This is a genomic window from Gordonia aichiensis NBRC 108223 (assembly GCF_000332975.1).
Classification (GTDB): Bacteria; Actinomycetota; Actinomycetes; order Mycobacteriales; family Mycobacteriaceae; genus Gordonia; species Gordonia aichiensis.
In genome coordinates, this window is record NZ_BANR01000005.1 from 230687 (window position 1) to 430123 (window position 199437).

Annotated in this window: 156 protein-coding genes, 1 tRNA gene, 1 pseudogene and 1 riboswitch (1 of these 159 running past the window's edge); of the genes and pseudogenes, 88 read left to right on the forward strand and 70 right to left on the reverse strand. The window is 65.9% G+C overall.

Going from position 1 to position 199437, the window contains the following annotated elements; all coding sequences use genetic code 11:
• The 3 genes from zwf to tkt all read right to left on the reverse strand — a co-directional run.
• Positions 1 to 939: the 5' portion of a glucose-6-phosphate dehydrogenase gene (gene zwf / locus GOACH_RS08340; RefSeq protein ID WP_005173329.1), read on the reverse strand. 597 nt of this gene lie to the left of the window's left edge; only the first 939 of its 1536 coding nucleotides appear in the window; its start codon is at positions 937 to 939; the stop codon falls past the left edge of the window.
• A 5-nt stretch (positions 940 to 944) separates the two neighbouring features.
• Positions 945 to 2066 carry a transaldolase gene (gene tal / locus GOACH_RS08345; RefSeq protein ID WP_005173332.1) on the reverse strand — a complete coding sequence of 374 codons (1122 nt, stop codon included), beginning with the start codon at positions 2064 to 2066 and terminating at the stop codon, positions 945 to 947.
• A 95-nt stretch (positions 2067 to 2161) separates the two neighbouring features.
• Positions 2162 to 4240, reverse strand: coding sequence for a transketolase (gene tkt, locus GOACH_RS08350; protein WP_005173335.1), 2079 nt, complete (start codon positions 4238 to 4240; stop codon positions 2162 to 2164).
• Positions 4241 to 4597: 357 nt separating this feature from the next.
• On the opposite strand from tkt, the gene GOACH_RS08355 reads away from it, so the two are divergent.
• On the forward strand, positions 4598 to 5611 hold the full coding sequence (locus GOACH_RS08355; RefSeq protein WP_005173341.1) for a heme o synthase: 1014 nt from the start codon (positions 4598 to 4600) through the stop codon (positions 5609 to 5611).
• 44 nt (positions 5612 to 5655) lie between these two features.
• Here GOACH_RS08355 and GOACH_RS08360 read toward each other — a convergent pair whose 3' ends face one another.
• The 3 genes from GOACH_RS08360 to GOACH_RS08370 form a co-directional block, all read right to left on the reverse strand.
• On the reverse strand, positions 5656 to 6618 hold the full coding sequence (locus GOACH_RS08360; protein WP_005173344.1) for a quinone oxidoreductase family protein: 963 nt from the start codon (positions 6616 to 6618) through the stop codon (positions 5656 to 5658).
• A 77-nt stretch (positions 6619 to 6695) separates the two neighbouring features.
• Positions 6696 to 7214: a phosphoribosyltransferase gene (locus GOACH_RS08365; RefSeq protein WP_005173346.1), complete on the reverse strand. Its 519-nt coding sequence runs from the start codon at positions 7212 to 7214 to the stop codon at positions 6696 to 6698.
• A 53-nt stretch (positions 7215 to 7267) separates the two neighbouring features.
• Positions 7268 to 8149, reverse strand: a complete 882-nt coding sequence (locus tag GOACH_RS08370) for an SDR family NAD(P)-dependent oxidoreductase (RefSeq protein ID WP_005173348.1) — start codon at positions 8147 to 8149, stop codon at positions 7268 to 7270.
• Between the two features lie 108 nt (positions 8150 to 8257).
• Here GOACH_RS08370 and GOACH_RS08375 point away from each other — a divergent pair, with 108 nt between their 5' ends.
• A complete protein-coding gene (locus GOACH_RS08375; protein WP_005173350.1) occupies positions 8258 to 8632 on the forward strand; it encodes a hypothetical protein in 375 nt (124 codons plus the stop codon).
• 25 nt (positions 8633 to 8657) lie between these two features.
• Here GOACH_RS08375 and GOACH_RS08380 read toward each other — a convergent pair whose 3' ends face one another.
• The 4 genes from GOACH_RS08380 to mptB form a co-directional block, all read right to left on the reverse strand.
• Positions 8658 to 9671 carry a COX15/CtaA family protein gene (locus GOACH_RS08380; protein WP_005173353.1) on the reverse strand — a complete coding sequence of 338 codons (1014 nt, stop codon included), beginning with the start codon at positions 9669 to 9671 and terminating at the stop codon, positions 8658 to 8660.
• A complete protein-coding gene (locus GOACH_RS08385) occupies positions 9668 to 10474 on the reverse strand; it encodes an ABC transporter permease (protein ID WP_005173356.1) in 807 nt (268 codons plus the stop codon). The genes GOACH_RS08380 and GOACH_RS08385 overlap by 4 nt, the downstream gene beginning before the upstream one ends.
• Positions 10471 to 11442 (reverse strand): ABC transporter ATP-binding protein, encoded by a 972-nt coding sequence (locus GOACH_RS08390; protein WP_005173359.1) that lies wholly within the window; start codon positions 11440 to 11442, stop codon positions 10471 to 10473. Before GOACH_RS08390 ends, GOACH_RS08385 begins: the two co-directional genes overlap by 4 nt.
• 106 nt (positions 11443 to 11548) lie before the next feature.
• Entirely contained in the window at positions 11549 to 13330 is a 1782-nt protein-coding gene (mptB, locus tag GOACH_RS08395) for a polyprenol phosphomannose-dependent alpha 1,6 mannosyltransferase MptB (RefSeq protein WP_052003956.1), read from the reverse strand.
• A gap of 128 nt (positions 13331 to 13458) precedes the next feature.
• On the opposite strand from mptB, the gene GOACH_RS08400 reads away from it, so the two are divergent.
• From GOACH_RS08400 to GOACH_RS08445, 10 genes are all read left to right on the forward strand, one after another.
• Entirely contained in the window at positions 13459 to 14247 is a 789-nt protein-coding gene (locus GOACH_RS08400; RefSeq protein WP_083859038.1) for a helix-turn-helix transcriptional regulator, read from the forward strand.
• Positions 14244 to 15677, forward strand: a complete 1434-nt coding sequence (gene sufB, locus GOACH_RS08405; protein WP_005173366.1) for a Fe-S cluster assembly protein SufB — start codon at positions 14244 to 14246, stop codon at positions 15675 to 15677. Before GOACH_RS08400 ends, sufB begins: the two co-directional genes overlap by 4 nt.
• Positions 15677 to 16888: a Fe-S cluster assembly protein SufD gene (gene sufD, locus GOACH_RS08410; RefSeq protein ID WP_005173374.1), complete on the forward strand. Its 1212-nt coding sequence runs from the start codon at positions 15677 to 15679 to the stop codon at positions 16886 to 16888. Before sufB ends, sufD begins: the two co-directional genes overlap by 1 nt.
• A gap of 78 nt (positions 16889 to 16966) precedes the next feature.
• Positions 16967 to 17740, forward strand: coding sequence for a Fe-S cluster assembly ATPase SufC (sufC, locus tag GOACH_RS08415; RefSeq protein WP_005173377.1), 774 nt, complete (start codon positions 16967 to 16969; stop codon positions 17738 to 17740).
• Positions 17741 to 17743: 3 nt separating this feature from the next.
• Complete coding sequence (locus GOACH_RS08420) at positions 17744 to 19042, forward strand: cysteine desulfurase (protein WP_005173381.1); 1299 nt, start codon at positions 17744 to 17746, stop codon at positions 19040 to 19042.
• Between the two features lies 1 nt (position 19043).
• Positions 19044 to 19514 carry a Fe-S cluster assembly sulfur transfer protein SufU gene (gene sufU, locus GOACH_RS08425; RefSeq protein WP_005173383.1) on the forward strand — a complete coding sequence of 157 codons (471 nt, stop codon included), beginning with the start codon at positions 19044 to 19046 and terminating at the stop codon, positions 19512 to 19514.
• The gene (locus GOACH_RS08430) at positions 19511 to 19906 is read left to right on the forward strand and encodes a metal-sulfur cluster assembly factor (protein ID WP_005173385.1); all 396 of its coding nucleotides are present in this window, start codon (positions 19511 to 19513) and stop codon (positions 19904 to 19906) included. Before sufU ends, GOACH_RS08430 begins: the two co-directional genes overlap by 4 nt.
• A gap of 34 nt (positions 19907 to 19940) precedes the next feature.
• On the forward strand, positions 19941 to 21404 hold the full coding sequence (locus GOACH_RS08435) for a 3' terminal RNA ribose 2'-O-methyltransferase Hen1 (protein WP_005173387.1): 1464 nt from the start codon (positions 19941 to 19943) through the stop codon (positions 21402 to 21404).
• A complete protein-coding gene (locus tag GOACH_RS08440; RefSeq protein ID WP_005173389.1) occupies positions 21401 to 23971 on the forward strand; it encodes a polynucleotide kinase-phosphatase in 2571 nt (856 codons plus the stop codon). The genes GOACH_RS08435 and GOACH_RS08440 overlap by 4 nt, the downstream gene beginning before the upstream one ends.
• Positions 23972 to 24071: 100 nt before the next feature.
• Positions 24072 to 24515, forward strand: a complete 444-nt coding sequence (locus GOACH_RS08445; RefSeq protein WP_040518050.1) for a DnaJ family domain-containing protein — start codon at positions 24072 to 24074, stop codon at positions 24513 to 24515.
• Here GOACH_RS08445 and GOACH_RS08450 read toward each other — a convergent pair.
• Positions 24496 to 25662, reverse strand: a complete 1167-nt coding sequence (locus GOACH_RS08450) for a lycopene cyclase family protein (RefSeq protein WP_005173395.1) — start codon at positions 25660 to 25662, stop codon at positions 24496 to 24498. The genes GOACH_RS08445 and GOACH_RS08450 overlap by 20 nt on opposite strands.
• Positions 25659 to 26483, reverse strand: a complete 825-nt coding sequence (locus GOACH_RS08455) for an SDR family oxidoreductase (protein WP_005173398.1) — start codon at positions 26481 to 26483, stop codon at positions 25659 to 25661. Before GOACH_RS08455 ends, GOACH_RS08450 begins: the two co-directional genes overlap by 4 nt.
• A gap of 86 nt (positions 26484 to 26569) precedes the next feature.
• Between GOACH_RS08455 and GOACH_RS08460 the strand changes: the two genes are divergently transcribed.
• Positions 26570 to 28198, forward strand: a complete 1629-nt coding sequence (locus GOACH_RS08460; RefSeq protein WP_005173400.1) for an ABC-F family ATP-binding cassette domain-containing protein — start codon at positions 26570 to 26572, stop codon at positions 28196 to 28198.
• Positions 28199 to 28216: 18 nt separating this feature from the next.
• Here GOACH_RS08460 and GOACH_RS08465 read toward each other — a convergent pair whose 3' ends face one another.
• Genes GOACH_RS08465 through GOACH_RS08475 form a run of 3 tightly spaced genes read right to left on the reverse strand, consistent with a single transcriptional unit; the run spans position 28217 to position 29933 of the window.
• On the reverse strand, positions 28217 to 28777 hold the full coding sequence (locus GOACH_RS08465) for an MSCRAMM family protein (protein ID WP_157227593.1): 561 nt from the start codon (positions 28775 to 28777) through the stop codon (positions 28217 to 28219).
• A complete protein-coding gene (locus GOACH_RS08470) occupies positions 28774 to 29370 on the reverse strand; it encodes a class F sortase (protein WP_005173406.1) in 597 nt (198 codons plus the stop codon). The genes GOACH_RS08465 and GOACH_RS08470 overlap by 4 nt, the downstream gene beginning before the upstream one ends.
• Complete coding sequence (locus GOACH_RS08475) at positions 29367 to 29933, reverse strand: prealbumin-like fold domain-containing protein (protein WP_005173408.1); 567 nt, start codon at positions 29931 to 29933, stop codon at positions 29367 to 29369. The genes GOACH_RS08470 and GOACH_RS08475 overlap by 4 nt, the downstream gene beginning before the upstream one ends.
• Positions 29934 to 29958: 25 nt before the next feature.
• Between GOACH_RS08475 and GOACH_RS23970 the strand changes: the two genes are divergently transcribed.
• Positions 29959 to 30306 carry a hypothetical protein gene (locus GOACH_RS23970; protein ID WP_005173411.1) on the forward strand — a complete coding sequence of 116 codons (348 nt, stop codon included), beginning with the start codon at positions 29959 to 29961 and terminating at the stop codon, positions 30304 to 30306.
• 157 nt (positions 30307 to 30463) lie between these two features.
• On the opposite strand, the gene GOACH_RS24240 is transcribed toward GOACH_RS23970, so the two are convergent.
• The 4 genes from GOACH_RS24240 to acnA all read right to left on the reverse strand — a co-directional run bounded on the left by GOACH_RS24240 (position 30464) and on the right by acnA (position 36391).
• On the reverse strand, positions 30464 to 30649 hold the full coding sequence (locus GOACH_RS24240) for a hypothetical protein (protein WP_245551849.1): 186 nt from the start codon (positions 30647 to 30649) through the stop codon (positions 30464 to 30466).
• A gap of 659 nt (positions 30650 to 31308) precedes the next feature.
• Positions 31309 to 32856, reverse strand: a complete 1548-nt coding sequence (locus GOACH_RS08490) for an acyl-CoA synthetase (RefSeq protein ID WP_005173416.1) — start codon at positions 32854 to 32856, stop codon at positions 31309 to 31311.
• 108 nt (positions 32857 to 32964) lie between these two features.
• Positions 32965 to 33543: a TetR/AcrR family transcriptional regulator gene (locus GOACH_RS08495; RefSeq protein ID WP_005173424.1), complete on the reverse strand. Its 579-nt coding sequence runs from the start codon at positions 33541 to 33543 to the stop codon at positions 32965 to 32967.
• Positions 33544 to 33556: 13 nt separating this feature from the next.
• Positions 33557 to 36391 carry an aconitate hydratase AcnA gene (gene acnA / locus GOACH_RS08500; RefSeq protein ID WP_005173426.1) on the reverse strand — a complete coding sequence of 945 codons (2835 nt, stop codon included), beginning with the start codon at positions 36389 to 36391 and terminating at the stop codon, positions 33557 to 33559.
• Between the two features lie 520 nt (positions 36392 to 36911).
• Between acnA and GOACH_RS08505 the strand changes: the two genes are divergently transcribed.
• From GOACH_RS08505 to GOACH_RS08545, 9 genes and pseudogenes are all read left to right on the forward strand, one after another.
• Entirely contained in the window at positions 36912 to 37508 is a 597-nt protein-coding gene (locus tag GOACH_RS08505; protein WP_005173428.1) for an Rv1476 family membrane protein, read from the forward strand.
• Positions 37509 to 37902: 394 nt separating this feature from the next.
• Positions 37903 to 39459: an NlpC/P60 family protein gene (locus GOACH_RS08510; protein ID WP_040518135.1), complete on the forward strand. Its 1557-nt coding sequence runs from the start codon at positions 37903 to 37905 to the stop codon at positions 39457 to 39459.
• Between the two features lie 217 nt (positions 39460 to 39676).
• Positions 39677 to 40930 (forward strand): AAA family ATPase, encoded by a 1254-nt coding sequence (locus tag GOACH_RS08515; protein WP_005173435.1) that lies wholly within the window; start codon positions 39677 to 39679, stop codon positions 40928 to 40930.
• Positions 40920 to 41858: a DUF58 domain-containing protein gene (locus tag GOACH_RS08520; RefSeq protein ID WP_005173438.1), complete on the forward strand. Its 939-nt coding sequence runs from the start codon at positions 40920 to 40922 to the stop codon at positions 41856 to 41858. The genes GOACH_RS08515 and GOACH_RS08520 overlap by 11 nt, the downstream gene beginning before the upstream one ends.
• A gap of 8 nt (positions 41859 to 41866) precedes the next feature.
• Positions 41867 to 42844 carry a VWA domain-containing protein gene (locus GOACH_RS08525; protein WP_005173441.1) on the forward strand — a complete coding sequence of 326 codons (978 nt, stop codon included), beginning with the start codon at positions 41867 to 41869 and terminating at the stop codon, positions 42842 to 42844.
• A 69-nt stretch (positions 42845 to 42913) separates the two neighbouring features.
• On the forward strand, positions 42914 to 43651 hold the full coding sequence (fabG1, locus tag GOACH_RS08530) for a 3-oxoacyl-ACP reductase FabG1 (protein WP_005173448.1): 738 nt from the start codon (positions 42914 to 42916) through the stop codon (positions 43649 to 43651).
• A 97-nt stretch (positions 43652 to 43748) separates the two neighbouring features.
• Entirely contained in the window at positions 43749 to 44585 is an 837-nt protein-coding gene (gene inhA / locus GOACH_RS08535; RefSeq protein WP_005173450.1) for an NADH-dependent enoyl-ACP reductase InhA, read from the forward strand.
• Positions 44582 to 45745: a ferrochelatase gene (locus GOACH_RS08540; RefSeq protein WP_005173452.1), complete on the forward strand. Its 1164-nt coding sequence runs from the start codon at positions 44582 to 44584 to the stop codon at positions 45743 to 45745. Before inhA ends, GOACH_RS08540 begins: the two co-directional genes overlap by 4 nt.
• Positions 45746 to 45758: 13 nt before the next feature.
• Positions 45759 to 46528, forward strand: a pseudogene (locus GOACH_RS08545) (class I SAM-dependent methyltransferase).
• A 47-nt stretch (positions 46529 to 46575) separates the two neighbouring features.
• Here GOACH_RS08545 and GOACH_RS08550 read toward each other — a convergent pair.
• On the reverse strand, positions 46576 to 47370 hold the full coding sequence (locus GOACH_RS08550; RefSeq protein ID WP_040518136.1) for an Rv1486c family protein: 795 nt from the start codon (positions 47368 to 47370) through the stop codon (positions 46576 to 46578).
• Between the two features lie 108 nt (positions 47371 to 47478).
• Between GOACH_RS08550 and GOACH_RS08555 the strand changes: the two genes are divergently transcribed.
• The 3 genes from GOACH_RS08555 to GOACH_RS08565 are packed head-to-tail and all read left to right on the forward strand — an operon-like array spanning position 47479 to position 50034.
• On the forward strand, positions 47479 to 48309 hold the full coding sequence (locus tag GOACH_RS08555; protein ID WP_040518052.1) for a DUF3097 domain-containing protein: 831 nt from the start codon (positions 47479 to 47481) through the stop codon (positions 48307 to 48309).
• A gap of 60 nt (positions 48310 to 48369) precedes the next feature.
• Positions 48370 to 48798, forward strand: coding sequence for an NfeD family protein (locus GOACH_RS08560; RefSeq protein ID WP_005173462.1), 429 nt, complete (start codon positions 48370 to 48372; stop codon positions 48796 to 48798).
• Positions 48799 to 50034 (forward strand): SPFH domain-containing protein, encoded by a 1236-nt coding sequence (locus GOACH_RS08565; protein WP_005173467.1) that lies wholly within the window; start codon positions 48799 to 48801, stop codon positions 50032 to 50034. It abuts the gene before it with no gap.
• A gap of 7 nt (positions 50035 to 50041) precedes the next feature.
• On the opposite strand, the gene GOACH_RS08570 is transcribed toward GOACH_RS08565, so the two are convergent.
• A complete protein-coding gene (locus GOACH_RS08570; RefSeq protein ID WP_005173469.1) occupies positions 50042 to 50812 on the reverse strand; it encodes a TVP38/TMEM64 family protein in 771 nt (256 codons plus the stop codon).
• A gap of 141 nt (positions 50813 to 50953) precedes the next feature.
• Here GOACH_RS08570 and GOACH_RS08575 point away from each other — a divergent pair, with 141 nt between their 5' ends.
• From GOACH_RS08575 to GOACH_RS08590, 4 genes are all read left to right on the forward strand, one after another.
• Positions 50954 to 52900 (forward strand): methylmalonyl-CoA mutase family protein, encoded by a 1947-nt coding sequence (locus GOACH_RS08575; RefSeq protein ID WP_005173471.1) that lies wholly within the window; start codon positions 50954 to 50956, stop codon positions 52898 to 52900.
• Complete coding sequence (gene scpA / locus GOACH_RS08580) at positions 52897 to 55215, forward strand: methylmalonyl-CoA mutase (protein ID WP_005173473.1); 2319 nt, start codon at positions 52897 to 52899, stop codon at positions 55213 to 55215. The genes GOACH_RS08575 and scpA overlap by 4 nt, the downstream gene beginning before the upstream one ends.
• On the forward strand, positions 55215 to 56207 hold the full coding sequence (gene meaB, locus GOACH_RS08585) for a methylmalonyl Co-A mutase-associated GTPase MeaB (RefSeq protein WP_005173476.1): 993 nt from the start codon (positions 55215 to 55217) through the stop codon (positions 56205 to 56207). Before scpA ends, meaB begins: the two co-directional genes overlap by 1 nt.
• A 93-nt stretch (positions 56208 to 56300) precedes the next feature.
• On the forward strand, positions 56301 to 57494 hold the full coding sequence (locus GOACH_RS08590; RefSeq protein WP_005173480.1) for a lipase family protein: 1194 nt from the start codon (positions 56301 to 56303) through the stop codon (positions 57492 to 57494).
• 116 nt (positions 57495 to 57610) lie between these two features.
• Here GOACH_RS08590 and GOACH_RS08595 read toward each other — a convergent pair whose 3' ends face one another.
• Genes GOACH_RS08595 through GOACH_RS08605 form a run of 3 tightly spaced genes read right to left on the reverse strand, consistent with a single transcriptional unit; the run spans position 57611 to position 60031 of the window.
• On the reverse strand, positions 57611 to 58645 hold the full coding sequence (locus tag GOACH_RS08595) for an ABC transporter substrate-binding protein (protein ID WP_005173482.1): 1035 nt from the start codon (positions 58643 to 58645) through the stop codon (positions 57611 to 57613).
• Positions 58645 to 59358: an SDR family oxidoreductase gene (locus GOACH_RS08600; protein WP_005173490.1), complete on the reverse strand. Its 714-nt coding sequence runs from the start codon at positions 59356 to 59358 to the stop codon at positions 58645 to 58647. The genes GOACH_RS08595 and GOACH_RS08600 overlap by 1 nt, the downstream gene beginning before the upstream one ends.
• Positions 59351 to 60031, reverse strand: a complete 681-nt coding sequence (locus GOACH_RS08605; RefSeq protein ID WP_005173493.1) for an isochorismatase family protein — start codon at positions 60029 to 60031, stop codon at positions 59351 to 59353. The genes GOACH_RS08600 and GOACH_RS08605 overlap by 8 nt, the downstream gene beginning before the upstream one ends.
• Positions 60032 to 60054: 23 nt before the next feature.
• Between GOACH_RS08605 and GOACH_RS08610 the strand changes: the two genes are divergently transcribed.
• Positions 60055 to 61632 (forward strand): (2,3-dihydroxybenzoyl)adenylate synthase, encoded by a 1578-nt coding sequence (locus GOACH_RS08610; RefSeq protein ID WP_005173497.1) that lies wholly within the window; start codon positions 60055 to 60057, stop codon positions 61630 to 61632.
• A gap of 4 nt (positions 61633 to 61636) precedes the next feature.
• Here GOACH_RS08610 and entS read toward each other — a convergent pair whose 3' ends face one another.
• Genes entS through GOACH_RS08630 form a run of 4 tightly spaced genes read right to left on the reverse strand, consistent with a single transcriptional unit; the run spans position 61637 to position 87208 of the window.
• Positions 61637 to 62947: an enterobactin transporter EntS gene (gene entS / locus GOACH_RS08615; RefSeq protein ID WP_005173500.1), complete on the reverse strand. Its 1311-nt coding sequence runs from the start codon at positions 62945 to 62947 to the stop codon at positions 61637 to 61639.
• A complete protein-coding gene (locus GOACH_RS08620; protein ID WP_005173503.1) occupies positions 62944 to 76512 on the reverse strand; it encodes a non-ribosomal peptide synthetase in 13569 nt (4522 codons plus the stop codon). The genes entS and GOACH_RS08620 overlap by 4 nt, the downstream gene beginning before the upstream one ends.
• The gene (locus GOACH_RS08625; RefSeq protein ID WP_005173505.1) at positions 76509 to 84116 is read right to left on the reverse strand and encodes a non-ribosomal peptide synthetase; all 7608 of its coding nucleotides are present in this window, start codon (positions 84114 to 84116) and stop codon (positions 76509 to 76511) included. The genes GOACH_RS08620 and GOACH_RS08625 overlap by 4 nt, the downstream gene beginning before the upstream one ends.
• A complete protein-coding gene (locus tag GOACH_RS08630; protein WP_005173507.1) occupies positions 84113 to 87208 on the reverse strand; it encodes a non-ribosomal peptide synthetase in 3096 nt (1031 codons plus the stop codon). The genes GOACH_RS08625 and GOACH_RS08630 overlap by 4 nt, the downstream gene beginning before the upstream one ends.
• A 195-nt stretch (positions 87209 to 87403) precedes the next feature.
• On the opposite strand from GOACH_RS08630, the gene GOACH_RS08635 reads away from it, so the two are divergent.
• From GOACH_RS08635 to GOACH_RS08645, 3 genes are read left to right on the forward strand one after another with little or no spacing between them, the layout of a single operon-like run.
• Positions 87404 to 87679, forward strand: a complete 276-nt coding sequence (locus GOACH_RS08635; RefSeq protein WP_005173510.1) for a phosphopantetheine-binding protein — start codon at positions 87404 to 87406, stop codon at positions 87677 to 87679.
• The gene (locus GOACH_RS08640; RefSeq protein WP_005173512.1) at positions 87676 to 89196 is read left to right on the forward strand and encodes a tryptophan 7-halogenase; all 1521 of its coding nucleotides are present in this window, start codon (positions 87676 to 87678) and stop codon (positions 89194 to 89196) included. Before GOACH_RS08635 ends, GOACH_RS08640 begins: the two co-directional genes overlap by 4 nt.
• Before the next feature lie 16 nt (positions 89197 to 89212).
• Positions 89213 to 90463 (forward strand): cation:proton antiporter, encoded by a 1251-nt coding sequence (locus GOACH_RS08645; protein ID WP_005173514.1) that lies wholly within the window; start codon positions 89213 to 89215, stop codon positions 90461 to 90463.
• Here GOACH_RS08645 and GOACH_RS08650 read toward each other — a convergent pair.
• Positions 90422 to 91681, reverse strand: coding sequence for an isochorismate synthase (locus tag GOACH_RS08650; protein ID WP_005173517.1), 1260 nt, complete (start codon positions 91679 to 91681; stop codon positions 90422 to 90424). The genes GOACH_RS08645 and GOACH_RS08650 overlap by 42 nt on opposite strands.
• A gap of 151 nt (positions 91682 to 91832) precedes the next feature.
• On the opposite strand from GOACH_RS08650, the gene GOACH_RS08655 reads away from it, so the two are divergent.
• Positions 91833 to 93146, forward strand: coding sequence for a lysine N(6)-hydroxylase/L-ornithine N(5)-oxygenase family protein (locus GOACH_RS08655; RefSeq protein WP_005173518.1), 1314 nt, complete (start codon positions 91833 to 91835; stop codon positions 93144 to 93146).
• A 20-nt stretch (positions 93147 to 93166) separates the two neighbouring features.
• Complete coding sequence (locus GOACH_RS08660) at positions 93167 to 94030, forward strand: siderophore-interacting protein (RefSeq protein WP_005173521.1); 864 nt, start codon at positions 93167 to 93169, stop codon at positions 94028 to 94030.
• 62 nt (positions 94031 to 94092) lie between these two features.
• On the opposite strand, the gene GOACH_RS08665 is transcribed toward GOACH_RS08660, so the two are convergent.
• Positions 94093 to 95145 carry a nucleoside hydrolase gene (locus GOACH_RS08665; protein ID WP_005173523.1) on the reverse strand — a complete coding sequence of 351 codons (1053 nt, stop codon included), beginning with the start codon at positions 95143 to 95145 and terminating at the stop codon, positions 94093 to 94095.
• Positions 95146 to 95190: 45 nt separating this feature from the next.
• Here GOACH_RS08665 and GOACH_RS08670 point away from each other — a divergent pair, with 45 nt between their 5' ends.
• On the forward strand, positions 95191 to 96114 hold the full coding sequence (locus GOACH_RS08670) for a mechanosensitive ion channel family protein (protein WP_052003943.1): 924 nt from the start codon (positions 95191 to 95193) through the stop codon (positions 96112 to 96114).
• Positions 96115 to 96196: 82 nt separating this feature from the next.
• Here GOACH_RS08670 and GOACH_RS08675 read toward each other — a convergent pair.
• Positions 96197 to 96282: transfer RNA gene (locus tag GOACH_RS08675), tRNA-Leu, on the reverse strand.
• Positions 96283 to 96379: 97 nt separating this feature from the next.
• Here GOACH_RS08675 and GOACH_RS08680 point away from each other — a divergent pair.
• Positions 96380 to 97738, forward strand: a complete 1359-nt coding sequence (locus GOACH_RS08680) for a M20/M25/M40 family metallo-hydrolase (protein ID WP_005173527.1) — start codon at positions 96380 to 96382, stop codon at positions 97736 to 97738.
• Positions 97739 to 97782: 44 nt separating this feature from the next.
• On the opposite strand, the gene GOACH_RS08685 is transcribed toward GOACH_RS08680, so the two are convergent.
• A complete protein-coding gene (locus GOACH_RS08685) occupies positions 97783 to 99093 on the reverse strand; it encodes a D-arabinono-1,4-lactone oxidase (RefSeq protein ID WP_005173530.1) in 1311 nt (436 codons plus the stop codon).
• Positions 99090 to 100379 carry an alanine racemase gene (locus GOACH_RS08690; RefSeq protein WP_005173532.1) on the reverse strand — a complete coding sequence of 430 codons (1290 nt, stop codon included), beginning with the start codon at positions 100377 to 100379 and terminating at the stop codon, positions 99090 to 99092. Before GOACH_RS08690 ends, GOACH_RS08685 begins: the two co-directional genes overlap by 4 nt.
• Before the next feature lie 246 nt (positions 100380 to 100625).
• Between GOACH_RS08690 and GOACH_RS08695 the strand changes: the two genes are divergently transcribed.
• Positions 100626 to 101171, forward strand: coding sequence for a YbhB/YbcL family Raf kinase inhibitor-like protein (locus GOACH_RS08695; RefSeq protein ID WP_005173535.1), 546 nt, complete (start codon positions 100626 to 100628; stop codon positions 101169 to 101171).
• Positions 101172 to 101179: 8 nt separating this feature from the next.
• Here GOACH_RS08695 and GOACH_RS08700 read toward each other — a convergent pair whose 3' ends face one another.
• The 3 genes from GOACH_RS08700 to GOACH_RS08710 are packed head-to-tail and all read right to left on the reverse strand — an operon-like array spanning position 101180 to position 103703.
• Complete coding sequence (locus tag GOACH_RS08700; protein WP_005173538.1) at positions 101180 to 102283, reverse strand: quinone-dependent dihydroorotate dehydrogenase; 1104 nt, start codon at positions 102281 to 102283, stop codon at positions 101180 to 101182.
• Positions 102277 to 102585 carry a DUF5703 family protein gene (locus tag GOACH_RS08705; protein ID WP_005173541.1) on the reverse strand — a complete coding sequence of 103 codons (309 nt, stop codon included), beginning with the start codon at positions 102583 to 102585 and terminating at the stop codon, positions 102277 to 102279. The genes GOACH_RS08700 and GOACH_RS08705 overlap by 7 nt, the downstream gene beginning before the upstream one ends.
• On the reverse strand, positions 102585 to 103703 hold the full coding sequence (locus tag GOACH_RS08710) for a YncE family protein (RefSeq protein ID WP_005173544.1): 1119 nt from the start codon (positions 103701 to 103703) through the stop codon (positions 102585 to 102587). The genes GOACH_RS08705 and GOACH_RS08710 overlap by 1 nt, the downstream gene beginning before the upstream one ends.
• Positions 103704 to 103820: 117 nt before the next feature.
• Here GOACH_RS08710 and GOACH_RS08715 point away from each other — a divergent pair, with 117 nt between their 5' ends.
• From GOACH_RS08715 to GOACH_RS08740, 6 genes are all read left to right on the forward strand, one after another.
• Positions 103821 to 104663 (forward strand): undecaprenyl-diphosphate phosphatase, encoded by an 843-nt coding sequence (locus tag GOACH_RS08715; RefSeq protein WP_005173547.1) that lies wholly within the window; start codon positions 103821 to 103823, stop codon positions 104661 to 104663.
• Positions 104664 to 104706: 43 nt separating this feature from the next.
• On the forward strand, positions 104707 to 105549 hold the full coding sequence (locus GOACH_RS08720; RefSeq protein WP_040518053.1) for an MSMEG_4193 family putative phosphomutase: 843 nt from the start codon (positions 104707 to 104709) through the stop codon (positions 105547 to 105549).
• 25 nt (positions 105550 to 105574) lie between these two features.
• Entirely contained in the window at positions 105575 to 106309 is a 735-nt protein-coding gene (locus GOACH_RS08725) for a DUF3090 domain-containing protein (RefSeq protein WP_005173554.1), read from the forward strand.
• A gap of 5 nt (positions 106310 to 106314) precedes the next feature.
• Positions 106315 to 107169 (forward strand): SCO1664 family protein, encoded by an 855-nt coding sequence (locus GOACH_RS08730; protein ID WP_005173556.1) that lies wholly within the window; start codon positions 106315 to 106317, stop codon positions 107167 to 107169.
• A gap of 99 nt (positions 107170 to 107268) precedes the next feature.
• A complete protein-coding gene (gene mshC, locus GOACH_RS08735) occupies positions 107269 to 108522 on the forward strand; it encodes a cysteine--1-D-myo-inosityl 2-amino-2-deoxy-alpha-D-glucopyranoside ligase (protein WP_040518054.1) in 1254 nt (417 codons plus the stop codon).
• A 48-nt stretch (positions 108523 to 108570) separates the two neighbouring features.
• Positions 108571 to 108879 carry a hypothetical protein gene (locus GOACH_RS08740; protein ID WP_005173561.1) on the forward strand — a complete coding sequence of 103 codons (309 nt, stop codon included), beginning with the start codon at positions 108571 to 108573 and terminating at the stop codon, positions 108877 to 108879.
• A gap of 49 nt (positions 108880 to 108928) precedes the next feature.
• Here GOACH_RS08740 and GOACH_RS08745 read toward each other — a convergent pair whose 3' ends face one another.
• Complete coding sequence (locus GOACH_RS08745; RefSeq protein WP_005173563.1) at positions 108929 to 109807, reverse strand: PAC2 family protein; 879 nt, start codon at positions 109805 to 109807, stop codon at positions 108929 to 108931.
• 51 nt (positions 109808 to 109858) lie between these two features.
• Between GOACH_RS08745 and metH the strand changes: the two genes are divergently transcribed.
• Positions 109859 to 113470, forward strand: coding sequence for a methionine synthase (gene metH, locus GOACH_RS08750; protein WP_005173578.1), 3612 nt, complete (start codon positions 109859 to 109861; stop codon positions 113468 to 113470).
• 18 nt (positions 113471 to 113488) lie between these two features.
• On the opposite strand, the gene GOACH_RS08755 is transcribed toward metH, so the two are convergent.
• On the reverse strand, positions 113489 to 114427 hold the full coding sequence (locus GOACH_RS08755; protein WP_005173581.1) for a manganese-dependent inorganic pyrophosphatase: 939 nt from the start codon (positions 114425 to 114427) through the stop codon (positions 113489 to 113491).
• A gap of 129 nt (positions 114428 to 114556) precedes the next feature.
• Here GOACH_RS08755 and GOACH_RS08760 point away from each other — a divergent pair, with 129 nt between their 5' ends.
• From GOACH_RS08760 to hisG, 4 genes are all read left to right on the forward strand, one after another.
• Positions 114557 to 116065, forward strand: coding sequence for a hypothetical protein (locus GOACH_RS08760; protein WP_245551850.1), 1509 nt, complete (start codon positions 114557 to 114559; stop codon positions 116063 to 116065).
• A gap of 78 nt (positions 116066 to 116143) precedes the next feature.
• Positions 116144 to 116812 carry an HAD family hydrolase gene (locus tag GOACH_RS08765; RefSeq protein ID WP_005173583.1) on the forward strand — a complete coding sequence of 223 codons (669 nt, stop codon included), beginning with the start codon at positions 116144 to 116146 and terminating at the stop codon, positions 116810 to 116812.
• A gap of 39 nt (positions 116813 to 116851) precedes the next feature.
• Entirely contained in the window at positions 116852 to 117133 is a 282-nt protein-coding gene (locus GOACH_RS08770; protein ID WP_217999513.1) for a phosphoribosyl-ATP diphosphatase, read from the forward strand.
• Between the two features lie 74 nt (positions 117134 to 117207).
• On the forward strand, positions 117208 to 118053 hold the full coding sequence (hisG, locus tag GOACH_RS08775; protein ID WP_005173587.1) for an ATP phosphoribosyltransferase: 846 nt from the start codon (positions 117208 to 117210) through the stop codon (positions 118051 to 118053).
• Between the two features lie 38 nt (positions 118054 to 118091).
• Here hisG and GOACH_RS08780 read toward each other — a convergent pair whose 3' ends face one another.
• Positions 118092 to 118934, reverse strand: coding sequence for a thioesterase family protein (locus GOACH_RS08780; protein ID WP_005173595.1), 843 nt, complete (start codon positions 118932 to 118934; stop codon positions 118092 to 118094).
• A gap of 232 nt (positions 118935 to 119166) precedes the next feature.
• Here GOACH_RS08780 and GOACH_RS08785 point away from each other — a divergent pair, with 232 nt between their 5' ends.
• Positions 119167 to 120744, forward strand: a complete 1578-nt coding sequence (locus tag GOACH_RS08785; RefSeq protein WP_005173597.1) for an alpha/beta hydrolase family protein — start codon at positions 119167 to 119169, stop codon at positions 120742 to 120744.
• Between the two features lie 34 nt (positions 120745 to 120778).
• Here the strand turns inward: GOACH_RS08785 and GOACH_RS08790 are convergent, their stop codons facing one another.
• Positions 120779 to 121708, reverse strand: coding sequence for a RecB family exonuclease (locus GOACH_RS08790; RefSeq protein ID WP_005173598.1), 930 nt, complete (start codon positions 121706 to 121708; stop codon positions 120779 to 120781).
• Positions 121709 to 121828: 120 nt separating this feature from the next.
• On the opposite strand from GOACH_RS08790, the gene GOACH_RS08795 reads away from it, so the two are divergent.
• Together GOACH_RS08795 and arc are read left to right on the forward strand one after the other, a co-directional pair.
• Positions 121829 to 122659: a tRNA (adenine-N1)-methyltransferase gene (locus GOACH_RS08795; protein ID WP_005173599.1), complete on the forward strand. Its 831-nt coding sequence runs from the start codon at positions 121829 to 121831 to the stop codon at positions 122657 to 122659.
• A 188-nt stretch (positions 122660 to 122847) separates the two neighbouring features.
• Positions 122848 to 124644: a proteasome ATPase gene (gene arc, locus GOACH_RS08800; RefSeq protein WP_005173600.1), complete on the forward strand. Its 1797-nt coding sequence runs from the start codon at positions 122848 to 122850 to the stop codon at positions 124642 to 124644.
• A 78-nt stretch (positions 124645 to 124722) separates the two neighbouring features.
• Here arc and glgP read toward each other — a convergent pair whose 3' ends face one another.
• A complete protein-coding gene (gene glgP / locus GOACH_RS08805; protein WP_005173602.1) occupies positions 124723 to 127296 on the reverse strand; it encodes an alpha-glucan family phosphorylase in 2574 nt (857 codons plus the stop codon).
• A 91-nt stretch (positions 127297 to 127387) separates the two neighbouring features.
• Here glgP and dop point away from each other — a divergent pair, with 91 nt between their 5' ends.
• The 11 genes from dop to GOACH_RS08860 all read left to right on the forward strand — a co-directional run bounded on the left by dop (position 127388) and on the right by GOACH_RS08860 (position 139606).
• Complete coding sequence (dop, locus tag GOACH_RS08810; protein ID WP_005173605.1) at positions 127388 to 128887, forward strand: depupylase/deamidase Dop; 1500 nt, start codon at positions 127388 to 127390, stop codon at positions 128885 to 128887.
• 208 nt (positions 128888 to 129095) lie between these two features.
• Positions 129096 to 129287: a ubiquitin-like protein Pup gene (locus tag GOACH_RS08815; protein ID WP_005202935.1), complete on the forward strand. Its 192-nt coding sequence runs from the start codon at positions 129096 to 129098 to the stop codon at positions 129285 to 129287.
• Complete coding sequence (gene prcB / locus GOACH_RS08820; protein WP_005173612.1) at positions 129284 to 130165, forward strand: proteasome subunit beta; 882 nt, start codon at positions 129284 to 129286, stop codon at positions 130163 to 130165. The genes GOACH_RS08815 and prcB overlap by 4 nt, the downstream gene beginning before the upstream one ends.
• Positions 130162 to 130950, forward strand: coding sequence for a proteasome subunit alpha (gene prcA / locus GOACH_RS08825; protein ID WP_005173620.1), 789 nt, complete (start codon positions 130162 to 130164; stop codon positions 130948 to 130950). The genes prcB and prcA overlap by 4 nt, the downstream gene beginning before the upstream one ends.
• A 44-nt stretch (positions 130951 to 130994) precedes the next feature.
• Positions 130995 to 132353: a Pup--protein ligase gene (pafA, locus tag GOACH_RS08830; protein WP_005173623.1), complete on the forward strand. Its 1359-nt coding sequence runs from the start codon at positions 130995 to 130997 to the stop codon at positions 132351 to 132353.
• 16 nt (positions 132354 to 132369) lie between these two features.
• On the forward strand, positions 132370 to 133356 hold the full coding sequence (locus tag GOACH_RS08835) for a helix-turn-helix transcriptional regulator (RefSeq protein WP_040518146.1): 987 nt from the start codon (positions 132370 to 132372) through the stop codon (positions 133354 to 133356).
• Positions 133356 to 134318, forward strand: a complete 963-nt coding sequence (locus GOACH_RS08840; RefSeq protein ID WP_005173628.1) for a helix-turn-helix transcriptional regulator — start codon at positions 133356 to 133358, stop codon at positions 134316 to 134318. Before GOACH_RS08835 ends, GOACH_RS08840 begins: the two co-directional genes overlap by 1 nt.
• Positions 134319 to 134363: 45 nt before the next feature.
• The gene (gene tatA / locus GOACH_RS08845; protein ID WP_005173631.1) at positions 134364 to 134654 is read left to right on the forward strand and encodes a Sec-independent protein translocase subunit TatA; all 291 of its coding nucleotides are present in this window, start codon (positions 134364 to 134366) and stop codon (positions 134652 to 134654) included.
• Positions 134655 to 134674: 20 nt separating this feature from the next.
• Entirely contained in the window at positions 134675 to 135685 is a 1011-nt protein-coding gene (gene tatC, locus GOACH_RS08850; protein WP_005173633.1) for a twin-arginine translocase subunit TatC, read from the forward strand.
• A gap of 54 nt (positions 135686 to 135739) precedes the next feature.
• Entirely contained in the window at positions 135740 to 138547 is a 2808-nt protein-coding gene (locus GOACH_RS08855; RefSeq protein WP_005173637.1) for a DEAD/DEAH box helicase, read from the forward strand.
• Between the two features lie 204 nt (positions 138548 to 138751).
• Positions 138752 to 139606: a DUF4333 domain-containing protein gene (locus tag GOACH_RS08860; RefSeq protein WP_005173639.1), complete on the forward strand. Its 855-nt coding sequence runs from the start codon at positions 138752 to 138754 to the stop codon at positions 139604 to 139606.
• On the opposite strand, the gene GOACH_RS08865 is transcribed toward GOACH_RS08860, so the two are convergent.
• A complete protein-coding gene (locus GOACH_RS08865; protein ID WP_005173648.1) occupies positions 139607 to 140575 on the reverse strand; it encodes a 5'-3' exonuclease in 969 nt (322 codons plus the stop codon).
• A gap of 13 nt (positions 140576 to 140588) precedes the next feature.
• Between GOACH_RS08865 and GOACH_RS08870 the strand changes: the two genes are divergently transcribed.
• Positions 140589 to 141749 (forward strand): M24 family metallopeptidase, encoded by a 1161-nt coding sequence (locus tag GOACH_RS08870; RefSeq protein WP_052003947.1) that lies wholly within the window; start codon positions 140589 to 140591, stop codon positions 141747 to 141749.
• A 42-nt stretch (positions 141750 to 141791) separates the two neighbouring features.
• Here GOACH_RS08870 and GOACH_RS08875 read toward each other — a convergent pair whose 3' ends face one another.
• A complete protein-coding gene (locus tag GOACH_RS08875) occupies positions 141792 to 142193 on the reverse strand; it encodes a pyridoxamine 5'-phosphate oxidase family protein (RefSeq protein ID WP_040518148.1) in 402 nt (133 codons plus the stop codon).
• A gap of 97 nt (positions 142194 to 142290) precedes the next feature.
• Here GOACH_RS08875 and dprE2 point away from each other — a divergent pair, with 97 nt between their 5' ends.
• The 4 genes from dprE2 to GOACH_RS08895 are packed head-to-tail and all read left to right on the forward strand — an operon-like array spanning position 142291 to position 145833.
• Complete coding sequence (dprE2, locus tag GOACH_RS08880; RefSeq protein WP_040518150.1) at positions 142291 to 143067, forward strand: decaprenylphospho-beta-D-erythro-pentofuranosid-2-ulose 2-reductase; 777 nt, start codon at positions 142291 to 142293, stop codon at positions 143065 to 143067.
• Entirely contained in the window at positions 143064 to 144287 is a 1224-nt protein-coding gene (locus tag GOACH_RS08885) for a bifunctional cobalt-precorrin-7 (C(5))-methyltransferase/cobalt-precorrin-6B (C(15))-methyltransferase (protein WP_005173661.1), read from the forward strand. Before dprE2 ends, GOACH_RS08885 begins: the two co-directional genes overlap by 4 nt.
• Entirely contained in the window at positions 144284 to 145072 is a 789-nt protein-coding gene (locus tag GOACH_RS08890; protein ID WP_005173665.1) for a cobalt-precorrin-4/precorrin-4 C(11)-methyltransferase, read from the forward strand. The genes GOACH_RS08885 and GOACH_RS08890 overlap by 4 nt, the downstream gene beginning before the upstream one ends.
• A complete protein-coding gene (locus GOACH_RS08895) occupies positions 145069 to 145833 on the forward strand; it encodes a cobalt-precorrin-6A reductase (RefSeq protein WP_005173667.1) in 765 nt (254 codons plus the stop codon). The genes GOACH_RS08890 and GOACH_RS08895 overlap by 4 nt, the downstream gene beginning before the upstream one ends.
• Here the strand turns inward: GOACH_RS08895 and GOACH_RS08900 are convergent.
• From GOACH_RS08900 to cobG, 3 genes are read right to left on the reverse strand one after another with little or no spacing between them, the layout of a single operon-like run.
• Complete coding sequence (locus GOACH_RS08900; protein ID WP_005173670.1) at positions 145821 to 147332, reverse strand: precorrin-2 C(20)-methyltransferase; 1512 nt, start codon at positions 147330 to 147332, stop codon at positions 145821 to 145823. The genes GOACH_RS08895 and GOACH_RS08900 overlap by 13 nt on opposite strands.
• 4 nt (positions 147333 to 147336) lie before the next feature.
• Positions 147337 to 147960, reverse strand: a complete 624-nt coding sequence (locus tag GOACH_RS08905; protein ID WP_005173671.1) for a precorrin-8X methylmutase — start codon at positions 147958 to 147960, stop codon at positions 147337 to 147339.
• A gap of 51 nt (positions 147961 to 148011) precedes the next feature.
• Complete coding sequence (cobG, locus tag GOACH_RS08910; protein WP_052003948.1) at positions 148012 to 149211, reverse strand: precorrin-3B synthase; 1200 nt, start codon at positions 149209 to 149211, stop codon at positions 148012 to 148014.
• 88 nt (positions 149212 to 149299) lie between these two features.
• Positions 149300 to 149417, forward strand: a riboswitch (cobalamin riboswitch).
• A 12-nt stretch (positions 149418 to 149429) separates the two neighbouring features.
• Here cobG and cobN point away from each other — a divergent pair.
• Positions 149430 to 153056 carry a cobaltochelatase subunit CobN gene (gene cobN / locus GOACH_RS08915; protein WP_005173676.1) on the forward strand — a complete coding sequence of 1209 codons (3627 nt, stop codon included), beginning with the start codon at positions 149430 to 149432 and terminating at the stop codon, positions 153054 to 153056.
• A gap of 16 nt (positions 153057 to 153072) precedes the next feature.
• On the opposite strand, the gene GOACH_RS08920 is transcribed toward cobN, so the two are convergent.
• Positions 153073 to 153252, reverse strand: a complete 180-nt coding sequence (locus GOACH_RS08920; protein WP_005173680.1) for a hypothetical protein — start codon at positions 153250 to 153252, stop codon at positions 153073 to 153075.
• A gap of 192 nt (positions 153253 to 153444) precedes the next feature.
• Here GOACH_RS08920 and GOACH_RS08925 point away from each other — a divergent pair, with 192 nt between their 5' ends.
• The 5 genes from GOACH_RS08925 (at position 153445) to GOACH_RS08945 (ending at position 158847) form a co-directional block, all read left to right on the forward strand.
• A complete protein-coding gene (locus GOACH_RS08925; protein ID WP_005173683.1) occupies positions 153445 to 153930 on the forward strand; it encodes a MarR family winged helix-turn-helix transcriptional regulator in 486 nt (161 codons plus the stop codon).
• Between the two features lie 201 nt (positions 153931 to 154131).
• A complete protein-coding gene (locus GOACH_RS08930; RefSeq protein ID WP_005173685.1) occupies positions 154132 to 154641 on the forward strand; it encodes an FxsA family protein in 510 nt (169 codons plus the stop codon).
• 36 nt (positions 154642 to 154677) lie between these two features.
• Complete coding sequence (locus GOACH_RS08935) at positions 154678 to 156303, forward strand: amidohydrolase (protein WP_005173688.1); 1626 nt, start codon at positions 154678 to 154680, stop codon at positions 156301 to 156303.
• Between the two features lie 182 nt (positions 156304 to 156485).
• Positions 156486 to 158057 carry an apolipoprotein N-acyltransferase gene (lnt, locus tag GOACH_RS08940; RefSeq protein WP_052003959.1) on the forward strand — a complete coding sequence of 524 codons (1572 nt, stop codon included), beginning with the start codon at positions 156486 to 156488 and terminating at the stop codon, positions 158055 to 158057.
• Positions 158041 to 158847 carry a polyprenol monophosphomannose synthase gene (locus GOACH_RS08945; protein WP_005173694.1) on the forward strand — a complete coding sequence of 269 codons (807 nt, stop codon included), beginning with the start codon at positions 158041 to 158043 and terminating at the stop codon, positions 158845 to 158847. The genes lnt and GOACH_RS08945 overlap by 17 nt, the downstream gene beginning before the upstream one ends.
• 103 nt (positions 158848 to 158950) lie before the next feature.
• On the opposite strand, the gene GOACH_RS08950 is transcribed toward GOACH_RS08945, so the two are convergent.
• Positions 158951 to 159295: an RNA polymerase-binding protein RbpA gene (locus tag GOACH_RS08950; protein ID WP_005173696.1), complete on the reverse strand. Its 345-nt coding sequence runs from the start codon at positions 159293 to 159295 to the stop codon at positions 158951 to 158953.
• 143 nt (positions 159296 to 159438) lie between these two features.
• On the opposite strand from GOACH_RS08950, the gene GOACH_RS08955 reads away from it, so the two are divergent.
• Positions 159439 to 159798, forward strand: a complete 360-nt coding sequence (locus tag GOACH_RS08955) for a hypothetical protein (protein ID WP_005173701.1) — start codon at positions 159439 to 159441, stop codon at positions 159796 to 159798.
• The gene (locus tag GOACH_RS08960; protein ID WP_040518061.1) at positions 159795 to 160877 is read left to right on the forward strand and encodes a DUF475 domain-containing protein; all 1083 of its coding nucleotides are present in this window, start codon (positions 159795 to 159797) and stop codon (positions 160875 to 160877) included. Before GOACH_RS08955 ends, GOACH_RS08960 begins: the two co-directional genes overlap by 4 nt.
• On the opposite strand, the gene GOACH_RS24245 is transcribed toward GOACH_RS08960, so the two are convergent.
• Complete coding sequence (locus GOACH_RS24245; RefSeq protein WP_040518158.1) at positions 160878 to 161513, reverse strand: hypothetical protein; 636 nt, start codon at positions 161511 to 161513, stop codon at positions 160878 to 160880. It abuts the gene before it with no gap.
• A gap of 260 nt (positions 161514 to 161773) precedes the next feature.
• Here GOACH_RS24245 and GOACH_RS08970 point away from each other — a divergent pair, with 260 nt between their 5' ends.
• The 4 genes from GOACH_RS08970 to GOACH_RS08985 are packed head-to-tail and all read left to right on the forward strand — an operon-like array spanning position 161774 to position 163435.
• The gene (locus tag GOACH_RS08970; protein WP_005173708.1) at positions 161774 to 161995 is read left to right on the forward strand and encodes a DUF3263 domain-containing protein; all 222 of its coding nucleotides are present in this window, start codon (positions 161774 to 161776) and stop codon (positions 161993 to 161995) included.
• Between the two features lie 47 nt (positions 161996 to 162042).
• A complete protein-coding gene (locus tag GOACH_RS08975; protein ID WP_005173709.1) occupies positions 162043 to 162330 on the forward strand; it encodes a hypothetical protein in 288 nt (95 codons plus the stop codon).
• A complete protein-coding gene (locus tag GOACH_RS08980) occupies positions 162327 to 163055 on the forward strand; it encodes a VOC family protein (RefSeq protein WP_005173712.1) in 729 nt (242 codons plus the stop codon). The genes GOACH_RS08975 and GOACH_RS08980 overlap by 4 nt, the downstream gene beginning before the upstream one ends.
• The gene (locus GOACH_RS08985; RefSeq protein ID WP_005173713.1) at positions 163052 to 163435 is read left to right on the forward strand and encodes a hypothetical protein; all 384 of its coding nucleotides are present in this window, start codon (positions 163052 to 163054) and stop codon (positions 163433 to 163435) included. The genes GOACH_RS08980 and GOACH_RS08985 overlap by 4 nt, the downstream gene beginning before the upstream one ends.
• A 10-nt stretch (positions 163436 to 163445) precedes the next feature.
• On the opposite strand, the gene GOACH_RS08990 is transcribed toward GOACH_RS08985, so the two are convergent.
• The 4 genes from GOACH_RS08990 to GOACH_RS09005 form a co-directional block, all read right to left on the reverse strand.
• Complete coding sequence (locus GOACH_RS08990) at positions 163446 to 164600, reverse strand: FAD-dependent oxidoreductase (RefSeq protein WP_005173715.1); 1155 nt, start codon at positions 164598 to 164600, stop codon at positions 163446 to 163448.
• On the reverse strand, positions 164597 to 165514 hold the full coding sequence (locus tag GOACH_RS08995; protein WP_040518063.1) for a DUF1295 domain-containing protein: 918 nt from the start codon (positions 165512 to 165514) through the stop codon (positions 164597 to 164599). The genes GOACH_RS08990 and GOACH_RS08995 overlap by 4 nt, the downstream gene beginning before the upstream one ends.
• A 12-nt stretch (positions 165515 to 165526) precedes the next feature.
• The gene (locus tag GOACH_RS09000) at positions 165527 to 166801 is read right to left on the reverse strand and encodes an esterase/lipase family protein (protein ID WP_005173720.1); all 1275 of its coding nucleotides are present in this window, start codon (positions 166799 to 166801) and stop codon (positions 165527 to 165529) included.
• Between the two features lie 74 nt (positions 166802 to 166875).
• Complete coding sequence (locus tag GOACH_RS09005) at positions 166876 to 167925, reverse strand: hypothetical protein (protein ID WP_245551851.1); 1050 nt, start codon at positions 167923 to 167925, stop codon at positions 166876 to 166878.
• 81 nt (positions 167926 to 168006) lie between these two features.
• Here GOACH_RS09005 and GOACH_RS09010 point away from each other — a divergent pair, with 81 nt between their 5' ends.
• Both GOACH_RS09010 and GOACH_RS09015 read left to right on the forward strand, forming a co-directional pair.
• Positions 168007 to 168606: a TetR/AcrR family transcriptional regulator gene (locus tag GOACH_RS09010; protein WP_005173724.1), complete on the forward strand. Its 600-nt coding sequence runs from the start codon at positions 168007 to 168009 to the stop codon at positions 168604 to 168606.
• Positions 168603 to 170987 (forward strand): ATP-binding cassette domain-containing protein, encoded by a 2385-nt coding sequence (locus GOACH_RS09015; protein WP_005173727.1) that lies wholly within the window; start codon positions 168603 to 168605, stop codon positions 170985 to 170987. The genes GOACH_RS09010 and GOACH_RS09015 overlap by 4 nt, the downstream gene beginning before the upstream one ends.
• Before the next feature lie 46 nt (positions 170988 to 171033).
• On the opposite strand, the gene GOACH_RS09020 is transcribed toward GOACH_RS09015, so the two are convergent.
• From GOACH_RS09020 to GOACH_RS09030, 3 genes are read right to left on the reverse strand one after another with little or no spacing between them, the layout of a single operon-like run.
• Positions 171034 to 173637: a LuxR C-terminal-related transcriptional regulator gene (locus GOACH_RS09020; RefSeq protein WP_040518064.1), complete on the reverse strand. Its 2604-nt coding sequence runs from the start codon at positions 173635 to 173637 to the stop codon at positions 171034 to 171036.
• Between the two features lie 44 nt (positions 173638 to 173681).
• The gene (locus tag GOACH_RS09025; protein ID WP_005173730.1) at positions 173682 to 174788 is read right to left on the reverse strand and encodes a catalase family protein; all 1107 of its coding nucleotides are present in this window, start codon (positions 174786 to 174788) and stop codon (positions 173682 to 173684) included.
• Positions 174789 to 174809: 21 nt separating this feature from the next.
• On the reverse strand, positions 174810 to 176591 hold the full coding sequence (locus tag GOACH_RS09030) for a peroxidase family protein (RefSeq protein WP_005173733.1): 1782 nt from the start codon (positions 176589 to 176591) through the stop codon (positions 174810 to 174812).
• Positions 176592 to 176918: 327 nt separating this feature from the next.
• On the opposite strand from GOACH_RS09030, the gene GOACH_RS09035 reads away from it, so the two are divergent.
• Positions 176919 to 177668, forward strand: coding sequence for a hypothetical protein (locus tag GOACH_RS09035; RefSeq protein WP_005173736.1), 750 nt, complete (start codon positions 176919 to 176921; stop codon positions 177666 to 177668).
• A gap of 3 nt (positions 177669 to 177671) precedes the next feature.
• Here the strand turns inward: GOACH_RS09035 and GOACH_RS09040 are convergent, their stop codons facing one another.
• The 5 genes from GOACH_RS09040 to GOACH_RS09060 all read right to left on the reverse strand — a co-directional run bounded on the left by GOACH_RS09040 (position 177672) and on the right by GOACH_RS09060 (position 183398).
• Positions 177672 to 178247: an FKBP-type peptidyl-prolyl cis-trans isomerase gene (locus GOACH_RS09040; RefSeq protein WP_245551852.1), complete on the reverse strand. Its 576-nt coding sequence runs from the start codon at positions 178245 to 178247 to the stop codon at positions 177672 to 177674.
• A 205-nt stretch (positions 178248 to 178452) separates the two neighbouring features.
• Positions 178453 to 178941 carry a dihydrofolate reductase family protein gene (locus GOACH_RS09045; RefSeq protein ID WP_005173742.1) on the reverse strand — a complete coding sequence of 163 codons (489 nt, stop codon included), beginning with the start codon at positions 178939 to 178941 and terminating at the stop codon, positions 178453 to 178455.
• A gap of 85 nt (positions 178942 to 179026) precedes the next feature.
• Entirely contained in the window at positions 179027 to 180529 is a 1503-nt protein-coding gene (gene phoA, locus GOACH_RS09050) for an alkaline phosphatase (protein WP_005173746.1), read from the reverse strand.
• Between the two features lie 125 nt (positions 180530 to 180654).
• Positions 180655 to 181008: a VOC family protein gene (locus GOACH_RS09055; RefSeq protein ID WP_005173751.1), complete on the reverse strand. Its 354-nt coding sequence runs from the start codon at positions 181006 to 181008 to the stop codon at positions 180655 to 180657.
• Between the two features lie 152 nt (positions 181009 to 181160).
• A complete protein-coding gene (locus GOACH_RS09060; RefSeq protein WP_005173753.1) occupies positions 181161 to 183398 on the reverse strand; it encodes an NADP-dependent isocitrate dehydrogenase in 2238 nt (745 codons plus the stop codon).
• A 258-nt stretch (positions 183399 to 183656) separates the two neighbouring features.
• Between GOACH_RS09060 and GOACH_RS09065 the strand changes: the two genes are divergently transcribed.
• From GOACH_RS09065 to GOACH_RS09075, 3 genes are all read left to right on the forward strand, one after another.
• Positions 183657 to 185201: a DUF3375 domain-containing protein gene (locus tag GOACH_RS09065; protein ID WP_005173755.1), complete on the forward strand. Its 1545-nt coding sequence runs from the start codon at positions 183657 to 183659 to the stop codon at positions 185199 to 185201.
• Positions 185201 to 186082: a DUF4194 domain-containing protein gene (locus GOACH_RS09070; RefSeq protein ID WP_005173757.1), complete on the forward strand. Its 882-nt coding sequence runs from the start codon at positions 185201 to 185203 to the stop codon at positions 186080 to 186082. Before GOACH_RS09065 ends, GOACH_RS09070 begins: the two co-directional genes overlap by 1 nt.
• Positions 186083 to 186171: 89 nt before the next feature.
• Positions 186172 to 189480: an ATP-binding protein gene (locus tag GOACH_RS09075; RefSeq protein ID WP_052003961.1), complete on the forward strand. Its 3309-nt coding sequence runs from the start codon at positions 186172 to 186174 to the stop codon at positions 189478 to 189480.
• A 136-nt stretch (positions 189481 to 189616) separates the two neighbouring features.
• On the opposite strand, the gene GOACH_RS09080 is transcribed toward GOACH_RS09075, so the two are convergent.
• The 7 genes from GOACH_RS09080 to GOACH_RS09110 form a co-directional block, all read right to left on the reverse strand.
• A complete protein-coding gene (locus GOACH_RS09080) occupies positions 189617 to 190468 on the reverse strand; it encodes a 3-hydroxybutyryl-CoA dehydrogenase (protein ID WP_005173764.1) in 852 nt (283 codons plus the stop codon).
• Positions 190469 to 190588: 120 nt separating this feature from the next.
• Positions 190589 to 192955, reverse strand: coding sequence for a lysylphosphatidylglycerol synthase transmembrane domain-containing protein (locus GOACH_RS09085; RefSeq protein WP_005173767.1), 2367 nt, complete (start codon positions 192953 to 192955; stop codon positions 190589 to 190591).
• Between the two features lie 103 nt (positions 192956 to 193058).
• Positions 193059 to 194033: an acyl-CoA dehydrogenase family protein gene (locus GOACH_RS09090; protein WP_005173769.1), complete on the reverse strand. Its 975-nt coding sequence runs from the start codon at positions 194031 to 194033 to the stop codon at positions 193059 to 193061.
• Positions 194030 to 194806, reverse strand: coding sequence for a glycosyltransferase family 2 protein (locus tag GOACH_RS09095; RefSeq protein ID WP_005173771.1), 777 nt, complete (start codon positions 194804 to 194806; stop codon positions 194030 to 194032). Before GOACH_RS09095 ends, GOACH_RS09090 begins: the two co-directional genes overlap by 4 nt.
• Positions 194807 to 194902: 96 nt before the next feature.
• On the reverse strand, positions 194903 to 195514 hold the full coding sequence (locus GOACH_RS09100; protein ID WP_005173773.1) for a methylated-DNA--[protein]-cysteine S-methyltransferase: 612 nt from the start codon (positions 195512 to 195514) through the stop codon (positions 194903 to 194905).
• 8 nt (positions 195515 to 195522) lie between these two features.
• A complete protein-coding gene (locus GOACH_RS09105) occupies positions 195523 to 196005 on the reverse strand; it encodes an RNA polymerase sigma factor (RefSeq protein ID WP_005173774.1) in 483 nt (160 codons plus the stop codon).
• Positions 196006 to 196063: 58 nt separating this feature from the next.
• Entirely contained in the window at positions 196064 to 196597 is a 534-nt protein-coding gene (locus GOACH_RS09110; protein ID WP_005173775.1) for a methylated-DNA--[protein]-cysteine S-methyltransferase, read from the reverse strand.
• A 129-nt stretch (positions 196598 to 196726) separates the two neighbouring features.
• On the opposite strand from GOACH_RS09110, the gene GOACH_RS09115 reads away from it, so the two are divergent.
• The gene (locus GOACH_RS09115; RefSeq protein ID WP_005173777.1) at positions 196727 to 197260 is read left to right on the forward strand and encodes a hypothetical protein; all 534 of its coding nucleotides are present in this window, start codon (positions 196727 to 196729) and stop codon (positions 197258 to 197260) included.
• Here GOACH_RS09115 and GOACH_RS09120 read toward each other — a convergent pair whose 3' ends face one another.
• The gene (locus GOACH_RS09120) at positions 197261 to 198274 is read right to left on the reverse strand and encodes a YihY/virulence factor BrkB family protein (protein ID WP_005173780.1); all 1014 of its coding nucleotides are present in this window, start codon (positions 198272 to 198274) and stop codon (positions 197261 to 197263) included. It abuts the gene before it with no gap.
• A gap of 287 nt (positions 198275 to 198561) precedes the next feature.
• On the reverse strand, positions 198562 to 199194 hold the full coding sequence (locus GOACH_RS09125) for an LGFP repeat-containing protein (protein ID WP_005173782.1): 633 nt from the start codon (positions 199192 to 199194) through the stop codon (positions 198562 to 198564).
• Positions 199195 to 199437 lie beyond the last annotated feature (243 nt).

Genomic DNA, 199437 nt, shown 5'->3' on the forward strand with positions numbered 1-199437 from the left:
GCCGTACTGGCCGCGGGCAGTGTTCTCGTCGAGCGGCAGGATGTTGGTCGTCGCCGAGAGCACTTTGATCTTCTCCGCCTGCAACTGCTTGGGTTCGAACGAGATGGGCTCTTCCATCGCCACCAGCGCCATGAGTTGGAGCAGGTGATTCTGGATCACGTCGCGCGCGGCGCCGATCCCGTCGTAGTAGCCGGCGCGCCCACCGAGTCCGATGTCCTCGGCCATGGTGATCTGGACATGGTCGACGTAGTGCGAACTCCACAGCGGGTCGAAGAGTTGGTTGGCGAAGCGCAGCGCGAGGATGTTCTGCACCGTCTCCTTGCCGAGGTAGTGGTCGATGCGGAAGACCGACGACTCCGGGAACACCGCGTTGACAATGGCATTGAGTTCCTTCGCGGACTGCAGATCATGTCCGAAAGGTTTCTCGATCACGACGCGTCGCCAGTTGTCGCCCTCCTCGGACGCCAACCCGCTGCGTTCGAGCTGCTCACAGACCGTCGGAAAAGCGTTGGGCGGAATCGACAGGTAGAACGCGTGATTACCGTCGGTCCCGCGCTCCTTGTCGAGGCGGAGCAGCGTCTCCTGCAGGCGGTCGAAGGCGGCGTCGTCGTCGAACGAACCCTGGACGAAGCGGAACCCCTCCGACAGCCGCTCCCACACCTCCTCCCGGAATCCGGTGCGGGCGTGCTCGCGTACGGCATCGTGCACGACCTTGGCGAAATCCTCGTCGTCCCAGTCGCGTCTGGCGAACCCGACCAGCGCGAACCACGGCGGCAGCAGTCCACGATTGGCGAGGTCGTACACCGCGGGCATGAGCTTCTTGCGTGCGAGATCTCCGGTCACGCCGAAGATCACGAGGCTGCAGGGCCCGGCGATACGGGGGAGACGTTTGTCACGCGGATCACGGAGCGGGTTCTTCCAGCCCGCGGTGTCTGCCACCTACGTCAGCTCTTCTTCGCGGCGGACAGCTGCTCCTCGGTCGCGCCGAGGAGGTCGGTCCACGCGTCGACGAACTTCTGCACGCCCTCGTCTTCGAGAACTTTGAAGACATCCGAGAAGTCAACGCCCGCAGCCGAAATGGCATCAAAAACCTTGCGGGACTCCTGCGCGCGGCCCACGATCGACTCGGTGTCGACCCAGCCGTGGTCTGCGAAGGCGTCCATGGTCTTGCGCGGCATGGTGTTGACCGTATTCGGCGCGACGAGCTCGCTGACGTAGAGCGTGTCGGCGTAGTCGGGATTCTTGGTCCCCGTCGACGCCCACAACGCGCGCTGTGGTTGTGCGCCCTGTTCCCGCAGGGCGGGGAACCGCGAATCGATCTCGAACACCTGCTGGTAGGCGTGGTACGCCAGCCTCGCGTTGGCGAGCGCGGCGGATCCCTTCAGCTGTACAGCCTCAGGAGTGCCGATCGCGTCGAGACGCTTGTCGACCTCGGTGTCGACCCGGGAGACGAAGAACGAGGCGACAGAGTGGATCTTCGAGATGTCGTGGCCTGCGGCGAGCGCGGCGTCGAGCCCGTTGAGATAAGCGTCCATCACTTCCTGGTACCGCTCCACCGAGAAGATCAGGGTGACGTTGACGCTGATGCCTTCAGCGAGTGTGCGGGTGATCGCAGGCAAGCCGTCCTTGGTCGCCGGGATCTTGATCAGCGTGTTGGGCCGGTCGACGATCTTCCACAGCTCGACAGCTTGAGCGGCGGTTTTCTCGGTGTCGTGCGCCAGGCGGGGATCGACCTCGATCGACACTCGTCCGTCGAGTCCGTTGGTGCGGTCGAAAACCGGACGCAGGACATCGCAGGCGTTCCGGACATCGTCGGTGGTGAGTGTGCGGACCGCACTCTCGACGTCGGTGTCGCGCGCCGCCAACTCATTGACCTGGTTGTCGTAGGCGGTTCCCTTCGACAATGCGGCCTGGAAGATCGACGGGTTGGTCGTCACACCGACCACCGATTTGGTGTCGATGAGCTCCTGGAGCTGTCCCGAGCCGATCAGGTCTCGGGACAGGTCGTCCAGCCACACCGAAACCCCGGCTGCGGACAATTCTGCGAGCTTCTCGTTCTGTGTCACGGTTATCTCCTCCGGCAGTGCGTTCCTTGTGGGACGCAACAACTGTGTTGCCTCGGTTGGGATTTCGATGTTGAGTTGTGGATTGATCGCGGCGCTCAGCCGGCGACCGCGCGCAGCGCGGCCGCGACGACCGCTTCCGCGGTGATGCCGAACTTCTCGTACAGCACCTTGTAATCGGCGGATGCGCCGTAGTGCTCGAGCGATACGATCTGATCGCCCTTGCCCACCCAGCGGTACCACGGCATCGCGATACCTGCCTCGACCGACACCCGTGGTACTGCGGGAGGCAGTACCGAGTCGCGGTAACCCTGTGGCTGTTCGTCGAACCATTCCATGCTCGGCATGGACACCACGCGGGCCGCGATTCCCTTCTCGGCCAGAGTCTTCTGCGCGTCGAGAGCCAACTGCACCTCGGACCCGGTGCCGATGATGACCACCTGGGCGTCGTCGTCGGAGTCACTGAGCACATACGCTCCGGCGGCGACCCCCTCCGCCGACGTCCCCTCGAGGACCGGAACGTTCTGACGTGTCAGGACCAGGCCGACGGGACGATTGCGGCGCGTCATCAGGTGGGCCCACGCCGCAGCGGTCTCGTTGGCATCGGCGGGACGCACGACGTCGAGGTGGGGGATGGCGCGCAGTGCGGCGAGATGCTCCACCGGTTGGTGGGTGGGGCCGTCCTCGCCGAGACCGATGGAGTCGTGTGTCCACACGTAGATCGGGTCGATCTCCATGAGCGAGGCCAGTCGCACCGACGGACGCATATAGTCGGCGAACTGCAAGAACGTACCGCCATACGCTCGCGTCGGGCCGTGCAGCACGATGCCGGAGAGCACCGCGCCCATCGCGTGCTCACGAATGCCGAAGTGCAGCGTGCGGCCGTACGGGTTGGCCGACCACTTCTTCGTCGAGATCGCGGTGGGACCGAAGGACGCGGCACCGTCGATGGTGGTGTTGTTCGAGCCCGCGAGGTCGGCGGATCCGCCCCACAACTCCGGAAGGATGCCGCCGAGGGCGGAGAGTACCTTGCCCGACGCCGCGCGGGTCGCCAGGTCTTTGTCGCCGGGAGCCCAGGCCGGCAGCACGTCGCGCCATCCGTCGGGCAGTTCGTGTGCCTGCAACCGGTCGAAGAGCTTCTTGTTGTCGGGGTTGGCACTTGCCCAGGCGTCGAAGGCCTTCGTCCACGTCTCCTTGGCCTCGACCCCGCGCTCGACGAGCTTGCGTGTGTGACCGATGACTTCTTCGGAGACGTCGAAGTTCTTGTCCGGATCGAACCCGAGGGCCTTCTTGGTCTTGGCGACCTCGTCGGCGCCGAGCGCCGAGCCGTGGACGGCGCCGGTGTTCATCTTGTCGGGCGCCGGGTAGCCGATGATGGTCCGCACGCAAATGAGCGAGGGCTTGTCGGTGACCTGCTTGGCCGCATCGATAGCAGCTTCGATGGCGACGACGTCCTCGCCGCTCTCGACCGTCTGCACATGCCAGCCGTAGGCCTCATAGCGCAGTGCGGTGTTCTCGCCGAGCGCGATGGTCGTGTCGTCCTCGATCGAGATCTGGTTCTGGTCGTAGAACACGATCAGATTGCCCAGCTCCTGGGTGCCCGCCAGCGACGACGCCTCGGATGTCACGCCCTCCTCGATGTCGCCGTCGGAGGCGATGACGTAGATGAAGTGGTCGAACGGACTGGCACCGGGAGCGGAGTCGGGGTCGAAGAGCCCGCGCTCATAGCGCGACGCCATGCTCATGCCCACGGCGGAGGCCAGCCCCTGCCCCAGGGGCCCGGTGGTGATCTCGACGCCGTTGGTGTGGCGGAACTCCGGGTGTCCGGGGGTCAGCGAATCCCACGTGCGCAATGCCTCGAGATCGGAGAGCTCGAGGCCGAATCCGCCGAGGTAGAGCTGGATATAGAGGGTGAGACTCGAGTGTCCGCACGACAGGACGAAGCGGTCGCGCCCGACCCAGGTCGTGTCGACCGGGTCATGTCGCATCACGCGCTGGAACAGTGTGTACGCGAGGGGCGCGAGGCTCATCGCGGTGCCGGGATGACCGTTGCCGACCTTCTGGACGGCGTCTGCGGCGAGCACACGAGCCGTGTTGACCGCGCGCGTGTCCGCGTCGGACCAGTCATCGGGGTAGGCCGCCTCGGTGCGTTCGCGGATCTCGTCGGTGTCAGCCACGTGTGCCGTCTCCTGTACGTGTCGGTGTGCTTCGGATGTTGAGTGCTCGGGATGTCGGGTGCTGTGAACGTCGATGTACTGATGCCTGTGGTGCAAATGTGCTGGGCTTGCGCGAATGCTCGTGCGCGTCACGCCCCTGTGCTCTGCAGGGCCCGAAGACCCACGATCTCCAGAGTAATCGGCTCACGGCAACGGTGTGGCGGGGTGGCCGGTAACGATCGGCCTGTCAGTTCGTCGTTGCTGGTCGGCGGCACCGCCACGACTCGATTCTTTGATCGAACACCCCAACGTCTACCATGCTGAGTAGTAGTCGGAGATGCCCGAGAGCCGAATCGTCGGCGGGGCAGGGGAGATGACGTGAGGATCGGTGAGCGTGTGAGCGGAGATGGTTCCGCCACTTCTCGCGGCACGTCCGAGGTGGAGTCTGACCGCCCCGTCAGCGAATCGAACACGACCGCCGACACAGGCGCCCTCGCACGCGTGCGCGGAATGGTGATGGCGTACATCGCGCTCACCAAACCTCGTGTCATCGAGCTGCTGCTGGTGGCGACGATCCCGGTCATGCTGCAGGCAGATCGAGGACATGTCGACCTGAGAATTATTGCGTTCACGCTTCTCGGTGGATGGCTGGGCGCCGCGAGCGCGAACACGTTGAACATGGTCGTCGATGCCGACATCGACAAGAAGATGCGACGGACCGCCAAGCGGCCGTTGGCCCGTCACGCGGTGACGCGACTGAATGCGCTGATCTTCGGCATTCTGCTGTGGGTGGCGTCGTTCGCGGTGCTCTGGTGGGCGGCCAATCTGCTCAGCGCACTACTCGTGTCGGCGACGATCATCTTCTACGTCGGCGTGTACACGATGATCCTCAAGCGCCGTACCTGGCAGAACGTGGTCTGGGGTGGCGCTGCAGGCTGCATGCCGACCCTCGTCGGCTGGGCGGCTGTCACCGGATCGTTGAGTTGGCAGCCGATCGTGCTGTTCGGCGTCATCTTCTTCTGGACGCCTCCGCACACCTGGGCACTGGCGATGCGCTACCGCGAGGACTACAAGGCAGCGGGCGTGCCGATGCTGCCGGTCATCGCCACTGAGGAGCGGGTGACCCGTCAGATCGTCGTTTACACATGGCTGACCGTGATCTGCTCGTTCCTGCTCATCGGGGCGGCGAGCTGGATCTACGCCGCGCTCGCGGTGTTGGCGGGCGTGTGGTTCCTCAACCGGGTGCACAAGCTCTACCGCGACACCCGGCGCGGCGTCGAAGTCACGCCGTTGAAGGTGTTCCTGCAGTCGAATGAGTACCTTGCGGCACTGTTCTGCGGTCTCGCTATCGACGCGGTGGTCAACCTGCCCACCATCGCCAGTTACTTCTGACCGGTCCGCGCGGGGCAGCATCCCTTCGCCGGGCGTCAGGGGAGTCAGGGGATGAGTGCTGTCGCCCCGGTGGTGACGCGGCCTTCCAGATCGGTTTGCGCTTGTGCGGCATCGGCGAGGCGGTACTCCTGTCCGACCCGGGCATCCAGTCCGTCGAGCACGGCGTCGAAGTACTCACCCGACCGCCAGCGCAGTTCATCGGTGTCGGCGATGAAATGGCCGAGCGTAGGACGTGTCACCGACAGGGAACCCGCTGGATTGAGTCTCTGGATGTCGAACGGCGGCACTGGCCCGCTCGCGGCCCCGAACACGACGACGATCCCGCGGACAGCGGTAGACGCGAGTGATTGCTCGAAGGTGTCGGCGCCCACACCATCGTAGACAACGGGGACGCCCTTGCCGTCGGTCAGATCCCGAACCTGTGCGACGAGGTCGTCGCCATATCGCAGGACGTGGTCGGCGCCCGCCTTCTTCGATAGCTCCGCCTTCTCGTCGGTCGAGACTGTGGTGATCACAGTGATGCCCCGACGCTTGGCGAGCTGTGTGAGGATCAGGCCGACCCCACCGGCGCCCGCGTGTACCAGAATCGTGTCGCCCGCAGCCGGGTGCGCGCTGCCATCGAGTAGATAGTGCGCGGTCAGGCCACGCAGCATGGTCGCTCCTGCCACGACGTCGGGGACGCCGTCGGGGACCGGAATAGCTCGCGCCGCGCTCACCGCGACGAGTTCGGCGTAGGAACCCGGCGCGTCGACCCACGCGATTCGTTGTCCGGGCTCGAGGTCGGTCACCTCACTGCCGACCGCGACGATCTCGCCCGCACCCTCTGCGCCCGGCACGTAGGGCGGTGTCGACGGGTACATGCCGCGCCGCAGATACGTGTCGATGAAGTTGACGCCGACCGCGGTTGTCCGTGCGATCACTTCGTCGGGTGCGGGAATCGGGTCGTCGACCGTTCCGTAGTTGAGTACGTCGGGACCGCCGTGATGTGTCACCTGAATCGCGCGCATGACTCGTTTCTACACGCTGCTGTTCTCAGCCATCTGTCGGTATCCGAGGACAGCAGTGAACGCCCGACGAAGCGGGGCTAGGGGTTCGATTCGCTGCTGTTGGTGCGGGTGGTGACAACTGGCGGATCGACCGACCACGGAAAGTTGATCCACTTGTCGGTGGTGCGCCAGCAGTAGTCGGGAGTCGTGATCGTGTGCGGCTTCTGGTAAATCACCGCATTGCGAACCTCGGCCACGCGGCCCTGTTGTTCGCAGAAATCGTCGACCAGCTTGAGCGTCTTTCCCGAGTCTGCGACGTCGTCGACGACCAGTACCCGCTGGTCGTGCAGTCCGCTGCTCTCGAGCAGAGACGGGAGCAACACGGGTTCGGACAGTGTTTCACCGATGCCGGTGTAGAACTCGACGTTGAGCGAGAGCATGAGCTTGCAGTCGAGGGCATAGGCGATCGCTCCCGCCGGGATGAGTCCGCCGCGCGCGATGCCGATGATGATGTCGGGCACGTACCCGTCGTCGGCGACCAGCTGCGCGAGCTCGCGGCACGCGACACCGTTGAGTTCCCAGGTGAGTACCTCGCGCTCCGGCGCGGACGAGTTCATACCTGACAACTCTGCCAACTCTGCGGCCGATGCACATCTCGAACCGTCGGGGTTCAGGCGGTGAGGTTCGCGCTGTCTCCGCCGGTGACGGCGATGGAGGTTCCGGAGACCATACGTGCACCGTCGGAAGCGAGGAACACGACGGCGGGCGCGATGTCCTCGGGTTCGATCCACGGCACGCCGAGCGGAGACTTCGACGCCAAGCCCTGCTCTGCCTGTTCTTCGTCGCGACGTTCGTCACCGCTTGCGGTTTTGCCGGACGACTCGAGCGCCTGTTCGTAGCGGCTCTCGCGACGTGTGAGCGGGGTGTCGATCAGGCCCGGCACCACCGCGTTCACGGTGATGCCGTAGGCCCCGAGCTCGAGGGCTGCTGACTTCATCAGACCGAGGAGCCCCCACTTCGACGCCGAATAGGCGGCACCGTCGAGGGTTCCGTGCTGTCCCTGTGTCGACGACGTGATGATGATGCGGCCGCCGCCGCGCTCCTTGAGCAACGGCGCAGCGACGCGGATGACGTTGGCGGTTCCTGTCAGATTGACGTCGATCTGGTCGCTCCAGTCGGCGTCGGACATGTCCAGTAACGGTACGAACGCCTGGATTCCCGCGTTCGCGTGCACGACGTCGATGCCGCCGAACGTCTCGACGATCGTGGCGAAGCCCTTCCGGAGGGCGACGATATCTCGTTGATCGAGAACGAGGGGCAACCACCGCGCACCCGCTTCGGGCGCACCCGCTTCGGCGACCTTTCGACCTGTCTCGTCGAGATCCGCGCGGGACGAGGGCACGAGGTCGGGGATGTTGCTGACAGGGCCGGCTATGTCGATACCTGCGACGTCGAACCCTGACGTCGCTAGCGCGACTGCGCTGGCCCGTCCGATACCGCGCGCTGTACCGGTGACGACGGCGACCTTTCGAGATGGCTCGTGTGCGCCCATACCGACCGACGGTACGCGCGACCGGGCCGTGAGAGGGACCTCAGGCTGGACGGCTGCCGACAATCTGCGGCGAAGTGTCAGGACCTCGACCGGTATGCTCTACAGACCATGAGCGACGAGCAGCCGACCGAGACCACCGAGACCGCTCCGCGTACAAAGGCGCCCACGGGCGTCGTCGCGTCGATCAAGAAGTTCGTCGCGGCTGAAGGGGGCGCCGCGACGGCAGTCCTGCAGCCGATCGGCACGGCAGGAGTCCGCATCACCTTGGTGGGGGAGTCGAATGGCTATCTCGGCGACCGGGTCGTGGACGACCTCGCGACAGCCAACGCCGTCGTCGACGCGGTTCCCGGTCTCGAGGTCGGCGAGTGGGATCGAGAGCTGACGTCGCAGGCCACTGTGTCGCCCGAGCACTACCGCAAGATGGCCGGGTGGGTTGCACATTCCGAGCGCTTCCCGAAGGCGCGCAACAGCGCGATTCTCTGAGCCCACGGTCACCGGGGGTGACCGGTCACCCGATGGACGAGCCAACCACCTCGCGCTGATCTCGCCCGAACCACAACACCAGCCAGGTGGCGCCGATCATGAGAAGTGCGCTTCCCAGCATGTGCGCGATGACCAGTGCCATCGGGAGGTCGGTCGCGTATTGGACACCGCCGATCACGCCCTGCAGTGCCAGCAGCGCTACGTAGACGAGCGCGGCAGGGCTCTGCGGCATACGTAGCACGCGTGTGGTGACCGCGACCGCCAGCGCCAGACCCACCAGAATGAAGACGAAATCGGCGTGCAGCTGAGTCATGGCGCCGGGGTCGAGTCCGTTTCGGGGAGCGTCGGCGTCACCGGCGTGCGGGCCCGAGCCGGTGACCACGGTGCCGATGTAGATGGTCGCCCAGGTGAATGCGTATATCAGCCACGAGAGCGCGCCGCCGAGTCGGGCGGCCACCAGGTTGGTCGTCTTCTCGCGCGTGCGCGGGGAGGTCCGGAACACCAGTACCGTCGCCGCCGACACCAGTGCCATCGACAACACGAAGTGCAGTGAGACGACCCACGGGTTCAGATCGGTGAGCACCGAGATGCCGCCGATGACCGCCTGGAACGGGATGCCGAGGGCGATGAGTGTGGCCAACCATCGATCACCGCGCGTCGAGTCGCGCCCGCGGAATACGGCAAGCCACGTCGCGATGGCGACGATGACCAGGACCCAGGTCAGCATGCGGTTGCCGAACTCGATGGCACCATGCATCCCCAGCGCCTGGTGGGGCACGAACGATTCGTCGGTGCACTGCGGCCACGTCGGACAGCCCAGACCCGAGCCGGTCAGGCGGACCGCGCCGCCGGTCACGACGATGCCGACATTGACCACCAGCTGCGCGATCGACCAACCGTGGATGAATCGCGCGGTGGGGGTGCCGAAGCCGGGGACGCGAGCGAATCGGTTCCGTGGCGTTGGCTTCGACCCGGGGTCGCGAGTCGCGGTGTCGGGCGCCGCGGCTGCACGTTCGGTGCGTGTGTCTGATGTCGTCATTGGAATCGGAACCACCTCACTGCCAGCGCCGAGCCGAGAACGGCCCAGGCCAGCAAAACCACCACACCGAAGACGTCAACGCGTCCATCGGCGGCTTGCTCTAATGCTTCGGTCAGCGCTCCGGACGGCACGATACGTGCCACCCACCACACTGCATCAGGGACACGGGACGACATCACCACGAGGCTGCCGATGCCGACCATTGCGAACCACAGTAGATTCGCGAGTGCGAGGACAACCTCGGCTTTGAGCGTGCCGCCGAGGAGTAATCCGAGCGCACAGAACGCAGCCGTCCCGAGTGCGATGGTCAGGGCGCCGATCAGCAATCCCACGGGCTCGGGTCGCCATCCAAACGCGACGCCGATCGCTCCGAGCAGGATCGCCTGTGCGATCACGACGATCACCACGGCCATTGCCTTGCCCGCGATGATCCCCCATCGCGGAATCGGCGTCGCCCCAAGTCTTTTCAACGCGCCGTAGCGGCGATCAAAACCGACCGCGATGGCCTGTCCGGTGAACGCCGTCGACATGACAGCCACCGTCAGGATCGCCGGCACGAAGGTGGCGGCACGCTCGGCGTTGGTCGTGCCGAGGTCGGTGTCGAGTGGTAGTAGACACAGCCCGACCAGCAACGTTATCGGGATGAACATGGTCAGCAGCAGCTGTTCGCCATTGCGGAGCAGCAGGGTCAGCTCGAGCCGCGTCTGGGCGGCGAGCATGGCGGGCAGGGATGCGGGTTGCGGCCGCGGTGCGAAAGTCCCGGGTGGGAACTGCGACGTCGACGGTGTGCGTGCGGTGGTCATCGGCGCAACTCCCGCCCGGTCAGATCGAGGAAGACGTCTTCGAGGCTGCGTGTCTCGACGCGGAGGTCTGTTGCAAGGACGTTGATCTTGGCGCACCAGGCGGTCACTGTCGCCAGCACCTGTGGCGTCACATCGCCGCTGACCAGGTAATTACCGGGTACTGGCTCGCTACAGCAGTAGTCCTCAGGCAACGCGAGTTCGAGCATCGTGAGGTCAAGACCTCGGGGCGCTGTGAAACGCAGTTCGTTCTCCGCCCCACGACTGGTCAACTCGGCAGGTGTGCCGTTCGCGACGACCTTGCCGTGGTCGATGATGACCACATGGTCGGCGAGTTCTTCGGCTTCGTCCATGAGGTGGGTGGTGAGCAAGACCGAGACACCGTCGCCGCGCAGACGATCGATGATCTCCCAGACGACCAGGCGCGCCTGGGCGTCGAGTCCCGCCGTCGGTTCGTCGAGAAAGACCAGCTCCGGCCGACCGACGATCGCGCATGCGAGCGACAGCCGTTGCTGCTGTCCGCCGGAGAGGCGTCGGAAAGGCGTTCGTGCGGCCGACTCGAGGCCGAGTGCGTTCAGAAGCCAATCAGGGTCGATGGGGTCGGCCGAATACGCCGCGCACAGGCGAAGCATCTCCTCGGCGCGGGCACCCGGGTATGCGCCGCCACCCTGCAGCATCACGCCGATGCGCGTGCGGAGTCTGTCATTGTCGCGCCACGGATCGAGACCCAGTACGGAGACGGTGCCCTCGTCTGCGTGCTGGAACCCTTCGCATATCTCCACTGTTGTGGTCTTGCCCGCCCCGTTGGGTCCGAGGAGCGCGAGAACAGTCCCGGTGTCGAGATCGAGATCGAGACCGTCAACAGCGGGCCGGTCACCGAACCGCTTGACCAATCGACGGATGCTCAGTGCTGCGTCGGCCTTCGTCGCCGCGTCCGTGGGGACCGAGCGGCGAGTGCGACGATCGGTCATCTGATCGTCTGCCGGAGATGATGAGGGTGAAGCCGTGCCGCGCACACGCCAAGACTATGCGGTGAAGGGGCCCGGAGAGAAAACGACTCCGACGCCGACATAGCTGTCACGAGTCGGTGCCAGGTGCCGAGCGGCTGCGTCTGTGCCGGGTGAACGGCAGATCCTCGAAGAACAGCGCCGTGAGGACCGCGACCATGATCACACCGGCGAGTAAGCCTTGCGCGAGGACCACACCGCTGGTGTTGGAGCTCGTCGGCATGACCACGATCGCGATGATCGCCGACGCCGCGATGCTCAATACGCGGAACCACGGACCGGTTGCCCACGCCGCGAGCGGGATGACGGCCCACAACAGATACCAGGCCTGCACGAACGGGAAGAACAGCACCACGGTGGCCATCGCGATGCCGAGTCCGCCGAGGGGATGCAGCCGTCCGGCCAGCGTCGCCAGCATCCATCTGACGACGAAGATCGCGGCGATGAGCTGTCCGATCGGGCGCGCGACGTCGAGGATGGCCTGGGTCTGGTCGCCGAGGCCCAGCCATACGCCGACCCTGCCGGTGCTCACCGACATGAGCGTGGGCATCGACATCCAGCTTCGGACGATCTCGCCTGTCGACAGTGTCGTCGTCCAACCGAAACCGAGTCCTGTGCCGAGGCAGATCCCCCCGACGACTATGGCGAGAATCACGAAGAGGACTCCGGCAGACGCAGCGAGTGCGCGCACGGACTGGCGCGACCGGGTCCACCACGTGCTGACCGGGGCATGACGCAGCGCAGGCAAGGTGGCGCCCCATCGTCGGGCGAGGGCAACGCCGACGAATCCGAGGGCGAGCATCGATGTGACCTTCACCATGGACGACGCAGCGATCACCGCAGTGCCTGCGATGAGCAGCCACCCCGCCCGGCTCGGCCAGAAACCGGACCCACGGAGGCGGTCGGCACTGTAGATACCCGCGAAACAGAGTTCGAGTCCGACGAGCATCAGGCCGAGCATCAGGGCCTCGTTGTGAATACCTCCGACGAGATGCAGGATCACGAGCGGATTCATCGCGCCGAGCCACAACGCCGCAACACCCGACACACCGCACCGACGGGCCAGTCGGGGGAGCGCCCACACGATCAGGACCACGCCGAGTAGCGCAACGAGCCGGTGCAGGAAGATCGCCGCCGTGATGTTGTCGCCGGTGATCTTGGTGATGCCCTCGCCGATCCAGATGAAGAACGGCCCGTAGGGCGCGGGGGTATCGCGCCACAGGTTGGGGACCGAGCGCGTCAGTACATCGTCGACGCCGAGCCCGCGAACCGGGCTCACGACGTACGGATCCATCCCGCGTTTGGCAATCGCACTCTGGGCCAGATAGGAGTAGATGTCCTTGCTGAGCAGCGGAGGCGCGACGAGGATCGGCGCGATCCAGAGCAACAACGTGCTGTCGGCTTGTCGTCGCGTCATGCGCCGCTGCGGACTCCGGCCCTCGAGTACCTCGACGCTGAACCTGCCGACGGCGAAACGCCCGATCATCAGCCACGCGACGACGAGCATCAGGGTTCCACCGATCGACATCGTCAGTGCCGTGCTCCACATGCGTGACGGCAGCGATAACAGCCGCATGCCCGCGACGGGATTCTGCAATACGGGGATCTGGCCAGTTCCCAGTGAGCCGATCAGCAGGAGCACCGATCCGGTAGCGCCGAAGATCTTGATCCGAAAGAGTCTCCGGTTTTCCTCGGCATTGAGCGGGCCGACTTCCTGCTCGGTCTCGTGCAGCGTCGCGACCGATCGGCCGTAGTCGCCGGTTGTGTCCGTATCCGTGTCCTCGTCCTCCGGTCGCTGAGACTTCAGCCCGAGGTACGTCGCGGCGCGACGCAGGACACTGGTTTCTGGCACACGACGACTGTAATGGGTGCCCGCGAAGCCCACTTCGACGCCGCTCCGCAGCGGTGCTGCGGCCGGCGATTAGGTCACCCTTGCTGGAAGCGGGGAAGTAATTACGTCACACTGGCGTTGTGAAAACCATGCGGAGAGATGCTGTGCTGCCTCCCGACAGCGCCCGTCCCGGTGTGGTGGCGCCAGGAGTAGTGGCTGACGCGGGGGCCATGCACGCCGACGGGCAGACCCGTGCTGCCGTGGTGTCGCTACTCGTCGAGGACGGGCCGCTCACCGCGGGTGAGATCGCCGAGCGGTTGGGGATCAGCCCTGCGGGAGTGCGTCGTCACCTCGATGCGCTCGTCGATGCGGGTGATGTCGAGCTCGCCTCGCCGGGTTTCGGTCGGGGCGGGGAGCGTGGTCGGGGCAGGCCTGCGAAGTGGTTCCAGCTGACCGCAACCGGCCGCGGCAAACTGCAACACGCATACGACGACCTCGCCGGTGCGGCGATGCGCAAACTGCGCGACATTGCAGGCGAGGAAGCGATCGGTGAGTTCGCGCGCGACCGGATCGAGGGAATCGTCGACGGGGTACGCCCGGTGGCGGAGTCCGGATCGGTCGTCGACACCGTCGGTGAGATCGCCGACGCCCTCACCAGCGCGGGATACGCAGCCAACACCCGGTTGGTCGGTTCCGGCGTTCAGATCTGCCAGCACCACTGCCCCGTGGCACACGTCGCGGCGGAGTTCCCCGAGCTCTGTGAAGCAGAAACTGCGGCGTTCACCGAACTCCTCGGCACGCACGTACAGCGTCTCGCGACGATCGCCAACGGCGATTGCGCGTGCACAACGCATGTCCCCCTGATGATCGGCGACATCCAGCCCAGCGGTACCCCAGTCGCCGACCCCACGCAGACGAGTCGAAAGGCCTCGCGATGACAGTTACAGATGGACAGGCTCCTCTGACACAAGAGGAGACCATCGCCTCACTCGGCACCTACGGATACGGGTGGGCCGATTCCGACGTCGCAGGCGCGAGCGCACAGCGCGGGCTCTCCGACGCCGTGGTCGCCGACATCTCGGCGAAGAAGAGCGAACCCGAGTGGATGCTCGAGAACCGCCTCAAGGCGCTGCGCATCTTCGACCGCAAGCCCATGCCGCATTGGGGCGCCGACCTCGACGGCATCGACTTCGACAACATCAAGTACTTCGTGCGCTCGACCGAGAAGCAGGCCGCTTCCTGGGACGATCTGCCCGAGGACATCAAGAACACCTACGACAAGCTGGGCATCCCCGAGGCCGAGAAGCAGCGTCTCGTCGCAGGCGTTGCCGCGCAGTACGAGTCCGAGGTGGTCTACCACCAGATCCGCGAGGACCTCGAGGCACAGGGTGTGATCTTCCTCGACACCGACACCGGACTCAAAGAGCACCCCGAACTGTTCCGCGAGTACTTCGGTTCGGTCATCCCGGCGGGCGACAACAAGTTCTCCGCACTGAACACCGCGGTGTGGTCGGGCGGCTCGTTCATCTACGTGCCGCCGGGCGTCCACGTCGACATCCCGCTGCAGGCCTATTTCCGGATCAACACCGAGAACATGGGTCAGTTCGAGCGCACATTGATCATCGTCGACGAGGGCGCTTACGTGCACTACGTCGAGGGCTGCACCGCGCCGATCTACAAGACCGACTCGCTGCACTCGGCCGTCGTCGAGATCATCGTGAAGAAGGGCGGCCGCTGCCGATACACGACCATCCAGAACTGGTCGAACAACGTCTACAACCTGGTCACCAAGCGTGCCAAGGCGGAGGCAGGCGCGACGATGGAGTGGATCGACGGCAACATCGGCTCCAAGGTCACGATGAAGTACCCGGCCGTGTGGTTGACCGGTGAGCACGCCAAAGGCGAGGTGCTCTCGGTCGCGTTCGCCGGTGAGGGCCAGCATCAGGACACCGGGTCCAAGATGGTTCACCTCGCACCGCACACGTCGAGCAACATCGTGTCGAAGTCGGTCGCCCGTGGCGGTGGTCGCGCGTCCTACCGCGGACTGATCAAGGTCAACAACGGTGCGCACGGCAGTCGTTCGACGGTGAAATGCGACGCCCTGCTCGTCGACACGATCAGCCGAAGCGACACCTACCCCTACGTCGACATCCGCGAAGACGACGTGACGATGGGTCACGAGGCCACCGTGTCGAAGGTCAGCGACGATCAGCTCTTCTATCTGATGAGTCGCGGACTGACCGAGGACGAGGCGATGGCCATGGTCGTTCGCGGTTTCGTCGAGCCCATCGCCAAGGAACTGCCGATGGAGTACGCGCTCGAGCTCAACCGCCTCATCGAACTGCAGATGGAAGGAGCCGTCGGCTGATGGCTGACCCCACGATCCCGGTCACCGCGCCGGGTACCACCGGCGCGCCCGTCAACCGCGGCGAAGCCGCCCCGGCCAATAAGGGCGAACTGTTCACCTCGTTCGACGTCGATGCGTTCGAGGTCCCGAGTTCGCGTGAAGAGGCGTGGCGTTTCACCCCGTTCCGACGTCTACGCGGCCTGCACGACGGGAGCGCGAAGGCCGACGGCCGGGCTGTCGTCACCGTGGCCGGGCTGGGCGACGGAGTGACCGTTGACAGCGTCGGCCGCGACGATCCGAGGCTCGGCGCCGGCGGCGTCCCGTTCGATCGTATTGCCGCGCAGGCCTACTCGTCCTTCACCGAGGCCACGGTGATCACCGTCGGCCGTGAGGTCGAGTTGGGCGAACCCGTGATCATCACGCTCGAGGGTCCCGGTGTCGGCACGACTGCCTTCGGGCACGTGCAGATCCACCTCGAGCCGTTCGCCCGTGCGGTGATCGTGCTCGACCAGAAAGGCAGCGGGACGTACGCCGAGAACGTCGAGTTCATCGTCGACGACCAGGCGGCACTGACTGTCGTCAACGTGCACGACTGGGCCGACGACGCCGTGCACGTGGCCGCACATCACATCAAGGTCGGACGCGACGCCGTGGTGCGGCACTTCGCCATCAGTCTCGGCGGCGACCTCGTCCGACTCTCCCCACTGGTGCGCTATGACGCGCCGGGCGGTGACGTCGAACTCTGGGGGCTCTACTTCGCCGACGCCGGGCAGCATCTCGAACAGCGCCTGCTCGTCGACCACAACCAGCCGAACTGTCGCTCGAACGTGGTGTACAAGGGTGCGCTGCAAGGGGATCCGTCCGGTGACCGCAGTCGCGAGGCGCACACCGTCTGGATCGGCGATGTGCTCATCCGACCGGAAGCGGAGGGGACCGACACCTTCGAGCTCAACCGCAACCTGGTACTCACCGACAACGCGCGCGCCGACTCGGTGCCCAACCTCGAGATCGAAACCGGCGAGATCATCGGCGCCGGACACGCCAGCGCCACGGGCCGATTCGACGACGAGCAGTTGTTCTATCTGCAGGCGCGCGGGATCCCGGAGGATCAGGCCCGCCGACTGGTTGTCCGCGGCTTCTTCGGCGAGGTGATCGCGAAGATCACCGTGCCAGAACTGCGCGACCGGCTCGCTGCCGCCATCGAACACGAACTCGAGATCTCCGGCGCCTGACGGCCTACCCGATTACATCCGCGTGATCGAGCCGCCCACCGCGCTGATCGAGATCACCAGCCCAGAAAGAAAAACACCATGAGCACACTCGAAATCCGAGACCTCCACGTCGACGTCGCGCAGTCGGACTCCGACGCCGAGCCGATCCACATCCTCAAAGGCGTTGACCTGACCGTGAAGTCGGGTGAGACCCACGCACTGATGGGCCCCAACGGTTCCGGCAAGTCGACCCTGTCGTATGCGATCGCCGGCCATCCCAAGTACACCGTGACCAGCGGCTCTATCACACTCGACGGTGAAGATGTCCTGTCGATGAGTGTCGACGAGCGCGCCCGCGCCGGTCTCTTTCTCGCGATGCAGTACCCGGTCGAGGTGCCTGGCGTCTCGATGTCGAACTTCTTGCGCACGGCCGCGACCGCGGTCCGCGGGGAGGCCCCTAAGTTGCGCCACTGGGTCAAGGAGACCAAAGAGGCGATGACGGCACTGGAAATCGACCCGTCGTTCGCCGAGCGCTCGGTCAACGAGGGCTTCTCCGGTGGCGAGAAGAAGCGCCACGAGATCCTGCAGCTCGACCTGCTCAAGCCGAAGTTTGCGATCCTCGACGAGACCGACTCCGGTCTCGACGTCGACGCACTGCGTGTGGTCAGCGAGGGCGTCAACACCTACAAGGCCGAGGAGAACGGCGGCATCCTGCTGATCACGCACTACACGCGAATCCTCCGCTACATCAAGCCCGACTTCGTGCACGTGTTCGTCAACGGACGCGTCGTCGAATCGGGTGGCCCCGAACTCGCCGACGAACTCGAAGACAGCGGTTACGTCCGGTTCACGACAGCCGCAGCGGCGGGCTGAGCCATGTCGACCGAGACCGTGGCCGCCCAGGCGTCAACGCTCGACGTCGACGCCATCCGAGCCGATTTCCCGATTCTGGCGCGCACCGTGCGCGACGGAAAGCCGTTGGTCTATCTCGATTCCGGTGCCACCTCACAGCGTCCTGTGCAGGTACTCGACGCCGAGCGAGAGTTCCTGACCACCCACAATGCGGCAGTGCATCGCGGCGCGCACCAACTCTCCGAGGAGGCCACCGACGACTACGAGGGTGCGCGCGAGAAGATCGCCGCCTTCGTGGGAGTCACGGCGCCCGAAACGGTGTTCACCAAGAACGCCACCGAGTCGTTGAACCTCGTCACCTACACGCTCGGCGACGACCGGAGCGCTCCGCTGTTCGGCGGTCGCAGGCTCGGTGAAGGCGACACCGTCGTCATCACCGAGCTCGAGCACCACGCGAACCTCGTTCCGTGGCAGGAGTTGTGCCGACGCACCGGGGCCACACTGAAGTGGTATGGCGTCACCGACGGTGACGACGGAGACGCGGGCCGGATCGACCTCGACTCGCTCGAACTCGACGACAGCGTGAAGGTTGTCGCGTTTACCCACCAGTCGAACGTGACCGGGGCGGTGGCCGATGTCGACGAACTGGTGCGGCGGGCCCGTGCAGTCGGCGCGTTGGTGGTCCTCGACGCCTGCCAGTCGGTCCCGCACATGCCCGTCGACTTCCGGGCTCTCGACGTCGACTTCGCGGCGTTCTCCGGGCACAAGATGCTCGGACCGTCGGGGGTCGGTGTGCTGTACGGCAAGGCCGAACTCCTCGCCGCGTTACCGCCGTTCATCACGGGCGGGTCGATGATCGAGACCGTCACGATGGAGGCAACCACCTACGCCGACCCGCCGCAGCGGTTCGAGGCAGGCGTACCCATGACCTCGCAGGTCGTCGGTCTCGGTGCTGCCGTTGACTACCTGGCCGCGATCGGCATGGACGCTGTTGCCGCGCACGAGCACTCGCTCACCGAGCACGCAGTGCGTGCGCTCGACGAGATCGACGGGTTGCGGATCATCGGACCCACGAACACCGAGAACCGTGGTGGTGCGGTGTCTTTCCTGGTCGATGGAATCCACGCCCACGATCTCGGACAGATTCTCGACGACGAGGGCGTAGCGATCCGCGTCGGACATCACTGCGCATGGCCCCTGCACCGGCGCTTCGGAGTTGCAGCCTCGGCGCGCGGATCGTTCGCTGTGTACAACACGCACGACGAGGTCGATGCGCTCGCAGCGGCAATCGTCAAGGCGCAGAAGTTCTTCGGAGTCATCTGACATGCGTATGGAGCAGATGTATCAGGACGTGATCCTCGATCACTACAAGCATCCGCACGGACGCGGATTGCGCGAGCCGTTCGGTGCCGAAGTCCACCACGTCAATCCGACGTGTGGCGATGAGGTGACCCTGCGCGTGTCGTTGTCCGACGACGGCAACACCGTCGCCGACATCTCGTACGACGGCCAGGGCTGCTCGATCTCCCAGGCGTCGACGTCGGTGCTGTTCGATCAGCTCGAGGGCGCCAGCGTCGACAAGGCGTTGGAGACGGTCGCGTCGTTCAACGCCATGATGACCTCTCGTGGCTCTGACGAGGGTGACGAGGACGTCATCGGCGACGGCATCGCATTCGCCGGAGTGAGCAAATACCCGGCACGCGTCAAATGTGCACTCCTGGGCTGGATGGCCTTCAAGGACGCGCTCGCCCAGTCGGTCGAAGAACGCGAATCAGAACAGGTGGAGACCTCATGACAGACCAGCCGACAACCGAGACCCCTGCAGCAGAGAGTGCGGCACCAGAATCTGCCGTGGCCGAGCCGAACACCTCGCTGCCACAGCTCGACGACGTCGAGGAAGCGATGCGCGACGTCGTCGATCCCGAACTCGGCATCAACGTCGTCGACCTCGGACTCGTCTACGGCATCGAGATCACCGACGACGCGGTGGCCAAGATCGACATGACCCTGACGTCGGCGGCGTGTCCACTGACCGACGTGATCGAGGACCAGTCCCGCGCGGCGCTGATCGGCAGCGGTTTGTGCACCGAGCTGGAGATCAATTGGGTGTGGCTACCGCCGTGGGGGCCCGACAAGATCACTGACGACGGGCGCGAACAGCTACGCGCGTTGGGTTTCACCGTCTGAGAATTCGCTTGCGCCCCGCGCATAGGCTGCAAGAGTGCTCATTGCTCTCGAGGTCGTCCGCACCGAAGCCGACGACGCCCAGCTGAATTCACCTGCAACCGATCTGGGCTACCTGCTGCACAAGCATCCTGACCGGGTTCAGAGCTTCGCCACCACGCAGGGCGAGGCGACGGTGTTCTATCCCGTCGCCGATGCCGACAAGTGCCGAGCGGTCCTCCGTGTCGACGGCACTGATGCGCGAGTGGACTCGCACACCGACATCGACCGTCATGTGAACACGATCCCTTACGCGGCGTCGACGCGACTTGTGGTTGCGCTCGGAAAAGTCTTCGGAGACGCACTCGCGGGGCGGTGCACGGCCCGTCCGGAACTCGTCGACCACGTGTGGGACGTCTCTGTACTGATTCCGTCGGTCCCTGTCCGGGGCACACTGACCCCCGCTGACGTGTTCGAGCCACTCGGTTGGTCGGTGACAGCGCGCGCCGAACCGTTGACGCCGACGGAGTGGGGCGACTCCGACTTCGTCACACTGACGCTCTCGGGCAGGTTCACGGTGCGGGACAGCTTGCGGCACATCGCGATCGCGCTCCCGGCACTCGCGGGTGACAAGCACTACTTCGTCGACGACGACGACATCGACAAGTTGCTCCGCCACGGAGAAGGGTGGCTGGAGACGCATCCGCGCCGCGATTCCATCGTGCGTGGATATCTCAAAAACCTGGGCGCCCTGGCGAGAGATGCTCTCACCCGACTCGACCCGGCCTCAACCTGTGACGAGGAATCGGCAGATAAGGATCTCCACGACAAGGATCTCCACGACAGGGACTTCCGCGTCGGGGATCTTCAGGGCGGGGATTTCGGCGACGACATGGCAGCTGATCGGCGGATGGCCGTCGGTCGACGCCCACTGGCCGCTGAACGGATCGAGGCGGTGGCCGGGATGGTCCGAGCGCTCGGTGCGCGCTCGGTGCTCGACGTCGGTTGCGGTGAGGGTCGCCTACTCGGCGCGCTGTCAGCCGACGGTGTTTTCGCCCGCCTCGCGGGAGTGGACGTCTCCACCGATGAACTGGGTTCTGCGACAAAACGTCTCGAGCGCCGACGCGGAATCGAGCTGTGGCAGTCATCGCTGTTGTACACCGACGCGCGCTGTCGTGGATTCGACGTCGTTGTGCTGATGGAAGTGATCGAACACATCGACCGTGGCAGGTTGCCGGTCGCCGTCGACTCCGTATTCGAGACGATGCAGCCCGGCGCTGTCATCGTCACCACGCCCAACTCCGAATACAACCCTGTCTATGGGATCACCGATGGCTTCCGCCATCCCGACCACCGGTTCGAGTTCACCCGCGACGAGTTCGAATCATGGTGCCGTGGCGTGGCTGCCGACCATTCCTACACGGTGACGACCTCGGGCATCGGGCAGGTCTCCGATGATGTCGGTACCCCTACTCAGTGCGCGGTATTTCGCCGGATCGACTCCGAAGGAGGTGTGCGATGACCGTCATCGAGCTGCCGCAGCTGTGCTTGGTCGCCCTTGTCGGCGTCTCGGGCGCGGGCAAGACGACCTTTGCGCAGAAGCACTTCGCGGAGACCGAAGTGCTGTCGTCGGATGTATTCCGAGGGTTGGTTGCCGACGACCCGACTGACCAGTCGGCGACCGCTGATGCCTTCGGGGCACTGCTCGACGTCGCCGATCGCCGACTTCGCCGGGGTCTGCTGACCGTCGTCGACGCGACATCGGTGCGGCCGGAGGACAGGGGAGTACTGCTCGACCTCGCAAGGGAACGTGACGTGTTCGCCGTCGCCATCGTGCTCGACCTCGAGTTGGCGGAGCTCCAGCGACGCGCTGAGGTCCGTCCCGACGTCCCCTCCGGTGTGATCGCTCGCCAGCACAGGCTATTGCGGCAGTACGGAAAGAGCCTGCGCAAGGAGGGGTTTCGATTTGTTCATACCCTGGTGGGCAGTGACGACGTCGAATCGGCCTCTGTCGTCAGAACCCGACTCTTCAACGACCGCACCGACGAGCACGGCCCGTTCGATATCATCGGAGACGTCCACGGATGCGCGTCGGAGCTGATCACTCTGCTCGGTGAGCTCGGCTGGACGGTCCGATTCTCGGCGTCCGGTGACATCGTCGGCGTCGACGATCACCCGGACGGACGCCGCGTGATCTTTGTCGGCGACCTCGTCGACCGCGGGCCGCGAACGCCCGACGTGTTGCGGATCGCGATGTCGATGACAGCCGCGGGACAGGCGTTGTGCGTCCGCGGCAACCACGAGGAGAAACTGCTCCGCGCTCTTGCCCCGCGCGGTTCCCGGTCGTCGACGACCACACCAGCGGCCCGGCACGGTCTTGCCGAATCACTCGAACAGCTCGGAACGCAGCCACCCGAGTTCCGTACCGCGGTCGCCGATTTCATCGACGGCCTCGTATCGCACTACGTTCTCGACGACGGACGGCTGGTGATTGCGCATGCCGGGCTGGCTCAGCGCTATCACGGACGAACCTCGGGCAGGGTGCGAACGCTGGCCATGTACGGCGAGACGACCGGTGAGACCGACCGATGGGGGTACCCGGTGCGCGTCGATTGGGCGCGCGACTACCGCGGACAGGCGCGGGTCGTCTACGGCCACACACCGGTGACCGAAGCCGAGTGGGTCAACAACACGCTGTGCCTCGACACCGGATGCGTGTTCGGCGGTCGTCTGACCGCGCTGCGATACCCCGAGAACACCGTCGTGGGTGTGGATGCGGCCGAGACGTACTGGCCCTCGGAGCGGCCGATGGGTTATGGCGCCTCTGCGGCAGACGAGCGGGTTCGCTCGCGACTGCGACTCGATGACGTCATCGACGGCGACAAGCGGGTGATCTCCACCCGCTTCGGCCCTTCGGTCACCATTCGCGGTGATCGCGCCGCGACCGCCCTCGAGGTGCTGACCCGGTTCGCGGCCGATCCCCGCTGGCTGCGGTATCTGCCGCCGACGATGAGTCCGGTCGGTGCGGTAGCCTCTGACCTCCTCGAGGATCCGGCGGCGGCGTTCGCCCACTATGCCCACTCGGGGGTCGACACGGTGCTCTGCGAGCAGAAGCACATGGGTTCGCGGGCCGTCGTCGTCGTGACTCGTGACGACGACACCGCACGCAGGTGTTTCGGCATCGACGGTCTCGGCGCGCTCTACACCAGAACCGGCCGGATGTTCTTCGACGACGAGACCACCGCCGCGTTGTTGCGACGTGCGCGCAGCGCGACCGCGAGGGTGTTCGACGCGCTCGGGTGTGCGTGGGTGATCCTGGACGCCGAGTTGCTGCCGTGGAACATCAAGGGCCAGCAGCTGATCCGCGACCACTACGCGAACCTCGCCGCTGCGGCGACGGCCGAGCTCGACGCGTACGCCGCAGAACTCGACGCCGCCGCCCACAGAGGTCTGGATCTCGGTACTCGTAGGGATGCGGTGCGCACCGAGCGCATGGACGTCGACGCCTTCAGCGCCGCGTACCTCCGGTACGTGAGGCCGGGCGCGGGTATTGCCGATGTGCGGATAGCGCCCTTCGAACTGCTCGCAGCGGGCGGCGGCGAGTCGGACTCGCAGACGTTCGAGCACGAGTCGCACCTGTGGCATCTCGACATCGCTGACACGTTGGTCGACGCGGACCCGACGTTGTTCGCATCGACGCAGCGCAGGCTCGTCTCGACGACAGACACTGCGTCGTGTCGTGCCGGTGCGCGATGGTGGAGCGAGATCACTGCGAACGGCGCCGAGGGCATGGTGGTCAAGCCGCTCGAAAACATGATGCGCGACAACAAGAACCGACTCGTACTCCCAGGAGTCAAGGTGCGTGGCGAGGAGTATCTGCGCATCATCTACGGGCCCGGCTACCGCAACGATCTCGACCGCCTCCGATCGCGCGACCTACGCCATAAGCGCTCCATGGCGCTGCGCGAGTACCAACTCGGTCGCGAAGGACTCGTACGGCACGTCGAATCTGCACCGCTGTGGCGGATCCACGAGTGTGTGTTCGGCGTCCTGGCGTTGGAGTCTGAGCCGGTGGATGCGCGTTTGTAACCGGCGGCGCCTCGATGAACTCGACGTCTTGCACAGCGGGCGAGGTCAGCGGCCTCGGAGAACACTGCGACACCGGGAACGCCTGTGGCAACCTGGATACATGGACGAGCCAGAGGGACGGTTTCGTCGTGTCCGTCGATGGAAGCCGCCCACATACGAGACCCGCGTCGAGAAGATGATCCGCGAGGCCACCGAGCGGGGTGAGTTCGACGACCTGCCGGGCATGGGCAAGCCGCTCGACCTCTCCGACGCCGACGATCCGGATTGGTGGGTCAAACGCAAGATCCGTGACGAGGGGCTCGATTCCACGGCACTGCTGCCCGCCTCTCTGCAGCTACGCAAGGAGGCACAGGGATTCCCCGCCTCCCTGGTCGATGTCGCCGACGAAGCCGCGGTGCGTGACATACTCGCCGACTTCAACCGTCGGGTTCGGGAGGCTCATCTGACCACGCGGGCGGGTCTGCCGTCGGTCGTCACCGCGCACACCGTCGATATCGACCGGCTGATCGATCAGTGGCGCGCTCTCAGGCAGGGCCGGCGGTGACCTGCTCGGCTGCGACGTCGACCCATCCATGCCCGGCCACCGCGCCCCGACCGACCTTCAGTCGCGTCCGCATACCGACCTTGCTGATCACGCGACCCATCGCCTCCAACGTTCCGGCGAGGTCGTCGCGCCCGCTGAGGTAGCTGCGTTGGGCGCTGATCGGCATGGTGAAGAATGCCTCGAAGAAGTCGAGGGTCTCGTCGACTGAGAGCCCGAGCAGCGCCGACAGTCCGCGTAGCCGCAGGTCGTGGACCAATCGAGCCGACGTCGGCCACAGTGCCGCGACGGGATCGGCGCCCTCGGCGATCGCAGCAGCGACGAGATCTGCGCATGCCAACGAGGCGGCCACGCTGTAGCCCGTCGTCGGATTCTTCAGCCCGCCCGCCGCCCCGAACCGGAAGACGGGGTCCTTCCACGGAGTCGTCGACGCGCCGACAAGGGGAAAGTTCACCGACTCGGTGCGAAGCACCGACGGATAATGGTCGCCCAGTCTCACCAGGAGCCGGTGGTGGAGCTCTGCGAGTGGTAGCGCGGGATGTCCGGCCAGGCACGTCTCCTCGAGCAGCACTGTGCCGTCGCCGAGGGGTACGGCATAGAGGAACGACGGAAGTGGCGAGCCCGCTGCGCCGAGTTGTCGAGGGCCCGTCCACTCCATGAGCAACGCGCCCGCACCGTCGAGAATCGGCTCCGCGTCCCGGGCGTCGACGACGATCCCGAACGCTGTCTGATAGGGCGCATCGTGTGGCAGAGCGCCGCGGCAGTCGATGATCTGCTCGGCATGCAGCACCGAGCCATCGGCGCAGACCACCTGCCGTGGCGACACCGATGTCGCGGTCGACGTCACCAGCGCCACCCCGCCGAGATCCAATTCGGCTGCGAGCGCTGCATTGTCGAGCACCGTGTAGCCGCGAGCGATCTCGCGACGGGTTCGTGCGCTGACCGCGACGGTGTCCATCTGCGACGCGAATGCGTTGTCGCTCAGCCAGTTCGGCAACTCGTCTGTCCACGCGGCATACGTGGCCCGCCAGGTTCGGTCGGGATGCGGATCGACCAGGGTGGTGCTCACGCCACGCTCACGCAGACGGTGCGCAAGCCCCCGTCCCGCGGGGCCGCCACCGACAACGACCGCAGTGCGCGACGGACTCACATCGATCCGGTGGCAAGCAGCCCGCCGTCGACCTGCAGGGTCTGGCCAGTGATCCAGGATGCGTTCTCGCCGACGAGGAATGCCGCGGCCTGCGCGATGTCCTCCGTGCTGCCGAGACGCCCCAGGGGATAGCCCGCAACGGCGCGGGCTTCGTTGTCACCGGCGATGAGCGCGTCGGCGAACTTCGTCTTCACGATGGCCGGTGCGATGGCGTTGACGCGGATGTGCTTTGGGCCGAGCTCCCACGCCAGCTCGGCGGTGAGACGGATCAGTGCCGCCTTCGACGCCCCGTAGGCCGCGATCACACCCGTCGACCGTAGGCCCGCGACCGAGGCGATATTGAGGACTGCACCGCCCGACTCGGACATGCCTGCACGGAATGCCTCCTGCACGAACCCCAGCGCGGCGACCACGTTGGTATCGAAGATCTTGCGCACCGCGTCGAGATCGGCGTCGACAAGCGGACCGTAGGTTGGGTTGATACCGGTGTTGTTGACGAGGATGTCGATCCCGCCGCCGAGCCGGACTGCGGCCGCCACCGCGTCGGCGCGGTGCGCGGCGTCGCCGGTGTTTCCGGGGCAGACGTCGACCTTTGCCCCGTCGACCTTTGCCCCGTCAACCGCGGCACGAATCGACCCGGCGGCCTCACTCAGCGGGTCGGGCTTGCGGCCGGTGATGACCACACTGGCGCCCCGGCGGGCGAGCTCGGTGGCGATGGCCAGCCCGATGCCGCGACTCGCGCCCGTGACGAGGGCGGATCGGCCGACGAGATCCGAGGACGGGAGCGGGGCAGCGGCGGTGTCAGCTGTGCGATCAGTCACCTTGCCACCGTATCGACCGACGTGGGCGCCGCGTGGGCGAGCGGGGTGGAAAAACCAGAGGTGGACGCACAGTAGACTGGTTTGTCGTGATCACCGCGACCGACCTGGAAGTTCGAGCGGGCGCTCGGACCCTGCTGTCGGCGCCCGGCTCCGCCCTGCGTATCCAGCCCGGCGACCGCATCGGACTCGTCGGACGTAACGGCGCAGGAAAGACCACCTCGTTGCGCATCCTCGCCGGCGAGACGGAGCCGTATGCGGGGACCGTGACCCGGACAGGTGCGCTCGGTTATCTGCCGCAGGACCCCAAAGAGGGCGATCTCGATGTCGTCGCACGCGACCGCGTGCTGTCGGCGCGCGGCCTCGACGAGATCATGCACCAGATGGAGAAGCAGCAGGCCCTCATGGCCGAGGCCGCCGACGACACTGTCCGCGACAAGGCCGTCGCCAAGTACGGCCGACTTGAAGAGCGGTTCTCCGACCTCGGCGGCTACGTCGCCGAATCCGAGGCGGCCCGCATCTGCAACAGCCTCGGTCTGCCCGACCGTGTTCTGGGTCAACCACTGCGCACGTTGTCCGGCGGACAGCGTCGTCGAATCGAACTCGCGCGCATCCTTTTCGCGGCTTCCGACGGCTCGGGCAAATCCGATACGACGCTGCTTCTCGACGAACCGACCAACCACCTCGACGCCGACTCGATCACCTGGCTCCGCGGATTCCTGCAAAACCACGAAGGCGGACTCGTCGTGATCAGCCACGACGTCGATCTCCTCGCCGACGTCGTCAACAAGGTGTGGTTCCTCGACGCGGTGCGCGGGGAGGCCGACATCTACAACATGGGGTGGAAGCGCTACCTCGACGCCCGCGCAACCGACGAACAGCGCCGCAAACGTGAGCGCGCCAACGCCGAGAAGAAGGCGTCGGCGCTTCGCGCACAGGCCGCCAAACTCGGCGCGAAGGCCACGAAAGCGACTGCGGCACAGCAGATGCTCAAGCGTGCCGACCGGATGATCGATTCGCTCGACGCCGAGCGGGTGGCCGACAAGACCGCGCGTATCAAGTTCCCGGAGCCGGCGGCGTGCGGCAAGACCCCGCTCATGGCCTCGGGGTTGAGCAAGTCCTACGGCTCGTTGGAGATCTTCGCGGGGGTCGACCTCGCCATCGACAAGGGCAGCCGCGTGGTGGTGCTGGGCCTCAACGGAGCGGGAAAGACGACGCTGTTGAAGGTTCTCGCGGGAGTCGAGGCGCCCGACACCGGAACGCTCGAACCGGGTTACGGACTCAAGATCGGGTACTTCGCCCAGGAGCACGACACGCTCGACGACATGGCGACCGTGTGGGAGAACATCAGGCACGCCGCGCCCGACGCAGGCGAGCAGGATCTGCGTGGACTCCTCGGAGCATTCATGTTCACCGGCCCGCAGCTCGATCAGCCCGCGGGAACACTGTCGGGCGGTGAGAAGACCAGGTTGTCGCTGGCAGGACTCGTCTCGTCGGCCGCCAACGTGCTGCTCCTCGACGAGCCGACCAACAACCTCGACCCGGTATCCCGCGAGCAGGTCCTCGATGCCCTGCGTAGTTACACCGGAGCCGTGGTCCTCGTGACCCACGACCCCGGTGCAGTTGCCGCGCTGGATCCTCAGCGGGTGATCCTGTTACCCGACGGCACCGAGGATCACTGGAGCGAGGAGTACCAAGAACTCATCGAACTCGCCTGATCTGTGAGGGTGCAGGGTTCAGGCTCGAGTCGACGAACCCGCCTCGATGCCCGACAACCTCATGCGCGTGGCCACATTCCGATTTCTGACGTGCCCGATCGGTACGCTCAAAACCTCGTAATGGTCAGTGGCGTCCGACTCGACGTGGACAGTCCCATCGACCCCCGTGTCGAGATATCCGCTCGGCGCGGCGACCTGACGTGCGCGGTAGCAGCCCGCGGGCAGCGTGCGGAGCACCACACCGGTGGCGTCGGTGACGGCCGACCCACGCGATTGCCCCGGGCACGTCGTGAACACGAAACGAGCACCCGCAAGCGGATGACCGTCGATCCGGTCACGAACCCTGATCAGGAGTATTCCCGATCCGTCGTCGAACCCGTTGTCGCGAGAGAACTTTCCGCCGACGGATCGATCGGTGTCGTCGCCGCGTGCGGTGCGACCCGTGTAATCGTCGCGACCGGTGACAGTGAACGTGGCAGAGCCGCTCGGGGCACCGACGGCCGCCGGTGCCCCGACGAACCCCGCGACGGTCACCGACGCCGCCGCCACGAGAGTCGCCGCGGCGCGCACGCGTCTCATGCCCGCGTCGCCCACGCGATGATGTTGTCGGCGTAGCCCAGTGGCGGTCCGACGAATGGCCCTCCGCATGTGACGAGGGCAAGGGTTTCGGGCCCATCGAGGCGATTGAGCTCGTCGGCCGGAAACGCCTTCTCCTTGTCTGAGCTCTGTACGTTGCGCACCCGGTAGTGAATCGTGTCGCCGCCTACGGTCGTGACTGCCACATCGCTGCCCGGCGCGAGCGAACCGAAACGCGCGGCGAAGCCCTGTCCCTGGGCGGCGTCGTCGACGTGTCCGGTCACGACGATCGTGCCTTTACTCGACCCGGGCAACGCCGAGTCGACCCACCAGCCGAGGCGATGGACATCCTGGGGCGGCAGCAGCGCTCCCGTCGTGTCCGTCGCAACCGGATCGGTGACCGCTGAGTCTCCATTGACCACAATGTGTTTCGGAGCAGAAGGGTCGTCCGTGCGAGCGGCGACGGGCGAGGGTAGATCCACTTGCGCCGACGACGTGGCCGGAGGCGACTCCGCCTCGCGGGTTGAGCACCCGACAAGAAGAGAGAATCCCAGTGCCAGCAGGCAGACAAGAGTGCGAACTCGCGAGGTGGTCATGGCCGATCCACCGGCCCCGAGGGAATCGACGACAGCGGGGTGCGGCCCGCGGGGTCTCGATCGCTGACGTGATCGACACGAGTGTTGAAGATCGTCACCGTGGAGACCTTGTCGGTGGACACGTCGACTGTGTACGAACGTCCTTCTACCACATAGCCCTTCGGCGCATCAGTCTCCCTGACGCGATAGCAGCCCGGTGATACTTCTCGATTCGCCACACCGCCCTCGCCGGTCGTCGCAGAACCCAGCACCTGACCCGCGCACGTCGACACGACGAAGCGCGCGCCGGGGAGCTTCGCGCCGGTCACCCGGTCGGCCTTGACCAGTTGCAGAGTCCCGGTCCTGCCTCCGCCGTCGTCGACACGGGCGAACGAGATCTGAATGTGGTTGCCCAGCAACCCCACGTTGACGTTGCCGCTCCCGGAGATGAGCTTCAAGCCATCCGGCCACGCGAGAGTCTCATATCGGTAGGTACCGACATTGAGTGTGAGGTCGGCAGGCGCGGTCGCGAGGGTCACCGCTCCGGTCTGGGTGTTGGTGAGCCGGACACGCACGTTGTCCACCGGCGTGATGCCGCCATCATAGGGAATGAACGATGCGACATACAGATGTGCGCTTCCCGACTCCGGTGGAGTCGTCGGTGAACTCGGTGTCACTGACGTCGGTGCCTGCACGGGCGTCGACGAACTGGGTGACGACGGATTCGGAGCCGATGGCACCGTGGGTGACGGAGCGGTTGACGGCGATGTGGTGGTCGTTGTCGGCACCGACGTCGTCGGAGTGTCCACAGACGACGGCGACTGGGACGACATCGGCAGCGGCGGTGTGTCGGCCGCACCGACGGCCGGTGCCGCGACGGCACCGGCCAGGACCCCGGCCAGGACCCCGGCCGCGAGCGCGGTGATCAGTCGGCGTCTGGGTCGAAAACTGTTGTAGCGGTGCGTGATGTGCTTGGACATTGTCACTGAGCCTTTCATGGGGTGGACGGGCCCCGACACCCGGAATGTCGACTACATCGGTGGTTGCGTTATCGCAGTGACGCGGTGCGAGCCATAAATCATTCGCATGCCGTACGCGCAGCAGGCCACGGCGGTCACGGCCGGTCGACGGGTCCCGACGGGATCGAATCCAGTGGAGTGCGGGCGCCGGGATCGCGACCGGGGACCACTCCGGTTGACCCCTCGTCGACTGCGAGACGGATGAGATAGGTGGCGCTCTGTCCTCGCCGCACCGTCACGCTGTCCTTCGCGGGACTGACCAGTCGCAATCCCTTCGGCACGCTGACGACCGTGAAACTCAGCCCGCCGTGAGAGGTCTGCAGAGTCGCCGGTGTAGTGACCGTGTAGGAGCCAGGCCAGGTGACCCGCACCGTGACCCCGTTCACGGTGTCGTGCGCGCCTTCGAGAACCGCGTTCAGGTGCACCGTGCTGGCCGGGAGCGAGCCCTCAGGTGGTGTTGTCGTCGACGTTGGTGGTGTCGTGGACGTTGGTGGTGTCGTGGTGGGTGGTGTTGTGGTGGCCGGAGGCGTGGTCGTCGGTGGTGTCGTGGTCGGCGGTGTTGTGGTGCCCGGAGGTGTGGTTGTTGCCGGGGGAGTCGTCGCCGGCGTTGTCGAGGCGGGAGGGGAACCTGCGGGGACGGAAGGGTCGTCTGCATGTGCGGGTACGGTGCCGACTACCGCCGCAGCCATGGTGAGAACGAAGGCTCCCAGCAGGACCGCTGCGCGTAATATGCCGCGGTGCAGGCGAACTCGCGAGCAGACGAGACGTGAGGTGTGGTGCCGTCCGTGACGACGTGACTCGGTGGTGCGCATGGCGCGCTCTCGATCTCCCCGACCCGATTCGGATCACTGTGTGACCCCCGATACTGTCTCTGTCCGATTCGGGGAGAAGATCGTTAACAGGAGCGAAGAACCGTTATCAGCGCGTTATCGACGGTCATTCAGACGGTCGACGGCCAGTACGCCTTGCGCAGTTGGCCTTTCACCAGCTTTCCCGTTGGCGTACGCGGTAGTTCGTCGACGAAGTCGACGGTGCGGGGCGATTTGTACGCGGCAAGGGACTCGTGCACGAAGTCGAGCAACTCGGCGGCGAGTTCGTCGGACGGCGTGTAGTCGGGGGCGAGTTGTACGCACGCCTTCGCCACCTCGCCGAGATCGTCGTCGGGGACGCCTATCACCGCGACGTCGTAGACGGCCGGATGGTTGATCATGACGTTCTCCGCTTCTTGCGGGTAGATGTTCACGCCCCCGGAGATGATCATGAACGCCTTGCGATCGGTGAGGTAGAGAAAACCCTCGTCGTCGACGTAGCCCATGTCGCCGGTGGTGGCCCAGGTGGGGTGATCAGGGTGATACGCGGATGCGGTCTTCTCGGGATCGTTGTGGTATTCGAACGCAGGGGTGTCGCGTTCGAAGTAGACCAACCCGACGTCGCCGGTTGGTACCTCGGCGCCCGCCTCGTCGCAGATCCTGATGACTCCCATACCGGCTCGTCCGACGGAGCCCGGATGTGTCAGCGCGTCCTCGGAACCGATGAACGTGGCGCCTGCGGCCTCGGTCGACGCGTAGTACTCGTAGATCACCGGACCCCACCACTCGATCATCGCGCGCTTCACCTCGGCGGGGCACGGCGCGGCAGCGTGGATGGCCACCTTCAGGCTCGAGACGTCGTAGCCGGTGCGGACATCCTCGGGCAACTTCAGCATGCGGATGAACATCGTCGGCACCCACTGGCTGTGTGTGACGCGGTACTCCTCGATCAGCTGCAACGCGTCGATCGGGTCGAAGTGGTCCATGAAGACGACGGTGCCGCCCGTCGAATTCGTTACGCCGCAAAAGCGTAGTGGCGCAGCGTGATACAGCGGAGCAGGGGAGAGGTAGACGCTGTCGGAGTCGAATCCGTACATCGGACCGAAGATCGCGGTGTAGGCGTCGGGAACCTCTGCGACGTTCCCCACCGGGGGTGGTGTGCGAATTCCCTTGGGGCGTCCCGTGGTTCCCGACGAATACAACATGTCGGTGCCACGGGGCTCGTCCGTGCGGGGCGTATCCGGCGCAGCGGCGAGGATGGCGTCGTAGTCGTCGAAACCGTCGATCGAACCGCCCCAGGCGATCCGGTGTCCCGGTACGGCGAGAGCTGGGATCTGCCCGGTCTGCGACACCGCATCGGACACCGTAGCGTCGGCGAACACGACCTGTGCCGCGCTGTCGGTGAGGATGTAGTCGGTCTCGTCAGCGGTCAGATGATGATTGACCGCCGTGACGTAGAGTCCGCTGCGTAGCGCGGCCCAGTAGACCTCGAACATGTGCAGGTCGTTGCGGGACACCATGGCGATCGTGTCACCGGGACGCAAACCCAGTGCCTCGAGGTGGTTGGCGAGACGCGCGGAATTGTCGTCGAGTTCCCGGTAGGTGAGGCTCAGTCCGCGAGCCGCATCGATGATCGCAGGCTTGTCGGGGGTGGTGGCGGCGATGACACCTGGGAACACGGGAACTCCTCTGATCGAACAGCATGTACGGCTCGAACAGAATCCTATACCGAGCGATCGCTCGGAGTGTGCGGAATCACATTGGGTAGATCGTCGACGAGGACCGGTCTAGGTCTCCACGCTGCTCGGTGCCCGCACGGATGCCTCGACGAGGTCCAGGACGGCGTGCAGATCGTCCGTCGGGCGGCCCGAGGCCAGTCTGGTAATCAGGCCGTCGAGTACCAGGTCAAGATAGGCGAGAAGGACATCGGTGGGAACGTCGTCGCGCAGGCGGCCGGTCTCGCGGCCGCGTTCGAGGCGATCGAGGGTGGCCTTCTCCAACTCTGCCGACCGTTCCAACCACGCCGACCGGAACGTAGGGTCCGTTCGCAGCTTGCGCGCGATCTCCAGCCGCGTACCCAGCCAGTCGAAATCCTGTGGGCGGGCCAGCATGTCGCGCATGACCTGGACGAGACCCTGTTCCGCGGCGACGTCGGCCATGCGCTCGGCGTCTTCGCGTGCGAGCGCGAGAAAGAGGGCTTCCTTGTCGCGGAAATGGTGAAAGATGGCGCCACGAGACAGTCCTGTGGACTCCTCGATGCGTTTGACCGTCGCTCCGTCGTAGCCGTACTCGGCGAAGCAATGCCGCGCGCCGTCGAGAATCTCCCGACGACGCGCGGCAAGGCGGTCATCACTGACCTTGGGCACTGAACTCGCCCTGTCAGCTCTTGATCATGTTGCGGAGCACGTACTGCAGGATGCCGCCGTTGCGGTAGTAGTCGGCCTCACCGGGTGTGTCGATGCGCACCTTGGCGTCGAACTCGATCTTCGAGCCGTCCTCCTTGGTGGCGGTGACGTGAACCGTCTTCGGCGTGGTGCCGTTGTTCAGTTCTTCGACGCCGGTGATGTCGAATGTCTCGGTTCCGTCGAGGCCCAGCGACTTGTGCGACTCGCCGTCAGGGAACTGCAGCGGGATCACACCCATACCGATGAGGTTCGAGCGGTGGATACGCTCGAAGCTCTCGGTGATGACGGCCTTGACGCCCAGCAGGCTGGTGCCCTTGGCGGCCCAGTCACGCGAGCTACCGGTGCCGTACTCCTTGCCGCCGAGCACGACCAGCGGGGTGCCCTGCTTCGCGTAGTTCTGCGCGGCGTCGTAGATGAACGACTGCGGAGCACCGTCCTGCGTGAAGTCGCGGGTGTAACCACCCGTCACATCCACGAGCTGGTTGGCGAGACGGATGTTGCCGAAGGTCGACCGGATCATCACCTCGTGGTTGCCGCGACGTGCACCCAGCGAGTTGTAGTCCTTGCGGGCCACACCATGTGCGTCGAGATACTGCGCGGCAGGGGTGCCGGGCTTGATCGTCGACGCGGGGGAGATGTGGTCGGTCGTGACCGAGTCGCCGAGCTTCGCGAGTACACGAGCACCCTTGATGTCGGAAACCGGGTCCGCCTCGAGCTTCATACCCTCGAAGTACGGAGGCTTGCGCACGTAGGTCGACTCGTCGTCCCAGTCGAAGGTCTTGCCCTCGGGAGTGGGCAGGCTCCGCCACCGTTCGTCACCCTTGAACACGTCGGCGTAGTCCGCCGCGTACTGCTCGGGGCTGATCGAGCTGGCGATGGTCTGCGCGATCTCCTCGTTCGACGGCCAGATGTCCTTCAGGAAGACATCGTTACCGTCCTGGTCCTGGCCGAGCGGGTCGTTCTCGAAGTCGAAGTCCATCGTGCCCGCGAGTGCGTAGGCGATGACCAGCGGCGGCGACGCGAGGTAGTTCATCTTCACGTCCGGGTTGATACGACCCTCGAAGTTGCGGTTACCGGAGAGCACCGCGGTGGCCGTCAGGTCGTTGTCGTTGATCGCCTTCGAGATCTCCTCGGGCAGCGGCCCCGAGTTACCGATGCAGGTGGTGCAGCCGTAGCCGACAAGGAAGAAGCCCAGCTTCTCCAGGTACGGCCACAGGCCCGCCTTGTCGTAATATCCGGTGACGACCTGCGAACCCGGAGCCATTGACGTCTTGACCCACGGCTTGGAGGTCAGACCCTTCTCCACCGCCTTCTTCGCGAGCAGGCCCGCGCCGAGCATGACCGACGGGTTCGAGGTGTTGGTGCAGCTCGTGATCGATGCGATGGTGACGATGCCGTGATCGAGGATCATGTCGCCGCGCTCGGGCGAGGTGATCTTGACAGGCTTCGACGGTCGTCCCTCTGCGCCCTTGCTGGCATTGTGGGCGGGCTCGTAATCGTCGTCGGCGAAGGACAGCTTCGCACCGTTCGGGTCGAGTGCTGGCGCGTCCGACGCCGGGAAGCTCTCGGCGTTCGACTCGTCGACGCCGTTGTAGCTCGGGGTGTTGCCCTCTTCGACGTAGTTGTGGATGTCCTTGCGGAACGCGTTCTTGGCGTCCCACAGCTCGATGCGGTCCTGCGGACGCTTCGGGCCTGCGATCGAGGGAACGACCGTCGACAGATCGAGTTCCATGTACTCGGAGTACGCGGGCTCCTCGGCGTCCTTCTCCAGCCACATGCCCTGTTCCTTGGCGTACGCCTCGACGAGGTCGAGGGTCTCCTGGGGGCGGCCCGTGAGCTTGAGATAGCTGATGGTCTCACTGTCGATCGGGAAGATCGCACAGGTCGAGCCGAACTCCGGACTCATGTTGCCGATGGTGGCGCGGTTGGCCAGCGGAACCTCGGCGACACCGTTGCCGTAGAACTCGACGAACTTGCCGACGACGCCGTGCTTGCGCAGCATGTCGGTGATGGTCAGCACGACGTCGGTTGCGGTGACACCGGGCTTGGTCGCACCTGTCAGCTTGAAGCCGACGACGCGGGGGATGAGCATCGACACAGGCTGTCCGAGCATCGCGGCCTCGGCCTCGATACCGCCGACGCCCCAGCCGAGCACGCCGAGACCGTTCTGCATTGTTGTATGCGAGTCGGTGCCGATGCAGGTGTCGGGGTAGGCGACGTCGGTGCCCTCGGCGTTCGGTCGGACCATGACCGAGCGTGCGAGGTGCTCGATGTTGACCTGGTGGACGATTCCGGTGCCCGGCGGCACGACGCGGAAGTCGTCGAATGCACCCTGGCCCCAGCGAAGGAACTTGTAACGCTCTTCGTTGCGCTGATACTCGATCTCGACGTTGCGCTCGAAGGCCTGCGCGTTGCCGAACGCCTCGATGATGACGGAGTGGTCGATGACCATCTCTGCGGGCGCAAGCGGGTTGACCTTGTCGGGATCGCCGCCGAGTTCCTTGACGGCGTCGCGCATGGTGGTCAGGTCGACCACGCAGGGCACGCCGGTGAAGTCCTGCATGATGACGCGTGCGGGGGTGAACTGGATCTCGATGCTCGGTTCGGCCGAGGGATCCCAGTTGGCGATCGCGGTGATGTGGTCCTTCGTGACGTTCGCGCCGTCCTCGGTGCGAAGCAGGTTCTCGGCGAGGACCTTGAGTGCGTAGGGGAGCTTCTCGGTTCCCTCAACAGCACTCAGCCGGTAGATCTCATACGACTTGTCGCCCACCTCGAGGGTGCCTTGGGCGCCAAAGGAATTGATACTCACGACTTGTTCCACTCTCCTCGTGCCGACGGGCTGCGTCGGCGTCGTTCGACGTCTCGCGTGTGCGCACGTGAGACTGCTTGGCTGGCTCGTCGACGAACGCCGCTCGTCGACTCCGACCGTTTCCCGACGGGCTGCGTCGGGTGTTCGAGTGCTGTCGGTGGCGCCGGTGGGTGGTACCGATGCCTCCCTGGCCTCGCGGGCGGCCACGGGGCCGCCGTGGTCACCACCTCATATTAACAGTACGGCTGTACTGTTAACAACACGCGACGCGCCCCGATACCGCCTGCCTCCAGCATCCTCCATTCTGTCGCATGACACGAGATGGGGTTCACCCGGTCGTGCGGGCGTCGGCGACATTTCACGGCAGCGAAACCTTCTCCGGCGACACACGGGGGTGGGTCCCCGTCGATGACAGGCCATTGGGCAGGATTGGCGGGGCAGCGCGTACGGCCGGAATGCACAGTGAGAAAGAACGCACCGTGTGAGACAGAACGCACAGTGAGAAAGATGGGTACAGCCGATGAGTCCAGGTCCACAGGGCTACCCCGCGATCATTCCCACGAACGTCGACATGACGGCGTTGCGTCAAGAACTCCTTGCCGACCACGTCGCCGCACCCGCTGACCAGGAACCGGCGCTACGCGCGTTGGTGGCCCGTGCCAAGTCCGACGGCCACGACCTCAACGTGGTCGTGCTGACCGAGGCGCAGCCGAACTTCACCTACTACCGCGACATCGCCACGCAACTCCACTCCGAGGTGGGCGGGACCGTGCTCGTGATCGGACCGAACTCCGTCGGCAGTTCGTCGACCGACTTCAGCCGCGTCGTGCAGGAGCAGGCGATGGACGACCTCACGCTGCAGAACCCGTCCGTTGCGGCCACGCAGATGTACGACGAGATGACCTCACCCCAGATCGACTGGACGCTCGTGACCGTGCTGCTCATCGTTGTCACGATCATCGGCGCGGTACTCGCGCGGGTGCGCACCGTCCGGGCGCGTCGGCGCTCCGACGACGCCGCGCGGTCGGTCGTCGAGGCGTCGGATCCGGGCACAGAGTCGAGCAGTACGCCGGGCTTGTCCGCCGACTCGTCGTCGGCCGGTTCGTCCGCTCGCTGAGACGGCGGCTCACCAACCGATCAGCCCATGATCACCGGCAGTTCTGCGCGCTGTTGACCGTCATCGCGCCAGGTGGGTGAGATCTCACCGGCGCTCGGCGCTCTGTTGCCAATTCGATACCTGGCGAGTCAGGCCACCCTTTGGGCTGTTCACGGCATTTTCGCAGGTAATCACCTGTATGTAATTCGTTGCAGCGGTTTTCTCGTGTGTCCGATGTGACGTACGGTTCTCATGTCACTTGTGTTGCTATTGGTATCGAATGCACCACATGTGGTAGTTGGTGCACGTTGGTTGGTCGGGGAAGACGTGCACCCTGTTCGGAGATGGAGATGCGTGCGACTCGAGGTGCTGCGACTCGAGGCACGGCATCGCCGGCGAGGGCGAGGAGTTTCACGTGAGGCGAGTGACCACCGGTGTGGCCCGTGGTGCCCCGAGGAGGGGTACGCCGCGGACCGCGCGTCTAGGGGCCGTGCTTGCGGTCGCGATGCTCAGCGGACTGGGCACGGGGCAGGCGATGGCTGCGCCGGGTGCCGCGCCGAAGAAGCCGACGAGTGCGGTGTCGACGCTGATCAATCAGATCGCGTCCACGAATCAGAACATCAAGGATCTCGACGGTGCGGTGGCCGTCCGCCAGGAGAACGCCAACCGCTCGCTTGCCGACTACCAGAATTCGGTCGCGGCACAACAACTGGCCACGCAAGCCGCCGCCGGAGCCGAGAATTCACTCAGTAAGGCCACCCGTGCCGCCAAAGATGCACAGAAGTCCTTTGACGCTTTGATTCGCGACGTCTACCGGAACGGCAGTACGACGAGTTCGATGACCAAGTACGTGTCCTCGGACAATCCCGACCGAGTGCTCGACCGGATGTCGGCGCTCGACCGCCTCGCTCGCAGCCAGCAGGACACGATCCGTCGCCTCCAGGTGGCGCGCAACCAGCAGGCCAACCGGGTCTCGGCGCTCCAGGCACTCAAACGTCAGGCGGCACTGGCCACGTCTGGCGCAGAACAGCGCAAGAACGATGCACTGGCCGCGGTACGCGAAGCGCAATCGGCGATCACCCAGGAGCGGCAGCGTCGCAACTCGCTTGTGGCGCAGCGTGACTCGATCCAGCAGAAACTCGATCGGTTGCGCGGTACGGTCACCACTCCCAAGAAGGTCGACGCCCCGGCGCCGGCCGACCTGTTGTCGGGACTCTTCCCCGGTCTGCCCGGCATCCCCGGCCCGCGGCCGAGCGCTCCCGGCGCGACACAGGTGGACGCGACGAGCGACAACCAGGCATTGCAGGTTGCCGCGGAGGCTGCTGCGCGCCTCGCAGGAGACCTCGGCCAGAAGGCGCTCGCAGCACTGGTCGGCCAGGCGCAGATCCCGCATTCGGAACTCCTGGACGAACTCGGACTCGGAGGTGCGTCGCTCGGTTCGTCCGGTGCGGACAGCATCGCGGGCCGGCTCGGTTCGGGCAGCCTTGGGACGCTCTTCGGTAGCTCGTCGGGGGGCGGCGGTGGCGGCCCGGTCCGACCCGGTCTGCGCGGTCCGCAGGCAGTCGAGATCGTGGTCAACCGCGCGCTCTCACAGCTCAATGTCCCCTATGCGTGGGGCGGTGGCGATGCCAACGGCCCCACGCAGGGAATCCGTGACGGCGGTGTTGCCGACCGCTACGGCGACTACAACAAGATCGGCTACGACTGTTCCGGCCTGATGATGTACGCATTCGCGGGCGTGGGCATACAGCTGCCGCACTACACGGGTTATCAGTACACCTCGGGTCCGCAGGTGCCGCTGGCGCAGATGCAGCGCGGCGACATGATCTTCTACGGGCCGAACGCGAGCGAACACGTGGCGCTCTATCTCGGTGACAACAAGATGGTCGAGGCCCCGCAGTCGGGCGATGTGGTGAAGGTGTCGCCCCTGCGGACGGCCGGTGCGATGCCCAACGTGGTGCGGCTTCTGTAGAGGCTCTGTGGCCGGCGCGCCCGGCACCGAACGATGGTCCGCCGGAATCGTGCCACGCCATCCGAACGACCTTCTTGGCACGTTTTCAGGCCGCACGGCTAGGCTGGCACCCAATCATGTCGGCATACGTTTTCTCGTAGGCAAGCCGCTGCCGGTGTGACTGGACTGCGTAAGTCCGGCCGAGTGCCGGAAACCGGACGAACTTTAGGAGTACGGGTTGACCTCTTCGCATCCGAATGCTGAGAAGACGCAGGAGGCGTCGAACTCAGGCGGGGGAGCGGTGACGCTCAGCGACGACGACGTGAAGCTCGTGGAACGCGCGATCTATGAGGTCAAGCGTGTCATCGTCGGCCAGGATCAGCTCGTCGAACGCATTCTCGTCGGACTTCTCGCCCGCGGTCACATTCTCCTCGAGGGTGTTCCAGGCGTTGCCAAGACCCTGGCGGTCGAGACCTTCGCCAAGGTCATCGGGGGTACCTTCTCCCGCGTCCAGTTCACTCCCGACCTCGTGCCCACCGACCTGTTGGGAACGCGGATCTACCGTCAGGGTCGCGAAGAGTTCGACACCGAACTCGGCCCCGTCGTCGCCAACTTCCTGCTCGCCGATGAGATCAACCGCGCTCCGGCGAAAGTCCAGTCGGCCCTTCTGGAAGTGATGGCCGAACGGCACGTGTCGATCGGTGGCACCACCTACCCGATGCCCGATCCGTTTCTGGTGATGGCGACACAGAACCCCATCGAGAACGAGGGCGTCTACCCGCTCCCGGAAGCACAGCGAGACCGCTTCCTGTTCAAGATCCTCGTCGACTATCCGTCGGTCGAGGAGGAGCGCGAGATCGTCTACCGGATGGGTAACGTTCCGCCCAGCGCGGCACAGATCCTCGATCCGGAGACGACGATCCGGCTCCAGAAAACCGCTGCCAACGTGTTCGTACACCACGCTCTGGTCGACTACGTGGTACGTGTCATCAACGCGACGCGACGCCCGGCGGAACTCGGCTTGCACGACGTCGACTCCTGGCTGTCGTACGGTGCATCACCGCGCGCAACGCTCGGCATCGTCGCCGCGGCCCGCGCGCTCGCACTCGTCCGTGGCCGCGACTACGTGATCCCGGCCGACATCGTCGAACTCATCCCCGACGTGCTACGCCATCGCCTCGTGCTCAGCTACGACGCGCTGGCCGACGAGGTCACTGCCGACCAGATCATCACTCGCATTCTGCAGACGATCGGCTTGCCGCAGGTCGGAACACAGCCCGCACCGCAGGGGCCGCCTGTTCAGCCGATGGCTGGCCAGCCCGGGGCTGTCGCCCAAACCCCGGGGCCCCAGACTCCTGGAACTCAGGCCCAGGCGTCGGGCGGTGGCGGCGCCCCCGGTCACCACCCGGCGCAGGCACAGCCGGTGAACGGCGTGCAGGGTCAGTATCCGGCGGGTCCGGCCAACCAGACGTCAGCGCGGTATGGCGGCTAACAACACACTGCCATCGCTCGACTCGGGGCTCCTCGACGAACCGCAGCTCTCCGCAGCGCTGAAGTCGCTCGAGCTGACGGTGCGTCGCAAGCTCGACGGCGTGCTGCAGGGCGAACATCAGGGCCTGATCCCCGGGCCGGGTTCCGAACCGGGAGAGGCACGACCGTACCAGCCCGGCGATGACATCCGCCGCATGGAATGGTCGGTAACGGCGCGCACCACCGAGCCCCATGTGCGTCAGATGATCGCCGATCGCGAACTCGAGACATGGCTCGTCGTCGACGCGTCCGCGAGCCTCGACTTCGGGACGGTAGAGCACACGAAACGTGAACTGGCCGTGGCTGCATCGTCGGCCATCGTTCATCTGACCTCGGGTGGGGGCAACAGGCACGGGGCTGTGGTGTGTACCGGCGACACGATCGTGAGGGTGCCCGCTCATGCCGGCCGCGCCCACGACCTGAGTCTGCTGAAGACGATCGCCACCACCCGACGCAGCGAACCTGGCGTGCGAGGCGACCTCAAGGCGGGACTCGAAGCGTTGCGCCGACCACAGCGGCGACGCGGCATGGCCGTCGTGATCAGCGACTTTCTCGGACCGATCGACTGGGAGCGGTCGTTGCGCGCGATCGGAGCTCATCACGAGCTGCTGGCCATCGAGGTCCTCGACCCGCGGGATCTGGAGCTGCCGCCCATTGGCGATGTCACTCTTGCCGACGCCGAGTCGGGCGAGATCCGTCAGGTGACGATCACCGACACGTTGCGTCGCGATTTCGCCGACGCGGCACGCGCCCACCAGCAGAAGGTCCACCGCACCATCCGTAGCTGTGGAGGACCGGTGTTGTCGCTGCGTACCGATCGCGACTGGATCAACGACATGGTCAAGTTCGTGGGGCGTCGTCGCCGCGGACTCGCCGCCGGGGTGGGGTGAGGACGGCAGTGTTCTCGCATCCCTGGTGGCTGCTCGCGCTCGTTCTCGTGGTCGCCCTCGGCGCAGGCTATTGGTACATGCTGCGCATGCGGCGCCAACGTGCCCTGCAATTCGCCAACACGGAGATGTTGGACCGGATCGTGCCGGCCGAGCCTCGGTGGAAGCGCTGGCTACGGCACGCGCCGATGGTTGCTCTCCTGCTGGCGCTGGTGCTCCTCGTGGTCGCGGTCGCCGGGCCGCAGGCCAACCGGAAGATCCCGCGGAACAAGGCGACGGTGATCCTGGTGATGGACGTGTCGCGGTCGATGAACGCGACCGACGTCGCCCCGTCGCGCATCAAGGCGGCGCAATCAGCGGCGAAGAAGTTCGCAGACGACCTCACCGATGGCATCAACCTCGGTCTGATCTCCTTCGCGGGCACGGCGTCGACCCTCGTCACGCCCACCCCGAATCACGACGCCACCAAGCAGGCGGTCGACAAGCTGCAGCTTGCCGACAAAACCGCGACCGGCGAGGGCATCTTCGCCGCGCTGCAGCAGATCCAGACGCTCAATGCCGTGCTCGGCGGGGACGAGGGAGCCCCACCCGCGCGCATCGTGCTGCTCTCCGACGGCAAGGAGACGGTGCCCGACGACCCGGACGACCCCCGCGGCGCTTTCACCGCAGCGCGTAAGGCGAAAGAGGAGAAGGTGCCCGTCTCCACGATCTCGTTCGGAACCGCGACCGGCACCGTTGATCTCGAGGGCGACCAGGTCCCGGTACCGGTCGACGACGACTCGCTGCGGAAGATCGCCAATCTCAGCGGTGGCAGATTCTTCACGGCGTCGAGCCTCGACGAGCTGAACAAGGTCTACAGCACCCTGCAGGAGGAGATCGGTTACGAGTATCGCAAGGGCGACGACTCGTGGCCCTGGCTGCTCGCGGGCACGATCTTCGTCATCCTCGCCGCGGGCGGTGCCATGCTCATCAACCAGCGATTACCCTGATCGTCCGGAGCATCACCTCATCGACCCTGCCGACCTCACACGCATTCGCAACGGATAGGTTTGTAACCCATGTCGCAGAGCAATGAATCTCCCAGTCGTGTCTCGCGTTCGGTTCTCGTGACCGGAGGCAATCGCGGCATCGGACTCGCCGTGGCCCGTCGACTCGCCGCCGATGGCCACAACGTTGCCGTCACCCACCGCGGCTCCGGCGCCCCGGAGGGCCTGTTCGGTGTCACGTGCGACGTCACCGACACCGCATCCGTCGATGCCGCGTTCAAGGAGGTCGCCGAGCACCAGGGGCCGGTCGAGGTCGTGGTCTCCAACGCCGGCATCACCGCAGACACCCTGCTAATGCGCATGAGCGTCGACAGCTTCGAGGACGTCGTCGACGCCAACCTGACGGGCGCGTTCCGCGTGACCAAGGCGGCGACCCGCGACATGCTGCGCAAGCGGTGGGGGCGGTTCATCTACCTCGGATCGGTCGTGGCACTCATGGGCACTCCCGGACAGGCGAACTACGCGGCGTCGAAGGCGGGTCTCGTGGGCCTCGCACGCTCGGTGACCCGTGAACTCGGCGGCCGCAACATCACGGCCAACGTCGTCGCTCCCGGCCTCATCGACACCGACATGACGCGGTCGCTGCCCGAGGAGTACACCAAGACGGCCGTCGACCAGGCGATTCCCGCCAAGCGCATGGGACAGCCAGAAGAGGTGGCCGCCGTGGTCAGCTTCCTCGCCTCCGACGACTCGGCCTACGTCACCGGCAACGTGATCAACGTCGACGGTGGTCTCGGGATGGGCCACTAGGCCCGCTTGGTCCCTGATCCCGACGTCGGGCCCCGACGTTCCCATCACCCGTCAGCCGACCAGAAACCACGCATACCCGCAGAGGAGCCCCAGCACAGTGAGCGGAATCCTGGACGGAAAGACCGTCCTCATCACCGGCATCATCACCGACGCGTCCATCGCTTTCAGCACGGCCAGCGTTGCACAGGAGCAGGGTGCCAAGGTGATCATCACCGGTATCCCCGAGCGCCTTCGGCTGATCGACCGCATCGCCAAGCGCCTTCCGAAGGAAGTGCCTCCTGCGATTCCGCTCGACGTCACCGATGAGGAGAGCCTCGGTACACTCGCCGACAAGGTCCGCGAACTCGCTCCCGAGGGCGTCGACGGCGTGGTGCATTCGATCGCATTCGCCCCGAAGACCCTGATGGGGCCCGACGCCGTGCCCTTCCTCGACGGTCCAGGTCCTGACGTCGCGAAGTCATTCGAGATCTCCGCGTGGAGCTATGCCTCGCTGGCCCGCGCCGCGCTGCCCGTGATGAACGAGGGCGGCTCGATCGTCGGCATGGACTTCGATCCCCGTACCGCGCTGCCGGACTACAACTGGATGGGCGTGTCGAAGGCCGCACTGGAGTCGGTGAACCGCTATGTCGCCCGCGAGGTCGGCTACGCGAAGAAGATCCGATCCAATCTGGTTGCTGCTGGCCCGATCAAAACCCTTGCAGCGAAGGCGATCTCGGGGACTGCAACCGACGACGCCAAGAAACTCAACATGCTCAACACCTACTGGGACGGTGCGTCGCCCATCGGATGGGACGTCAACGATCCGACGGTAGTGGGCAAGAGCGTGTGCACTCTGCTGAGCGATTGGCTGCCGGGCACGACCGGCTCGATCGTCTACGTCGACGGTGGGGCGAGCCACAACACCTGGTTCCCGGAGAATTTCCTCAGCGAGTGACCTCCCAGGAATCGACCACGCGTAACAGCGCGGCGTTCGACGCCGTGCTGTTCCTCTCGTTCGGCGGACCCAACGGGCCCGACGAGGTGATGCCGTTTCTCGAGAATGTGACCCGCGGTCGCGGCATACCGCGCGAACGCCTCGAGGCGGTTGCCGAGCACTACCACCACTTCGGTGGGGTGTCGCCGATCAACCGGCTCAACCTGGACATGATCGACTCGTTACGCGCCGAGCTCGCACGGCGGGGTCGCGACCTGCCGGTCTACTTCGGCAACCGCAACTGGGAGCCGATGGTCGAAGACACCGTCGAGCAGATGTACGCCGACGGCCACCGGCGCGTCCTCGTGTTCCCGACGTCGGCGTGGGGCGGTTACTCCGGGTGCCGCCAGTATCACGAGGACATCGGCCGCGCCCTCGCTGCACTACACGAGCAAATACCCGGCGTCGCCGACGATCCGCTGCTGCTACGCAAACTCCCGCAGTACTGGGCCGAGCCTGCGTTCGTCGAGGCAGGCAGGGATGCCGTCAGGCGTGCTGTGGCGGCGCTGCCACCATCGGAGGTGCCCGCGCACCTCGTCTTCACCGCGCACTCGGTGCCGATGTCGGCCGACGCGGCGTCGGGTCCTGTTGACGCGACAGACGACTACACGGGCAACGGAATCGCCGCCGGCGGAGGGCATCTCTACTCGCGTCAGGTCCGTGCCGCGTCGGACGCGGTCGTCGAGGCGCTCAGCGACGGCGGACTCGACGACGATCTCGACCACAAGGGCAGCGCTACGGTGGTCGATCAGGTCTGGCAGTCGAGATCGGGTCCGCCGCAGATCCCGTGGCTCGAACCCGACATCTGCGATCACCTGCAATCGCTGTCGGCCGAGGGCGTGCGTCGGGTCGTGGTGAGTCCCATCGGATTCATCTCCGATCACCTCGAAGTGGTGTGGGACCTCGACAACGAAGCCGCTGAACAGGCCGGCGAACTCGGAATGGACTACGAGCGCGCCGGCACCGTCGGCACCGATCCGCGTTTCATCAGCATGATCGCCGATCTCATCGACCGCTACGCCGACGGCGGGGGCGACCTCCGCGCACTCGGTTGCGCCGACAACGGCGCGACGTGCCGCCCGAACTGTTGCATCCCGGCACGTCGTCCCCAGCGGCAGTGACGGCCGCGTCGACATGCCAGACGAGTGCGGCACCGCGTCGTTCGATGCCTTGATCGATGCCGGTGCACGGGCCGATGTCTCGGGATGGGATTTCTCCTGGCTCGACGGTCGGGCCACCGAGGAACGCCCGCCGTGGGGATATGCCCGCACGATGTCTGATCGACTTGCCGGGGCCGATGCTTCGCTCGATCTCCAGACCGGCGGCGGAGAAGTACTCGCAGAAGCCGTCCGTCACCCCGCGACCGCCGTGGCAACCGAATCCTGGCCACCCAACGTCGCGCACGCCACGCGCCTGCTGCACCCGAGAGGGGTGTGGTCGTCGCAGCACCCGACGAGCCGCCGTTTCCGTTCGGCGACAAGGCATTCGATCTGGTGACCAGTCGACACCCCGCGTCCGTCTGGTGGGACGAGATCGCGCGAGTACTCGTTCCCGGTGGCACGTACCTCGCCCAGCACGTCGGACCGGCAAGCGCGTTCGAACTGATCGAGTTCTTCCTGGGGCCACAACCCGAGACGCGTCGGGATCGGGATCCCGAGGACGAGGTGCGGGCTGCAGAGGCGGCGGGTCTGGAGATCGTCGACCTCCGCACCGCGCGGTTGCGGATCGAGATCCACGACGTCGCGGCGGTGGTCTACTTGCTCCGCAAGCTCGTGTGGTGGGTCCCCGGCTTCACAGTCGACGGCTATCGCGATCGCTTGCGTGCCCTGCATGACCAGATCAAGGACGGGGGGCCGTTCATCGCGCACTCGACGCGCCATCTCATCGAGGCGCGTCGACGCTGAACAAACTCCAGCCTTATCGGCCCCGAGCGCTGCACCTCCGACGTGGCTCAGGGGATCGTCGGCAGAAACTCGGAGATCACCCGGTTGACCGCGGCACCTCGCGCGGCGCGCGCGAGTGTGACGAGTCTGCGCAATTCGCCGTCGCCGGAGTGCAATTCGCTCGACGTGGCGCCAAAGGTGACGTCGCCGGCGCCGGCGACGGTGACTATCGCCTCGATCTGCGCGGCCGTGTCGATGACTCTGCTCGCGCGGGTGTCGTCGTGGGGCGGGAGGTCGACCTGATTGCGCAGCGTGAGCGCTCGCACCGATCCGCGTAGGTCGGCCGGTGGGTTGCCCGCGCGTGACCCGACCCGCGTTGCCAGGGAGGCCGCCTCCGACACCGACTGCCGCAGTTGGTATTCGATCTCGCCGACCGGCGCCGAGGGGTCTGCCGGGAGCGGATCGGCGTACCGGTCGACAGTCCACCGGCACACGTCGCCGTCGAGTGCGGGAACGAGAGCCAGCGGGCCGAGGCTGTTTCCGTCGTCGACCAGAAGAGCTTCGCCCGCAGCGAAGGCGGCCGACGTGACACGCCCGGGAGGCAGTCCGTGCGGATCGCCCGCGGACGGCAGGCGCACCGACATCGCGGTCACGCCGCGCAGGATCGCGAGAATTCCCAGGACGCCGTCGCCATCGGCGCGTGACTGGTCGGTGAGGTCGTCGATGATGTGGCGATCGGCGAACGTTGCGAGTGTGTCGGCGACGTCGTCCGGGGAGCATCGGCCGGCGTGCCAGGCCGCCGACCAGCCGCCAAGGGCACACGCGGGCCACGCGCGTGTCACGGTGTGGTCGGTACTGGTCACGAGGAACCACGATACCGAGAGCCACGACGACACGCTGCGCGCCATCGTGTCCCGGTCGACCGGCGTGGCGAGGCGACTCCGACTACACGGCGACCTACCGTATCGCTGGTGAGCGACGACCGATACGGACGAGACGTACTCGCGACCCCGCGGCGGGCCAAGCCCCGTGCGCCCGAGGTGGCGGCTGAACGAGACCTGGTGGTCGAGGACGCTGCGACGGGCTTCTGCGGCGCCGTGATCGGACTCGAGAAGAGTTACTCCGGTGATCTGGTCCGGCTGGAGGACCGTCACGGACAATCGAGGGTGTTCCTGATGATGCCTGCCGCTTTTCTGATCGACGGCAAGCCGGTCACCCTGGTCCGTCCACGCACCCGGGGGCCGCAGGCGGCGACACGGACAGCCTCGGGTTCACGCGTCGTGCCACACCAGCGTGCACGGCAGGCACGGGCGAGCCGCATCTTCGTGGAGGGCGTACACGATGCCACGCTCCTCGAACGGGTATGGGGTGCCGACCTGCGCGCGGAGGGCGTTGTCGTCGAAAGTCTCGATGGTCTCGACAATCTGGACTCGGCGTTGGCGCAGTTCGGTCCCGCGCCGCATCGTCGTGTCGGGGTCCTCGTCGACCATCTCGTCGCCGGGTCGAAAGAAGAGAGGTTGACCGCCGAGGTGGGCGAGAATGTTCTCGTGTGCGGGCATCCCTACATCGATGTCTGGCAAGCGGTGAAGCCCTCGTCGGTGCGGATTGCTGCGTGGCCGGATGTTCCGCGCGGTGAGGACTGGAAAACCGGAATCTGCGCGCGGTTGCGATGGGGCACACCGCAGGACGGCTGGCGCCGAGTTCTCGCGGGAGTCAAGGACTTTCGCGACCTCGAGGTCCCGCTGTTGCGATCGGTGGAGGAATTGATCGACTTCGTCACGCTGACCCCCGGAGACAACTGACGACGCAATCGGACCACGCTGACGCCCGTTTTGTCGGATTCGTTCTGGCACAATGGGTATATGAGCGCACTGATCTGGCTTGCCGCCGCGATCGTGCTGCTGATCGGAGAGATCTTCAGTGGCGATCTCGTCCTTCTCATGCTCGGAGGTGGTGCGCTCGCCACGGCTGGGGTCGACGTCGCGTTCGACCCGCCCATCTGGGTCGACGGTGTGGTCTTCGCGGTCGTGTCGGTCCTGCTCGTCGTCCTGGTTCGTCCTGTCGCCAAGCGTCACATGCTGAGTCGTCCGCGCGTGCTGACGAACACCGAGGCCTTGGAAGGCAAACAAGCGGTGGTGACCGAGCTGGTCGACGGCCGTGATGGACGGGTCAAGATCGGCGGTGAGATCTGGTCGGCACGGTCGATGGATCCCGAAGAGACCATCGAGCCGGGAGAGCACGTGACGATCGTGCAGATCGACGGCGCGACCGCCGTCGTCTGGAAGGGATGAATGGCAATGGAGTACGTTGGCTTGGCCGTGGTGATCCTGCTGGTGCTGCTCGTCGTGGTGGTGCTGGCGAAATCGGTGGCACTGATCCCGCAGGCCGAGGCAGCGGTGATCGAGCGGCTCGGACGCTACACGCGGACCGTCTCCGGGCAGCTGACGCTGCTGTTGCCGTTCATCGACCGCATCCGTGCCCGCGTCGATATTCGCGAGCGAGTGGTGTCGTTTCCCCCGCAGCCGGTGATCACCGAAGACAACCTCACGCTCTCGATCGACACGGTGGTGTACTTCCAGGTGACCAACCCACGGTCGGCGGCCTACGAGATCGACGACTACATCGCCGGTGTCGAACAGCTCACCATCACCACCTTGCGCAACGTCGTCGGAGGCATGACCTTGGAGGAGACGTTGACGTCGCGTGACTCGATCAACGGTCAGCTACGCGGGGTGCTCGATGAGGCGACCGGTCGGTGGGGGCTGCGGGTGGCCCGCGTCGAACTCAAGTCGATCATGCCGCCCCCATCGATTCAGGAGTCGATGGAGAAGCAGATGAAGGCCGACCGCGAGAAGCGCGCAACGATCCTCGCGGCCGAGGGCCAGCGCGAATCGGCGATCAAGACGGCAGAGGGCAACAAGCAGAGCCAGATCCTCGCCGCCGAGGGAGCGAAGCAGGCAGCCATTCTCGCGGCCGAGGCCGATCGACAGAGTCGCATCCTGCGCGCGCAGGGCGATCGCGCCGCCGTGTATCTCCAGGCACAGGGCGAGGCGAAGGCGATCGAGAAGACCTTCGCGGCGGTCAAGTCCAGCAAGCCGACGCCCGAGGTTCTCGCCTACCAGTACCTACAGCAGATCCCGGAGATGGCGAAGGGAGAAGCCAGCAAGGTCTGGGTGCTGCCCACCGATTTCGGATCGGCACTGCAGGGTTTCGCCAAGTCGTTCGCGAATCAGGGTGACGACGGTGTGTTCCGGTACGAGCCCAACCACGACGAGGCCGCACCCGCCGTCGACGACGCCGAGACCGAGGACTGGTTCTCACTCGCGTCCGACCCGAAGGTCGCGCAGGCCGTCGCCGAGGCCGAGGCTGTGGCACGCAAGCCCGTCGCACCCGAGGTGACTTCACGTCCCGCGCGGTCGGCGCTGACCTACTCTCAGCAGGATCCGCCGACCGACGCGGCTTCGGCAGCCGGATTGGACACCGACAGCACGGCACCGCCGGCCGACGGGGTCCCGCACGACGGGTGACCGTCGCTCAGCCGATGGTGGGCGGACGATCGGTGGTCGTGCGCACCGGCAGTCGGACGTCGACGATGAGTCCGATGACGCCGATCGCGAAAAACGTCGCGCTCACCAGCATGAGCAGGGGGTTGCGCTGGCCTGTCAGAGCGTTGCCGAGGAGGACCACGGCAACGGTGCCCGGCGCGGATGCGGCGATAGACGCGATCAGATAGGGGAGCAGACGCACAGACGAGAGCCCGGCGCACCAGTTCAACAGCCAGAACGGACAGACCGGGATCAGCCGCAGTGAGCCGATTGCCAGCCACCCGCGTGCGGCCAATCGGTTGTCGATCGTCATCACGACCGGTCGACGCAAGAACGGTGCGACGCGCTCGCGACCGGCTCGACGCGCGAGGAGAAACCCGAGGGTCGCGGCCACTGCGGTCGCGATCAGCGCGCCCACGAGACCGACCACCGGTCCGAACAGCACGCCCGCAGTCACGGTGAACACGGTTCGCGGGATGGGGAACACGGTGACGAGTGCGTACGCGACGAAGAAGACCCAGACGAACCCCGCGCCGATGCCGTCGCCCCACGTGCGCACGCTCGCGACCGTCGGCATCGGTACCAGATACGACACGACAAGCAGCGCGCACACCGCTCCGAACGCGATCACCGCGTTACGGATCACCCGGCGTCGTGCCGCCCGATCCCGGACGTCCCGTCCGCGATCCCCGTCGTCTCGTCCGCGTTCCACGTCGTCGACGTCACGCAGGGGCGACGTGGACGCGGTCTCGGCAGGCACCGGGCCACTGTACTCGTCCCCGCAGTCGTGTTGGATGGATGTGGCCAGGCGTGCGCGGGAGCGGGTGTCCGACCGAGCGAGCGATCGGCTAAGGTTCGGTTACGCATCCGACAGGAGCATCACGGAGGTTAGCCAGACCACATGAATGATCACCCTGTGCAGTCCGAACCCGCCGATCTCGACGACCGATACCGCACCTGGTCGCAGTCGGCGGCTGCAGTGCTCGCGAAGTCGCGACGTGTCGACGTCGACGACCTCCCCGATACTCCCGAAGCGCTCCTGTCGACGACGACCGCCGACGGTCTCACCGTGCGTCCGCTCTACACGCGCAAGGATGAGACCGCCGAGCCCGGCCTGCCCGGCTCGTTTCCCTACGTCCGCGGTGCCGATCCCGGACGTGATGTGACCACCGGTTGGCGCGTCACCGAGCGGTTCGGCGATGACCCGACGATCGACGCCGCGACGGCGAACACCGACATCCTTGAGGCGATGAACAACGGCACCAGCGGCCTGTGGATCGCTGTCGGCGGGACTGTCTCCACGGGCGACCTCGCCACCGTGCTCGACGGTGTCTACCTCGACCTGGCACCGGTGACCCTCGACGCGGGAGCCGACGGAATCGAGGCCGCCGAGGCTTTCACTGCACTGCGTGCGACAGCCCCTGAGCCGCCGGTGGGCACCACACCCTCCGTGAGCACCACACATTCGCTCGGCTTGTCGCCGCTGACGGCGGCGTTCAGCGGGCGCCCCACCGTCGACACGGCCCGGGCGACCGCACTGGCGGCGGCGCGCCACGACCCGTCGGTGCGCACTTTCCGTGTCGACGGCACCGACTTCGCCACCGCGGGAGCCGACAACGGGCTCGAGATCGCACTCATCGTCGGCGCGGCTGTCACGCATCTGCGCGACCTCACCGATGCCGGACTGTCCGCGGCCAACGCCCTGACACAGATCTCGTTCGGAGTGTCGGTCGACGACGACCAATTCGCGTCGATTGCGAAACTACGTGCGCTACGCAAGATCTGGGCGCGAGTGTCCGCGGTGGTCGGCTCGCCGGAGGCCGGTGGTGCGCTCACCCATGCGGTGACCGCACTGTCGATGTATTCGCAGCGCGACCCCTGGGTCAACATGCTGCGCAGCACGGTCGCGGCATTCGGGGCAGGTGTCGGCGGTGCCGATCAGGTCACTGTGCTGCCCTACGATGCCGCACTGCCGGAGGCGACACGTACCTCGAGCTCGACGTTCACCCGACGCATCGCCCGCAACACCCAACTGTTGCTTCTCGAGGAATCCAACATCGGGCGCGTCCTCGACCCGGCGGGTGGTTCGTGGTTCGTCGAGAGCCTGACCGACGACCTTGCCTCGAACGCGTGGGCAGTGTTCACCGACATCGAGGCCGCAGGCGGTTACCGGGCAGCTCTCGAGTCGGGCTGGGTGGCAGATCGTGTCGGCGAATCGCTGGCGCGACGCGACGTCGAGGTGGCACACCGGCGCAAGCCCGTGACCGGCGTCAGCGAGTTCCCCAATCTCGACGAGAAGCCACTGGGAACCGACGCGGCCGACACCACCGACCTCGTCACCGGCAGTCCCCGACTGGCGCGGGTGGGGCGCGCCTTCGAGGAGTTGCGCGATCGATCCGACGCCGTACTGGCCGACACCGGACGTCGCCCCACGGTTCTGCTGCTGCCACTCGGTAGCGTCGCCGAACACAACGGACGCACGACCTTCGTCGCGAATCTCCTTGCCGCGGGCGGTATTGCGGTGATCAACCCCGGCCCGGTGACCCCCGACGACATCGCCGATCTGGCGAGTGCGGCCGACACCCCGGTCGCGGTCATCTGCGGCACCAAGCAGCGCTACGCCGAAGCCGGCCCCGAGGCGCTGGCCGCGGCGCGCTCGGCCGGACTCGACCGGGTGCTGCTCGCCGGACCCGAGAAGGAGTGGCCGACAACCGAGTCCGACGGAACTGCGATACCCGACGGCTCGCTGCGTGTGGGTATCGACGCCGTCGCCACCCTGCGAGATCTCTTCGACACGCTGACCACATCGACCCGGGCAGGGTCGGGAACCACGGGAGCCTCGGCATGACCGACACACAGCAGACAGGAACCATCGGTAGTTTCGCCGGGATCGAACTCGACGGGGCGGGAGACTTCTCCTCGGTTCCCGAGACTTCCGATGCGGCACAGGCGATCGACTCGCTGGCATCGGCGAACGGCTACTCGACCGAACAGGTCGTCTGGAGCACACCGGAACAGATCGACGTCAAGCCGATCTACACCCGGGCCGATCGCGACGCCGTCACCCGCGAGGGCGAGCACCCCTATCCGCTGGACTCGATCCCCGGCGCCGCCCCCTTCATCCGCGGTCCCTACCCGACGATGTACGTCAACCAGCCGTGGACGATTCGCCAGTACGCGGGATTCTCGACGGCGGCGGAGTCCAACGCCTTCTATCGTCGTAACCTCGCGGCGGGCCAGAAGGGTTTGTCGGTCGCCTTCGACCTCGCGACCCACCGCGGCTACGACTCCGATCACCCGCGAGTCGCGGGAGATGTCGGTATGGCAGGCGTTGCGATCGACTCGATCCTCGACATGCGTCAGCTCTTCGACGGCATCGACCTGGGTTCGGTCTCGGTGTCGATGACGATGAACGGCGCCGTGCTGCCCATTCTGGCGCTGTATGTCGTTGCCGCAGAAGAACAGGGCGTACCGCCCGAGAAGCTGGCGGGGACCATCCAGAACGACATTCTCAAAGAGTTCATGGTCCGCAACACCTACATCTATCCGCCGAAGCCGTCGATGCGGATCATCTCCGATATCTTCTCCTACACCAGCGCGAAGATGCCGAAGTTCAACTCGATATCGATCTCGGGCTACCACATCCAGGAGGCCGGGGCGACCGCCGATCTCGAGCTGGCCTACACGCTCGCCGACGGCGTCGAGTACATCCGCGCAGGCATCGAGGCCGGACTCGACATCGACAAGTTCGCACCGCGTCTGTCGTTCTTCTGGGGCATCGGCATGAACTTCTTCATGGAGGTCGCCAAGCTGCGTGCCGCGCGACTGCTGTGGAGCGAACTCGTCGCCCAGTTCGAGCCGAAGAACCCGAAATCGCTGTCGCTGCGCACACATTCGCAGACCTCCGGATGGTCGCTGACCGCCCAGGACGTGTTCAACAATGTGGCGCGGACGTGCGTCGAGGCGATGGCCGCGACACAGGGTCACACGCAGTCGTTGCACACCAACGCTCTCGACGAGGCCATCGCCCTGCCGACCGACTTCTCGGCGCGCATCGCCCGCAACACGCAGCTGCTCCTCCAGCAGGAGTCCGGCACGACGCGTCCCATCGATCCCTGGGCGGGCTCGAACTACGTCGAATGGCTGACCGCCCAGCTGGCCGAGAAGGCCCGCAGGCACATCGCCGAGGTCGAGGAGACCGGTGGCATGACACAGGCCATCAACGAGGGGTTGCCCAAGCTGCGCATCGAGGAGGCAGCCGCACGGACGCAGGCGCGCATCGACTCCGGTCAGCAACCGCTCGTGGGTGTCAACAAATACCGCGTCGAGGACGACGAGGAGATCGAGGTCCTCAAAGTCGAGAACTCCAAGGTGCGCGCCGAGCAGTTCGACAAGCTCGAAAGGCTACGTGCACAACGCGATCAGGCTGCCGTAGACGCGGCCCTGGCCGACCTGACCCGCGCAGCCGGGGCAACAGACAACTCGGGCGGTCTCGACAACAACCTCATGGCGCTCGCGATCGAGGCGGCACGCCATCAGGCAACCGTCGGAGAGATCTCGGCCGCGCTGGAAAAGGTCTATGGTCGCCACCAGGCGCAGATCAAAACCATCAGCGGGGTGTACCGGCATGAGGCAGGCGAGGTGAGCAACATCGACGCGGCGACCGACATCGTCCGACGTTTTGCCGAGGCGGAAGGTCGACGCCCTCGCGTGCTCGTCGCGAAAATGGGTCAGGACGGTCACGATCGAGGTCAGAAGGTGATCGCCACCGCGTTCGCCGATCTCGGGTTCGACGTTGACGTGGGCCCGCTGTTCGCCACGCCGGAGGAGGTTGCCGCGCAAGCGGCCGACAACGACGTGCATGTGGTCGGGGTGTCATCGCTCGCGGCCGGGCACCTCACGCTGGTACCGGCACTGCGGAAGGCGCTCGCCGACGTCGGCCGTGAAGACATCATGATCGTCGTCGGCGGTGTGATCCCGCCCGGTGACTTCGACGAGCTCTACCAGGCGGGTGCTGCCGCGATCTTCCCGCCCGGAAGCGTGATAGCCGATTCCGCGGTCGAGTTGATCTCGAAGCTCGCAGCGAATCTCGGACTCGAGTTGCCTGAAGCAGCTGCCGGTGCCGGGAGTGGTGGCGAGCGGACCGACTCCCGTACCCGCTGATGGGTGTGGAACGTCGGGTTGATGTCGCGGCGCTGACCGACGGTGTGCTCGGTGACCGTCGGGCCGACCTCGCCAGAGCCATCACCCTGGTCGAGTCGACCAGGCCGGATCATCGTGCGGCAGCGCAGGAGTTGCTGCTGGCGCTGACCCCGCACGCGGGCAAGTCGTTCCGCGTCGGCATCACCGGTGTTCCGGGAGTGGGCAAATCGACGACGATCGAGGCACTCGGCATGCACCTCATCGAGCAGGGACACCGAGTGGCGGTCCTGGCCGTTGATCCGTCGTCGACACGCACCGGAGGATCGATTCTCGGCGACAAGACCCGAATGGGCACCCTGGCCGTTCACCCTGACGCCTACATCCGCCCGTCTCCGACCTCGGGAACGCTCGGCGGCGTCGCGAAGGCGACACGCGAGAGCATCGTGCTCGTCGAGGCTGCCGGGTTCGACGTCGTGCTCGTCGAGACGGTCGGAGTCGGTCAGTCTGAGGTGACGGTCGCCAACATGGTCGACACGTTCACGTTCCTCACCTTGGCCCGGACCGGCGATTCGCTCCAGGGGATCAAGAAAGGGGTGCTCGAGCTCGCCGACGTCATCGTCGTGAACAAGGCAGACGGATCACATCTCACGGAGGCCAAAGGTGCTGCGCGCGAGCTGAAGAACGCGCTCAAGCTGATCTATCCACATGACGCACTGTGGGTGCCGCCCGTCCTGACCATGAGCGCACTCGAGAACACCGGGGTCGACGACTTCTGGGCTACCGTGCAGCGCCATCATTCCGCGCTCGTCGAGGCGGGGGAGTTCGACGCGCGACGAAGTCGACAGCAGGTCGACTGGACCTGGACCATGGTGCGCGACGAGATGCTCAGTCGGCTGGCCTCGAGCCCCGAAGTCGCGGAACTGCGCTCCGATGTCGAAGCCCGGGTCGGATCGGGGGAGTTGACTCCCGCGCTGGGCGCGCAGGAGATTCTTGCGGCGTTCGATCGCCGTTGACGGTCGGGTCTCCGACCTCGTGTTCTCTCCGACCTGCTAGGTTGCTTAGGGTCGCCTAATGTCAGGCGTCCTGTCTGCAAGGAAGGCGGTCTCATGAGTTCTCTGGCCAGGGTCGGGCGGCGTCGTTTCGCCATGATTCTCGGATCGGTCGTATCCATGCTCGTGGCGGTGGTCGTCGGGGTGGTACCCGCGCTCACCTCTGCGCCTGCTGCGGGAGCGCCGGCCACAGCCGGCACCGTGCTCAGTGCCGAGGACATCACCGACAGGCCGGACGCCAAGGTCGCCGGAGCGGGCAAAGTGGTTGCGGTGACTTATCTTTCACCACAAAGCGACGGCACTCTGGTTCCGGTGCGCGCGACCATCATGATCCCGTCGGCACAGGCTCCGGCGGGCGGCTACCGCGTACTGGCCTACGGACACGGCACCGCAGGGCTCGGCGATGACTGCACCGTGACCGACCGCATGGGCCATCAGGGTCGCTACGACGAGTGGCTCGGCCCATGGCTGAAGAAGGGTTACGTCATCGCGGCAACCGAGTACGCAGGCATCGGAGGCCCCGGTGTGCACGCCTACCTCGACGGGGACGTCGCGGGTAAGAACGTGATCGATTCCGTACGCGCCGCACGCACGGTGACGCCGCGATTCGCCGACGCGCAGGTCTCGCGGGGGTTCGTCTCCTCAGGCGGCTCGCAGGGCGGACACGCAGCGTTGTGGGCGGGTCATCTGGCACCGTCGTACGCTCCGGAACTCACCAATGTCGGCGTGGCGGCCACCTCCCCGCCGGTCGACATCGCCGACTACTTCTCCGCGATCCGGCCCGGCATCCCGCCGGTCGAGGTGCCCGACTACGTCACCTACTTCTCCTACGTGCTCGCAGGCCTCAAGGTCGCGCGTCCCGACGTCGACGTCGACTCGTATCTGACCCCGCAGGGACGGAAGGTCGTCAAGGATGCGCAGACGTTGTGTTACCCGAATCAGGGTCGCGCAACGAAGGGGATGACCGTCGGACAACTGGTGGCCAGGCCGTTCAACGAGGGTCCGCTGATCCCCGCGCTCCGGTCGGTGACCTCGGTTCCGGAGAAAGGCTATCCGGCGCCGATCCTGGTGCAGCAGGGCACGCTCGACCCGGTCGCGTTCGCTCCGCTGACCCAGCAGTGGGTCGATCGCGCCAAGGCGAACCAGGTGAACGTGGACCTCCGCACCTACCAGGCCGGTCACGGTGTCGGCGTCTACGCGGAGACCACCGCTTTGAGCTGGTCGGAAAGCCTGCGCTGGCCGACCGACTGACGACGTTTACACGAAACATACAAGGTCGACACAACAGAAGGGTCGACACAACAGAAAAGCGCTCGGCCGGGCAATCCGGCCGAGCGCTTTTCGTGTGTGTGCTGTCTGGGTTCGGGTCAGAACTTGGCAGCCAGCGGGCTGAGCTTGTCGATCACGAATCCGACCGACGGTGCGCTGGGCACGCTGAAGGCGGGTTGCGTCTTGTCATCGAGGAAGATCACGGTGCCCTTCTTGACTGCGGGCAGCGATGACCATCCCGGAACGCGTTCTGCGACAGCAGGATCGCCACCGGGTGTGTAGACGACGAGCAGATCGGAGTCGAGCAGATCGATACGCTCGGCGGAGATCAGCGAACGAGTCGAACCCTCTTTGTGTTGCGCGGCGACCTTGGGGTTCAAGGTGAAACCGAGCTGCGCGATCAGCCCCGCGGCAGCGTCCTCGGTGGTGTTGATCGCACCGACCTGGCCGGTAGGGCCGACCTGCGCGAAGGTGAATGTCTTGCCTGCAGCCGCGGGATACTTCGACTTGAAGTCGGAGATCTTCTTGTTCGTCGTGTCGACGAGCTGCGCAGCCTCCTGTTGCTTGCCGAAGATCTGTCCGGCGGTTGTGGTGATCTTCTCCCAGGTGTCGACCGTTGCGCCCTTGGTCAGCACAGGAATGGTCGGCGCGATCTCGGCCAGCTTGTCGTAACGGGCCTTGTCCCCGACGTAGCCGGCGAGGATCAGATCCGGCTCGTACTTGGCGAGCTCGCCGACGCTGACCTGTGAGGGATCGGCGACCTCCACAACCTCGCTGTCGTGCTTGGGTGTCCACTCGAACGCCTTGTTGCCCTGGGGGACGAACTCTGCCGTGATGGGGACGTTCAGAGCAGCGAGTGTGTCGGTCCAGTCCGTGATCAACGTGACCACCTTGGTGGGCTTCGTGTCGATCTTGGTACTGCCGTACTCGTGGTCGATGCTCACCGGGGTGAAATTCTCCGACGAGGACGACGATGCGTTGTCGTCGTCTGAGGAGGAACATGCTGCCAGGAATCCGATCAGGCCTGCGGTGAGCAGAACTACGAGTGCCCGCGTCGTGCGGCGCGTATGTGTCACTTCAATCCTATCGTCGTTGACGGTTTTGTCTGGTTCACAGAGGTGTATATCGCACATCACATGTCCAACGTTGCACCTCCGTCGACGCGCAGGTCGTGCATGGTGATGTGGCGTGCGGCGTCGGACGCCAGGAACACAATGGTGGTCGCGATGTCGTCGGGAGTCGCGATGCGGCCCAGCGGAATTCCCAGACGAAAGGCGTCGGGCTCGCCGGTCAGGACGCGGTCGCGATCGTCTGCGCCCGACCACATGCCCCGCAGCATCGGCGTGTCGGTGGATCCGGGGGAGACGATGTTGACGCGAACCCCGTGCGGCGCGACGCGCAACCCCTGACTGCGCGCGTACGACGTGGCCGCAGCCTTGGAGGCCGCGTATGCGGCCAGCCCTGATCGCGGAGTCGCCCCGGCGTTGCTCGAGATGACCACCACGGAGCCGGCTTGACGCTCGGTGAGGTCATCGAGCGCGGCGTCGAGCAGGTTGCGTACCCCGCCCGCGTTCACTGCCATGCAGGTGTCCCAGTCGTCGGACATCACACCGACGGCGGATACGACGATGTCCACGGGCCCGTCCGCATTCGACGCCTTCCACGCGGCGCGGACCGCCCCGCGGTCGGTGACGTCGACGGCGCGAGTCGTGTGGTCTGGGACGACATCCCATGCGTCGACGTGTGCCCCGTGCGCGCGCAGCGTGGTGACCACGGCGCCGCCGATACCTCCCGCTGCGCCCGCGACCACCGCGCGCGCCCCGGTCAGCGGCGAGGCGTCAGGCATGACTGTGAGCTGACCTGTCGGCGGCGTTCTCCGCCGACACCCCACCTGAGCCCAATGCGTCGATCACGTTGCGGGTGGCGAGAATTCGGCCAGCTCGTTTGCCGACGTACTCACAGGCCATCTGGTGCTCGTCGCGCGTGAAATCGGCGACGGCATCGGCGACGAAGAAGGGCTCGACGTCCATCATGAAGGCCTCCGTGGCGCTGATCATGCAGCCCATGTGGGCATACACGCCGATCACGATGAGTTGGTCGCGCCCGTACCGTGCCAACAGGTGTCTCAGGTCGGTGCGCTGAAAGCCGGAGTACCGCCACTTGGTGACGGTGATATCGCCGCGGCGTGGCGCCAGGGCCGGGATGATGTGCTCGTCACGACCCGCATCGAGACCGCGACCCCAGAAATCGGCCAGGATTCCGCGCCGAGACGGGTGTTGATCGCCCGGCTGTGCCGTGTAGACGACGGGAAGACCCGCCTCCGTGGCCGCCGCGCGGATCGCGACCATGTTCGGCAGTGCGGTCGCCATCGGGTCGGCCTGCGTGTCGTAGGCGTCGATGAAGTAGTTCTGCATGTCGTGTATCAGCAGCGCGGCGCGGGAGGGTTCCAGCTCCCAGTCGACGCGCTGAGGGAACGGTCCGTCGGGTATCGGATATGGGGTGATCGTCGGAATGGCCACGCCATTAGGGTAGCCTCACCTTTATGCTTGTGTCTCCATGGCCCCCGGAATTGGAAGCAAAGTATCGATCCGACGGACTGTGGGTCGGGGAGACGTTCGACGATGTCCTGCGTTCGCGGGCCGCGGATCCCGCATCGGCCCGACGCACCGCGGTGGTCGACATCGATCGTCGACTGACCTACGCGGAGCTCGATGATCGGGTTGGCGCCATCGCAGCGGGACTGCGCGATCTCGGTATCACGCCGGATGACCGCGTGCTCGTGCAGATCCCGAACCGCGTCAGTTACGTCGAGGCCGTGTTCGCGTTGTTCAGACTTCGCGCGATCCCGGTCTTCACCCTTCCTGCGCACCGCGCGGGAGAACTCGTCGGCATCGCCGACGCCGCAGGCGCCGTCGCAATCATCTCGCCTGGAGACGACGCCGGCTTCGACTACCGCGGACTCGCCGATACCATTGCAGCGCAGGTTGATTCGATTCGGCGGTGGATCGACGCCGATGACCTCGATGCCCTGCTGGCCCCTCCCGTCGAGCACGGTCGCGCGAATCCGGGAGACCTCGCATTCCTGCAGTTGTCCGGCGGTAGCACCGGGGTGCCCAAGCTGATCCCACGAACACACGACGACTACCTGTACAGCGTTCGTCGCAGCAACGAACTGTGCGGTGTCACCGCCGACACCGTGTACCTTGCGAGTTTGCCTGTTGCACACAACTTCCCGATGAGTTCACCGGGTATCCTCGGCGCGATGTGTGCCGGTGGCACCGTCGCGCTCACCGCTTCGCCCGCTCCGTCGGTCGCATGGGAGATGGTTTCGCGCGAGGGGGTCACGATGACCGGGCTGGTTCCGCCACTGGCGCGGCTGTGGACCGAAACCGCGGAGGCCGGAACCACTGTCGACCTGTCCTCACTCGAGGTCATCCAGGTCGGTGGCGCACGCTGCCCCGACGAACTCGCGCGCCGCATCGGCCCGGCCCTCGGCGTGCGACTGCAGCAGGTGTTCGGAATGGCCGAGGGCCTCGTTTGCTACACGCGACTCGACGACCCGATCGAGGTGGTCACCACGACGCAGGGTCGCCCGATGTCGGCGGACGACGAGATCCGCATCGTCGACGAGTCCGGCGTCGACGTCGGTGCCGGACCGGGCTTCCTGGAAACGCAGGGGCCGTACACGATTCGTTCATACTGGCGCGACGCGAGCCCCTCGTCGTTTGCGCCCGACGGCTGGTACCGCACGGGCGACGTCGTCGAACTGACCGCGCAGGGCAACATCGTCGTGCGGGGTCGGGGCGGCGATCGCGTCAATCGTGGCGGGGAGAAGGTGTCGGCCGAGCAACTCGAAGAACAGTTGCTGACGCACCCGGCTGTGCGTGACGCGATCGTCGTGGCCGTCGCCGACCCGTACCTCGGTGAGCGGACCTGCGCCTACCTCATCGCCGACGACGTCGACAACCCCCCGGATCTCGCGGGTATCCGACGTTTCGTGCGTCACAACGGGCTCGCCGAGTGGAAGCTCCCCGACTCCGTGAGGATCGTCGACGCATTTCCCGAGACCGGGGTCGGCAAGGTGAGCCGCAAGAAGCTGCGGGAGATCCTGGCGGGCTGAGAGGTCAGGAGATGCTCTGCACCGCGGTGTCGTTACGGACGGCGACGAGCGTCCGGAGCACGACGGCCGCGATGATCGACAGGACGAGCAGCGCCAGCCCGTAGTAGACGATCGCATCCGATGCGGTCCAGATCGTTCCGAACACACCGGCGACGAGTGCGCCGACGGTGACACCGCCGACCTCCTGCGCCATCCAGATGCCGTTGACCCTGCCGAGGAGCGGGCCGGGCGTGTGGTGCTGGATGAGCGAATACCGCAGCACCTCCTGCGTCGCCTCGAGGTATCCCACGACGCAGAGGGCGACGATCGCGACCCAGGCCACCGGCGCGAATCCGAAGAAGATCTGGACCACGGCAGCGCCTGCAAGTGCGCTCAGCAAGACAACGCCGGGCCGCCGTACCCCTGCCAGCCAGCCACTGGTCAGAGCGCCCAGCATCGCGCCGCAGGCGACCGCCGCGTAGAGCAGGCCGGTGGCTCTCGCATCGCCGTCGAACCGCTGTGCCACGAGCGCCGGAAGCAGCGCGACGAGTCCGGCTCCCAGCATCGCGAGCACACCGACGATCATCACGCCCAGCACCACGCGCTGCGAGGTGAGGAACCCCACGAGCGACTGCGGGGCGTCTCGGTGGGCTGCGTCGGCGGCGTTGACGTCAGCCGGGCCGTCGGGCGACTGCGAGTGCGCACCGAGCGTCGCGGCGTTAGGTGGCATCGACGGCAGACCCAGCAGGATCACGACGGTCAGCGTCGCGAGGATCGCGGCGAGGGTGTACGCCCACTCGACGCCCGCCGCCGCGATGACGAAACCCGCGATGGCCGGCGAGATCGCGGTCCCGACCCGGACGGTCAGCGAACTGAGCGCGCCGACGGCGACGAGTTTGTCGCGGGGGATCAGGGTCGGCACGGCAGCCATCAACGCCGAGGTCGACAGCGAACCGATGAGGCCGTCGACACCGGCGAGGACGTAGAGGGCTGCCACCGACGTCGGGCCGAACACACCGAAGGCGTTGAGCGCAAGGCCGACGAAGCTCAGTGCTGCGCCGGAACGTCCGAGCAGAATGAGTTTCTTGCGGTCGAAACGGTCGGCGAGGACGCCGCCGACGAGCATGCCGACGAACGTCGTGATCCCGGTGACCGCGGTGGCCGCGCCGACCTGCGCAGACGATCCGGTGAGGTCATACATCTGGATCGGTACCGACACCATGAGGAGTCCTATACCGATGATCGAGATCAGTCGGGCACAGAAGATGCGGCGGAACGCGACGCTCTCCCGCAGGGGACTGATGTCGATCAGCACACCCCGTACCTTGCCGCTCATCGACCACCTTCCGTCTCGTCGGGATTGATCTCACCGGCACATGTCTCGTCGCCGCCCGGTACGCCGTGCGGGCGCGGGATGTCCGCGTTCGCCACCTCGGCGAGCGCGGACAACCACCGATCGGCCAGTCGTGCAACGGTGTCGGTGTCGATCATGCCGGGCTGATGGCTCCAGGTCGCCGACAGGCGCGGCCCGTCGGGGCCGTCGACGGTCGCGACGTCGACGATGAGGCCGTACCCGGCAGGCATCTCGTCGTCGGGGCCGATGTCGACCGACTCGGGCGCCATCGACCATCCCTCGAACGCGAAATCGCGGTATCGGCCGACGTAATTGAACTCGATGACCGCCTTCGGCAAATCGACCCCGGCCCGGTCGGTGACATCCACGCCGACACCTGCGGAACCGTACCGGAGCAGACCGTACCCCACACCGCCGTCCGGGATCGTGGCGCGCTGCGCGGCGAGGTCTTTCGCCTGAGTACCAGCGTCGCCGGTACCACCGACACGAATCGGATGAACCGCCGTGAACCAACCGACGGTTCCGGTGAGATCGGCGCCGGGAAGCAGATGCTCGACGCGACCGTGGCCCTCCGAGTCGACGAGCGTCGGAGTACCGATCGCGGCGCCGAACGCACCCAGCAACACGTCGTCGACACCGACGCCCAGGCGCGCGCCGACCGGGCCGAGGACCTCTCGTGCGACAGCGGAATCAACCTCCACCCGATGCCGGGCGACGGTTGCTTGACGGTCGCGGCCGGGATCAAGCGGCCGCGAGAACAGCGCAAGCGGATCGGTATCCGCACCGATACGACGCCACAGGTCTGCTTCACCACTGCGGTCGAGCATCGTCAGTCCGCGTGCCCACGCCCCGAAGTCCGTCGACACCTGCGCGAGCGATACGTCCTCGGGTGCGGTCCCGCTGGTCAGTTGCGTGTAGGCGGCGAGGAGTTCGGGCACGAGCACCCGCCACGACACACCGTCGACCACGAGGTGATGGATGGCCACCAACAGACGGCCCGGCTGGGCTCCGCGATCGACCCACGCTGCTGCGACCATACGTCCAGCGGCGGGATCCAGACGCTCGCGCACACGTCGTGCGATGGCCTCGAGATCGTCGCCCAGCGAACCCTGATGGTGCACGACAAGCACGTCGGGGCCCGCGACGGACTCGGGTGCGGCTTCGGGGATCTCGAACCGCCACGGTGAGGAGCTCGCATCGAGTCGTGCGCGCAGCATGTGGTGGCGGGACACGAGAATGCCCAGCGAGCGCGTGAGCGCATCGACGTCAAGGCCCGGGGGGACGACGAGCAGTGCCGACTGGTGGAACCCGCCGATGTGTTCGACAGTCGAATCGGTCAGCTCTTCGAGCCAGCGCACAACGGGGGTGGCGGGCACGATGCCTTCGGTCACGCGCGCGAGCGTCGGTGCGGTATCGGCATGTTCGAGGGAGTCGGCAAGGTCGACGATGCTCCGGTTGACCATCACGCCACGCGGACTGAGGGTGAATCCCTCAGCGCGGAGGCGGGCGACGAGTTGCATGGCAACGATGCTGTCACCGCCGAGCTCTGCGAAGTCGTCGTCGAGTCCCACCTGCTCGAGCGGCAACTCAAGGGCGTCGGCGACGGCACGGCAGACGCGCTGCTGCACGTCGGTCTGGGGCGGGCGCACATCCCGCTCGAAACTCGGCTCGGGTAAACCGCGACGATCGATCTTGCCGTTGGGCAGCGTGGGTAGCTCGTCGAGCACGACCACGGCGGAGGGAACCATGTAGTCGGGCAGCACTGTGCGTACGGCAGACCGCAGCGTGGCGGGTTCGACCGCGGAGTGCCCCTCGGCGACCACGTAGCCGACGAGTCTGCCTGCGCGTGCGACGACGAGCGCCGCGCTCACGCCCGAGATGGACGCCAGCGCCGACTCGACATCGCCGAGTTCGACGCGGAAGCCGCGGATCTTCACCTGGTCGTCGCCGCGTCCGCGGAAGTCGAGCTGTCCGTCGCGGGTCCAGCGCACCGTGTCGCCGGTCCGGTACATGCGCGACCCGTCCGCGGCGAAGGGATCGGCGACGAAACGTTCGGCGGTGAGGTCGCCCCGTCCGAGGTAGCCGCGCGCCAATCCTGCTCCGGCAAGGTACAACTCACCGTCGACGCCGTCGGGAACCGGCATGAGCGCCCTGTCGAGAACGTAGGCGCGCGCACCGTCGACCGGCCTGCCGACCACGGGATCTTCGGCGTCGGAGGCTCGCGCGACGAGGGCATCGACTGTTGCCTCGGTGGGCCCGTAGAGGTTGTACGCGTCGGTACCGGTCAGTTCGCGGTAGCGGCGCCACTGTGCGTCCGGGATCGCCTCGCCGCCGAAACCTATGGCGGACAGGGATTCCTCCGCGCCGTCGAGCTGCCGAAGATACGACGGGGTGAGCTCGAGGAAGTCCCACCGTTGCGCACGCAGCTGTGCGGCGAGCGCTTGGGCGTCGCGCTGTGTCGCGGCGTCGACGATGCTGACCTCATGGCCGTCGAGCAACCACAGTTGCGGCTGCCAGGAGGCGTCGAAGGCCAGCGACCACGCGTGACCCACCCTCAGGCGTTCGCGTCCCGCGCGGCGACGTGTGGGTTCGTGCAGCATTCGTCGATGACTTGCGAACAGGTTGGCAAGTCCACGATGCGGTACGACCACACCCTTGGGGGTGCCGGTCGACCCGGACGTGAAGATCACATAGGCGGGATGATCGGGACGCAGAGGTGCCGTCCGTACGATCTCCGGCGTCGAATCCGGCTGCGCACCAGCACCACTCGGTCCACGAGCAAGGACGGGGTCGTCGAGGCTGTCGATGACGCGGCGCGGACGTGCGACGGTCGTCATCGCTTCGACCCGCTCCGGCGGGGTGTCCGGCTCGATCGGCAGATAGGCCGCGCCCGCGACGAGCACGCCGAAAATCGCTTCGAGCGCGATGACACCGCGCGGCAGCGACACGACTACCACGTCTTCGGGACCGATTCCCTCGGCAGCGAGTCGGGCGGCGATGGTCCGCACCCGCGCGTCGAGTTCGCCGAACGTCCGACTGCCGTCGGGACCCCGCAACGCCGGCGCATCCCTGTCGCGGGCCACGGCGGCATCGAACAGGTCGGGGAATGTTGTCGCAGGCGCAGGCGGACGATGAAGCTCGCGCAGCTCTGCGGGAATCCGGATGTCGAGATCGCGCAGGGGGCGATCCTGTCGCGCCGCCATGAACTCCAGGATCGCGACGAGACGTTGAGCCATCGACTCGACGGTGGCGCGATCGAACAGATCGGTGCTGTACTCGATCACTCCGCCGATCCGGGGATCACTACCAGAGCTGTCCTCGGTGAAATCGAACGACAGGTCGAATTTCGCGGTGGTGGGGAGCGGTGTCGTCGTGGCGAAGTCGCCGTCGATCACCTCTGGCAGGCGGCCCTCGACGTAGACGACCATCGTCTGGAACAAGGGATTGAGCGCCGTGGAACGTGATCGGGCGACGGTCTCGACGACCTGCTCGAACGGCACGTCCTTGTTCTCGAAGGCCGACAGGTCGGCGGCGCGGACGCGTGCGAGGAGATCGACGACCGTCGGATCCCCTGACACATCGGTGCGCAGCACCACCGTGTTGAGGAAGAAGCCGACGAGATCATCGAGCCGGTCGTCGTCGCGCATGGTGACCGGCGATCCGAGAGGGATGTCGGTGCCCGCACCCAGTCGCGAGAGCAGGACGGCCACCGCGGTCTGGACAACCATGAACATCGACGTCCCGGTCGACGCCGCAAGCTGCTTCAACGCCGACACCGTGTCTGTGCCGAGGCCGACGAGAACACCATCCCCTTCGCCCGACGGTCGCGGCGGTCGGGCGCGGTCGTAGGGCAGCGACAGTTCTTCGGGCGAACCGTCGAGTGCTCGGCGCCAGAACTCCATCTGCCGGGCACCGCGTTCGTCGGCGAGTAGATCCCGTTGCCATGCGGCGAAGTCGGAGTACTGCAGGCCGAGTTCGTCCCAGTCGGGGGCGGTCCCGCGTGCGCGTGCGCGGTATGCGGTGTCGAGGTCGGCACGCAGCGGTGCCGCCGACCATTCGTCCGTGGCGATGTGATGGATGGTGACCACCGCGAACTCTCTCGTGGTGGCGACGCGAATCGGGATCTGCGTGGCCAGATCGAAAGGGTGCGCAGCGTCTGCGTGCAACTGTGCGATCTCGGAGACGACCCGCAGCGGGACCCGCGGTGCGGCAACGACTTCCGGTCGATCGTCGGGATAGCGCGTGCGAAGGATCTCGTGTCGCGCGACGACGTCGCCGATCGCGGCACGCAGCACATCCGGCTCGACGGGTGTCGTCCCCGACGGTCCGTCCGGACGCCACAGCAGTGGGACGTTGTAGGTGTTGGTGGGCCCGGAGACCCCAGCCAGGGTCAGCATCTGCGCCTGCCCGAACGACAGAACCGGATCCATCTCGGCACGGCGACGCAGCGTGGTGGTGCGCGACCGCGACTGCGCTGCACCGGCATTGCCGTGGGCAACGAGCCACGCGCCGAGTCCGGCGATGGTGGGTTCGTCGAACACCGCCCGGACACCGATGTCGTAACCCAGCGAGCCGCGGATGAGGTTGACCACCTTGATGGCGGCGAGAGAGTGGCCGCCGAGCGCGAAGAAGCTCGTGTGGATGTCAGTGACCGCGGTACCCAGCACCGTCGAGAAGATCTCGGCGAGATCGGATTCCAGCGCGGTCCGCGGCGTCGTTCCGCCCGTGCCGTCGACGGTCGGGACCGGTAGTGCCCGGCGGTCGAGCTTGCCGGACTGGTTGAGCGGCAACGACTCCAACGCGACGAGCGGTGATGGGATCATGTAGTCCGGCAGCAGCGCCGAGAGGTCGCGTGCCACGGACTCGACCACGTCGGCGTTGTCGAGAGGACCCTCGGTCCCGGGCACGATCCAGCCGACGATCCGATCGGAGTCAACGGCCGCCACGGCGTCGGCGACCTGCGGAAGCGTGCGGAGTGCTGCTTCGATCTCGCCGAGTTCGACGCGGCTGCCGCGCACCTTCACCTGGCTGTCGGTGCGACCGAGGTATTCGAGTTCCTTGTTTCTGCGTCGGACCAGATCTCCCGTCCGATAGACCCGGCCTCCCGGCACCTCACCCGTCGGGTCGGCGACGAACGCGGCCGCGGTGCGGCCCGGCCGCCCGAGATAGCCACGGGCCAACGGTGTGCCGCGCACGTAGAGTTCGCCGACAGCGCCGTCGGGCACCCGTCGCAGTGAGGTGTCGAGGACGAGGAGGTCGGTTCCTGTGATCGGTCGACCGATCGGCGCGGTGCGCGTGGCGGCGACCGCACAAGCGGTGTGATCGGCGACGACGACGGTGGTCTCCGTCGGGCCGTAGGCGTTGATCAGTGCGACCGACGGTGCCGCGGCGAGGACCTCGTCGACGAGATCCGTGCGCAACGCCTCGCCCCCGACGATGAGGTGCCGCAACGAGTCGAGCCCCTGCAGCCGGGGAACGAAGTGCTCGAGCAACGACGGAACGAACACCGAGGTGCTCACGCCGTGCGCACCGATGATGTCGGCCAGTCTCTGGGGGTCACGCTGCGCGCCCGGTTCGGCGACGAGCGCGCTCGCGCCAACAGTGAACGGCAGCAACAGTTCCCAGACAGCCCCGTCGAATCCGACAGGCGTCTTGGCGAGAACGGTGTCGCCGGGGCCTATGCCGCCTCCCGGCATGGTCTCAGCACGCCAGCGAAGAACGTTGACCACGCTGCGATGGGTGACCGCGACGCCCTTGGGCCTGCCGGTCGAGCCCGACGTGTAGATGACGTAGGCAGCCTCATCGGGATGCACGCGCGCCACGGAGCCGTTCGAGGCGGTGGCACCGGGCGCCGTCCCCGCACCGTCGAGTGTGTCGTCGGCGGCCCCGGCCGAGCCGTAGCCGAACATCGCGTCGTCGATGTGCAAGGTGGGATAGCCCGCGTCACTGCATGCGGGGTTGTCCCCGCCCACGATGACGGCGGCGGGACGCGCGTCGTCGAGAATCGTCGCGACTCGGTCGGCCGGGGTATCGGTGTCGATCGGCAGATAGGCGGCCCCCGCGCGCAGCACGCTCTGCAGTGCGGCGAGTTGCGCCATGCTTCGCGGGACGACGACGGCGACCACGTCGCCGCGTCGTACACCCGCCTCGACGAGCCCGCCGGCCAGTCGTTGCGTCGCCACGGCGAGGTCGGCGTACGACACCCGACGTCCGCCGGTGTCGCGCAGAGCGGTTCGTGACGAGTGCAGTCGCGTGGTGTGATCGATGAGGTCGGTCACCGTCGTGGTGTCCGCACCAGTGCTGTACGACCCGGTGCTGTACGACCCGGTGGTGTCGCCCGATGTGGGGTGACCGACGAGTGCCTCTCCACCGCGTTCGGCCTCGCGGATCGCGCATTCCTCGGCGGGCTCGAGAAGGTCGATGCGGTCGACGACGATGTCGGGCGCCGTGCTGACAACGCGAAGGATGCGTGCCAGACGCGTCAAAAGATCGCGTGCGGTCGACGCGTCGAACATCGACGTCGCATACTCGAGCGCGAGCGTCAGTTCTCCGGTGTCGGTGTTGTCGACGACGGTGAACGCGAGATCGAACTTGGCCGACACGGAGGCCAGGTGCTCGAAGGTGGCCGGGATACCGAGGAATCGGTCCGGCATCGACCCGAACGGCAGATAGCCGACGCTGGCCTGGAAGAGCGGATTGCGCCCGGGAACTCGTTGCGGTGCAAGGTGTTCGACAATCTGCTGGAAAGGGATGTCCTGGTTGTCGAACGCAGCGAGATCGACGGCACGCACTCGGTCGATCAGTTCGTCGAAGGTCGGATGCCCGCTGATGTCGGTGCGTAACACCTGGGTGTCGACGAAGAAGCCGATGAGGTCGTCGAGAGCGGGATCGTTTCGGCCGGATACCGGCGACCCGAGTGCGATGTCGGGACCCGCGCCTACCCGATACAGCAACGTGGCCACAGCTGCCTGGGCGACCATGAACATGCTGGCGCCGCGCCCGGCGGCGATGTCTGCGAGCGCCGAGCGGGTCTGCGCGTCGACGACCGTCGACTCGGTGGCCGCGGGGCCGGGCGATCCGGGTCGACGCGGGCGGTCGCGGGGGAGCGCCGCCTCGTCGGGAATACCGGCGAGCGTGTCGCGCCAGAATTCGAGCTGCTCGGGCGCCCTGTCGCTGACCCGATCACGTTGCCAGAGCGCGTAATCGGGGTACTGGACGGGTAGCGGCGCGAAGTCGGGTGAGGTGCCCGTGCGACGCGCGGCGTATGCAGCGGTGAGGTCGGCGAGCAGAGGGCGATCCGACCATTCGTCGGTGGCGATGTGGTGCATCGCGATGCTGACCACCGCAACGGTCGACGCTGCGTCCGGGCTGTCGAGTCCGGCCACCTGCACGCGGATCGGTGGATTGGTGCGCAGATCGAAGGGGCGGGTCAGGAAGTCTCTCGTCAGCGCGGTGGGATCGGCGTCCGTGGCACGTATCTCGACCACATCCGGGATCTCGTCCGGCTCGAGAACACGCTGGTAGACCTCGCCGTCGTCGGTGGTGTCGAATACGGTGCGCAGGGCCTCGTGTCGGAGGAGCACGTCACGCAGTGCCGCCGACAGTGCGTCGGTATCGATGGGCTCGTGCAGTCGGACGACGTGACCGTAGTGGTAGGAGATATCGGCGGGATCCATCTCATAGAGCACCCACAGTCTTTCCTGTGCGGGAGAGAGCGGGATTCGGTTCGGGCGGACACCGATCGTGATATCGCTTGTCGAACCGGTCAGGTCTGCGCGTAGCGCGATGTCGGCAGGGGTCCTGGCCTCGAAGAGGTCACGGATGGCCAGTTCTGCACCGAGCTCGGCGCGCAGTGCGGAGACCAGGCGCATCGCCGCCATCGAGTGCCCGCCCAACGCGAAGAAGTCGTCGTCGATGCCCACCGCACAACGCTCGTCGGTGTTCGGAAGACCGAGTACGTCGGCGAAGATCTCGCAGAGCCGCCTCTCGAGCTCGGTGCGGGGTTCCCGGTGTGTTCCACCCACCTCGGGAGCGGGCAGTGCCTTCACATCGAGCTTGCCGTTGACGGTCATCGGAAAGGCGTCGACCGTCGCGAACAGGGTGGGAACCATGTAGTCGGGCAGGGTGGCGCCCAGCTCGCGGCGAACCTGCGCAAAATCCACGCCGGGACGGCCCCGCTCGGTGTCGACGTCAGCGGGAATCACGTAGGCGACAAGACGTTTGACGTCGGGTGCTGCCGGGTCGGCGGTGGCCACCACGGCCGACGACGAGATCTGCGGCAGTGCCGTCAACGCGGCATCGATCTCGGCGAGTTCGACCCGGTGTCCACGGACCTTGACCTGGTCGTCGGTGCGTCCGAGGAAGTCGAGGTTGCCGTCCGGCCGGATCCTCATCGCGTCACCGGTGCGGTACAGGCGGCCGCCGGTGGAGAACGGATCCGCGACGAACCGCTGTGCGGTCAGGTCGGGTCGTCGAAGGTATCCGCGTGCCAGGCCGGCTCCGCTGATGTACAGCTCACCGGGCACACCGGCGGGTACCGGCCGCAGCCACGGGTCGAGTAGATGTGCGGTGGTGTTCCAGATCGGGGTGCCGACCGACGACGTCGGCGTCTCGTCGGTACCCGCTCCGAGGGTGTTGATCGTGTACTCGGTGGGGCCGTACAGGTTGTACCCGAGGATGTGCGGATGATCGCGCAATGCGGTCCACACCGGTTCGGGCACCGCCTCACCGCCGAGCAGGACGAGCGCGGGGACGTGGTCGCCGTCGAGGAGACCGTCAGCGAACAACTGTGCGGCGTAGGTGGGTGTCACGTTGATGACATCGATGCGGTGCGTCGCGCAGTAGTCGACGAGGGCGGTCGAATCGGCACGGAGCTGCTCGTCGGCGATGTGGACCTCGTGGCCCTCGATGAGCCACAGCAGCTCTTCCCATGACATGTCGAACGCGAATGACACGGTATGGGCGATGCGCAACCTGCCGTCGACACCGGCCTCGCGGGCAAGTGTGATCGCGGGCTCGAAGACTTTCTCCCGGTGGTTGAGCTGCATGTTGGTCAGCCCGCGGTAGGGCGTGATCACACCCTTGGGTTTGCCCGTGGAACCCGACGTGTAAATGACGTACGCGGGATGATCGGGGTCGACGCGCGGCGCCACCCAGGCCGGTGTCGCCGGCGCGGGGAGATCGTCGACTGTCAGCATGGGGACGTCGACCGCATCGAATCGATCTGCCACCGAACTGTGCGTCAGGACCAGCAGCGGAGACGCATCGGCGATGATGCTGTGCAGCCTGGCATCGGGATGGTCGAGTTCGAGCGGCAGGTACGCGCCACCGGCCCTGAGAATTGCGAACAGCGCGACGACAGTCTCGATGGAGCGTGGAATGGCGAGCGCGACAACCGTTTCTGCTCCGACTCTGTGCTCTGCGAGTACGTGCGCGACACGGTCGACCTCGGCGTCGAGTTGTGCATAGGTCATGCGGGTGTCACCACAGACGAGTGCGTCCGCGTCGGGGATCGTCGTGGCACGCTCGGCGAGCAGGCCCGACACCGTGGTGTCGGGCAGCCGGTGCTGCGGGCCGATAAGCGGGAGGTCGGTGTCCAGTGAGAGGTCGAGCGAGGCGAGCGAGGCGTCGAGATCGCGTCCGAGGAGTTCCAGGGTTCGCCGGAATCGCGTAACGAAGCCCTCGGCGTCACGATGGTCGATCAGGTCGTCGCGGTACTCGAGTCGGAAGCGAATCGACGCACCGGGTGTGACTACGAGCGCGAGAGGGTAGTGGGTGTGGTCGAGGCTGCCCTCGCCGATGACGTCGTGCAGCGACGACTGCTCGCGTTCCTCCTCCTCGGTGCGGAAGTTCTGCAGCACGTACAGGACATCGAACAGCACAGGGTGGCCGGTTTCGCGTTGCAGCCGAGCCAGTCCGATGTGGTCGTAGGCCATCAGCGCCACGCGTTCGTCCTGTCCGCGTCGCAGGAAGTCGCGGACCGATTCCTGCGGATGCAACACCGTACGCACCGGCACGGTGTTGAGGAAGAGTCCGATCACGGTGTCGAGGCCGGGCACCTCGGTCGGTCGTCCCGCGACAGTCGAACCGAAGGCGACGTCGGCCACGCCGAGTACACGCGACAGCGTGAGCGACAGTGCGCCTGAGAGCACGGTGTTGAGGGTGACCCCTGCGGCCCGCGCGTCCGCGCGAAGTGTCTCAGACGCCGGCGCACCGAGATCGACCTCGATTCGCCGCGGCGCACGAGGGGTCCCACCCGCGGCTCGGGGCGCGACCAGCGCCGGTTCGACGTAGCCGTCGAGGTGCGCACGCCACGCGTCGAGTGTGTCGGCGTCGGAGGTCTCGGCGATCCACGCGAGATAGTCGCGCAGTGAGGCCTCGGGTGTCGTGGCCGGGGTGCCTTCGAGGTGGGCGAGCAATCGCGACACGACGAGCCCACCCGACCAGCCGTCCCAGAGCAGAAAGCGGCGGTTGACGACGATGCGATCGTGTCCGCCCGGCAGGTGGATCACCGTGATACGCCACAGTGGTGCGGTGTCGATCGGGATCTGCCGTGCGCGGTCGGCAGCGAGCGCGGCGTCGAGTTCGACATCGACCACGTCGTCGGAGAGTTCGACGAGATCGACCTCCTCGACCACCGGGTCGACCTCCGCGCGGATGATCTGCACGGGCGTGCCGTCGATGTCGACGAACGCCGCCCGCAACTCGGGGTTCTCGTCGATCAGCGACTGCGCCGCCCGCCGCAGGGCCGTGACGTCGACACGGTGGCCGAGATCGAGCCAGAACTGCGCGCTGTAGATGTCGTCGGAGGCGTCGACCTGCGACTGGAAGAACAACCCCTCCTGCAGCGGTGTCAGCGGCCAGACGTCGTCGAGGGTTCCGTGCTCGTGGCTGAGTCGCTCGAGTGCGACGTCGTCGAGGGTCACGAGTCGTCGGTCCGCACCGGCCACCACACGCTCGGCGATCGCCTGAGCGAGTGCGTCGGCGCGTTCGATCACCTTGGGATCGACGTCGACGATCACCTCCCATCCGGTTGCGTCGCGGGGGTCACCGGGCGACAGTCTGATCGAGACCGGGTGTGCGGTCGGCAGCCCGTAATGGCCGACGAGCACGTCGGGTTCGACGATCTGTCCCGCGGCTGCGGCGCTCGCCAACGCCACGCCGACCTGCGGTGAGAGGAAGCGAAGCACGTCGAAGCCCGGACCGTTGTCGTGGAACCCGTTGGGAGCGGACGGATTCGACAGGTCCAGGCGCACCGGCTCGAGCGCCTGCAGTGGCCCGACCGTGCGGGCGCCGTCGACCTCTCGCAGGTCGACGACGACATCGATCGCGAGTTCACGAGGCGCGCGCAAACCGAAGACGTCGACGACCGCTGCGGTCAGGGCCGTGACGAGGGTGTCACGACCGGGTCGCTCGACGTTCGCGTCGTCGACGTGGATCCGCGCCGTGATCGTCGGTCGCTCGGCGCGCGGCCGTGTGACGTCGCTTCCCCCGCCCTCCGATGTCGACTCGGCGACGCCGCCCGGCTGGGTGTCCTCGCCGCCGATACGCGGCAGTGTTGCGCCGGGCGTCAGGACCTCCAGGTAGTGGGGTAGCGCGCTCACATCGGCGGAACGGCGCGCCAATCCCGTTGCCACCGCGCGGAGTTCGGCGTCTGGAGTGTCGATCTCGATATGTCTGCCCGCGGCGGCGTCGTCGAGCGCGGTCTGGAGGTCGGAACGCAGGATCTGCGCAGAGACCGGGTCGACGAGCGCAGCGTCGAAGACACCGACCACCTCGCCGGTGGGCGGTACGAGGGTCAGTCCGTGCGTTGACGGCTCGTCGGGGACGACATCGGCCGTCGACACGGCGAGCTCGGCCTCCTGCGGGGGTTGGGTGGTCAACGTCCACAGGATCGGTGCTGGTCGGCTCACCGTGGTCCGCAGGGCGGGGTGCGCCGCGAGGAGGGCTGCGGCGATCTCGCGGAGAGTGTCCGCGGTGACCGATGGTGCTGCAGCGGCACGAACGACGCGCGGCGGCAACACGTCCGGGTCGATCCGGTCTTCACGCAGCCGTGCAACGGCAGGGGTGAGCGGTATGGCCCCTCCTGCGTCGGTCGTGCTCCGTTCCGGTACAAGTGCGGATGCGTCGAGTCTTCCGTTTGCGGTGAAGGTACGCAGTCGTGCCCGAGGGGCGCGGGCGAGCTCGCGCAGGAAACCCGCGAAGTCGTCGCCGACCCGTCGCGCCTCTTCGGTCGCCTCGACAACGGATCGGACCACGACCTCCGCTGGTCGGTCGCGGCGTCTCACCTGGATCTGAATCTCCACGTCGGAGACCGGGCCCGAGGCGAGCGCGTGGACGAACAGCGGATACCCGCCGAGGGTCTGCCGCGAGGTGTTCGCCATGACGTTCACGCCGAGACCGAACATCCGATACGGGCCATCTGTCGGGCTCGCCGGCGCGTCATCGCGTGCTCGCGCTGCCAGTGCACGGCCGAGATCCTCGCCGCGAAAACGACTATGGGCCACAAGTGCTAACACCGCGCGCTCGGTACGTGCGGCGACATCGGCGAGGTTGTCGCGGGGATCGGTCTCGACACGCAGCGGGAGCACGCTGGTGACCATCGACGGCGTGGTGCGCACACTGCGGTCGAGACGTCCGGTCACGGGCAGTGCGAGGACGAGGTCGGTGCGTCCGGTGCGGACATGGGCGAAGGCGGCCACCGCGGCGATGAGCAGGACCGTAGGTCGGACACCGGCATCGCGGGCCGCAACCCGCAACGGATCGAGGACATCGACCGGGATGTCGAAGCGGGACGCGACGACTCCCCGGCCCGGGGCGACGCCGTCGTCGAGTAGGCGAACCGGTTGGGGCCGGTCGCCCATCCGCGTGAGCCAATAGTCGGCGTCGGTCGCGAAATCGCTGCCCTCGCGGTACTCGCGCTCGGCACCGAGCACCGCGCGCAGGTGCCACTCCCGTCCCGACGCTCCCGATGCGCGCGCCGTGGTGTCGGCTGCGTCGTAGTGCTCCTGTACCGCCTGGGTGAAGAAGCCGAGTCCCATGCCGTCGCAGACGAGATGGTGAACCTTGAAGAACACCAGTGTCGGCGTCGGGTGACCGGTGTCGGTCCCGGTCCCGGTCCCGGTGCGGATGATCGAGATCTCGATCAGCGGGTCATGCGCGACATCCATCGGCCGTGCCAACTCCGCAGCCATCCACTCGTGCGCCTCGGCGACGGTCATCTCGCGGAGCGCGACGCCGAAGTCGGTCGTCGGCAGAATCCGCTGCCGCACGTCGCCGTCCTGCTCGACGAATACCGCGCGGAGGGCTTCGGCGGTGTCAAGTACTGCGAGCAGGCTGCCTCGGAGTCGGTCGACGTCGATCCGCCCATCGACCTCGACGTAGAGTCCGGTCACGTAGAGCGCGGGATCGTCGGAGGCCTGCATCGACAGATAGATGTCGCGCTGTCCCGCGAGAACCGGCAGCATGTCGCTCTGCATGTCGGTGCTCACGCCCGTCGCGCAGGCGTCGGCCGTGACGACATCGAGGTGCGGTCGGGTCGAGGTCACTGGTTGACTCCGGATTCTGCGCGTGCCGCGAGCGACTCGAGCGCCGCGCACAGCGCGTCGCCGAGTCCGCGTACGGAGGCGTCATCGAGGTGGTCGGGGAGGTAACGGAACGTGGCGGCGAGCACAGGACCCGACGACTCGTCACGACAGACGATGTCGATCTCGAGCGGGTACGCAACGCCGAGTTCTGGGTCGGGATCTGCATGCAGCGCCGTCGATTCCGCCGACGGCTGCCACGCGGCGCCTCCGCCGACGGTGAACCGGCCGAGATAGTTGAGGAGAACCGATGGACGCGACATACCCGCCAGCGCTGCCGACAGTTGCGGGTTGAGGTAGCGGAGCATGCCGAATCCGGCACCCGCCGATGGCATTTCCGACCACGCGTGCTCGGCGTCCGACACTGCGTTGCCGATGTCGTCGGTCGCAGGCAAGCGGATCGGTGCGACGGTGGTGAACCAACCGACGGTGTGTGAGAGGTCCGCGTCGACACCGAACTCGTGGGCATCGCGCCCGTGCCGTTCGGTGTCGATGATCAGATCCCCGGTGCCGAGAACCCGTGTTGCAGCGACCCGTAGGGCGCCGAGCAGTATCGAGGTGATCCCGACGCCGTGTCGGGTCGGCAGGTCGGAGACGAGTGCCGCCGAGGTGTCGTCGGACACCGTGACGACGTGTCGGTGCTGCTGCGCGATGGTTCCCGGCGTGGGGAGCCGCCCGGGCACCAGGTCGCCGCCCGGCGCCAGCACGTGGGCCCAGTGGGTCGCCTCGTCGAGCAGGGCCGGATCAGCGGCGCGCTCGGTGAGGGCTGCGGCGAAGGTGTGCAGCGGGGTCACAGCGGGAATCGGGGAGAGTTCTCGGCCCTCGACGAGAGAATCCCACAGGGTCCGCAGGTCTTCGAGCAGGATGCGACGGGAGACGCCGTCGACGGCGAGGTGGTGGATGACCAGGACGAGTCGACCGGCCACCGGTGCGCCGGAGGGATCCGGCGTCAGCCAGGTTGCGGCGACCATGAGGCCCGCGGTGGGCCGCAATCTGCCCGCTGCCGCGGCGGATTCGGTCGCCACTGTCGCAGCGATTGCCGTCGGGTCGGTCAGCACGGAGGACTCGACGGTCACAACGCGCAGAACGTCGTCGACGTCGACTGATCCCGGCGGTGTGCTGTGCATGTCCCACAACACACCCGCGACCACCTGCAACGAACTGCGCAGTGCCTCATGGGAATCGAGCATTGCGCCGAGAATCGCGCGCAGACCGGCGGTGTCGAGCTCCGGAGGTGTGTCGACGACGAGTGACTGGTTGAACCGGTCGATGGTGCCGCCGATCTCGCGTAGTCGGTGGACGATCGGCAGCAGCGGGATGGGCGTCGGCTGGGTCGATCCCGCTGCATCGGTGCTCGACGCGCCGGCCGGTCCGGTCATCGTGATCGCCTCATCGATCCACGTCGCGGCCGTGGCGAGTCCGGCAACGGTGCGGTGGGTGAAGACATCGCGCGGCGAGAAGCGAATACCGCGGCGTCGTGCGCGATTGACCAGCGTGGTCGAGACGATGCTGTCCCCGCCGAGGGCGAAGAAGTCGTCGTCGACGCTCGGCGCAGCGGGGAGCCCGAGGGTATCGGCGAACACTTCGGCGAGCGCCGACTCGAGACCGGTGAGCGGTGCACGACCGGTTGCGCTGCCGACCTCGGGCTCGGGAAGCGCAGCGGTGTCCGTCTTTCCGTTGACGGTCAACGGAATCGAGTCGACGACCATCACTGCCGCGGGAACCTCGTGTTCGGGGAGCTCATCGCTGAGTGCGGCGTGCAGTCCCTCACTCGTCAGGTTCTCTCCGACGGCGTAGGCGAGGATCCGGTCGGCACCGCTTGGCCCGGGACGCGTCAGGACGGCGACATCCCGCACACCGGGCAGGCCTGCGAGTGCTGCGCGAACCTCGCCCAACTCGATACGGAAGCCACGGATCTTGACCTGAGTGTCGGCGCGACCGAGATAGATCAGTGTTCCCTGTCTCGTGCACCGGAAGAGATCTCCGGTGCGGTACAGCACACGCCCGTCACCTGCCGGACTGGCGACAAAACGGGTTGCCTGCACCGCGGGACGCTGCAGATATCCGGCGGTGACCTGGGGGCCGCCGAGGTACAACTCGCCTGTTGCGCCGGTCGGCACGGGCCGCAGATAGCCGTCGAGGAGAAGACCGGTGAATCCGGGCAGCAGGGCACCGACATCATGACCCGTCGCTGCGTCCACGTGGTGCTCGTCGATCGCGAGATAGGTGGCGTGGACGGTGATCTCGGTGATTCCGTACATGTTGACCAGCGTCGTGAGCGGGTGGCGACGGGCGAACTCGCGCAGACGTGGCAGATCGAGTGCCTCGCCGCCGAAGATCACGTAGCGCAGCGACTCGAGAAAGTGCTCCGTCGAGGCGGGGTCAGAATCTATGGAGTCCGAATCTGTGGCGTCGGAATCTACGGCGTCGAGAGCGAAGAAGGCGGAGGGTGTCTGGTTGAGCACCGTCACGCCCTGCTCGCGAACGAGAGATGCGAGGTCGACCGGTGACCGGGTCGTGAGGCGGTCGGGTATGACGATGTGGGCTCCTGTCGACAGCGGGCCCCACAGTTCCCACACCGAGAAATCGAATGCGTAGGAGTGGAAGAGCGTCCACACATCGTTCTCGTCGACGTCGAACAGATCGGCCGTGGCGTCGAGTAGCGCGACCACATTGCCGTGGCTGACGGTGACGCCCTTGGGCATCCCGGTGGAACCCGAGGTGAAGATCACGTATGCGGGATCGGCGTCGGATACGTCCTCGTCGACGAACGATGGTGTGTACGAACCTGAATCGTCGATGTTCCACAGGTAGTCGGCGTCGACGACAACGGTGGGACGCGCCTCGGCGAGTGTCGTGGTGATCCGCTCGTGCGGATATGCGGGATCGATGGGCACATACGACGCTCCGCAGCGTAGGACACCGATGATCGCAGCGACGAGATCGGTTGAGCGGTCGATGATCAACGCCACGGAGTGTCCGCGTCGGACACCGTCTCGACGCAGACGTGCCGCGATCGACGTGCTTCTGGTGTCCAACTCGCGATAGGTGAGTGTCTGTGATCCGGCGGATACGGCGCGACGATCGGCGAATCTGTCTGCTGTCCCGGCGAAGACGTCGACGAGGGTGCGCCGTTGCAGCGCCTCGCCGCTGCGGTACTCGGGTAGGGGAATCGCGGGAAGATGCGCCGGTCGGTCGGCGCGCAACCGAGCCACCCGAGCGGTGGGGGTGTCGACGAGCGCATGCAGAACGGTGCGCACACGTGCGGCGAGTTCGGTGACGGTCGCCTCGTCGAAGAGTGCTGTCGCATACTCGACGCGCAGCCGAATCCCGGCGGAGTCGGAGAGTTCCACGAACTCGAAGGTCAGGTCGAACTTCGCCGTCCGGGATCGTGGGAAGACCGGTTGCGCACGCAGACCGTCGAACCCGGGTGCGATGATCGGATCGCGGTATTGCACCATCGTCTGGAACAGCGGGTGACGGCTCAGAGCGCGTTCGGGCGCGAGAGCGGTGACGACCTCGTCGAATGGCACGTCCTGTGCGGCCAGTGCGTCGACATCGGTCGTGCGTATGCGCTGCAGCACCTCGGCGAGTGTCGGATCGCCGGAGAGATCCGTGCGCAGCGTCAGGGTGTTGACGAACATGCCGATCAGCGACTCTGCAGCCGCCGACGAACGGCCTGCCACAGGGGTTCCCACCACGATGTCGTTGCCCGCACCGGACGCGTTGAGTGCGACCGCCACGGCGGCGTGTGCTGCCATGAACAGCGTCGCATCGAGGGCACGGACCGCAGAGCGGAGACCTGCCAGGACCTCGCTGTCGACAACGATCTCGACCTGACCGCCCGACGGGTCGGGTTGTGACGGTCGTGGCCGGTCGTAGGGGAGGTCGAGTTCGGCGGGTGCGTCGGCGAGCTGCCCGCGCCAGTAGTCGAGTTGCCGTGACACCAGCGACCCGGGCTCCGCGACGTTGCCGAGGCGGTCGATCTCCGCGAGGGTGTGATCGGCATAGGCGATGTCAGGGGCCGCGACCGGCTCGCCGTTGTAGCCTGCTGCGAGTTCGTCGAACAGTGTGGTGGCCGACCACTCGTCAGCGGCGATGTGGTGAACGGTGAGCAGCAGCAGCGCTGAATCCTCGGAGGTTTTTAGCAGATCGGCACGCATCGGCAGGTCGGTGGACAATTCGAACGGTCTGCCGATCAGATCGTCGATCGTCTCGTCGAGGCGTGAGCGCTCGACCTCGTGATCGGCGATCAGGATTCTCGAGTCGACGGCCGGGTCGATGACCTGCGCGTCGTCGACGATGCGAGTGCGCAGTGCTTCGTGACGTCCGACGACACCATCGAGTGCGCGCTGAAGTCGCGCGCGGTCGAGCGGTCCGTCGAGGCGCACCGCGAACGGAATCGTGTATGCGGCATCGCCGATCCCGCTCTGGAAGGCCAGTCTCCGCTGTGCGGGCGAGAGCGGGATTCGTTCGGGCCGTGGTGCCCGGACGGCAGGGCCACTCGGGGCCGCGCCCACCGTCTCGGCGTCGTCGGCGAACAGCGATGCGAGGTCGGCGAGCACCGGATGAGCGAAGACGTCGGCGACGCCGACGACGCGTCCGGTGGCCACGCGCAATCTGGTCAGAACTCGTGTCGCCGACAGCGAGTGGCCGCCGAGGTCGAAGAAGTTGTCGTCGAGCCCCGGTTGCCGCGCGTCCGCCGTGTCGAGACCGAGAACCTCGGTCACGGTGTCGACGACGAGTCGTTCGAGGTCGGTACTCGGCTCGCGCAGCGACGCCGTACGTGGTGCCGACGGGGTCGGTAGCGCTCTGCGGTCTGTCTTGCCTCCCGGCGTCCGGGGCAGGCTGTCGAGGCGCGTCCAGGTGGCCGGGACCATCGCGGGGGGAACCGCGTCGAGGAGCGCCGGGGGGACGGCTTCGGGAGCATGTGCCCCGCTGACGTAGACGTCGAGGCGTGCACTTCCGTCGGCGGCGCGTCCGGCGGTCGCCACCGCGTCCTCGACGCCGGCGAGTTCGAGTACAGCCTGCTCCACTTCTCCCAGCTCGACACGTGCGCCGCGGATCTTGACCTGTGAGTCGGTGCGCCCGAGAAGGCGTAGCTGCCCGTCCGCGGTGACCAGACCACGGTCGCCGGTGCGATACATGCGCTCGCCGGACCCGGTGGTGCTGGGCACGAATCGTGTTGCGGTCCAGTCGGGATGGCCGTGATAGCCACGAGCGAGTTGCACTCCGGTGACGTAGACCTCGCCGGGTCGTCCCATCGGCACCGGATTCAGGTGCCGATCGAGAACGACGACACCGCAACCGGGCACCGCGGTGCCCACGGTGACCTCCTCGAGCGAGTTGTCACCCGTCGGGGCACCGATGGTCGCAGTGGTGACGTCGCCCGCCACCTCCGAGGAGCCGTAAGAGTTGATCACCTCGTCGGCAGCGCGGGCGAGGAGTGCCGCGGTGCCTGTGGGGAGCGGTTCGCCGGACACGATCCAGCGTCGAATCGACGACCCGCCGGGCTCGCCTGCTTTCTCCTCGGTCCGGACATCGACGATGGTTCTCGCCAACGACGGGACCGCGGTGATCTGGTCGACGCAGTGGCGGTCGGCGAGGTCGACGAGGGCCGCTGCATCGCGGGCGGACTCGTCGTCGGCGACGACAACCGTTGCCCCCGCCGCCAGAGCGCCCAGGATCTCGGTGAGACCATCGATGAACGCGATGGCACTCTTGGCCAGCACAACCGAGCCGTCCCAGCACTGAGCGGCCCACGCGACACGATTGGCGAGCGCGGCAGCGGTGCCGACGACGCCCTTGGGCGTGCCGGTCGATCCAGAGGTGTAGATCAGGTACGCGGCGGAAGCGGGATGCGGCGTGTACGGATCGGGTGCAACACCATCTGTCCCGGGCTCGTGGTCGCCGCCACGACAGATCTCGGTGAAGGTCTCGTCGTCGAGCACGAGGTCGGGAGCGGCGTCGTCGAGCATGAATCGGACTCGACGCTCCGGATAGGTCGGATCGATCGGCGCGATCACCGCGCCGAGTCGCGCGATCGCGAGGATGGCGACGACCATGTCGATTCCTCGTGGCAACGCCACCGCCACAATGGATTCGGCTCGGATGCCACGCGCGGCGAGCGCCCGCGCGGTCTGCCCGGCCAGAGCATCGAGTTCGCGGTATCCCACGCGACGATCCCCACACACCAGGGCCGTGCGCCGCGCGCGACGCTGCGCGGTGGCGCAGATCTGCTCGGCGACCGGTACATACGGAAGCGGGTGTTCCTCGTGAGAGTTCTTGACCGATCCGGTCGTCGCGACGGTGTTCAGCCGGCCGAGTGTGGTGTCACGTGACCGTGCCAGCACCGCCAGCCAGCGTATGACCTCGTCGAGTAGACGCGCATCGGCACCACGGCGTTCGAGTACGAGTCCGATCCGCGGATCATCGTCGACGACAAGTGTTGCGGCGAAGTCGTTGTCGTCCTCGATGTGGGGGCGGACCTCTCCTCGCGGGAAGCTCTCGAACACGACGAGGGAGGTGATCGGACCGCCGAGGTCGACCGCCGACACGATGTCGGACAGCGGTACATGGTGGCTGTCGAGCAGGGCAAGCTGTTCGCGCTGCAGGCGGGTGAGGGTATCTCCGACCGTCTCTGTCGGCTCCATTCGCACACGAACCGGAACCGTGTTGATGAGCATGCCGACCATCTCGTCGACACCCGGCACCGACGGATCACGCCCTGAAACGACTGTCGCGAAGACCACGTCGTCGCAGTCGTTGCGATCGGCGAGCACGAGCGCCCACGCCAACTGGATGACGGTGTTCAACGTCGCCGACGACTCTGTGGCCAGCGCGCGGAGCGCCGACGACAGTTCGATGTCGAGCTCCGTACGCACGGGCGCACTCGGCGTGGTCGGCTCGACGACGTCGACGATCGTCGGTTCCTCGACACCGGCGAGTGCGTTCACCCACGGGCCGACGTCACGGCCCCGCGACGAGAGCCAGCGCGCGTGGTCGCTGATCGGCCGTACCGCGGCGAGAGCGTCGCCCCGGTACGCGCGGACGATCTCTCCGAGCATCAGGTGCAGCGACCATCCGTCGAGTGCGACATGATGAGCCACAACGAAGAGCCAACGGGGGCAATCGTTCTCGGTGAGGAGTGTGAACCGCAGTGGCGGTGGAGAGGTCAGCGGGATTCCGGCCGAGCGGGCCTCTGCACGCAGTGTGTCGAGCCCGCCGTCGAGCGTCGCGACGTCGATGACCGGCAACTCGACGTCGACCCCGACGTGCACACGCGCCACCGGTTCGCCGGTCCGGCGGCGTGTGTACGACGTTCGCAGAGCGGCGTGCCGCGCGGCGACGGTGACGATCGCGGCTCGCAGGCGGTCAACGTCGACGTCGGCGCCGAGAACTGTGGTGAGGTCGAGGTCGGCGAGTATCAGGTACGGGTCCACATCGTCCGACGCACGGGGTGCGGTCGACCGGTAGATGATTGCTTCCTGGAGCCCGGTCAGGGGCAGGACGTCCTCCAGCGATTTCGCGTTGCCGCTCTGTGGTGTGTCGACGCGTGCCGCGGTCACAGCAGGTCCCCCTCCATGAGTTCGGTCAGTTCGTCGTCATCGATGCCAGCGGTCGTCCCGGAGTCGGCGTCTGCCGCGGGCGCCGGGTCCGCAGGTCGTGCGGCGCCGCGGGGGCGCGCAACCGCCGCGAGAGCTTCGACAGTGGGGTGGTCGAAGATCTCCAGCGGCGTGAGGTCCCAGCCAACCGACGCCGCTGCGCTGACCGCACGAACTGCGACGATGCTGTCTCCGCCGAGCGTGAAGAAGTTGTCCTCCGCGCCGACGGCGGGCAGTCCGAGTACGGCTGCGAAGACATCCGCGAGTGCGGTTTCGCGCGGCCCTCTCGGGGAGCGGGACCGCGCGGCTCGGGCCGCGTAATCCGGTGCGGGCAACGCCCGCCGATCGACTTTGCCGTTGGGTGTCTGCGGGAACGCGTCGAGCACGACGAGCGCTGACGGCACCATGTAGTCGGGCAGGATGTCGGCGACCCTGCTCCGCCACGACTGTTCGAGTGCCTTCGAGTCCGTGTCGGGCCGGGCTGTCACGTAGCCGACGAGTCTCCCGCCCACCGAGGCCGCCACCGCGCCGGACACCTCGGGGAGCGAGGAGAGAGCCGTCTCGATGTCGCCGAGTTCGACCCGGAAGCCGCGGACCTTGACCTGGTGGTCGGTTCGGCCCAGGCAGTCCAGACGGCCATCGGGTCGGCGACGCGCCAGATCCCCGGTCCGATACATGGGGGCGCCGGCGGCGAAGGGGTCGGCCACGAATCTGGTCGCGGTGAGGCCTGGAAGGCCCCGGTATCCGCGAGCAAGTCCGGCACCACCGATGTACAGCTCGCCCACGCGTCCCACTGGTACCGGATGCAGCGTCGAATCGAGCACGCGGACAACGGTATTCGAAATCGGACTGCCTATCGTGATGTCGATGCCGCCCCGTCTGATCTCGGCCGACGTCGACCAGATCGTCGTCTCGGTCGGCCCGTACATATTGCGGACCGACCGCGCGGCGGCCGCCAGATCATGTGCGAGGTCGACGGGCAGTTGCTCGCCCCCGACCAGCACATCGACCTCGGCGAGCGCGTCTGCGTGCCCGGCGCCGAGGAAGGCCGACCACAGCGACGGGGTCGCCTGGACGAGGTCGGGACCGTGCTGGGAGATGAGTTCGGCCAGCCGCGCCGGATCGTGTACGTCGTCGTTGTCGGCGATGATCACGCACGCGCCGGCCGAGAGCGGCACCAGTGTCTCCAATAGTGCGATGTCGAAGGAGATCGTGGTGACCGAGAGGAGCGATCGGCCGGGACGTAGTCCGAGTTCGTCGACCATGTGGTCGGCGAAGTTCCACAGGGCGCGGTGGGGAATGACCACGCCTTTCGGCGTTCCGGTCGAACCCGAGGTGTAGATCAGGTACGCGGCACTGTCAGCGCCCACAGGGGTCGGGCGGGCCGACGAGGTTCCTCGCCTGCCGTCGGACAGACGTCGCACGCGTATGCCGCCCGGTTCGGCGTCGGCGGGTTCGAGAATGGCGACGGGTGCGGCGTCGGCGATGCTGGCGTCCAGGCGGTCGGCGGGAAACCCGGGATCCAGAGGGAGGAACGCTGCACCGGTGCGCATGACGGCGATCAACGAGACGATGAGGTCGATGCCACGGGGGAGTGCCACGGCCACGACCGACTCGGCGTCAAGGGGGCCGAGATGCGCGACGAGGTCGTCGACCCGAGACGTGAGTTCGCCGAAGTCGACCGCCTCGCCGCGGTGGCAGACGGCGACGGCATCGGGCGCAGCGGCGGCGATACGGACGTCGAGGGGTGTCGGATCTATCGATGCTGTTCTGCCCGTGGGTTGCTCGCTGTCACCGGGCGAGTGGTGTCCCGTCGATTCGGATATCGCCGGCGCGGATTGCTCGACGTGCATGGCGCCGACCCGACGGGTGGGCTCGCGGAGGAACTCATCGACGAACTCGGCGAGCGAGTGAGCAATTCGGGCCACGCGTGTCCGGCTGTAGATGGCTGCGTCGGCGTCGAGCGTGAGTTCGAGATCGGAACCGTCCGACGTCGGCGATCCGCGGTCGAGGGCCGTGATCGCCAGGTCGACGACCGGACCACGCCGCAGAGAGCGGATTCTGGCGATCAGCGAGTCGAACGCGACCGTGGAGCCGAAGGGTTTCACGTTCACCGTCGGCCCCACCACTCCGTCGACGCCTCGGCGTCGGGCATCCCGCAGGATGTGCTCGCCGCGGTACCGCGCGTGGGGCGCGATCCGACGAATTCTCGCCGCTGCATCAGCTGCGAGTTCCTCCGCTGTGGCTGCCGGGCCGACCGCGACGCGTAACGGGACCACATTCACCGTTGTGCACGCGACATTGGCACTGGGAGAACCGAATCGGTTCATCATCGGAAATCCGATCACCACGTCGCCGGTGCCTGTGACGCGTGCGCAGTATGCCGCGACGGCAGCAACAAGACGATCGGGGGCCATCGCAGCATGGCCTGCGTCCGGCACCACGACACTCGTCGTGTGTGTGCTCGCCGCAATGCGGTGACCGCGGGGGGCGTCACCCAGTGTGAGAGGGCCTGCGACGCCGTCGAGTTCGCATTCCCAGAATCCTGCACTGGCATCGGCATCGGACTCGGCGGGAAGCGTGACGATACTTCCGAGGCGGCGGGTATCTGCTGGATCGGCGTATAGGCGACCGATGCGTCGAATGAGTAGTCCGAGTCCGTACGCGTCGAGCACGATGTGGTGTGCGACGACGAGTAGGGCCGTGCGGTCGCCGGAGGTGAGGATCTCGACGGCCGCGCACGGGTCGAGGGCGGGATCGATTTCGCGTTCCACCGCCACACGGGCATACGCATCGATCGCATCGGCGGCGTCGCCGAGTTCTCGTTCGACGACACCGATCGGCTCGCCGAGAGTCACCTCGACGTCGCCGTCGTGTTCGGTGAAGATCGACCGCAGGCCATCGGCCTCGTCGAGAGCGGCGCGAACCGCGCTGATCAGGCGGCGTCGATCCGGTGCACGGTCGAAGTCGACGAGCTGACCGATGGTGAACACATCCGGGTTGGGCGCGAGTTTGTGCGCGAACCACAATCCCAGTTGCGCCGACGTGGCGCGCATCAGCAACCCTCCACGGGGGTCTGTGTTGCGGCGACTTCGACCAATCGACGACGGCAATCAACCATGGGTATTTAGCTTACCCTAGCCTTATCTAGACAGCGGGGTCGCCCGACGTTATCGATTTGGTAAGCCTATGCTTACCAGAGAACGAGCTCCGATGCTCGCCCATCACTGCAGGTCACGAGAGAGGACGGCATGGCCACAACGAACACGGTACTCACCCGAGAACGGATCATCGCCGACATCGCGGGCATCCTCGGCGTGGCCGAGCACGAAATAACCGATGACACAAACGTTCTCGACGTCGGTCTCGACTCGGTGCGACTGATGTCACTGATCGAGCGCTGGCGTGCAGCAGGCGCACACCAGGCGGATCTGGTGAGCATGGCCGCTGACCCCGTCGTGGGTTCGTGGATTCGGGAACTCACTACTGAGAGCGCATCCGTCGAGCACGGGGGAGGACAGCGGTGAGCCGCACAGCGCAACCCGCCACAGAGACCGCCGACGTCGTCGTTGTCGGAGGCGGGCCGGGAGGTTCGACGGTCGCCACACTGCTGGCCCGCAGCGGGCACCGCGTCGTGCAACTGGAGAAGGAGTCGTTCCCGAGGTATCAGATCGGCGAATCCCTGCTTCCGTCAACGATTCACGGCGTCTGTCGGTTGCTCGGCGTCGACGAGGAGATCAAGAACGCAGGCTTCATGCACAAACGCGGCGGCAGCTTCCGCTGGGGGAAAAATCCCGTGCCGTGGAACTTCCTCTTCGCCATCTCACCGGAATTCGCAGGGGAGGGGTCCTACGCGTACCAGGTCGAGCGCATGAAGTTCGACCAGATCCTGCTCGAGAACGCTGCCGATCAGGGTGTCGATGTGCGCCAGCGCAGCCGGGTGACCACAACGGTTACCGACCATTCCGGACGGGTCACCGGCATTCGGTACGTCGACTCCGACCGGGTCGAGCATCAGATCAACGCAAGATTCGTCGTCGACGCCTCGGGCAACACCACACGATTGTCGAAGTACGCAGGCTCAGAACGGATCTACTCCGACTTCTTCCAGAATGTCGCGGTGTTCGGGTACTTCGAGAACGGGAAGCGATTCCCCGCGCCGGACAGCGGCAACATCCTGTGCGCGGCATTCGACGAGGGCTGGATGTGGTATATCCCGTTGTCGGACACCCTCACCAGTGTTGGTGCAGTCATCTCGCGCGAGAAGGCAGAGCATGCGCTCAACGCGCAAGAAGAGACCCTGCTGCACTATGTCGATCGATGCGAGATCGTGAAGGACATGCTCGCCGACGCCACACGGGTCACCGAGGGCACCTACGGCCAGATCCGTATTCGCAAGGACTACTCGTATGCCAACACACGCTTCTGGGGCAACGGCATGGTCCTCGTCGGTGATGCGGCATGCTTCATCGATCCCGTGTTCTCCACCGGAGTTCATCTCGCGACGTATTCCGGTGTACTGGCTGCACGGTCGATCAACAGCGTCCTGGCAGGTGCGCTGACCGAGGAACGTGCGTTCACAGAATTCGAAGGCCGCTACCGCCGCGAATACGCCGTGTTCTACGAATTCCTGTCGGCCTTCTACGACATGGAGCAGTCGGAGGACTCGTACTTCTGGAAGGCGCGCAAGGTGACGAACTTCGATCGCAACGACATGACCGCGTTCGTCTCACTCGTCGCGGGTGCCTACTCTGGTGAACAAGCCCTGACCGACCCGGATCAGATCGTCGAGCGGTTCTCTGCATCGACTGCTGCTCTCACCGCGGCAGCCGAGCGAACCGGTGGCATGGACACCGACTCGGGCCAGCGGATGGGCCACCTCTTCGGCACTCCCGTCGTACGTGAGGTCATGGAGGAGATGAACGCGCTACAGGCGCGCGCAGCGATCGGCACCGACGGGAGCGAGCCGCCGTTGCTCGACGGCGGTCTGGTCCCGTCGGCAGACGGCCTGAGCTGGGCCGAACCGGCTTCGGCTCCCGTCTGACCGGCCAGGCCGCGCCATGCTGACGGCACTGGCAGTGGTCCTCGGCACGGCGGTCGTGTGCGGCGCGATCGCGCGTCGACTCGGATTCCCATCGATGGCAGGCGAATTGGTTGCGGGTGTCCTGCTCGGACCCTCGGTGCTCGGCCTGATCGCCCCACACGTGACCGGAATGGTCGTCGATGCCGAGGGCACGCCGAACGTGGCGATATCCGCGGTCGGTACCCTCGCCGTCGTCCTGCTCGTCGGCCTCGCCGCGACAGAACTCGACGCCCGGTTCCTGCGCACCTACGCAGGCACGATCGGCACGGTGGGCATCGTCGCGTTCGTGATCCCACTCGCGGTCGGCATCGGTATCGGATTCGTCCTGCCATCCCGGTTTCTTGGAGATGGCGCGCACACAGCACAATTCGCGGTCCTGCTCGGCCTCGCGATGTCGGTCAGCGCGATCCCTGTCATCGCGAGCATTCTCGGCGAGCTGAGTCTGCTTCGCACGACGCTCGGTCGGCTCGTCCTGTCGGTGGGGACCGTGACCGACCTCGCGGCCTGGGTGGCACTCGCGGCGGTGTCGGCACTGGCGACGGTCGGCCTTCGTGGCTGGCACCTGCCTCTGACGCTTGTCGCCGTGGCGGGGTCGGTGGGGGTGGCGTTGATCGCACGGCCGATCCTCGGACACCTGATGACCCGATTCGAGACCGCGGGCCACGACACGCAATCGGCAGCAGTGATGGTGATCGCGATGATCGCAGGTGCCGCAGCGACCGACGCCATGCACCTCGATGCCGTTCTCGGTGCCGTACTGGCAGGCATCGCGTGTGGTCGGCGCCCGGAGCGGGTCGTTGCGCCGCTCCGGATGGTCACCGCGACGGTTCTGGCGCCGGTCTTTCTCGCCTCGGCAGGGCTGCACGTCGATCTGCGTGCTCTCGCATCCCCCGCGGTGGCGGGAATCGCCATCGGCGTCATCACCGCGGCTGTCGTCGCGAAGCTGGTCGGCGGCTACCTCGGTGCACGGCTTGCCCGCAGGCCCCGATGGGAGTCGGTGGCCATCGCTAGTGGACTCAATGCACGCGGTGTGGTCGAGATCATCATCGCGACAACCGCATTGGGTCTCGGCATCTTCAGCGAGGAGACCTACATGATCGTCGTCGTCATGGCGGTACTCACGTCGGTGATGGCGGGACCGATGGTCGCGGCGGCCGCGCGCCGATGGCGTCCGGGTGCCGGTGGGTCAGTCCTCGTCGGCGCCGAGCGCCCGCAGCACGGTACGTAGCTTGGCCGTCGTCTCGGTGACCTCGGCGTCGGGATCCGACTCGGCGACGATGCCGCCCCCGGCCCAGGTCGTCACGTCGCCGGTGCGCGAATCGATCTCGGCACAGCGGATGGCGACCAGCCACTCGCCGTCTCCTGAGCTCAGCGTCCCGGCCATGTCCCGCCGATCCGACACGGTCGCGCCGTCCGCTCCGCGGTACTCGCCGGGGCGGGTACCGGGCGCGAGCTCTCCGAGACACCACCCGACGGCTCCGCCGTAGAAGCCGCGGTCGCCCTCCGTCGCGCGGATGTATTCGCGTGCGGTGTCGGTGGGTGTTCCGCACACGGCAGGCGTGGGGTGGACGGCGATCGCGAGATCCAGGGCGGTGGTCGAGGCGTCGGCAAGTTCACCGACGATGGGGGTCCCGAGGTGCCACATCGTCGACGTACGCACGATCGATGGTGCCTCGGGAACATCGAGGTGGCTGCACAATGGCGTAAGTGCACTCCGCAGGGCTTCGATGACGAAGCTGTGCTCGCCGAGATCTTTGGCGGAGGAACTCAATGTTCTCGCTCGCTCGGTGTCGACGGTCGGATCGCGATGGCGAGCCGCCGAACCGGCAAGGGGGTGCGCGCTGACCCGTGTGCCACGCCTGCGGACGAGAACCTCGGGGCTCGCACCTACGAGATACCGGCCGTGGTAGGCCGCGCCTGCGGGAGCGAGGCTCGTGCGAAAGATGCCGGATTCGGGGTTTTGCGTGGCGAGGGCTGCACACAACAGCTCGGGAGATAGGTCTGCGCTGTGTAACAACAGTTTTCGCGCCAACACCACCTTGGCGAGTGGACTCGCCGGATCAGCGAGTACCGCCACCGCCGCGTCGACGCGCTCGCGGTGCTCGGTGGGCCGCGGTTCCGCTGCGACGATGTTCGCGCTCACGGCCCCCTGTGTGGCTGTCCAGGTGGTGGGCCGCGGCTCGAAGCACACGTGCGCGGGAGCGGTCAGTGCGCTCGGTGTGCGTGAGTCGAATGCAAGCGCTCCGACGATGGCCGCGTGGTCGCCGCGCGCGAGCGACTCGGCGGCGAGACGAGGATCGTCGAAAGACGGCAACCCGCCGCGTGCAGAGCACAGGTGATCCGAGCCGGCGAACGCGAAATGCTCGGCAGGGCCGGAGAATTGCTCAGCACGCACGGCATGACGGGCAGAATCGTCCGACTGTTCTGTCGAACTCGAAAGAGTCATGATGTCGGTCGTCCTCCTCATTCGAAACGGATTCGACGTGCGATGTGCGCCGTAGGGGGCACGTGATGGCGAACTAATGATTAGGTTAGACTTACCTAGCATTACGTGCGGCGGTGGCCCACGGACATCAGGACGATCTAGGGAGTGGCGCGTGTGTAGTGAGCGGAACTCCGAACTCGATATCGCTGGCATCGGATTCGGACCCTCGAACCTGGCCCTGGCCATCGCGGTCGAGGAACACAACACCTCGAGCACGACCCGTGAGCGCGGCATCACCGCCCGGTTCTTCGAGAAGAAGCCCCGGTTCGGATGGCACCCCGGAATGCTGCTTCCCGGCGCGACCATGCAGGTGTCTTTTCTCAAAGACCTGGTGACGCAACGGAACACATCGAGTTCGTATTCGTTTCTGAATTACCTCGCCGAGCATGACCGACTCGGTCACTTCATCAATCGGCAGGACTTCTTCCCGCTGCGCGTCGAATTCCACGACTACCTGCGCTGGGCGGCCGACCGTCTGTCGATCCCGGTCGACTACGGCTGCGAGATCACCTCGGTGACGTTCATGGACGGCGCGTTCGACATCACCTCCGCATCGGGCGAGCGGGTCCGCGCACGCAACCTGGTGCTCGGCGGAGGGCTTCGGGCCAAACTGCCCGCGGGCGTCGTCGCCGGCCGACGCGTGTTCCACAACCATCACGTACTGCCGAACCTCGCGCAGTTGCCGCCGCTGACGCATCGCAGATTCGCGGTGATCGGCGCGGGCCAGAGCGCCGCGGAGGTCGCGGCCCACCTACACGAGACGACGGACGCCGAGGTGCATGCCGTGTTCTCCAAGTACGGCTACACCCCTGCCGACGACAGTCCCTATGCGAACCGCATCTTCGACTCCGACGCCGTCGACGAGTACTTCTCGGCCGAGCCCGCCTGGCGCGACCGACTCCTGCAGTACCACCGCAGCACCAATTACTCGGCCGTGGATCCGGTCCTGATCACCGATCTCTACGGGCGCGAGTACAGCGAACGCGTATCGGGGCGCCGCCGCCTGTTCGTGCACGGCGCCACCGAGGTCACCGATCTCGACGAGACCGCCGACGGCGCACGGTTGCGGATCGCACATCGCACGACCGGCGAAGAACTCGACCTCGAGTGCGATGCCGTGGTGTTCGCAACGGGATTCGAGCCGACGCCGGTCTCGGACATGCTCGGTGATCTCGCCGCGTACTGCGCGGCCGACCAGCACGGTCGACCCGTACTCGACCGCGCGTACCGTCTGCAGACGTCACCGGAGATCACCGGGCAGATCTTCGTACAAGGAAACTCCGAACACACACACGGACTCACGTCGACGCTACTGTCGAACGTGGCCATCCGATCGGGGGAGATCCTCGACGCTATCACTGACCGGGGGCTGCCCGAACCGATAAAGACGGCCGTACCAGCTGGCCAGAGCGCTGCCGGCGCCTAAGTTTTGGAGAGGTGAGAATTGTGACCGGGTCACAGACCGTCGGTGGGCAGGACACCACACCCCACCCGACCGAGATCACGTTGACCATGTACGACCTGCTGCCCCGGACGGTCGAGGTGATCGAGACAATCGATCTGAGTCCGGACATGCGTCGGGTGCGCTTCGCGATCAGTGCGCCGGAGAGCTTCATCGTCGTGCACATGGCACCCGACGACCACATCAAGCTGTTCTTTCCCGACCCGGAGACCGGCGAGATCGTCATGCCCGGTGTCGGCGCCGACGGCATGCGGTTGCCGACCGAGGGAAGATTCCCCATCTATCGCGACTACACGATCCGCGCCTTCGACCGCGATCGCGGCGTGCTCGACATCGACTTCGTCCTGCATGATCACGGCGTCGCGGGGAAGTGGGCCGGACAGGCGGTCGCGGGCGATCGGCTCGGCATGCTCGGCCCGCGCGGTTCGCACATCTATCCGACAGGTTATGACTGGTACCTGCTCGGCGCCGACGACACCGCGCTACCGGCACTTGCGCGCTGGCTCGAGGAGCTGCCCGCCGACAAGCCGGTGATCGCATTCGCCGAAGTCACGGGACCGGACACCGAGATCGAGCTTCCCGAACGTCCGAATGCCCGCGTCCACTTCGTCCACCGTGGCGCCGACCAGTCCGGCCGGGGAACCAACCTCTTGCGTGCTCTGCAGCAGCTGGATCTCCCCGAGGGCGACTTCTACAGCTGGTTCGCCGGTGAGGCGTTGTCGCTCAAGCCGATCCGCCGTCACCTACGACGCGAACTCGGTCGGTCCAAGGGCTCCGTCAAGGTGGACGGCTACTGGCGCACAGGAACGGTCAACCTCGACCATCACGTCGAGGACGACGACTCGTAGCGTCGGACGGCACGACTGGCACATGCCCCACCGGGCCTCGGCAACCGGAGTAGGCGCCGGTACTACCTCGAACTCGACGTCTCGCTCGCTCCGCCCATCTGCCGGGCAAACGACGCGATCGTCTCGATGAGGTGATCGAACACGGCGTCGACGTCGGTGGCGGTGGCGATGCGGGCATTCGGCGGTCCACCCCACATGCCGCGTTCGTCGGACACGGTCATCCCGCGGGTGAGTGCACCGATGAGTTCGACGCCGACCTGGGCGGGGACGGTCTCGGCCAGCGACGGATCGAGCGCGACCATCGCGGCGAACGGGTCGTGCAGGTGGGCCAGGTAACCCTCGTCGTGGGCATGGTGGAATTCCAGGTAGAAGCGCATCGCGTCGACGAGGTGGCGCACGATCGGATTGTCGGCGACCGATCGGGTGCCCGGTTCGTCCGTCGGGTCGAGATATTCGACAGGACTACTACCTGCGGCCGCTGCGAGCCGCACGAGGTGATCGGGGAGTAGGGCGACCGTCTCGGTCAGGTCGAGCGGACACACGATCGGCGCAGGCGCTCCGTCGACGCCGAACGCCGCGAAGACCTCGGCAGCCGCCTCGGGGTCGACGGCGACATTCCATTCCGCAACAGGCGTGGTGTTGCCGTGCGCATGGAACGCGCCGCCCATGATCACCAGTCGGCGGAGTCGTCGCGGGAGTGTCGGGTCCCGGCGGATCGCGGTGGCCAGTGACGTGAGTGGCCCTGTGACGAGTCCCACCAGCTCACCGTCGTAGGCGTGGGCGGCGTCGAGCCATGCGTCCGGCCCATCGGTGTCGGCGACGACGACGTCGGGTGTGGGAAGTTCTGCATACCCGACCCCGAGTGGTCCGTGGGTGTCCTCGGTGGTCATCAGCGCTGCCATCAGCGGGCCGTCCGGCCCTCGATGCACCGGGATGTCGCCGCGACCGCACAGCGACAGCCAGGCCAGGTTGTTGGCGGTCACCACATCGACGGGAACATTGCCTGCGGTACTCGTGATGCCGACGATGTCGACGTCGGTGCGCGCAAGGAGATACAGCAGTGCGACGGAGTCGTCGATGCCGGTGTCGCAGTCGAAGAACAGTCGCTGAGTCACGTCACAATTCTGGCGGATTCGTGTCGAATACGTACGGTCGGGTTCATGGCAACGTACACAACGGCTTTCGAATGGACGGAGACAAATCGAGAATGGCTGATCGAGAATCCGATCAGGATCGTCGGATACGTGATCGTCGCATTGGTGGTGCGGTTCGTCTGCAACCGGCTGATCGACCGCGTCACACGTCGGCAACCGGGCCCCAAGGGGTCGGTCCCACCGCTGCTACGGCACCTGCGTGACCGTGCGCCGTCGGGGGCCAGCAGGGCGGTGATCAACGAGCGACGCGCGCAGCGCGCCCGCACCATCGGGTCGGTACTGAAATCGGTCGTGTCCATCGTTCTGCTCACCTGGGTCGTGCTGGCCATTCTGTCGGTACTCGGGGTCAACATCGCCCCCTTCATCGCCTCCGCCGGGGTGATCGGTCTCGCGATCGGGTTCGGCGCGCAGAATCTGGTCCGTGACTTCGTCACGGGGATCTTCATGCTCCTCGAGGACCAGTACGGGGTGGGCGACGTCGTCGACCTGGGGGAGGCCGTCGGGGAGGTCGAGTCCGTCGGACTGCGGATCACGACGATTCGCGACGTCGACGGCACGCTCTGGTACGTCCGCAACGGTGAGATCGCGCGTGTCGGCAACATGAGCCAGGAGTACGCCGTCGCCCGCGTGGAGGTGCCGGTCGCACTCACCGCCGACGTCGACAGGGCGCAGAAGGTCGCACTCGACGCCGCGAACGAGGCCGTCGAATCGGAGTCGCTCGCAGACGACGTCAGCGGAGAACCCGAGATGCTCGGTGTCCAGGAACTCTGTGCCGACCAGTTGACCCTGCGCATGACCGTGACGACGCGACCCAACTCGCAGTGGAAGGTCCAGCGCACCCTGCGTCGGGAGATCCTGCGGGCCTACGACGAGAACGGCATCGAACTGCCGTACCCGCGCGGCCAGCTGATCACCACCTCACCGAACTGACCCGCGTCCTCGCACGTAGGCAACACATGCGTGGAGAGACGACAAGAGCCCGCCGGGACATTCTCCCGGCGGGCTCTTTCGGTGTCCGAGGGGGGACTTGAACCCCCACGCCCGTTAATAGGGCACTAGCACCTCAAGCTAGCGCGTCTGCCATTCCGCCACTCGGACTCAGTGCTTCGGTACTCGCGGATTTCTCCGTTCCGCACCGGGCCGGATAACACTAACCGAGGTTGCCCCCGTATCCCAAATCCCGTAGGAGTGAGGGGTGACTTCGGAGCCCGAGAACCCCGCCGCGACCATCAAAGCCGTCGACGAAGTCGTCGACATCGTGAGCTCACTGATTCGCTTCGACACCACCAACACCGGCGAGCCCGAGACGACGAAAGGCGAGGAAGACTGCGCCAAGTGGGTCGCGGGCATGCTCGAGGAGGTGGGCTACACCACCCAGTACGTGGAGTCCGGACGTCCCGGGCGGGGCAACGTCTTCGCACGCCTCGCCGGTCCGCCCGACTCCGACCGCGGAGCCCTGCTGGTACACGCGCACCTCGACGTGGTGCCGGCCGAACCGGCCGACTGGAGCGTCCATCCGTTCTCGGGTTCGATATCCGACGGATACATCTGGGGGCGTGGCGCCGTCGACATGAAGGACATGGCGGGCATGGCGCTCGCGCTGGCGCGACAGTTCAAACGAGACGGCACCGTACCCCCGCGCGAACTGGTCTTCGCATTCCTGGCAGACGAGGAGGCAGGCGGGACGTGGGGATCGCACTGGCTCGTCGAGCACCGGCCGGACCTGTTCGATGGCATCACCGAGGCCGTCGGCGAGGTCGGTGGTTACTCGCTCACCGTTGATCGTCCCGATGGCACGCAGCGCCGCCTGTACCTGGTGGAGACGGCAGAGAAGGGCTTGTCGTGGATGCGGCTGACAGCAGAGGCCAGCGCTGGCCACGGGTCGTTTCTGCATTCGGACAACGCTGTCACCGAGATCGCCTCGGCGGTCGCGCGCATCGGCAATCACACGTTCCCGCTCGTCATCAGCGATTCGGTGGCCGAATTCCTCGAGGCCGTGTCAGAGGAGACCGGCTGGGATCTGGGCCCGGACACGCCCGATCTCGAGACCGCGCTGTTCAAACTGGGCAGTCTCGCCCGGATCCTTGGTGCGACGCTGCGTGACACGGCGAACCCGACCATGCTCAAGGCCGGCTACAAGGCCAATGTCATCCCGCAGAAGGCCGAGGCCGTCGTCGACTGCCGCGTACTGCCGGGACGCCAGAAGGCGTTCGAGGCCGAGATCGACGACCTGATCGGCCCCAACGTGCGTCGCGAGTGGATCACGCACCTCGACTCCTACGAGACGACCTTCGACGGACATCTCGTCGACGCGATGAACGACGCCATCCTCGCCTACGACGACGCCGGCCGGACCGTGCCCTACATGATGTCGGGCGGCACCGACGCCAAGGCCTTCGCCAAGCTGGGAATCCGATGCTTCGGCTTTGCGCCCCTGCAGCTGCCGCCCGAACTCGACTTCGCCGCGCTCTTCCACGGCGTCGACGAACGGGTGCCCGTGGAGTCGGTGCTGTTCGGCACCCGTGTGTTCGAGCACTTTCTGCATCACAGCTGAGCGGTCCCCCGACCTACTGTTCAGCTGCGAAGCAGAGCGTCGGTTCAGTCTCCGAGCACGCGCCGCAGGTAGTCGTTGCCGAAGACCCGCTCGGGATCGTACTTGTCCCGGATGGCGAGGAAGTCGGCGAACCGCGGGTACTCGCCGCGGAAGTACTCCGCGTCGCGGGTGTGCAGTTTGCCCCAGTGCGGGCGGCCGTGGTGGGCCACCATGATCTCCTCGACGTCGGCGAAGAAGGCCGAGATGTCTGCGGGATCGTCGCGATGGTAGCGATGAACCGCGACGTAACCGGTCGTGCGGCCCGACGCGGTGGACAGCATCAGATCATCGGCCGCCGCCGCACGTACCTCTACCGGGAAGCTGACCCTGTATCCCTTCCGTGTGATGAGCTTGTCGATCTCGTTGAGCACCTCGGCGACGGCCGGCAGTTCGACGGCGTACTCCATCTCGCGGAAGCGCACATCACGGATCGACGCGAATACCTCCGCCGATGGTGCCGTGTACGTGCGCTCCGAGAGTGCCCGGCTGGCAACCCGATTGAGTGCCGGAACGACGGCGGGCACCCGGCGCCCCGCCTCGCAGACGACTCCGTAGACCTTGTTGCTGATCAGTTCGTCGTCGATGTATCTGCGTACCTTGCCGGGGCCGCTACGAGCCGTGTCTGCGGGAAGCCGGGTGTTCGTCTTGGCCAAGGCGCGACGGGTGTGGGGGAACCAGTAGAACTCATGATGGTCGAAGGATTCGACGCGGTCGAGGAACCCGCCGATGGCATCGTCGACGTCGAGCGGCTCGTCGTGTGCGCGAAGACTGAACGCATCGACGCAGTCGATGGTGACGTCGACGACGACCCCGAGAGCCCCCAGACCCAGTGCCACAGCGCGCAGTTCGTCGTCGTCCTCGGTCAGCGTGACCACGTCGCCGGTGCCTGTGACGAGTGTCGCACCGACAATCTGGGTCGAGATCCCACCGAAGCGCAGGCCCGTGCCGTGGGTGCCCGTCGAGGTTGCTCCGGTGATCGTCTGGCGGTCGATGTCGCCGAGATTGCGCATCCCCAGTCCGTGTGAAGCGAGCAGTGCCGGGATCTCGTGCAGCCGCGTTCCCGCGCGCAACGTGACCCGATGCCCGTCGACGGCGACCACCCCGCGCAGGGCAGACATATCGAGCTGGATGCCTTCGGGCACACCGATCGCGGTGAAGCTGTGGCCGGAACCGATGGGCTTCACGCGGGTGCCGTCGCCGGCAGCGCCTGCGATGAGCTCCGCGATGGCGTCGACGCTCTCCGGTCTCGCCACAGTTGTTGTGGCGGACTGGTTTCCGCTCCAATTGCGCCACTGCGTGCGCGTCTGTGTTGTCACAGGTAGCACTTTCCTTCCCCTCGATATGTCGGAACAAGATCGACGACGCGAGCACGTCCGTTCTCTTCGCGCCCGATCAGCGCGACGGTTCTCGCGCGCTCGCACACCTCGCCGGACTTGGTGTGGCGGAACCAGACTCGATCGCCCGGAACGAGACTCGACGCTGCGTCGCCGGTCAGGGGCGTCTGCACCTCGCCCGCCGCTTCGGTGCCGATGTACGACAGTCCTGCGGGCCACACCGGCCGCGGCAGCCGGTCGGGTGCAGGCGGTCCCGACGCGATCCACCCTCCGCCCGCGCAGGTGATGATCCTCCGCGCAGGCCTGCGCGTCACGTCGAGACCGAACGTCAGCGCCGGAGCGGGCTGGAAGCGCCGATAGCCGTCGAACAGGTGGCCGCCGAAAAGCCCACTGCCCGCGGCGATATCGGTGACCGATGAGTCGCGTGCGGTCTCCTCGAGGGAGCCGGTCCCGCCTGCGTTGACGATCTCGATGTCGGCGAGTTCTCGCAGCGACGAGATGATCGCACCCCTGCGGCGCCGCAGCTCGATCATCGACACCCGTTGCATCGCGCGGGTCGCCGCGTTCATCAGCGGTGTGCCGTCGACGTCGTCGGCAACACCCGCGACCTGGGCCTCGTACGACATCACGCCGACGAGTGCGAAACCCCTGCGCGCGACGATCGCGCGCGCAAGGGTCAACGCCGCAGCACGATCGTGGACGGGGGAGCGTCGTACACCGAGGTGAATGCGACCTCGCAGCAGCCGAAGCGACGCGTCGAGGTCGATGGCGACGCGGACCGGGCGACGGCGTTCGGGGGAGCAGACGGAATCGATGAGATCGAGCTGGGCGATGTCGTCGACGAGAAGGGTGACCCGGGTCAGCGCCACCTCGTCGGCGAGCAGCTCGGCGAGCGCGGAGCGTCGCACCGTCGGATACCCGAGAAGCACGTCGGAGATGTTCGACTCGGTGGCCAACCAGCGCGCTTCGGCGACGTCGTAGGCGAGTACGCCCGCGAAGCCGTCGCGGGCGACCACGTCGTCGATGATCGACCGCACCCGAAGTGACTTGCTGGCCAGCCGGATCGGGACGCCGCCGGAGCGGGCACGCAGGTCGGCGATGTTGTGCTCGAGCGCCACGAGATCCAGCGCGAGTACCGGGGCGTCGAGCCCGGCATCGCGCACCGCGGCGTCGATCTCCCTGTGGTATCCGGCCGGATCAGTCAACCACGGTTGCGGCACCGTGGCCGGGGTCGACGAGGGGGTTGCCACCTGCTCCAGCTTGCCCATGTGTGCTGCTCCCAGTGATGTCGTCGGGTGGGCTCGCTCCGTGACGCCCAAAGTTGACCATTTGGTCAACTGACGGTACTACACACCGGTCGACCGCGAGAGGCGAAGATGGATCTGTGTCTCCTGGCTCGATCCGACGTCGTGACGGGGCGAGGTCGACCTCGGCGGCAGCGCAGCGGATTAGACTCGCGAACGAGTCCACGCACGCTCGGCCATCCGGCCGCACTCGCGAGAGAAAGGTGTTCGATGACCTCGTACGATCCCTACGCAGACCTCCCGAGCCTGCCGACGTTCACGCTGACGTCGGAGAATGTCACCGACGGTGCGCCGTTGGCGAGCCCCCAGGTGAGCGGAATCATGGGCGCAGGCGGTGAGGATACGTCGCCGCAACTCTCGTGGTCCGGATTTCCTTCGGAGACAAAGAGTTTTGCGGTCACGGTCTATGATCCCGACGCCCCGACCGCTGCCGGTTTCTGGCACTGGGCGGTCGCCGACATCCCGGCTTCGGTGACCAGCCTCGTCGAAGGTGCGGGAGACGAGTCAGGCAGCGGCATCCCGTCGGGGGCGGTGACCCTGGCCAACGACGCCTCGCTGAAGCGATTCGTCGGAGCGGCTCCGCCGCCCGGGCACGGACCGCACCGCTACATGATCGTGGTGCACGCCGTCGACGTCGAGTCGCTCGAACTGCCCGAGAACGCGACGCCTGCGTACCTCGGCTTCAATCTGTTCTCCCATGCGATCGGACGCGCCCGCATCATCGGCACCCACGAGCAGCCCGCCGAGAACGTCTGAGTCGACGATCAACCGCGTGTCGCGCTGCCGACCGCCTCGGAGATGCTCGCGAATCCGGCGGCGCGCACGCGGGCTGCGAGTCCCTCGTGGATCTCTCGCAGCCGGACCGGCCCGCCGTAGATGAAGCCGGTGTAGATCTGCACAAGGTCGGCGCCCGCGCAGATGCGTTCCCACGCCTGGTCGGTCGTTTCGATGCCGCCGACGCTGATCAGCGCCAGCCGGCCGCCGACGCGAAAGTGTAAGCGACGCAAGACGTCCAGGGACCTGTCGGCGAGCGGCGCTCCGGAGAGCCCACCGGGTCCCATCGCCGCCACCTCGTCGGCCGGGGTTCGCAGACCGTCCCGCGAGATCGTCGTGTTGGTCGCGACGATGCCCGCCAACCCCAGATCGACGGCCAGATCGGCGACCGCGTCGATATCGGCGTCGGCGAGGTCGGGGGCGATCTTGACGAGGACGGGGACCGATACCTCGTCGAGCACCGCGGCGAGGATGGGACGCAGCGAGTCGACGGCCTGCAGGTCACGCAGTCCCGGCGTATTCGGGGAACTCACATTGACGACGACGAAATCGGCATGCGGACCCAGCAGACGAGCCGAGAAGCGGTAGTCGTCCACGGCGCCGTCGAGCGGGACCACCTTGGTCTTTCCGATGTTCGCCCCGACCGGGACCGCCAGACCCCGCGCGTGCGCTGCGATGAGGTTGTCAGCGGCCGCTGCGGCGCCCGGGTTGTTGAACCCCATCCGGTTGATGAGCGCACGGTCGGCGGGCAACCGAAACAACCGAGGTGGGGGATTACCCGGTTGCGCCTGGCCGGTGACGGTGCCGACCTCGGCGTAACCGAAACCCAGCAGTCCCCAGGCGTCGGCGGCAGCCGCCGACTTGTCGAAGCCCGCCGCCAGCCCCACCGGACCCGGAAAGGTGACCCCGAAAACGTTCTGGCGCAACACCGGGTCGGGGACTGCGAACATCCGCGCGAAGAGGGTTCGTGCGACGCCGAGCCGCGTGGTGGCCCGAATCGAGGCCATGATGATCGAGTGGATGCGCTCGGGCGAGAGCAGGAACATCACCTTCAGCGCGAGCGGATAGGCAGCCCGGTTGATGCGGGTCAGCATGCCTGGGCGCTCCCGCCGGTGAAGTCCTCGCCGCCTCGGCCCCGTGGCGGCTTCTTCCGTCGCAACAGCACCTTGCGGGTGCCGTCTGTGTAGAGCCTCACCCGGGACAGTTCCCACCCGCCGAACTCCGCTTCGAGCGACAACCGCATCGACGCGGTGACCCTGGTGATGTCGGGCGGAAGCTTGATCAACATGGTCTCGACATCCTCCGAGGTGACCTCCCAGCCACGCGGGTAGCGCGCTCCGATACGCGCGCTGGTGCGGTGATGTCGGGGAATGCCGTGACGGCCCGGACCCGACATCAGCGTCCCGCCTCGCGCGGCGCTGCGGAAGGGCTACTCACCGGAACACCTTGGGCGTACGGCGGACCGACGACCTGTACGCCACCATCGCGAGCCGACAGGACGTAGACGGTGCCGGACGCATCGTCGACGGTGAGAGCGTCGGGTTGGGCAACAGAGGCGAAGCGATGCTTTTCGACGGGCTCACCACCGGCAAGGTCATACGCCACCACCTCGTTGTTCGCCGTCGTCGAGACCCACAGGAGATTGTGGATGTCGTCGTAGTCTACGGCGTACGGCCCGTTGGGGACGGGATAGCGGAAGCGCATCACCAGCGGCGACCCGAAGAATCCGATGATCTCGTTGTCGCGCGTGTTGGCCACGAGTATCCGTCCGTAACGATCGACCGTGGCCTGCGTCGCACCGTTACCCGCACGCAGCGCCGCACCGAACTCGCCGGTGGAGATGTCGACCGGGGTGACCGACGACTGCGCTTTGTCGAGGACGACGACCTGCTCGCCGGGCAGATCGGCGCCTGCGGGCGAGACCGTGATGGCGTCGACGCCGACGAACCCACCGATGTCACGGAGTTGCTTGAAGGCCTCGTCGAAGACCACGAGGTGGCCATTGCCGGTACCGACCAGGATCTTCCCGGCCTTGGTACGAGCCAGAGCGGTCGGCTCCGAGATCGAGGTACTCGCCGACGTGACTGCGCCGTCGCCGCCGATGCGTACGAGCGTCTCGGGCCCCGCGCCGACGAACTCACCGTCGCCCGACCCGATCAGGCGGGTGAGGCGGGGGGTCCGGATGGTGCTCGGCGCACGGGTGAGCGCATCGGTCGACAGTGTCAACACGGATGTGCCGTCGGCACCGAGGACGCCAAGGGATCCGCCCGACGCCGCGAGCGACGTGCTCCCGGCAGGCGTGGGTACGACGGTGCCGGCCGGTGCCGCGGCGGGACCGGCCGGGGAGACACTCGCACTTGCAGGCGCCACGGTTTCCTTCTTGGCGCCGTCGTCGCTGGACGACCCGCAGCCTGAGAGCACCAGCGACACTGCCACGAGTACGGCGACACCGCCGACCGACGCCGAGAGTCGGCGAGCAGTGGCGGTGTTCTCGACGAGCCGGAGTGAGCGCATGTGACCATCTTGCGCGACGCAGATCCGGCGCCGTTCGACAGGTCGGCCCCGTCGTTCGCCGAATCACACCCGGCACGACGCCGTCGGTGGGCCCGACGACCGGTAGCATCGTCGCCCGTGACCGAGACCATGACCTGGGCCCAGTCGATCGTGCTGGGAATCATCCAGGGCCTCACCGAGTTTCTGCCCATCTCGTCGTCGGCCCACCTGCGTATCGCCTCGGAGTTGATGTTCGGCGGCGACGCCGGGGCGTCGTTCACCGCGGTGATCCAGCTCGGAACCGAGGCAGCGGTCCTGGTGTTCTTCGCCCGCGACATCGGCCGGATCATCGCCGCCTGGTTTCGCGGACTGTTCAACGAACACGAGCGCAACCTCGACTACCGGATCGGATGGTATGTGATCTTCGCAACCATCCCGATCGGCATCATCGGTTTCCTGCTCAAAGACGAGATCCGCACAGCAGCACGCAATCTCTGGATCACCGCCATCGTGCTCATCGTGTTCTCGGGCGTGTTCTGGCTTGCCGAGCGTTTCGCCACCCAGTCACGCTCGATCGAGCAGCTCACGCTGCGAGACGGCCTGGTCATGGGACTCGCACAGTGTCTGGCACTGGTGCCGGGTGTCTCGCGGTCGGGTGCGACAGCCAGTGCCGGCCTGTTCCTCGGCCTCGAGCGCGAGGCGGCCTTCCGATTCTCATTCCTGCTCGCGATACCGGCTGTGCTGGCGTCGGGACTGTTCAGTCTTCCCGACGCTTTTCACCCGTCGGGGGACGGCATGGAGGCGACAGGCGCACAACTCGCGGTGGCGACACTCATCTCCTTCATCGTCGGCTACATCTCGATCGCGTGGTTGTTGCGCTTCGTCAGCGGTCATTCGCTCAACTGGTTCGGCGTCTACCGCGTGGCCCTCGGCCTCGTCGTCATCGGGCTGCTGTCAGCAGGTGTCATCAGCGCGACGTGACCTGGGCTGTGCCGTGACGCGCACAAGTGCCTATGGTTGAGGAATGACCGTGATCTTGGTGCGCCATGGCCGGTCGGTTGCCAACACCTCGGGCGTACTCGCCGGCCGCTCGCCGGGAGTCGCCCTCGACGACAAGGGACGCGCGCAGGCAGCGGAACTAGTGACGCGACTCGGCACATGCGTCGAGCAGATCACCGCGGTCGCCCGCTCACCGCTGCAACGGTGCGGTGAAACGGTCGCCCCGCTGCTCGCGGCCATCGCGGAGCAGACAGGTCGTGAGGTTCCCGAGGTGGTCGTCGACGACCTCGCCGAGGTCGACTACGGCAGTTGGACCAACCGACCGCTCAAAGACCTACTCACCGAACCGCTGTGGAAGGTGGTCCAACAGCACCCGTCTGCGGCTGTCTTTCCCGACGGCGAGGGGCTCTCCCAGGTGCAGTCCCGCGCCGTCGCCGCGATCAGAAGGCTCGATCGTGAACTCGGCGGGCCCGATGGCTCTGGCGTCTGGGTCGCCTGCTCGCACGGCGACGTGATCAAGTCGGTGATCTCCGACGCCATGGGCGCCCACCTCGACACCTTCCAGCGGATCGTGGTCGAGCCCGCATCGATCAGCATCATCCGGTACGGCGCAACACGCCCGTACGTGCAGACCGTCAACAACACCGCCGTCATCTCGATACCCTCGCCCCCGTCCACCACGAACGGCGCGGCAACCTCGGACGACGCGACGATCGGCGGAGAAACCGGGACCGACGAGGCCCGAGCACGACCCGCGGACGGTGTCGGGTCGTCGTCCGCGGACGCCGACGACGCCACCGCCCGAGGTGCCGATGGCACCGCCCGGAGACCTGCAACTTCTGCACAGGCTCCCGCCGGGCGCGGATAATGAACACACGAGAAGAGGAGGTGTGATGTCTCGAGCGATCCATGTCTTCCGCAGCCCGGACCGATTTGTCGCCGGTACCGTCGGGCAACCGGGCGACCGGACGTTCTACCTCCAGGCCGTCCACGAGGCGCGCATCATCAGCGTGCTGCTCGAGAAGCAGCAGGTACAGATCCTCGCCGACCGCATCGGTGCGCTCCTCGACGAGATCCACCGCAGGTTCGGTACCCCGATCCCGCCGCCGTCCGACCGCGTCGGCGACCTCAGCCCGCTCGTGATGCCGGTCGACGCCGAGTTCCGTGTCGGAACGATGGGGCTCGGGTGGGATGCAGAATCCGAGGCCGTCGTCGTCGAATTGCTTGCGATCACCGAGGGTGAGTTCGACGAGAGCGTCGTCCTCGACGACACCGATGAGGGACCAGATGCCGTGCGAGTGTTTCTCACCACGGAGGCGGCCCGGGAATTCGCAGCGCGGTCGTCGAGGGTCATCTCCGCGGGGCGCCCGCCGTGCCCGCTGTGCGCTGAGCCTCTCGACCCCGCAGGTCACCTCTGCGTCCGCACGAACGGTTTCAAACGCGACGCCGAGTTGAGCAAGTCCATCGAGTTCGTCGACCCCGAGGTGTTCCGCGACCTGTCACTCGGAGATGACAGCGGCCTCTACGACACCGACTCCGACAACGACACCGACTCCGACAACGACCAGACGGGCGGGGACGATCAGACAGGCGGGGGACCGAACCCCGACGACCCCGGGCGGGAGTGAGCGGGATGCCGGCGGGGCAGGCCGCTGACGAGCCCGAGACGGGTGGCATCGCATCCGGGGATGCGCTCCGCGAGGGCGAGCTGGTGATCGTCGGCCGCATTCCGACGGCGAGCAACGCGACCCTCGTCTGTGACGCCACGCTCGACGGTGCCGCGGCGCGATGTGTGTACAAGCCGGTTCGCGGTGAGGTACCGCTCTGGGACTTTCCCGACGGCACCCTGGCCGGCCGCGAGGTGGCCTCCTACCTCATCTCCGAGGCGCTCGGTTGGCACACCATCCCCACCACGGTCATGCGCGACGGCCCGCTCGGCCCCGGCATGGTCCAGCGCTGGATCGACACTCCCGACCCCGACTCAGGCGCTCTGCCCGCGACGCGCATCGACCTCGTGGACCTCTGCCCACCCGACACGGTTCCCGACAACTACCGCCCCATTTTGAGGGCCCTCGACCCGCTCGGCGAGCAAGTCGTGTTGGTCCACGCAGATGATCCGCGACTGCTGCGGATGGCAGTGCTCGACGTGATCATCAACAACGCCGACCGCAAGGGCGGACACGTACTCGAAGGCGTCGATGGCAATGTCTACGGCGTCGACCACGGAATCTGCCTGCACTCCGACGACAAGCTGCGAACCGTGCTGTGGGGATGGGCGGGTGAACCCATACCCGGCCACCTCATCGCGGATGTCGTCGACCTCGCCGAGGCATTGGAGTCCGACGACTCGCCCCTGCGTCGAGAACTCGCAACACACATCACCGACGACGAGATCGACGCCCTCACGCTGCGCGCCATCATCCTCGCCGAATCCGGAAGGCTCCCCATGCCGCCGCCTCATCGACCGATTCCGTGGCCGCCCTTCTGACGTGGCGCTCGACAGTTCTCGAAGCGCCTGAGGAGAGTCGACACCTGCACGCACAACCCCTGTTCGGTCGCTGTCACGGCGGCCAATACAGTGGGACATATGCATTCGTGGCCTGAACCGGCTGTGCCCACCGTCGACGGATCCGGGCCCGCGCTCCGCCTGTACGACACCTCGAGTCGCGCTGTCCGCCCTGTCTCGCCAGGGGCGACGGCGACGATGTACGTCTGCGGCATCACGCCTTACGACGCAACGCATCTCGGCCACGCGGCCACGTACCTCACTTTTGACATCGTCAACCGGGTGTTACGCGACCAGGGGCACGACGTGCACTACGTGCAGAACATCACCGACGTCGACGACCCGTTGTTCGAGCGTGCCGCTCGCGACGGCGTCGACTGGCGCGCACTCGGATCCGAACAGATCCAGCTCTTCCGTGACGACATGACGGCACTGCGTGTCCTGCCTCCGCGTGACTACATCGGCGCGATGGAGTCTGTCGACGAGGTCGTCGAGATGGTGGGAACACTGCTCGAATCCGGTGCGGCATACGTCGTCGATGACCCCGAGTTCCCGGATGTGTACTTCCGCTCCAACGCGACCGAGCAGTTCGGCTACGAGTCGGGTTATGACCGGGCGACAATGGAACGCTTCTTCGCCGAGCGCGGCGGCGATCCGGACCGACCCGGCAAACGTGACCGCCTCGACCCGGTGCTGTGGCGCGCAAAGCGTCCCGACGAACCGTCGTGGGAGTCGCCGTTCGGACCCGGGCGTCCGGGCTGGCACGTCGAATGCTCGGCAATCGCACTCAACCGCCTCGGCGTGGAATTCGACATCCAGGGCGGCGGAAACGACCTCATCTTCCCTCACCACGAGTTCTCCGCGGCGCATGGTGAGGCGTACACCGGTGAGCGACGCTTCGCGCGCCACTATGTGCACACCGGCATGGTCGGACTCGACGGCGAGAAGATGTCGAAGAGTCGGGGAAACCTGGTATTCGTGTCCGTCCTGCGACGCGCCGGTGAGAACCCGGCCGCCATCCGGCTGGCGTTGCTCGCCGAGCACTATCGCGCCGACCGCATGTGGAGCGATGCGGTTCTCGATGAGGGACGAGCCCGCCTGGGTCGCTGGCAGGCGGCAACGTCGGCCGAGACCGGACCCGACGCCGCGCCGATCATCGCGCGTGTACGCGAGCATCTCGCCGACGACCTCGACACTCCGAAAGCCCTCGATGCGATCGACGGGTGGTGTCGCGACGTCGAGCAGGGAATCGGGTTGTCGCCGACGGCCCCCCGTGACATCGCCACCGCCGTCGACGCACTCCTCGGCGTCCAATTGAACGACGGGACACAATGATCCGACTCGATTCGTAGGGCTGCGGCGACGCTTAGTAGAGTTCTCCGGGTGGCCCGCGTTCAGGAGATCCGACCCAGCACCGAATCCGGCGTGTACACCGTGATCACACGGACCTCGACGTATCTGCTCGACTTCAACGACATGACGCTGCTGCGGGCTCCCGGTGTGGGTGGCACCGACAGCGAGGAGTGGGCGGTCAGCAGGTTGCGTCGCGACTCGGAAGACATCCCGCTTCTGGGCGTGAAGTCGTGCCGTGTCGGCGAGTCCGCGCAGTTCTGGGTACGAGCCGCCGACGACCCGGATGTGCGCACCTGGCGCATCACGACGCCGGTTGTCTCGATAGAACGGATCGACTGAACTTTGTGCCCGACGTCGGTCGGGTCGGGGGTGCGTCGTGGTGCGGGTCTCAGGCCCCGAAGGGGCCAGGGCGACGCCGTTTGAGATATCGCTCGAACTCCGCAGCCAAGGCGTCGCCGTCGATCTTCGCCATCGCCTCGTCGGTGTCGAGTTCGGCGTCGCCACGCTCCTCGAGGCCGCGGACGTACTCGGCGATCTCCTCGTCGTCCTCGGTCATCTCGGTGACCGCCTCTTCCCACTCTTCAGCCTGCTCGGGGAGAGTGCCGAGCGGAACCTCGATGTCGAGAACCTCCTCGACCCGGTTGAGCAGCGCCACCGTCGCCTTCGGATTCGGCGGCGTCGACACGTAGTGGGGAACCGCGGCCCAGAAGGAGACCGCGGGCATGCCCGCCTGCACAAACAGATCCTGGAGCACGCCGGTGATGCCGGTCGGCCCCTCGTAGCGGTTCTCGGCGAGGTTGTAGCGCTCTGCCGCCTCACTGCTGTAAGCACTTCCGGTGACGGGGACCGGACGGGTATGGGGGGTGTCGGCGAGCAACGCGCCGAGCATCACCGTCGTCTCCACGCCCAGCTCATGCGCGAGGTCGACGATCTCGGCGCAGAAGGCACGCCAGCGCATGTTGGGTTCGATCCCGCGCACCAGTACGATGTCACGGTCGGTCCCGTCGGGGCTGCAATATGAGATGGACGTCGTCGGCCAGTCGATCCGACGGGTGACGCCGTCAACTTGCTTCACCGTGGGCCGATTGACCTGGAAGTCGTAGTAGTCGTCGGCGTCGATGTCGACGAGGGGGCGCGCATCCCAGGTCAACGCGAGATGCTCGACAGCACTGCTGGCCGCGTCTCCTGCATCGTTCCACCCCTCGAAGGCAGCCAGCAGGATCGGCCGGCGCAACCGGGGAAGGTTCGACAACTGCTCTGCGTTCACTGAACCAGCCTACGACCTGATCACAAGAGAGAGCGAACTACGCTGAGAACCATGTCCAACCCCATCCGCACCGACACCGACTTCGACACGACCTTCCTCACGGACATGTCGCGTCGCGTACTGATCGGCGACGGGGCCATGGGCACCATGTTGCAGGCCGCCGACCTGACGCTCGACGATTTCGACAACCTCGAAGGTTGCAACGAAATCCTCAACGACACCAGGCCCGACGTCCTCGCAGACATCCACCGGGCCTACTTCGAGGCAGGCGCCGATGCGGTGGAGACGAACACCTTCGGCTGCAATCTCTCGAACCTCGGCGACTACGACATCGCAGACCGCATCCGTGAACTGGCCTTCAAGGGCACCTCCATCGCCCGCGGTGTCGCCGACGAGATGGGTCCCTCGAGCGACGGGACCGGGCGTTTCGTGCTCGGATCGATCGGCCCGGGCACCAAACTGCCGAGCCTGGGCCACACCACGTTCGAAGCGATCCGCGACGCCTACGTCGAATGTGTCTCCGGGATGCTCGACGGCGGCGCCGACGCGATCCTCGTCGAGACCTCCCAGGACCTCCTGCAGGTCAAGGCAGCGGTCCTCGCCGCCAAGCGGGCGATGGCGCAACTGGGGCGTCGAATCCCGATCATCTCGCACGTCACGGTCGAGACGACCGGGACCATGCTGCTCGGTTCCGAGATCGGCGCCGCCCTGACCGCCATCGAGCCGCTCGGCGTCGACATGATGGGACTCAACTGCGCCACCGGGCCTGCCGAGATGAGCGAGCATCTGCGTTACCTGTCCCGGCACGCCAGAATCCCGGTGTCGGTCATGCCCAACGCCGGTCTGCCAGAACTCGGCCCCAACGGGGCGGTGTATCCGCTACAACCCGACGAGCTGGCGGAGTCGTTGGCGACCTTCGTCGGCGAGTTCGGACTGTCCTTCGTCGGGGGGTGCTGCGGTACGACGCCCGACCACATCCGCGAGGTCGCCGCCGCGGTCGCGGATGTGACGAAAGCCAGCCGGGCGCCGCAGCACGAGGCGGAGACCTCGTCGCTGTACACCGCTGTCCCGTTCGATCAGGACTCCAGCTTCCTGGTGATCGGAGAGCGCACCAATTCCAACGGCTCCAAGGCGTTTCGCGAGGCGATGATCGCCGAGGACTACCAGCGCTGCCTCGACATCGCCAAGGACCAGACGCGCGACGGCGCACACATGCTCGACCTGAACGTCGACTATGTCGGTCGCGACGGTGCCGCGGACATGACAGCGCTCGCCAGTAGGCTCGCGACGTCGTCGACGTTGCCGATCATGCTCGACTCCACCGAACCCGACGTGATTCGCGCAGGGTTGGAGACGCTTGGCGGTCGGTGCGCCGTGAACTCGGTCAATTACGAGGACGGCGACGGCCCCGACTCGCGGTTCGCGCGCATCATGCGACTGGTCGTCGAACATGGGGCCGCGGTGGTCGCGCTGACCATCGACGAGGAAGGCCAGGCGCGTACCGCCGACTGGAAAGTCCGTGTGGCGGAACGACTCATCGCCGACATCACCGGCAACTGGGGACTCGCCGAGGAGGACATCATCCTCGACACGCTGACCTTCCCGATCTCGACAGGCCAGGAAGAAGTCCGCAAGGACGGGATCGAGACCATCGAGGCGATCCGTCGTCTGCACGAGTCCCATCCGGAGGTGCACTTCACCCTCGGTATCTCCAACATCTCGTTCGGCCTCAATCCCGCTGCGCGACAGGTGCTCAACTCGGTCTTCCTGCACGAATGCGTGCAGGCGGGACTCGACACGGCGATCGTGCACGCGTCGAAGATCCTGCCGATGGCGCGAATCCCAGAGGAACAGCGTGAGGTGGCGCTCGACCTCGTCTACGACCGCAGACGGGCGCGCGGGACGAACGGGGAGGACGATCCGGGCTACGACCCGCTCCAGAAGCTCATGGAACTCTTCGAAGGCGTGTCGGCGGCGTCGGCGCGCGAGTCTCGTGCAGCCGAACTGGCGAAGCTGCCGCTCTTCGAGCGTCTCGAGCGCCGCATCGTCGACGGCGAGCGCAACGGGCTCGAGGCCGACCTCGACGAGGCGATGACCCAGAAGCCGCCGTTGGAGATCATCAACGAGACCCTGCTGTCGGGAATGAAGACCGTCGGCGAGCTCTTCGGCTCCGGTCAGATGCAGTTGCCGTTCGTGTTGCAGTCGGCCGAGGTCATGAAAACCGCTGTGGCACACCTTGAACCGCACATGGAGGCCACCGGCGAGGACGGCAAGGGGCGCATCGTCCTGGCCACGGTGAAGGGTGACGTCCACGACATCGGCAAGAACCTCGTCGACATCATCCTGAGCAACAACGGTTACGAGGTCGTCAACATCGGTATCAAACAACCGATCTCGACGATCCTCGAAGTGGCCGAGGACAAGCGTGCCGACGTGATCGGTATGTCGGGACTGCTCGTGAAGTCGACGGTCGTGATGAAGGAGAACCTCGAGGAGATCAACGCCAGAGGACTCGCCGACAACTATCCCGTGCTGCTCGGCGGAGCCGCACTGACGCGCTCCTACGTCGAGAACGATCTGTCGGAGACCTACGAGGGCGACGTGCACTACGCGCGCGACGCGTTCGAGGGTCTGCGACTGATGGACGACATCATGGCGCTCAAACGCGGCGGGGGATCGGTGCCGGAGAGCGCCGACTCGATTGCAGCCGCTCAGAAAGCCGCCGAACGCAAGGCACGCCACGAGCGCTCGAAGCGCATCGCCGCCAAGCGCAAGGCCGCCGAGACACCCATCGAGGTCCCAGCGCGCTCGGACGTGGCCGCCGACAACGACGTTCCGACCCCGCCGTTCTGGGGGACGCGCATCATCAAGGGCGTGCCGGTCGCCGACTACCGCCAGTTACTCGACGAACGGGCGCTCTTCCTCGGCCAATGGGGGTTGCGCGGCGCACGCGGCGGCAACGGTCCGTCGTACGAGGAGCTCGTCGAGACCGAGGGCCGCCCCCGGTTGCGGTACTGGATCGACAGACTCTCCACCGAGGGCATCCTGCAGCACGCGGCCGTCGTCTACGGGTATTTCCCGGCGGTCAGCGAGGGCGACACCGTGCATGTGTTGACCGAACCGCGCCCGGATGCGCCTGTGCGCCACAGTTTCTCGTTCCCGCGGCAGCAACGCCCGAACTTCCTCTGCGTCGCAGACTTCATCCGTTCACGCGAGGATGCCGTTGCCAAGGGGCAGGTCGACGTCCTGCCGTTCCAGCTCGTCACGATGGGGCAGCCGATCGCCGACTTCGCCAACAAGCTCTTCGCCGACGACGCCTATCGCGACTACCTCGAGGTCCACGGAATCGGTGTCCAGCTCACCGAGGCTCTGGCCGAGTACTGGCACCAGCGGGTGCGCAGCGAACTGATGGTGGGCGACAGGTCGCTGGGAGCCGAGGACCCCGACGCCGCGCAGGGCTTCTTCGACCTCGAATACCGCGGGGCCCGGTTCTCCTTCGGATACGGCGCCTGCCCGAACCTCGACGACCGCGCGACGATGATGGAGTTGCTCGAACCCGAGCGTATCGGCGTCGAACTATCGGAGGAGTTGCAGCTGCATCCCGAGCAGTCGACCGACGCCTTCGTGCTGCATCACCCGGAGGCCAAGTACTTCAACGTGTGATCGCGCGAGACCCTCGAGTCAGTTCTCGCGTAAGGCCTCGGTCAGCTGCGGCACCACCTGCTTCTTGCGCGAGACGATGCCCGGGGCGCTCGCGTGGCCGTCGTGCACGCTGACTCCGAGTGCCTTCTCGACCGCCTCAAGGGGCTCGCCGACGACCAGGAGGTCGGAGTCGACCTCGAGTACGTCGGTGATCAGGAGCAGGAAGAGGCCGTAGCCTGCCTGCTGGGCCTCCGCCTTCATCGCAGCGAGGAACTCGTCGCGGCGTGCGAGCAGAGGGCCGGTTCCGACGGTGTTGATCTGGGCGACCCGCACCGTCGTCGATCCCATCGTGTAGCTCTTGGCGTCGCGGTCGATGAGTTCGGTGGCCGACAGGTCGCCGACGTCGGTTCCGGCGCGCAGGAGGTCCGTCCCGTAACGCTGGAGGTCGATTCCGGCCCGTCCGGCGAGGTCGGAGGCGGCGCGTCGGTCGTATTCGGTCGTCGTGGGGGAGCGCAGCAGCAGGGTGTCGGAGATGATGGCCGAGGCCATGAGCCCCGCGAGGTCGGCGGGAATCGGTACGTCGTTCTCGTCGTACATCCGCCACAGAATCGTGCACGTGCACCCCAGCGGCTCGGCGCGAAACCACAACGGGGCCGACGTCTCGAAGTTGGCGATGCGATGGTGATCGACGACCTTGGTGATGACGACCTCGTCGATATCTCTCACGCTCTGCTGGCGCTCGTTGTGGTCGACGAGGATCACCTGTTCGGCGTCCGGTCGCGCGGTCTCGATCACACGGGGTGCAACGATTCCGAAATGCTCAAGCGCATAACGGGTTTCAGAACTCGGGTCGCCAAGCGCGACGGCCTCGATCTGCGCGTCAGGAGACAATTGACTCTCGAGGTGCGCCATCACGATGGCCGACGCGATCGCGTCGGTGTCGGGATTCCGGTGGCCGAATACGAATGTCTTCGACATGAGTCCTCCAACTGTCTGCGAGTTTCGCGTCCCTCCTCGAGCCTACGACGCCGTGGGCGTGGCGCAGCTCGTCTGAACCCCGCAGCTTCCGTCCACCGATCTCCCAGACTCGCCGCGCACTGTGGGACCGTGACCTCAAGCCTGACCCACCGCCGTCCCGTCGAGTCGCGTCCTGCCGACCCGCAGTCCACGCACCTCGACACTCGACGACCCGTCGCCCGTTGGGTGCGCTGGTCGGTGCTCGCCGTCGTTCTCGTCGCGGGACTTCTCGCGCGCTGGTACTTCCTCGACCGCGAAACCATGGACTACCAGAACTTCCTCAGCCGCTGGTACGACACGCTCGATTCCGGCGGGTTCGGAGCTTTCCGCGAGCAGTTCGCCGACTACAACTACCCGTATCTGTACCTGATCTGGTTGCTCACGGTCGTCAACGTGCCGTCGCTGGTGGGTATCAAGGCGCTCTCGATCATCTTCGATGTCGTGCTCGCGGTATGTGCCTATCGGATCGTTGGGCTGCGGACCGAACGGTTCCTGTTACGAGCCTCGGCATTCGGTGTGGTGTTCCTGCTGCCATCGGCCATCCTGAACAGCGCGTGGTGGGGTCAGGCCGACGCCATTTACACCGCATGCGTGCTCGCCGGTCTCTACTTCCTGCTCCGCGCACAGTCCGGCGGGGCACGGCGTGGCGATCCGAGGCATCGCGCCTACGTGTGGAACTCGCTGATCGCCTGCGCCTGCTTCGGTCTGGCACTCGGGTTCAAACTGCAGGCGATCTTCGTGTTCCCGGTATTGCTGTGGTTACTGGTCCGCCGTCGACTTCCGTGGTACACGCTGGCAGCGATCCCCGCCGTGTACCTGCTGCTCGACGTCCCGGCGGTACTCGCTGGGGCCTCGTGGTCGACGGCGCTCTCGGTGTACGTGAATCAGACCGACTCGTACAAGCAGCTCACGCTCGGTGCGGCCAACCTTTATCAACTCATCCCGATCTCCGGTGACGCCACGTGGCTCGCTCACCTGGGGATAGCCCTCGCCGTCGGCGTTGTGCTGGCATTCCTCGGCTGGTCGCTGTGGAAGAAACCTGCCGTGACCCCGGCGTCGCTTCTGGTCGTGGCGACGGCGAGCGCAGCGATCGTGCCCTTCCTTCTTCCCGCCATGCACGACAGGTACTTCTATACCGTCGAGATCCTCAGCGTCGTCGCGGCATTCTTCCTGCCGCTGTGGTTCGTCGCGATACCGGTCCTGATCCAGGCGTCGGCAATCGGTATCTACCACTCGTCGCTGACCGGCGAACAGGGCCGGGCCATGGGATCGGGCGCCGAGCAGGGTCTCGCAGGTCAACACGGATCCGCAGGGCAGCGGGGCGCCCCGGAACACGCCGGCCCGGCGAGCGGTGTCACCAGGCCCGGCGTTTTCGGTGGCCCGAGGGGAGCCGACGGCGCCGACCACCCTGCAGGCAGGGCGCAGGGCATCCACGGTGGTCAAGACGGATCCGGGGGCTATACCTCGGGACGGGGCGATACCGCGCTGACCGTCTACGCATCGTTTCTGGCCGCCGCCGTGGCGGGCTTGATCTACTCGATCATTCGGATCGTCGGCTCCGGTGTTCACCGCACGTTCGCGCCGGGGTCAGGCACCTGACCCCACGGCATCACTGTCGACAAGTGAGCGTGCTCACCGGATTCGCACCGCTACGCCCCGGTCGGGAATGATGCCCCTGTGACCAGCCAACCCGTAACGCCCGCTGCAGTCCTCTGGGACATGGACGGCACCCTGCTCGATTCCGAGAAGCTGTGGGACATCGCCGTCGCAGAACTCTCCGCCCGGCATGGCTATGCGATGACGCCGGAACTGCGCGAATCGACGCTCGGGAACTCGATGACGGACGCGCTGACCAAGGTCTTCGACGCATCGGGCGTCTCACCCGACGCGCGCGACTACGCCGCCGACGAGAGGTGGCTGCTCGACCGCGTCGCGCAACTGTTCGCCGACGACCTGCCCTGGCGACCTGGTGCGCAGGAGGCGTTGACCACGATCGCCGACGCCGGCATCCCCATGGCGCTCGTCACCAACACCGTCCGCGAGCTCACCGACCAGGCACTCGAAACGATCGGAGCACATTTCTTCGCGGCGACGGTGTGCGGCGACGAGGTCGAGAACGGGAAGCCGGCGCCCGACCCCTATCTGCGGGCAGCGAGCCTGCTCGGCGTCGACGCGAGCGCATGTGTCGCGGTGGAGGATTCGCCGACGGGTGCGCAGTCGGCCACCGCTGCGGGATGCACGACGATCGTCGTACCGTCGACCGCCGACGTTCCACAGGCTGGTCGACGAGTGTTCCGCGGTAGCCTCGAGGGTCTCGCACTCGCTGATCTTCAGACTCGTGCGTAGACCCTTGCACGATCCCGTGAGTCGAACGGGACGGCACACATGGGAGAATGGACACCTGTGAAGACCTTCGATGAGTTGTTCGCCGAGCTGACCGAGAAGGCGACCACGCGCCCGCAGGGCAGTGGCACCGTCGCAGCGCTCGATTCCGGCGTCCACACACTGGGGAAGAAGATCATCGAAGAGGCCGGCGAGGTCTGGCTGGCCGCCGAATACGAGTCCGACGAGTCGCTCGGCGAAGAGATCTCGCAGCTTCTCTACTGGCTGCAGGTGATGATGATCAAACGAGGCCTGTCGCTCGAGGATGTCTACCGCCATCTGTAGGCCGTGACCGCATCGGTCGCGGCCCGACGATCCCGCCCTCAGACACCTCTCATCACCACACCTCAGGAGTGACCATGCTGCGCGTTGCAGTCCCCAACAAAGGTGCCCTGTCCGAGTCCGCAGCCGCCGTGCTGGCCGAGGCCGGTTACCGCAAACGATCCGATTCGAAGGATCTCACCGTCCTCGACATCGGCAACGACGTCGAATTCTTCTTTCTGCGTCCCAAAGACGTCGCGATCTACGTCGGGGCGGGGACACTCGATCTGGGCATCACCGGGCGCGACCTCGCCCGCGATTCCGGTGCCCACGTCGACGAGGAACTGGCAATGGGCTTCGGGTCCTCGACATTTCGCTACGCGGCACCCGCCGGACAGAAGTGGACCGTCGCCGACCTCGCGGGCAAGCGCATTGCCACGTCGTATCCGAACCTGGTCCGCGACGACCTCGCGTCGCGGGGGATGACCGCCGAGATCATCCGGCTCGACGGCGCGGTGGAGATCTCGATCCAGCTGGGGGTTGCCGACGCCATCGCTGACGTTGTCGGTTCAGGACGCACGCTGCGCCAGCACAATCTCGAGGCTTTCGGCGAGTCGTTGTGCGACTCGGAAGGCGTACTGATCAGCCGCGCGGGCGTCGACCCCGACAAGAAGGCGACCCAGTTCATCAAACGTGTCCAGGGCGTCGTCTTCGGCCAGCAATACGTGATGATCGACTACGACTGCCCACGATCACTGCTCGACCAGGCGACGGCCATCACGCCGGGCCTGGAGTCACCGACCGTGGCACCCATGGCCGATCCCGACTGGGCGGCCGTGCGCGCGATGGTGCCGCGCCGTGATCACCAGAACCTGATGGACGAGCTGTCGGAGCTGGGAGCGCGCGCGATTCTCGCCTCCGACATCCGCTCCTGCCGATTCTGAGCGGCTGTGGGCCGACCCGACAGCTGTCGGCGCGACGGTCAGCGCGGGCCGAGCAGAACGGTCTGCGCTGATCGGCCGAGGAACCCGCCGACGTCGTAGAGATCGGCGAATGTCGCACCGTATCCGTGCCTCCCCGACGCCATGTCGGCGTCGATACCCAGCCACGGGCTCGTCGGCTGAGCGACCAGGTGCGCCGTGGTGTCGGTGTTCATCCAGGTCCACTCGTCGGGCCGCAATGTGGTGCCGAGACCGTTCGCCACGTCCAGGACGGTGAATACGGACTCCATGTTCGACATCGTTTCGCCCTCGACGAGGTCGATCGCGGGACGGATCCACACCGCCGGGGTCTGGCCGTGCAGCCCGGGCGTCGTCGCTGTCTCCGTGGTGCCGATGAATCCGACCGTGCCCCAGTCGACGCCGAGATCGCTGTCGGCGGTGACCCCGCGAACAACAGGGAGTGTCTCCGGCGAGGGCAGCGGGTCACGCGGAGTGCGGGTGATGGTGGTCGAATCCGTCGTGCGCATCCGCCAGCCGACGCTCTGCGCAGCGAGTCGATACGTGCCGTCCGGCTGTCTGACCTCGAGGTCGGCCTCGATGAGCGCGATCTGTCGTCCCGGCCGAACAGCCCTGGCACGAACCCGATTGAGGCCCAATCCGATCGGCCCGAGAATCTCGGTGGTCACGCGCGTGAACTCCTGAGCGGGATCCGGAGCGCATCGCAACAGACTTCGCATCAACAGCCCCGCCGGCGGTCCGCCGTGCTGGATATCGGGCGCCCACACGCTCAGTGTCGCCGCGGTCGGTGAGAAGTACTCGAAATCGTCTGCATCGTCGTCGGCGCCGGGGATGTCGACGACCCGTTCGTAGTAGCAACTCTCCACGGCCTGACCCTAGATCATGCTGCCGGCAGACTCCCGCACAGGTTCGTGTCATCCGATCAGACGCTTTTACTCGTACGTTCGGATCAATGTCGGCGTTGGACACCCCACACAACGGGTCAAACGACCAGAATGACCACTGTTCGCGACGTCGATCACAGCAATCGGCATCGTGAAGTCCACTGTGGTTTCCCTGTGTCCTCGCTCACGAGGGCACTGACACGCGAGGTTGCCTGTGTATCGAATCCGGAAGTCTGTCGGCAGCGCCGCCGTCGGTTGCGCGTTGTGCCTGGGCACCGTGGTCCCGCTGGCCCTCTCGTCGGCGGCCGCACAGGCTGGCGTGCCGTCTGCTGAGGAAACTCAGGCGACCGTGAACGGACTTGGTGCCGATCACGTATTTCGTACAGCCGAACCCGACGACGGCGCCGAGAAGGACTGGTTGACCGAGGTACTCAAGCCCGGCGAAGGTGAACTCTTGGTCGTGGTCACGCCGGGCACCGACGACGGATCGCTCTACCCGCGCATCAAGGGCCTCCGCTTCAATGACCGGCCGACCTACATCATCGACTATCCCGAATCCATCGGGCCGATCATCAGCGGGCGCTCCGGGGCGGTTCTGCCCTTCTTCGCGCCCTCCTACGATCAGTCGCGGGACGTGGCGGTCGATAAGAACTTGACGGCCATGAAAGCGTTCGCAACGCAGAACGGTGAGAACCCTTTCGTCGTCTACACCGGCTATTCACAGGGCGCCGAAGCCCTCGGCAATGCTGCCGAGCAGGCGATTGCCCAGAACGGCGACGGCACGGCGATCGACGTCAACAAGTCGCACATTCTGCTGGTCTCGGACCCGCGCAGCCCGTGGGGGCTCAAGGCGTGGGTGGCCGACCATGCGGTTGTCGCGGGAATGATGGAGTTCTTCGGTGCCGAATCGAACGGCGCCCGTGATCCGGGCGCCACGGGCGACGAACTGCCGGTGACGTCCGTGATCGTGGTCGGCGACCCGGTCGCGAACTTCCAGTGGGTCTGGTACCGACCGGTGAGTTCGCTCCTCGTCGACGCGGCAGGCTTCATCACCATCCACTCCGGCCTCGGTGAACAGAATTACGGCAACCTGATCGACTACGGCGAGACCCCGACGACCCCCAAGAGCAAGGACGGCAACACCACCTACGTGGTCTACACGCCGAAGCACCATCCGCTGACCGCGCTTGCCGTGCTGGTCAACACCCGGTTGGGCATTCCCTTCGATGCCGCCGACGTGGATCGATGGGACCAGGTGAACAATGCGTTCTACCCGCTGCAGGCGCCCGGCGCAGACAACGCGGCCGTCGACGTCGTCGAATCAGAGGCCGCCGCGACGCCGCCCGCGACGACCTCACCCCTGACCGCGCAGTCTCGCGCCGTCCCGGAGAAGGCCGCCGACACCACCGGCCGGCCCGCTTCGCCCGCGGGCGCATCAACCACCGCGCCGCAGGTCGTAGAGCAGCACGCCGGCGGTGACGATGCGCCGACGCCGTCCACCGGCCGCCACCGCGCACCCGAGGCCGTGCCGGAGGCCGCACCTGCACCATCGACGGCAACGACTGCGTCTGATCCGCAGACCCCGCAGCCGCCTGCGGAGACCGCGCCACCCGTGCAGGAGTCCTCGCCCGATCAGTCGGAGTCCGACGACGCCTCCACCGGCGGCAGGCACCGCGTCACCGGGCAGGGGCGCCACGCCGCGGACAGTGGCGACGCAGACAGTCACGCCGTAGGCAGTGGCGATGCGACGGGGACGGCACCTACGGGGACTGCGACAGCGGCTGCCGCGTAGCTGCCTCCAGATGTCGGGCCCGTGTGCGGTCCGATCAGGAGGCTGTGAAGCCGGGCGGGGGACCGGGGTAGACCGGGATCTCGCCGCCGAACTCCGGGCACCGGGACTTGTGTTCACACGTCCGGCACAACGCCGAACGCCGAGGTCGGAAGTCACCGGACGCCACCGCTGCTCGGATGGCTCGCCAGATCGCCGATAGCGTACGTCCGAAGCGTTCGAGTTCGTCGCGGTCGGGGGTGTAGCTGAGTACCTGGCCGTCCGAGAGGTACATCAGCTGCAGGCGATGCGGCACGACGCCGCGTATCCGAAGAACGGCCAGCGCATAGAACTTCATCTGGAACAGGGCCTTGGCCTCGAAACCCTCACTCGGCGACCGACCCGTCTTGTAGTCGACGATGCGTATCTCACCCGTCGGCGCGACGTCGATGCGATCGATGAATCCGCGCATCAACACATCGTCGGACTCGATCTCGACGTGCTCCTCGACCGCCTGTGGAGTGAAGGCGGTCGGGTTCTCGAGCCGGTAGTAGTTGCCGATCAATGCGGATGCCTTGGCGAGGAACTTCTCCTCCTCGCCGTCGAGCAGCGCGGCCAGTGACGGATCGGCCTCGCACATCGCGGCCCAGGCACCCTCGACGAGGAACTCCGCCGATTCGCGTGTGCGGAGTTCGGCGGGCAGCTCGAAGAGGTTCTCCAGCGCCGCATGCACCACGGTCCCGCGCGTTTGCGCCTGGGTGGGCGTCTCGGGGAAGCGATCGATCGCCCGGTAGCGGTAGAGCAGCGGGCACTGCTTGAAGTCGGCGGCCCTCGAAGGCGAGAGGGCGAGAGGACGACCCACCAGGCCCCTCGCGCCCGCCCCGCCGGCCGGGGAAGCCGCGGGCACAGCGTCGGACGCGGCCACCGATTCGGCAGGGGCGCCCGGTGCAGCGGCGGTGTCGGTGGTGGACCCGGGGTACGCAGTCATGCTCACATTTGGCAGGGTAGGGCGCGGCAGTGACATAGCGACTGCCCGACATGCGCAGGCTGACCTCGAGTGATTCTCACTGGTCACATGCGCCACATCAGTCTCGAGAGGAAACACACAATGGCGTCGAGTGGCGTGTTCGTCGTAGGCGATCGGGTCCAGCTCACCGATGCCAAGGGTCGGAAGTTCACGGTCAATCTCGAGGCCGGTAAGCAGTTCCACACCCATCGGGGCGCCATCGCTCACGACGACCTCATCGGAGCACCGGAGGGAAGCATCGTCTCGGCCACTAGTGGCACCGAGTACCTCGCGCTGCGCCCGCTGCTCGTCGACTTCGTCCTGTCGATGCCACGTGGTGCGCAGGTGATCTACCCGAAGGACTCCGCCCAGATCGTCACCGAGGGCGACATCTTTCCCGGCGCGCGCGTGCTCGAGGCAGGCGCGGGCTCCGGGGCGTTGACATGCTCGCTGCTGCGGGCCGTCGGACCCGACGGAGAGGTCGTGTCGTACGAGATCCGTGAGGATCACGCCGACTACGCCCGCCGCAACGTCGACACATTCTTCGGCGGAGCCCCCGCCAATTGGTCGCTGACGGTCGCCGACCTCGCCGAGGTCGACCAGACGGAGCGGTTCGACCGCGTGATCCTCGACATGCTCGCCCCATGGGAACCCCTCGACGTCGTCCGAACGGTGTTGAAACCAGGCGGGGTTTTGACTGTCTATGTGGCAACGGTCACGCAGTTGTCGCGGGTCGTCGAAGCGCTGCGTGAGCAGGAGTGCTGGACCGAGCCGCACGCGTGGGAGTCACTCGTCCGCGATTGGAGCGCAGTGGGTCTCGCGGTACGGCCCGAGCACAAAATGCAAGGACACACGGCATTTCTGATCACAGCGCGACGTCTGGCCGACGGAGTGACGACGCTGCGCCCGCAGCGCCGTCCGACAAAGGGCTGACGACACAACTGAGCGGTGAACAAAGCGTGGGCTGGTCGGAGAAACACCGCGAATACGTTGCGAAGACTCACATTTAACACGCCGTCAACACCGCGTAGCGCGCGGTGCTCAGCGTTATCTGCCGCCTGCCGGTAGCGTGGTGTTACGGCGCAACCCACTGGGGTCGTCGCCGGGGAGAGGAGTCAGCAATGACCGAATCTGATCGCCATGAAGCCTCCGGTGAGAATGTGGCGCACGAGACCGCCAGCCACGCCCTCGATTCGTCCGGGGACCAATTCACTCCTGCTTACACGCCCCCGTTGCGCGCGGGTGCCGACCGCCCGTCCTTCGGACGCCCGGCCGACACCGCGGACCTCCAGGAGCGTGTCGACAACCTGACGACACGCAACGCGAAACTCTTGGAGACCCTCAAGGAAGCACGCCAGCAACTCGTCGCCCTCCGCGAAGAGGTCGACCGTCTCGGACAACCGCCGAGCGGGTACGGCGTACTCCTCGAGATCTACCCCGACCAGACCGTCGACGTCTTCACCTCGGGCCGCAAGATGCGGTTGACATGCTCGCCGAACATCGATCTCGACGCGCTGAGCAAGGGCCAGACCCTGCGCCTAAACGAGGCCCTCACCATCGTCGAGGCGTGCGAATTCGACTCGGTCGGCGAGATCAGCACGCTGCGCGAGGTCCTCGGCGACGGCCAACGCGCGCTCGTCGTCGGACATGCCGACGAGGAGCGGGTCGTGTGGCTCGCCGAACCATTGCTCGGCGACGTCGACGGCGAGGATGGCAAGCGTCGCAAGCTGCGCCCCGGTGATTCACTCCTCATCGACACCAAGGCGGGCTTCGCCTTCGAGCGCGTTCCCAAGGCCGAGGTCGAGGATCTCGTCCTCGAAGAGGTGCCCGACGTCGGCTACGAGGACATCGGTGGTCTGGGTCGCCAGATCGAGCAGATCCGCGATGCGGTCGAGCTCCCGTTCCTGCACAAGGACCTCTTCCGCGACTACGCACTGCGCCCGCCGAAGGGCGTGCTGCTCTACGGACCGCCCGGTTGCGGTAAGACGCTCATCGCCAAGGCCGTCGCCAATTCGCTGGCGAAGAAGATCGCTCTGGCCCGTGGCGACGATGCGAAGGAAGCGAAGTCGTACTTCCTGAACATCAAGGGCCCCGAGCTGCTCAACAAGTTCGTCGGCGAGACCGAGCGCCACATCCGACTGATCTTCCAGCGCGCACGGGAGAAGGCGTCGGAGGGCACGCCGGTGATCGTGTTCTTCGATGAGATGGACTCGATCTTCCGCACTCGCGGCTCCGGTGTCTCCTCCGACGTCGAGACCACCGTCGTGCCCCAGTTGCTCAGCGAGATCGACGGTGTCGAAGGCCTCGAGAACGTGATCGTGATCGGCGCATCCAACCGCGAGGACATGATCGACCCGGCGATTTTGCGGCCGGGACGTCTGGACGTGAAGATCAAGATCGAGCGTCCCGACGCCGAATCGGCGATCGACATCTTCTCCAAGTACCTGGTCGAGGAGTTGCCCGTCCACGCCGACGATCTCAACGAGTTCGGTGGCGACCGCACGGCATGTGTCAACGCGATGATCGAGAAGGTCGTCGAGCGGATGTACGCCGAGAGCGACGAGAACCGCTTCCTCGAGGTCACCTACGCCAACGGCGACAAGGAGATCATGTACTTCAAGGACTTCAACTCCGGCGCGATGATCCAGAACGTCGTCGACCGGGCCAAGAAGTACGCGATCAAATCGCAGTTGGAGACCGGCGCACCCGGTCTGCGGGTTCAGCACCTGTTCGATTCGATCCTCGACGAGTTCGCCGAGAACGAAGACCTTCCGAACACCACGAACCCCGACGACTGGGCGCGTATCTCGGGCAAGAAGGGCGAGCGGATCGTGTACATCCGCACGCTGGTCACCGGCAAGAGTGCAGGCGCGAGCCGCGCGATCGACACGGAGACCAACACCGGGCAGTACCTGTAAACCTCCACTCACGACGACTGCGGCCGACTCCCGAATGGGGTCGGCCGCAGTCGTCGTGAGTGTGGAGACGCGTGCTCCCTATGCGGGCATCGCGGGAGGCTCGCCTGCCGACGCCGGGTAGCGCACCAGGCCGAGTTCGGCGTCGTCGGTGAGCAGCGGGTGCTTGGGGAGCACCCGGGCGGTGTAGCCGAGCACGCCCGACCGATACGGCAGGACTGCGGCCCGGTAGCGCGTTCGGCCCGAAAGGTCGGTCCCGTCGAGCGGTTCCATCGGCGCATGCACCGTGTCGTAGAGGTCGCCGTCGTCGGTCACCCGTCCTAGCACGGCCTGAACCGTCACCTCGTCCGGCGCGAGTTCGCCAAGGGAGACATGGGCGGTGAGATCGAGTTCGTCGTCGGGTGTGGTCTCCTCGTCGATCCCGGCGATCGCCACCGACTTCCACGACGACGCGAGCGCCGAGCGGTAGGTGGCGAGTGACCTGGCTTCCGCGTAGTCGTCAGCACACGCCTCGTGATACGAGATCCCCGCAGGTACATAGAGTTCCAGTGTGTAGTCACGAACCATCCGCGAGGCGAGCACCTTCGGTCCGAGGATGGCGAGTGTGTGCCGAACCATCTCCACCCACCGCGTCGGAACGCCGTCCTCACGCGAATAGAACAGCGGCACAACGGTTTCCTCGAGCAACGAATAGAGCGCTTCGGCCTCGAGGTCGTCGCGGCGGTTCTCGTCCAGAACTTCCTCTGCGGACGGAATCGCCCAGCCGTTCTCACCGTCGGCCATCTCGTCCCACCACCCGTCGAGGATCGACAGGTTCAAGCCGCCGTTGAGCGCCGACTTCATACCCGATGTTCCGCACGCCTCCATCGGACGCACCGGATTGTTGAGCCAGACGTCGCAACCGGCGTAGATGTGTCGCGCCATCGAGATGTCGTAGTCGGGCAGGAAGACGATGCGGTCGCGGAGTTCGGGATCCTCGGTGAACTTCACGATCTGCTGGATGAGCGCCTTGCCACCATCGTCGGCCGGATGTGCCTTGCCCGCGACGACGAGCTGTACCGGCCGCTCCGGGTCGGTGAGAATCCGACGCATGCGGTCGGGATCGCGCAGCATCAGGGTGAGTCGCTTGTACGTCGCCGCGCGTCGGGCGAATCCGATCGTCAGCGAGTCGGGATCGAACAGGTCGGCGGTCCAACCGAGTTCGGCGTCGGTGAAGTCGCGGTCGCGGCCGCTGGTGTATGCGCGTCGACGCACCTCGTCGACGAGCCCTGCGCGCAGTTCCGAGCGAACTGCCCAGAGATCGGACGCGGGCATCGCCTCGTACACCGCGGGCGCTGCGTCCTCGTTGCCCGCGCTGAGATCCTGCCAGCGCCGTGCGACCCACGTCGGACCGTGCACGCCGTTGGTGACGGCGCCGATCGGCACCTCGTCAGCGTCGAAGCCCGGCCACAGGTCGGCGAACATCTCGCGACTGACAGCGCCGTGGAGCTGCGAGACACCGTTGGACCGCTGGCCCAGTCGAAAACCCATGTGCGCCATGTTGAACACGCCTGGATCGGCCTCGTCGCCGAGTTCGAGCACCGTGGTCGACGACAATCCGGGAAGCAGATTCGACGCTCCGTCGGGTCCCGGGTCGAGATAGAAGCGGACCAGGTCGTCCGGGAAGCGGTCGATCCCCGCTGGTACCGGTGTGTGGGTCGTGAAGATGGTCGACGCGCGGACGACCGACTCCGCGGAGTCGAAGTCGAGTCCCGATGCCTCGACGAGTTCGCGAATTCGCTCCACACCGAGGAAGCCGGCGTGGCCCTCGTTCATGTGGAAGACCGTCGGCTGGGCGCGGTTCTCGATGCGGACATACTCGCGCAGTGCGCGGACCCCGCCGATACCGAGAAGGATCTCCTGCTTGATCCGGTGGTCCTGGTCACCGCCGTAGAGGCGATCGGTGATGCCCCGCAACTCGTCGTCGTTCGCCGCGATATCGGAATCGAGCAGCAGCAACGGGATTCGTCCCACGGTGGCCACCCACACCTGGGCGTGCAGGGTCCGCCCGCCGGGCATCGAGATCTTGATGATGACCGGCTTGTCGGCAGCGTCGACAAGCAGTGTGAGCGGTAGTGCGCCGGGATCGTTCACCGGGTACCGCTCGATCTGCCATCCGTCGTGCGACAGGCTCTGTCGAAAGTATCCGCAGCGATAGAACAGACCCACTCCGATGAGCGGCAGACCGAGATCCGACGCCGCCTTCAGATGGTCTCCGGCGAGGATGCCGAGCCCACCCGAGTAGATCGGCAGCACCTCCGAGATGCCGAATTCCATGGAGAAGTAGGCGATTCCTTCCGGCATCGGATTGCCCGACGCGGCGTGGTCGCCGTACCACTGTGGCGCCGTGCAGTACTCGTCGAGGTCGGCGCGCAGCGCGGTGAGTCGGACAAGGAATTCTGTGTCGGCGGACAACTCGGCGAGTCGGTCTGGCGACACCTCGGCGAGCAACCGAAGGGGGTCGCCGGTCGCTTTCCAACGCTCGGGGTCGACGAGGGCGAACAGATCCTGGGTCGGCGCGTGCCATACCCATCGCAGATTGTGGGCGAGAACGGCGAGATCGGACAGGGGAGCGGGCAGCGGAACCCGAACGGTGAACCGGCGGAATGCTTTCACGTGTAGAAGGTCCCACAGGAGCGACGTCGGTGCGAGCGATGCGCGGTGGTGGGTCCGACCTTTCATCCGACCGACATCTAGTCTCAATACCATGCAGCGAATCATCGGCACCGAGGTCGAGTACGGGATCTCCGCGCCCGGCGACCCGACCGCGAATCCGATCATGACGTCGACACAGGCGGTGCTCGCCTATGCCGCGGCCGCCGGGGTACCACGCGCCAAACGCACCCGCTGGGACTACGAGGTCGAATCACCGCTTCGCGATGCCAGGGGTTTCGACCTCGGCCGCGGAACCGGACCGGCACCGATCATCGACGCCGACGAGATCGGTGCCGCCAACATGATCCTCACCAACGGGGCGCGTCTCTACGTCGACCACGCTCATCCCGAGTATTCGGCACCTGAGGTCACCGACCCCCTCGACGCCGTGATCTGGGACAAGGCAGGGGAGCGCGTGATGGAGGCCGCCGCCAGGCACGTCGCGAGCGTGCCCGGCGCACCACGTCTGCAGTTGTACAAGAACAACATCGACGGCAAGGGCGCCTCCTACGGCACGCACGAGAACTACCTGATGAACCGCGACACCCCGTTCACCGCGGTCATCGGGGGTCTCACCACGTTCTTCGCCTCGCGTCAGGTCATCACCGGCTCCGGCCGCGTGGGAATCGGCCAATCCGGCGACGAAGCCGGATATCAGCTGTCGCAGCGGTCGGACTACATCGAGGTCGAGGTGGGACTCGAGACCACACTCAAACGCGGCATCATCAACACCCGCGACGAGCCGCACGCCGATCCCGAGCGCTACCGCAGACTCCACGTGATCATCGGCGACGCCAACCTCGCCGAGACCGCCACCTATCTGAAGGTCGGCACGACCTCGCTGGTTCTCGACCTGATCGAGGCAGGCGTCGACTTCTCCGACATCGAGTTGGCACGACCGGTGTCTGCCGTTCACGCGATCAGTCACGATCCGACGCTGCAGGCGACCGTCGCACTGACCGACGGGCGCGAACTGACAGCCCTGGCGTTGCAGCGTGAGTACCTGGAGCGGTGTACGAAGTTCCACGAGCGCGAGAACTCCGACGATGCCCGTGCCATGGACGTGTTGCGAACCTGGGCCGACGTCCTCGACCGCCTCGAGCGCGATCCGATGGAGTGCGCGGACATCCTCGACTGGCCGGCGAAACTACGGATCCTCGAGGGATTCCGGCAGCGCGAGGGACTCGGCTGGTCGGCGCCGAGACTGCAGTTGATCGACCTGCAGTACTCCGACGTGCGACTCGACAAGGGCCTCTACAACCGGCTGGTGGCGCGCGGCTCGATGAAACGTCTCGTCGACGAGGCGGACGTGACCCGCGCGATCACCGAGCCACCCGAGAACACGCGCGCCTACTTCCGTGGCGAATGCCTGCGTCGTTTCGGCGCCGACGTTGCGGCCGCGAGCTGGGATTCGGTGATCTTCGACCTGGGCGGCGACTCGCTGGTGCGCATTCCGACCCTCGAACCCCTGCGGGGAAGCAGGGCACATGTGGGCAAACTGCTCGACTCGGTGCACTCCGCATCCGAGCTGGTCGATCAGCTCACCACCTGATCCGATCTCGACGCGACACGTGTTCAACCTCCTTTTCGCAGTCCGCACCGGTAGTGTGGATTCACGAGCTGGATTTGTCTGCGCCGCACCGCGATGCAGCTGAACGCGACACGCGAGTCCGACGAACGTCGTCGCTGATGTGCACGAACGGTGAGCAGCGACGCAGACACGCGGAGCCTGAGGCTTCGTGACGAACAAGGGAGTGCACATGGCGCAGGAACAGACCACGCGTGGCGGCGGTGGCGACGACGGCGAACTCGGCTCGGACGGCAGTGCAGGCCAGGAGCGCCGCGAAAAGCTCGCCGAGGACACCGATGACCTGCTCGACGAGATCGACGACGTCCTCGAAGAGAATGCCGAGGACTTCGTGCGCGCGTACGTGCAGAAGGGCGGCCAGTGAGCGAGACGTTCGGTTCACTGTCCCCGACCGGTCCGTCCAGGAGTTCCCATCCCACATTCGGCGCCGACATCTCGTCGTTCACCGATTTTCTGAGGGTCCACGCACCCGATCAGTTGCCGCAGGCAAGGGCTGAACGCATGGGCACCTTCACCTCGAACACCGATGCCTCGGAGATCCCGCACGGCACCACCATCGTCGCGGTCAGTTTTCCCGGTGGTGTGGTGCTCGCCGGTGATCGGCGAGCGACGATGGGCAACATCATCGCGACCCGTGACGTGCAGAAGGTCTACGTCACCGACGAGTACTCCGCTGCGGGCATCGCGGGCACCGCGGGTATCGCCATCGAGATGGTGAGGCTATTCACCGTCGAACTCGAGCACTACGAGAAGATCGAGGGCGTTCCGCTGACGCTCGACGGCAAGGTCAGCAGACTGGCCTCGATGGTCCGCGGCAACCTGGGCGCCGCGATGCAGGGACTGGCAGCCATCCCGCTGCTCGTCGGCTACGACATCGATCACGACAGCCCCACCGAGCGCGGTCGGATCTTCTCCTTCGACGTCGCCGGCGACCGACACGAGGAGTTCGGCGGCTACCAGGCCATCGGCTCTGGCTCGGTCTTCGCGAAGTCGTCGTTGAAGAAGCTCTACCGTCCCGATCTGGACGCAGATTCGGCGCTCGCGATCGCCGTCGAATCGCTCTACGATGCCGCCGACGACGATTCCGCGACCGGCGGCCCCGACATCGTCCGCAAGATCTTCCCGACCGCGGTTGTCGTGAGCGCAGGAGGCGCGCGCGAGGTCGCGCCCGCCGATATCGAGTCGGCTGCACGCGCGATCATCGAGAGACGGGCAGCAGAGCATGAGGAGGCGCCGCGATGACCTTCCCGTATTACGCAAGTGCCGAGCAGATCATGCGCGATCGCTCGGATCTTGCGCGCAAGGGAATCGCCCGTGGCCGAAGCGTGGTCATTCTGACCTACGCCGACGGTGTGCTCTTCGTGGCGGAGAATCCGTCGAACACGCTGCGCAAGACGAGCGAGATCTACGATCGGATCGGTTTCGCCGCCGTGGGCAAGTACAACGAGTTCGAGAGTCTACGCAAGGCGGGCATCCAACTCGCGGACATGCGTGGGTACTCCTACGACCGCGCAGACGTATCCGCGCTGTCGCTGGCCAACACGTACGCGAATGCCCTGGGATCGGTGTTCACCGAGCAGGCCAAGCCGTATGAGGTCGAGCTGTGTGTCGCCGAGGTCGCGCGATTCGGAAAGCCGAAGCCGTCGCAGTTGTTTCGTATCAGCTACGACGGCTCGATCGCGGACGAGACCCGGTTCATCGTGATGGGCGGTGCGACGGATGCCATTTCCGCAGCGCTCAAGGACAGCTATGAGTCGGATCTGCCGCTGGCCGACGCCCTCAAGATCGCGGTGGATGCACTGTCGTCCCCGGTCGAGGGTGCAAACGGAACACCTTCTGCGGCACGCGAACTCAGTCCCGGCGACCTCGAGGTCGCGATTCTCGACCGCAACCGTCCGCGTCGTGCGTTCCGGCGATTGCCTGCCGCGACGGTCGCCGACCTCCTGCCGGCCGCCTCGCCTCCGTCGAACGGATCCGACGACGGCGCCACCACCGACGACGCCCAGACGGATTCGGGCGCGTCCTGATCGCGCAACCGGTCGGCACCGGATTCCGCGGGTAGGGTTGAGGGGTGCAACGTCGAATCATGGGCATCGAAACTGAATTCGGTGTCACCTGCACCTTCCATGGCCATCGTCGGCTCAGTCCCGACGAGGTCGCGCGGTACCTGTTCCGACGGGTCGTGTCATGGGGGCGCTCATCGAATGTCTTTCTCCAGAACGGCGCGCGGCTCTACCTCGATGTGGGCTCGCACCCGGAGTACGCGACCGCCGAGTGCGACAGCCTCATCCAGCTGATCAACCACGACAGGGCGGGTGAGCTGGTCCTCGAGGATCTGCTCGTCGACGCAGAACAGCGGCTCGCCGACGAGGGCATCGGTGGCGATATCTATCTGTTCAAGAACAACACCGATTCGGCGGGCAACTCGTACGGATGCCACGAGAACTACCTCGTCGTCCGTGCCGGCGAGTTCTCCCGTATCTCCGATGTCCTGCTGCCGTTCCTGGTCACTCGTCAGCTGATCTGCGGCGCGGGAAAGGTGCTCGCCACGCCGAAGGCCGCGACGTTCTGCCTCTCCCAACGCGCCGAGCACATTTGGGAAGGTGTGTCGTCGGCGACGACACGCTCGCGTCCGATCATCAACACGCGCGACGAACCGCACGCCGACGCCGAGAAGTACCGTCGCCTGCACGTGATCGTCGGCGACTCCAACATGTCTGAGATGACCACCCTGCTCAAGGTCGGATCGGCGGCACTCGTGCTCGAGATGATCGAGGCGGGCGTGGCCTTCCGCGACTTCGCGCTCGACAACCCGATCCGGGCGATCCGCGAGGTCAGCCACGATCCCACGGGCCGACGACCGGTTCGCCTCGCAGGCGGACGCCAGGCCACGGCTCTGGAGATCCAGCGGGAGTACCACGCGCGCGCCGTCGAGCATCTCGTCAACCGCGCGCCCGACCCCGAGATGGACATGGTGGTCGATCTATGGGGACGCATGCTCGATGCCGTCGAGAGTGACGACTTCTCCAAGGTCGACACCGAAGTCGACTGGGTCATCAAGCGCAAGCTCTTCCAGCGGTACCAGGACAAGTACTCGATGGAGCTGTCGGATCCGAAGATCGCGCAACTCGACCTCGCCTATCACGACATCAAGCGGGGTCGCGGGGTCTTCGATCTCCTGTCCCGCAAGGGTCTCGTCACCCGCGCGACAACGGACGAGGCGATCAAGACAGCGGTCAACGAGCCGCCGCAGACCACGCGGGCAAAACTGCGCGGCGACTTCATCTCGGCAGCACAGAAGGCCGGGCGCGACTTCACCGTCGATTGGGTTCACCTGAAGCTCAACGATCAAGCCCAGCGAACGGTCTTGTGCAAGGACCCGTTCCGCAGTGTCGACGAGCGCGTCGATCGCTTGATCGCCTCCATGTAGTCGTAAGGTGCAGGGCGTGGCCACGTCGAAAGTAGAGCGTCAGCTCAATCTGGTGATCTGTCTCCTCTCGACCAAGCAGTACGTCACCGCTGAGTACATCCGGCGCAACGTCTTCGGCTATCAGGACCAGGAGCGCTCCGCGGAGGCGTTCAATCGGATGTTCGAGCGGGACAAGAATGATCTGCGCGACCTGGGAGTGCCCCTGGTCACCGGTCCCTCGCCCGAGAGCGGCGTCGAGGGTTACCGCATCGACCCCGATTCGTACTCGCTGCCCGACATCACGCTCGATGAGGAAGAGGCGGCGGCGATCGCGATGGCAGCAGCACTCTGGGACAACTCCGACGTCTCGACGATCTCGCAGACCGCCGTGCTCAAACTCCAGGCCGCCGGAATCGATGTCCGCTCCGACGACGAGGTCGGCGTGGCTGCGGTGTCGCAGCGTTCGCTCGGAGGTGAGCATTCGCTCGCGCCGACGCTCGCGGCGATCGACGCGGGTCAGGCGATCACCTTCACCTATCGTGCAGGCGCGACGTCGTCAGGCGAGACCCGGACACTGGAGCCGTGGGGCGTGGTGACCCACCGGGGGCGTTGGTATGTCGTGGGCCACGACCGTGGGCGCGGCGCGACGCGAACGTTCCGACTGAGCAGGATCTCCGACGTCGCTACCACCGGGGCCGCCGGGACGGTGCATCGGCCCGAGGACACCGACCTGCAACAGATCGTCGCCGACGCGGTCGATTCCGCCTCGGGTTCCGACGGTCGCGCGGCTCGAGTCTGGGTGGCTCGCGGTCGGGCAGCGGGGCTTCGTAGGGTCGCGTCGTCGAGCACGCCAGCACTCTTCGACGGTGAGGACGGCGACGATCTCGTCATCGAGATCAGGTCACTGACCACTCTGGCCCGGATGATTCTCGGCGTCGGACCCGACGCCGTCGTCCGTGAACCGGCCGAACTGCGGGAGCTCGTCATCGCCGGTCTCGATCGGATCGCCGGGGTGAATGTCTGATGTCGACGGCACAGTCACAGCGCTTGAGTCGGCTGCTCGCATTGGTTCCATACTTCTCCACACGCGGGGGGATCTCGCTCGACAAGGCGGCGAGCGACCTCGGTGTGACGCCCACACAGCTCCGCAGAGACCTCGAGCAACTCTTCGTCTGCGGCCTGCCCGGCTACTACCCCGACGATCTGATCGAACTCGAATTCTCCGAAGGTTACGTGGATGTCGGGTTCACAGCGGGAATGGACCGTCCCCTGCGGCTGACCGGTGCCGAGGCGAGCGTGCTGCTGGTGGCACTGCAGGCCCTGGTCGACATGGCCGGGATGCTCGACCAGCAGGCTGCGCGACGCGCGATTGCGAAGATCGAGCAGGCGGTCGGCACATCGCTTCCTGCCGTGGCAGCGGTCTCCGACGACGAGGACGAGCAGAACCCGACGTACGCGGCGGTTCGTCAGGCGGTGACACAGCGACGAGCGCTCGATCTGACCTACTACTCGGCGACGCGTGATTCGGTCAGCCAGCGCGTTGTCGACCCGATCCGCCTGCAGGGATTGAACTCCAACACCTACCTCGAGGCGTGGTGCCGTGGAAGCGAAGGTGTACGCCTGTTCCGGTTCGACCGGATCGAGGCGGCGGGGCTGCGCGACGAGCCGTCGTCACCACCCGAATCCGTGGCAGGGACGCAGCAATCGGTGCTGCTCGGCGACGACCCGGAGCATAGATCGGTCGACATCGACATCGATCCGGGGCAGGCCTGGATTCTCGACTACTACCGGATCGATCCGCTCGACGAGTGGCCGACGGACCACGATGCCGGTGCGCCGATCAGAGGCCGACTCGCATACGGCTCACCGGAGTGGCTGACACGATTCCTCCTGGGGTTCGGCGGTTCCGTACGCGTCGTCGGAGATCAGGAGATCGACGCCGCCGTCACCGGAGCTGCGCGGGCGGCTCTGGCGCGCTATCGCTGAGTGTCGCGGTACGATGACGATGAATCCAAGTGGAAGGTAATCCTGATGGGTGCAATGTCGTGGTGGCACTGGCTGATCGTGCTGGTGGTGGTGCTGCTGCTGTTCGGCTCGAAGAAGCTTCCCGATGCGGCGCGTGGCCTCGGTCAGTCGCTTCGAATCTTCAAGAGTGAGGTGCAGGAGATGCAACGCGAAGGCGATTCCAAAGCCCCCGCGAGTCCGTCGTCTCCAGATGAGGCGACACCTCAGCGCGAACTGCCGTCCTCGGATTCGAACGCGACGGGCGAGACATCCACCGCTGCGCACACCTCCCCGGATCAGACCAAGAAGTCGGCGTAGCCGCGCACCGGGACACCTGAGTGCGGATTCCATTCGACCCGAGGTACCGCAAGCGCAAACTCAACCCCGACGGCACGATGCCGTTGGTGGAGCATCTTTTCGAGCTGCGTACCCGACTGCTCATCTCGATGGCCGCGATCGTCGTCACGACGATCCTCGGCTTCGTCTGGTATTCCTACGGCATCTTCGGGCTTCCCACGCTCGGCGACCTGCTTCGAGATCCGTACTGCTCCCTTCCCGCCTCGTCTCGTGCAACGCTGACCCCCGACGACTCCTGTCGACTGCTGGCGACCGGGCCGTTCGACCAATTCATGCTCCGGCTCAAGGTCGCCTTGACCGCCGGAATCGTGCTGGCCTGCCCGGTATGGCTCTACCAGATCTGGCAGTTCGTCACGCCGGGACTGCTGGAGAAGGAGCGCAAGTATGCGGTCTCGTTCGTATCCGCGGCAGCGGTGCTCTTCATCGCGGGTGCAGTCCTGGCCTATCTCGTCGTCGCCAAGGCCTTCCACTTCCTGCTGACCGTCGGCAACAACGTGCAGGTGACCGCGCTCGCGGGCGATCAGTACTTCGGATTCATGATCCATCTGCTGATCATCTTCGGGGTGAGCTTCGAACTGCCGCTGCTGATCGTCGCGCTGAATACCGTGGGAGTGCTGCGCTATCCACGGCTCAAGGCATGGCGCCGTGGGCTGATCTTCGCACTCTTCGTCTTCGCGGCCATCGTGACACCTGGCCAGGATCCGTTCACGATGCTCGCACTCGCGCTCGCCTTGACCGTTCTCCTCGAGGTGGCCATCCAATTCGCGCGTTTCAACGATCGGCGTCGAGCACGCAACGAACCCGACTGGGCCTCGATACCCGACGATCAGGCCAGCCCGCTGCCCGACGCCTCTCCTCGGCCGCAGCCGTCCGCGGTCGGAGCGCCGTCGCCGGTGCCCTCGTCGTCGAGAAGCGCGGGGACGATGCACACCACGACAGCGCAGGGGCGCACGTCCGTACGCGACTCATCAACCTTCGACGACGTGCTCTGAGTCACATGCCCACACAGTCGCGTCACGCTACAACGTTGATCTCCACTCACTGCGATGGCTGCTGACCACCGCGAGTTCGACCGCTTCGCGGCGAGCCTCTCATTTCACCTCGACGACTTCCAGCGGCGGGCCTGCCACGCACTCGAAGACGGGCGAGGGGTACTCGTGTGCGCGCCAACCGGTGCGGGCAAGACGATCGTCGGCGAGTTTGCGGTGCATCTCGCGCTGGCCGACGGGACCAAGTGCTTCTACACGACGCCCATCAAGGCCCTCAGCAACCAGAAGTACGCCGATCTCGTCGCTGTCCACGGCAAAGAGAATGTCGGCCTGCTCACCGGCGACAGCTCGATAAACTCCGACGCACCTGTGGTTGTGATGACCACCGAAGTGGTCCGCAACATGATCTACGCGAATTCGCCTGCACTACGCGGTCTTTCGCATGTCGTCATGGACGAGGTCCACTTTCTTGCCGACCGCTTCCGCGGCGCGGTCTGGGAGGAGGTGATCCTGGGGCTCGATCCGTCGGTGCGTGTGGTGAGTCTGTCGGCGACAGTCAGCAATGCCGAGGAGTTCGGTGACTGGATACAGACCGTGCGCGGCGAGGTCACGGTCATCGTCGACGAACATCGCCCGGTACCGCTCCAGCAGCACATGCTCGTGGGTTCGCGCATGTTCGACCTGTTCGACCCCCACCGGGACGGCGGTGGCAAGCCTCAGGTCAACCCCGAACTGAAGCGGTACATACGTCACCGCATGCTGCTGGCCGACGAGCACGACAGTGGTCGCGGACGCGATCGGCGTTCCGGACGGGGACGCCCGCGATCAACGCGTGGCAGGGGCCCCGGAGCATTGTCACGGCCTCAGCTTGTCTCTCGCCTTGACCGCGAGGGACTGCTTCCCGCGATCGGATTCATCTTCTCGCGGGTCGGTTGCGACGCCGCGTTGGCCCAGTGCCTCCGGTCGGGGCTGACGCTGCTGACCCCCGAGGAGTCCGCAGCCGTCGACGAGGTCGTCGACCGGCACCTCACGGAGATCTCACCCGGTGATGCCGACGTCCTCGGGGTCGACGAGTGGCGCGCGGGTCTGCGACGCGGCTTCGCCGCCCATCACGCAGGCCTGCTCCCGACGTTCCGTCACACCGTGGAAGAACTCTTCGTTCTGGGCCTGGTACGGATGGTCTTCGCCACCGAGACCCTGGCTCTCGGGATCAACATGCCTGCTCGCTCGGTCGTGCTCGAACGCTTGGTGAAGTTCAACGGGGAGTCGCACGTCGACCTGACGCCCGGTGAATTCACCCAGCTCACCGGACGTGCCGGACGGCGGGGCATCGACGTCGAAGGCCACGCCGTCGTGGTGTGGACTCCTGAGCTGGTACCCGAACAGGTCGCGGGCCTTGCTGGGGCCCGGACGTTTCCGCTGCGCAGTTCGTTCGCGCCCGAGTACAACATGGCCGTCAACCTCATCGGTCGTCGAGGACTCGCCGGGTCACGCGAACTGCTCAACAGATCGTTCGCACAGTTCCAGGCCGACCGCTCCGTCGTCGGGCAATCCCGCAAGGTCGACGACATGTACCGCCGACTGCGCAAGCTCGATGTCGAGCTCGCGGCGGCCGCGAACAGGCGCGGGATCGACCCCGGCACCATCACCGGGCTCGACGACGATCCCGACGCAAGCCCCTCGGACCCATACGGCGGCTTTCTCGGATACGTGACGCTCCGCGAGGAGATCCGTAGGCGCGAGCGTGATCTCAAATTCCGCAGCCGTGTCGCGTCACACGAGTCGACGGTCGCCGACCTTGCGAGCCTCAAACGCGGGCACGTCATCGGCGTGCACTCGGGGCGTCATCGTGGACTCGCCGTCGTGCTCGAACCCGCAACCCAGCCGACCGACCCCAAACCCCTGGTGCTGAGCGAGGACGCCTGGTGCGGACGGGTGGGCACCCGCGATTTTGTCAACCCACCCGAAGTGCTCGGCCATATGCGACTTCCCAAGAATCCCGATCGCCGCACCGGTCGAGGCCGGCGCGATCTGGCATCGGCATTGCGGTCGACCGGTATCGAGATGCCGCGGGGTCGCCAGAAAAAGAAGGCGTTGGCGGCCGACGACACCGAACTGGCGCGGATGCGCCACGAGCTGAGGGCACACCCCGCGCATCAGCTCGACAACGGCGACGACTTGTTCCGACTCGCCGAAGGGCGTAACCGACTGGTGCGCGACATCGTCTCCGCAGAACGTTCGATCAGCGAGCGCACCTCCACCCTCGGCGTGACCTTCGACAGGATCGTCGGGGTGCTCACCGAACTCGGATACGTCGAGCAGGAGCGCAACGAGGTCGTGGTGACCCCGACAGGTCAGCTGCTCAGCAGGATCTACAGCGAGAGCGACCTTCTCGTCACCGAGTGCATCCGCGCAGCGATCTGGGACACACTCGGACCTCCGCAACTCGCGGCCGTGGTCGCCGCGATGGTATTCGAGTCACGCCGCGACAGTCACGCAGGCGCCGACGCCATGCCGGGAAACGTCGAGCTGCGCACAGCGATCGCCGCGACGCTCGATATCTGGCATCAGGTCTCCGACGTCGAGCGACGTCACGGCGTATCACCGACACGCGAGCCGGATACGGGTTTCTCTGTGGCTGTATCGCTCTGGGCGGCGGGTCGCTCGCTGACCGAATCGCTTGCTGCTGCGGGCGAACGGGGCACCCTGCTCTCACCCGGCGACTTCGTGCGATGGAACCGGCAGATCGTCGATTTGCTCGAACAGATCCGACTCGGTGTCGGCGACGACGCTCCGCTCGCTCGCTCGGCTCGCGCAGCGGTGAAAGCGATTCGACGCGGCGTGGTTGCCGCAGAACTGGGCTGACGCAGGACGTGGTTCGAAGTGACGCAGCTGCCGCTATCGGAGTCCTGTACTGCTTGACCGACGATTCGACCCTGCTGAGGTAACGTTCACTTCGCATAACGGTCGGGGACGACGGCAGGGGAGACACGCGTCGGCCGCGACACCGTGACCGTTCACCACTGCGTACCACGTATCACTGCCGTGGGCTGAGTGAAAGAGAGACGTATGAGCCATCCGTACGACCCCAGCAACCCCGGTGACCAGACGTCGGCCGGCGCCCGGTCGAACGAGGGGAGCCAGCAGGGGGGTAACCAGCCCGGGCAGGATCCGCAGCAGCCTCCCCAGTATGGGCAGCCCGGCCAGTTCGGCCAGCCACAGGCCCCCCAGTATGGCCAGCCAGGTCAGTACGGCCAGCCACAGGCCCCCCAGTATGGCCAGCCAGGTCAGTACGGCCAGCCGTCGCAGCAGGGCTACTTCGGGCAGGCACCGCAGTCCGGTCAACCTCCCCTGTACGGCCAGCCCCCACAGCAGGGCCAGCCGGGACAACCTCAGTACGGCCAACCGGGACAATACGGACAGCAGCAGAGCCCTCAGCCCGGCCAGTACGGACAGCCCGGCCAGTACGGACAGCCCGGCCAGTACGGACAACCCGGCCAGTACGGCCAGGCGGCCGGGTTCGGAGAGGCGAACACCCAGCCGGGTCAATTCGGTCAGGCCGGTGACCAGTTCTCGAACATGACCGTCACGTCCGGATCGTCGAACCGTAAGCGCGCGGCCATCTTCGGCGGTATCGGGGCCGTGGTCGTGATTGCCGCGGTCATCCTCATCACCGCGTTCGCGTGGCCAGGGTGGGCGCCGAAGTCACTCGACCAGAATGCAGTTCAGGACGGGGTCAAGCAGGTCCTCACCAAGGACTACCAGGCCACTGACGTCTCGAACGTCTCGTGCCCCTCGGGTCAGAGCGTCGAGAAAGGCAGCTCGTTCACCTGCTCGGTCACGGTGGGCGGTCAGAAGCAACAGGTCAAGGTGACCATTCTCGACGACGACGGGAAGTACGAAGTCTCGCGCCCGACGAGCTGATCAGCGGGGCGTCAGCTCCCATCCGAGCGCGTCGGCGAGTCGGCCCACCGAGGCACCGATCCGTAGTTCGTCGATGAGGTCGGCCAGTCGTTCGGGATCGGCGGGCGCCGACGGCAGATGGTCGTCGGCGGTGCTCTCGACCGTCTGCGCGTCGGTGCGCACGGTCACCACGGTGCGTGCGGCACGGAGATACTCAGCGGAGTCGCGCAGTGACGAGCGAACGCGCGGGGTCAAAGTCGACGTCGGGTCGTCGACCGCCCCCTCCAGGGCGTCCAGGTCGCCGTAGGCGGTGATCAGTTTCGCAGCAGTCTTCTCGCCGATCCCCGGTACACCCGGCAAACCGTCGGATGGGTCCCCACGCAGCATCGACATCTCCGCGTACGCGGTGCCCGCACGACCGACGGGGACCCCGTACCGGTCAGCGACCTCGGTCGGACCCATCAACTCGGCTCTGGCGAGTCCGTGGCCTACGTAGAGCACGCGCACCGGCACGGGATCATCTGCGACCACCTGGAGCAGGTCACGATCGCCGCTGACCACAAGTACGTCGTCGACGGCTTCGGTGGCGGCGAGCGTGCCGATCACGTCGTCTGCCTCGCAACCCACCGCTCCGGATGTCATGAGTCCTGCCGCGGCAAGCACCTCGAGAATCATGTCGACCTGCGGTGTGAGGGTGTCGGGGACCTCCTCGACGTCGATCCCGGTGCGGGCGTCGTCGGCTCCGGAGTGCGGTGCCTCCTGTGCGACTCGGTGCGCCTTGTACGACGGCAGCAGCTCCGTGCGGAACGCCGGCCGCCAGTCGAGGTCGAGGCAGACGACGAGGCGTGTCGGATGGTGCTGGGACACCAGTGAGGCGATGGTGTCGATGAACCCGCGCACCGCGTTCACCGGCCGCCCGTCGGCTGCGGTGAGCTTTTCGGGCAGTGCATGAAAGGAGCGGAACCACAGGCTTGCGCCATCGAGAAGCATCACAGATCCGGCCATGTCCCAACTGTGCCATCCGCGTAGGCTTCGACTCGTGACCGCCACTGCAGAAGAGCGATTCGACGCCGAGGTGTACCGACGTCGCCTTGCGCGGGCCGCGATGCTGACCGGTAAGGCAGCACTCGACGCCCTGATCGTTTCACCCGGACCTGATCTGCGTTATCTGACCGGATCGCGCGCCGACACATTCGAGCGGCTGACGGCATTGGTCATCCCGGCCGCGGGAACTCCCCGGCTCGTGGTCGCCCGGCTAGAACTCGCCTCGGTACGCGATTCGGCGGTCAGCGAACTCGACATCGACGTCGTCGATTGGGTCGACGGCGACGACGCACACGCCCTGGCGCTCGCGGGATTGCCCGACAACGCCGCGGTCGCGGTCTCCGAGTCGATGCCCGCGCTTCATCTCGTTCCGATCGCAGATCGCCTGGGCAGAACCCCGGCACTGGCGACGCCGGTGCTGCGTCAGATGCGAATGATCAAGGATGACAACGAGATCGACGCTCTTCGCCGCGCCGGTGCTGCGATCGACCGGGTCCATGCACGCATGGGCGAGTGGTTGCGCCCGGGACGAACCGAAGCCGACGTCGCGGCCGACATCGCCGAGGCGATCGTGGCCGAGGGGCATACGGCGCCGGAATTCATCATCGTCGGATCGGGTCCCAACGGCGCCGATCCGCATCACGAGCAGTCCGATCGCGTGATCGAATCCGACGACATCGTCGTCATCGACATCGGCGGTCCCGTGGAACCTGGCTACAACTCCGACTCCACCCGCACGTATTGCTTCGCCCACCCGTCCGACGAACAGACGCGCGCCTACGCAGCGCTCGAAGCAGCCCAACGCAGGGCGGTCGCCGCAGTCCGTCCCGGGGTCACCGCGCAGGAGGTCGACTCCGCCGCACGCAAGGTACTCGTCGACGCCGGGTTCGGGGAGAACTTCATCCACCGCACCGGGCACGGTATCGGACTCTCGGTGCACGAGGAGCCCTACATCGTCGGCGGCAATGACCTCGTTCTCGAGGCGGGTATGGCCTTCTCGATCGAGCCGGGGGTGTACTTTCCCGGGCAGTGGGGCGCACGGATCGAGGACATCGTGATCGTCACCGACGACGGTTGTGAGCCGGTCAATCGACGCCCCCACGAACTACTGATGTTGTGAGCTGACACCGTCGACCGGTCACACGACCACCGCAGGCTGAGGTCAGTCGAGAAGCGAATGCGAGCCGAGCACGCGACGAACGGCGATCTCGATCACCACGCGCTGCGGATTCGGCTTCGGCTCGCGATACCGCTGGGCATAGCGGCGCTCTGCCTCCGCGACGCGATCACGATCGCGATGCACTGTGGCCGTGCCCTCGAGTGTCAGCCACCGCGGGCCGTCGACATTGCTCACCGCTGCGTAGCCCCCGCGTTCGGCGTTGCGCACCTTTTGACTGCCGTCGCGGGTGATGACACGCGCAATCCGGGTGTCGGGGTCGTAGGTGAATCCGACTGCCACCACGTGAGGTGTGCCGTCTGGTCGCAGCGTCGCAAGTGTTGCAAGATGTCGCTCGCTCAAGAAGTCGAGCGCAGCGGAACCTAGGTTGTCCGGGGTGCGCGGCATGTCGCCAACCATAGGTCACAGGCCTTCATGCTCCCGAGGCCCCCGACGGTGAGGCGCCGCTGTGGGCCTCCGGTCCGCCGGTGGAATACTGCGTGTCATGGCGCGCATGCACTCACACGAGGATCTGGGAACGATCGTTGTCTTCGGTGGACGCAGCGAGATCGGAATCGCACTCGCGAAGCGACTCGTCGAGGGCCGCAGCGTCGTTCTCGCAGCGCGTCGCTCCGACGACCTCGTCGACGAGATGGCCGGGATGCGCGCAGCGGGGGCCACCGACGTCACCACACTCGAGTTCGACGCCGACGCAACGGACACACATCCCGCGCTCATCGACACCATATTCAACGTGCACGGTCCAGTCGGCGCGGCGATCGTCGCGTTCGGCATTCTCGGCGATCAACGTCGCGCCGAGACAGACGTCGCGCACGCACTCCGGATCGCACAGACCGACTATGTCGGTCAGATCAGTGTGCTGACGCCGCTGGCGAATGCGCTACGCAGCCAGGGGTCCGGCACGATGATCGTGTTCTCGTCAATCGCCGGGGTGCGGGTCCGACGCGGCAACTATGTGTACGGCTCAGCAAAGGCGGGGCTCGACGGCTTCGCCAGCGGACTGGCCGACGCCCTGCACGGATCCGGAGTCCGTCTACTGCTCGCACGCCCTGGTTTCGTCATCGGCAACATGACCGCCGACCTCATGGCCGCGGGAACCAAGCCCGCACCCATGTCGGTCGACGCCGAGCAGGTCGCAGACGCAGTGGCACGGGCGTACCACAGTGGCCGATGGGAGGTCTGGATTCCCGGAGCGTTACGTGTCGTCGGGTTCGCCATGCGTTTCGTTCCGCGCGCGATCTGGCGCAGGTTGCCCCGATGACTGCCGAGGCGACGGATGTGCCACGGTTCGTCGTCGTCGGGATAGGCGCCGATGGCTGGGCCGGATTGACCGATCGGGCCCGCGACGAACTGCGCGGTGCGACAGTGGTCTACGGTTCGACACGACAACTCGCGCTCCTGCCCGCGCTCGATGCGACGACAGTCGCATGGACGTCACCGATGTCCGAGCACCTGCATCGGGTGGTGTCCGAGGCGACCGCCGCCGAGGTGCATGTGCTCGCCAGCGGTGATCCGATGTTCCACGGGGTCGGGTCGACGATCGTCGGTGCCGTCGGACGCGACAGGGTTCGAATTCTTCCCACGGTGTCGTCGGCGAGCCTCGCCTGTGCCGAACTCGGGTGGGATCTGGCGCGGACGCACGTGATCAGCACTGTGCATCACGAGGTCGAGTCCGTCGTACCGGTCGTGACCGACGGCCGCCGGGTCCTGGTGCTCAGTCGCGGTGCGCACACCCCATCCGAAGTCGCGGAGGTTCTGACGCGCAACGGATTCGGCTGGTCGTCGATGACCGTCCTCGAGCAACTCGGCGGACCGGGGCAGCGGATCGTCGAATCACTGGCACGCTCGTACCGACCTCAGCCGCACGATGCCCTGAACATCGTGGCCATCGAGTGCGTCGGACCGCGCACGTCCCGGCTACCCGGACTACCCGACGACGCATACGAGAACGACGGGCAACTCACCAAATCGGCGGTGCGCGCCCTGACCGTCTCGGCGCTCACGCCCGGTGGGCGAGCGCTCCTGTGGGATATCGGTTCCGGGTCGGGGAGTGTGGCCATCGAATGGTTGCGGGCAGACACCGAGGGGAGCGCCATCGCATTCGAGCGTGACCCTGTCCGCGCCGCACGACTGCAACGCAACGCCGCGCGCCACGGTGTGGCAGATCGACTGACCGTGCGCGGCGGGGTCCCCGACTCACTCGACGTCGCACCCGAGCCCGATGCGGTCTTCGTCGGAGGCGGACTCGACGACGGGGTGCTGACCGCGGCGTGGCAGGCGCTGCTCCCGGGCGGACGGTTCGTCGCCAACGCGGTCACACTCGACACCCAGTCACTGCTCGTCGAGTGGCACGCCCGCGCCGGCGGCACCCTTCGACGGCTCTCCATCGAGACCGTCGAACCGCTCGGTTCGCTGACGACGTGGCGCCCCGCGCTCCCGATCGTGCAATGGATCACCACCCGACAGGACGACCAATCGTGACCGTCTACTTCATCGGTGCCGGTCCTGGCGCCGCCGACCTCATCACGGTGCGTGGGGCGCGCACGCTGGGCAACTGTGCCACGTGCCTATATGCAGGATCGCTTGTCCCACAGCAACTCCTCGAGCTCTGCCCACCCGACGCCACCCTGATCGACACGGCTCGGATGCCGCTCGAGGAGATCATCACGCACATCGCCGCCGCCGACGCGGCCGGCGGTGATGTGGCACGATTGCACTCCGGCGATATCTCGCTGTACTCCGCGTTCACCGAACAGCGTCGCGAGCTCACGCGTCGGGGGATCGACGTCGAAATCGTGCCCGGGGTCCCCGCGTTTGCTGCCGCGGCTGCCGCTCTCGATACAGAACTCACCGTGCCGGGAATCGGGCAGAGTCTGCTGATCACACGTGTGTCGACGTTGTCGACGGACATGCCCCCCGGCGAGGAACTCGCTCGCCTCGCGCAGACGGGAGTGACCCTCGCCCTGCATCTGGCCGCGCACCGGGCCGCCGAGATCGTCGACGCGATCGCCGCTCACTACGGGGCCGAATGCCCAACGGCCACGGTGGCATTCGCATCGCGAGCCGATCAGGTCGTGCTCCGGTGCCCGTTGTCGGAACTACCGCAGCAACTCGCCGACCACGGAATCCGTCGCACCGCGGTCATCTTTGTCGGCAGGGTGCTCGATCCGTCGTCGACTACCCCGACCGACAGCTACCTTTATTCGCAGGCCCGCATGACGAAACTACGCAGCGGCGCGCACGACGACAGTCCATCGACGTCATGACCGAACCACCGGTGGTGCTGGTGCTCGGGGGTACCGGCGAAGCCCGCGACCTCGCCGCCGAACTCGACGCGCAGAATGTTCCGACGATCAGTTCCCTCGCCGGTAGGGTCGCGGACCCGCGCCTGCCCGACGGTGCCGTACGCGTCGGAGGGTTCGGGGGAGTAGCTGGTCTCACACAGTGGCTGCGCGACAACGGTATTCGGGTCGTCGTAGACGCCACCCATCCTTTCGCGACGGGTATCAGCGCCAATGCGGCCACGGCAACCCGCTCTCTGGGCCTTCCCCTGATACGCCTCTGCCGCCCGCCATGGTCGCCAGGCGACGGTGACGACTGGGTACGGGTTCCCGACATCGCCGACGCCGCAGGATATCTCGATGGACGCCGAGCACGCGTATTCCTGACGACCGGCAGAAAGGACGTGGATGCGTTCGCCCACATCTCGTCGGCGTGGTTTCTGATCCGGGTAGTCGACCCACCGCAGACCCGTATGCCCTCGCAGCGCACCGTGATCCGGTCGCGCGGCCCCTACCACGTGTCCGACGAGACGGCGCTGATGCGCGAACACCGCATCGAGGTACTGGTCACGAAGAACAGTGGGGGCGAGATGACCAGGGCCAAGCTCGTCGCGGCACGCGACCTCGGCATCGAGGTCGTGATGGTCGACCGGCCGCGCGAGCAGCCCGGCGTGCTGTCCGTCGACGACGTCGCTGCCGCCGCCGGTCAGGTGCGTCGTCTGATCGGTGGCGCTCAGCCGCTGTGATGACGCGGCGTGAAGACCAACCGTCCCCCGGCCCGCTCGGCGACCGTTGTCGTCGACGATCCGATGATCAGCATCGTTCGCATGTCGACGACCGACGGATCGAACCCGCCGACCGTGGTCACCGTCATCGATTCTTCCGGGCCGCCGACATCTCGTCCCACGATCATCACCCGGTCGGACGGGACGAGCTCGCGGAGCAGATCGTGGAGCCGCGGGACCTGCCAGGTCCTGCTCTGCGAACCCGGGTTGTAGACCGCGATGACCAGATCGGCGTGTAGCGCGTGCGTGATCCTGGCCTCGATCACCTCCCACGGCTTGAGCCTGTCCGAGAGCGAGATCACCGCGAAGTCGTGGCCGAGCGGGGCGCCGGCCACGGCTGCCACCGCCGTCGCAGCGGTCACCCCCGGCACAATCCGCACCGGAACGTCGGACCATCGAGGCTGCGCCGCGACCTCGGCGACCGCGGCCGCCATGGCGAACACGCCCGGGTCGCCGGACGACACGACGGCAACGCGGGCACCGCGTGAGGCAAGGTCGAGCGCGAACTCGGCGCGTTCGGCCTCGACACGGTTATCGCTGGCGTGCACACGCTGTCCCGGTCGGGGTAGCACTCGCCCCAGATAGGTGCGATAACCGACGAGGTCCGTGGCGGCCGCCAGTTCCGCGCGCACCTGGGGCGTGGTCTGTGCCCGCGCCCCAGGCCCGAGGCCTACCACGACGACCTCTCCACGCCCGCGCTCAGGTGCGGTGAATCGCGGATTGTTTCGGCGGCCCGGTACCACCGCCATGGAAAAGTATGGAACCTCCGACGGGTCGACGTCGGCGAGTGGCACCACGCGTTGAGCGGAGGTCGACGCACGTTCCACGTACCAGGCCTCGTCAAGCCGTCCTGCCTGCTCGAGGGCCGAGCGCACCGTCGTGAACGTGCGACCGAGTTTGAGAACCGCGAGGGCGTCGGCACCCGCGAACACCGTGCTCAACTCGTCGAGCGGCAGAGTGCCCGGCACGACGGTCAAGATCTCCTCACCTTCGACCAGTGGTAGTCCGAGGGCTGCCGATGCTCCACTCACCGATGTCACGCCGGGCACGATCTCGGTGTCGAACTCACCGGCGAGGCGCTTGTGCATGTGCATGTACGAGCTGAAGAAGAGCGGGTCGCCCTCCGCCAGCAGGCACACGTCCCGCCCCGCGCGCAGATGGCGTGCGAGGGTGTCGGCGCTCGCGGCGTAGAAATCGTCCAGCGCGCCTCGATAGCCACCGGGATGGTCGGTCGCCTCGACGGTGACGGGATACATCAGCCGTTCCTCGATCTGGTCGCCGCGCAGATACGGCTCGGCGACCCCGCGAGCGATGCTGTTCCCGTGCCGCGCACTGTGATAGGCGATGACATCTGCCGCGCCGATGACCTTGGCGGCCTTCACGGTGACGAGTTCGCTGTCGCCGGGTCCGAGGCCGACACCCCAGAGTTTGCCGCGGCAGCCAGGTGTCGAGGTACTCACAGCATCATTCCTGTGCAGTCGCGAGTGCGTTGACCGCCGCAGCGACGATCGCCGACCCGCCGCGTCGACCGGCGACGGTGATGTACTCCAGGTCGTCGCGGCCGGCAAGAGCCGCGCAGGATTCCGCCGCACCGATGAAACCGACTGGCGCTCCGACGACGGCCGCGGGTTTCGGTGCTCCCGCATCGATCATGTCGAGTAGTGCGAAGAGGGCGGTCGGTGCGTTCCCGATCGCCACGACGGCACCGTCGAGGCGCTCACGCCAGTATTCGACCGCCGCTGCGGTCCGGGTGGTCGACAACCGAGCAGCCAGTTCGGGCAGCCCGGGCTCCGCGAGGTAGCACAACACCTCGTTGTCGACGGGTAACCGCTTACGGGTCACTCCACTGGCGACCATCGTCGCATCGCACAGAATCGGTGCGCCCGATTCCAGCGCCGACCGTGCCGCCGACACGACACCGGGCGTGGCAACCACATCGTTCGTCAGGTCCGTCTCTCCGCACGCATGGATCATGCGGACGACGACCCCTGCGATGTCCGGCGGATACCCCGACAGGTCGGCTTCGGCGCGGATGGTGGCAAAAGACCGCCGATAGATCTCGGCGGCGTCGCGTAGGTAATCGGCCATGATGGGTCAACACTATCGGCGGACGTCGGTGATGCTCGCAGCGACCGCGTGTCAGCTCGACGTCGCCTGATAGCCCACGTCGGTGGCCTCGACCCGCAGGTGGGGTCGGCGCGGGGATCCGCAGCCCCGCGCACAGCCGACCCAGTGCTCGCGCTCGGTGACGGGTGCACCCGACGCCACCCTGCGTGCCACATCCTCGCGCACCGGTGCGAGACCACGCGAGCATCCCGGCGCGCCCGCGCAACTGGTGACTCGCGCCCACGCAGATGCGGCATCGAAGATCAGTCCCATCGGCGCGAGGACGCGGACCACGGTCTCCGCGACACCCTCACCGAGGTCGCAGATGAGGATCTCGCGGTCCGGGGTGAACAGCACCGGAGCCTCGACGGCGGCCAGGAACTCGGCCAGACGTGCGGGCAGACGCCCTAGTTCGACCACCGATCCCAGCAGCACACGGCCATCGTTCTGCTCGAACCAGCCCACCCGCGGGTCGTCGGCCGCTGCATCGAGCGGACCGGGTCGGAGTGGATCATCGAGCCGACCCCTCGCCCGGTCGAAGAGTTCGGCACGATCGCTCGACGTGAGATCGCTGATACGCCACGCGTCAGGCGCCACGTCGAGCACATCGCGCGCGACCGCCAACAACGCCTGTGCGACATCGGATTCTCGCGCAACAGATCCCGCGTTCTCGCCGCCGATGACGATATCGAACCCGACCGAACCGTTGCGTGCCACGCGTGCCCATCCGCACACGTCGGTGCCGCTGGACACGATGTCGGCATGCCCGTCGTCGAGGCCGAAGAGGAAGCGTCCGGACAGTGCTGCCAACGCCTCGTCGGCGCGCAGCGCCTGATCGAGCGCACGCGCCACAGGCCGGACGTCGGTCAGGCCACCGACCCGGCCACTGAACGGGCTGACCTCGATGTTGCGCACCTTCTCATGCGTACTGCTCGGCACGAGTCCGGCGTCGACGAGCGCGTCGGCCACGGCATCGACGTCACGGATAGCGCGTATCTGTACGTTTGCGCGTGCCGTGAGATCGATGAAGCCGTCGCCGTATTCGGACGCCACCCGCGCCAGCACCGAGAGTTGTTCGGCAGTGACCGATCCGCCGAGTAGGCGGATGCGCGCCAGTGCTCCGTCGGCCGCGGGGTGCGGGGCAAAGACTCCCGGACATCGATCCGATGTGGTGCGCCCGACCTCCGGGTCCGAAGGGCCCCCCGGATTCGACGACACTTCTGGGTCACGCATGCCTTCCAGCGTAGGCGCCGACGCCACGCGCAGGACGCACACGATCTCGTCGCGCCAGGCTGCACTAGGCTGAGCTCACGAGGTGTGCGGAAGCCGGTGCGAATCCGGCGCGGTCGCGCCACTGTGACGCGCGAGCGGTCCGCTCCTGCGAAGCCAGACCTGCGACCTCGGTCCATGTCCCATCTGTCTCCGCGCGAGTCGGAGTCCGAGGAGTTGCGATGATCCTGCTGCTGTCCACATCGGACACCGACCTCATCACCGCCGACGCCTGCGAGGCGGAGTACCGCGTCGCCAATCCGTCACGAATCCTGCTCGACGACGTGCCCGGCATGGTGGCCGACGCCGACCTCACCGTCGTCCGAATCCTCGGCGGACGTCGTGCCTGGGAAGAAGGACTCGACGCTGTCCTGGCGGTCGGGAAGCCGGTGGTCGTGCTCTCCGGCGAGCAACAGCCCGATCCCGACCTGATGGCCTTGTCGACGGTGCCCGCCGGTGTGGCCGCCGACGCCCACAACTACCTCGCATTCGGCGGGGTGCCCAATCTTGTCAACCTCCACAACTTCCTGTCCGACACGGTGCTGCTCACCGGCTTCGGATTCGAGCCACCGGCACAGACCCCGGGGTGGGGAATCCTCGAACGCGCCCCGTCCTACGCGGTCGCAGAAACCGCACCGGTGATCGGGGTGCTCTACTACCGCGCCCAGCACCTGGCCGGCAATACCCGATACATCGACGCCCTGTGTGCCGCCATCGAGGCCAGAGGTGGGCGGGCACTCCCGATTTTCTGCGCGTCATTGCGCACCGCACCGGACGACCTCGTCGAACTGCTCGCCACCGCCGACGCACTCGTCGTCACCGTCCTCGCTGCCGGCGGTGCCACGCCCGCCACGGCGTCGGCAGGCGGAGACGACGAGGCCTGGAACATCGAGCGTCTCGCCGCTCTCGACATCCCCATCCTGCAAGGCCTGTGCCTCACCGGGCCCCGTGCCGACTGGGAGGCCAACGACGACGGGCTGTCGCCGCTCGACGTGGCGACGCAGGTCGCTGTTCCGGAGTTCGACGGCAGGATCATCACGGTGCCGTTCTCGTTCAAGGAATTCGACGAGAACGGGCTGCCCTGGTATCAGCCCGACGCCGAACGGTGCGCGCGGGTGGCCGGAATCGCTCTGGCACACGCACGGTTACGACATGTTCCACCTGCGGACCGGCGGGTAGCGCTGATGCTGTCGGCATATCCGACGAAACACGCGCGTATCGGCAATGCCGTGGGTCTCGACACCCCTCGGAGTCTGGTGCGCCTGTTGCACGCCCTGCGAGCCGCAGGTTACGACATCGGACCCGAATCGGGTCCCGACGCCATTCCAGGGTTGGCCGACGACGATTCGGATGCGCTCATCCATGCGATCATCGACCGCGGCGGCCAAGACGCCGATTGGCTGACCGAGGAGTCTCTGGCTGCCAATCCGACCCGCGTGTCAGCAGCCGACTACGCGCAATGGTTCGCCACGTTGCCCGACGAGTTGCGCACTGCGGTCGAAGAACACTGGGGACCTGCTCCCGGCGATCTGTTCGTCGATCGGTCGGTACACCAGGACGGCGAGATCGTCGTTGCCGCACTGACGTTCGGCAACATCGCGATCATGGTGCAACCGCCTCGCGGCTTCGGAGAGAACCCCGTCGCGATCTATCACGACCCCGACCTCCCGCCGTCGCACCACTATCTGGCGTCGTATCGCTGGGTTGCGGGCAAACCCGGTGCCGCGCACGACATCCCCGGGTTCGGTGCCGACGCGGTCGTGCACATCGGCAAGCACGGCAACCTCGAGTGGCTACCTGGCAAGACCCTCGGCATGTCTGCGCAGTGCGGCACCGACGCCGCACTGGGCGACGTCCCGCTGATCTACCCGTTCCTGGTCAACGACCCAGGAGAAGGCACCCAGGCCAAGCGTCGGGCCCACGCGGTCCTCGTCGACCACCTCATCCCGCCGATGGCTCGGGCCGAGTCCTACGGCGACATCGCACGGCTCGAGCAACTCCTCGACGAGCACGCCAACATCTCGACCCTCGACCCCGCGAAACTACCCGCGATCCGCCAACAGATCTGGACTCTGCTGACAGCCGCGAAGATGGACCACGATCTGGGCCTGACCGAGCGGCCGGACGAAGAGGTCTTCGACGACATGTTGCTCCACGTCGACGGCTGGCTGTGCGAGATCAAGGACGTGCAGATCCGTGACGGCCTGCACGTTCTCGGCGAACCGCCGGTCGACGACGCCGAGGTCGATCTCGTGCTCGCCATGTTGCGGGCACGCCAGTTGTGGGGCGGCAGAGAGGCTTTGCCCGGGCTGCGGGAGGCTCTCGGATTGGTCGAGGGCGACGCCGCCCGCACCGACGTCGACGCCGTCGAAGCGAGTGCACGGGATCTGGTGGCGGCGTGCGCTAAAGGGGAGTGGTCGACGTCGGCCGTAGAGGACGCGGCAGTGGGTCTCCCGACCGCGGTCGGGGACGTATTGCGCTTCGCGGCAACGGAAGTGGTTCCGCGATTGAGACAGACGTCCGGGGAGATCGGGCGCATCCTGCACGCACTCGACGGCGGGTTCATCCCCGCAGGGCCGAGCGGATCACCGCTGCGCGGGCTGATCAATGTGTTGCCGACTGGCCGCAACTTCTATTCGGTCGATCCGAAAGCGGTTCCGTCCCGGCTCGCATGGGAGACGGGACGTGCGATGGCCGACAGCCTGTTGGCCCGCTATCTGACCGATCACGGCGAATACCCGGCGTCCGTCGGGCTCTCGGCGTGGGGAACCAGTGCGATGCGCACGTCCGGTGACGACGTCGCAGAGATCCTCGCCCTGCTCGGTGTGATGCCCGTCTGGGACGAGGCATCGCGTCGGGTCCGTGATCTCGAGCTGATCGAGCTCGATGAGCTCGGGCGTCCACGCATCGACGTCACCGTTCGTATCTCCGGATTCTTCCGCGATGCGTTCCCGCACGTCGTGACGATGCTCGACGACGCCGTCGCACTCGCGGCGTCGGCGGACGAGCCTGACGACCGGAACTTCGTTGCGGCGCACGCGCGCGCGGCGCTCGCCGAACACGGTGATCAACGCCGCGCCACAACGCGGATCTTCGGCTCGAAGCCGGGGACCTACGGCGCGGGACTTCTGCAACTGATCGATTCTCGCGACTGGCGCAGCGACGAGGACCTCGCACGGGTCTACACCGAGTGGGGCGGCTACGCGTACGGACGTGAACTCGACGGCGTCGCAGCCGTCGACGACATGCGCTCGGCGTACCGCAAAATCAAGGTGGCAGCGAAGAACACCGACACCCGCGAGCACGACATCGCCGACTCCGACGACTACTTCCAGTACCACGGGGGCATGGTGGCAACGGTGCGTGCACTGACCGGTCGCTCGCCGGAGGCATATATCGGCGACTCGACGCGACCCGACGCCGTCCGCACACGCACGCTCTCAGAGGAGACAAGTAGGGTCTTCCGCGCACGTGTGGTCAATCCGAGGTGGATCGCTGCCATGCAGCGGCATGGATACAAGGGCGCTTTCGAGATGGCCGCCACCGTCGACTATCTCTTCGGGTACGACGCCACGACCGATGTCGTCGCCGACTGGATGTACGAGAAACTCACCGAGTCCTACGTGCTCGACGAGCGCAACCAGGAGTTCATGAATCAGTCGAACCCGTGGGCGCTGCACGGCATTGCCGAGCGCCTACTGGAGGCTGTCGACCGCGACATGTGGGAGGCACCGCCGGCCGAGATGCTCGCAGCGCTTCGGTCGGTGTACCTGGAGGCAGAGGGTGAGATCGAGGGCAGAGCGGAGTAGCCACCCGCGCCTGCGGCTAGTGCGCGATGACCTCGAGCGTGTTCATCAGCGCGTCGACGAACACTGGCGGATACATCGGAAGGCTGTGATGTGTCGCCTCAGTGACCACCTCGACTCTTGTGCCCGGCCACGTCGTGCGGACGTTGTCGGCAACACGTGGGGCGTCATGGACACGGCTGGCCTCTGCAAGGATCACGGCGCGATTCGTGACCGGGCCAGATACCCCGCACGCATGCCTGCGAACACCGAGTTGGGTTCCACGAGGATGAGTCCGCCTGTTCGAAACCCGGAAGCCGATAGCAGGACGACCGGCTGCGCCTCGTCGGGGCCTGAGGCCACCACGTGGGTGGTGCCGTATCGGGAGGCGAGATCACAGCGAGAGACGACCGTGACGTCGCGCGACCGGATAGATGAGAACAGTCCCCGTTATCTCCTGATCCGTCAGTTGCGGGCGTTGGTGACCGAGTTGGATACTCGCGGCGCCCATTTCGCGAGGTCTGCAGCCCTGCATCCCACCGACCTCCGCGCACTGATAGCGCTGCTCGATGCAGAACGCGACGCGGTTCCCGCGACGCCCGCGTGGCTCGGACACGCACTCGGTGGAATGAATTCAGCGACAATCACCTCGGTGATCGACCGACTCGAACGGGCGGGACTGGTCGAGCGCACCAATGACCGGAGAGATCGGCGCCGAGTGTTGCTCACCGTGACCGAACGTGCCCGAAACACCGGCAACGAGTTCTTCGGGGCGATCATCGACGATGCTCTCGTCGCGCTCGACACCTTCGACGCCGATGAGCTCGACACCATCCGACGCTTCCTCGACGCCATGCACACAGCGTCGAGTCAACGCCGGGCTGATCCGAGCGGGTAGTCACCGAGCAGCACCTCATGATCGTCCAGCACGGGACCGGCTGACGTCGGGTCGACCGCAATGCGGGAATCCGGGAGCAAAATCGGACGTTCGTTCGTTGTCGTAGAGGAATGGCTCACCTCCGGGCGATGTGGTCGCGACGACTTCGTCGATGGTGTCGTCATCATGACTGCGTCGGCGCCGGACCAGAAAGGCACACCAATGCGCTTCCCGTACTTCCTCGTCTACCTGGTGATCGAGATCGCCGTGTTCGTGGCAATGGTCATGACCCTGGGCTTCGCCTGGGCGGTCCTGATCACCCTGCTGGCTTCCTTCGTCGGCTTCGTGATCCTCCGCTGGCAGGGGCGAAAGGTGCTCGGTGAGCTGCGTCGCGCCTCACGCCAGGAGGTGGACGCGAGAGCGCCACTGGCCGACACCGCGGTCGTCGGAGCCTCGTCGATCCTGCTGATCCTTCCCGGCCTGGTGTCGACGGTCGTCGGCACGGTAGCCCTCCTGCCACCCACGCGACGCATTCTGCGTCCGGTGCTCGCCGCCCTCGGCGCTCGCACGGTGATGTCGGCGATGGACCGCGCGGGCGGCTACGGCGCTGCCGGCGTCAGGCGGGGCACGGTCATCGACGGCACCGTCGTCGACGATCCTGCGTATTCGTCGGGCTCGACGTCGTCGAACAGCTGGTCGGCTGAGCATCCGCAACTCCCGCGGGGGCACTGACACATCGTGATGCCCACAGGGGCACACTGAACAGTCGTGACAACCGAACTGCTCCTCGGCGGGACCGTCTACTCGTCCGCAGCTCCCGACGCGACCGCACTTGCCGTCACCGATGGCGTGGTGACATGGGTGGGGACCGACGACGTCGGGCGTGCACTGCACCCCGACGCTGAGATCACTGACCTGCACGGTCTATTCGTCGCACCCGCATTCGTCGACGCACACATGCACCTGACGTCGACCGGACTAGCGCTCACCGGACTCACCCTCAACGACGCTGTCTCGCGCACCGATTGTCTCCGCATGATCGCCGACGCGGTGTCGACCATCGAGGAGGGCGACCTCGTATGGGGGCGCGGCTGGGACAGCTCCACGTGGTCGGGCGCAGAGGCCGCCGACGGACGGTTCCCGACGACTGCCGAGCTGGACGAGGTCGTGGGCAACCGCCCTGTCTATCTCGCCCGCGTGGACGAGCACTCGGCGATAGCATCGACCGCACTGCGACGCCTGGTCATCGGCTTGGAGGACGCTCACGGCTATCACCCCGACGATCCGCTCGTCGCCGAGGCACATCACCTCGTGCGCGGCGCTGCGCGGTCGCTGTTGAGTCCAGCATCGCGAACACGAGCACAAGTGCGCGCACTCGATGCTGCCGCCGCGATGGGGGTCGTCGCCGTCCACGAAAACGGCGGACCCGACATCAGTGGCCTCGACGACTTCCTCGCGATCGCCGATCTCGACCACCAGGTCGAGATCCGGCGCTACTGGGGGCAGGCTGCCGAGAACGCCGACCACGCCCGCGAGCTCGTGGCGATCGCGCATGCCGATGCCCTCGGGGGTGATCTCTTCGTCGACGGTGCGATCGGCTCACGAACGGCGTGGCTCCGCGAGCCCTACCATGACGCCCCGGACATCACCGGTATCGAGTACCTCCCTCAGGAGATCGTCCTCAACCACCTGCGTGCCTGCACCGAAGCCGGGTTGCAGGCCGGCTTCCACGTGATCGGCGATGCAGCGAGCGCGACCGTCGTCGCCGCACTCGACGCGCTCGCGGCCGAGGTCGGCACGCCTGTACTCGCGTCTCGGGCACACCGCGTCGAACACGCGGAAATGGTCGACGCCGCTCAGGCCGAAACCCTCGCCGCCTGCGGGGTGGTCGCCAGCATGCAGCCGCAGTTCGACGTCGAGTGGGGAGCGCCGGGCGAACTGTATGTTCAGCGGCTCGGAGTAGAACGTGCAGGAAGCCTCAACGATTTCGCAATGCTCGCGAGAGCTGGCGTGGCGCTCGCGTTCTCGTCGGATTCTCCGGTGACACCGATCGATCCGTGGGCGACGATACGCGCAGCAATCCATCATCATCACCCGCGCAATGCGATCTCGGCGCGGGGGGCTTTCGCCGCCTCGACGAGGGGCGGCTGGCGCGCGGGAGGGATCAATGACGGGTTGACCGGCACTCTGGGGGTCGGGGCACCGGCCAGCTATGCGGTCTGGGAGGTCGACGATCTCGTCGTTGCCGGATCGCATGAGAGTGTTCAACGCTGGTCACTCGACCCCCGATCGCGTGTACCGGCGTTGCCCGATGTCTCGCCCGGCAGGCCGCTGCCGCGCTGTGTTCGCACGGTGCACCGCGGTCGCGAGGTCTACCGCGCCGAGGACCAGTGACGGTGAGGGACTCGATAGGCGACGACGCGACTATTCTCGACGATCCGGCAGAGCCACCACGCCCGTCCCGCGCAGCGGGCGACTCCGCTGGGCACGCGAGTCGCCGCTGGTCGACATTGGTCAGCGGACGCTGGGCGGCACTGTTCGTCCGTTGTGCGCTCGCCCTGGTGGCGGGACTGGCGATGTGGTCGGCGTTCCCGCCCCGCAACTGGTGGTTCATGGCCGTCATCGCCATGGGCGTGCTGTTCCTCGCACTCGCGGGACCGATCAGAGGTCGTGTCGGCGCTGTCGTGGGCTTCGTGTTCGGACTCGCGTTCTACATTCCCCTGTTGCCGTGGATCGGCGTGTATGTGGGACCCCTGCCATGGATCGCGTTGTCGATCGCGCTGGCGCTGTACTCCGCATTGTTCGGCGTGTGCGCCGTCTGGACCATGCGGCTGCCGTGCCCGCCGCTGTGGTTCGCGGTGTCATGGGTGAACCTAGAGACGCTTCGATCATCCTTTCCGTTCGGCGGTTTCCCGTGGGGCAGAGCGGCGTTCAGTCAGGTCGATGGACCACTGCTTCCGCTCGCATCGATCCTCGGCGCACCCGGCGTCTCGGCCGCTGTCGCGTTGCTCGGCGCTGCGGTTGCGTGGCTCATCGTCGTGCTCGCCACCCGGGCCGTCACCGGTACCGGATCGGTGGCTCGGGCCGCTGCGCTCGCCGTGGTCCTGGCCCTTGTCGGACCCATCGCTGCAATAGCTCTCACGCCGGACACGCTCGACCGCAACGTCGCATCGGCGTCGGTACAGGTTGCCGCCGTGCAGGGAAACGTGCCCCGCCTCGGTCTCGACTTCAACGCGCAGCGCAGAGCTGTCCTCGACAATCACGTCCGCGAAACCATGCACCTTGCCGACGCGGTGCGCAGCGGAGGCGCCGAGCAACCCGACTTCGTGGCATGGCCTGAGAACGCCTCGGACATCTCACCGCTGACCAACTCCGACGCAGCTCAGGAGATCACCGACGCGTCGATCTCCGTAGGCGCGCCGATTCTCGTCGGGACACTTGTGATGAACAGCGACGGCCGACCCACCAACTCCGTCCTGGTGTGGGACGGCGCGCACGGTCCCGTCGCCCGGTACGACAAGCACATCGTCCAGCCATTCGGCGAGTACCTGCCCTGGCGTCCGTTCTTCAGCATGTTCTCGTCGTACGCGTCCATGGCTGGCAACTTCCGCCCCGGTACGGGACCGTCGGCGATCACCGTGCCGGGTCGCTCGGGTGACGTGACCGTGGGCGTGTCGACGTGCTGGGAGATCGCGTTCGACAGGTCCGCGAAGGCTGCCGTCGATGACGGCGCGCGCATTTTGTACGTGCCGACGAACAACGCCACCTTCGGCAAGACGGACATGACCTACCAACAGCTCGCGATGTCGCAGTTCCGCGCGGTCGAACACGGCAGGGCCGTCGTCGTCGCGGCGACCAGCGGGGTCAGCGCGATCATCGAACCGGATGGTTCCATCGCGCACGAGTCGGGCGTGTTCACCCCGGCGGTGCTCGCCGATCGCTTACCGTTGCATTCGGCCAGGACCGTCGCGACCGTTCTCGGGGCATGGCCGCAGTGGATCATCGTCGTCGTGACGGTGGGTGGGCTTTTGGTCGTACTGACGCGCCGTTATAGGTTCTCTCACGGGCCTCGCGGGGCCGACGTCGGTGACATACCGGCCGCGAAGGGCGATGTAAGGGAGTCGGAGGAGCGTGGTGACAACGGGTAGCGAAGATGCGACCAGCCGAGACGAGGGCGGGGTAGTCGCATCTGACGGCGCACGGGCACTGGTCGTCATCCCCACCTACAACGAGCGTGACAATCTTCCCCGCATCGTGTCGCGCGTCCAGTCGGCCATGGCAGGCGTCCACGTTCTGATCGTCGATGATTCGAGTCCCGATGGGACCGGCGACGTCGCCGACGACATCGCCGAAGCCGACGATCAGGGTCGGATCCACGTGATGCACCGTGTCGAGAAGGACGGCCTGGGTAAGGCCTACCTCGCAGGTTTTGCCTGGGGGCTACACCGCGATTACTCGGTCATCGTCGAGATGGACGCCGACGGCAGCCACGCACCCGAGCAGTTGTATCGGTTGTTCGACGCGGTCAACGACGGCGCCGATCTCGCCATCGGCTCACGCTACGTTCCCGGGGGCACCCTGGTGAATTGGCCGAAGTACCGTGAAGTCCTTTCCCGGGGCGCCAATACCTATGCACGTCTCGCGCTGGGAGCCGGCGTGCACGACATCACGGCCGGCTATCGCGCATACCGACGTGAAGTGCTCGAGGCCATCGACCTGGACACGGTCGAATCCGCGGGCTACTGCTTCCAGATCGACCTCGCCTGGCGCACGATCCAGGCCGGTTACGACGTCCGCGAGGTCCCGATCACCTTCACCGAGCGAGAAGTCGGTTCATCGAAGATGAGTGGGGGAGTGATGACCGAAGCGTTCGTCAGCGTCGCGCGCTGGGGCATCGAAAACCGTCTGCACAAGATCGGGCTCCGCAAGCGCGACTGACCGTCGACGCGCGGCGTGCGCCGTCGCACCCTCACCCACAGCACGAATCAGCCGGGTGGAGTCCTTCGACTCCACCCGGCTGATTCGATCCAGGGCGCCCGGATCAGTTGGTGACGCCGCGGCGACGCTGCTTGAGGAGGTCGAGGCGCTCGTTCAGCAGCACCTCGAGTTCCTCTTCGCTGCGACGCTCGAGCAGCATGTCCCAGTGTGTGCGCGGGGGCTTGACCTTCTTCTCCTCGGGCTCGGCACCCTCGAGAATCGTGCCTTCCATCCCGTTCTTACACGGCCACTTCGACGGCACTTCTGCGTCGTCGGCGAACGGGACGTCGAAGATCTCTCCATTGTCGGTCCGGTACTGGACGATGCGTCGCGGAGCGAGATCGTGGTCACGATCGGTCTCGTAGCTCACCGCGCCGAGGCGACTGCCCCGAAGTACTCGATCTGCCATTTGGCGGTGTCCTCTCGTTTCTCGAGCGCTTGTCGAACGCTCAACAGTCCTATTCTACGCGCCGTGGGCACCTCACCCGCACCACCGGCGACACGCGCCGGCATACTGCCGCACAAACCTCCGCCGGAGACTTGGGTACGGTCATGTGCGTGGAGCACACGACGAGCGGTACCACCCGATCGCGGCGCCGCCCCTACGCCTGTGCCTGGTGCGGCCAGACGATGGTCGACTCCGAGCACGGGCGTCGACGCAAGTACTGCAAGCGATCGTGCCGTCAACGCGCGTACGAACAAAGAGCGCTGACCGAGGGCACTTCTATTCCCTCCGACGCGGTCATCCTCACGCGGACCGAAGTGAGCGACCTCGGCGACCGCCTGTTCGCATTGCGCTGCGCAGCGGAAGATCTCGCGACAGCGGTGGACGAGGACGCTGACTCGACCACCCTCGCCGAGCTCGCGGCAGAAATCGTGACCTTGGCCAAGAACGCCGAGCGGCTCCGTTGATGGTTCGCATCTTCGGACTGTCGACGGTCGTCACAGTGCTCGCCCTGGTGGTCGCCTTCGTCTACGGCGGGTGGGAAGCGGTGGCGCTGGCCGCCATCCTCGGCGTCCTCGAGATCTCCCTGTCCTTCGACAACGCAGTCATCAACGCGACCGTGCTGGAACGGATGAGCGCCTTCTGGCAGCGCATGTTCCTCACCGTGGGCATGATCATCGCCGTCTTCGGGATGCGCCTGCTGTTCCCGCTGATAATCGTGTGGGTCACAGCAGGTCTCGATCCCGTCGAAGCATTCCGTCTCGCGATGAACCCGCCGCCCGACGGCGCAGAAACCTTCGCCGACGGAAGCCCGAGCTATGAGACGATCCTGACCGACGCCCATCCCCAGATCGCCGCGTTCGGCGGAATGTTTCTGTTGATGCTCTTCCTGAACTTCATACTGAGCAATCGCGACCTCACCTGGCTGACGTGGGTGGAACGTCCGCTCTCGAAGATCGGGCGGCTCAGCACACTACCGGTGGTCGTCGCAGCTGTGACGCTTGTCCTCATTGCCGAGTTCCTGGCACCCGACGCGATCCGCTCGACCGTTCTCATCGCCGGGATACTCGGCATGGTCACCTATCTGATGGTCGACGGGCTGAGTGCGCTCTTCCAATCCGACCCCGACCGACACGAGAGCGGCCCGTCCGCCGGCGCGAAAGCTACGGGTAAGGCCGGATTCTTCCTATTCCTCTATCTCGAAGTCCTCGACGCCTCGTTCTCTTTCGACGGCGTCATCGGCGCCTTCGCGATCACCGCCGATCCGATCATCATCGCGTTGGGCCTCGGCTTCATCGGCGCGCTGTTCGTCCGCTCGATCACGATCTACCTGGTACGCACCGGAACCCTGGCGTCGTATCGGTATCTCGAGCACGGCGCCCACTGGGCGATCGGAGCATTGGCCGTGATCCTGCTGTTCAGCATCGAGTTCCACATCAACGACGTCGTGACCGGCCTCATCGGTGTCGTGTTCATCAGTGCTGCGCTCTTGAGCAGTGTTATCGCCAACCGCCGGGATCAGCGCAGTGCGCGGACAGATGGCTGACTACTTTTTCGCGCGCCGTTTCTTCGGGACATCACCATTGGCCTGGTTGAGCTTCTTTCCTCGTCGCCGATACATGACGACGAAGATGGTCAACAGAATCGCCACCACCACGGCGATGATGACGCCCCAGGCACTGGCCGCACGAAAGCCCGGCGCTCGCACATTGAGGATCTGCTTACCCGCGTGTGCCGCATTGTTGTCGCCCACCTGGATGCTCAGGGTGAGCAGATTGGGAATGGCAACCACCACACCGGCCACAACGCACACAATCGAGACGATGTTCTTCATTTTCCCGCGGAAGGCCACAGCGAGAACAAGTAACGAAATCGGGATGAATGTACACACGAATCCGATCGACAAGCCGCTGCCGATCCCGCGTCCCATTGAACCGTCGACGTTGCGACCGATCTGCTCTCCCCACCACCGGGGAAGGAACGCCGCGAGTACGAAGTAGACGATCACCGCGATCACGACAGCGATCGCGATGAAGAGGAACTTGCGGGCACCCCTGGCCAGACGATCGGAGAACGTCGGCTGCGGCTCTGCGGACGTCGTGCTGACGGGTACTTCGGTGCGCCTATCTGGTTCGGGTGTCGACGACGAGACGGGAGCCGGGTCTTCCGGGTGCTCAGCCATTCCCTCAGCATAGGGTGATCGCACCCGAATCAGCGGCGGAGTCGCCTGGATGTCGCGGCGCATCGAGGAATCTTTGCCCACTTCTCCAACAGGTTTCGCGTCGCGTGGCGAAATGGGTGTGCATCCGGGGTGGCCGAGTGTACAAAGGACGTTGATGGCGGTGGGCCTGTTTCCAGATCAGGGATAACGGCGACGGACCGGGGCCAATCCGCACCATTCAGAACGATCAACACAGGTCACCCCAATAGAGTGAGTGCTTCATGGATCCGACGCAGCGTCAGATGCTCGACTTCGAGCAGAACTGGTATGCACTCGGTGGTGGGTCGTCGCGCGAGATCAGCTCGCAGTTCGGCCTGTCCGACCGGGACTTCTTCACCCAGGTCCAGAATCTGCTGAACGCCGAGCCACCGGTTACCCTTTCGAAGGGCCAACTCGACCGGATGCGTGAGGTGGTACGCAACAGAATCTGGATGGCCCGCTGAGGCCGACGTTCCCACGACAGGCGTCGGGTATGTGGAGAGGAGTTGTGATGCCGCCGTTCGCCGACGACGAACTCGATGAGTTCTATCGGCGTATCGAAGCCGGCACCACCCAACAACCTCGCCGTAAGCGCGCCCCGTCGAGTCCGACGTGTCCGACACCGCAGAAGCATGCGTACCGCGACGTGCACGCGGTTGACGAGGCCATCATCCGGATCCGTGCGGCCGGACGCGCAGCGCCAACTCTCCACTCTTATGAATGCGTCTGCGGCTCTTGGCATCTGACCAGCCGTGCCATCGGGGGTCCGGCGGGTCGCGGTAGGCGGAAGCGCTCGTGACCATCATCGAACTCGCGGTCGACGACGCATCCGCCACCATCGACGCATACCGACGTCTGCTCGGGCGAGACGACCTCGCCGACGAGTACACCACGTCGAACGCAGTCCTCCGGTGCGACGGCAGTCAGCCCGCGCACCGGGTGTTGTTCGATGTTGATAGCGCCTCGTCCTGGTACACCCTGCTGCAACGTCGAGGCCTCGATGTCCGGCCATACGACTCCTCGACCATTCATGTCGACGGACTGCCGGTAGGAGTGACCGACCACCTCGCAAACAGCCACGCGCCCCAGTCGGGTATCGACGACATCGCAGGCATCGACCACATCGTCTTCCAGGCCGCGGGGCGCGACCATGCGGTCGCACTGTTCGGTTCGACCCTCGGACTCGACTTCCGCCTTGACCGGCCGGTCGCCGAGGGACTCCGCCAACTGTTTTTTCGCGACGACAGCCTCATCATCGAAGTCCTCGTCACCGCCGACGCCGCAGATCGCTCATCGCACGACCGTGCGACCCCGCCACTATCGTTATGGGGGATCGCCTGGGCGACAACCGATATCGAAGCAACTCAGGCCAGGCTCACCGGCGCGGGTCTCACGGTGTCGCAGGTTCGCACGGGCCGCAAACCCAATACGCGGGTCGCGACGGTGCGGTCTCCGGCCCTCGCCACGCGCACCTTGATCATCGAACCCACACGATCAGTCGTCGCAACCGAGGAGTCGTCGTGAACCAGACGAGCCGACCGGACGGGCCGAACCGGTTTCAACGGGTGGCCGGCATCGTCAACAGAACGGTCGTCCTCCCGCTCCTTCACATTCCACAACTCGGTGGGCTACTCGGTCGTGCGTTCACCGAGGTGTCGTACACAGGCCGCAAGTCGGGCAAGCTCGTCACCTTTCCGGTGAACTACGTGCGATCCGGCGACTCGGTCACGATCGGCGTCGCCATGCCCGACAAAAAGACCTGGTGGCGCAACTTCACCGGCGATGGCGCACCGATCACCCTGACCCTCGACGGCGGGACCCGAACAGGGCACGCCGTCGCGTCGAAGGACAGCAGCGGGTCGGTGCGGGTCAAGGTCACGCTCGACCACAACGACTCACACTGAGTCAGTTCCGTCACACGCCCCCGCTCCGCCGCCGCACGCCACCGTAGATCCCACGCCTTACGATGAGCGGCTGGAGCAGTGTCTCGACCGTCCATCGCGGAAACCGGAAGCGAATTCCGTTGGTCGAGAATACGTCCAAGCCGTTATCGCTGGGTCCGAAGACTGATCCCCAGCGGTGCTCGGCCGGGTGATATCTGCGGGTCGCGCGGCCGTCGAGATGCGCGAGAACGTTGCGTGCCACCAGACGGTCGGCGCGGTTGCGAGCCGACCCGCGCAGCGGATCCGTGTCGGCGACATCCCCGACGGCGAACACGCCCTGATATCCGGGCACAGCGAGATCGGCCTCGACGCGGACGAATCCGCGGTCGGTCAGCATGTTCGATGGCAGCCAGGCTGTATTCGGCGACACTCGACCAACCGCCCACACGATCGCATCGGCGTCGACCACCGGTTGTCCGGTGAGCCAGTGAATCGAACCTGCTCCGATTTCGCCGAGGTCGGCGTCGGTTGGCAGGATCGCCCGATGTCCGCCGTGTCGATCGACACCAAGGGACTCCAGTCGCCTGGCAACCGTGCGGCGGGTGCGGACGTGGTGTCGGGGGAGGGGAAGCTCGCCTGGATGATAGAGAGCGACCTTCTTCTTGGGCCAGCGTCGACGCAGTTGCGCCGCTGAACTGCACGCCGCAGCACCCCCACCGACTATGGCTACGGTCGCTGAGAGTGCCAGTCGCTCATGTACGCCACACAAGGCGGAGTCGACGTCGTCGCTGTCTTCGAGTATGGGCCGGCGCCAGAACCCGTTGGCAACACCCGTGGCGATGACGAGCGCGTCGTACGTAACTGCTTCAACCTTTCCGGACGGTGTGCGAAGACGCAGCGTTCGACGATCGTGATCGAGTTCGAGGATCTGCCCGTGACGGATGTCCACAGGATCGAGACGACGCATCCGATCAAACTCAACGCGATAATCACGCGCCCACCGGTCGGGGTAGGCGATCCGCAGCCCGACTTCCTGCCCGCTGACCAGCGCGGGCCGCAGCGAGACTCCGACGACGCTGCTGCGGCGCGCGAGGTGCATCGCGGTGAGCACGCCGGAATCGCCCATGCCTGCGACCAGGACGCGCCGAGCTGTCGGGCTGTGGGCAAGTGGCACTGTTGAACTCACCTGGCTCGCCGCAAGCCGTGAGTGGTTCTGGAACCGAGCCGGGGCACCGGCAGAAACTTCGGCACACGCGCGACGACGTCGGCGTAGGAGGGGCGTCGTGCAAGACTGCGCTCTTCCATCATCGGAATGCTTGCCCCGAGAAACATGGCGAGCATCATGCCCGCGCCCACCCACAGCCACCACGCGTCGGCGGGCGCGGCGGCGATTCCGAACAGCAGGATCGACACCCAGAACATGAACTCGCCGACGTAGTTCGGGTGGCGCGACCACGCCCAGAGTCCGATGTCGATGGTCTGACCGGGTTCATTCGACTCGCGGAACAGTCGTAACTGTCGATCGGCGACCGATTCCAGCGCGATCGCTGCGAGACCGACGATGAACGCCGCGACGCTCAACCACATCAGCCCGCCGTTTGCCCGGGTGAGCGCAACGTACGCCGGGATCATCGCGAGAAAGACCTGCACCGTGGGTATGAGGTGGATCGCGAAGAGATCGGCGACGAACGAGAACCTCCCGGCACGCCGCCGCAGCAACTCGTAGCGCCAATCCTCGTGGACCAGCCCAGGAAACGAGCGCACCCAGTTCGCCGTCAGCCGCACGGCCCAGATCACGAGAACGATGCCGAGCAGGGCGCAACGCCACTTCGCTTGGGAGTCACCATGTATGGCGTCGCCCGCGAACCACCAGTACAGGGCCAGAAATACGGGGACGACACTCCAGTAGGCGTCGTAGCAACTCGAATTGCCGACCGTCCGGCTCACCACGAAGATGACGAGCGTGGCGATTATGTCGGCAATGAGCGTGTCCGCCCACAGTTGCCCGACACTTGGACCCCATGTCAGCCACAGCAACGCCACCGAAAGGGCAGCGACGTACGCGGCGGTAATCACCACCAACGATGCTCGTCTCCCCATAGATGGATGGTGTCAGGCGACGCTCCACTTCGCGGCGTTTTGGCCGCGACCCGGCGGCAGTGCGCGTCGGGGCCGAAGGTGCTCCAGGAGCCAGCTGTAGACGTCGTCGTCGTTGAGGAGGGTGAAATGGCTCGCCCCGCCCACATGAAGTCCGTGGTCGATATTGAATCCGACGCTGCGAGCACGACTTTCGCCGCGCCCGCTCGGCGTCAGCACCAATCCGTCACCGATGAGCCTGCCAAGGGGATGATTGGGATCGCGCGTCAGCGATGCAGTGACGAACAGATGCCGCGCCTGCGGTAGCAGCGGTACCGCGGTGGCGGGGTTCTGCCGGAAGGCGTCCGGGTCTCGGCCACTCCAGTCGTCGTCGACAAGACTGCCGTGGAAGAGGTCGCGCACGCCTGCGCTGCGTCGTGCGAGCAGGTTGCCGAACGGGGCGGTCACAGAAACGGATCTGAGCGCTCCCGCCGCGAAGTGCACTGTCCGAGCCAGCGGAGCACCGAAGTGCGGTGTCCCCAGACCGACTGTCTCCGTGACCAATCCGCACCAATACGCACCCTGCGTGGCGCCACTGTGGCAGGCGCTTCGGATTACCAGCCCGCCCATTGAATGCCCCACCAGGGTCAGCCGCGACACAGGCACCGGCCATTGAAGCGTCAGGTCCTCGAGTACTGCGGCGAGCTCGCGCCCGTTGTCACTGATGTGGCGTCCGGTGTTGAACCGCAGCCGCACCTCGGTCGCGCCGATATCGGTAGCGAGCCGCTCGCCGTAGGTCGCGCGGTCACCTCTGTGCCACGCGTGCTCGGACTCCATGAGACCGTGCAGGAAAACGACGATATGCCCGGTAGCCTCCGGAAAAGCCTCGCGGAGCGCTTCGGCCTCGACCGCCACCGGCATACCGTCGACACGGATCGACATCGGCTGCGCGAGCGGGGAGCGCTGATCGGCGAGCGAGTCGCCGATCAGCCCATCGAGAACGGCGAGCACCTGGGCACCTCGTGAACCCTCCGATGGCGAATGGCGCGGCTCGGGAAGTACCGCACCAACCTCGGCGACGGCTTCCAGCAGTACGGACATCGATTCATAGGTCGTGTCGGCCACCGCGTTGTGGAGCAGATGCGCTGATCGACTCGACGAGCCGCCGAGTCGATCGGTGACCGCGAACAAACGGTCGGTCACCGCGCGATGCACTTTCGCGACACCGCGGATAGCTCCTGCGAGTTCACTGCACCCCAGTTGCGCGAGCGCCGCGAGCTCGGTCGGGGCGACTTTGTCGGCTGTGGTCACAACCTGCAGAGTACAACTGTTCACTCAATTTCGGAGGATGTCGTGCCAACTGGCGCGCCGAATACACACACAACTCACGCGTCGGCGGTCTCGCGATAGCCGAACTCGACGACGTCGACGTCAGCGATGTGTGTGCGCCGCTCGCGCATCAGGCCGAATCCGTAGAGCAGGATGCCTCCGAGAAGCCAGCAGAACAGCACGACGAGCGGTCGCGTGATTGCATTGCCGTCGAAGAACACGACGTCGCGCAGCAGAGACCCTGTGGCACCCGGTGGCAGATGCTGGCCGACGGCACCCCAGGGCGTCGGCAACATTTCGGGCGCACTCGCGAGCCCGGAGAGCGGATTGCCCAACAGGATCAGCGCTATCGCCGCAACAACCAGGCCCGCTCCGCCGAGCGCCTCACGAAGTCCCAGAACGGCGAAACATGTCGCCGCGATACCGAGCATGCCCGCAGCCGAGGTGAGCCAGTAGTTGCCGTCGAATGTGCCGACGACGAATTGCAGAATGGCCACCAGCGCGAACCCGCCGACCACCGACACACCGAGGGCGGCGACGATGCGCCCACCCGCAGACGGGATGACCAGCATGATCACCATCGCACTGATCCACCCGCCGAGCGCAAGCGGTAGTGCCCCGGCCGCAAGGCCCGCCCCGTGCGGATCCTTCGAGGGGAAACTGCGCACGTCGATAACTCGGTGCCCTGTGTGAGTCGCGTCGGCGACACGCTGTCCCATCGTCTCGATCATCGTTGCCACCGTTGGACTTGCGGCGCTGGCGACGAGCACCGTGAGTTCCGACCCGGGCGATACGACGAGTGCGCCGTATACCTCGCGCGACTCGATGGCGTCACGCGCCGCGGATCCGTCGGAATAGCTTGTCACGTCGAATGACTCGCCCACGAGATCACCGATCTCATCGGCAGCCTGCGCTGACCCGACCACCCCGATGGGGATGTGATGCGGTGCGGACCTCGCTGCGGGCAGAGCGAACATCGTGACCATCACCGACAGCAGCACCGCCGTGCCGATGACGACAGCGATCACCTTGACGCCGACAGGCGGCCCCGTTCTGGCCGAGGTGTCGAGCGTCGCGGATGTGTCGGGGATGTGATCGATGGTCACGTCGCCTCCCATAAATTAGATACGTTGCGTTTCTTAGACAGTAGAGTGACACGATAAGATACGCAACGTATCGGAGGAAACATGTCGAAGGGAGTTGTCGTGGCCCGTCGTCGTCGCGGTGCAGAACTCGAAGCCGAGATCCTCGAGGCGGTCCGTACCGAACTCGCCCTCCGCGGCTACGGCTCCGTGACCTACGAGGGGATCGCTGCCGCCGCAGGCACGAGCAAGACCGTGCTGTACCGACGTTGGGACACCAAGGTCGAGATGGTGATGGCGGCAATGGTCGACGTCGCCCGCGAGGTTCTCACCGTCCCGGACACCGGTTCGCTCACCGGAGATCTCCGCACGATCCTCTGCCGAATGCGCCGGCGCTTGGCCGAGATCGGCCCTCGGACGATTCGCTCACTGCTCGCCGATCTACCCGACGGCTCCACCGATTCGGTCATCGGGCTGATCACCAGCCACGTCGACGACGTGATGGCCCCGGTGCTCGAGCGCGCCCGAGCGCGAGGAGAGTTGGGGCCACGCCCTCTGCCGACCCGCGCCGCAGCGCTGCCCTTCGACCTCGCACGGCACGAGATCTTCATCACGGGTTCGATGTCGGATGACACAATCGACGAGATCATTTCGACCTGTGTGATTCCGCTCTGGACGACACTGACAGGGGCTGTCCATTCATGAGTTCTTCTGCATCACCACAGGGTGACGCCACGCGCGCCGCCGATCGCCACGACGACATTCGTGTCGTCGGCGCCCGGGTCAACAACCTCAAGGACGTCACCGTCGTCCTGCCCAAGCGGCGTCTGATCGTTTTCACCGGCGTCTCCGGGTCCGGCAAGAGCTCACTCGTGTTCGGCACGGTGGCAGCCGAATCCCAACGACTGATCAACGAGACCTACAGTGCATTCGTCCAGGGATTCATGCCGTCGCTCAACCGCCCTGACGTCGATGTCCTTGAGGGACTGACAACCGCGATCATCGTCGACCAGGAGCGCCTCGGTGCCGACCCGCGCTCGACCGTGGGAACGGTGACGGACGCGAACGCGATGCTGCGCATTCTCTTCAGTCGACTCGGGACGCCATACATCGGTTCGGCGCAGGCGTTCTCGTTCAATGTGGCGTCTGCCAGTGGCGGGGGTGCCGTCACGACGGAAAAGGCGGGCCGAAAGGTGAAGGAGCGAAGGACTTTCGAGGTCGTCGGCGGAATGTGCCCTCGATGTGAGGGCAGGGGATCGATCTCTGATTTTGATCTGACCGCGCTTTACGACGCGTCCAAATCGATCAACGAGGGTGCGATCACGATTCCCGGCTACAGCATGGACGGATGGTACGGGCGCATCTTCCGTGGCTGTGGCTTCTTCGATCCTGATACACCGATCGAAAAGTTCACTGCACGCCAACTCGACGCCCTGCTGTACAAGGAACCGACACGGATCAAGATCGACGGCATCAACGTCACCTATGAAGGCCTCGTCACCAAGATCGGAAAATCGTTCCTGGCCAAGGACAAGGACGCGCTGCAACCCCACATCCGCGCATTCGTCGACAGGGCGATCACCTTCTCGATCTGTCCGGAGTGTCAGGGCACACGACTGTCAGAGAAAGCACGTAGCTCAACAATCGGAGGCGTCAGCATTGCCGATGCGTGTGCGATGCAGATCACCGATCTAGCCGACTGGGTCAGCTCGCTCGATGAACCAACACTCGCACCGCTGCTCGAATCCCTGCGAGCTACGCTCGACTCATTCGTCGACATCGGTCTCGGATATCTCTCGCTCGACCGTCCGTCGGGGACGCTATCGGGTGGAGAAGCTCAGCGCACCAAGATGATTCGTCATCTCGGGTCGGCGTTGACCGATATCACTTACGTATTCGACGAGCCGACGGTCGGGCTGCATCCACACGACATCGACCGCATGAATCGACTTCTCCTGCAACTGCGGGACAAGGGCAACACTGTGCTGGTCGTCGAACACAAACCCGAGGTCATCGCCATCGCCGACCACATCATCGACCTGGGACCCCGCGCGGGTACCGGCGGTGGCAACGTCGTCTTCGAAGGTGGAGTGGACGACCTACGCGCAAGCGACACGCTGACCGGGCGGCACCTCGACGACCGGGCCTCGCTGAAGACGAAGGTGCGGAAGTCACAGGGAACGTTGGAGATTCGAGGGGCGAACTCACACAACCTGAAGGATGTCGACGTCGACTTCCCGCTCGGCGTCCTGTGTGTGGTCACGGGTGTTGCCGGCTCCGGGAAGAGCTCACTTGTCGACGGATCACTGTCGGGCCGAGACAACGTGATCACCGTCGACCAATCCGCCATCAAGGGTTCGCGGCGCAGCAGCCCAGCCACGTACACGGGCCTTCTCGAGCCGATTCGGAAGGCTTTCGCTAAGGCGAACGGTGTGAAACCTGCTTTGTTCAGCGCCAATTCGGAGGGTGCATGTCCGAACTGCAAGGGAGCGGGCGTCATTTACACCGATCTCGCGATCATGGCGGGTGTCGCCGTCACGTGCGAGGTGTGCGACGGTAAGCGATTTCAGCCCGACGTCCTCGACTACGCGTTCGGCGGACGCGACATCTCCGAGGTCCTCCACATGTCGGTCGACGAAGCGCTCGAGTTCTTTTCCGAGGGTGAATCGAAAGTCGCTGCAGCGCAGAAGGTCCTGCAGCGACTCACCGACGTCGGACTCGGCTATCTCACGATAGGACAACCGCTCACAACGCTTTCCGGTGGAGAACGACAACGGCTCAAACTCGCGACGCACCTCGGCGACAACGGCGGGATCTTCGTTCTCGACGAGCCGACCTCCGGTCTACACCTTGCCGACGTCGAGCAACTGCTGGGACTCCTCGACAGCCTCGTCGACGGTGGTAGATCGGTGATCGTGATCGAGCATCACCAGGCGGTGATGGCGCATGCCGATTGGATCGTCGACCTCGGTCCCGGCGCCGGTCGCGACGGCGGGGAAGTGGTATTCCAGGGCACCCCGGCTGAACTGGTCTCTGCGGGTTCGACGCTGACCGCACAGCATCTCGCCGACTATGTGAAGAACTGAAACGCACGCCGCCCCCGACGCTTCGGTGCCTGGCCCGCCCGATATTTCAGCCGACCGGGGCGTCGTTGACGACCCCGGCCAACGAGTCACGATCGGCGACGTCGAGTTTGATGCAGGCGCGATAGATGTGTCCCTCCACGGTCCGGACCGAGACCGTCAGCCGATCGGCGATCTCACGATTGGTCATACCCCGACCGATCAGCACGGCGATCTCTCGCTCCCGCGCGGTGATGGGTAACGGTCGCGCAGTCGCACGGATTGCGGGGGAGGTCGCTCCGTCGCACCTCTTCGACAGTCCGAGAACCCTGGCAGCGTTGGCCGTGGCCTCTCTCCGTTTCCCTGCACGTTCGAACAATTTCGCTGCCTGCGCCGCGGCATCCGCCGCGGACAACAGGAGGCCGGTTTTCTCGAACTCGTATGAGGCCGATGCCAACTCGTCCGGATCACCTGCGGCGAGCGCCGCTGCGTGTTGTGAGTAGACGTGTCCCAGTTCTCCCTGGATAAGGTGCTCGAGTTCCGCGAGTCGTCCCGCAGTGGTCTTGTCCCCGAAGCGGGTGGCGTGATGAAGCGCCTCCGCCTCGAGCGCCAGTTGCCCCGACTCGCGAGCTATTCCTGCGGCGCGGTGCGCATGGTCGACGGCCTCTCGCTCAGCGCCTTGTGCTGCGGCGATCCAGGCTTGCGCGAGGACCCGCTGGGGTTCGTGGATCGCGAGGTGTGCGCCGCTGTGCTCCTCTGCGTCCCGCAGTACCCGCTCGGCTTCGTCAACGTCATTGAGCGCCGCGTACGCCCGTACCAGAATCAGACGGCCGGGCAGGCGCCAGGGAAGCGGCTGTTTGGCGTTGAGTGCGGCGAGCGCCTGTTCGAACTCACTGATCGCCTCACGAAACGAGCCGCTGTAGGTTGCCGCAACACCTGCCATGATCTTTGCGATCGCCCAGCCGAGGAACTGGCCCGACGAGGAGAACTGCGTGTACTCGGCCGCGCGGTCTCGGGCCTCCTTGAGGTCGCCGACCATCGTGAGCGCTAAGACGTCGCAGTAGCGCACCATGACGCTGATCATTCCGTCCGTCGCCTTCTTCTTCGCACGTGTGCGCTCGGCATAGGGAGCGTAGTCGCGTCCACGTCCGGCGATCGACATGGCCAGCCCGGCACCAAAGGCGGCGAAGTCGATGGCCTGCGACGGTGCATGCGGATTCTCGAGGACACGCTCGGCAAGCGCGATTCCCTCGTCGATCCGGTTCTCGTGCACAGCCATCGCCGCGGCGACCGCGTCGACAACGAGTCGAAGCGTCGGATGCTCAACCTTGTGATTGAGCAGATCGAGCATGCGATGGCTCTCCGCGACATCGCCGAGCATCCAGAAGATCAAACTCATACGGGATACCGCCCAGATCACGAGTTCGAACTCATTGAACGAGTCGGGATCGAACGCTGTGAAGACGGCGTCGGCCTCGACGACGCGGCCCTGCCACATGATCGCGCGGGACAGCAGCTCCGCAGCGGTCAGACTCCCATCGCGTTCGTAGGCGGCACGGGCCAGACGTTCGCCGAGGGGCAGATTGGCCAGGAAGATCGCGTCTTTCGCCGCCGCGATGAGCAGTGCGGTGTCCGTTTCGCGATGGGCATCGACACACAACTGCGCGAGTCGGATGCGCTCGGCTGCGGTATCCGCGGTGTGATCGAGCAGCGCGTCGACGAGTCGTGCACGCAACCGTCGCGCGGCGACAGTACTGATACGCCGGCGAACGACGTCGCCGTAGAGGGGATGACTGAACCGGACGTTCGTCGTGTCACCGTCCCGAGAAGTCTTGATCAGATCCAAGGTTTCGGCGTCGTCGATCGGCTCCTCGCCGACCAGCCCGACCAGAAGGTCGATGTCGATCGGCTCGTAGAGCGAGAGCACCTTGAGCGCATCAACGACCCTCGTTCCGGCACGGTCCAGACGATCGTTGAGCAGTGCCACCAGCCCAGATGGGACCGCTGTCGGGCCGCGCAGTTGCCATACGCCCGAGACCTCCGACAGCGCACCGGATTCGACGGCGCCTTCGACCATGTTTCGCAGGAACAGCGGGTTTCCGCCAGACGAGTCCCAGATGACGTCGGCGCTCAGCCCCTCGAGCGAGCCTCCGAGGACACGTTCGACCAGCTCAGCGCACTGGTCCTTCGTGAGGTTCTCCAGTTCGAGGCGATGAAGGTAGGCGTCCTTCCACAGCGAGGTCACCGCATGCGGAACCGGTTCGCCCGTGCGCACCGTGGCGATGATGCGGGCGCTCCGATCCATTGCGATCTGATGAACCAGGGTCGCCGACAACTGGTCGAGCAGGTGGGCGTCGTCGATCCCGATGATCGTGTCCGGGTCGGCGACAAGTGCCTCCCGCGCCGAGACGAGCGCCGCGATGGGATCGCGCGATGCCGTGGGAGCGACCCACGGCGCGAATGCTCCGAGGGGGATGGCCCGCGACGACTCCGTGCACGCCGCCCATCGGACGGGCTTGCCCAGCGAATCGGTGACCATACGGGCGAGCGTCGTCTTTCCGACACCCGCAGGCCCCACCACCACCACTCCAGCACGATCTCTTGATCGCAAGAGCGCAGATCGGATGTACTGCTGCTCGGCGGGCCGGCCGAGGAGTTGCCAGCGCCCTTCCATGGTTGAGCAGTATAAGGCCAACGATCAGACGACGAGTTCCGAACTCAATCGGGGAGGTCGACAACGCTTGCGGGCTCGACTATCGGCGCATTGTTTTTCTGGTGCCTGAACCGGCTCGATGCGTCGTACACCTCACGCTTGAGTCGGTTTATCGAGCCGAGTGGAGTATGTGCCTTCAGACCGCGCCACGAATTGAACGACAAGACGTCGTCGCCGTATGCGCGCCGCTCTGGCGTGTACGGATCCTGCCTGGGAAACCTGATCGTCGCAACGGTCCGATGCGGCGACTCCTCCTCGGACCACGCGGTTGTGGCATTGTCGATCGGCATTCGGTCGATATTCGTGCACAACTGCACGCGCAGTTCGTATTCGGCCGAATGCGAGTCGAAGAAGTCGACGGCCATGTCTTGCAGCGCATTCACTCCTCGATAGTCCGGGGTCGGCTGGCCTGCGAGTGCACGAACTTCCCCAGACGACGGCGCGTACAGCATCTTTGCGACGTACTTGCCGTAACGCAGCGGAGCCGAGGTATAGAACGTGTCACCGAGAATGTGCGTGTTCTCCTTGATGAAAACCCGCAACGTCTCGGGGAGGGGGCGCCCGATCCTGGCCAGAATCCGGGTATCGATCTGCGCGAGCGCTCGTTCGGCGAACGCGAGCACGGGATCGGAGATGCGGGCGAGGAGCACCGCGGTTGGCATTCCCTTGGTGAGATAGTCCTTGGCGTCCGCGAACAGGAACTCCCGATGGGTCACCATGATGAAATCCTGTGTGACCGCGGTGTCGTCGGGCAACGCTCTCTCGGCAGTCGGGTCGACGCCGATCACCTTGATCCCGAGTCCGCGTACACCTCTCATCTGATCGGTACGGATCGCTCCCGAGGTGCTCGACAAGCGCGCGATGATCGGATAGATGCGCGGTTGCGCGAACAGTCCCTGCGCAAGCTCTTCGGGCAGGTCGGCATGCACCTCGAGCTCGCCCCGCAGTATCGCGTGACTCTTGGCATGTGCGTCGCGTATCCCTCGCTTGTACTTCTCGTAGGCGTGCTCGTTGTTCATGCGGAGGATCTTCACCATCGCGGCAACCACCTCCGCCTCACCGGGGGGCGTGTTCTCCATCTCGGGTTCCCACAACACGTATTCACGGCTCATCGTGAGAGTCCTTTCGGCGCATCAGGTTGCGGGCCAGGGTGCGAACGGATTGGAGGCCTTGATCAGCACCGGTGTGAGCGCGGGGAAGTGTCGCAACAGGACCGTACGCATCGAGTTGTCATGTACCCACGACATACCGGCTTCGGTGTAGACGTCCGCGGTGAAGTCCGTCGTCAAGAACCTATCGGCGGCTATCCTGCGCGAGGCCATCAGGATGAAGACGCGAAACGCTGTGTCCGAGAATCCGAATCCGCGAGGTTTGCGTTCCGCGTAGAGACCGACCATCAGATCGACGTCGTCGATACCCTGATAGATGCGCGCGAGCTGCTCCGCCCATTCCTGATTATCGGTGAGATCGGCAAAACTCTTCACGGGCGGCAGTCGGAACAGGCGACGGAACTCGTTGTAGCGGGGAACGCCGCGTTCTCGGCTACGCACGACGTCGACCGTGGCGAGATCGATCGGCTCGCCTGTCGGGCGGGAGAGGTCGCGAAGAGCTGCCGGAAAGTTGTGCAGGGTCAGTGCCCCCGGGTGTGCGCGACCGAACGAGTACAGCAGGTCTTCCATCGATGATTCGGCCATGCGGGCGTGCACATCCTCGGCGAGGATCTGCGCAAGCTGATGAGTCCGTCGTGTCTGTCCCGTGGCAACGCTTCGAATATCGACCTGGTCGGGGAGCAGGGGATGCATGCGATAGACCGCTACGAATTCTTCGGTCAACGAGAACGGGACGCCGTTCATCTCTGTTCTGCCGCCCGGGATGCCGAAGAGTATCTCGTTGTCGGCGAACCGGGGGAACCGCGTCGTGAACCGGTCGCCGAGCAGACCCGACCAGTTTGCGTGCATCGCCGTCACGGTTGTCGGGTGTGCGATGATCGCCGGCGTCCAGTCGACGGTGTGGATCTTGGCCATCAACGCCGAATTGACCAGTCGTGCAACGTCGTACAGCCGCTGCTGATCGCGTACGAGGTCAGGGTATGCCGCGCTGAGCCGTCGACAGATCGCATTGTGTTCACGCAGGAACAACGACTGCATGAGCGCGAGTCCGAGCCACGTGTTCGCCTTGGGTCCGGCGGGATCCAGCAGGTCCTCTGCAGAAGGTGAGGGCAGGCCGTCGTCGGCGAGTGCGATGGTGGCGAGCAGGTTGCCCTCTCCGTCTGAGTCCCGGATCGCGGTCGCGTAGTCCTCGGTGTCACCGTAGATTTGCGATGCGTCCCACCAGTGTGTGTCCCGGTTGGCGTATGTCGGCGGCTTGTCGGTGCAACCGTCGAGCGCCGGTGTGCGTGGAACCTGCATAGGTCGAGAATGCGGCCATGGATCATTGTCGTCGAGATCGATCGACCATGGCTGGGTGTCGGGCGCGGTGAGATGACTCACCCAGTCGTGTACCTGGAACTGGATCCACGCTGCGGCAAGCAGATTGAGAGTGTCGGCAGGCTGGAACTCGGTACGGGCGAGGAGCTTCTCGCTGATCTCGCGGGGATTCGGTGTGCGAAACCTCTCGCCGGTCTCGGGCCACGTCGCAGCGAGCGGCACATTGCGGCCGAAGCGGGTGCCGACCGATCCCATATCGGGTTGGGCGAGGTTGTCGTAGCGTCCATCGATGGTGCGCGTGCGGTGGTCAGACGCCTTCAACGGGGGGTCGAGCGGCACAGCGGGATCGGGGTCTGTGTCGAAGAGGTTGAAGGCACGGAGTTGGCTGCGGATCCCGATCAATACGGCCAATGCCAGCGGTTTCGGTAGATTCGCCCACCCAATCAGGTGGTCGATGCCCTCCGCGGTCTTGGCAAGAGCCCGTTCCACCGCGCTTCTCTGATCGACCACCGAGACCTCTTCCGTATCCCCGACGATCGACGTGACCGATCGTGCCGCGACAAGTATTCCCGACAAAGAGACGCCAGCGCATGCGTACGCGACTACCTCAGTGCGTCACGACTACCTGAGTGCGTCGTGACTACCTCAGTGCGTGGTCGCCGATTTCGAGTACCCGGGTACTCGTGCACAGGCCGGGCGCTTCACGAAAGCTCGAAATCAGCTCGATGCCTGGCGTCCGGCGGGTGTCAGATGCGCGGCATCCGGCGGAGTTCAATCGGTACGAACGACCACACGCGCAGAACGGGAGAGTGGTAGGTGATCCGTGACGTTCCGATCGACATCACACTGAACATCGAAACACGACTCGACGACGCGGTGACTGCCCTCGGGTGTCGCCTCGACGATGTGCGGCACGGCGAGTTCTGGTTCGCGGAGGCGCGGCACGCATCGGTCGCCGCACCGACCCCACTGCTCGACAACAGAGTGGTGATCAGGATGCGCACGGGAACTTCCGACGACCTCACTGTCACCATTTATCCGCCGACCGGCGATCGGCTCGCTGGTGAGTGGGCCACCTCCTTTGACCGCGACCAGTGCGAGTACCGGATCTCGGATCAGTGGTGCGGCGACGATCACCGCCTCACGGCCTCAGCGCGTACCTGCCATCCGAGCGGCAGCATGTCAGCAGCGATCAATGCCGGGACGGACCCGACTCACCTGCTCGACGCGACGCAACGTCGCTTTCTGGTGGCGTGCGCGTCGACGGGGACACCGATTGACCACCTCGTGATCCGAGGCCCGATCACCTCACTGGTCTGGGATACGTCGCTGCGCACCGTCCGGGACGTGCGAGTGGCGAGATGGACGTCCGAGCACCTTGACGTCGTCGGGGTCACGACGCGCATCAATGTCCTGCCTGGCGAATCCGCGCACCACGTCGCGGCACGTGCGGTCGGACTCGCGAGCGATCTGCGAGAAGGTCTGCGCGAGCTCGGATGCCAGACGAGTGGGCTGACCAGTAAAACCGCACTCGCGCTTCGCGCACTGGCGAGTGCGGGCGCGTGAACTCTAACCGTCGACCGACACAATCGTCAGCTCGAAGACCAGGGTGTCGCCCTTATCGATGCCTGCCGCGGCGTTGCCGTCGGGGTATCCGTCTTCGGAAGTCATGGCAACTGCCACCGACGACCCTATCTTCTGACCCGCGATCGCCTTCCGGAAACCGGTCACCACACGATCGAGCGAGAACTGGGCGGGTAGGCCGCCGACATAACTGCTGTCGAACTGCTTGCCATCCCGACCGTTGACTCCCAGGTAGCAGACATTGACGGTCGCCGTGTCGGGGACCACCTCGCCGTCACCCGCGCGCAACGTGTGGACCACGGTCTCGTCGACCGCGAACGGAGTGGTCATGTTGATCGCAGGGGCGGTCGTCGACGTCGAGGCCACGACGTCGACATGGCCCGTGGTACCCCGCAACGACCACGCGGGCTTGTCGGAGGAGGCGGGGGCTGCCGAAGGACAGGTGGTGGTCGCCGGGGACGACGACTGCGCCGAACCCGTGTCCGAGTCGGCGCCGCATGCGGCGAGACCTAGGGTCAACGACGCAGCGACCACGGGCAGCAACACACGGCGCAAGTTCACGCGCGCCACGCTACCAATGAATGCGCGCACTGCGAGCGGCCCACCCCGGGTACCGCGCGTGTGCTCTTCACATGCGCGAATACCGGGCGATGATCACCCCGGTCGTGGTGGCAACGGCTTCGCGAAGGAAGAACTCGGTCATGGGCAACGGCCCGTCGAACAACCTGGCCCCGGAACCGAGCGCCAGAGGGTGGATCAGCAGCGTTTACTCATCGATCAAGCCCGCGGCGTGCAAGCTTCGAACGAGAGTAGCGCTTCCATTGATCGACAGATTCGGACCCGATTGCGCCTTCAACGTGGCCACGGTGGCGGTGGCCTCGCCCCGTAGGAGAATCGAGTTCTGCCAGTGACCAACGTCGAGTTCATCGTGCGACACGACGTACTTCCGTGCGACGTTCATGTGCGCGCTGTAGGGATTGTCGTCGGCGGCACGGCCCCACTGTTCGGCGAAGTCCTGCCATGTTCGCCTGCCGAACAGCAGGTCGCCCGCTGAAGACATTTCTTTGCCGAGTTCATCGACCATCACGTCGTCGTTGTACGGCGGGCCCCAGCCGTACCCGAAGTCTCCCCGTGTGTCCTCATCGGCGCGCCCCAGTCCTTGGACCACTCCGTCGAGTGTCATGAACATCGTGGTCGTGATCGTGCGCCGCCGACCATCGGTCGTGTTGTTGTTCTCCACCCGAAGACCGACCATGCGGCACACCGAAACTGATCGGAGGTCGCCGCACGGTCGGTCTCCTTGCGAGGTCAGAGCGAGGCCCTGGCCACGCCGAGGTCCATCACGCTCCCTGGAGACCGAGTGCTCGGGAAATGGTGAAGAAGAGATCGGTCTGGTCGGTCAGGCCTACGACATTCGCCGCACTCGGTCCGTACGCGGCGATCCGCAACTGCGTGCCGGTGTGGCCCTGATCCATTGCATCGAGATTGTCCGACGTGCCGTACGAGACAGTGAGCGGTCGACCGTCCTTCGTGGTCAGCACCCGTGTCAGGCCCGGATAGATCGCGTCCTTCTCCGCCTGCACCGGGAGCTTCGCGTCGTCGGCGGCCTTCTGGACATCGTCTGCCGTCATGGATTCGACGATCTGGCTGCTGTGCGCGTGATCTGCGGTCACGATCACCAGCGTGTCGCGGTTGTCCTTGGCGTAGTCGAGCGCCACCTTCGTCGCTTCGTCGAGGTCCACGGTCTCACCGATCTGACCGCATGGATTCGCTGCGTGATCCTGCTTGTCGATCGATGCGCCCTCCACCTGCAGGAAGAAGCCCTTGTCGTTGCCTTTGAGAAGGTCGATCGACTTTTTCGTCATATCGGCGAGCTTCGGAGTCGACGAGCCGCGTTCAGGATTGTCGGTGCAGGTGGCCGCGGGCTCGAGGTATCCGCCCTTCGTCGCCACCGGCCCGTTCCAGCGGACCGGCATGTTGCCCTCGGCGAACAAACCCAGGACAGGGGAGTTCTGGTTTGCAGCCGTGACACCGTTCAGCTCGTCGGCGCTGCGAACCATCTGATAGCCACGTTCTTTCGCCTGTACCTCGAGCGTTTTGCCCCGATACTGCCCTGCGGTGGCGGTTTGCTGGAACGTCTTCGCACCACCGCCGAGGACCAGATCAGCGCGGGTCGCGAGGAGTTGCTCGGTGATCGACCCCTTCCCGCCCTTGTCCAACGCATCGTCCGGACACTTCTCGGCTGTCTCTTCGGGGCCATAACACTTGCGATTGCTGACGTGGGCAACCTGCACCGCTGGTGTCGCGTCCTGGATCTCCGCGGTGGTCACATCGCCGGTCGCCTTCCCCGCCTTCTTGGCGAGCTCAAGCAGCGTCTGCTGCGACTTACCCTTGATGTCGACCGAGATCGCCCCGTTGTAGGTCTTGGTGCCGGTCGACCACGCTGAACCGCTGGCGGCGGAATCGGTGACGTAGGTGGGGTGACCGTCCTTGTCGATCGAGTAGTGCGTGTATTGACCGGTCAGGGGAAGCGCGTCAAGACCGCTGAAGGTACCGCCAGCGCCCTGTGCGTAGTCGCGGGCGACGGTGATCTCCGAGTCGCCCATTCCATCGCCGATCAGCAGGATGACGTTCTTCGCGCCGGAGTTGCGGATGGAATCCGCAATGAGCGATCCGCGGTCGTCACCTGCCCTGGTCGCACCTCCATGTTCTGAAAGCGTGCCCTTGGCAATGGGATTCAGCAGCGGCCCGGCCGTGTCGTCGTTACTGCCACCACTGCACGCCGCCATCACTGTCGTCGCACACACCACAGCGGTGACCGCCATGTACCGATGTCGTCGCATCCGCATTCTCCCCATATCCGTCGTTTTCCTGAACTCGGACATGGTCGTTGCGTTATGTGAACGAAAGTTGTCGTGAAGGCGACATCGGAGCAGCCACCCGACCACGAGTCGGGTGGCTGCACTCGTCAGCGCGGGAGCGGACTGTAGAACACCAGACCGTTTCCCTTGTTGTCATACACGACGGCACGACGCTCGTGCGCGTCGTCGTAGGGGCCCTTGATGATCGCGCCTCCGCTCTCTTCCACGGCTTTCGCATCACCGTCGACGTCATCGGTTTTGATGCCGACGACCACCTTGCCCGGAATGGGATGATCGACGTCGGTCGCCAGTGCAAGGGTCAGTGATCCGCCGTCGAGGGCTGCAAAGTGTGCGCCATCGCGGAATTTGAGCGTCATGCCCAAGGTGTCGCTGTAGAACTCGATGGACTCGTCGAGATCGTCGGTGGAGAGAACGATCATGCGCACGTCGTGGTCAGTCACTCAGGCCTCCTCTGGCCGATCGTGGTTCACCTGTATGAACCCACAGCGATATCGACGCTAGTGCACTGACGAGCCGGGCGAATGGGACTTCCGACCCTCATGAAAACGGCTCCCGACCTGTTCGGGTCGGGAGCCGTAGACGGCGTCTGGCGTCAGCCACGCACCGCGTCGAGTGCCTCGTTGAAGGTTGTGCTGGGCCGCATGACCGAGGCCAGCTTGTCCGAGTCAGGCGCGTAGTAGCCACCGATGTCGGCGGCTTCGCCCTGTGCCTTGTTCAACTCGGTCACGATCGCGTCCTCGTTCTCCGCGAGCGTCTTGGCGAGCGGAGCGAAGTGCTTGGCCAGCTCCTCGTCGTCGGTCTGCTTGGCCAGTTCCTCGGCCCAGTACATCGCGAGATAGAACTGGCTACCCCTGTTGTCGAGCTCGCCGGTGTTACGCGACGGCCCCTTGTTGTTCTCCAACAGTCGACCGGTCGCGGCGTCTAGCGTCTTGGACAGCACCTGAGCCTTGGGGTTGTCGTTCTTCTTACCGAGGTCTTCGAGGCTGACCGCCAGCGCGAGGAACTCACCGAGGGAATCCCACCGGAGGTGGTTTTCTTCGAGGAGTTGCTTGACGTGTTTGGGCGCCGACCCTCCCGCTCCGGTCTCGTACAGACCGCCGCCGGCCATCAACGGAACGATCGACAGCATCTTGGCGCTGGTACCGAGCTCGAGGATGGGGAACAGGTCGGTCAGGTAGTCACGCAGGATGTTTCCGGTGGCCGAGACCGTGTCGAGCCCGCGGATGAGTCGTTCCATCGTGTAGCGGATGGCACGTACCTGCGACATGATCTGGATGTCGAGGCCCTCGGTGTCGTGATCCTTCAGGTAGGTGTTGACCTTGGTGATCAGCTCGTTCTCATGCGGGCGGTAGGGGTCGAGCCAGAAGACCACCGGCATTTTCGACTCGCGCGCACGGGTCACGGCGAGCTTCACCCAGTCGCGAATCGGTGCGTCGCGCACGATGCACATGCGCCAGATGTCGCCTTCCTCGACGTTCTGCGAGAGCAGGACCTCTCCGGTCTTCAGATCAACGAAGTTCGCGACCCCGTTAGCAGGAATCTCGAAGGTCTTGTCGTGCGAGCCGTACTCCTCGGCCTGTTGCGCCATCAGCCCGACGTTCGGCACCGTACCCATGGTGGTGGGATCGAACTGCCCGTTCGTCTTACAGAAGTTCACCATTTCTTGGTAAATGCGCGAGAAGGTCGACTCCGGGTTCACCGCCTTGGTGTCCTTCGGCCGTCCGTCGGCGCCGTACATTTTGCCGCCGGCACGGATCATCGCGGGCATCGACGCGTCGACGATGACGTCGCTGGGGGAGTGGAAGTTGGAGATGCCTCGCGCGGAGTCGACCATCGCCAGCTCAGGCCGGTGTTCGTGACACTTGTGCAGGTCGTCGACGATCTCTTCCTTTTTCGACGCCGGCAGTGTCTCGATCTTGGCGTAGAGATCGGACAAACCATTGTTCACGTTCACACCGAGCTCGTCGAACAGGTCGCCGTGCTTGGCAAACGCTTCCTTGTAAAAGGTGCGCACCGCGTGACCGAAGACGATCGGATGACTGACCCGCATCATCGTCGCCTTGACGTGCAGCGAGAACATGACGCCCGTCTTGTAGGCGTCCTCCATCTCGTGCTCGTAGAACTCGATCAGGGCCTTCTTGCTCATGTACATGCTGTCGACGACGTCGCCATCGAGAAGCTTGACCTCGGGCTTGAGGACGATGGACTCACCACTGTCGGTGACCAGTTCCATCTTCACCGTGCGGTCACCGTCAACCGTCATCGACTTCTCACCGTGGTAGAAGTCACCTTCACGCATGTGTGCGACGTGTGTGCGCGACGCCATCGACCATTCACCCATCGAATGCGGATGCTTACGTGCGTACTCCTTGACCGCCTTGGGTGCTCGGCGATCTGAATTTCCCTCTCGCAGAACAGGATTGACGGCACTACCAAGACACTTGGTGTACCGGTCGCGGATCTCTTTCTCCTCGTCGTTCTTCGGATTGCCGGGGTAGTCGGGGATGTTGTAGCCCTTGCCCTGCAGTTCCTTGATCGCTGCGAGCAACTGCGGTACCGAGGCGCTGATGTTGGGGAGCTTGATGATGTTGGTGTCGGGTTCCTGGGTGAGACGCCCCAGTTCACCCAGGTGGTCGCCGACCTTCTGCTCGTCGGTCAGATAGTCGGGAAACTCTGCCAGGATGCGCGACGCAACGGAGATGTCGGACGTCTCGACGTTGATGTCGGCAGCATCGGCGAATGCCCGGATGACGGGCAGAAACGCGTAGGTCGCCAGCATGGGCGCCTCGTCGGTCAGTGTGTAGATGATGGTCGGTTGCTTGTCGCTCATAACCTGCCTTCGCTCTCGAGTGCGGTCGCCCGACACAATTGGGTCGTGTGTCTCAACCGCTGGCCACGCGCGGGTGTGCACGTCCAGCGTCAACCCTATTCCGTCAGTGAAACCCGTGCCGCATGTGCTCTCGAAATGAACTCGGTCGCGTCACGAGGTGAGCGTGTTCTCGGCCACTGTGGTGCGCTCGCGGCGGTGTCGGGCGGTCATGGCAGACTCGACCGCGGTCCGTGAACGAGGTGCAACCGTGAGGTGACGATGGCGAACTCTGCCGTGGATGGGGCGCGGACGCTGACCGACACATTCGAGGCCAATCGCTCGATCCAGCGCTCGGCGGCCGTCCGTTTGTTCGCAGCCTCCAACTCCGCGCTGTACGTCACGCTCATGGAGCGCCATCTGGACTTCGGAATTCGTCACACCGAGTCCGAACTCGCGATCCGTCTCGACCGCGACATCGTCGAACTGGGTGTCGACGACCAGCCGCCGGGACTCGATCTCATCAAGTCCTGGGCCAAGCAGGGCTGGCTGCATCGCGTCACCGACATCGCGTCACCGTCGGCGCCCAACGTGTGCTTTCTGACCACCGAGGCCCGGTCGGTGATCGCGTACATGCGACGGCTGCGGCGCGAGGACAGCGTCGCCACCGGCGGCTCGATCATCGGAGTCGCAGCCGGGCTGCACCGGGTTGCCACACAGGTGACCGACGATCCGGAACGCATCCGCGAAGACATCGAGCACCAGATCGACGAACTCGACGCCGAGCTCGTCGAGTTGAGCGAGGGTCGTCGCCGCCCTTTCGACCTGCGCGGCGCGGAGGACGAGGCACGGGCGATCGCCTACCAGATGGAACAGATCATCACCGACATCGGCCAGTACGGGGCAATGCTCGATCGGATCACCACGGCGTTGCTCGACGATCCGCACGATTCCGACCTCGCCTACCGCGAGCGGCAACGCCAGATGTTCGACGACTACGAGTCGCTGCTGGAGTCCTCGCAGAGCGCGTCCTACCACGCGTTCACGCAGATGATCCAGGATCCCGAGCAGCGGGCACGACTCATCGCCGACATCGAGCTCGTCGTCGACCGACTGCCGAGCATCGACACCGGCCTGCGCACCGTCATGGAGAACTTCTTCCCCCTCGTCGCTGAGCAGATGGCCGAAGTCGGTCGGATCAGACAACGGTGCGCCCGACGAATCCGCCGGTTCGTCGCATCGGGAACGCTCGAACAGAGCCGCGGGGTCGCGCGACAGCTCAACGACGCCCTCGCGACCGCCAATGCACTCCTCAGGGACTCGCTTGCCGATCGTCGCCTGGGTTACGAACTGCCCGTCGCCACCCCGCAGGTGACGTCGATCGGTCGGCTGGCCTTCGAGATCCGCAATCCTGCGCCACCCGAACAGGCGCGGCCTGCGGACGGACACACCAACCTCGCGTCGTTCTCCTCGCTGGCAGGCCAGGTCGACACCGTCGAACTCGCCGAAGTGATCAATGACCGACTCGCGGCGGGCCCGGTCTCGTTGAGCGATGCGATCGCCGCGTTGGACGAGCCGTACCTCGGGCATGTCATCGTGTTGTGGTCGTGGGCCCTGCGCCAGCCTCGGGAAACACAGCGCCAGCCTCGGGAAACACAGCGCCAGCCTCGGGAAGTACAGGGGCCCGGCGACTCCACGTTCGTCCGCTTCCGGTCGCTCGAGGGCGAGGACCGCGCCATCGAGGTGCCGATCCTGATGTTCAGCGAGCCCATCCCGTCCCAGTACAGCGACACCGATTCGATTCTCAGCACGGAAGCCGACGCCTGATGACGAGTACCGACTCCACCAACCCCAGCACCTCGCCCAACCCCAGCACCTCGACGGCCGAGGTCCCTACCGGCACCTCAGCTGATACGGCAGCCCAGGTGTCGACGGTGCCCGCCGACGAGTACGCCGGCTACGACGACCTACCCACCGCCGCGACGCACGGACGTGTCGACGGGCCGCGTGCGCCCCGATTCGACGGTGACGTCTCGGCGATGCCCGACCGGGCGTGCTGGGCATTGCAGAACCTGCTCACCCGCAGACACATCAGCGGCGACCGCAACCCGCAGCTGTGGGCCTGGGTCATCGAGTACCAGGACATGTTGCGCAGCCGCCTGTCAGAACTCGACCTGCGGTTGCGTCTCGTCGACGAGCTACAGGTCGCCTTCGTCGAGCAGGCCGGATATGACTCACGTTGGGGCAGAAAAATTCTCAAGCGCGAGACCATCCAGACTTACGACGCGATCCTCGCGCTCCATCTCGCGAAGTTCCTCCGCTCGTCGCGTGAGGAGACCGCGATCATCACCCGCGAGGAGATCCACGAGATGTTCGCGGGCGTGACCAACACGATCGATCGCGATCTCGCGTTGTTCGACAAGCGGATCGAGCACGCCATCGACAAGCTCGAAGAAATCGACTTCCTGCGTCGTCATCGCGACGACCCCGACACGTTCACCGTCAGCCCCGTGATCACAGCGGTGATGACGGCTTCGGTCATCACCGACCTCCAGCGCCAGTTCGAGCAGTTCATCGGTGCGGGCGAGACCGGCGACGACGTCATCGCCGACACCGATACAGCCGGCGGCAACGAGGATTCGGAGTCGAGTCACCCGCACCCCGCCGACGACACCGACGACTACGCCGACGAAGGAGACGAGTGGTGAGTGATCTCGACAACGTCGACCAGACCGATCGGGTCGGTCGTCGGCACGGACCCGGCGGGCATACCGAGGAGCAGTACTATCTCTCACGGTTGCAGTTGATCAACTGGGGCGTCTTCGACGGCTACCATTCCATCGCCTTCAGCCCCGGCGGCGCGCTCATCACCGGCTCATCCGGCAGCGGCAAATCCTCCCTCCTGGACGCGATTTCGCTCGCATTCCTGCCCGATCACCGCCGGAACTTCAACGCCTCGGGAGACACCACGGCCGCGGGCTCGTCGGGAGGACGACGCACCGTCGGCAAGTATGTTCGTGGCGCATGGGGCGAACGCCGCGATGCGACGGGCGCGCACCGCGAGATCATGTACCTCCGTGGCAGCGGTCCGGCATGGGCGGCGATCGCCGTCACCTACACTTCGACGTCGGGCACTGCCATCACCGGACTGGTGCTGAAATGGCTGGCGGCAGGCAAACTCACCGATGCACACAGTGCGTACTTCATCCACGACGGCGACGTTGACATCGTCGACGCGTGCAATGAATGGGCGGCCAACAACTACAGCGCCGCACGTTTCCGTGATCGCGGCTGGCAGGGCGGGCCGGGGGAGGGCAAGTACCTGTCGACCCTGTACTCACTTATCGGTATCCGCGCATCCGATGCGGCGCAGCAGCTACTCGGAAAAGCGAAGTCCCTCAAGAGCGTTGGAGGACTCGCGCAGTTCGTCCGGGAGTTCATGCTCGACGAGCCCACGAGTATTGCCGGTATCTCCGACGCTCTCGAGCAGATCGATCCACTCGTGGAGGCCCGCGAACTTCTCGACGTCTCGCGTCGCAAGCGTACGATCCTCGACAACGTCGAAGCACTCCAGGAGCGATACGCGGCGGAGTCGGCCACGTTCACCGTGCTCGACACGATCGAGCCGGAGGTCGTTCGCTCGTACGTGACCAATCTGCGTCTGCGCAACGCCGAACCCGAGATCGCCGATCTCGATGACCAGATCGCCCGTCTGGATGCCGACCTCGCCGCGCTCACCTCGCAACACGATCAGCTCCGTCAGGACCACAGCCACCTCCTCGGTCGGATCGCCACGTCGACAGGCGATCTCGCGCCCCTCCAGGAACAACTCTCGACCGCGCAGAAGGCCAGTAACGAGGCGTCGATCCGCCGCGCCACCTACGAGCACAAGATCTCGGCTCTCGGATTCGACGTCCCGGAGGATGGCGAATCGTTCTGGGAGCTGCGTGAGCACCTGATGGAGGAGGCGACGCGCCTCGACGGTCAGCTCGAAGCCGGCAAGCCCCATTTCGCCGAGACCCTGGCCACCGAAGTCGCCGCGCGTGCCCAGCGCGACGCCGCACGTGACGAGCTCGAACGAGTGCGTCACGCAGGCTCGGCACTTCCCCGTGCCGAACACGAGATGCGTCGAATCCTGGCGAACGCGCTGCAGCTCGACGAGTCAGAACTGCGTTACGTCGCAGAACTCGTCGAACTCGATCCGTCCGCCGAGCGGTGGCGGCTTGCGGTCGAGAAGGTCCTGCGAAGCGCAGGGTTGCGTCTTCTGGTGCCCGACAAGCACTTCGCAGCCGCGCTGAAGTTCGTCAACGACCACGACATGCGCGGTCGGATCGCGCTTCACCATGCCGAGGCACGACCGGCGCCGATGGTCGAGCCCGGCACACTCGGAGCAACATTGCATGCGGCAGAGCCCGACCACCCGTGCACCAACGAGGCGCTGACCGTTCTCGCCAGACTCGGCAACTACGTGTGCGTCGACTCCACGTCCGACTTCGTGGACCATTCGAAGGCAGTAACCGATCGCGGCCTGCGCAAGGATTCAGCGAAGCTGGCCATCAAGGACGACCGCAGCCAGCTGCGTCCGTCACAGTACATCTTCGTCGGAAACGTGACCGCGAAGATAACTGCTCTGCAAGAAGAACTCGACCTCGAGAACGATCTCTACGAGCAAGCACGCGCACGCAGCGCTGAACTCGACCGAGAACGCACCGCCAAAGAGCAACGTCGCGACGCCTACCGCCGGGTGTGTGAGCAGTTCACCGGATGGAACGAGATCGACCTCGACTCCGCCGACGACCGCGTCGACACGCTCACCGAGCAGTACGAACTCCTCATGGAGGAACATCCCGACACCGAGGCCCTCCAGCGCAAGGCCGAGGACATCTGGGAACAGGTCCGCGCGGCGATCTCACAGGCCGCGTTGGTGCGCGACAAGATCGCGACACACGACAAGCGGCGCACCCAGCTGCTCGACCTCGTCGACAGACTGACGATCACACCGATCCCACCGCATGCGGAGGCGACACTCGATCGGTTCCGCGAGGAGTCGGCCGCGGTTCTCGACGTACTCGCCCCGGACCCCTTCCGGCAGGAGTTGCTCAAAGCGGTTGGCCGCGAGCGTGATCGGATGCGGGCAGACACCCGGCGCTCCCGCGACGAGCTCGGACGCATCCTCGACGCCTACGACAAGGAGTTTCCTGACGCGATACCCAATGACAGCGACGATTTCGACGAGCGCGTCCACGACTACGTCGCGCTGTGTCGCCGCATCGACGAGAGGGAGTTGCCCGCTGCCTACGAGCGGATGCGACGACTCATCACCGAACAGGCCCCGGGTGCGATCCTGAGCCTGCACATGGCAGCCGAGGCCGAGGAACGTCGGATCGTCGAACAGATCGAACGCGTCAATTCCGGACTCGGATCAGTGGCATTCAACCGAGGTACGCGTCTGCGGCTGTGCCCGGGCCGTAAGACACTTGCCGCGGTCGCGGAGTTGACCGACAAGGCTCGACAGATCTCCGCGCGCACCGCTGCCGTCGGATTCGGCGACGAGGAGGCCATTCTCGAGCAGTATGCCGACATCCTGCTCCTGCGCGAGCGACTTGCAGGCGCCACGCCGGAGGACAGGCAGTGGACGCGAGACGCTCTCGACGTGCGTAACCGGTTTGATTTCTACTGCGAGGAACGCGATGCAGAGACCGGCGAGACCATCCGCACCTACAGCAACGCCGGCGACAACTCCGGTGGCGAGCAGGAGAAGCTGATGGCTTTCTGCCTCGCAGGTGCGCTCAGCTTCAATCTCGCGAGTCCGCACGGCAACGGGAACCGGCCCATCTTCGCGCAGTTGATGCTCGACGAGGCGTTCTCGAAGTCAGACCCGCAGTTCGCGCAGCAGGCGCTCGCGGCGTTTCGCAAGTTCGGTTTTCAGCTGATCATCGCGGCGACAGTGCAGAACACCAGCACCATCCAGCCCTATATCGACAACGTCGTGATGGTCTCCAAGACCGAGGATGTCAACAGCAGACCGGTCGCGACCGCGATCTCGACGTCGATCCAGACGTTCTCGGATCTGCGGCGCACAAGCACCAGCCGTCTCCCTGTGTGAGTGACCGGCCGTGTCGGCCCACTGTGCCGTCCGCGTCGGCCCACTGATGACCGGGGCCCCGGCTGACCGATGTCAGCCGGGGCCCTCGTGCGTCAGAATCTCTGTGGCAGAGCTAATTCGTCAGCGTCACTGCTCCTCAGGACGAGTAGTCGTAGAAGCCCTTGCCCGACTTCTTGCCGAGGTAGCCTGCCTCGACCATGCGACGCAGCAGCGGAGGCGGCGCGTAATGAGGCTGCCGGAACTCGTCGTACAGCGATTCGGCGACGTCGAGCACAACGTCGAGCCCGACGGTATCGCTGAGCGTCAGCGGGCCCATCGGGTGTCCGCAGCCGTTCACCATGCCGGTGTCAATGTCCTCCTTGGAGGCGTAGCCGCTCTCGTACATGCGGATGGCGTCGACGAGGTAGGGGATGAGCAGTGCGTTGACGACGAAGCCACCACGGTCGCCTGCCTGAATTGTCTTCTTGCCGAGATGATCTCGCGCATAGGCGGTGACGGTTTCGATGGCTTCCGGCGAGCTGGCGAGGCTCGAGATGATCTCTACGAGCGGCATGACGGGCACCGGATTGAAGAAGTGCACTCCGACCACGCGGCTGGGATCGGCGACGTCCTTGGCAATACGGATGATCGGGATCGACGAGGTGTTGGTGGCGAGAATGGCGGTGGGAGCGGTGATCTTGTCGAGTTCGGCGAAGAAGCCGACCTTCAGCGCCTCGATCTCGGGGAGAGCTTCGATGACCAGCTCACGATCGGCGAAGTTGGATACCGATGTGGTCAGTGTCAGGCGGGCAAGCGCCTGCTCGGCGTCGTCGGCGCTGATCTTCGACTTCGAGACCGCACGATTGATGGACTTCTCGATCCGTGCGCGCGCCGCGTCGGCCGCAGCCTGGTCGCGCTCGAGCACGAGGACGTCGTCGCCCGCGCGAATCGCGATCTCGGCGATTCCGGCACCCATTGTGCCGCCGCCGACTACTCCGAGCTGTGTCATGAAGCTCCTCCAGATGTTGAAACGTGGTCGCAGGTCACCCTACTGCGCGCGGGGCCGGCGCCCGGAACCAGAGTCGGCCACCAAAGATGCCGCAGCAGGTCACACGAGGGGCTGGCGGTGTCAGATCATGTTCTTACGGGCCAGCCAGTGCATCACCGGCCACCCGATGAACACCGGAAGCCAACAGGTCAGAACGCGGTAGAGCAGAACACCGGGAACGGCAACCGCGGAGGGGATACCGAATGCGGCCAACCCTCCGATGAGTGCTGCCTCGACGGCGCCGACGCCACCGGGGGTCGGTGCCGCGGAGGCCAACGTCCCACCGATCATCGTGACCACCGTCACGGTGATGAACGAGACCTCCCCGCCGAACGCGTGCACGCTAGCCCACAGCGCGAACGCACCACCGAGAGTCGTTGCGCCGCAACCGAGTGTGATGATGGCGAGCCGTTTGGGTTCGCGCGCCACAGCCTTCAGATCGGCAAGCACCTCGAGCAGCTTCGGCCGCAGCGACGCCCCGAGCCAGTGGCGCAATTTCGGGATGAACAAGAACAGCCCGAGCGCACCGAGCACGACGCCCGCGACCAGGTACAAGACTGTCGCGGAGGGCACGAAGTGAGACAGGTCGGCCGAAGTGCCCGCGACCGCGGTGAAGAACAACAGCAACACGACATGCACGATCACCTGCACGCTCTGCTGTAGCGCAACCGCCGTGGTCGCCCGGACTCCACCGAGCCCCGCCTTCTGCAGGAACCGGGTGCTCAGCGCGAGGCCTCCGACGCCCGCGGGGGTCGTCGTCGCGGCGAACGTGTTTGCGAACTGCATGACGGTGAGCTTCCACATGCTGGTCAGTCCGTCGGCGCAGGCCCACAGTGCGGCGGCAGCGCCGATGTAGGTGAGCATCGACGCCGCCAAACCGAGCAACGCCCACGCCCAGTCGAGGCTGCGCAGCTCACTGAAAAACGTCGGCACCGTACTGATGAAGGGATATGCGACATAGACCAGAGCAACAAGCAGGACCAGCTGGATGATCTGCGACCGACTGAACCGTGTGATGGACTCTGCTCGGATCTCGTCGGCACCGGTCTGCGTACGGATCTCGTCACGCGCCGACGACATCACCGCTTTGCTGTCGGTGACTGCGTCACGAATCCTCTTCGGCAACGCGGACGCGCTCAGACGACGCGAGGCAACGAGCACCGCATCGGCACCGAAGGCGTTGATCGCCGCACCGACTGCGGCGTGGGAACCGTACAGATCAGTGGTGGTTGCGAGGAGTTGGGCGATATCGGACTGCAGTTGGACATCTGACGCGCCGTACTCCGCGAAGTGGAAGCCCCCGAATCTGATCGCTTCGTCGACGACGGTGATCTGCGCGGCCCGCAGGTCGCCATGGGAAATGCCCTCCGAATGCAGCGCGTGGAGCGCCGCCCACACGTCGGCGACCGCTATCCGGTCGCTGCACTGATCAAGCGTGGTGCCGCGAGGAGGGGTGCCCGCGTACATCGTCCAGTCCCGGTCGAGTGGTGCGACTGCGATGGTCGAGCTGTTCGACAGACCGAGTCCGTCGACGGTGACCGTCATGAGACCACGGTGCTCGACCATCCGGTGCGCGGACAGCTGTAGCGGTGCGGTCTCCTCCGACCGCAGACGAATCTTGCGCCAGAATTCGCGCAGGAGGCCGGCACTACGCTGATTCGGTCCGTACAGGTCGACGATGATCTCGCCGTCCGCACTGGCGAGGAGTTCGAGGGGACCACGGCTGGCCGGCCGAACCACACGCATCGCGGTCACGCGCACCCCGCGACGCTGCAGCATCCTCGCCGCGTCTTCGAGCGGCACGACCAGCGCGGGAGTGCCTGCCACCCACACGACGAGGGAGCCGACGAACCATCCGGTCGCGAGCCCGAGCACCGCGCGGGCGGGCACGACGGCACTGACCACGAGGTGGATGGGCACGAATGCCAGCAGCAGAAGCCACCACCATCGGCGCCAGCGCGCCGGTAGCCACGGTCCCGACACGGTCAGTACCGCGGCGAGCATCGCAATCCACCTCGGGTCGTCGAGGAACTGTGACAACAATGAGTCCAGTCGCTCGCCGCGATCGAAATGCCATGTCGGTGCGGCGATACCGTTCTCGCTCACCGACAATGCGAGAAAACTGATCGCCGCCGCGGTCGCATACGCCCACAGCAGTCGCCATTGTCGTGCAGCCAGCAGACCCACGAGGATCATGAAGGGCAGTGCCAGAATCGCAATACCGTAGGCAAGGTATACGAGCCCGGCTTGCGTGGGCGTCAGCACGCTGACGATGCCGGAGATCGACTTCTCCAGCGCGACCCAGTCTCCGCGGGTGATCAGTGAGCTCACGACAACGACGATCAGTACGATTGCGGCGACGATGAGCCGCAGGATGTCCGACGTCCGCCGCGTCAGCGGCTGCAGCAGATCACCGGAGATGGTGATCTCACGTCCGTCGACGTCCATCGGATGTTCGTGTCTTCCCACGGTCTGGCGCACCGACGGTCCGCCGGGCATGGTCAGACCCCAACATAACCGGGCATCCCCTCTCGATCCGGGAGGTGATGGGTTACGGGGTTGCCGCTCGTGTTCGCTCGGCAACCAATCCGCCAAGGGTGACGAGGTCGGTGTCGGCGTGCGATTGTCGGACGTAGACCTGCAGATCGGCGACCGCCTGCGCGTGATCGGCGTCGTGCACCAGCGGGCCGGGTCCGAGCGCGCGGTTCACCCTGTCGATCACGGCGCTCGCGCATTTTTCCACCGACCAGCGAACTCCGAGGGCTCGCCGCCTCGCCGCTTCGATGTCGGATGGAGCTGTGTCGACGTCCCGCCCCGCGACCTCGAGCAGTGCGAGAGCCGTTGCTATCTCTGCCTCGACAGCGCCGAGGTGCATCGCGACGATCTCGGGAAGGTCGCTCTGCGACGCCGCCTTGGCGTAGAGAACGTCGGCAACCTTCTGAGCACCACCGAGCCAACATGCCGCCACACCGATTCCTCCGTGCCAGAACCCGGCGCGGTCGAGATAGGCGCCCGGTTCACCAACCGGTCGAGCGGCAACATCGTCGAGGACAACGGTTCCGGTCTCGGTGCGGTCCATCCCCGCATTGGTCCATCCGGTGAATTCTCGTCGGACACCGGGCTCGTCGAGTGCTATCGCGAACATGCGGCGCTCCAGAGTGTGGTGCCCGTCGCAGACGTCGGCGGTGATCAGCGCGTGATCGCACGACAGGACTCCCGAGCACCACGGCTTCGTCCCGGTGAGCCGCCACCTGCCGTCGCTACCTGGCTGCGCCTCCACGCGCGTGCGGGGCGGCTCGGCCGCCCACACGCCCCACAACTCGCCGGGTTCGACGCCGTGACCGGTCAGTTCGTGAAGTATCGCGTCCGCGTCGACATGGGCCTCCACCAGCCTGCCGACCGCAATGTCGTCATGGCACAGATCTCGAAGCACCTGCCACCGCCTCCCGGTCGCACCCTCGCCCGGGTAGGGGAGACGAAGGCTCTCGACGATGTGACGGGCACGCGCGGCGGCGTTGTCGGTCACGCGCGTCCACCCGCCTGAGCGGCGACGGGGCCTGCCGCCTGCGCAAGCGAACGCAGGTGCGCGGCAAACCCATGATCAGCCCGACCTCGAGCTCGGGTGGAGGTGACCACCGGAGCGCGATGTGAAGCGACTATCAGAGCACCGGACGCGCGGACGCGATGCACCAACTCGACGTCTTCTCCGTGCGGAATCGGCGCGAACCCTCCGACCGCGTCGTAGGTGGAAGCGCGGATACCGAAGTTCGCTCCGTGGATGTGGCCATGCCCTTCCTCATGTCGATACGACTCTGCGTACCGCTGTGCGACACCGGGTGTCCAGCCCGTCCATCCATCCGGCGTCACGGTTCCGAGATAACAGTCAGCTCCTGTGTCGGCGACGGCGACCTGTTGCGCGAGCCAATCCGACGGAACCCGACTGTCCGCATCGGTACTCGCAAACCAGGTCCGCGCCGAGACATGAGTCCGTTGTGATTCGTGCTGGGCGAAGCCTGCACGCCGCGCCGCTCCGACCGACGCGAACGTGCACGCGATCACGTCGACGCCGAGAGGCACTCGCCGTGCGGTCGAGTCCGTACACGCGTCGAGTACCACGGTCACCGTTACCGTGCAGGGGGTGTTGTCTGCGGCGACGAGCACGCTTGCCAGGCAGTCGTGCAGCAGGTCTTCCTCGTTATGAGCCGGAACGACGACAACGACCTGATTGATCGCGGTCGGCGGCGACACGTCCGGGGCGCGCGATTGGCGGAGTGATGTGGAGAAAGCGGATGCACGCACGGTGAGCCCCCGGGAGGTCGAACGATCGTGGCGCCCAGTGGCTGAAGGCGTGATTGCCACTCTAGCCGGGCCACATCACCTTTGGCGTCATGCCGGTCAAGCGGCACTCTCCATCGCGAGCAGCGCCGACTTCGCTTCGAGTCCGCCGAGGTATCCGCCGAGAGATCCATCGGTACGGAGAACGCGATGGCACGGTACGACGACCGGTAGAGGATTGGTGGCACAGGCGGTGCCGACGGCGCGCACCGCCTTGGGGTTGCCCACAGCTCGCGCGAGCTCGGCATAGGTCACGGTGTGTCCGTACCCGATGGTCGGTAGGGATTGCTGTACCTGCCGTCGGAATCCGGACGAGAGCCGGTAGTCGAGCGGCAGCGTGAACTCCTGTCGACGGCCGTCGAAGTACTCACCCAGTTGGTGGGCAGCGTCGTCGAGCATCATTGGTGCACAGAGGATTCGTGAACTCACCCGATGTGCAAGGTCGTCGAGCACTGCGTCGAACCCCTCACTCTCGAATGCGACGCGCAGCAGGCCCGACCCGGTTGCCGCCAACATCAGTCGCCCGATCGGGGTATCAACGATCCGATATCCGATATCGACGAGATCGTGTTGTCCGGCAACGGTTTCCAATCGCGCATGCAGTGCGGAGAGCTCGTCATCGTCGATCGGAAGGATATTGGAGCCGAGTCCGTTGGTGGTCTTGTCAGTCATGGTTGTTCTCATTCTCGTGGGGTGTCGGCGAGCATGCGCCGCAACGTCTTCATCCCGTCGGCCGCGGCTCGTCGAACCGCCTCGGGGGTACTGCCGAGCAGCTTCGCGGTCTCCGCGTGCGGCAATCCTCCGAGGTAGTGGTAGGCGATGGCCAGGCGCTGACGATCGGGGAGCAGGGCGACGACGTCCCAGACTCCGACGCGATCTCCTGTGTGCGCCGCGCTCGCGTCGTCCCGGTCCGGGACGAGCGCGACGGGCACGGCGTGTCGTTGGCGTGCGCGGATGATGTCGACGGCCTTGCGCTGCGCTACCCGAACCAGCCACGCCTCGACGTTGGTGTCGTTCGGGAGTTCGGGCCACGCACGTAGTGCGGAGAGGAACGTCTCCGACCAGGCATCGTCGGCGTCCGCACCGACACCGAGTACCGCTCGGCACACCCGCAGCACGGTCGCACCGTGGTCGCTCACCGCTCGCTCGAAAGGTTTCTTCATGGCCATCACACGGTAGACGCGCCAGAGTGTCGTGACGTGAGATCGCGTTCTGCCATCGTCAGAACAAGCGGGAAGCCCTGACCTCCTCGGGTTCCTCGAGTTCGAGTAGCAGGCGCTTTCGGTCGAGTCCGCCCGCGTAACCGGTCAGCGCGCCGTCAGCCCCGACCACCTGGTGACAGGGGATCACGATGCCGACTGGGTTACGCCCGACGGCCTGTCCGACACGTTGGGCCTGTCGCGGTGCGCCGATCGCCGCAGCCACCGAACCGTAGCTCGTGGTGGTCCCGTAGGGGATGTCGCGCAGCACCGCCCACACGGCCTCGTGAAACGAATCCCCCGACGTGCGGACTGCAAGGTCGAACACCGTCCGTTCACCAGCCAGATACTCCTTCAGCTGGTTCGACGCCGCGTCGAGCAATGGGTCATCGACAACCTCGGGGCCGAACTCCTCGACCGCCGGCCGGTGACGCTGGTCGACGAAGTAGATGCCGGTGATCACGTCATCGGTCGCGGTGAGGGATATGGCGCCCAGTGCGGTGTGGATCGTCATGTACCTCTTGTCCGCGTGGGTCGTCGTGTCCGCCTCGGTCATCGCCGGGGTCCTCCTGGGATCGGGTGCGCTGGGTCATCAAGAAGACGCGCGCCGTCGACGACACGTGAGATCCCACCCCGGTGCTAGTCTACTTAGGTAAACCTAAGTTGACGACTTGTGGAGATGACGATGGAGAACCGAGCGCGCGCACAACATCTTGTCGATCAGGTCGCTGCCGAGGCGCGATGCCGAGAACTGTTCACCGCTCAGGTCCGGCCCGTCGGCGCGAACGAGACCGTGTGGATCGACGAGTTCGAGCCGGGGTCGGGGTGGGGCGGCTATTCGAGATGGGACGGGACGATTGTCCTCGATCCGGCATACCTGCGCGACGCGGGTGAGATGGACACCCGCCTGGCCATCCGTCACGCCGTTGGATGTGCGCTGTTCCGCTGCGGCTCAACCGGCCACCCCTGGTACTCAGCACTGCTGCACGGCCTCGCGGTGGCGGGCATGGCGTTGTCCGGAACCCCACTGCTCCCAGCGGCCGACGTCGGCGCTCCCGGACATCCGGGCAGCGCGGCGGCGCGTCGTCGAGCTGTCGTCGCCGGCGACGCCTTTACGTGGGAGCATTCGACGGCCGCCGAGCGGCAGCGCAGCCTTGCGCTGATCGCTGCACGCGGGTGCCCCGGCGCGGATCGACGAATGAAGGCCTTGCGCGCCTGATCACTCATCTCTCGACGCTGCCGGGGAACCGAGAGCGTCAGGGTCGTCGGTGGACTCGGCCGGGTTGTCGAACGAGACGTCGATCTCCTCGAATCCCTTGCTGCGCTGAGCTTGTGCCTGTGCCGTGTACGCCGCCTCATCGCCAGGTGTGAGCACGACGTTGTCGGTGAACGGTGTGAGCACCGATCGGGGGTACAGCTTGTCGACTCGCACCGCATTGCTCTCCAGGCAGATGATGATCAGCACTGCTGCCACGTACAGAAAAGCGAGCAAACCGAGCACGACCGCAAAGACGCCGTTGGTTGCACTCGAGCGCACGATCACTCTCTGCACGTAGACGCTGCCGAATGTCTGAAGAGCCTGCCAGCACAACGCGGCGGCGATCGCACCAGGTAGCACGTCACGCGCACCAACCGCACGCGCAGTGCCGATCACGAACGCGATGGTGAAGACCGTGGCGTACAGGAGCACCGATGCGACGATCGCCAGGGGCCTGGCGACAGACCCGAGGTCGATGGCTGCAATCACGCCGTTCAAGACTGTCAGCGCGATGATCGATCCGCCGATGGTGAGCAGCAGACCCGCACCCTTGACGCGTGCCTGAATCGGGTTGGGACGTTCGTTACGGGGCACATTCCAGATGATGTTCATCGCGTTCTGAATGGCGACCGCGACACCGAGACCACCATAGATCGCGCCGACGGCGCCGATGGTCACCGCGAGCCCGCTGCCGCTGATCGCCCCGGTGTCGCGCAGTTGCGACCCGATGACCGGAATCTGGGACAGTGCCGAATCGAGAATCTGATTCTCCAGCTCCGGATTGTTGCGGAGCACGATTCCGAGGACGGACGTGAAGACGAGGAGCAGTGGGAACAGCGAGACGAATCCGTAGTAGGCGATGAGAGCGGCAAGATAGCCACCCTGATCGTCGAAAAACTTGTACACGACTGCGAGGGGATACCCGGTCGCGGGATGTTGACGCTGAAAAGCGTCGATGCGCTCGGAGAACGACATTCACGTGCCTTCCGTCACCCCATTGCCAGGCGACGATCGACGTGGGTCGCTGGGTATCGGTCGCGTGCTGAGTCTATGGGCGAGTGGGTCTCATCGGTCAGGGTCTCATCAGGCTGGGTTTCATCGGTCTGGGCTCGCAGGTACGGTACTCGCCGGACACACAGGCGCTCCGACTCGGGGTCCGGTCTCTGTACCCCGCCACTAGGACGGCACAAAGCGGCTCCCGCTCCGTCCGCGGAGCGAGAGCCGCCTGCCGATACCCGCGGGTCGAGATCGGGCGTCGAGCGCTACTGCGCTGGGACGACCTTTCCGTTCACCGTGACCTCCACCTTGTCCGCGGACGCAGTCCAGGTGATCTTGCCGTGCTCGAACGTCGACGTCTTCACGCCGTTCTCATCGGTCTCGTCGCTCGTCGCGGTGCCGAGCGGCCCCTGCGAACCGCCCTTGCCGTCAGCGGACGGATTACCTTCGGCGTCACGCTTGACGTTCCAGGCATCACGGATCTTGCCCCACGTGATGTACGCCGGAGTCGACTCCTCGCTGTTCTTCGCGGTGATGACGCCACCGGCGAACTGCTGGAACACGACGCCATTCTCGCCGGTACCCGACGCGTCGGCACCGGTGCTGGGTGCCCCGAGATCGGTTTTCTGCTGCTCCGTGGCAGCCTTGTACTTCGCTGCGATGGGCCCGGTCAGCTTGACCTCGCTGCCGTCGGCCGCCTTGAGCTCAACCGATTCGCCCGCGCCCGCCGACCCCGACATGCCGGCCATACCCTCCATGCCCGACGTCGACTCGGCAGCTGACGACGCCGACGAGGACGCCGAGTTCGAATCATTGTCATCGCTGCAGCCTGCGGCGATGAGTGTGACTGCCGATGCTGCGGCCACGAGGCCCGCGATACGACGAGTGGTCTGCTTCATTGGTTCCCCTTCGTTTCTGACTCTGGGTACGCGTTCGGATGAGAACGCACTGACGACGGTAAGCACAGCCGACGCGATGGATCACTCACAACACGCACAAAGGTGCAGTGTTGAAATGTTCGAGTACAGAACCTGACATACCGGACATAAATCGTGTCCGGATCGTGAGATCGGGCGCCCATAACACCGCAAGGGCACGCCACGGAATACATCGACAGCAGACACCGTTGTCTCCTTTGACGG

What these genes read in the sequence shown, in the direction of transcription:
- GOACH_RS08400 (WP_083859038.1), top strand. Translation starts at nt 13,459, where the DNA reads ATGCGGAGAGATGCTGTGCTGCCTCCCGACAGCGCCCGTCCCGGTGTG.
- arc (WP_005173600.1), top strand. Translation starts at nt 122,848, where the DNA reads ATGACCGAATCTGATCGCCATGAAGCCTCCGGTGAGAATGTGGCGCAC.
- GOACH_RS09015 (WP_005173727.1), top strand. Translation starts at nt 168,603, where the DNA reads ATGAGTTCTTCTGCATCACCACAGGGTGACGCCACGCGCGCCGCCGAT.
- tatA (WP_005173631.1), top strand. Translation starts at nt 134,364, where the DNA reads ATGGGTGCAATGTCGTGGTGGCACTGGCTGATCGTGCTGGTGGTGGTG.
- GOACH_RS08600 (WP_005173490.1), bottom strand. Translation starts at nt 59,358, where the DNA reads ATGCCTGACGCCTCGCCGCTGACCGGGGCGCGCGCGGTGGTCGCGGGC.
- GOACH_RS08870 (WP_052003947.1), top strand. Translation starts at nt 140,589, where the DNA reads ATGTCCCAACTGTGCCATCCGCGTAGGCTTCGACTCGTGACCGCCACT.
- GOACH_RS09065 (WP_005173755.1), top strand. Translation starts at nt 183,657, where the DNA reads ATGGCGAACTCTGCCGTGGATGGGGCGCGGACGCTGACCGACACATTC.
- sufD (WP_005173374.1), top strand. Translation starts at nt 15,677, where the DNA reads ATGGCTGACCCCACGATCCCGGTCACCGCGCCGGGTACCACCGGCGCG.
- GOACH_RS08645 (WP_005173514.1), top strand. Translation starts at nt 89,213, where the DNA reads ATGCTGACGGCACTGGCAGTGGTCCTCGGCACGGCGGTCGTGTGCGGC.
- GOACH_RS08360 (WP_005173344.1), bottom strand. Translation starts at nt 6,618, where the DNA reads ATGCGCGCGATTCAGGTGACACATCACGGCGGTCCCGACGTACTCAAC.
- GOACH_RS09080 (WP_005173764.1), bottom strand. Translation starts at nt 190,468, where the DNA reads ATGACACAGCTCGGAGTAGTCGGCGGCGGCACAATGGGTGCCGGAATC.
- GOACH_RS09120 (WP_005173780.1), bottom strand. Translation starts at nt 198,274, where the DNA reads ATGTCGTTCTCCGAGCGCATCGACGCTTTTCAGCGTCAACATCCCGCG.
- GOACH_RS08930 (WP_005173685.1), top strand. Translation starts at nt 154,132, where the DNA reads ATGCGCTTCCCGTACTTCCTCGTCTACCTGGTGATCGAGATCGCCGTG.
- phoA (WP_005173746.1), bottom strand. Translation starts at nt 180,529, where the DNA reads ATGCGACGACATCGGTACATGGCGGTCACCGCTGTGGTGTGTGCGACG.
- GOACH_RS09045 (WP_005173742.1), bottom strand. Translation starts at nt 178,941, where the DNA reads ATGGTCGGTCTTCGGGTGGAGAACAACAACACGACCGATGGTCGGCGG.
- GOACH_RS08575 (WP_005173471.1), top strand. Translation starts at nt 50,954, where the DNA reads ATGAATGATCACCCTGTGCAGTCCGAACCCGCCGATCTCGACGACCGA.
- dprE2 (WP_040518150.1), top strand. Translation starts at nt 142,291, where the DNA reads ATGGCGCGCATGCACTCACACGAGGATCTGGGAACGATCGTTGTCTTC.
- mshC (WP_040518054.1), top strand. Translation starts at nt 107,269, where the DNA reads ATGCATTCGTGGCCTGAACCGGCTGTGCCCACCGTCGACGGATCCGGG.
- GOACH_RS08390 (WP_005173359.1), bottom strand. Translation starts at nt 11,442, where the DNA reads ATGACCGATCGTCGCACTCGCCGCTCGGTCCCCACGGACGCGGCGACG.
- GOACH_RS08970 (WP_005173708.1), top strand. Translation starts at nt 161,774, where the DNA reads ATGGATCCGACGCAGCGTCAGATGCTCGACTTCGAGCAGAACTGGTAT.
- GOACH_RS09020 (WP_040518064.1), bottom strand. Translation starts at nt 173,637, where the DNA reads ATGGAAGGGCGCTGGCAACTCCTCGGCCGGCCCGCCGAGCAGCAGTAC.
- GOACH_RS09110 (WP_005173775.1), bottom strand. Translation starts at nt 196,597, where the DNA reads ATGACCGAGGCGGACACGACGACCCACGCGGACAAGAGGTACATGACG.
- sufC (WP_005173377.1), top strand. Translation starts at nt 16,967, where the DNA reads ATGAGCACACTCGAAATCCGAGACCTCCACGTCGACGTCGCGCAGTCG.
- GOACH_RS08670 (WP_052003943.1), top strand. Translation starts at nt 95,191, where the DNA reads ATGGCAACGTACACAACGGCTTTCGAATGGACGGAGACAAATCGAGAA.
- GOACH_RS08365 (WP_005173346.1), bottom strand. Translation starts at nt 7,214, where the DNA reads ATGAACTCGTCCGCGCCGGAGCGCGAGGTACTCACCTGGGAACTCAAC.
- GOACH_RS08700 (WP_005173538.1), bottom strand. Translation starts at nt 102,283, where the DNA reads ATGCTGACCCGCATCAACCGGGCTGCCTATCCGCTCGCGCTGAAGGTG.
- GOACH_RS08995 (WP_040518063.1), bottom strand. Translation starts at nt 165,514, where the DNA reads ATGGGGAGACGAGCATCGTTGGTGGTGATTACCGCCGCGTACGTCGCT.
- GOACH_RS08595 (WP_005173482.1), bottom strand. Translation starts at nt 58,645, where the DNA reads ATGTGCGATATACACCTCTGTGAACCAGACAAAACCGTCAACGACGAT.
- GOACH_RS08885 (WP_005173661.1), top strand. Translation starts at nt 143,064, where the DNA reads ATGACTGCCGAGGCGACGGATGTGCCACGGTTCGTCGTCGTCGGGATA.
- lnt (WP_052003959.1), top strand. Translation starts at nt 156,486, where the DNA reads ATGTGGTCGGCGTTCCCGCCCCGCAACTGGTGGTTCATGGCCGTCATC.
- GOACH_RS08840 (WP_005173628.1), top strand. Translation starts at nt 133,356, where the DNA reads ATGTCGACGGCACAGTCACAGCGCTTGAGTCGGCTGCTCGCATTGGTT.
- GOACH_RS09085 (WP_005173767.1), bottom strand. Translation starts at nt 192,955, where the DNA reads ATGGACGTCGACGGACGTGAGATCACCATCTCCGGTGATCTGCTGCAG.
- GOACH_RS08380 (WP_005173353.1), bottom strand. Translation starts at nt 9,671, where the DNA reads ATGACGACATCAGACACACGCACCGAACGTGCAGCCGCGGCGCCCGAC.
- meaB (WP_005173476.1), top strand. Translation starts at nt 55,215, where the DNA reads ATGGGTGTGGAACGTCGGGTTGATGTCGCGGCGCTGACCGACGGTGTG.
- GOACH_RS08560 (WP_005173462.1), top strand. Translation starts at nt 48,370, where the DNA reads ATGAGCGCACTGATCTGGCTTGCCGCCGCGATCGTGCTGCTGATCGGA.
- entS (WP_005173500.1), bottom strand. Translation starts at nt 62,947, where the DNA reads ATGAGCGGCAAGGTACGGGGTGTGCTGATCGACATCAGTCCCCTGCGG.
- GOACH_RS08705 (WP_005173541.1), bottom strand. Translation starts at nt 102,585, where the DNA reads ATGTCGGGTCCGGGCCGTCACGGCATTCCCCGACATCACCGCACCAGC.
- scpA (WP_005173473.1), top strand. Translation starts at nt 52,897, where the DNA reads ATGACCGACACACAGCAGACAGGAACCATCGGTAGTTTCGCCGGGATC.
- GOACH_RS08720 (WP_040518053.1), top strand. Translation starts at nt 104,707, where the DNA reads ATGACCGTGATCTTGGTGCGCCATGGCCGGTCGGTTGCCAACACCTCG.
- GOACH_RS23970 (WP_005173411.1), top strand. Translation starts at nt 29,959, where the DNA reads ATGAACGATGCGACATACAGATGTGCGCTTCCCGACTCCGGTGGAGTC.
- cobN (WP_005173676.1), top strand. Translation starts at nt 149,430, where the DNA reads ATGATCCTGCTGCTGTCCACATCGGACACCGACCTCATCACCGCCGAC.
- GOACH_RS08865 (WP_005173648.1), bottom strand. Translation starts at nt 140,575, where the DNA reads ATGCTTCTCGATGGCGCAAGCCTGTGGTTCCGCTCCTTTCATGCACTG.
- GOACH_RS08385 (WP_005173356.1), bottom strand. Translation starts at nt 10,474, where the DNA reads ATGACCACCGCACGCACACCGTCGACGTCGCAGTTCCCACCCGGGACT.
- GOACH_RS08905 (WP_005173671.1), bottom strand. Translation starts at nt 147,960, where the DNA reads ATGGCCGATTACCTACGCGACGCCGCCGAGATCTATCGGCGGTCTTTT.
- GOACH_RS08955 (WP_005173701.1), top strand. Translation starts at nt 159,439, where the DNA reads ATGTGCGTGGAGCACACGACGAGCGGTACCACCCGATCGCGGCGCCGC.
- GOACH_RS08590 (WP_005173480.1), top strand. Translation starts at nt 56,301, where the DNA reads ATGAGTTCTCTGGCCAGGGTCGGGCGGCGTCGTTTCGCCATGATTCTC.
- GOACH_RS08650 (WP_005173517.1), bottom strand. Translation starts at nt 91,681, where the DNA reads ATGACTCTTTCGAGTTCGACAGAACAGTCGGACGATTCTGCCCGTCAT.
- GOACH_RS09010 (WP_005173724.1), top strand. Translation starts at nt 168,007, where the DNA reads ATGTCGAAGGGAGTTGTCGTGGCCCGTCGTCGTCGCGGTGCAGAACTC.
- GOACH_RS24245 (WP_040518158.1), bottom strand. Translation starts at nt 161,513, where the DNA reads ATGGCTGAGCACCCGGAAGACCCGGCTCCCGTCTCGTCGTCGACACCC.
- GOACH_RS09025 (WP_005173730.1), bottom strand. Translation starts at nt 174,788, where the DNA reads ATGAGCCGTGAATACGTGTTGTGGGAACCCGAGATGGAGAACACGCCC.
- GOACH_RS08695 (WP_005173535.1), top strand. Translation starts at nt 100,626, where the DNA reads ATGACCTCGTACGATCCCTACGCAGACCTCCCGAGCCTGCCGACGTTC.
- GOACH_RS08430 (WP_005173385.1), top strand. Translation starts at nt 19,511, where the DNA reads ATGACAGACCAGCCGACAACCGAGACCCCTGCAGCAGAGAGTGCGGCA.
- GOACH_RS08420 (WP_005173381.1), top strand. Translation starts at nt 17,744, where the DNA reads ATGTCGACCGAGACCGTGGCCGCCCAGGCGTCAACGCTCGACGTCGAC.
- GOACH_RS08795 (WP_005173599.1), top strand. Translation starts at nt 121,829, where the DNA reads ATGGCGTCGAGTGGCGTGTTCGTCGTAGGCGATCGGGTCCAGCTCACC.
- GOACH_RS08710 (WP_005173544.1), bottom strand. Translation starts at nt 103,703, where the DNA reads ATGCGCTCACTCCGGCTCGTCGAGAACACCGCCACTGCTCGCCGACTC.
- GOACH_RS08815 (WP_005202935.1), top strand. Translation starts at nt 129,096, where the DNA reads ATGGCGCAGGAACAGACCACGCGTGGCGGCGGTGGCGACGACGGCGAA.
- GOACH_RS08565 (WP_005173467.1), top strand. Translation starts at nt 48,799, where the DNA reads ATGGCAATGGAGTACGTTGGCTTGGCCGTGGTGATCCTGCTGGTGCTG.
- metH (WP_005173578.1), top strand. Translation starts at nt 109,859, where the DNA reads ATGTCCAACCCCATCCGCACCGACACCGACTTCGACACGACCTTCCTC.
- GOACH_RS08855 (WP_005173637.1), top strand. Translation starts at nt 135,740, where the DNA reads ATGGCTGCTGACCACCGCGAGTTCGACCGCTTCGCGGCGAGCCTCTCA.
- GOACH_RS08690 (WP_005173532.1), bottom strand. Translation starts at nt 100,379, where the DNA reads ATGGGCAAGCTGGAGCAGGTGGCAACCCCCTCGTCGACCCCGGCCACG.
- GOACH_RS09115 (WP_005173777.1), top strand. Translation starts at nt 196,727, where the DNA reads ATGGAGAACCGAGCGCGCGCACAACATCTTGTCGATCAGGTCGCTGCC.
- prcA (WP_005173620.1), top strand. Translation starts at nt 130,162, where the DNA reads ATGACCTTCCCGTATTACGCAAGTGCCGAGCAGATCATGCGCGATCGC.
- GOACH_RS08520 (WP_005173438.1), top strand. Translation starts at nt 40,920, where the DNA reads ATGGCGGCTAACAACACACTGCCATCGCTCGACTCGGGGCTCCTCGAC.
- GOACH_RS09100 (WP_005173773.1), bottom strand. Translation starts at nt 195,514, where the DNA reads ATGACTGACAAGACCACCAACGGACTCGGCTCCAATATCCTTCCGATC.
- dop (WP_005173605.1), top strand. Translation starts at nt 127,388, where the DNA reads ATGCAGCGAATCATCGGCACCGAGGTCGAGTACGGGATCTCCGCGCCC.
- GOACH_RS09125 (WP_005173782.1), bottom strand. Translation starts at nt 199,194, where the DNA reads ATGAAGCAGACCACTCGTCGTATCGCGGGCCTCGTGGCCGCAGCATCG.
- GOACH_RS08505 (WP_005173428.1), top strand. Translation starts at nt 36,912, where the DNA reads ATGAGTCCAGGTCCACAGGGCTACCCCGCGATCATTCCCACGAACGTC.
- GOACH_RS08755 (WP_005173581.1), bottom strand. Translation starts at nt 114,427, where the DNA reads ATGTCGAAGACATTCGTATTCGGCCACCGGAATCCCGACACCGACGCG.
- GOACH_RS09070 (WP_005173757.1), top strand. Translation starts at nt 185,201, where the DNA reads ATGACGAGTACCGACTCCACCAACCCCAGCACCTCGCCCAACCCCAGC.
- GOACH_RS08375 (WP_005173350.1), top strand. Translation starts at nt 8,258, where the DNA reads ATGAGCGACGAGCAGCCGACCGAGACCACCGAGACCGCTCCGCGTACA.
- GOACH_RS08370 (WP_005173348.1), bottom strand. Translation starts at nt 8,149, where the DNA reads ATGGGCGCACACGAGCCATCTCGAAAGGTCGCCGTCGTCACCGGTACA.
- GOACH_RS08790 (WP_005173598.1), bottom strand. Translation starts at nt 121,708, where the DNA reads ATGACTGCGTACCCCGGGTCCACCACCGACACCGCCGCTGCACCGGGC.
- GOACH_RS08770 (WP_217999513.1), top strand. Translation starts at nt 116,852, where the DNA reads ATGGGAGAATGGACACCTGTGAAGACCTTCGATGAGTTGTTCGCCGAG.
- hisG (WP_005173587.1), top strand. Translation starts at nt 117,208, where the DNA reads ATGCTGCGCGTTGCAGTCCCCAACAAAGGTGCCCTGTCCGAGTCCGCA.
- GOACH_RS08470 (WP_005173406.1), bottom strand. Translation starts at nt 29,370, where the DNA reads ATGACCACCTCGCGAGTTCGCACTCTTGTCTGCCTGCTGGCACTGGGA.
- GOACH_RS08635 (WP_005173510.1), top strand. Translation starts at nt 87,404, where the DNA reads ATGGCCACAACGAACACGGTACTCACCCGAGAACGGATCATCGCCGAC.
- sufU (WP_005173383.1), top strand. Translation starts at nt 19,044, where the DNA reads ATGCGTATGGAGCAGATGTATCAGGACGTGATCCTCGATCACTACAAG.
- GOACH_RS08440 (WP_005173389.1), top strand. Translation starts at nt 21,401, where the DNA reads ATGACCGTCATCGAGCTGCCGCAGCTGTGCTTGGTCGCCCTTGTCGGC.
- GOACH_RS08445 (WP_040518050.1), top strand. Translation starts at nt 24,072, where the DNA reads ATGGACGAGCCAGAGGGACGGTTTCGTCGTGTCCGTCGATGGAAGCCG.
- GOACH_RS08950 (WP_005173696.1), bottom strand. Translation starts at nt 159,295, where the DNA reads ATGGCAGATCGAGTACTTCGGGGCAGTCGCCTCGGCGCGGTGAGCTAC.
- GOACH_RS08895 (WP_005173667.1), top strand. Translation starts at nt 145,069, where the DNA reads ATGACCGAACCACCGGTGGTGCTGGTGCTCGGGGGTACCGGCGAAGCC.
- GOACH_RS09060 (WP_005173753.1), bottom strand. Translation starts at nt 183,398, where the DNA reads ATGAGCGACAAGCAACCGACCATCATCTACACACTGACCGACGAGGCG.
- GOACH_RS08730 (WP_005173556.1), top strand. Translation starts at nt 106,315, where the DNA reads ATGCCGGCGGGGCAGGCCGCTGACGAGCCCGAGACGGGTGGCATCGCA.
- GOACH_RS08875 (WP_040518148.1), bottom strand. Translation starts at nt 142,193, where the DNA reads ATGCCGCGCACCCCGGACAACCTAGGTTCCGCTGCGCTCGACTTCTTG.
- GOACH_RS09105 (WP_005173774.1), bottom strand. Translation starts at nt 196,005, where the DNA reads ATGAAGAAACCTTTCGAGCGAGCGGTGAGCGACCACGGTGCGACCGTG.
- GOACH_RS08630 (WP_005173507.1), bottom strand. Translation starts at nt 87,208, where the DNA reads ATGCGCGCCACGTCGGCGCAACTGGGATTGTGGTTCGCGCACAAACTC.
- sufB (WP_005173366.1), top strand. Translation starts at nt 14,244, where the DNA reads ATGACAGTTACAGATGGACAGGCTCCTCTGACACAAGAGGAGACCATC.
- GOACH_RS08465 (WP_157227593.1), bottom strand. Translation starts at nt 28,777, where the DNA reads ATGAGACGCGTGCGCGCCGCGGCGACTCTCGTGGCGGCGGCGTCGGTG.
- GOACH_RS08610 (WP_005173497.1), top strand. Translation starts at nt 60,055, where the DNA reads ATGCTTGTGTCTCCATGGCCCCCGGAATTGGAAGCAAAGTATCGATCC.
- GOACH_RS08725 (WP_005173554.1), top strand. Translation starts at nt 105,575, where the DNA reads ATGTCTCGAGCGATCCATGTCTTCCGCAGCCCGGACCGATTTGTCGCC.
- cobG (WP_052003948.1), bottom strand. Translation starts at nt 149,211, where the DNA reads ATGCGTGACCCAGAAGTGTCGTCGAATCCGGGGGGCCCTTCGGACCCG.
- fabG1 (WP_005173448.1), top strand. Translation starts at nt 42,914, where the DNA reads ATGTCGCAGAGCAATGAATCTCCCAGTCGTGTCTCGCGTTCGGTTCTC.
- GOACH_RS08860 (WP_005173639.1), top strand. Translation starts at nt 138,752, where the DNA reads ATGAGCCATCCGTACGACCCCAGCAACCCCGGTGACCAGACGTCGGCC.
- GOACH_RS08975 (WP_005173709.1), top strand. Translation starts at nt 162,043, where the DNA reads ATGCCGCCGTTCGCCGACGACGAACTCGATGAGTTCTATCGGCGTATC.